The sequence below is a fragment of the Escherichia sp. HH41S genome (assembly GCF_009820115.1).
In the GTDB taxonomy this organism is placed as follows: domain Bacteria; phylum Pseudomonadota; class Gammaproteobacteria; order Enterobacterales; family Enterobacteriaceae; genus Escherichia; species Escherichia coli_F.
This window is the reverse complement of sequence record NZ_VNXE01000123.1, coordinates 57,672-288,357: the sequence shown is the minus strand read 5'-3', so window position 1 is coordinate 288,357 and position 230,686 is coordinate 57,672. Positions and strand designations below refer to the sequence as shown.

General features: G+C 51.0%; 202 protein-coding genes, 2 tRNA genes and 2 pseudogenes (2 of these 206 only partly in view). 94 read left to right on the top strand and 112 right to left on the bottom strand.

What is annotated here, in order from left to right; translation table 11 throughout:
* Positions 1 to 260: the 5' end (the start) of a DUF2726 domain-containing protein gene (locus FQZ95_RS25455; protein WP_202384202.1), read on the bottom strand. It extends 427 nt beyond the left edge of the window; the window shows 260 of its 687 coding nt (coding positions 1-260); its start codon is at positions 258 to 260; the stop codon falls past the left edge of the window.
* Between the two features lie 588 nt (positions 261 to 848).
* Positions 849 to 1,637: a phosphate starvation-inducible protein PhoH gene (gene phoH, locus FQZ95_RS25450; RefSeq protein WP_000533536.1), complete on the bottom strand. Its 789-nt coding sequence runs from the start codon at positions 1,635 to 1,637 to the stop codon at positions 849 to 851.
* Positions 1,638 to 2,081: 444 nt separating this feature from the next.
* Here phoH and FQZ95_RS25445 point away from each other — a divergent pair, with 444 nt between their 5' ends.
* A complete protein-coding gene (locus FQZ95_RS25445; RefSeq protein ID WP_160530946.1) occupies positions 2,082 to 2,252 on the top strand; it encodes a hypothetical protein in 171 nt (56 codons plus the stop codon).
* Between the two features lie 130 nt (positions 2,253 to 2,382).
* Here the strand turns inward: FQZ95_RS25445 and efeB are convergent, their stop codons facing one another.
* The 5 genes from efeB to FQZ95_RS25420 all read right to left on the bottom strand — a co-directional run bounded on the left by efeB (position 2,383) and on the right by FQZ95_RS25420 (position 7,771).
* Complete coding sequence (gene efeB, locus FQZ95_RS25440; protein WP_105277106.1) at positions 2,383 to 3,654, bottom strand: iron uptake transporter deferrochelatase/peroxidase subunit; 1,272 nt, start codon at positions 3,652 to 3,654, stop codon at positions 2,383 to 2,385.
* A gap of 5 nt (positions 3,655 to 3,659) precedes the next feature.
* Entirely contained in the window at positions 3,660 to 4,787 is a 1,128-nt protein-coding gene (gene efeO / locus FQZ95_RS25435) for an iron uptake system protein EfeO (protein WP_160530944.1), read from the bottom strand.
* Positions 4,788 to 4,844: 57 nt separating this feature from the next.
* Positions 4,845 to 5,675, bottom strand: a complete 831-nt coding sequence (gene efeU, locus FQZ95_RS25430; RefSeq protein ID WP_000497942.1) for an iron uptake transporter permease EfeU — start codon at positions 5,673 to 5,675, stop codon at positions 4,845 to 4,847.
* Positions 5,676 to 5,894: 219 nt separating this feature from the next.
* On the bottom strand, positions 5,895 to 7,403 hold the full coding sequence (gene putP / locus FQZ95_RS25425) for a sodium/proline symporter PutP (RefSeq protein WP_001018507.1): 1,509 nt from the start codon (positions 7,401 to 7,403) through the stop codon (positions 5,895 to 5,897).
* A 158-nt stretch (positions 7,404 to 7,561) separates the two neighbouring features.
* Positions 7,562 to 7,771 carry a hypothetical protein gene (locus FQZ95_RS25420; protein WP_000979515.1) on the bottom strand — a complete coding sequence of 70 codons (210 nt, stop codon included), beginning with the start codon at positions 7,769 to 7,771 and terminating at the stop codon, positions 7,562 to 7,564.
* Positions 7,772 to 7,825: 54 nt separating this feature from the next.
* On the opposite strand from FQZ95_RS25420, the gene putA reads away from it, so the two are divergent.
* Positions 7,826 to 11,788 (top strand): trifunctional transcriptional regulator/proline dehydrogenase/L-glutamate gamma-semialdehyde dehydrogenase, encoded by a 3,963-nt coding sequence (gene putA / locus FQZ95_RS25415; protein WP_160530942.1) that lies wholly within the window; start codon positions 7,826 to 7,828, stop codon positions 11,786 to 11,788.
* 39 nt (positions 11,789 to 11,827) lie between these two features.
* On the opposite strand, the gene rutR is transcribed toward putA, so the two are convergent.
* Positions 11,828 to 12,466 (bottom strand): HTH-type transcriptional regulator RutR, encoded by a 639-nt coding sequence (rutR, locus tag FQZ95_RS25410; RefSeq protein ID WP_160530940.1) that lies wholly within the window; start codon positions 12,464 to 12,466, stop codon positions 11,828 to 11,830.
* 288 nt (positions 12,467 to 12,754) lie between these two features.
* Between rutR and rutA the strand changes: the two genes are divergently transcribed.
* Genes rutA through rutG form a run of 7 tightly spaced genes read left to right on the top strand, consistent with a single transcriptional unit; the run spans position 12,755 to position 18,197 of the window.
* Positions 12,755 to 13,846: a pyrimidine utilization protein A gene (gene rutA, locus FQZ95_RS25405; protein ID WP_160530985.1), complete on the top strand. Its 1,092-nt coding sequence runs from the start codon at positions 12,755 to 12,757 to the stop codon at positions 13,844 to 13,846.
* Positions 13,846 to 14,538: a peroxyureidoacrylate/ureidoacrylate amidohydrolase RutB gene (rutB, locus tag FQZ95_RS25400; protein WP_032302833.1), complete on the top strand. Its 693-nt coding sequence runs from the start codon at positions 13,846 to 13,848 to the stop codon at positions 14,536 to 14,538. The genes rutA and rutB overlap by 1 nt, the downstream gene beginning before the upstream one ends.
* Positions 14,539 to 14,549: 11 nt before the next feature.
* A complete protein-coding gene (rutC, locus tag FQZ95_RS25395) occupies positions 14,550 to 14,936 on the top strand; it encodes a 3-aminoacrylate deaminase (protein ID WP_032183904.1) in 387 nt (128 codons plus the stop codon).
* Positions 14,937 to 14,943: 7 nt separating this feature from the next.
* On the top strand, positions 14,944 to 15,756 hold the full coding sequence (rutD, locus tag FQZ95_RS25390) for a pyrimidine utilization protein D (protein ID WP_160530938.1): 813 nt from the start codon (positions 14,944 to 14,946) through the stop codon (positions 15,754 to 15,756).
* Positions 15,753 to 16,343: a malonic semialdehyde reductase gene (locus FQZ95_RS25385; protein ID WP_160530936.1), complete on the top strand. Its 591-nt coding sequence runs from the start codon at positions 15,753 to 15,755 to the stop codon at positions 16,341 to 16,343. Before rutD ends, FQZ95_RS25385 begins: the two co-directional genes overlap by 4 nt.
* A 10-nt stretch (positions 16,344 to 16,353) precedes the next feature.
* A complete protein-coding gene (gene rutF, locus FQZ95_RS25380) occupies positions 16,354 to 16,848 on the top strand; it encodes an NADH-dependent FMN reductase RutF (protein WP_001028092.1) in 495 nt (164 codons plus the stop codon).
* 20 nt (positions 16,849 to 16,868) lie between these two features.
* Complete coding sequence (gene rutG, locus FQZ95_RS25375; RefSeq protein ID WP_160530934.1) at positions 16,869 to 18,197, top strand: pyrimidine utilization transport protein G; 1,329 nt, start codon at positions 16,869 to 16,871, stop codon at positions 18,195 to 18,197.
* 257 nt (positions 18,198 to 18,454) lie between these two features.
* Here the strand turns inward: rutG and FQZ95_RS25370 are convergent, their stop codons facing one another.
* Positions 18,455 to 18,628 carry a general stress protein gene (locus FQZ95_RS25370; protein ID WP_001273658.1) on the bottom strand — a complete coding sequence of 58 codons (174 nt, stop codon included), beginning with the start codon at positions 18,626 to 18,628 and terminating at the stop codon, positions 18,455 to 18,457.
* A gap of 372 nt (positions 18,629 to 19,000) precedes the next feature.
* On the opposite strand from FQZ95_RS25370, the gene wrbA reads away from it, so the two are divergent.
* Entirely contained in the window at positions 19,001 to 19,597 is a 597-nt protein-coding gene (gene wrbA / locus FQZ95_RS25365; protein WP_001151437.1) for an NAD(P)H:quinone oxidoreductase, read from the top strand.
* 20 nt (positions 19,598 to 19,617) lie between these two features.
* Positions 19,618 to 19,845 carry a YccJ family protein gene (locus FQZ95_RS25360; RefSeq protein WP_001143120.1) on the top strand — a complete coding sequence of 76 codons (228 nt, stop codon included), beginning with the start codon at positions 19,618 to 19,620 and terminating at the stop codon, positions 19,843 to 19,845.
* A 37-nt stretch (positions 19,846 to 19,882) separates the two neighbouring features.
* Here FQZ95_RS25360 and agp read toward each other — a convergent pair whose 3' ends face one another.
* Together agp and FQZ95_RS25350 are read right to left on the bottom strand one after the other, a co-directional pair.
* Entirely contained in the window at positions 19,883 to 21,124 is a 1,242-nt protein-coding gene (gene agp, locus FQZ95_RS25355; RefSeq protein WP_105277095.1) for a bifunctional glucose-1-phosphatase/inositol phosphatase, read from the bottom strand.
* Between the two features lie 294 nt (positions 21,125 to 21,418).
* Positions 21,419 to 22,672 (bottom strand): hypothetical protein, encoded by a 1,254-nt coding sequence (locus FQZ95_RS25350; protein ID WP_160530932.1) that lies wholly within the window; start codon positions 22,670 to 22,672, stop codon positions 21,419 to 21,421.
* 257 nt (positions 22,673 to 22,929) lie between these two features.
* Between FQZ95_RS25350 and cbpA the strand changes: the two genes are divergently transcribed.
* A complete protein-coding gene (gene cbpA / locus FQZ95_RS25345; protein ID WP_000420611.1) occupies positions 22,930 to 23,850 on the top strand; it encodes a curved DNA-binding protein in 921 nt (306 codons plus the stop codon).
* Positions 23,850 to 24,155, top strand: coding sequence for a chaperone modulator CbpM (cbpM, locus tag FQZ95_RS25340; protein ID WP_000024566.1), 306 nt, complete (start codon positions 23,850 to 23,852; stop codon positions 24,153 to 24,155). Before cbpA ends, cbpM begins: the two co-directional genes overlap by 1 nt.
* A gap of 151 nt (positions 24,156 to 24,306) precedes the next feature.
* On the opposite strand, the gene torD is transcribed toward cbpM, so the two are convergent.
* Genes torD through torC form a run of 3 tightly spaced genes read right to left on the bottom strand, consistent with a single transcriptional unit; the run spans position 24,307 to position 28,621 of the window.
* Positions 24,307 to 24,906 (bottom strand): molecular chaperone TorD, encoded by a 600-nt coding sequence (gene torD / locus FQZ95_RS25335; protein WP_160530930.1) that lies wholly within the window; start codon positions 24,904 to 24,906, stop codon positions 24,307 to 24,309.
* Entirely contained in the window at positions 24,903 to 27,449 is a 2,547-nt protein-coding gene (gene torA / locus FQZ95_RS25330) for a trimethylamine-N-oxide reductase TorA (RefSeq protein WP_160530928.1), read from the bottom strand. Before torA ends, torD begins: the two co-directional genes overlap by 4 nt.
* Positions 27,449 to 28,621, bottom strand: coding sequence for a pentaheme c-type cytochrome TorC (gene torC, locus FQZ95_RS25325; RefSeq protein ID WP_160530926.1), 1,173 nt, complete (start codon positions 28,619 to 28,621; stop codon positions 27,449 to 27,451). The genes torA and torC overlap by 1 nt, the downstream gene beginning before the upstream one ends.
* 129 nt (positions 28,622 to 28,750) lie before the next feature.
* Here torC and torR point away from each other — a divergent pair, with 129 nt between their 5' ends.
* Positions 28,751 to 29,443, top strand: a complete 693-nt coding sequence (gene torR / locus FQZ95_RS25320; RefSeq protein WP_001120131.1) for a two-component system response regulator TorR — start codon at positions 28,751 to 28,753, stop codon at positions 29,441 to 29,443.
* Here torR and torT read toward each other — a convergent pair.
* Positions 29,416 to 30,444: a TMAO reductase system periplasmic protein TorT gene (gene torT / locus FQZ95_RS25315; protein WP_104917583.1), complete on the bottom strand. Its 1,029-nt coding sequence runs from the start codon at positions 30,442 to 30,444 to the stop codon at positions 29,416 to 29,418. The genes torR and torT overlap by 28 nt on opposite strands.
* An 82-nt stretch (positions 30,445 to 30,526) precedes the next feature.
* On the opposite strand from torT, the gene torS reads away from it, so the two are divergent.
* Together torS and FQZ95_RS25305 are read left to right on the top strand one after the other, a co-directional pair.
* Positions 30,527 to 33,271 carry a TMAO reductase system sensor histidine kinase/response regulator TorS gene (gene torS / locus FQZ95_RS25310; RefSeq protein ID WP_160530924.1) on the top strand — a complete coding sequence of 915 codons (2,745 nt, stop codon included), beginning with the start codon at positions 30,527 to 30,529 and terminating at the stop codon, positions 33,269 to 33,271.
* Positions 33,272 to 33,342: 71 nt separating this feature from the next.
* Complete coding sequence (locus tag FQZ95_RS25305; protein ID WP_103253241.1) at positions 33,343 to 34,416, top strand: 4Fe-4S binding protein; 1,074 nt, start codon at positions 33,343 to 33,345, stop codon at positions 34,414 to 34,416.
* Between the two features lie 48 nt (positions 34,417 to 34,464).
* On the opposite strand, the gene FQZ95_RS25300 is transcribed toward FQZ95_RS25305, so the two are convergent.
* The 4 genes from FQZ95_RS25300 to cspG are packed head-to-tail and all read right to left on the bottom strand — an operon-like array spanning position 34,465 to position 35,244.
* The gene (locus FQZ95_RS25300; protein WP_001019197.1) at positions 34,465 to 34,638 is read right to left on the bottom strand and encodes a GnsA/GnsB family addiction module toxin; all 174 of its coding nucleotides are present in this window, start codon (positions 34,636 to 34,638) and stop codon (positions 34,465 to 34,467) included.
* Entirely contained in the window at positions 34,628 to 34,858 is a 231-nt protein-coding gene (gene ymcE, locus FQZ95_RS25295) for a protein YmcE (protein WP_032183892.1), read from the bottom strand. Before ymcE ends, FQZ95_RS25300 begins: the two co-directional genes overlap by 11 nt.
* Positions 34,833 to 35,021, bottom strand: a complete 189-nt coding sequence (ymcF, locus tag FQZ95_RS25290; RefSeq protein ID WP_071524879.1) for a cold shock small protein YmcF — start codon at positions 35,019 to 35,021, stop codon at positions 34,833 to 34,835. The genes ymcE and ymcF overlap by 26 nt, the downstream gene beginning before the upstream one ends.
* A gap of 10 nt (positions 35,022 to 35,031) precedes the next feature.
* Positions 35,032 to 35,244 (bottom strand): cold shock protein CspG, encoded by a 213-nt coding sequence (gene cspG, locus FQZ95_RS25285; protein WP_000066490.1) that lies wholly within the window; start codon positions 35,242 to 35,244, stop codon positions 35,032 to 35,034.
* A 285-nt stretch (positions 35,245 to 35,529) separates the two neighbouring features.
* Between cspG and cspH the strand changes: the two genes are divergently transcribed.
* The 8 genes from cspH to etk all read left to right on the top strand — a co-directional run bounded on the left by cspH (position 35,530) and on the right by etk (position 43,898).
* A complete protein-coding gene (cspH, locus tag FQZ95_RS25280) occupies positions 35,530 to 35,742 on the top strand; it encodes a cold shock-like protein CspH (protein ID WP_000087763.1) in 213 nt (70 codons plus the stop codon).
* 441 nt (positions 35,743 to 36,183) lie between these two features.
* Positions 36,184 to 36,489, top strand: a complete 306-nt coding sequence (locus FQZ95_RS25275; RefSeq protein ID WP_032183890.1) for a hypothetical protein — start codon at positions 36,184 to 36,186, stop codon at positions 36,487 to 36,489.
* Between the two features lie 106 nt (positions 36,490 to 36,595).
* Positions 36,596 to 37,240 carry a lipoprotein GfcB gene (gfcB, locus tag FQZ95_RS25270; RefSeq protein ID WP_160530922.1) on the top strand — a complete coding sequence of 215 codons (645 nt, stop codon included), beginning with the start codon at positions 36,596 to 36,598 and terminating at the stop codon, positions 37,238 to 37,240.
* Positions 37,237 to 37,983 carry a capsule biosynthesis GfcC family protein gene (locus FQZ95_RS25265; protein ID WP_160530920.1) on the top strand — a complete coding sequence of 249 codons (747 nt, stop codon included), beginning with the start codon at positions 37,237 to 37,239 and terminating at the stop codon, positions 37,981 to 37,983. Before gfcB ends, FQZ95_RS25265 begins: the two co-directional genes overlap by 4 nt.
* Positions 37,983 to 40,079, top strand: coding sequence for a YjbH domain-containing protein (locus FQZ95_RS25260; protein WP_000742336.1), 2,097 nt, complete (start codon positions 37,983 to 37,985; stop codon positions 40,077 to 40,079). The genes FQZ95_RS25265 and FQZ95_RS25260 overlap by 1 nt, the downstream gene beginning before the upstream one ends.
* A gap of 45 nt (positions 40,080 to 40,124) precedes the next feature.
* The gene (locus tag FQZ95_RS25255; RefSeq protein WP_001295357.1) at positions 40,125 to 41,264 is read left to right on the top strand and encodes a polysaccharide export protein; all 1,140 of its coding nucleotides are present in this window, start codon (positions 40,125 to 40,127) and stop codon (positions 41,262 to 41,264) included.
* Complete coding sequence (gene etp / locus FQZ95_RS25250; protein ID WP_000057871.1) at positions 41,252 to 41,698, top strand: protein-tyrosine-phosphatase Etp; 447 nt, start codon at positions 41,252 to 41,254, stop codon at positions 41,696 to 41,698. Before FQZ95_RS25255 ends, etp begins: the two co-directional genes overlap by 13 nt.
* A gap of 19 nt (positions 41,699 to 41,717) precedes the next feature.
* A complete protein-coding gene (etk, locus tag FQZ95_RS25245) occupies positions 41,718 to 43,898 on the top strand; it encodes a tyrosine-protein kinase (protein WP_000208674.1) in 2,181 nt (726 codons plus the stop codon).
* Between the two features lie 120 nt (positions 43,899 to 44,018).
* Here the strand turns inward: etk and appA are convergent, their stop codons facing one another.
* From appA to hyaA, 10 genes are all read right to left on the bottom strand, one after another.
* Entirely contained in the window at positions 44,019 to 45,317 is a 1,299-nt protein-coding gene (appA, locus tag FQZ95_RS25240) for a bifunctional acid phosphatase/4-phytase (RefSeq protein WP_088541699.1), read from the bottom strand.
* Between the two features lie 79 nt (positions 45,318 to 45,396).
* Positions 45,397 to 45,489, bottom strand: coding sequence for a cytochrome bd-II oxidase subunit CbdX (gene cbdX / locus FQZ95_RS25235; RefSeq protein ID WP_000270305.1), 93 nt, complete (start codon positions 45,487 to 45,489; stop codon positions 45,397 to 45,399).
* Positions 45,490 to 45,501: 12 nt separating this feature from the next.
* Positions 45,502 to 46,638, bottom strand: coding sequence for a cytochrome d ubiquinol oxidase subunit II (gene appB / locus FQZ95_RS25230; protein ID WP_088541661.1), 1,137 nt, complete (start codon positions 46,636 to 46,638; stop codon positions 45,502 to 45,504).
* A gap of 11 nt (positions 46,639 to 46,649) precedes the next feature.
* Complete coding sequence (gene appC / locus FQZ95_RS25225) at positions 46,650 to 48,194, bottom strand: cytochrome bd-II oxidase subunit 1 (RefSeq protein WP_088541660.1); 1,545 nt, start codon at positions 48,192 to 48,194, stop codon at positions 46,650 to 46,652.
* 133 nt (positions 48,195 to 48,327) lie between these two features.
* Positions 48,328 to 49,185, bottom strand: a complete 858-nt coding sequence (locus FQZ95_RS25220) for a hydrogenase expression/formation protein (protein WP_000004882.1) — start codon at positions 49,183 to 49,185, stop codon at positions 48,328 to 48,330.
* Positions 49,182 to 49,580, bottom strand: coding sequence for a hydrogenase-1 operon protein HyaE (hyaE, locus tag FQZ95_RS25215; RefSeq protein ID WP_000063962.1), 399 nt, complete (start codon positions 49,578 to 49,580; stop codon positions 49,182 to 49,184). Before hyaE ends, FQZ95_RS25220 begins: the two co-directional genes overlap by 4 nt.
* On the bottom strand, positions 49,577 to 50,164 hold the full coding sequence (gene hyaD / locus FQZ95_RS25210; RefSeq protein WP_000003634.1) for a hydrogenase 1 maturation protease: 588 nt from the start codon (positions 50,162 to 50,164) through the stop codon (positions 49,577 to 49,579). The genes hyaE and hyaD overlap by 4 nt, the downstream gene beginning before the upstream one ends.
* A complete protein-coding gene (gene hyaC / locus FQZ95_RS25205) occupies positions 50,161 to 50,868 on the bottom strand; it encodes a Ni/Fe-hydrogenase b-type cytochrome subunit (RefSeq protein ID WP_001186424.1) in 708 nt (235 codons plus the stop codon). Before hyaC ends, hyaD begins: the two co-directional genes overlap by 4 nt.
* 18 nt (positions 50,869 to 50,886) lie before the next feature.
* Entirely contained in the window at positions 50,887 to 52,680 is a 1,794-nt protein-coding gene (gene hyaB / locus FQZ95_RS25200) for a Ni/Fe-hydrogenase large subunit (protein ID WP_000107384.1), read from the bottom strand.
* The gene (gene hyaA / locus FQZ95_RS25195; RefSeq protein ID WP_001353311.1) at positions 52,677 to 53,795 is read right to left on the bottom strand and encodes a hydrogenase 1 small subunit; all 1,119 of its coding nucleotides are present in this window, start codon (positions 53,793 to 53,795) and stop codon (positions 52,677 to 52,679) included. The genes hyaB and hyaA overlap by 4 nt, the downstream gene beginning before the upstream one ends.
* 425 nt (positions 53,796 to 54,220) lie before the next feature.
* Here hyaA and FQZ95_RS25190 point away from each other — a divergent pair.
* The 3 genes from FQZ95_RS25190 (at position 54,221) to tusE (ending at position 55,594) form a co-directional block, all read left to right on the top strand.
* Positions 54,221 to 54,308 (top strand) — tRNA-Ser (locus FQZ95_RS25190).
* 206 nt (positions 54,309 to 54,514) lie between these two features.
* On the top strand, positions 54,515 to 55,174 hold the full coding sequence (yccA, locus tag FQZ95_RS25185) for an FtsH protease modulator YccA (protein ID WP_000375136.1): 660 nt from the start codon (positions 54,515 to 54,517) through the stop codon (positions 55,172 to 55,174).
* A gap of 90 nt (positions 55,175 to 55,264) precedes the next feature.
* Positions 55,265 to 55,594: a sulfurtransferase TusE gene (gene tusE, locus FQZ95_RS25180; protein WP_000904443.1), complete on the top strand. Its 330-nt coding sequence runs from the start codon at positions 55,265 to 55,267 to the stop codon at positions 55,592 to 55,594.
* Here the strand turns inward: tusE and yccX are convergent.
* The gene (gene yccX, locus FQZ95_RS25175; protein ID WP_000048228.1) at positions 55,591 to 55,869 is read right to left on the bottom strand and encodes an acylphosphatase; all 279 of its coding nucleotides are present in this window, start codon (positions 55,867 to 55,869) and stop codon (positions 55,591 to 55,593) included. The genes tusE and yccX overlap by 4 nt on opposite strands.
* A 94-nt stretch (positions 55,870 to 55,963) precedes the next feature.
* Here yccX and rlmI point away from each other — a divergent pair, with 94 nt between their 5' ends.
* Together rlmI and hspQ are read left to right on the top strand one after the other, a co-directional pair.
* Complete coding sequence (gene rlmI, locus FQZ95_RS25170; RefSeq protein WP_039020488.1) at positions 55,964 to 57,154, top strand: 23S rRNA (cytosine(1962)-C(5))-methyltransferase RlmI; 1,191 nt, start codon at positions 55,964 to 55,966, stop codon at positions 57,152 to 57,154.
* Positions 57,155 to 57,211: 57 nt separating this feature from the next.
* Positions 57,212 to 57,529, top strand: coding sequence for a heat shock protein HspQ (hspQ, locus tag FQZ95_RS25165; RefSeq protein ID WP_001295356.1), 318 nt, complete (start codon positions 57,212 to 57,214; stop codon positions 57,527 to 57,529).
* Positions 57,530 to 57,573: 44 nt separating this feature from the next.
* On the opposite strand, the gene FQZ95_RS25160 is transcribed toward hspQ, so the two are convergent.
* On the bottom strand, positions 57,574 to 57,987 hold the full coding sequence (locus tag FQZ95_RS25160) for a CoA-binding protein (protein WP_000665218.1): 414 nt from the start codon (positions 57,985 to 57,987) through the stop codon (positions 57,574 to 57,576).
* A 172-nt stretch (positions 57,988 to 58,159) separates the two neighbouring features.
* Here FQZ95_RS25160 and FQZ95_RS25155 point away from each other — a divergent pair, with 172 nt between their 5' ends.
* Together FQZ95_RS25155 and mgsA are read left to right on the top strand one after the other, a co-directional pair.
* A complete protein-coding gene (locus FQZ95_RS25155; RefSeq protein ID WP_000847791.1) occupies positions 58,160 to 58,822 on the top strand; it encodes a DUF2057 family protein in 663 nt (220 codons plus the stop codon).
* 95 nt (positions 58,823 to 58,917) lie between these two features.
* On the top strand, positions 58,918 to 59,376 hold the full coding sequence (mgsA, locus tag FQZ95_RS25150; RefSeq protein ID WP_000424181.1) for a methylglyoxal synthase: 459 nt from the start codon (positions 58,918 to 58,920) through the stop codon (positions 59,374 to 59,376).
* A gap of 31 nt (positions 59,377 to 59,407) precedes the next feature.
* Here the strand turns inward: mgsA and helD are convergent, their stop codons facing one another.
* Positions 59,408 to 61,462, bottom strand: coding sequence for a DNA helicase IV (gene helD, locus FQZ95_RS25145; protein WP_088541659.1), 2,055 nt, complete (start codon positions 61,460 to 61,462; stop codon positions 59,408 to 59,410).
* Positions 61,463 to 61,584: 122 nt separating this feature from the next.
* Between helD and FQZ95_RS25140 the strand changes: the two genes are divergently transcribed.
* Both FQZ95_RS25140 and yccS read left to right on the top strand, forming a co-directional pair.
* On the top strand, positions 61,585 to 62,031 hold the full coding sequence (locus tag FQZ95_RS25140; protein ID WP_001261235.1) for a YccF domain-containing protein: 447 nt from the start codon (positions 61,585 to 61,587) through the stop codon (positions 62,029 to 62,031).
* A 9-nt stretch (positions 62,032 to 62,040) separates the two neighbouring features.
* Positions 62,041 to 64,203 carry a YccS family putative transporter gene (yccS, locus tag FQZ95_RS25135; protein ID WP_000875038.1) on the top strand — a complete coding sequence of 721 codons (2,163 nt, stop codon included), beginning with the start codon at positions 62,041 to 62,043 and terminating at the stop codon, positions 64,201 to 64,203.
* On the opposite strand, the gene sxy is transcribed toward yccS, so the two are convergent.
* Positions 64,166 to 64,795: a CRP-S regulon transcriptional coactivator Sxy gene (sxy, locus tag FQZ95_RS25130; RefSeq protein WP_000839153.1), complete on the bottom strand. Its 630-nt coding sequence runs from the start codon at positions 64,793 to 64,795 to the stop codon at positions 64,166 to 64,168. The genes yccS and sxy overlap by 38 nt on opposite strands.
* Before the next feature lie 218 nt (positions 64,796 to 65,013).
* Between sxy and sulA the strand changes: the two genes are divergently transcribed.
* On the top strand, positions 65,014 to 65,523 hold the full coding sequence (sulA, locus tag FQZ95_RS25125) for an SOS-induced cell division inhibitor SulA (protein WP_000288710.1): 510 nt from the start codon (positions 65,014 to 65,016) through the stop codon (positions 65,521 to 65,523).
* Between the two features lie 356 nt (positions 65,524 to 65,879).
* Positions 65,880 to 66,932 carry a porin OmpA gene (ompA, locus tag FQZ95_RS25120; protein WP_160530919.1) on the top strand — a complete coding sequence of 351 codons (1,053 nt, stop codon included), beginning with the start codon at positions 65,880 to 65,882 and terminating at the stop codon, positions 66,930 to 66,932.
* Between the two features lie 75 nt (positions 66,933 to 67,007).
* Here the strand turns inward: ompA and matP are convergent, their stop codons facing one another.
* Positions 67,008 to 67,460: a macrodomain Ter protein MatP gene (matP, locus tag FQZ95_RS25115; protein ID WP_000877161.1), complete on the bottom strand. Its 453-nt coding sequence runs from the start codon at positions 67,458 to 67,460 to the stop codon at positions 67,008 to 67,010.
* Between the two features lie 185 nt (positions 67,461 to 67,645).
* Between matP and FQZ95_RS25110 the strand changes: the two genes are divergently transcribed.
* Both FQZ95_RS25110 and fabA read left to right on the top strand, forming a co-directional pair.
* Positions 67,646 to 69,406 (top strand): AAA family ATPase, encoded by a 1,761-nt coding sequence (locus tag FQZ95_RS25110; RefSeq protein WP_160530918.1) that lies wholly within the window; start codon positions 67,646 to 67,648, stop codon positions 69,404 to 69,406.
* Between the two features lie 68 nt (positions 69,407 to 69,474).
* Complete coding sequence (gene fabA / locus FQZ95_RS25105; protein ID WP_000227927.1) at positions 69,475 to 69,993, top strand: bifunctional 3-hydroxydecanoyl-ACP dehydratase/trans-2-decenoyl-ACP isomerase; 519 nt, start codon at positions 69,475 to 69,477, stop codon at positions 69,991 to 69,993.
* Between the two features lie 69 nt (positions 69,994 to 70,062).
* Here fabA and rmf read toward each other — a convergent pair whose 3' ends face one another.
* The 6 genes from rmf to rlmKL form a co-directional block, all read right to left on the bottom strand.
* Positions 70,063 to 70,230, bottom strand: a complete 168-nt coding sequence (rmf, locus tag FQZ95_RS25100) for a ribosome modulation factor (RefSeq protein WP_000828648.1) — start codon at positions 70,228 to 70,230, stop codon at positions 70,063 to 70,065.
* Positions 70,231 to 70,485: 255 nt separating this feature from the next.
* On the bottom strand, positions 70,486 to 71,049 hold the full coding sequence (pqiC, locus tag FQZ95_RS25095) for a membrane integrity-associated transporter subunit PqiC (protein ID WP_000759110.1): 564 nt from the start codon (positions 71,047 to 71,049) through the stop codon (positions 70,486 to 70,488).
* A complete protein-coding gene (gene pqiB / locus FQZ95_RS25090; RefSeq protein ID WP_000445539.1) occupies positions 71,046 to 72,686 on the bottom strand; it encodes an intermembrane transport protein PqiB in 1,641 nt (546 codons plus the stop codon). The genes pqiC and pqiB overlap by 4 nt, the downstream gene beginning before the upstream one ends.
* Before the next feature lie 4 nt (positions 72,687 to 72,690).
* Complete coding sequence (gene pqiA / locus FQZ95_RS25085; RefSeq protein ID WP_088541658.1) at positions 72,691 to 73,944, bottom strand: membrane integrity-associated transporter subunit PqiA; 1,254 nt, start codon at positions 73,942 to 73,944, stop codon at positions 72,691 to 72,693.
* A 129-nt stretch (positions 73,945 to 74,073) separates the two neighbouring features.
* Positions 74,074 to 75,981, bottom strand: a complete 1,908-nt coding sequence (locus tag FQZ95_RS25080; RefSeq protein ID WP_032302808.1) for an ABC transporter ATP-binding protein — start codon at positions 75,979 to 75,981, stop codon at positions 74,074 to 74,076.
* A gap of 11 nt (positions 75,982 to 75,992) precedes the next feature.
* On the bottom strand, positions 75,993 to 78,101 hold the full coding sequence (gene rlmKL, locus FQZ95_RS25075) for a bifunctional 23S rRNA (guanine(2069)-N(7))-methyltransferase RlmK/23S rRNA (guanine(2445)-N(2))-methyltransferase RlmL (RefSeq protein ID WP_001086495.1): 2,109 nt from the start codon (positions 78,099 to 78,101) through the stop codon (positions 75,993 to 75,995).
* A gap of 97 nt (positions 78,102 to 78,198) precedes the next feature.
* On the opposite strand from rlmKL, the gene ycbX reads away from it, so the two are divergent.
* Entirely contained in the window at positions 78,199 to 79,308 is a 1,110-nt protein-coding gene (ycbX, locus tag FQZ95_RS25070) for a 6-N-hydroxylaminopurine resistance protein YcbX (protein ID WP_000224279.1), read from the top strand.
* On the opposite strand, the gene zapC is transcribed toward ycbX, so the two are convergent.
* On the bottom strand, positions 79,305 to 79,847 hold the full coding sequence (gene zapC, locus FQZ95_RS25065) for a cell division protein ZapC (protein WP_001295353.1): 543 nt from the start codon (positions 79,845 to 79,847) through the stop codon (positions 79,305 to 79,307). The two genes, ycbX and zapC, sit on opposite strands and share 4 nt — an antisense overlap.
* 173 nt (positions 79,848 to 80,020) lie before the next feature.
* Positions 80,021 to 81,031 (bottom strand): quinone-dependent dihydroorotate dehydrogenase, encoded by a 1,011-nt coding sequence (pyrD, locus tag FQZ95_RS25060; RefSeq protein WP_001305914.1) that lies wholly within the window; start codon positions 81,029 to 81,031, stop codon positions 80,021 to 80,023.
* A 236-nt stretch (positions 81,032 to 81,267) separates the two neighbouring features.
* Between pyrD and ssuE the strand changes: the two genes are divergently transcribed.
* From ssuE to ssuB, 5 genes are read left to right on the top strand one after another with little or no spacing between them, the layout of a single operon-like run.
* Positions 81,268 to 81,843, top strand: coding sequence for an NADPH-dependent FMN reductase (gene ssuE / locus FQZ95_RS25055; RefSeq protein ID WP_160530917.1), 576 nt, complete (start codon positions 81,268 to 81,270; stop codon positions 81,841 to 81,843).
* Positions 81,836 to 82,795, top strand: a complete 960-nt coding sequence (gene ssuA, locus FQZ95_RS25050; RefSeq protein WP_160530916.1) for an aliphatic sulfonate ABC transporter substrate-binding protein SsuA — start codon at positions 81,836 to 81,838, stop codon at positions 82,793 to 82,795. The genes ssuE and ssuA overlap by 8 nt, the downstream gene beginning before the upstream one ends.
* Positions 82,792 to 83,937 (top strand): FMNH2-dependent alkanesulfonate monooxygenase, encoded by a 1,146-nt coding sequence (gene ssuD / locus FQZ95_RS25045; RefSeq protein WP_160530915.1) that lies wholly within the window; start codon positions 82,792 to 82,794, stop codon positions 83,935 to 83,937. The genes ssuA and ssuD overlap by 4 nt, the downstream gene beginning before the upstream one ends.
* Before the next feature lie 11 nt (positions 83,938 to 83,948).
* Positions 83,949 to 84,740 (top strand): aliphatic sulfonate ABC transporter permease SsuC, encoded by a 792-nt coding sequence (ssuC, locus tag FQZ95_RS25040; protein WP_032302801.1) that lies wholly within the window; start codon positions 83,949 to 83,951, stop codon positions 84,738 to 84,740.
* On the top strand, positions 84,737 to 85,504 hold the full coding sequence (gene ssuB / locus FQZ95_RS25035) for an aliphatic sulfonates ABC transporter ATP-binding protein (protein ID WP_032302800.1): 768 nt from the start codon (positions 84,737 to 84,739) through the stop codon (positions 85,502 to 85,504). The genes ssuC and ssuB overlap by 4 nt, the downstream gene beginning before the upstream one ends.
* Positions 85,505 to 85,709: 205 nt before the next feature.
* Here the strand turns inward: ssuB and pepN are convergent, their stop codons facing one another.
* Complete coding sequence (gene pepN / locus FQZ95_RS25030) at positions 85,710 to 88,322, bottom strand: aminopeptidase N (RefSeq protein WP_105284194.1); 2,613 nt, start codon at positions 88,320 to 88,322, stop codon at positions 85,710 to 85,712.
* A 265-nt stretch (positions 88,323 to 88,587) separates the two neighbouring features.
* Here pepN and pncB point away from each other — a divergent pair, with 265 nt between their 5' ends.
* The 4 genes from pncB (at position 88,588) to aspC (ending at position 94,424) form a co-directional block, all read left to right on the top strand.
* Positions 88,588 to 89,790 (top strand): nicotinate phosphoribosyltransferase, encoded by a 1,203-nt coding sequence (gene pncB, locus FQZ95_RS25025; protein ID WP_001305916.1) that lies wholly within the window; start codon positions 88,588 to 88,590, stop codon positions 89,788 to 89,790.
* 168 nt (positions 89,791 to 89,958) lie between these two features.
* Positions 89,959 to 91,359 (top strand): asparagine--tRNA ligase, encoded by a 1,401-nt coding sequence (gene asnS, locus FQZ95_RS25020; protein WP_000117881.1) that lies wholly within the window; start codon positions 89,959 to 89,961, stop codon positions 91,357 to 91,359.
* A 601-nt stretch (positions 91,360 to 91,960) separates the two neighbouring features.
* Positions 91,961 to 93,049 (top strand): porin OmpF, encoded by a 1,089-nt coding sequence (gene ompF / locus FQZ95_RS25015; RefSeq protein WP_000977917.1) that lies wholly within the window; start codon positions 91,961 to 91,963, stop codon positions 93,047 to 93,049.
* A gap of 184 nt (positions 93,050 to 93,233) precedes the next feature.
* The gene (aspC, locus tag FQZ95_RS25010) at positions 93,234 to 94,424 is read left to right on the top strand and encodes an aspartate transaminase (RefSeq protein WP_000462687.1); all 1,191 of its coding nucleotides are present in this window, start codon (positions 93,234 to 93,236) and stop codon (positions 94,422 to 94,424) included.
* A 49-nt stretch (positions 94,425 to 94,473) separates the two neighbouring features.
* Here aspC and gloC read toward each other — a convergent pair whose 3' ends face one another.
* From gloC to cmoM, 7 genes are all read right to left on the bottom strand, one after another.
* Complete coding sequence (gene gloC, locus FQZ95_RS25005) at positions 94,474 to 95,121, bottom strand: hydroxyacylglutathione hydrolase GloC (RefSeq protein ID WP_160530914.1); 648 nt, start codon at positions 95,119 to 95,121, stop codon at positions 94,474 to 94,476.
* Positions 95,122 to 95,147: 26 nt separating this feature from the next.
* Positions 95,148 to 95,696, bottom strand: coding sequence for a YcbK family protein (locus FQZ95_RS25000; RefSeq protein ID WP_001295932.1), 549 nt, complete (start codon positions 95,694 to 95,696; stop codon positions 95,148 to 95,150).
* Between the two features lie 180 nt (positions 95,697 to 95,876).
* Positions 95,877 to 97,724, bottom strand: a complete 1,848-nt coding sequence (gene ldtD / locus FQZ95_RS24995; protein ID WP_160530912.1) for a L,D-transpeptidase — start codon at positions 97,722 to 97,724, stop codon at positions 95,877 to 95,879.
* Between the two features lie 260 nt (positions 97,725 to 97,984).
* Positions 97,985 to 102,445, bottom strand: a complete 4,461-nt coding sequence (gene mukB / locus FQZ95_RS24990; RefSeq protein ID WP_160530910.1) for a chromosome partition protein MukB — start codon at positions 102,443 to 102,445, stop codon at positions 97,985 to 97,987.
* Positions 102,445 to 103,149: a chromosome partition protein MukE gene (mukE, locus tag FQZ95_RS24985; protein WP_001295931.1), complete on the bottom strand. Its 705-nt coding sequence runs from the start codon at positions 103,147 to 103,149 to the stop codon at positions 102,445 to 102,447. The genes mukB and mukE overlap by 1 nt, the downstream gene beginning before the upstream one ends.
* On the bottom strand, positions 103,130 to 104,452 hold the full coding sequence (mukF, locus tag FQZ95_RS24980; protein WP_001288856.1) for a chromosome partition protein MukF: 1,323 nt from the start codon (positions 104,450 to 104,452) through the stop codon (positions 103,130 to 103,132). Before mukF ends, mukE begins: the two co-directional genes overlap by 20 nt.
* Entirely contained in the window at positions 104,449 to 105,234 is a 786-nt protein-coding gene (gene cmoM, locus FQZ95_RS24975) for a tRNA uridine 5-oxyacetic acid(34) methyltransferase CmoM (RefSeq protein ID WP_001360537.1), read from the bottom strand. Before cmoM ends, mukF begins: the two co-directional genes overlap by 4 nt.
* Before the next feature lie 135 nt (positions 105,235 to 105,369).
* On the opposite strand from cmoM, the gene elyC reads away from it, so the two are divergent.
* Positions 105,370 to 106,149 (top strand): envelope biogenesis factor ElyC, encoded by a 780-nt coding sequence (elyC, locus tag FQZ95_RS24970; RefSeq protein WP_032183863.1) that lies wholly within the window; start codon positions 105,370 to 105,372, stop codon positions 106,147 to 106,149.
* Here elyC and FQZ95_RS24965 read toward each other — a convergent pair.
* The 14 genes from FQZ95_RS24965 to FQZ95_RS24900 all read right to left on the bottom strand — a co-directional run bounded on the left by FQZ95_RS24965 (position 106,126) and on the right by FQZ95_RS24900 (position 122,008).
* On the bottom strand, positions 106,126 to 107,019 hold the full coding sequence (locus FQZ95_RS24965; RefSeq protein WP_000436900.1) for a YcbJ family phosphotransferase: 894 nt from the start codon (positions 107,017 to 107,019) through the stop codon (positions 106,126 to 106,128). The two genes, elyC and FQZ95_RS24965, sit on opposite strands and share 24 nt — an antisense overlap.
* 153 nt (positions 107,020 to 107,172) lie before the next feature.
* Positions 107,173 to 107,919: a 3-deoxy-manno-octulosonate cytidylyltransferase gene (gene kdsB / locus FQZ95_RS24960; protein WP_000011610.1), complete on the bottom strand. Its 747-nt coding sequence runs from the start codon at positions 107,917 to 107,919 to the stop codon at positions 107,173 to 107,175.
* Positions 107,916 to 108,098 (bottom strand): protein YcaR, encoded by a 183-nt coding sequence (gene ycaR, locus FQZ95_RS24955; RefSeq protein ID WP_000350058.1) that lies wholly within the window; start codon positions 108,096 to 108,098, stop codon positions 107,916 to 107,918. Before ycaR ends, kdsB begins: the two co-directional genes overlap by 4 nt.
* A gap of 51 nt (positions 108,099 to 108,149) precedes the next feature.
* Positions 108,150 to 109,382 (bottom strand): crosslink repair DNA glycosylase YcaQ, encoded by a 1,233-nt coding sequence (gene ycaQ / locus FQZ95_RS24950; protein WP_160530908.1) that lies wholly within the window; start codon positions 109,380 to 109,382, stop codon positions 108,150 to 108,152.
* A 36-nt stretch (positions 109,383 to 109,418) separates the two neighbouring features.
* Positions 109,419 to 110,405, bottom strand: coding sequence for a tetraacyldisaccharide 4'-kinase (gene lpxK / locus FQZ95_RS24945; protein WP_160530906.1), 987 nt, complete (start codon positions 110,403 to 110,405; stop codon positions 109,419 to 109,421).
* Entirely contained in the window at positions 110,402 to 112,150 is a 1,749-nt protein-coding gene (gene msbA / locus FQZ95_RS24940) for a lipid A ABC transporter ATP-binding protein/permease MsbA (protein ID WP_000551266.1), read from the bottom strand. The genes lpxK and msbA overlap by 4 nt, the downstream gene beginning before the upstream one ends.
* Before the next feature lie 36 nt (positions 112,151 to 112,186).
* Positions 112,187 to 114,451: a ComEC family protein gene (locus tag FQZ95_RS24935; RefSeq protein WP_160530904.1), complete on the bottom strand. Its 2,265-nt coding sequence runs from the start codon at positions 114,449 to 114,451 to the stop codon at positions 112,187 to 112,189.
* 206 nt (positions 114,452 to 114,657) lie between these two features.
* A complete protein-coding gene (gene ihfB, locus FQZ95_RS24930; protein ID WP_000167336.1) occupies positions 114,658 to 114,942 on the bottom strand; it encodes an integration host factor subunit beta in 285 nt (94 codons plus the stop codon).
* 159 nt (positions 114,943 to 115,101) lie between these two features.
* Positions 115,102 to 116,775, bottom strand: coding sequence for a 30S ribosomal protein S1 (gene rpsA / locus FQZ95_RS24925; RefSeq protein ID WP_000140327.1), 1,674 nt, complete (start codon positions 116,773 to 116,775; stop codon positions 115,102 to 115,104).
* A 110-nt stretch (positions 116,776 to 116,885) separates the two neighbouring features.
* Positions 116,886 to 117,569, bottom strand: coding sequence for a (d)CMP kinase (gene cmk / locus FQZ95_RS24920; protein ID WP_000125016.1), 684 nt, complete (start codon positions 117,567 to 117,569; stop codon positions 116,886 to 116,888).
* A gap of 172 nt (positions 117,570 to 117,741) precedes the next feature.
* Positions 117,742 to 118,506, bottom strand: a complete 765-nt coding sequence (gene ycaL / locus FQZ95_RS24915; RefSeq protein WP_001353317.1) for a metallopeptidase YcaL — start codon at positions 118,504 to 118,506, stop codon at positions 117,742 to 117,744.
* A 168-nt stretch (positions 118,507 to 118,674) separates the two neighbouring features.
* On the bottom strand, positions 118,675 to 119,958 hold the full coding sequence (aroA, locus tag FQZ95_RS24910) for a 3-phosphoshikimate 1-carboxyvinyltransferase (protein WP_105287859.1): 1,284 nt from the start codon (positions 119,956 to 119,958) through the stop codon (positions 118,675 to 118,677).
* Positions 119,959 to 120,028: 70 nt separating this feature from the next.
* On the bottom strand, positions 120,029 to 121,117 hold the full coding sequence (gene serC, locus FQZ95_RS24905) for a 3-phosphoserine/phosphohydroxythreonine transaminase (RefSeq protein WP_000057129.1): 1,089 nt from the start codon (positions 121,115 to 121,117) through the stop codon (positions 120,029 to 120,031).
* Between the two features lie 198 nt (positions 121,118 to 121,315).
* Complete coding sequence (locus FQZ95_RS24900) at positions 121,316 to 122,008, bottom strand: DUF421 domain-containing protein (protein WP_000642852.1); 693 nt, start codon at positions 122,006 to 122,008, stop codon at positions 121,316 to 121,318.
* 129 nt (positions 122,009 to 122,137) lie between these two features.
* On the opposite strand from FQZ95_RS24900, the gene ycaO reads away from it, so the two are divergent.
* The 4 genes from ycaO (at position 122,138) to pflA (ending at position 128,430) form a co-directional block, all read left to right on the top strand.
* Positions 122,138 to 123,898 carry a 30S ribosomal protein S12 methylthiotransferase accessory factor YcaO gene (gene ycaO, locus FQZ95_RS24895; RefSeq protein WP_088541641.1) on the top strand — a complete coding sequence of 587 codons (1,761 nt, stop codon included), beginning with the start codon at positions 122,138 to 122,140 and terminating at the stop codon, positions 123,896 to 123,898.
* A 405-nt stretch (positions 123,899 to 124,303) separates the two neighbouring features.
* A complete protein-coding gene (gene focA / locus FQZ95_RS24890) occupies positions 124,304 to 125,161 on the top strand; it encodes a formate transporter FocA (protein ID WP_000642546.1) in 858 nt (285 codons plus the stop codon).
* A gap of 54 nt (positions 125,162 to 125,215) precedes the next feature.
* Positions 125,216 to 127,498, top strand: a complete 2,283-nt coding sequence (gene pflB / locus FQZ95_RS24885; protein WP_001292812.1) for a formate C-acetyltransferase — start codon at positions 125,216 to 125,218, stop codon at positions 127,496 to 127,498.
* A 191-nt stretch (positions 127,499 to 127,689) separates the two neighbouring features.
* Positions 127,690 to 128,430: a pyruvate formate lyase 1-activating protein gene (gene pflA, locus FQZ95_RS24880; RefSeq protein WP_000111043.1), complete on the top strand. Its 741-nt coding sequence runs from the start codon at positions 127,690 to 127,692 to the stop codon at positions 128,428 to 128,430.
* Between the two features lie 81 nt (positions 128,431 to 128,511).
* On the opposite strand, the gene FQZ95_RS24875 is transcribed toward pflA, so the two are convergent.
* Positions 128,512 to 129,102 (bottom strand): NAD(P)H oxidoreductase, encoded by a 591-nt coding sequence (locus tag FQZ95_RS24875; protein ID WP_160530902.1) that lies wholly within the window; start codon positions 129,100 to 129,102, stop codon positions 128,512 to 128,514.
* A gap of 99 nt (positions 129,103 to 129,201) precedes the next feature.
* Between FQZ95_RS24875 and FQZ95_RS24870 the strand changes: the two genes are divergently transcribed.
* The gene (locus tag FQZ95_RS24870) at positions 129,202 to 130,110 is read left to right on the top strand and encodes a LysR family transcriptional regulator (RefSeq protein ID WP_001242673.1); all 909 of its coding nucleotides are present in this window, start codon (positions 129,202 to 129,204) and stop codon (positions 130,108 to 130,110) included.
* On the opposite strand, the gene FQZ95_RS24865 is transcribed toward FQZ95_RS24870, so the two are convergent.
* The gene (locus FQZ95_RS24865) at positions 130,111 to 131,541 is read right to left on the bottom strand and encodes an APC family permease (protein WP_000918528.1); all 1,431 of its coding nucleotides are present in this window, start codon (positions 131,539 to 131,541) and stop codon (positions 130,111 to 130,113) included. It lies immediately after the preceding gene.
* 209 nt (positions 131,542 to 131,750) lie between these two features.
* Positions 131,751 to 132,899: an MFS transporter gene (locus FQZ95_RS24860; protein ID WP_000109295.1), complete on the bottom strand. Its 1,149-nt coding sequence runs from the start codon at positions 132,897 to 132,899 to the stop codon at positions 131,751 to 131,753.
* Between the two features lie 314 nt (positions 132,900 to 133,213).
* Between FQZ95_RS24860 and ycaC the strand changes: the two genes are divergently transcribed.
* Entirely contained in the window at positions 133,214 to 133,840 is a 627-nt protein-coding gene (ycaC, locus tag FQZ95_RS24855) for an isochorismate family cysteine hydrolase YcaC (RefSeq protein ID WP_000165876.1), read from the top strand.
* A 34-nt stretch (positions 133,841 to 133,874) separates the two neighbouring features.
* Here ycaC and dmsC read toward each other — a convergent pair whose 3' ends face one another.
* The 8 genes from dmsC to lrp all read right to left on the bottom strand — a co-directional run bounded on the left by dmsC (position 133,875) and on the right by lrp (position 146,254).
* Complete coding sequence (gene dmsC / locus FQZ95_RS24850; protein WP_000534649.1) at positions 133,875 to 134,738, bottom strand: dimethyl sulfoxide reductase anchor subunit DmsC; 864 nt, start codon at positions 134,736 to 134,738, stop codon at positions 133,875 to 133,877.
* A gap of 1 nt (position 134,739) precedes the next feature.
* Positions 134,740 to 135,357 (bottom strand): dimethylsulfoxide reductase iron-sulfur subunit DmsB, encoded by a 618-nt coding sequence (dmsB, locus tag FQZ95_RS24845; RefSeq protein WP_000213098.1) that lies wholly within the window; start codon positions 135,355 to 135,357, stop codon positions 134,740 to 134,742.
* Positions 135,358 to 135,367: 10 nt separating this feature from the next.
* Positions 135,368 to 137,812: a dimethylsulfoxide reductase subunit A gene (gene dmsA, locus FQZ95_RS24840; RefSeq protein WP_160530900.1), complete on the bottom strand. Its 2,445-nt coding sequence runs from the start codon at positions 137,810 to 137,812 to the stop codon at positions 135,368 to 135,370.
* 238 nt (positions 137,813 to 138,050) lie between these two features.
* Entirely contained in the window at positions 138,051 to 139,343 is a 1,293-nt protein-coding gene (gene serS, locus FQZ95_RS24835; RefSeq protein WP_000886683.1) for a serine--tRNA ligase, read from the bottom strand.
* Positions 139,344 to 139,433: 90 nt separating this feature from the next.
* Complete coding sequence (gene rarA, locus FQZ95_RS24830) at positions 139,434 to 140,777, bottom strand: replication-associated recombination protein RarA (protein ID WP_000067769.1); 1,344 nt, start codon at positions 140,775 to 140,777, stop codon at positions 139,434 to 139,436.
* Between the two features lie 10 nt (positions 140,778 to 140,787).
* Positions 140,788 to 141,399: an outer membrane lipoprotein chaperone LolA gene (gene lolA / locus FQZ95_RS24825; RefSeq protein ID WP_001295343.1), complete on the bottom strand. Its 612-nt coding sequence runs from the start codon at positions 141,397 to 141,399 to the stop codon at positions 140,788 to 140,790.
* 158 nt (positions 141,400 to 141,557) lie between these two features.
* The gene (ftsK, locus tag FQZ95_RS24820) at positions 141,558 to 145,625 is read right to left on the bottom strand and encodes a DNA translocase FtsK (protein ID WP_160530898.1); all 4,068 of its coding nucleotides are present in this window, start codon (positions 145,623 to 145,625) and stop codon (positions 141,558 to 141,560) included.
* A gap of 134 nt (positions 145,626 to 145,759) precedes the next feature.
* Positions 145,760 to 146,254 (bottom strand): leucine-responsive transcriptional regulator Lrp, encoded by a 495-nt coding sequence (gene lrp, locus FQZ95_RS24815; RefSeq protein WP_000228473.1) that lies wholly within the window; start codon positions 146,252 to 146,254, stop codon positions 145,760 to 145,762.
* 544 nt (positions 146,255 to 146,798) lie between these two features.
* Here lrp and trxB point away from each other — a divergent pair.
* The 6 genes and pseudogenes from trxB (at position 146,799) to FQZ95_RS24785 (ending at position 152,958) form a co-directional block, all read left to right on the top strand.
* Positions 146,799 to 147,764, top strand: coding sequence for a thioredoxin-disulfide reductase (gene trxB / locus FQZ95_RS24810; protein WP_105270989.1), 966 nt, complete (start codon positions 146,799 to 146,801; stop codon positions 147,762 to 147,764).
* 122 nt (positions 147,765 to 147,886) lie between these two features.
* Positions 147,887 to 149,653: a heme ABC transporter permease/ATP-binding protein CydD gene (gene cydD / locus FQZ95_RS24805; protein WP_046083453.1), complete on the top strand. Its 1,767-nt coding sequence runs from the start codon at positions 147,887 to 147,889 to the stop codon at positions 149,651 to 149,653.
* Positions 149,654 to 151,375: a heme ABC transporter ATP-binding protein/permease CydC gene (gene cydC, locus FQZ95_RS24800; RefSeq protein WP_160530896.1), complete on the top strand. Its 1,722-nt coding sequence runs from the start codon at positions 149,654 to 149,656 to the stop codon at positions 151,373 to 151,375.
* A gap of 41 nt (positions 151,376 to 151,416) precedes the next feature.
* Positions 151,417 to 152,121, top strand: a pseudogene (gene aat, locus FQZ95_RS24795) (leucyl/phenylalanyl-tRNA--protein transferase).
* A gap of 284 nt (positions 152,122 to 152,405) precedes the next feature.
* Positions 152,406 to 152,624, top strand: a complete 219-nt coding sequence (infA, locus tag FQZ95_RS24790; RefSeq protein WP_001040187.1) for a translation initiation factor IF-1 — start codon at positions 152,406 to 152,408, stop codon at positions 152,622 to 152,624.
* A gap of 246 nt (positions 152,625 to 152,870) precedes the next feature.
* Positions 152,871 to 152,958 (top strand) — tRNA-Ser (locus FQZ95_RS24785).
* A 343-nt stretch (positions 152,959 to 153,301) separates the two neighbouring features.
* Here FQZ95_RS24785 and clpA read toward each other — a convergent pair.
* The 3 genes from clpA to yljB all read right to left on the bottom strand — a co-directional run bounded on the left by clpA (position 153,302) and on the right by yljB (position 156,102).
* On the bottom strand, positions 153,302 to 155,578 hold the full coding sequence (gene clpA / locus FQZ95_RS24780; protein ID WP_000934050.1) for an ATP-dependent Clp protease ATP-binding subunit ClpA: 2,277 nt from the start codon (positions 155,576 to 155,578) through the stop codon (positions 153,302 to 153,304).
* Positions 155,579 to 155,608: 30 nt separating this feature from the next.
* A complete protein-coding gene (gene clpS, locus FQZ95_RS24775) occupies positions 155,609 to 155,929 on the bottom strand; it encodes an ATP-dependent Clp protease adapter ClpS (protein WP_000520781.1) in 321 nt (106 codons plus the stop codon).
* Between the two features lie 98 nt (positions 155,930 to 156,027).
* On the bottom strand, positions 156,028 to 156,102 hold the full coding sequence (yljB, locus tag FQZ95_RS26650; protein WP_001406719.1) for a protein YljB: 75 nt from the start codon (positions 156,100 to 156,102) through the stop codon (positions 156,028 to 156,030).
* A gap of 149 nt (positions 156,103 to 156,251) precedes the next feature.
* Between yljB and cspD the strand changes: the two genes are divergently transcribed.
* Entirely contained in the window at positions 156,252 to 156,476 is a 225-nt protein-coding gene (gene cspD, locus FQZ95_RS24770) for a cold shock-like protein CspD (RefSeq protein ID WP_000410785.1), read from the top strand.
* Between the two features lie 72 nt (positions 156,477 to 156,548).
* Here the strand turns inward: cspD and macB are convergent, their stop codons facing one another.
* Positions 156,549 to 158,495, bottom strand: coding sequence for a macrolide ABC transporter ATP-binding protein/permease MacB (macB, locus tag FQZ95_RS24765; RefSeq protein WP_103253273.1), 1,947 nt, complete (start codon positions 158,493 to 158,495; stop codon positions 156,549 to 156,551).
* A complete protein-coding gene (gene macA, locus FQZ95_RS24760) occupies positions 158,492 to 159,607 on the bottom strand; it encodes a macrolide transporter subunit MacA (protein WP_000746460.1) in 1,116 nt (371 codons plus the stop codon). The genes macB and macA overlap by 4 nt, the downstream gene beginning before the upstream one ends.
* Positions 159,608 to 159,757: 150 nt before the next feature.
* Between macA and FQZ95_RS24755 the strand changes: the two genes are divergently transcribed.
* The gene (locus FQZ95_RS24755; protein WP_160530894.1) at positions 159,758 to 160,714 is read left to right on the top strand and encodes a VirK/YbjX family protein; all 957 of its coding nucleotides are present in this window, start codon (positions 159,758 to 159,760) and stop codon (positions 160,712 to 160,714) included.
* Here the strand turns inward: FQZ95_RS24755 and FQZ95_RS24750 are convergent.
* Positions 160,711 to 162,369: an ATP-dependent endonuclease gene (locus FQZ95_RS24750; RefSeq protein ID WP_039020460.1), complete on the bottom strand. Its 1,659-nt coding sequence runs from the start codon at positions 162,367 to 162,369 to the stop codon at positions 160,711 to 160,713. The genes FQZ95_RS24755 and FQZ95_RS24750 overlap by 4 nt on opposite strands.
* Positions 162,370 to 162,794: 425 nt before the next feature.
* On the opposite strand from FQZ95_RS24750, the gene aqpZ reads away from it, so the two are divergent.
* The 8 genes from aqpZ (at position 162,795) to FQZ95_RS24710 (ending at position 173,093) form a co-directional block, all read left to right on the top strand.
* Complete coding sequence (gene aqpZ / locus FQZ95_RS24745) at positions 162,795 to 163,490, top strand: aquaporin Z (RefSeq protein WP_160530892.1); 696 nt, start codon at positions 162,795 to 162,797, stop codon at positions 163,488 to 163,490.
* A gap of 484 nt (positions 163,491 to 163,974) precedes the next feature.
* Positions 163,975 to 164,874 carry an L-lysine exporter LysO gene (lysO, locus tag FQZ95_RS24740; RefSeq protein WP_000491128.1) on the top strand — a complete coding sequence of 300 codons (900 nt, stop codon included), beginning with the start codon at positions 163,975 to 163,977 and terminating at the stop codon, positions 164,872 to 164,874.
* A gap of 143 nt (positions 164,875 to 165,017) precedes the next feature.
* On the top strand, positions 165,018 to 166,670 hold the full coding sequence (gene hcp / locus FQZ95_RS24735) for a hydroxylamine reductase (RefSeq protein ID WP_160530890.1): 1,653 nt from the start codon (positions 165,018 to 165,020) through the stop codon (positions 166,668 to 166,670).
* 11 nt (positions 166,671 to 166,681) lie between these two features.
* Positions 166,682 to 167,650 (top strand): NADH oxidoreductase, encoded by a 969-nt coding sequence (hcr, locus tag FQZ95_RS24730; RefSeq protein WP_160530887.1) that lies wholly within the window; start codon positions 166,682 to 166,684, stop codon positions 167,648 to 167,650.
* A gap of 132 nt (positions 167,651 to 167,782) precedes the next feature.
* Entirely contained in the window at positions 167,783 to 169,501 is a 1,719-nt protein-coding gene (gene poxB, locus FQZ95_RS24725; RefSeq protein ID WP_000815345.1) for a ubiquinone-dependent pyruvate dehydrogenase, read from the top strand.
* Positions 169,502 to 169,538: 37 nt separating this feature from the next.
* Positions 169,539 to 170,540, top strand: a complete 1,002-nt coding sequence (gene ltaE, locus FQZ95_RS24720) for a low-specificity L-threonine aldolase (protein WP_000566406.1) — start codon at positions 169,539 to 169,541, stop codon at positions 170,538 to 170,540.
* Between the two features lie 10 nt (positions 170,541 to 170,550).
* Positions 170,551 to 171,981 carry a DUF2867 domain-containing protein gene (locus FQZ95_RS24715; protein WP_160530885.1) on the top strand — a complete coding sequence of 477 codons (1,431 nt, stop codon included), beginning with the start codon at positions 170,551 to 170,553 and terminating at the stop codon, positions 171,979 to 171,981.
* Positions 171,982 to 172,079: 98 nt separating this feature from the next.
* Complete coding sequence (locus FQZ95_RS24710) at positions 172,080 to 173,093, top strand: NAD-dependent epimerase/dehydratase family protein (RefSeq protein ID WP_024256718.1); 1,014 nt, start codon at positions 172,080 to 172,082, stop codon at positions 173,091 to 173,093.
* Here the strand turns inward: FQZ95_RS24710 and amiD are convergent.
* The 3 genes and pseudogenes from amiD to FQZ95_RS26225 form a co-directional block, all read right to left on the bottom strand.
* Positions 173,090 to 173,920, bottom strand: coding sequence for an N-acetylmuramoyl-L-alanine amidase AmiD (gene amiD, locus FQZ95_RS24705; RefSeq protein WP_160530883.1), 831 nt, complete (start codon positions 173,918 to 173,920; stop codon positions 173,090 to 173,092). The genes FQZ95_RS24710 and amiD overlap by 4 nt on opposite strands.
* Complete coding sequence (locus FQZ95_RS24700; RefSeq protein ID WP_001160732.1) at positions 173,917 to 174,240, bottom strand: heavy metal-binding domain-containing protein; 324 nt, start codon at positions 174,238 to 174,240, stop codon at positions 173,917 to 173,919. The genes amiD and FQZ95_RS24700 overlap by 4 nt, the downstream gene beginning before the upstream one ends.
* Before the next feature lie 209 nt (positions 174,241 to 174,449).
* Positions 174,450 to 176,251, bottom strand: a pseudogene (locus FQZ95_RS26225) (pentapeptide repeat-containing protein).
* Between the two features lie 621 nt (positions 176,252 to 176,872).
* On the opposite strand from FQZ95_RS26225, the gene FQZ95_RS24690 reads away from it, so the two are divergent.
* The 6 genes from FQZ95_RS24690 (at position 176,873) to artJ (ending at position 181,496) form a co-directional block, all read left to right on the top strand.
* Entirely contained in the window at positions 176,873 to 177,388 is a 516-nt protein-coding gene (locus FQZ95_RS24690) for a lipoprotein (protein ID WP_001270657.1), read from the top strand.
* A 217-nt stretch (positions 177,389 to 177,605) separates the two neighbouring features.
* The gene (artP, locus tag FQZ95_RS24685) at positions 177,606 to 178,334 is read left to right on the top strand and encodes an arginine ABC transporter ATP-binding protein ArtP (protein WP_160530881.1); all 729 of its coding nucleotides are present in this window, start codon (positions 177,606 to 177,608) and stop codon (positions 178,332 to 178,334) included.
* A 17-nt stretch (positions 178,335 to 178,351) separates the two neighbouring features.
* Positions 178,352 to 179,083: an arginine ABC transporter substrate-binding protein ArtI gene (gene artI, locus FQZ95_RS24680; protein ID WP_000756580.1), complete on the top strand. Its 732-nt coding sequence runs from the start codon at positions 178,352 to 178,354 to the stop codon at positions 179,081 to 179,083.
* 6 nt (positions 179,084 to 179,089) lie between these two features.
* Positions 179,090 to 179,806, top strand: coding sequence for an arginine ABC transporter permease ArtQ (artQ, locus tag FQZ95_RS24675; RefSeq protein ID WP_039020450.1), 717 nt, complete (start codon positions 179,090 to 179,092; stop codon positions 179,804 to 179,806).
* Positions 179,806 to 180,474, top strand: a complete 669-nt coding sequence (gene artM, locus FQZ95_RS24670; protein WP_000895400.1) for an arginine ABC transporter permease ArtM — start codon at positions 179,806 to 179,808, stop codon at positions 180,472 to 180,474. The genes artQ and artM overlap by 1 nt, the downstream gene beginning before the upstream one ends.
* A gap of 290 nt (positions 180,475 to 180,764) precedes the next feature.
* Complete coding sequence (artJ, locus tag FQZ95_RS24665) at positions 180,765 to 181,496, top strand: arginine ABC transporter substrate-binding protein ArtJ (protein WP_001354873.1); 732 nt, start codon at positions 180,765 to 180,767, stop codon at positions 181,494 to 181,496.
* 174 nt (positions 181,497 to 181,670) lie between these two features.
* On the opposite strand, the gene rlmC is transcribed toward artJ, so the two are convergent.
* From rlmC to FQZ95_RS24615, 10 genes are all read right to left on the bottom strand, one after another.
* Complete coding sequence (gene rlmC / locus FQZ95_RS24660; protein WP_160530879.1) at positions 181,671 to 182,798, bottom strand: 23S rRNA (uracil(747)-C(5))-methyltransferase RlmC; 1,128 nt, start codon at positions 182,796 to 182,798, stop codon at positions 181,671 to 181,673.
* Positions 182,799 to 182,838: 40 nt separating this feature from the next.
* The gene (locus FQZ95_RS24655; protein ID WP_000389258.1) at positions 182,839 to 183,327 is read right to left on the bottom strand and encodes a YbjO family protein; all 489 of its coding nucleotides are present in this window, start codon (positions 183,325 to 183,327) and stop codon (positions 182,839 to 182,841) included.
* A 59-nt stretch (positions 183,328 to 183,386) separates the two neighbouring features.
* Positions 183,387 to 184,232: a putrescine ABC transporter permease PotI gene (potI, locus tag FQZ95_RS24650; protein ID WP_001061668.1), complete on the bottom strand. Its 846-nt coding sequence runs from the start codon at positions 184,230 to 184,232 to the stop codon at positions 183,387 to 183,389.
* Positions 184,229 to 185,173 (bottom strand): putrescine ABC transporter permease PotH, encoded by a 945-nt coding sequence (gene potH / locus FQZ95_RS24645; protein ID WP_000105416.1) that lies wholly within the window; start codon positions 185,171 to 185,173, stop codon positions 184,229 to 184,231. Before potH ends, potI begins: the two co-directional genes overlap by 4 nt.
* 9 nt (positions 185,174 to 185,182) lie before the next feature.
* Entirely contained in the window at positions 185,183 to 186,316 is a 1,134-nt protein-coding gene (gene potG / locus FQZ95_RS24640; RefSeq protein WP_160530877.1) for a putrescine ABC transporter ATP-binding subunit PotG, read from the bottom strand.
* 94 nt (positions 186,317 to 186,410) lie between these two features.
* Positions 186,411 to 187,523, bottom strand: a complete 1,113-nt coding sequence (potF, locus tag FQZ95_RS24635; RefSeq protein ID WP_105271705.1) for a spermidine/putrescine ABC transporter substrate-binding protein PotF — start codon at positions 187,521 to 187,523, stop codon at positions 186,411 to 186,413.
* Positions 187,524 to 187,873: 350 nt separating this feature from the next.
* A complete protein-coding gene (locus FQZ95_RS24630) occupies positions 187,874 to 188,350 on the bottom strand; it encodes a YbjN domain-containing protein (RefSeq protein WP_000203025.1) in 477 nt (158 codons plus the stop codon).
* Between the two features lie 87 nt (positions 188,351 to 188,437).
* A complete protein-coding gene (gene rimK, locus FQZ95_RS24625) occupies positions 188,438 to 189,340 on the bottom strand; it encodes a 30S ribosomal protein S6--L-glutamate ligase (RefSeq protein WP_000684325.1) in 903 nt (300 codons plus the stop codon).
* 60 nt (positions 189,341 to 189,400) lie between these two features.
* Positions 189,401 to 190,123, bottom strand: coding sequence for a nitroreductase NfsA (gene nfsA, locus FQZ95_RS24620; RefSeq protein ID WP_000189133.1), 723 nt, complete (start codon positions 190,121 to 190,123; stop codon positions 189,401 to 189,403).
* The gene (locus FQZ95_RS24615) at positions 190,107 to 190,394 is read right to left on the bottom strand and encodes a DUF1418 family protein (protein WP_001201576.1); all 288 of its coding nucleotides are present in this window, start codon (positions 190,392 to 190,394) and stop codon (positions 190,107 to 190,109) included. Before FQZ95_RS24615 ends, nfsA begins: the two co-directional genes overlap by 17 nt.
* 159 nt (positions 190,395 to 190,553) lie before the next feature.
* On the opposite strand from FQZ95_RS24615, the gene grxA reads away from it, so the two are divergent.
* Positions 190,554 to 190,811: a glutaredoxin 1 gene (grxA, locus tag FQZ95_RS24610; protein ID WP_001195231.1), complete on the top strand. Its 258-nt coding sequence runs from the start codon at positions 190,554 to 190,556 to the stop codon at positions 190,809 to 190,811.
* A gap of 32 nt (positions 190,812 to 190,843) precedes the next feature.
* Here grxA and FQZ95_RS24605 read toward each other — a convergent pair whose 3' ends face one another.
* The gene (locus FQZ95_RS24605; RefSeq protein WP_000681109.1) at positions 190,844 to 191,218 is read right to left on the bottom strand and encodes an inner membrane protein YbjM; all 375 of its coding nucleotides are present in this window, start codon (positions 191,216 to 191,218) and stop codon (positions 190,844 to 190,846) included.
* A 269-nt stretch (positions 191,219 to 191,487) separates the two neighbouring features.
* On the opposite strand from FQZ95_RS24605, the gene FQZ95_RS24600 reads away from it, so the two are divergent.
* A complete protein-coding gene (locus FQZ95_RS24600; protein WP_001024876.1) occupies positions 191,488 to 193,173 on the top strand; it encodes an aspartate:alanine antiporter in 1,686 nt (561 codons plus the stop codon).
* A gap of 174 nt (positions 193,174 to 193,347) precedes the next feature.
* Here FQZ95_RS24600 and rcdA read toward each other — a convergent pair whose 3' ends face one another.
* On the bottom strand, positions 193,348 to 193,884 hold the full coding sequence (gene rcdA, locus FQZ95_RS24595) for a DNA-binding transcriptional regulator RcdA (protein ID WP_001295289.1): 537 nt from the start codon (positions 193,882 to 193,884) through the stop codon (positions 193,348 to 193,350).
* 83 nt (positions 193,885 to 193,967) lie between these two features.
* Between rcdA and FQZ95_RS24590 the strand changes: the two genes are divergently transcribed.
* The 3 genes from FQZ95_RS24590 to ybjH all read left to right on the top strand — a co-directional run bounded on the left by FQZ95_RS24590 (position 193,968) and on the right by ybjH (position 196,361).
* A complete protein-coding gene (locus FQZ95_RS24590) occupies positions 193,968 to 195,176 on the top strand; it encodes an MFS transporter (RefSeq protein ID WP_160530875.1) in 1,209 nt (402 codons plus the stop codon).
* The gene (ybjI, locus tag FQZ95_RS24585) at positions 195,176 to 195,991 is read left to right on the top strand and encodes a 5-amino-6-(5-phospho-D-ribitylamino)uracil phosphatase (RefSeq protein ID WP_001353328.1); all 816 of its coding nucleotides are present in this window, start codon (positions 195,176 to 195,178) and stop codon (positions 195,989 to 195,991) included. The genes FQZ95_RS24590 and ybjI overlap by 1 nt, the downstream gene beginning before the upstream one ends.
* Positions 195,992 to 196,076: 85 nt before the next feature.
* Entirely contained in the window at positions 196,077 to 196,361 is a 285-nt protein-coding gene (ybjH, locus tag FQZ95_RS24580) for a protein YbjH (RefSeq protein WP_000605918.1), read from the top strand.
* A 40-nt stretch (positions 196,362 to 196,401) separates the two neighbouring features.
* Here ybjH and mdfA read toward each other — a convergent pair whose 3' ends face one another.
* On the bottom strand, positions 196,402 to 197,634 hold the full coding sequence (gene mdfA / locus FQZ95_RS24575) for a multidrug efflux MFS transporter MdfA (RefSeq protein ID WP_088541635.1): 1,233 nt from the start codon (positions 197,632 to 197,634) through the stop codon (positions 196,402 to 196,404).
* Between the two features lie 285 nt (positions 197,635 to 197,919).
* On the opposite strand from mdfA, the gene ybjG reads away from it, so the two are divergent.
* Together ybjG and deoR are read left to right on the top strand one after the other, a co-directional pair.
* Complete coding sequence (gene ybjG, locus FQZ95_RS24570; protein ID WP_160530873.1) at positions 197,920 to 198,516, top strand: undecaprenyl-diphosphate phosphatase; 597 nt, start codon at positions 197,920 to 197,922, stop codon at positions 198,514 to 198,516.
* 57 nt (positions 198,517 to 198,573) lie between these two features.
* Entirely contained in the window at positions 198,574 to 199,332 is a 759-nt protein-coding gene (deoR, locus tag FQZ95_RS24565) for a DNA-binding transcriptional repressor DeoR (RefSeq protein ID WP_000450117.1), read from the top strand.
* 47 nt (positions 199,333 to 199,379) lie between these two features.
* On the opposite strand, the gene dacC is transcribed toward deoR, so the two are convergent.
* On the bottom strand, positions 199,380 to 200,582 hold the full coding sequence (dacC, locus tag FQZ95_RS24560; RefSeq protein ID WP_000195961.1) for a serine-type D-Ala-D-Ala carboxypeptidase: 1,203 nt from the start codon (positions 200,580 to 200,582) through the stop codon (positions 199,380 to 199,382).
* 246 nt (positions 200,583 to 200,828) lie between these two features.
* Between dacC and gstB the strand changes: the two genes are divergently transcribed.
* Positions 200,829 to 201,455: a glutathione S-transferase GstB gene (gene gstB / locus FQZ95_RS24555; RefSeq protein WP_000631897.1), complete on the top strand. Its 627-nt coding sequence runs from the start codon at positions 200,829 to 200,831 to the stop codon at positions 201,453 to 201,455.
* On the opposite strand, the gene yliI is transcribed toward gstB, so the two are convergent.
* Positions 201,452 to 202,567, bottom strand: a complete 1,116-nt coding sequence (gene yliI / locus FQZ95_RS24550) for an aldose sugar dehydrogenase YliI (RefSeq protein WP_160530871.1) — start codon at positions 202,565 to 202,567, stop codon at positions 201,452 to 201,454. The genes gstB and yliI overlap by 4 nt on opposite strands.
* 110 nt (positions 202,568 to 202,677) lie before the next feature.
* Entirely contained in the window at positions 202,678 to 203,061 is a 384-nt protein-coding gene (bssR, locus tag FQZ95_RS24545) for a biofilm formation regulator BssR (RefSeq protein WP_105278108.1), read from the bottom strand.
* A gap of 212 nt (positions 203,062 to 203,273) precedes the next feature.
* Here bssR and rimO point away from each other — a divergent pair, with 212 nt between their 5' ends.
* Positions 203,274 to 204,599 carry a 30S ribosomal protein S12 methylthiotransferase RimO gene (rimO, locus tag FQZ95_RS24540; RefSeq protein ID WP_000049367.1) on the top strand — a complete coding sequence of 442 codons (1,326 nt, stop codon included), beginning with the start codon at positions 203,274 to 203,276 and terminating at the stop codon, positions 204,597 to 204,599.
* Between the two features lie 46 nt (positions 204,600 to 204,645).
* Here the strand turns inward: rimO and FQZ95_RS24535 are convergent, their stop codons facing one another.
* From FQZ95_RS24535 to iaaA, 7 genes are all read right to left on the bottom strand, one after another.
* On the bottom strand, positions 204,646 to 205,974 hold the full coding sequence (locus tag FQZ95_RS24535; protein WP_160530869.1) for a GGDEF domain-containing protein: 1,329 nt from the start codon (positions 205,972 to 205,974) through the stop codon (positions 204,646 to 204,648).
* Between the two features lie 7 nt (positions 205,975 to 205,981).
* Positions 205,982 to 208,330, bottom strand: a complete 2,349-nt coding sequence (locus FQZ95_RS24530; RefSeq protein WP_160530867.1) for a sensor domain-containing phosphodiesterase — start codon at positions 208,328 to 208,330, stop codon at positions 205,982 to 205,984.
* 177 nt (positions 208,331 to 208,507) lie between these two features.
* Positions 208,508 to 209,419, bottom strand: coding sequence for a glutathione ABC transporter permease GsiD (gene gsiD, locus FQZ95_RS24525; RefSeq protein WP_160530865.1), 912 nt, complete (start codon positions 209,417 to 209,419; stop codon positions 208,508 to 208,510).
* A 2-nt stretch (positions 209,420 to 209,421) separates the two neighbouring features.
* Positions 209,422 to 210,342: a glutathione ABC transporter permease GsiC gene (gene gsiC / locus FQZ95_RS24520; protein WP_160530863.1), complete on the bottom strand. Its 921-nt coding sequence runs from the start codon at positions 210,340 to 210,342 to the stop codon at positions 209,422 to 209,424.
* Positions 210,343 to 210,359: 17 nt separating this feature from the next.
* Positions 210,360 to 211,898 (bottom strand): glutathione ABC transporter substrate-binding protein GsiB, encoded by a 1,539-nt coding sequence (gene gsiB / locus FQZ95_RS24515; RefSeq protein WP_160530861.1) that lies wholly within the window; start codon positions 211,896 to 211,898, stop codon positions 210,360 to 210,362.
* Between the two features lie 19 nt (positions 211,899 to 211,917).
* Positions 211,918 to 213,789, bottom strand: coding sequence for a glutathione ABC transporter ATP-binding protein GsiA (gsiA, locus tag FQZ95_RS24510; RefSeq protein WP_160530983.1), 1,872 nt, complete (start codon positions 213,787 to 213,789; stop codon positions 211,918 to 211,920).
* Positions 213,776 to 214,741: a beta-aspartyl-peptidase gene (gene iaaA, locus FQZ95_RS24505; protein WP_160530859.1), complete on the bottom strand. Its 966-nt coding sequence runs from the start codon at positions 214,739 to 214,741 to the stop codon at positions 213,776 to 213,778. The genes gsiA and iaaA overlap by 14 nt, the downstream gene beginning before the upstream one ends.
* Before the next feature lie 203 nt (positions 214,742 to 214,944).
* On the opposite strand from iaaA, the gene moeA reads away from it, so the two are divergent.
* A complete protein-coding gene (gene moeA / locus FQZ95_RS24500; RefSeq protein ID WP_160530857.1) occupies positions 214,945 to 216,180 on the top strand; it encodes a molybdopterin molybdotransferase MoeA in 1,236 nt (411 codons plus the stop codon).
* Entirely contained in the window at positions 216,180 to 216,929 is a 750-nt protein-coding gene (gene moeB / locus FQZ95_RS24495) for a molybdopterin-synthase adenylyltransferase MoeB (RefSeq protein ID WP_032183812.1), read from the top strand. The genes moeA and moeB overlap by 1 nt, the downstream gene beginning before the upstream one ends.
* A gap of 178 nt (positions 216,930 to 217,107) precedes the next feature.
* Here the strand turns inward: moeB and fsa are convergent, their stop codons facing one another.
* Positions 217,108 to 217,770, bottom strand: coding sequence for a fructose-6-phosphate aldolase (gene fsa / locus FQZ95_RS24490; protein WP_160530855.1), 663 nt, complete (start codon positions 217,768 to 217,770; stop codon positions 217,108 to 217,110).
* A 129-nt stretch (positions 217,771 to 217,899) separates the two neighbouring features.
* Here fsa and FQZ95_RS24485 point away from each other — a divergent pair, with 129 nt between their 5' ends.
* The 4 genes from FQZ95_RS24485 to FQZ95_RS24470 all read left to right on the top strand — a co-directional run bounded on the left by FQZ95_RS24485 (position 217,900) and on the right by FQZ95_RS24470 (position 223,603).
* Entirely contained in the window at positions 217,900 to 218,799 is a 900-nt protein-coding gene (locus FQZ95_RS24485; protein WP_001353332.1) for a glycyl-radical enzyme activating protein, read from the top strand.
* Positions 218,800 to 218,804: 5 nt separating this feature from the next.
* Positions 218,805 to 221,237, top strand: a complete 2,433-nt coding sequence (locus tag FQZ95_RS24480) for a glycyl radical protein (RefSeq protein ID WP_160530853.1) — start codon at positions 218,805 to 218,807, stop codon at positions 221,235 to 221,237.
* A gap of 139 nt (positions 221,238 to 221,376) precedes the next feature.
* Positions 221,377 to 222,192 carry a sugar-phosphatase YbiV gene (gene ybiV / locus FQZ95_RS24475; RefSeq protein ID WP_160530851.1) on the top strand — a complete coding sequence of 272 codons (816 nt, stop codon included), beginning with the start codon at positions 221,377 to 221,379 and terminating at the stop codon, positions 222,190 to 222,192.
* A gap of 151 nt (positions 222,193 to 222,343) precedes the next feature.
* Positions 222,344 to 223,603, top strand: a complete 1,260-nt coding sequence (locus FQZ95_RS24470; protein WP_160530849.1) for a DUF1479 domain-containing protein — start codon at positions 222,344 to 222,346, stop codon at positions 223,601 to 223,603.
* A gap of 249 nt (positions 223,604 to 223,852) precedes the next feature.
* On the opposite strand, the gene FQZ95_RS24465 is transcribed toward FQZ95_RS24470, so the two are convergent.
* Positions 223,853 to 225,445, bottom strand: coding sequence for an ABC-F family ATPase (locus tag FQZ95_RS24465; protein WP_000961458.1), 1,593 nt, complete (start codon positions 225,443 to 225,445; stop codon positions 223,853 to 223,855).
* Between the two features lie 218 nt (positions 225,446 to 225,663).
* On the opposite strand from FQZ95_RS24465, the gene ldtB reads away from it, so the two are divergent.
* On the top strand, positions 225,664 to 226,584 hold the full coding sequence (gene ldtB, locus FQZ95_RS24460) for a L,D-transpeptidase (RefSeq protein ID WP_001056376.1): 921 nt from the start codon (positions 225,664 to 225,666) through the stop codon (positions 226,582 to 226,584).
* Between the two features lie 58 nt (positions 226,585 to 226,642).
* On the opposite strand, the gene FQZ95_RS24455 is transcribed toward ldtB, so the two are convergent.
* On the bottom strand, positions 226,643 to 227,761 hold the full coding sequence (locus tag FQZ95_RS24455) for an anion transporter (RefSeq protein WP_160530847.1): 1,119 nt from the start codon (positions 227,759 to 227,761) through the stop codon (positions 226,643 to 226,645).
* Complete coding sequence (gene mntR / locus FQZ95_RS24450; protein ID WP_000091016.1) at positions 227,758 to 228,225, bottom strand: manganese-binding transcriptional regulator MntR; 468 nt, start codon at positions 228,223 to 228,225, stop codon at positions 227,758 to 227,760. The genes FQZ95_RS24455 and mntR overlap by 4 nt, the downstream gene beginning before the upstream one ends.
* 185 nt (positions 228,226 to 228,410) lie before the next feature.
* On the opposite strand from mntR, the gene mntS reads away from it, so the two are divergent.
* On the top strand, positions 228,411 to 228,539 hold the full coding sequence (gene mntS / locus FQZ95_RS24445; RefSeq protein WP_001001761.1) for a manganase accumulation protein MntS: 129 nt from the start codon (positions 228,411 to 228,413) through the stop codon (positions 228,537 to 228,539).
* A gap of 271 nt (positions 228,540 to 228,810) precedes the next feature.
* Complete coding sequence (gene opgE, locus FQZ95_RS24440; RefSeq protein WP_032183805.1) at positions 228,811 to 230,394, top strand: phosphoethanolamine transferase; 1,584 nt, start codon at positions 228,811 to 228,813, stop codon at positions 230,392 to 230,394.
* Between the two features lie 48 nt (positions 230,395 to 230,442).
* Here opgE and ompX read toward each other — a convergent pair whose 3' ends face one another.
* A protein-coding gene (ompX, locus tag FQZ95_RS24435; RefSeq protein ID WP_001295296.1) for an outer membrane protein OmpX crosses the window boundary here: on the bottom strand, positions 230,443 to 230,686 show its end. It continues 272 nt past the right edge of the window; the window shows 244 of its 516 coding nt (coding positions 273-516); its start codon lies beyond the right edge, outside the window — the gene reads right to left on this strand; the stop codon is at positions 230,443 to 230,445.

The following is a 230,686-nucleotide window of genomic DNA, read 5'->3' as shown; positions in this document are numbered from 1 at the left end:
CCTTCCAATAAAATACCTTCGGCAACCATTCCCTGAAATAACTCATCTCGTTCTTGCCAACGAGAGTCACGATAGGTTTTCTGCGGTGTATAGCTCCTTGTCGACGCCTTAACAGCAGGGGAAGTTGCAGAGGAAGGGACTGGTTGCGAGTTAGTGATGATTACCGATGAGGCACCTTTTCGGAGTGTCAATTTTCTGGCAACAGCAAAACCGGCGACAAATGCAATTGTCAAACAAGTTACAAAAACCATAAAGCTCATAATTAATCTTCACCTATCCATGTTGATTATATTTCATTACTAACGCTACTCGCTGTAGCGAGTTACATGCCAACAATTCAACGATCCATATATAGTTAGTATCATGTTTTGATTATTACAACCATACCTATTTTGCCATTGCGGCTTGCCGTCCACAAAAAATAACAACACAAAATATTAGCCAAAGAATTAATTAAGATTAACCTGACATTTTTAATGTTATCCCTAAAAAATATAATCAGGGGAATGTATTCGGTGTTAATCAATCAGCCAAATTATGGTCCATTATTGATGGAACCTCATACGCAAAATTGGCACCAGACCTCCTGTACAGGTTGAATGGCTGAAAAAAGATAAGCAGATGCTCGCTTTTTGGGCTTCTGGAAGAAAAACTCTCCGCACTGGCGGTATTACACTGGTCTGGTGCTATGACGACAAATGCCCGGTAAGAGTATCTAAACCTGAATTCATTTCAGCTTATCAACACGCTCAAAGTCGCCCCCTGAACGTTAACCTGAAGTGAAAATCTTTGCTGTTAATGAAATAAAACAAAGCCCGGTTTACCCGGGCTCTGCGCTTATAATATACTTAACTGTATGCATGTAGCGTACGTTGGCAAAGTGCCGAACGTACGCAATCCTCTTTACCGAATCGGACGATCCCGACCATTTCATCCTCTTCGAAACGTTCCAGCGCGTCACTTAATCCGGAGCGCACGCCGCGAGGCAAATCGCATTGCGTGATATCACCGTTGACGATAACCGTCACGTTCTCCCCGAGGCGGGTTAAAAACATTTTCATTTGCGCGGCAGTCACATTCTGCGCCTCGTCAAGAATGACGACTGCATTTTCAAAGGTACGTCCACGCATATAGGCGAACGGCGCAATTTCCACCTTCCCTATTTCCGGTCGCAGGCAGTACTGCATAAAGGAAGCCCCTAAGCGACGGACCAGCACGTCGTAGACCGGGCGAAAATAGGGAGCAAACTTTTCTGCGATATCACCAGGTAAGAAACCAAGATCTTCATCGGCTTGCAGAACTGGACGGGTGACGATAATCCTGTCGACATCCTTATGTATCAGGGCCTCTGCCGCTTTTGCAGCACTGATCCAGGTTTTTCCGCACCCGGCTTCGCCCGTAGCGAATATCAGCTGCTTACTCTCAATAGCCTTCAGATAGTGCAATTGCGCTTCATTACGCGCGAGGATGGGCGAGGTATCGCGACTGTCGCGGGCCATACCAATGGCTTCTACGCCGCTCATCTGCACAAGCGAGGTGACCGATTCTTCTTCACGCTGCTTATGGCTGCGCGAATCCCGTCTCAGCACACGTTTTGCCTCGCGACGAGCTTTGATCACTGCTTTTTGTCTTCCCATGGAGAGCACCTTGAGTTGTTTGTATTCATCACACGCGCCGTTGGCAGCGCGATTATGCGCACGAACATCAGAGGGTTGGCTTCCTTGTAAGCCATAGTTTGCTGTTGGATAAAATGCCGAAAAACGGCTACGCACACCGTTTGCGGCGTCGGTAACACGAGTAAAGAGAGGAAGTGAGAAAAATACAGAGTGACGAAGTTGCTACCGGAGGAGAAATCTCCGCGAGTGGTGGAGCCTTGCTTAACAAAACATTGTCCAGAACAGGACGTTACCATCCGCGATCTCCATAGTGACTGACTATCACTGCCGGGAACTTCCGCTGCTACTTAATAAGTACAACAGATCTCGCATTCATTGCAACAATATATTCACTTATATTTAACTATAAAACACCATTTCAGTGACATTAGTTTCTACTGGAAAGATGACAGAGTGATGACAGTGATGAAAAAAGCTGTGTGCTTTCAGCAGGATTCGCATCAGGCATCAACGCACGAACGCCGGATGCGGCGTGACCGCCTGATCCAGCCTACCGAACCCGCACCGATTGTAGGCATGATAAGACGCGCAAGCGTCGCATCAGGCATCAACGCACGAACGCCGGATGCGGCGTGAACGCCTTATCCTGCCTACCGAACCCGCACCGATTGTAGGCATGATAAGACGCGCAAACGTCGCATCAGGCATCAGCGCACGAACGCACGAACGCCTGGTACGGCGTAAACGCCTTATACGCCTAAAAACATTAAACCCGCAGTAATGCGCTTCCGAGATAATCGTTCGCGTCCTTCACCCCCGGCAGCGCAAAAAAATAACCGCCGCCGATGGGTTTAACGTATTCCTCCAGCGCCTCGCCATTCAACCTTTTTTGTACTGTCAGGAAGCCCTTTTCCAGATCGTGTTGGTAGCAGACAAACAGCAACCCCATATCCAGTTGCCCGGAGTTGGTAACACCCAACGAATAACTGTAGCCACGACGCAGCATCAGACTAGACTCGCTCTCCGTCGTGCGGGGATTCGCCAGCCGGATATGGCTGTCCAGCGCGATCACCTTCCCTTCCGGATCACTGGCGTAATCGGGAACATCATGCTCATGCTGCATTCCCAGCGGCGCACCGGTTTGTTTGTCGCGACCAAAAATTGTCTGCTGTTCTTTCAGCGGCGTTCTGTCCCAAAATTCCACTCGAAACTGAATCAAACGCACCGCCTGGTAGCTGCCGCCGATAGCCCACGCAGGCTCCTGCTGATCTGCCGTCACCCACACTACTTTTTGCATCAATTTCGCATTTTGGCTGTCAGGATTAGCAGTGCCGTCTTTGAAACCCAGCAAATTTATCGGCGTCTCTTTGCCTTTACTACGCGCTGCGTGGTCGGAAATAAACCCTTCCCGCTTCCAGCGCACACTGAGCAAATCCGGCGTGTGTTTGATGATATCGCGCAGTGCATGGATCACCGTGTCCTGGGTATTGGCGCAAATCTGTAGCAACACATCACCATGACATAACGCCGCATCAAGCGAGTCGTTAGGGAAACGTGTCATCTTCTGCAACTTTTTCGGCATCTGCTGCGCAAGGCCAAAACGCTCATCAAACAATGAGTGGCCCACCGATAACGTGATGGTGAGATTATCGGGCGCAATGTAGCCGCCAAGAATGCCGGAATCGCGTGGCGGCAGGCGTGGATTTGACGTTTCTGGTGCCGCTCCGCCCTGAGTCAGAAAAGCAAAACGCTGAGTCAACAAGCGAAACAATCGCTCAAGATCAGCTTTATCGCTGGCAAGCACATCAAACGCCACCAGCATCATTGCCGCCTGCTGCGGCGTCAGAATACCCGCCTGATGTTCGCCATAAAACGGCTGCGCTTCACTGCGCGCATCCGGTGAAAGCGTCCCCGGCGCACTTAGTGGTTTTTGCGCATGCGCTACCGGGCAACTTCCCGCCAGTGCCAGCGCGCCAATCCCTTTCAGTAAACGTCGGCGTGACGGTTCATTCACGCCGTTTTCATCTTCATACTGCATAACGCTTAATCCAGCCCCAGCACACCGCGAAGTTGCGCCAGATCTTCCGCTAGCGCAGTAATCGGCCCTTTCAGCGCATTACGATCGGCATCGGTCAATTTGTCGTAGGTTTCAAAACCGTCTTTGGTACGGTATTTCGCCAGAATGGTATCGACCTTTTTGAAGTTAGCATCGACTTTTGCCAGCAGTTCCGGGTTGGCTTTTTGTAGTTGTGGACGCAGCAGATCGACAATTTTCTGCGAGCCTTCAACGTTAGCCTGGAAGTCCCACAGATCGGTGTGGCTGTAGCGATCTTCTTCACCGCTGATTTTGCTGGCTGCCACTTCCTCAATCAGTCCGGCTGCGCCGCCGACCACTTTTGAAGGTGGGAAAGCCAGTTCACTGATGCGTTTTTGCAAATCGACCACATCGGTATAAAGCTGGTCAGCATACTGATCCATTCCTTTGGTGGTATTGTCGCCAAACAATGCTTTTTCCAGACGGTGGAAACCGGTGAATTTCGGATCGGCGGCTTTTTGCTCGTAATCATCTTCACGGGCGTCAATGCTACCATCCAGATCAGAGAACAGCTCAGCAATCGGTTCGATGCGCTCATAGTGCTGGCGCGTCGGCGCATACAGTGCTTTCGCTTTTTCGATATCGCCTGCTTTAATAGCGTCGGTAAAGGCTTTGGTGTCGGTCACCAGTTGCGTGGTTTCCGCCATGACATACGCTTTATATGCAGTAATTGCACCACCAAGACTTAACAGCGCATCACTTTGCGCCGCATCCGCCGTTGCTTCACCTTTGACGATCAACTTCCCTTTCGGGTTAGTCAGCAGACCGCAGGTCATATCGTATGCGCCAGGCTGTAAATTCGCCGTCATTTTCTGGCTAAAACCAGGGGCGATATTTTCCCGCTCTTCCACCACCATCACGCCTTTGAGGATCTCCCACTCCAGCGCCTTCTGGCTGTGGTTCTGAATAATGAACTGTGTTTTCCCGGCGTTAACCGTAATGGTCATCGGTTCGCACTGTTTATCTGTCACAGTGACTTTGACCTGCGGAATATCAGCAGCGTTAGCCATAAAAGCAGAGGAGAACAGCGCAGCCACGCTTAATTGCAGTGCACTATGGCGGAAGTTAATGGTCATGACGAGACTATCCCTTTAAAGTATGTTGTAACTAAGCAAGAGTTTGCGTCATTTTCGTTACGCGGAGCGAGACGCTGTCGCCCCTGCGCGCGGCGGCAGAGCAAATGCCACCAGCGCCGGGATGAGATAAATAAACCAGACGGCGACTTCGCTGACGCTCGGCGCTTCCTGATAACCAAAGATACCTTCCATCAGCGTACCGAACAGCGAGTGAGTTGAGAGCACCGCGCTCATATCGAAGGCGATTTCCTGAAAGTGGTTCCACAGCCCGGCTTCATGAAACGCGCGAATAGCACCTGCCGCCAGCCCTGCGGCGACGAAGAGAATAAACAGGCTGGTCCATTTAAAAAACGCGCCAAGATTGAGGCGAATACCGCCCCAGTAGAGCAGGAAGCCGAGCACCACGGCTGTAGCAAGACCGAGCATTGCACCCAGCGGAGGCCAGATCCCGACATCTTGTTGAAACGCCGCCAGCAGGAAAAAGACCGACTCCAGCCCTTCCCTTGCAACGGCAAAAAAGACCATCATCACCAGCGCCCAGCCATGATGATTCCCACGCTGCAATGCGCTATCGACTGCCTGTTCCAGTTGCACTTTGACGTTGCGCGACACTTTACGCATCCAGAAAACCATCCAGGTGAGGATCACCACGGCAATCACTGCCACGATACCTTCGAACAATTCCTGCTCTTTTTGCGGAAATTCGCCGGTGGTTTCATTAATGAAGATACCCAGCCCCAGGCACAACGCAGCGGCTAGCAACACGCCAATCCACATGACACCAATCCATCGACCTCGCTGGGTACGCTTAAGATAGCTGGCAATCAGGCTGACAATCAGCGCGGCTTCAAGTCCTTCGCGCAACATAATGAGAAACGGAACAAACATGCCACCCACCCTTAAACGTTTTTCTGAGTCAATCTATGCAAAGAAAAGTAAATCGCAGTGATAGCGATTATCATTACGGTGAAGAAAAACACAAGCGGAATGTAGTGATAATGATGAGGAAATGTAAATTTTTTTTGAGAGAAAATGCAGAGGGCAATCACTGATTGCCCTCTGCCTGCTTCTGATTATGGCGTGGAATTTTCGGTAAAACGCCTTCCCTTACCCTTCCTGCAACCGTGACGGCGGCGCTGAATGATAGTGCGCATCGGCGTCAGCAAAGCGTTTTTGCATCGCCGCTGACGGTGCTTTACCCAGTAAACTAAACACCACAATCCCAATGCTACCGAAGATAAAGCCCGGAATAATTTCGTACAGACCCAGCCAACCGAACTGTTTCCAGACAATAACCGTCAGCGCGCCAATGATCATCCCCGCCAGTGCACCGTTACGCGTCATGCGTGACCACATCACTGAGAACAGCACCACCGGACCAAACGCCGCACCGAAGCCTGCCCACGCGTAGCTTACTAAGCCCAGCACACGGTTTTCAGGATTCGCCGCCAGCGCAATTGCCACCAGCGCCACCACCAACACCATCACACGCCCTACCCACACCAGTTCTTTCTGGCTGGCATGTTTACGCAGAAATGCTTTGTACAGATCTTCGGTAATCGCACTGGAGCACACCAGCAGCTGGCAACTTAACGTCGACATCACCGCCGCCAGAATCGCCGACAACAGAATCCCGGCAATCCACGGGTTAAACAATATTTGTGCCAGTTCGATAAACACGCGCTCAGAGTTCTGGTTTACCGCACCGGCAACCGCTGGATTATTGTTAAAGTATGCAATGCCGAAGAAACCGACCGCCACCGCGCCTGCCAGACAGAGGATCATCCAGGTCATGCTGATACGACGCGCATGGACAATGCTATAGTGAGAATCCGCCGCCATAAAACGCGCCAGAATATGCGGCTGACCGAAGTAACCCAGCCCCCAGCCCATCAGCGAGATAATGGCGACAAAATTCAACCCTTTGAGCATATCCACGTTTTCAATGCTCTTTTGTTTGATCACTTCCAGCGAGTCGCCAAACCCACCGACGCTAATGATCACGATAACCGGCGTCAGGATCAGGGCAAAAATCATCAGGCTGGCCTGTACAGTGTCAGTCCAGCTCACCGCAAGGAAGCCGCCAATAAAGGTGTAAAGGATCGTCGCCGCAGCTCCCGCCCACAGAGCCGTTTCGTAGCTCATGCCGAAGGTGCTTTCAAACAGACGCGCGCCAGCCACAATGCCCGAAGCACAATAAATGGTGAAGAACAGCAAAATTACCAGCGCGGAGATAATGCGCAAAATACGGCTTTTATCTTCAAAACGCCCGGTAAAATAATCCGGCAATGTTAAGGCGTTATTATTGTATTCGGTATGCACACGCAAGCGCCCGGCCACCAGCTTCCAGTTAATCCACGCGCCTAATGTCAGGCCAATGGCGATCCAGCTTTCGGAAATCCCGGAAAGAAAGACTGCACCCGGTAATCCCATTAACAGCCAGCCGCTCATATCCGACGCACCTGCCGATAATGCCGTCACGAATGGCCCAAGGCTGCGACCGCCAAGAATATAGTCGTCGAAGTTTTTGGTTGATCGCCAGGCGATGAACCCAATCAATATCATGCCAAAAATATAGACACAGAATGTCACCAACATCGGTGTGCTAATAGCCATCTAAAGTCTCCAAAAAATTATTATCGGCAATGTCGAAACTTGCCGTTATATCTGCCACCGGAACGGGGTAACAGAGTTTATGTTTTCCCAGGGCGACCGTATCCTGCCGGAAGCGCTGGTTATTCACAATCGATTTAACACACCATTTACATTAAATTTTAGTGCTCAGCGATACTATTTTTCATCAGGTTGCACTCCCTCACATTTTTTGCGGTTGCACCTTTCAAAAATGTTAACTGCCGCAGAGAAAAAGTCTGAGTTATTTTTTTAATCCCTGTCATATCGATTTCTTTTATTAACATTTCATTCATTTTTAAGCTTGCTACGCAGGTCACATTTAACATGGTTGCACAAAGTTGCAACATCATGGATATTTCACGATAACGTTAAGTTGCACCTTTCAGAACAACAGGAGTAATGGCATGGGAACCACCACCATGGGGGTTAAGCTGGACGACGCGACGCGTGAACGCATTAAGTCTGCCGCGACACGTATCGATCGCACACCGCACTGGTTAATTAAGCAGGCGATTTTTTCTTATCTTGAACAACTGGAAAACAGCGATACTCTGCCGGAGCTACCTGCGCTGCTTTCTGGCGCGGCCAATGAGAGCGATGAAGTACCGAATCCGGCAGAGGAACCACACCAGCCATTCCTCGACTTTGCCGAGCAAATTTTGCCACAGTCGGTTTCCCGTGCGGCTATCACCGCCGCCTATCGCCGCCCGGAAACCGAAGCGGTTTCTATGCTGCTGGAACAAGCTCGCCTGCCGCAGCCGGTTGCTGAACAGGCGCATAAACTGGCGTATCAACTGGCCGATAAACTGCGTAATCAAAAAAATGCCAGTGGTCGCGCAGGCATGGTTCAGGGATTATTGCAGGAGTTTTCGCTGTCATCGCAGGAAGGCGTGGCGCTGATGTGTCTGGCGGAAGCGCTATTGCGTATTCCCGACAAAGCCACCCGTGATGCGTTAATACGCGACAAAATCAGCAACGGTAACTGGCAGTCACACATTGGTCGTAGCCCGTCGCTGTTTGTTAATGCCGCCACCTGGGGGCTTCTCTTTACCGGCAAACTGGTTTCTACCCATAACGAAGCCAGCCTCTCCCGTTCGCTGAATCGCATTATCAGTAAGAGTGGCGAACCGCTAATCCGCAAAGGTGTGGATATGGCGATGCGCCTGATGGGCGAGCAGTTCGTCACTGGTGAAACCATCGCGGAAGCGTTAGCCAATGCCCGCAAGCTGGAAGAGAAAGGTTTCCGTTACTCATACGATATGCTGGGCGAAGCCGCACTGACCGCAGCAGACGCGCAGGCGTATATGGTTTCCTATCAGCAGGCGATTCACGCCATTGGTAAAGCCTCCAATGGTCGCGGCATTTATGAAGGTCCGGGCATTTCAATCAAGCTGTCGGCGCTGCATCCGCGCTACAGCCGCGCCCAGTACGATCGGGTAATGGAAGAGCTTTACCCACGTCTGAAATCATTAACCTTGCTGGCGCGTCAGTACGATATTGGTATTAACATTGATGCCGAAGAGGCCGATCGTCTGGAGATCTCCCTCGATCTGTTGGAAAAGCTTTGTTTCGAGCCTGAACTGGCAGGCTGGAACGGCATCGGTTTTGTTATTCAGGCTTATCAAAAACGCTGCCCGCTGGTGATCGATTACCTGATTGATCTCGCCACCCGCAGCCGTCGTCGTCTGATGATTCGCCTGGTGAAAGGCGCGTACTGGGATAGTGAAATCAAACGTGCGCAAATGGACGGCCTTGAAGGTTATCCGGTTTATACCCGCAAGGTGTATACCGATGTTTCTTATCTCGCTTGTGCGAAAAAGCTGCTGGCGGTGCCAAATCTCATTTACCCGCAGTTTGCAACGCACAACGCCCACACGCTGGCGGCAATTTATCAACTGGCGGGTCAAAACTACTATCCGGGTCAGTACGAGTTCCAGTGCCTGCATGGTATGGGCGAGCCACTGTATGAGCAGGTCACCGGGAAAGTTGCCGACGGTAAACTTAACCGACCGTGTCGTATTTATGCTCCGGTCGGTACCCATGAAACACTGCTGGCATATCTGGTGCGTCGCCTGCTGGAAAACGGTGCTAACACCTCGTTTGTTAACCGTATTGCTGACACTTCTTTGCCGCTGGATGAACTGGTTGCCGATCCAGTCACTGCTGTAGAAAAACTGGCGCAACAGGAAGGGCAAACTGGATTACCGCATCCGAAAATTCCCCTGCCGCGCGATCTTTACGGTCACGGGCGCGACAACTCGGCAGGGTTAGATCTTGCCAACGAACACCGACTGGCCTCGCTCTCCTCAGCCCTGCTCAACAGTGCACTGCAAAAATGGCAGGCCTTGCCAATGCTGGAACAACCGGTAGCGGCTGGTGAAATGTCACCCGTTATCAACCCGGCAGAACCGAAAGATATTGTGGGCTATGTGCGTGAAGCCACGCCGCGTGAAGTAGAACAGGCGCTGGAAAGTGCAGTTAATAACGCGCCAATCTGGTTTGCCACGCCTCCGGCCGAACGCGCGGCGATTTTGCATCGCGCTGCCGTACTGATGGAAAGCCAGATGCAGCAACTGATTGGTATTCTGGTGCGTGAAGCCGGAAAAACCTTCAGTAACGCCATTGCCGAAGTGCGTGAAGCCGTCGATTTTCTCCACTACTACGCGGGACAGGTGCGGGATGATTTCGCTAACGAAACCCACCGTCCATTAGGGCCAGTGGTATGTATCAGCCCGTGGAATTTCCCGCTGGCGATTTTCACCGGGCAAATCGCTGCCGCACTGGCGGCAGGTAACAGCGTACTGGCAAAACCGGCAGAACAAACGCCGCTGATTGCCGCACAAGGGATTGCCATTTTGCTGGAAGCGGGTGTACCGCCAGGCGTGGTGCAGTTGTTGCCCGGTCAGGGTGAAACCGTAGGCGCGCAACTGACGGGTGATGATCGCGTGCGCGGGGTGATGTTTACCGGTTCAACCGAAGTCGCTACGTTACTGCAACGCAATATCGCCAGCCGCCTGGACGCTCAGGGCCGCCCAATTCCACTCATTGCGGAAACCGGCGGCATGAACGCGATGATTGTCGATTCCTCCGCCCTGACCGAACAGGTCGTCGTGGATGTACTGGCCTCGGCCTTCGACAGTGCAGGTCAGCGTTGTTCGGCGCTGCGCGTGCTGTGTCTGCAAGATGAAATTGCCGACCACACGTTAAAAATGCTGCGCGGTGCAATGGCCGAATGCCGGATGGGTAATCCGGGTCGCCTGACCACCGATATCGGTCCGGTGATTGATGGCGAAGCGAAGACCAATATTGAGCGCCATATTCAGACCATGCGTAGCAAAGGCCGTCCGGTGTTCCAGGCGGTGCGGGAAAACAGTGAAGATGCCCGCGAATGGCAAAGTGGCACCTTTGTCGCCCCGACGCTGATCGAACTGGATGATTTTGCCGAATTGCAAAAAGAGGTCTTTGGTCCGGTGCTGCATGTGGTGCGTTACAACCGTAACCAGTTGCCGGAACTGATCGAACAGATTAACGCTTCCGGTTATGGTCTGACGCTTGGCGTCCATACGCGCATTGATGAAACCATTGCCCAGGTCACTGGCTCGGCCCATGTCGGTAATCTGTATGTTAACCGTAATATGGTGGGCGCAGTGGTTGGGGTGCAACCATTCGGCGGCGAAGGGTTGTCCGGCACCGGGCCGAAAGCTGGCGGCCCGCTCTATCTCTACCGTCTGCTGGCGAATCGCCCGGAAAGTGCGCTGGCGGTGACACTGGCGCGTCAGGATGCAGAGTATCCGGTCGATGCGCAGTTGAAAGCCGCATTGACTCAGCCGCTAAATGCACTGCGGGAATGGGCGGCAAACCGTCCAGAATTGCAGGCGTTATGTACGCAATATAGCGAACTGGCGCAGGCAGGAACACAACGATTGCTGCCAGGGCCGACGGGTGAACGCAACACCTGGACGCTGCTGCCGCGTGAGCGCGTGTTGTGTATTGCGGATGATGAACAGGATGCGCTGACTCAGCTCTCCGCCGTGCTGGCAGTGGGTAGCCAGGTGCTGTGGCCTGATGATGCGCTGCATCGTCAGTTAGTGAAAGCATTACCATCGGCAGTCAGCGAACGTATTCAACTGGCGAAAGCGGAGAATATAACCGCTCAACCGTTTGATTCGGTGATCTTCCACGGTGATTCAGATCAGCTTCGCGCATTGTGTGAAGCGGTTGCCGCACGGGATGGTGCAATTGTTTCAGTGCAGGGTTTTGCCCGTGGCGAAAGCAATATCCTGCTGGAACGGTTGTATATCGAGCGTTCGCTGAGCGTGAATACCGCTGCCGCTGGCGGTAACGCCAGTTTAATGACGATCGGTTAAATAGGTAGCCGGAGGATGTTACAACCTCCTCCGGCATCTTTAACGTGGTCGAATCCCCTCAATAATAATCCGCTGCACGTTTTCAACCGTTTGATTGAAAAACACCTCATCGCGCAACGTTGCGCCTGTCACCGCCTCCACCTGAGGGGCGAAATCGGCGTAATGTTGAGTGGAAGCCCAAATCATAAAAATCAAATGCTGCGGGTCAATCGGCGCGAGTTTGCCGCTTTTAACCCAACCGGCAATCAGCGCGGATTTCTCATCAATTAATGCCTTCAAATCGCCCGTCAGTTCATCCATTAACAGCGGTGCGCCTGCCAGCATCTCCATACAGAACAGGCGCGAAGCCTGCGGATAATCGCGGGAGACTTCCAGCTTCAGACGGATGTACTCTTTAATCGCTGCCAGTGGGGCGAAATCTTCACGAAACGCCTTCAATGGTGCCAACCAGATATCCAGAATTTGTCGCAGCACGGCAATATACAGCGCCTCTTTAGACGGGAAGTAATACAGCAGATTGGTTTTAGAAACGCCTGCCAACTCTGCGATCTGCTCCAGACTTGTGCCATGAAAACCGAATTGTGAAAAAGTGTCCAGTGCTGCGCTAAGAATCGCTTTTTTCTTCGCGCTCACTGCGCGCGAACGTTTACCCGTTGTTTTCACTGCGCCTTGCGTCATGCGCTCTCCCCTCTTGTAGATTGGCAACAGGATAGCAAAACCCCTGCCCGGCCTCGACCTTCTGCACTCTCATCGCGCACGGATGCATGTTTTATGTGCAACTGTTTTGACCGTTTAGTCCACTTTTTTCCAGACATTTTAGACAACTTAACATTAACACATTAATAACATTCACTTTTTTAAAAACTGGCATCCGTTTTGCAAACAAACCATTACGCGGCTGAAAAGGATATGCAGGATGCAGCGCCCCGTCTGACTTTCACTTTACGAGACGAAGAGAGGTTGATGATGAAAATTGGCGTATTCGTACCTATCGGCAACAACGGCTGGCTCATTTCGACCCACGCGCCGCAGTACATGCCGACCTTTGAACTGAATAAAGCCATCGTGCAAAAAGCGGAGCACTACCATTTCGATTTCGCCCTGTCGATGATCAAACTGCGTGGTTTTGGCGGCAAAACTGAGTTCTGGGATCACAACCTGGAGTCGTTCACTTTGATGGCGGGGCTGGCAGCCGTGACCTCACGCATTCAGATTTACGCCACTGCCGCCACCTTAACGTTACCTCCGGCAATCGTCGCCCGTATGGCCGCAACCATTGACTCCATCTCTGGCGGGCGTTTTGGCGTCAACCTCGTGACTGGCTGGCAAAAGCCCGAGTATGAGCAGATGGGTATCTGGCCTGGCGATGACTATTTCTCCCGTCGTTACGACTATCTCACCGAATATGTTCAGGTGCTGCGCGACCTGTGGGGCTCGGGGAAAAGCGATTTTAAAGGCGATTTTTTCACCATGAACGATTGCCGCGTCAGTCCACAACCGAGTGTACCCATGAAAGTGATCTGTGCCGGGCAAAGCGACGCTGGCATGGCGTTCTCCGCCCAGTATGCCGATTTCAACTTCTGTTTCGGCAAAGGCGTAAATACACCCACGGCTTTCGCCCCGACCGCTGCGCGGATGAAACAGGCCGCAGCGCAAACCGGGCGCGACGTTGGCTCTTATGTGTTGTTTATGGTGATTGCCGACGAAACCGACGATGCCGCTCGTGCAAAATGGGAACACTACAAAGCGGGCGCGGATGAAGAGGCGTTAAGCTGGCTAACCGAACAAAGTCAGAAAGATACCCGCTCCGGTACTGACACCAACGTCCGTCAGATGGCCGATCCCACTTCGGCGGTAAACATCAATATGGGGACGTTAGTCGGTTCTTACGCCAGTGTCGCGCGCATGTTAGATGAAGTCGCAAGCGTACCTGGTGCCGAAGGCGTGCTGTTGACCTTCGATGATTTTCTGTCGGGAATCGAAACCTTCGGTGAGCGCATTCAGCCGCTAATGCAGTGCCGCGCCCATCTCCCCGCGCTTACTCAGGAGGTCGCGTGATGAAAACCTTAACCGCTCGACCGGAAGCCATTACCTTCGATCCGCAGCAAAGTGCGCTGATCGTGGTGGATATGCAAAACGCTTATGCCACACCAGGCGGCTACTTAGATCTCGCCGGTTTTGATGTCTCAACCACTCGCCCGGTCATTGCCAACATTCAAACCGCCGTGACCGCAGCGCGAGCGGCAGGGATGTTGATCATCTGGTTTCAAAATGGCTGGGATGAACAGTATGTCGAGGCTGGCGGCCCCGGCTCACCTAATTTTCATAAATCGAACGCCCTGAAGACCATGCGTAAGCAGCCGCAGTTGCAGGGAAAATTACTGGCGAAAGGCTCATGGGATTATCAACTGGTGGATGAGCTGGTGCCGCAGCCTGGCGATATTGTGCTGCCGAAGCCGCGCTATAGCGGTTTCTTCAATACACCGCTGGACAGCATTTTGCGCAGCCGCGGAATTCGCCACCTGATTTTCACCGGTATCGCTACCAACGTCTGCGTCGAATCGACGCTGCGCGACGGCTTTTTTCTGGAGTATTTCGGCGTGGTGCTGGAAGACGCAACCCACCAGGCGGGGCCGGAGTTTGCGCAGAAAGCCGCGTTGTTCAATATCGAAACCTTTTTTGGCTGGGTGAGCGACGTCGAAACGTTCTGCGACGCGCTTTCTCCCACGTCCTTTGCCCGTATCGCTTAAGGAGTTTAATGATGCCGAAATCCGTAATTATTCCTGCTGGCAGCAGCGCACCGCTGGCCCCCTTCGTTCCCGGCACGCTGGCTGATGGCGTGGTGTATGTCTCCGGCACGCTGGCTTTTGATCAACATAATAACGTGCTGTTTGCCGATGACCCAAAGGCGCAAACCCGCCACGTTCTGGAGACCATCCGCAAGGTTATCGAGACGGCGGGTGGCACGATGGCGGACGTGACCTTCAACAGCATCTTTATTACCGACTGGAAAAATTACGCCGCGATTAACGAAATCTACGCCGAGTTTTTCCCTGATGATAAACCGGCGCGATTCTGCATTCAGTGCGGACTGGTAAAGCCTGACGCGCTGGTGGAAATCGCCACGATTGCGCATATCGCTAAGTGAGGTGGCGATGAAACTTTCACTCTCACCTCCCCCTTATGCTGATGCGCCCGTAGTGGTATTGATTTCGGGTCTTGGCGGCAGCGGCAATTACTGGTTGCCGCAACTGGCGGTGCTGGAGCAGGAGTATCAGGTAGTCTGTTACGACCAGCGCGGTACCGGAAATAATCCAGATACGCTGGCGGAAGACTACAGTTTGGCGCAGATGGCAGAGGAACTGCATCAGGCGCTGATGAGTGTGGGGATTGAGCGTTATGCGGTGATCGGCCATGCGCTCGGGGCGCTGGTGGGAATGCAGCTGGCGCTGGATTATCCCGCATCGGTCACTGCACTGGTCAGCGTTAACGGCTGGCTACGAATAAACGCCCATACCCGCCGCTGTTTTCAGGTTCGCGAACGATTACTGCATAGCGGCGGCGCGCAGGCATGGGTGGAAGCGCAGCCGTTGTTCCTCTACCCCTCCGACTGGATGGCGGCCCGCGCCCCTCGCCTTGAAGCGGAGGACGCGCTGGCACTGGCGCATTTTCAGGGCAAAAACAATTTACTGCGTCGACTTAACGCCCTCAAACGTGCTGACTTTAGTCGCCATACGGATCGCATCCGCTGCCCGGTGCAAATCATCTGCGCCAGTGATGATCTGCTGGTGCCCTCAGCCTGTTCCAGTGAACTTCATGCCGCCCTGCCCGATAGCCAGAAAATGGTGATGCGCTATGGCGGACACGCCTGCAACGTGACCGATCCCGAAACGTTTAATGCTCTGTTACTCAACGGGCTTGCCAGCCTGTTACATCATCGTGAAGCCGCCTGTAAGGAATTGCTATGAACGAAGCCGTTAGCCCTGGTGCGCTTAGCACCCTGTTTACCGACGCCCGAACTCACAACGGCTGGCGGGAGACACCCGTCAGCGATGAGACGTTACGGGAGATTTATGCCCTGATGAAATGGGGGCCAACGTCAGCCAACTGTTCTCCGGCGCGCATCGTATTTATCCGCACTGCAGAAGCAAAAGAACGTCTGCGCCCGGCGCTTTCCAGCGGCAATCTGCAAAAATCCCTGACCGCGCCCGTCACTGCTATCGTCGCCTGGGATAGCGAATTTTATGAACGGTTACCGCAACTGTTTCCCCACGGCGATGCCCGCAGTTGGTTTACCTCCAGCCCAAAACTTGCTGAAGAAACGGCGTTTCGCAACAGTTCCATGCAGGCGGCCTATCTGATCGTCGCCTGCCGTGCGCTGGGGCTGGATACCGGCCCGATGTCGGGTTTTGACCGTCAACACGTGGACGACGCCTTTTTTGCGGGTAGCTCGCTGAAAAGCAACCTGCTGATTAACATCGGCTATGGCGATAGCAGCAAACTATATGCGCGTCTTCCGCGTCTGTCCTTTGAAGAGGCCTGCGGGCTGTTGTAAGGAGCAAACCATGAACATTGTCGATCAACAAACCTTTCGCGATGCGATGTCCTGTATGGGTGCGGCAGTCAATATCATCACCACGGACGGTCCCGCCGGGCGTGCTGGCTTCACCGCCAGCGCCGTCTGTAGCGTAACCGACACACCGCCCACATTACTGGTGTGCCTGAATCGTGGGGCGTCCGTCTGGCCGGTATTCAATGAAAATCGAACGCTGTGTGTAAATACACTTAGCGCCGGGCAGGAGCCGCTTTCAAACCTTTTTGGCGGCAAAACGCCCATGGAACACCGCTTTGCCGCCGCCCGCTGGCAGACTGGTGTGACCGGATGCCCGCAACTGGAAGAAGCACTGGTTTCGTTTGACTGCCGCATCAGCCAGGTGGTGAGCATCGGCACCCACGACATCCTGTTTTGCGCCATCGAGGCGATTCATCGTCACGCTACTCCCTACGGACTGGTGTGGTTCGATCGCAGTTATCACGCGCTAATGCGCCCTGCTTGTTAACCTCCTTAAGGAGACTGCTGATGGCAATGTTCGGTTTTCCTCACTGGCAGTTAAAATCGACCTCTACAGAGAGCGGCGTGGTCGCGCCGGATGAACGATTGCCGTTTGCTCAGACGGCAATAATGGGCGTTCAACACGCGGTGGCGATGTTTGGCGCGACGGTGTTAATGCCGATTCTGATGGGGCTGGATCCCAACCTTTCCATTTTAATGTCGGGGATCGGCACGTTACTGTTTTTCTTTATTACCGGCGGGCGCGTCCCCAGTTATCTCGGTTCCAGCGCGGCTTTTGTCGGCGTGGTGATCGCCGCGACGGGCTTTAATGGTCAGGGAATTAATCCGAATATCAGCATCGCGCTGGGCGGGATTATCGCCTGTGGGCTGGTTTATACCGTCATTGGCCTGGTGGTGATGAAAATCGGTACGCGCTGGATTGAACGACTAATGCCGCCGGTTGTGACGGGTGCGGTGGTGATGGCGATTGGCCTGAACTTAGCGCCTATCGCAGTGAAAAGTGTATCGGCTTCGGCCTTTGATAGTTGGATGGCGGTAATGACGGTGCTGTGTATTGGGCTGGTGGCGGTGTTTACCCGTGGCATGATCCAGCGATTATTGATTCTCGTAGGATTAATTGTCGCCTGTCTGCTGTATGGCGTGATGACCAACGTTTTAGGGCTGGGAAAAGCCGTCGATTTTACGCTCGTCAGCCATGCTGCCTGGTTCGGTCTGCCACATTTTTCCACTCCTGCTTTTAATGGTCAGGCAATGATGCTGATTGCGCCCGTGGCGGTGATTCTGGTGGCGGAAAACTTAGGTCATCTCAAGGCGGTCGCCGGGATGACCGGACGCAATATGGATCCATATATGGGGCGGGCATTCGTGGGCGATGGGCTGGCAACAATGCTTTCCGGCTCTGTCGGCGGTAGCGGCGTAACCACCTATGCTGAAAATATCGGTGTGATGGCTGTGACAAAAGTCTACTCGACGCTGGTGTTTGTTGCTGCTGCCGTCATCGCCTTGCTGTTGGGCTTTTCGCCGAAATTTGGCGCGCTGATCCATACCATTCCTGCACCGGTGATTGGTGGTGCTTCAATTGTTGTGTTCGGGCTGATTGCCGTCGCAGGCGCACGGATCTGGGTACAAAACCGTGTCGATTTAAGCCAGAACGGTAATTTGATTATGGTCGCAGTAACCTTAGTGCTGGGCGCGGGTGATTTTGCTCTCACGCTGGGCGGTTTTACGTTGGGAGGGATCGGTACAGCAACCTTTGGCGCGATTTTACTCAATGCGTTGTTGAGCAGAAGGTTGGTTGACGTTCCTCCGCCAGAAGTTGTTCATCAGGAACCATAAACAGAAAACCGCCGGGATTACCGGCGGTGCAGATTGTTGACAACGTGCGCATTGTTCATGCCGGATGCGGCGTGAACGCCTTATCCGGCCTACAAAACAGTGCAAATTCAATATATTGCAATCTTCTGGTAGGCCTGATAAGCATCGCGCATCAGGCAAGCTTACATTTGTCATAAGTATCAACCGCCGGGGTAACCGGCGGCGATGGCTTTTTGACGAGCTACAGACAAAAATGCATACGTCATTGATTAGCCCGGCTAGTTGTCGCTTTTACCGTGACTGCTCTTGCCACCTTTTTTACCTGCTTCAGATGCGCGCTGCGGGTCATTTTTGAAATTACCCCCGCTGTGCTGTCCACCTTTTTTACCTGCTTCTGATGCTCTTTCGCGGTCTTCTGCAAAATTGCCGGAACCGCCTCGATGGTTTGCCATTACTGACCTCCGTCTGGGTATAGACATCATATTGCATAGAATTAACGCGGCGTATGGCGGCTGCCATATTTTCGCTACGTGGGACTAAGCTTAGTGAACTGACGCGGGCAGACCCGCGTTTGGTAATATCCTGCAACAGCTTCTTAGCGAGAATAGATATCATCTCCAATAATTATCTATAAGCCGCTCTTATGATTAAAAAAACGCGATGAGATAAAAATGTGTCATTTTGCGACAAAATTGCGTGCTTGTGAAAGTTGTTATAAATCAAATAAGTGGTTGTGAAATTTGCACTCTGAAAAGGACGTCTTATCTTTAAATAAGTGGTAGCGAATCGCTACGGAATAGAGATAACACGAGGAGTGGTTAGAAATGGCTAAAGTTCTGGTGCTTTATTATTCCATGTACGGACATATTGAAACGATGGCGCGCGCAGTTGCTGAAGGTGCAAGCAAAGTGGATGGCGCAGAAGTTGTCGTTAAGCGTGTACCGGAAACCATGCCGCCGCAATTATTTGAAAAAGCAGGCGGTAAAACGCAAACTGCACCGGTTGCAACCCCGCAAGAACTGGCCGATTACGACGCCATTATTTTTGGTACACCTACCCGCTTTGGTAACATGTCCGGTCAAATGCGTACCTTCCTCGACCAGACGGGCGGCCTGTGGGCTTCCGGCGCGCTGTACGGCAAACTGGCGAGCGTCTTTAGCTCCACAGGTACTGGCGGTGGTCAGGAACAAACCATCACATCCACCTGGACGACCCTTGCGCATCACGGCATGGTGATTGTCCCCATTGGCTACGCAGCGCAGGAATTATTTGACGTTTCACAGGTTCGCGGCGGTACGCCGTACGGCGCAACCACCATCGCAGGCGGTGACGGTTCACGCCAGCCCAGCCAGGAAGAACTGTCTATTGCTCGTTATCAAGGGGAATATGTCGCAGGTCTGGCAGTTAAACTTAACGGCTAATCTTCAACAGGAGGATACGCATGCCAACTCAAGAAGCGAAAGCTCATCACGTCGGTGAATGGGCATCTCTGCGCAATACGTCGCCGGAAATAGCCGAGGCCATTTTCGAAGTCGCCGGGTACGACGAAAAAATGGCGGAAAAGATTTGGGAAGAAGGTAGCGATGAAGTGTTAGTTAAAGCCTTTGCTAAAACCGATAAAGATTCGCTTTTTTGGGGCGAACAGACCATCGAACGTAAAAACGTTTAACCAGCGACTCCCCCGCTTCACGCGGGGGAGTTTTCTGTTATTTCACCGCTTCATTCAACACGCTATCAAACTTATCCATTGGGCAGAAACCATCAGCGTCTATCGGGCAGCCGGTTAATTCCAGCGTCACGCGCTGAGCCGGAGCCTGCAACGTTAACGCATCAGCATTACGCAACTGTTCCGCACTCTGGTACACATATTCAATTTTCATCAAATCGCGATTAGCTTTGCTGTCATGCCAACGCTGGAAAACGATTTTACCGCCAATCGGCGTGCGTTCGTTCTGGTCATGCAACTGATACGGTTTGAAATCCAGTGCCGTTAACAGAGAGGCAATGTTTGAGTCGTGCCCCACCAGCACCGTGATTTTCGGTGCACTGGCGCGATCTGTCACCAGCGCTTTGTCGATATAACTGACCAGTGGTTTCGCAACATTGCGCGCCACTTCCGGTGAGGTAAACAGGCTATCCTGGTAACCGTTTTTCAGCTTCGACAACACTTTCCACTGCTGGTCAGATTTGATTTCTCCCCACGCCACCTGATCCATCGGAAAACCTTCGTAGTATTGCAAAGTAAACGCATCTACCAGCGAGTTGCCGACTTTCAGCGGCCCGGAAACGCCCGGTTCTTGTTGATACTTCGCGCTAAAGGTGTTTTTTCCATCTACAAGCGAACACTGTTGCTTCTCTTTACAGGCAGGAGAATCTTTATAGTTAACGATTTTTTCCAGTAGCTTGTAGCTGTCGGTAAGCTGGAGTTTGCCGAGCTCTTTCTCCATTGCCGCCACCGCCTGTTCACTGAATGCGGCGGAATCATCGGTGATCACTGGGTTAAAGGTTGGGTCCATGGTGCCCATTTTTTCCTGGTGGTGGACTGGAATGTCACACCCAGGGAATGCGCCAGTAATAAAGAACTGCGCGGTTGCGACGGTACGTTGCAGGCTGTTGGCATAGGCATAAACGGTGTCCGGCGGCGGGCATTCACCCGATTTCACCATCCCCTGCTCTGCCAGCCACTCACGCATATAGTGGCCCATATACACTTCCAGCACACCGCCTTTGGTGGTGAGCTGCCCACCAGGGACGTCCCATCCTGGCCATTTATTCGGTGTGGATTGTTCCAGCACACTGCCATTGTTCGCCAGCGGCGCACGTAAGTTATGGCGGCTCATCATGAGCACTTGCTGCAACTGATAGCCTTCCGGTACGGTTTGTGCCTGAGCATTTGAAGCGAGTAAAACTATCCCTGCCACAGCTGCGGCGATTAGCGTTTTGTTCATTCCTGGCACCTCTTTTGTTATCAATCACCAAAGAGTGTGACAGAAATATGACATTTTTCCGGGAACAGGTTCGCAAAATGGCTTGTTGAGTGCCTGTTTTTCTATATTTGTCATTAAAAAAAGGCAAGATTTGACGCAACCTATGCATGATTGGCCCCTGCCTCGTGTACGCCGTTGATGATTTCACCATGGGCTAGACAGAATATCACCGACGTTATCGATACAGGGGCAATATTTACTAGTAAAAAGAGAATGTGAGACTAATAAAAACTATTTTAGCACATGTCTTTATCATTAGATGGCATAACGATTTAAATAGTCCAGTTGCGCTTTCATTTCCTTATGGTTTAACTGGTATGACTGAGCAAAAAGTTCAGTAGGGAGGTAAACGTCATAATGATTGCCAGTATTTATTAAATAACCATACTCAAGATCTTCATCTGTTGAAAAGGATTCACTCCCCAAGGAGATTGATCCCACATTACAGGTAACAATAAACAATGAACAAATGCTATCTGAAAGCACAGCAAGAAAATTCTTCACCGCTTTAACCTTTTCCGGAGAGTCGGTATTTAAAACAAGCGAACCCTTGTTATCATTAAATATAAACTCGGGTAAATGCAATATGCATCTTTCGTCATTCAAGCAACTACCAATGAATTCTTTTTTAAACTTAATAAAATTCGACGCTAAAGAATTACCCATGTCCTGAATTTGGTTGTCAGAATGCAGATCAACGCCAAATAATGTCTTAATATCTTCCCTGAGATTAAAGAATGCTGCATCAACAAAAGACTCAATCACTTGTTTATCAACAATTTTAATAAATTCGTCGTATACTTCTTTTTGCGTCTTTTGACTGCCAAGCGCCCATGAATAATCAACGTGTTTTATAACCAGTATGGCTCTTAACAAACAATATCCATCGCCATCTACAGGCGCGTATTTTAATCCATGCGCTTGATTAATTTCACTCTGAATAAAAGATATACCAGACAAATCAATACCAGTAACTGAATCATATATTCCCGGCGTATTTATCCGTTTTGGCTGGACACTCGTAATTTCATCATCATCAAAGCAATACTCAGAAAAAACATCATTACACTCATTTAAGATATCAACATATGCTATAAATTTATACCAACAGCTACTTTTAAAGCCTGCAATAGCCTGTGAAAACATACCCGGCAAGGATATATTAACAAGCTCTCTTTCTTGAAAATATTGTATAGTATAGGTAATGCCTCCTGAATCCCCTGAATAAGTGTTTGTATCATGAGTACGTAATGTTTTCATAAATGAAGATAAATCATTATCATTTTGCATTTCCTCTAATTCTGTTTCTAGTGATTCACACACCAGGCATGAAATACTTTCTTCTTTCCGCATGATTTCATTGTACAACCGCATAAAACACTCTAGTTTTTGTTCAAAAAGCGTGATTGAACATTTTTGATTTTCTTCGCGCCTGGTTTTTATATCGGCCCAGGCTGTTTTCAAATAATTATTAGCACTGCAACTTACTCCATGTATATTACTACCCATATATAGCGCCTATAAAATTTAATAAATAATGACGTCCTAGTTAAGCTTAAAGTGCCTGATTTAACTATCAAAAATCGCTCACCCTTTTACCTGTTTAAACTATGCTCAGCAATCCATCTTGACGCCACCTCCTCTCCACGATGATTTCAATAACATATTCTGTGTTGGCATATGAAATTTTGAGGATTACCCTACACTTATAGGAGTTACCTTACAGGGGTTCCTTCAATTTGTGTTGATTTACGCGAGATAACGCTATGGAACTAAAGGATTATTACGCCATCATGGGCGTGAAACCGACGGACGATCTCAAGACAATCAAGACCGCCTATCGTCGACTGGCCCGCAAATACCATCCAGACGTCAGCAAAGAACCGGATGCCGAAGCCCGCTTCAAAGAGGTCGCTGAAGCCTGGGAAGTGTTAAGTGATGAACAACGTCGCGCTGAGTATGATCAGATGTGGCAACATCGCAACGATCCGCAATTTAACCGTCAATTCCATCATGACGACGGTCAGAGTTTTAACGCCGAAGATTTTGACGATATCTTCTCGTCAATTTTCGGTCAGCATGCCCGCCAGAGCCGTCAACGCCCCGCCACCCGCGGCCACGATATTGAAATCGAAGTGGCGGTATTCCTGGAAGAAACGCTTACTGAGCACAAGCGTACCATCAGCTATAACCTGCCGGTTTATAACGCCTTTGGCATGATCGAACAGGAAATCCCGAAAACGCTGAATGTGAAGATCCCGGCGGGCGTCGGCAATGGTCAACGCATCCGCCTGAAAGGCCAGGGAACGCCGGGGGAAAATGGCGGCCCAAATGGCGATTTGTGGCTGGTGATTCATATTGCGCCGCATCCATTGTTTGATATTGTCGGCCAGGATCTGGAAATTGTGGTGCCGGTTAGCCCGTGGGAAGCGGCGCTGGGTGCTAAAGTCACCGTTCCAACACTGAAAGAAAGCATTTTGCTAACTATCCCGCCGGGCAGTCAGGCCGGGCAACGATTACGCGTTAAAGGCAAAGGCCTGGTGAGCAAAAAACAGACCGGCGATCTGTATGCGGTACTGAAAATCGTGATGCCGCCGAAACCGGATGAAAATACGGCCGCGCTGTGGCAGCAACTGGCAGACGCCCAGTCGTCTTTTGATCCACGTAAAGATTGGGGGAAAGCATGATGGCTAATGTTACGGTGACTTTTACTATTACCGAATTTTGCCTACATACCGGCATCTCTGAAGAGGAATTGAATGAAATTGTCGGTTTGGGGGTGGTTGAACCGCGAGAGCGCCTGGAAACAACCTGGGTATTTGACGACCATGCCGCCATTGTGGTGCAACGTGCGGTACGCCTGCGTCATGAACTGGCTCTGGACTGGCCGGGGATCGCGGTGGCGCTGACGTTAATGGATGATATTGCGCACCTGAAGCAGGAAAACCGCCTGCTGCGCCAGCGGCTTTCCCGATTTGTGGCTCATCCGTGAGTTTGTTGCCTGATGCGACGCTTAACGCGTCTTATCAGGCCTACAAAGCGCACTGTCCCCGTAGGCCGGATAAGGTTCATGCCGCATCCGGCGGATCTGCCTTAATGTCTAATGCGACGCTCAACGCGTCTTATCTGGCCTACAAACGGCATTATCTGTTTTGGTTGTCGCACTCCACTAACGCCAGCAATAACTGGCTTAGTGCCGCGTAAAAACCAAAGCTATCATACTGATGGCAACGCGCCGCAAACTCCGGTAACCATTGCCGCAGCGCCATCAGTGTTTTTTGCCGCAAACTGTCGATTCTTCGCGCAGGGATAGTTTCCTCACCCAGCGAAAAATACAGATGACTCAACAACTCGAGATAGATCGCCAGATGATCTGCCGGTTCGTTGAAATTGCCGCTGGTTTCCATCCCTGCCTCAACTAACAAGCGTTTAATCTCTTGCTCGTCCTGTTTGTAGGCCGATGCATACGGCAGCGCCGCTTGTTTGTCGGTCATCAGAAACAGGCCGCAAAAGTCAGCGGCCAGTTCCAGACGAGCGTCGTCACGCTCTGTCAGAGCGGCAATTTTAGTTTCCAGCTCGTTCACCGCCGCAGTGAGCGGCGGTTCGCTTTTTAGCAACGAAAACCATTCAGCCATCTGCGCACTGGCGATCTGCGTCAGTTGTTCATCGTCCAGCTCACGGGTGAACAACTGCGCCAGCCAGGCGTAGACACAGGCAATCTGTTGTGCTGTCAGCGTGGTCATGATTTCACCTGCGACGCGGGAACATATTCGCACTGCGCCACCATCTCAACGGGGCCATTAAACGCCGTCACCTGCTCCACTGTTCCGTTGTACTTCTCAATTTCCACCAGCGTGGTATGCGCACTGGTCGCCTGCGCCAGCTGCGAAGTACCGATGTCGATGGTCAACACGTTGGGGTTACCGTATTTGCACAGCGCACCAGGCTCACCGCCTTTATCTGGATCGTACCATGCCCCTTCGTGAATTCGTGCCACGCCGGGTGCATAGCGGTCAGAAACCACTGCTCCAGCCAACACCTGACCACGAGCGTTAAAGACGCGCACCACATCACCGTTACGAATACCGCGCGCACTGGCATCCTGCGGGCTAATAAATACTGGCTCTTTGCCCGCTACCGTATATTGCTGACGCAACGTTTCTGATTCACATAACTGCGAGTGAAGTCGGAAATCCGGATGCACAGATTGCAGATGCAACGGATACTTCTGCGAGCCGGGCCCACCGTGGGAGCGTTCGATTTTCTCAAACCACATCGGATGCCCCTGACAATCGTCGTAGTTCATATCAGCGATGGTTTTCGAGTAGATCTCAATCAGGCCACTCGGCGTGCCCAGCGGTTCGAGATCCGGATCTTCGCGGAATGCCTGGTGGCGAACAAACATCTGCGGATGGTCAAACTCGACGTACTCTTTGTTATTCCAGAAGTCATCAAACGCTGGCAGATGAACGCCGCGTCCTTTGCCCTGTTGTACACCTTCCTGCCAGATGCGTTTCAGCCAGCCCATTTCGTCCAGCCCTTCGGTAAAGGCTTCTTCGCGATTAAAGCGGCGGCACAGCTCGCGGAAAATATCAAAGTCGTTGCGCGCCTCGAACTGCGGCGGCACGACCTGTTTCATGGCGATAATGCCACGGTTGGAGTGGTTGCCATACTGGTCGAGATCGTTACGCTCAAACTGCGTGGTCGCAGGCAGCACGATATCGGCAAAGCGGCAGGTTGAGGTCCACTGGTTATCTATGGCGATAACCGTTTCCAGCTTGCGCCAGCCTTCAATAATGCGGTTGATCTGCTGATGGCGATGGAACGGGTTAGTTCCGGCAATAATACACATTTTCAGCGGCGGCAGTTTTACCGATTTACCATTCCAGTTGATCACTTTTCCCGGTTCGAGGATCGCATCGACAAAACGGGCAATCGGAATGGTGCTGCTGTAGCCTTTGTAATCACTGTTGTCGTGAACAGGCGGAATCGACGAAGAGCCGGAGAAACCACTCAGAATAACGCCTTTACGTCCCGGCGTGCCTGCGCCGTTATAGTGCCAGCCAAAACCAAAGCCACCACCCGGCAGGCCAATTTGCCCCAGCATCGCCGCCAGAACCACAATCATCCACGCCCACTGTTCACCGTGCTGCATACGCTGTACGCACCAACCAGCAATAATCTGCGTTCTGTTCGCCGCCATCTGCCGCGCCAGAGCACGAATGGTTTCGGCATCAATGCCAGTCAGTTTTTCAGCCCATGCGGCATCTTTCGGCTGACCGTCTTTCTTGCCCAGCAGATAGGGCAGGAACTGCTCAAAACCCACACAGTAGTTAGCGAGGAAGTTTTTGTCGTACAGGTTTTCGCTGTACAACGTATGCGCCAGCGCCAGTTGCAGCGGCACGTCAGTTTGCGGGTTAACCGCAATGTGCTTCACATGCTCGCGTCCCAGATACTCATGAGTGGATGTAACAACCGGATCGATGCTGATGACCTGAATTTCACCGGCGGCGACTTTCGCTTTCAACTGCGCGTAATATTCATAAACATCGTGATCCGGGCACCACCAGTTCGCTTGCTGGTTTTTCAGCAAATCGGAGCCCCACAGCACAATGGTTTTGCTGTTCTGCAATACCAGCGGCCAGGAGGTTTGCTGTTCATACACTTCCATTGAGCCAACTACACGCGGCAGGATCACCTGCGCAGCACCGGTGGAGTAATCCCCACCCGTACCAACGCTATTACCATGTAAGGCAATCGCTTTCGCCAACATCCCCGACGCGTTATGGAACATCCCCGTCGACTGCCAACCACTGGCGGTCAGTAAGGCACTCGGCCCGTGCGTTTTCTGCACACGTTCCAGTTCTTCATAGAACATGTCGAGGGCTTCATCCCAGCTCACGCGCACAAATCGGTTATCACCTCGCTGGGAGGTGTCGCTCAGATGGCGCTTACGTAGCCAGTCCACGCGTACCATCGGGTAACGAATACGCGCCGCGTTGTGTACGTGCTCCGGCAATCCGGCGATCATTTTCGACGGATATTTATCCAGTTCGAACGGTTTTGCGGCCACAAAGCGACCATCCTTCACCGTCGCGCGGATAGCCCCCCAGTGCGACCCGGTCAGAATGCCCTCTTTCGAGGTGACAGCCTCGGTCGCCGCTTGCGCCGCAGTCGCACGGCGCGGCGTTAACAGTGACGGCCCCAGCATCCCGGCGACAGTTAAGCCGCCGAGTTGTGCCAGAAAACGTCGACGTGATGCCTGAAAGAGATCGTTATTGTTCATTATTTTTCATCCTTCTTATCGCCGTGAGCCTTACCTGCGGTATCAGACGCATTCATTTGCAGATATTTCAGCAAGGTCCGTTCTTCACGTTTATCGAGGCTGGTAAAGCCAATCATGCCGTTGAGCGTGCCAATCCAACCATTAGCGTCAAAGTGGGCGATTTCCGGTGCGCCGTGGCATTGATTACAGGTGCCGTTGTACAGCGAATCCGCATAAGCCCAGATCGGTTTGATATCGTTCACCATGTCGCCTTTCTTCATCCACGCGGTGGCCTGCAATTTGCTCCACTCGGTATTGGTATCGGTAACGGTGGTTTTCTCCAGCGTTTTCACCTGCTGCTGAACATCGCCACGAATCGAGGCAACAAAGATGCGTTTGCCAGGGAACTGGGTGAGTACACGCTGACGTCCTGCGCTTTCCGTCCAGCCAGTGATTTCAATTTGCAGCCAGTCGCCGTCACGTTTAAGGACTTTCACTTCCGAAGCAGGCAGCAGAGAACCAGAGGCTTCTTTATCGCCTTTCGCCGCATAAATTGGCTTAATATCAATGGAGTACAGCGTATCACCACTATCATTTGCACTGGCGCGCAGCTCATCGAACTGCTTACGGAAGCCGCTACTCATATCCGGCAACTGGTGGGCAATACCTTTATGACAGTCGATGCAGGATTGATTATCTTTCGCTGCCACCTTCATCTGACGTGCCGCTTCAGGATGCTGCTTCGCATGATCCATCGCGTCGTAGTTATGGCAGGAGCGGCAGGTTGCCGAGTTGTTTTCTTTCATTCGCGCCCATTCACGCTCGGCAAGTTCCGCGCGTTTGGCTTCGAATTTCTCAGGTGTATCAATGGAGTGGGCAATAAAGGTCTGGTAGATGTCGTTGCTCGCTTCCAGTTTACGCTTCACCATGCCTGGAATATCCGGCGGGATATGGCAGTCATGGCATTCAGCTCGCACGCCGGAGGCGTTCTGGAAATGCACCGACTGTTTATATTCTTCATACACCGGTTGCATACTGTGGCAACTGACACAAAATTCGGTTGTGCTGGTGACTTTGATCCCCACGTGAGGTAACACAATCAGCGCAATGCCAATCACAATCCCAATAGCGACCAGCGCCAGTACCGACCAACGAGCACTGGGTCGGCGTAACGCGTTCCAGAGTTTCCGCATAATAGCCCCTGTAAAATTATGGTTTAGTGAAGCGATCTTAATAAGCAAATATGAACAGCGGCACTGGTCAGGATGAACGGCTTACGGCAGAATATGAACAGATATGAACAGAATGAGTAAAACTCTCTGATGCCACATCACATTGTTATTGTTGAAGATGAGCCGGTTACCCAGGCGCGATTACAAACCTACTTCACTCAGGAGGGGTATACGGTTTCCGTTACGGCGAGCGGTGCCGGACTGCGTGAAATTATGCAAAACCAGCCAGTGGATTTAATTCTGCTGGATATCAATTTGCCCGATGAAAATGGCCTGATGTTAACCCGCGCCCTGCGGGAACGTTCGACGGTGGGTATTATTCTGGTTACCGGACGCAGCGATCGGATTGACCGTATTGTTGGGCTGGAAATGGGCGCAGACGATTACGTCACCAAACCGCTGGAACTGCGCGAACTGGTGGTACGAGTGAAAAATCTGCTCTGGCGAATCGACCTCGCGCGACAAGCTCAACCGCTCACTCAGGACAACTGCTATCGCTTTGCCGGTTATTGCCTGAATGTGTCGCGCCATACGCTGGAGCTTGATGGCGAACCGATAAAACTAACCCGCGCAGAGTATGAAATGTTGGTGGCATTTGTGACCAATCCGGGCGAAATTCTCAGCCGTGAACGTCTGCTGCGTATGCTTTCTGCGCGCCGGGTGGAAAACCCCGACCTGCGCACCGTCGATGTGTTAATTCGTCGTTTACGTCATAAACTCAGCGCGGATTTACTGGTGACACAACATGGCGAAGGTTATTTCTTAGCCGCTGATGTGTGCTGATAAAAATAGACCGGACGAAATCCCCCTGGTGACAGCGAGCGGCGGATATGTTCGCGGTCGGCATTTTTCGGCGTCAGGACTAAAATCGGTGGGCTGACATTATCAGACACCGATAGTCCCTGTAATTGCCTGATCGCTTGCTCAACCGCCAGCTCCCCCTGCCAGACCATTTGATCGCTGGCAGCCATAATCACTCTTCCCCGCTTCAACCCGCGATACACCTGATGTGAAAGATAAAACGACACCACGGTAAGCGGCGTTTTCAGGTTACGCCCTTCACCCATTGCCGCCTCTGCCGCAATCGCCGTTCCGGCCACAACGTCGATTTCTGGATGGCGCTCCAACATCTCCTGCAACAGGTTACGCTGGATTTCAATATCGTTGTCGCCGAGCGCAATATCGACAATACGCACCGGGCTTCCGGCAATGGCGGCGCGGAAACCCTCTACCATCTCCTTACTGCCCCCGGCGTTATCGGGGCCGGGCATCAACAGCACGTTCAGTGGTTTTCCGTGACTCCATTGCACCAGATATCGCCCTGGTTGATAGCCCATCTGAAACCACGGCACACCAACGCGGCTTTTCACCTGGGGAGCATCAATAGCATTTACCAGTTCGATCACCGGCAGACTTGCTACCTGCTTTTGCAGGTCGGGAAATGACGTCGTGCTACTACCGAGCAAAATGGCCTCTGCCCCCCACTGTTTGCACTGGTCGATTTGTGCTTGCTGGGTAGCCAACTGGCTGTAGCCGCCTGCCTCCAGCACTTTTAAATCCACACCGTAGCGGCGAGCAGCCTCCTGCATACCATAGTTCAACGATAACCAATATGAATCTTTCAGGCTGGGATAAAGCGCGCACAGTTTCCATGAACGTTTGGCTTTAAGCGGTGTAGAGGGTTGCACCGAGAAATGCTGCGCATCATGCCAGCGCAACAAGTTATCAGCCGAAAATCCAGGCAACATGAAAAGGGAAAGAAGTAACAATAGCAGTACGCGCATGATAGCCTCATCAATAATAAGGCTTTATGCTAGATGCATTCCGCTTTGCGACTCAACCTTTTTCACCTTAAGTACACTGACCGTGAATTTAACCCTGACCCGAAGACTGTGGATGGGCTTTGCCCTGATGGCGCTGTTAACCCTGACCAGTACCCTGGTGGGATGGTACAACCTGCGCTTTATCAGCCAGGTGGAAAAAGACAATACTCAGGCATTGATTCCTACCATGAATATGGCGCGCCAGTTGAGCGAAGCCAGCGCCTGGGAACTTTTCGCCGCACAGAACCTGACGAGTGCCGATAACGAAAAGATGTGGCAGGCGCAGGGGCGAATGCTCACCGCACAAAGCCTGAAGATTAACGCGTTGCTGCAAGCGTTACGGGAACAAGGGTTTGACACTACCGCTATTGAACAACAGGAGCAGGAGATCTCCCGTTCGTTACGTCAACAAGGGGAACTGGTGGGGCAGCGTTTGCAACTGCGCCAGCAACAACAGCAACTCAGCCAGCAGATAGTCGCTGCTGCCGATGAGATCGCACGCCTGGCACAAGGTCAGGCGAATAATGCGGCGACCTCTGCCGGAGCGACCCAGGCCGGGATTTACGATTTGATCGAACAACATCAGCGTCAGGCCGCAGAAAACGCACTTGATCGGCTGATTGATATCGATCTTGAGTACGTTAACCAGATGAATGAACTGCGCCTTAGCGCCCTGCGGGTGCAGCAAATGGTGATGAATCTGGGGCTGGAACAGATCCAGAAAAATGCGTCAACGCTGGAAAAGCAACTCAAGAATGCGGTTAAAATTCTGCAACGTCGGCAAATACGCATTGAAGATCCCGGTGTTCGTGCACAGGTCGCGACAACGTTAACTACCGTTAGCCAATATAGCGATTTGCTGGCACTGTATCAGCAGGACAGTGAAATCAGTCATCGCCTGCAAACTCTCGCCCAAAATAACATCGCCCAGTTCGCGCAGTTTAGTAGCGAAGTCAGTCAACTGGTCGACACCATTGAGCTGCGTAATCAGCATGGCCTGGCGCATCTGGAAAAAGCCAGTGCACGCGGGCAATACAGCCTGTTATTGCTGGGGATAGTTTCTCTTTGCGCACTGATTCTGATCCTCTGGCGCGTGGTTTATCGCTCAGTCACGCGTCCCCTTGCCGAACAAACGCAGGCGCTGCAACGACTGCTGGACGGTGATATCAACTCCCCTTTTCCGGAAACCGCTGGCGTGCGGGAGCTGGACACCATCGGGCGGCTGATGGATGCGTTTCGCAGCAGTGTTCATGCACTGAATCGCCACCGCGAACAGCTGGCGGCGCAGGTCAAAGCGCGTACAGCTGAATTGCAGGAGCTGGTGATAGAACACCGACAGGCACGGGCGGAAGCAGAAAAAGCCAGCCAGGCAAAATCGGCGTTTCTGGCGGCGATGAGCCATGAGATCCGCACACCGCTGTACGGTATTCTCGGCACCGCGCAACTGCTGGCAGATAACCCCGCACTTAATGCCCAGCGTGATGATTTGCGGGCAATTACTGACTCTGGTGAATCGTTGCTGACCATCCTCAACGATATTCTCGATTATTCGGCTATCGAAGCAGGCGGCAAGAATGTTTCGGTCAGCGATGAGCCCTTTGAACCGCGCCCGCTGCTGGAAAGTACCCTGCAATTAATGAGCGGACGGGTGAAAGGTCGTCCGATTCGCCTGGTAACTGAAATTGCCGACGATGTACCGACTGCGTTAATGGGCGATCCGCGGCGTATTCGTCAGGTTATAACCAACCTGTTGAGCAACGCCCTGCGTTTCACCGACGAAGGGCACATTATCCTGCGTAGTCGCACTGATGGCGAACAATGGCTGGTCGAAGTGGAAGACAGCGGCTGCGGTATTGATCCCTCGAAACTGGCTGAAATCTTCCAGCCATTTGTTCAGGTTAGCGGCAAACGCGGCGGCACCGGGCTGGGGCTGACTATCAGTAGCCGTCTGGCCCAGGCGATGGGCGGCGAACTCAGCGCCACCAGCACGCCGGAGGTTGGAAGCTGTTTTTGTTTACGCTTGCCGTTACGTATTGCCACGGCACCCGTGCCAAAAACAGTCAATCAGGCGGTGCATCTGGACGGTTTACGTTTGCTGTTAATTGAAGATAACCCGCTAACCCAGCGAATTACCGTTGAGATGCTGAACAACAGTGGTGCGCAGGTCGTTGCTGTTGGCAATGCCGCGCACGCGATAGAGACGTTGCAAAATAGCGAACCGTTTGCTGCCGCACTGGTGGATTTTGATCTGCCGGATATCGACGGTATTACCCTTGCCCGACAACTGGTACAGCAATATCCGTCGCTGGTTTTGATTGGCTTTAGCGCTCATGTCATCGACGAAACGTTGCGCCAGCGTACCAGTTCATTATTTCGCGGGATTATCCCTAAACCGGTGCCGCGTGAAGTGCTCGGTCAGTTACTGGCGCACTATCTTCAACTGCAAGTCAATAACGATCAACCGCTGGATGTATCGCAACTCAATGAAGATGCGCAGTTGATGGGGACGGAGAAGATCCACGAATGGCTGACATTATTTAAACAACATGCCCTGCCGCTTCTCGATGACATCGACATTGCCCGCGCCAGTCAGGAAAGCGAGAAAATAAAGCGTGCCGCACATCAGCTAAAAAGCAGTTGCTCGAGTCTGGGAATGCGTAGCGCCAGCCAGCTATGCGCACAACTGGAGCAGCAGCCATTATCTGCCCCCCTTCCACACGAAGAAATTACACGCAGTGTTGCCGCTCTGGAAGCATGGTTGAATAAGAAAGACCTGAACGCGATTTGAATCAATATCAGCCAGTTAAGAACAACTAGAATAGTGGCATTTGGTATGCAACTTAACGGACTGGCAAAATCATGGCAGAGAAAAGAAGAACCCGCTGGCAGCGGCGGCCAGGCACGACGGGCGGCAAATTACCGTGGAATGACTGGCGCAATGCCACGACCTGGCGTAAAGCGACGCAATTATTACTGTTGGCAATTAATATTTATATTGCCATCACGTTCTGGTATTGGGTGCGCTATTACGAAACGGCAGGTAGTACGACATTTGTCGCCAGGCCAGGAGGCATCGAAGGCTGGCTACCGATTGCCGGTCTGATGAATCTGAAATATAGCCTTGCAACAGGCCAGTTACCGTCCGTCCACGCCGCCGCGATGCTGTTATTGGTCGCTTTTATCGTCATCAGTCTATTACTAAAAAAGGCCTTTTGTTCATGGTTATGCCCGGTTGGTACGCTTTCTGAATTCATCGGCGATCTCGGTAACAAACTGTTTGGTCGGCAATTTGTCCTTCCCCGCTGTCTGGATATTCCTCTGCGCGGCGTGAAGTATTTGCTGTTGAGTTTTTTTCTCTATATCGCGTTATTGATGCCCGCTCAGGCTATTCACTATTTTATGTTGTCGCCCTACAGCGTGGTGATGGACGTTAAAATGCTCGATTTCTTTCGTCATATGGGGACCGCGACATTAATCAGCGTGACCGTTTTGCTGATTGTCAGTCTGTTTATTCGCCATGCCTGGTGTCGTTATCTTTGCCCATATGGCGCGCTGATGGGCGTGGTTTCGCTATTGTCGCCGTTTAAGATTCGTCGCAATGCCGAAAGTTGTATCGACTGTGGCAAATGCGCAAAAAATTGCCCATCGCGGATCCCGGTCGATAAATTAATTCAGGTACGAACCGTGGAATGTACCGGTTGTATGACTTGCGTAGAGTCATGTCCGGTAGCCTCAACATTGACCTTTTCACTGCAAAAACCTGCGGCAAATAAAAAAGCCTTTGCGTTGTCTGGCTGGTTAATGACGCTACTGGTTCTGGGGATTATGTTTGCGGTGATTGGTTACGCAATGTATGCGGGAGTATGGCAAAGCCCGGTGCCGGAGGAATTGTACCGACGCTTAATTCCGCAAGCGCCAATGATTGGTCACTAAATTAGCAACAAGCGGAACATCACCTCGCACGGGGTGATGTTCACAAAATCACATTATTTTGATTTTGACATCATAGCTTTCAAGCCCGGTCATTTTTTCTCGTGCGGTGAAGCGAATTTCAGAGACTTCTTTCCCTGTATTCTTGTTCAGCTCGGCGATTTTTTGCGCGATAAAGTCAGCGATTTCCGTTTCGGCTTGTTTTTTTAACTCTTCAATATTCACTGTTAACCTCTTCTGGTCTTAAAAGACAGCAACACGCCAGTAAGGTGTTGGTTCCCGGTACCCTGGTCAGGTAAGAAATGTTATAAGCTATCTCCCCTAAAGATTCAATAATCAACAGGTTATCGCTTACTATACATACAGCGTTGAAGAAAAATAAGGCAGATATAAAAAAGGCTCCACGAGGGAGCCTGATCTTATTTTGTGAAATCCAGCGGCGCATGGTCAGTGCGTATTTGCAGCGCGACGTTATCAAAGGTGATCATCGTCGATTTACAAAAAATACACTTTGCCCCTAAAGGATTTCGCTCCGTCACATCGAATGCCGATGTGCGGTACTGTGAACCATGACAACATGGACAGCGGAAATGGAGATGTTGAGTAATAACGGCAACCTTAGAGCGTAACAACGTTCGCTGCCGCGGGACCACGTTGCCCCTGCTCAATAGAAAATTCAACTTTCTGATTTTCGTTCAGCGTGCGGAATTCATTGCTCTGGATGGCGGTGAAATGGACGAAAACGTCTTTGCTGCCATCATCAGGAGTGATAAAGCCAAAACCTTTATCTGCGTTAAACCATTTTACTAAACCAGTCATTTTATTAGACATATTTTACTTCCTTCATTTTGGGCCTTTCGGCAAACAGGGCTTTAATACAGAAACTACTTAGTGTTCAGGAGAGAGACTCAAAAGAAGGGGATAATGCCTGATAATGAGAACTACTTTAGTAAACTACTTTGTATGCTGTCTGTCTTTCAAACCGACGCAGCTATTAACGCATGATAATTGAGATTAAGCAATTTTTATTTTAGCCGTCCGGCGGTCTTAAATATCGCTGGCTTTATTTTATTAACCCCGTATAGTGCAGCGCAGTATTTTCAGTAAGGAATTTGTTTGTCCCGTAAAATGACAGGAATTGTCAAAACCTTTGATCGCAAAAGCGGCAAAGGATTCATTATCCCCTCCGACGGTCGTAAAGAAGTCCAGGTCCATATTTCCGCATTCACTCCCCGCGACGCAGAAGTGCTTATACCAGGATTACGCGTGGAATTTTGCCGCGTAAATGGCCTACGCGGACCAACAGCGGCAAATGTTTATCTCTCTTAAGATGACGCAGCTTGTTTAAAGCTGGCTGTTTTTATTAAAAAAGCTCAATAGTCAACATCGCACATTATAACAAAAGTTACTTTCACCCCGGAAAACAAATCCATTTAGCCGAATATCTCTGCACCTAATAGTTATAAATGCTACTTAACAGTCAATCATAGTACCGCTTGAAACTATATCACCAACAATAGTTAATAGCTTTCTTAACAATTTTCTTATCTTTAATTTGTATTTTTCTAAGATTTATCTTATGCTCACAAGTCGTATTTCCAGAGGGAAATCGTTAACAATCTTATATTTCTCTCTGCGCGCCTTTCCCACTCGCGGTATATAGTACCGACGGTATGCGGAAAGGGAGATTTCACAAGGATGTTATACTCAAAGTAGACAATCCTGATCTCAAGCGTACGTATTGTCCATGCGATGAATAAAGGAAAAGTTATGAAACACAAGCTTTCTGCAATCCTTATGGCCTTCATGTTGACGACGCCAGCTGCGTTTGCTGCACCAGAAGTAGCAAACGGGACCGAGGCAACGACGGGTACTACTGGCACCACAACGACCACTACTGGTGCCACTACGACTGCTGCTACCACCGGTGGCGTAGCTGCTGGCGCTGTCGGCACGGCGACGGTTGTCGGTGTGGCAACGGCTGTTGGTGTGGCGACTTTGGCAGTAGTTGCAGCAAATGACAATGGCGATGGCGGTTCTCATAACACCTCGACCACCACGTCCACTACGCGCTAATACTGCTTTAACGCGTCAAAATTAAAGTTAAATGATACCCGGTTGCGATATTCGTACCGGGCTTTAGAGATTTGCATTTTTTTAATTAACCTTTCAAGGATTAAAGGTGCGCCCTCTTATTTTATCGATTTTCGCACTATTTCTTACGGGATGTACACACAGCCAGCAAAGTATGGTCGATACATTTCGCGCCAGCCTTTTCGATAATCAGGATATCACCGTAGCGGATCAGCAGATCCAGGCGTTGCCTTATTCCACGATGTATTTACGCCTTAATGAAGGGCAACGAATCTTTGTGGTACTGGGATATATAGAACAAGAACAAAGCAAATGGTTATCCCAGGATAACGCCATGCTGGTTACCCACAATGGACGTCTTTTAAAAACCGTCAAACTTAATAATAATCTGCTGGAAGTGACAAATTCCGGGCAGGACCCTCTGCGTAACGCGCTGGCAATAAAAGACGGCAGCCGCTGGACGCGCGATATTCTCTGGAGTGAAGACAATCATTTTCGCTCTGCGACCCTGAGTTCCACTTTTTCCTTTGCTGGATTAGAGACGCTGAATATTGCGGGTCGCGATGTGCTGTGTAATGTCTGGCAGGAAGAGGTGACTTCCACGCTGCCAGAAAAACAGTGGCAAAACACATTCTGGGTCGATTCGGCTACTGGCCAGGTTCGTCAAAGTCGGCAAATGTTAGGCGCAGGGGTTATTCCCGTAGAAATGACGTTTCTTAAACCCGCACCATGAATAAATTACAGTCGTATTTCATTGCCAGCGTACTTTACGTAATGACACCCCATGCCTTTGCGCAAGGAACGGTGACTATTTATCTGCCTGGCGAACAACAGCCCCTTTCCGTTGGCCCCGTGGAAAATATTGTCCAGTTGGTGACACAACCGCAACTGCGCGATCGCCTCTGGTGGCCTGGTGCCTTGCTGACCGACTCTGCGGCGAAAGCTAAAGCGCTTAAAGACTACCAACATGTCTTGGCACAGCTTGCTTCCTGGGAAGCAGAAGCTGACGACGATGTGGTGGCAACGATTAAATCCGTGCGCCAGCAGTTACTCAATCTCAATATCACTGGTCGCTTACCGGTCAAACTGGACCCTGATTTTGTACGAGTGGATGAGAACAGCAATCCCCCGCTGGTCGGGGACTATACGCTCTATACCGTACAGCGTCCGGTGACTATTACTCTGCTGGGTGCGGTTTCTGGGGCTGGGCAATTGCCCTGGCAGGCAGGCCGTAGCGTTACCGATTATCTGCAAGATCACCCCCGCCTTGCAGGCGCGGACAAGAATAACGTTATGGTGATTACGCCTGAGGGTGAGACTGTCGTCGCCCCTGTTGCCCTGTGGAATAAAAGACATGTGGAACCACCGCCTGGCAGCCAGCTTTGGTTGGGCTTTTCTGCGCATGTACTGCCCGAAAAATATGCTGATTTAAATGACCAGATTGTGTCTGTTTTAACGCAACGTGTTCCTGACTGATGAAGAAGAACTCTTATCTTTTAAGCTGCCTGGCCATTGCCGTCTCCAGTGCCTGTCATGCTGAAGTATTAACCTACCCGGATCCGCTGGGGTCGTCGCAATCAGACTTTGGCGGCACAGGATTGTTGCAGATGCCAAATGCGCGCATCGCACCGGAAGGTGAATTCAGCGTCAACTACCGGGATAACGATCAATACCGTTTCTACTCCACGTCCGTGGCGCTGTTCCCATGGCTGGAAGGCACCATTCGTTATACGGATGTGCGCACACGCAAATATAGCCAGTGGGAAGATTTCAGCGGCGATCAGTCATACAAAGACAAATCTTTCGATTTTAAACTTCGCCTGTGGGAAGAAGGTTACTGGCTACCGCAAGTGGCGTTTGGTAAACGTGATATTGCTGGTACGGGTCTGTTTGACGGTGAATATTTGGTGGCCAGCAAGCAAGCGGGGCCATTTGATTTCACCCTCGGGATGGCATGGGGCTACGCCGGTAATGCGGGCAATATTACCAACCCGTTTTGCCGGGTGAGCGATAAATATTGTCATCGTGCAGAGTCTCACGATGCGGGCGATATCAGCTTTAGCGATATCTTTCGTGGCCCGGCTTCCATCTTTGGCGGCATTGAGTATCAAACGCCGTGGAATCCCCTGCGTCTGAAACTCGAATACGACGGCAACAATTACCAGAATGATTTCGCTGGCAAACTGCCTCAGGCAAGCCATTTCAACGTCGGCGCAGTTTATCGCGCTGCCAGCTGGGCAGATCTCAACCTGAGTTATGAACGCGGTAACACGTTGATGTTTGGCTTCACGTTACGGACCAATTTCAACGATCTGCGCCCTGCCCTGCGCGATACGCCAAAACCGGCATATCAACCTGCGCCGGAATCTGAAGGATTGCAGTACACCACAGTAGCGAACCAACTTACCGCGCTGAAGTACAACGCAGGTTTTGAAGCACCGGAAATTCAGCTGCGCGATAAGACGCTGTATATGTCTGGTCAACAATACAAATACCGTGATTCTCGCGAAGCGGTCGATCGTGCCAACCGGATTCTGGTGAATAACCTGCCGCAAGGCGTTGAGAAGATTAGCGTGACGCAAAAGCGCGAGCATATGGCGATGGTGACGACCGAAACCGACGTAGCCAGCCTGCGCAAACAGCTCGCCGGTACCGCGCCTGGTAAAGCAGAGCCACTGCAACAACAACGTGTTGAAGCTGAAGATCTTTCTGCCTTTGGTCGGGGCTACCGTATTCGTGAAGATCGCTTTAGCTACTCTTTCAACCCAACACTTTCACAGTCACTGGGCGGCCCGGAAGATTTCTATATGTTCCAGTTGGGGCTGATGTCCAGCGCCCGCTACTGGTTTACCGATCACCTGCTGCTTGATGGCGGTATTTTCACCAATATTTACAACAACTACGACAAGTTTAAGTCTTCGCTGTTACCCGCGGACTCTACCCTCCCCCGCGTGCGCACGCATATCCGTGACTACGTTCGCAATGACGTTTATCTCAACAACTTGCAGGCGAACTATTTTGCCGACTTAGGCAACGGTTTCTATGGCCAGGTGTACGGCGGTTATCTGGAAACGATGTATGCCGGTGTTGGTTCCGAGCTGCTTTATCGCCCGCTCGATGCCAGCTGGGCGCTGGGGGTGGACGTTAACTACGTGAAGCAGCGTGACTGGGACAACATGATGCGCTTCACCGATTATTCCACGCCAACAGGTTTCGTGACGGCTTACTGGAACCCGCCGACGCTCAATGGCGTACTGATGAAACTTAGCGTTGGGCAATATCTGGCAAAAGATAAAGGCGCAACGATCGACGTCGCCAAACGCTTTGACAGCGGCGTGGCAGTAGGAGTATGGGCGGCAATCAGTAACGTATCTAAAGATGACTACGGCGAAGGCGGCTTTAGTAAAGGGTTTTATATCTCGATTCCGTTCGACTTGATGACCATTGGACCTAACCGCAACCGCGCGGTGGTTTCGTGGACACCATTGACGCGTGACGGTGGACAAATGCTGTCACGTAAATACCAGCTCTATCCAATGACGGCAGAGCGAGAAGTACCGGTTGGACAATAACCTGACGTAATTCATAACATTACATTGACTGATAAATATAAACCAATGAAAAAGAACATTTTTAAGTTTTCGGTACTGACATTGGCTGTTCTGTCTTTGACAGCATGTACCCTTGTTCCTGGTCAGAATTTATCGACCAGTAACAAGGATGTCATTGAACTACCTGACAATCAGTATGACCTGGACAAAATGGTCAATATCTATCCCGTCACGCCAGGATTGATTGATCAGCTGCGCGCCAAACCGATTATGTCGCAGGCTAACCCGGAGCTGGAGCAGCAAATCGCGAACTATGAGTATCGTATCGGCATTGGTGATGTGTTGATGGTGACGGTCTGGGATCACCCGGAACTAACCACACCCGCAGGGCAATATCGTAGCGCCAGTGATACTGGCAACTGGGTTAACGCTGATGGTGCAATTTTCTACCCTTATATTGGTCGCCTGAAAGTGGCCGGGAAAACGCTTACCCAAGTACGCAACGAGATTACAGCGCGTCTGGACTCAGTCATTGAAAGTCCGCAAGTCGATGTCAGCGTCGCGGCGTTCCGATCGCAAAAAGCGTACGTCACCGGCGAAGTCAGCAAATCGGGTCAGCAGCCGATTACCAATATTCCTCTGACCATCATGGATGCGATTAACGCCGCGGGCGGTCTGACCGCAGATGCAGACTGGCGCAACGTGGTGCTCACCCAGAATGGCGTAAAGACCAAAGTGAACCTCTATGCGCTGATGCAGCGTGGCGACTTGCGCCAGAACAAACTGCTGCACCCGGGCGATATTTTATTTATTCCGCGCAACGATGATCTGAAAGTCTTCGTGATGGGTGAAGTGGGTAAACAGAGCACGTTGAAAATGGACCGCAGCGGTATGACCCTGGCGGAAGCACTGGGTAACGCTGAGGGTATGAATCAGGATGTCGCTGATGCGACGGGGATTTTTGTTATTCGTGCAACGCAAAACAAGCAGAATGGCAAAATCGCCAATATTTATCAGCTGAATGCGAAGGACGCATCGGCAATGATACTCGGAACGGAATTCCAGCTTGAACCTTACGACATTGTTTATGTCACTACCGCGCCGCTGGCTCGTTGGAACCGTGTGATTTCTCTGCTGGTACCGACGATTTCCGGGGTGCATGACCTGACAGAGACTTCACGGTGGATTCAAACATGGCCCAACTAAAATTTAACTCAATCCTGGTGGTTTGTACCGGCAACATTTGCCGTTCGCCCATTGGCGAGCGCTTGCTGCGTAAACGTCTGCCAGGCGTAAAAGTCAAATCGGCAGGTGTTCATGGTCTGGTAAAGCACCCTGCAGATGCAACAGCGGCAGATGTTGCCGCTAATCATGGCGTATCTCTTGAAGGACATGCCGGACGTAAGCTTACTGCTGAGATGGCACGAAATTACGATCTGATTCTGGCAATGGAGTCGGAACATATTGCTCAGGTTACGGCAATCGCTCCCGAGGTCCGCGGGAAGACAATGCTGTTTGGGCAATGGCTGGAACAGAAAGAGATCCCGGATCCCTATCGTAAAAGTCAGGACGCATTTGAGCATGTCTACGGTATGTTGGAGCGCGCCAGTCAGGAATGGGCGAAGCGCCTCAGCCGGTAATTTGAGTTTATAAAATACGATGACAACTAAAAATATGAATACGCCACCAGGCAGCACTCAGGAAAATGAGATCGATCTGCTTCGTCTGGTCGGCGAGTTATGGGATCACCGTAAGTTTATTATCAGCGTAACCGCGTTGTTCACGCTGATCGCTGTCGCTTACTCGCTGTTAAGCACGCCAATTTATCAGGCAGATACGCTGGTCCAGGTTGAGCAGAAACAGGGCAACGCCATTCTCAGCGGCCTGAGCGATATGATCCCTAACTCATCGCCCGAGTCAGCACCGGAGATCCAACTGCTGCAATCGCGCATGATTCTCGGTAAAACCATTGCTGAACTGAATCTGCGCGACATGGTTGAGCAGAAGTATTTTCCGATTGTGGGTCGCGGCTGGGCGAGATTAACCAAAGAGAAACCAGGTGAGCTGGCGATCAGCTGGATGCATATTCCACAACTGAATGGTCAGGATCAGCAACTTACACTCACAGTTGGGGAAAACGGCCACTATACGCTGGAAGGTGAAGGGTTCACCGTCAATGGTATGGTCGGCCAGCGTCTGGAAAAAGACGGCGTTGCGCTGACTATCGCGGACATTAAGGCCAAACCAGGAACGCAGTTTGTCCTGAGCCAGCGTACCGAACTGGAAGCGATTAACGCGTTGCAGGAAACCTTTACCGTTAGCGAACGCAGTAAAGAAAGCGGGATGCTGGAACTTACCATGACCGGTGATGATCCCCAGTTGATTACCCGTATTCTGAACAGCATCGCTAACAACTATTTGCAACAGAATATCGCTCGCCAGGCGGCGCAGGATTCACAAAGCCTTGAATTCTTACAGCGCCAGTTGCCAGAAGTGCGCAGCGAGCTGGACCAGGCGGAAGAAAAACTCAACGTTTATCGCCAGCAGCGCGATTCGGTTGACCTTAACCTGGAAGCCAAAGCCGTTCTTGAGCAGATTGTTAACGTTGATAATCAACTCAATGAGCTGACCTTCCGCGAGGCCGAGATCTCCCAGCTGTATAAGAAAGATCACCCAACTTATCGTGCGCTGCTGGAAAAACGCCAGACGCTGGAGCAAGAACGCAAACGCCTGAATAAGCGGGTATCGGCAATGCCTTCCACTCAACAGGAAGTATTGCGTTTAAGCCGTGACGTAGAAGCGGGCCGTGCGGTATATCTGCAATTACTTAACCGCCAGCAGGAGTTGAGTATTTCGAAATCCAGTGCGATTGGTAACGTGCGGATTATCGACCCGGCAGTCACTCAGCCGCAGCCAGTGAAACCGAAAAAAGCGTTGAATGTGGTGCTTGGTTTTATTCTTGGCCTGTTTATTTCGGTGGGTGCCGTGCTGGCGCGTGCGATGTTGCGTCGTGGTGTAGAAGCACCGGAACAACTGGAAGAGCACGGCATCAGCGTTTATGCCACTATCCCGATGTCCGAGTGGCTGGATAAGCGTACCCGTCTGCGTAAGAAAAATTTATTTTCTAATCAGCAGCGCCATCGTACTAAAAATATCCCCTTCCTGGCGGTGGATAACCCGGCGGATTCTGCTGTGGAAGCCGTACGTGCGCTACGAACCAGTCTGCACTTCGCTATGATGGAGACAGAGAATAACATTCTGATGATCACCGGTGCGACGCCAGACAGTGGTAAAACGTTCGTCAGTTCAACTCTGGCGGCGGTGATCGCCCAGTCCGATCAAAAAGTGTTATTTATTGATGCCGACTTACGTCGTGGTTATTCGCATAACCTGTTTACCGTGAGTAATGAACATGGCTTGTCGGAATATCTGGCAGGGAAAGATGAGCTCAACAAAGTGATCCAGCATTTTGGCAAAGGAGGCTTTGATGTGATTACTCGCGGTCAGGTGCCACCTAACCCGTCTGAACTGCTGATGCGCGATCGGATGCGTCAATTACTGGAATGGGCGAACGACCATTACGATCTGGTGATTGTCGATACGCCGCCGATGCTGGCGGTGAGCGATGCTGCGGTCGTGGGGCGCTCTGTCGGCACCAGCCTGCTGGTTGCGCGTTTTGGCTTGAACACCGCCAAAGAGGTGAGCTTGTCAATGCAGCGTCTGGAGCAGGCTGGCGTTAATATTAAAGGCGCAATCCTCAATGGTGTGATTAAACGCGCCAGCACCGCTTACAGTTATGGCTATAACTATTACGGTTATAGTTACTCCGAGAAAGAGTAAAACTGAAGGTAAGGTGGCCGGATGCGGCGTGAACGCCTTTTCCGGCCTACGCATCAGACAGTTCTTCGTTTGTCATCAGCTTCAGAGCATTCAGGTAACTGAATGCTCTTTTTTTATGCATTACAAACTGCACGCAGGTATGCGTGCTTCATTCACGATTTGCGTAAAACCGGCCAACGAACACATGCCCTGCACGTTTCGCTCTTCACATCCTGCCAGGGTCAGTTTCACCTCTCCGGGCGGCGTATTTAATGATAGCGGCGTTTTATCACGCATCTGCTGTAAAGTCTGGAAGACCAGCGAAACCTGAATCCAATGGCTGTTATCACTTAGCCTACGCCAGCGTTCAAACACCAGTTCACCCCCTGGCGGTGTGTTATCCGGCTGACCGGGAAGCGTCCAGTTGAGCTCCAGTGCGCCGCCGAGATTTGCCAGATTAGTATCGTGTCCGGCGATAAACAGCACTGAAGTGGGTAATGTCACACCATACACCTGCTTTTGCTGAGGATGTGGCGTCAACGCCGTCGTGATCAAATCTAATAACGGGGTGGCGCGACTGCGGGCAACCTCTGGCGTGCGTTGTAGCAAATAAAACTGCGCGTTATGCAGGCTTAGCAAGGTGTTCCACTGGTGTGAATCGGTGATCCTTCCCCACCCCGGCTCCGGCATTCCCTGTGCTTGTTGCAGGAGAAATATCTCCGTCAGCATTGACGCCAGGCTTACCGCACCGGTTAATGAGACATTGTCGGCGCTCACCTTGAGTTCCGATGGTAATACCTGCGTTAATGAACAGCTTTCGTCCTGTTTCTCACGGTTAAGGCACAAGTTTGATTGTGGGAAATTAAGCACCTGTTCCAGTTCGCGAAACGCCGTTTGCCGATGCCCGGTAAAGTCAGCAATTGACCCTCCTGCCCTGCTGAGGATCGCGTCAGTCACGTTCGCGTTATCCAGTTGGCAAATGCCAGTTTTTAGAGGATTAAATAACGGATCGGGACTGGACGTATCTGCCTGGGTATGTACGGTTATTGCGCAGTCAGGTGCCAGCCCGGCGGCGAAGGCTTCGCCTGTTTTACGGGTACGCTCGTCGACATCAGCAATAATCGCGACCTGACCAGGCTGCGGGCAGCCCTTTTTCGCCAGCAATCCGTCAGCCACCAGACGCTGGCGTTGGTAATGCCCGAGATAAGCGATTAGCTCACCACCGCGCGGTGTCAGCCACCCCAGTTTTACCGGCCATGTTGGCCATGCGTCTGGGGTGACATCCTGCATCAGTTGCGTGGCCTTGGTTGGGGCACGCACACCATGACGACTGACAATCACCACACTTTCCAGCTTCAGCTCCGGCTCACTCTGAGCGAATGCAGATTGCGGGGTGAACGGAATCAGAAGAGATAAGAATGGGATCAAGATCGCTTTCATCGATATGTTTCCGCTTTTCATATCCGACATTATTGATTGCCTGATGCGACGCTAATGTGCCTCATCAGGCTTACATTCGTTAACTTTTCAGACGCGGGTCCAGCCATACCAACACAAGGGTGGAGAGCGAACACATCAACAAAATGCCGACGAACCAAAGTAAATACCACATTGTTCCTGCTCCTTAGTACAGCTCGTTTTCGTTACGGCGGAGAGTTTCTGTCGTCATGCGCCCCCACATTTTGTAGTAGCTCCAGAAAGTGTAGAGCAACACAATGGGCAAAAATATCAGCACGATTACCAACATAATGCTCAGCGTCAGCTGGCTGGAAGTGCTGTCCCACAACGTCAGGCTGGAGATCGGACTTACGCTCGAAGGCATGACAAAAGGGAACAGCGTGATGCCTGCCGTGAAAATCACGCCAAATTGCATCAATGATGCCATCAAAAATCCCCAACCCGGGCGACCACGATAAATCGCCATCACCGTCAGCAATGGGCAGAAGAACCCCAGCAGCGGGAAGATCCACAAAACGGGCGATTCGACGAAATTATTCATCCAGGCACCAGGTAGCACTGCCACCAGTTTCATTAACGGATTGGAAGGACCGTTAGCATCCTGGGCGAGCAGTACAAAGCCATCAATACCGACCCACAGCCAGTAACCCGCCAGCAAAAAGCACAGCATCACCAGCAGTGCGGCGCGTTTGGTCGCCAGCTGTGAACGCAGATGAATCACACCAACAGTTTTTAGTTGTAACCAGACGCCACCTTGCAAAATCACCATCCCAAGGCTGAGCAATCCGCACAATAAAGGGAATGGCGTCAGCAGTTGCCAAAAACTGCCGAGATATTCCACGCGTAATTGCGGTGTGAAGGCAAACGGCACGCCGAGCAGCAAGTTGCCGAAGGCAATACCGAAGACTACCGGCGGCACCAGACTGCCGATGACCAGTCCGGCATCCCACATTTTACGCCAGCGTGCATCGGCGATTTTTCCGCGATAATCAAAGGCCAGCGGGCGGAAGAACAACGAGCACAGCACCAGAATCATCGCCACATAAAAGCCGGAAAACGCCGCTGCATACACTCTGGGCCAGGCGGCAAATAATGCCCCACCTGCGAGGATTAACCAGACCTGATTGCCTTCCCAGTGCGCGCCAACGCTGTTTATCACTATCCGGCGTTCATCATCATTACGCGCCACCAGCGGCAGCAAACAGCCAATCCCCATGTCAAATCCATCGGAGATCATAAAGACCACCAGGATCACGCCAATCAGCAGCCACCAGATGAAGCGCAATGTTTCATAATCAAACATGATTTTCTCCTTTACCCCTGTTGCTGCGTCGGTTGTTCACTCTGCATCGCGCTCGGCCCCAGACGGGCATATTTCTGCATCAGGTAGACTTCGGCGATTAAGAACAGGGTGTAAAGCCCTACGATCATGATCAGTGAGAAAGCCAGTTGTCCTGTGGTTAAGGCGGAGTGCGCGGAGTATGTCGGTAAGATGTCCTGTATCGCCCACGGCTGACGACCAAACTCGGTCATAAACCACCCGGCTTCAATCGCAATCCACGGCAGCGGCAAACTCCAGAGCGCCATTTTCAGTACCCAGCGATGCTGGTCGATTTTGCCACGCAGCGTCTGGAAAAGCGCAATCAGCATCACCAGTAGCAGCAGAGAACCACAGCCCACCATGATGCGGAAACTCCAGAATACCGGCGCAACCTGAGGTATCGCGCCACGCATCGCCGCCTGGTACTGTGCAGCTGTGACATGGTTCATATCCGGCGCATAGCGGGAGAGCAACATGCCGTAACCAAGGTCGCCTTCCAGCTCCCGGAATGCCTGCAACACATGCGGCTCACGATTGCCTTGCGATATTTCCTGCATTAACAGCCAGGCCATACGTCCGCGTTGCAAGCGTGGGTAGGTTTCAGCCATCAAATTCTTCAGACCCGGCACGGGTTTATCTAATGAGTGAGTGGCGAGGATCCCTAGCAGCGCAGGAATTTTGATGGCAAAGGCGTTACGCTCTTGATCCTGTTCCGGCCAGGCAACTACATGGAACGGTGCAGGTGCAGGTTCCGTTTGCCACTCCCCTTCCATTGCCGCCAGTTTTACCGGTTGTACTTGCGCGACTTCATACGCAGAACTGTCTCCGAGTTGCAGCGTACCGATAATCGCCAGAGTACCGAAGACGGAACCGATGGCAAACGAGCGTAATGCAACATCGCGCTCCCGTCCGCGCAGTAAATACCAGGCGCTGATCGCCATAATAAACATGGCCCCGGTCACGTAGCCCGCCATTACGGTGTGCACAAATTTCACCTGGCTGACCGGGTTAAAGACCAGCTCGCTGAAGCTGGTCATTTCCATACGAAGGGTGTCGATATCAAAATGCGCACCGGTCGGATATTGCATCCAACCGTTGGCATTCAATATCCACAACGCAGAGAGATTTGAACCGAACGCCACCAGCCACGTTACCAGCAGGTGCTGGTATTTATTCAGCCGTTGCCAGCCGAAGAAGAACAGCCCGACAAAGGTGGATTCGAGGAAGAAGGCCATTAATGCTTCCATCGCCAGCGGTGCGCCAAAAATATCGCCCACATAGTTGGAATAGAATGACCAGTTAGTACCAAACTGAAACTCCATGGTCAGGCCGGTAGCCACGCCAAGAGCAAAGTTGATACCGAAGAGCTTACCCCAGAAGCGCGTCATATCGCGGTAGATTGTTTTGCCGGTGACCACGTAAATGGTTTCCATGATAGCCAGCAAAAAAATCAGCCCCAGGGTAAGGGGTACAAATAAAAAGTGATACAGCGCGGTCAGAGCAAACTGCCAGCGCGATAAATCAATGACATCCCACATGCGCACTCCTGTAGGCGAAGAGAGAAAAATAACCCGTTAATGGTAGATCTCCCTCTTTATCCTGAAACTCTACGACCAGAGGTATTCGCCGATTGCGATATTCATAAGCCTGAAAGCGATACTTACCGTCTTTTTACGTCGGTGCACCTTCCGCCAGCCACTGACATACCTCACTAAGCCGCTGCGCAGAGTCGACCAAATCTTCTGGCGCTGCCAGCACCACTTCCGGTATTGGGCAGATTTCATAACTCTCAAGTAACGGGCCTTTTAAGGTGTCCGTACAACGTAAATGCCAGACATGCCGCAGGCCGGTCGCGTTGATATAGCTCTCGCCGTAGCCAATGGTGCGAATCTGAATATTTCCCGGCCCACAGAGACGTGAGAGAAAAAGCCGATCAGCCTCGCTGATAGGTAATTGCGTCAGATTAATGCTGTGCGGCTGCGCGTCAGGATTACGTACATGGGCTAGTAATTCATGAGCCAACGGTAGGCCATTCATCAGGCCATCAATGGGCGGCGGTAACAGCGAATCTGTCGGCAAGACGTTTTGCGTTGCCGCCTGCCACAATGCCAGCGGCGCGCAGCCAGCCTCCAGTTTGTCCTCCAGCAACTGTTCACCGCGACGTCTGCGAACCCGCCATAATCCGCAGAAGATCGCCTCCTGAATTTCACTTTCACTACCATCAGCCTGCTGAATGCGCACTGACACTTCCCCTTCCCCGAGAAGCGTATTGATAAAGTGACGATCGTCGGCGTTGAGATTGAACAGATCGACTGCCAGCACCTCGCCCAGCGGCGGCTGGCGCTCGCTTAGTTGATGTTGCAACTCGTTTAACAGCGCAATCACCTGCGGGCTATGCACACACTGTTCCAGGGCAGCCATGCTCGGTTCATCATTCACCTGACAGGTAATCGGCAGTGGATTCATGCTAAAACTATCATCATCAGGCTGCGTTCCGGGCCCCAGTAGATGGAAAAAAGTTTCGCTCATGAGGCACGCTCCTGTTGCGGTTCAATAAGCCCGCGCATCAGGTTTATCAGTTCCGCCCACGGGTGAATACCATTCAGCACGCCGCGATAGCTACCACCGGTAAAAACCAGTGTGGCGGGAAAACGAAATACGCCAAAACGATCACCGATGGCTTCGCTTTGCTCAAGGTCGGCAATCGCTACCTGCCATGTATAATCAGGAAACTCGCGCAGTAATTCGCCAATCATTACCGGATTATCGCTGACCTCTGGCGTGCGTTTCGGGTCACTGCTTAATAACACCACACCGTCTGGCGCTTGCGTAAGCCAGTCGTCAAGACGGGATTCACTGATCGGCGTCCAGCCGCGCGCCAGCATACGTTGCCACAACGCATCAAATGGCGTGTCGTTGCTCATTCCTGCTCCTCCAGCGTCATCCGGTACTGGCGCAAGCGAACGCCTTCGTAGTTTTCCATCGACAGACAGTCATAATTGAGACAGCGCGATTCATTAGCCGGTTGCGGCTCAATTCCCCACGCAGCCAGTTGCGCCAGCGCCCCCTGTTCCGCGGCGGGCAGTTGCTCCCGAGCCAGTTCGCTCAGGCTACCGCCGTAGTCGTCGAGCATCGCGGGTTGCAGGCCGACGAGGGCAATATGTGCTGGCAGATTTCCGCGGATATCTGCCAGCGCCAGTACTTCGGAGAAACTGTTCTGGTGCAGGCTCATTTTCTTCGCGCTGAGATAGGCCGGAATGCGTTCTCCGGCATACGTTCGTAGCGTTCCGGGTTCCAGCCCGTAATCAATGGCGTCGAGAATCAGCAAGTGGCTGGCGCTTTCGACATACCCCAGCAAGTTCAGTCCCTGAGTGCCGCCATCAACAATCTCGACTTCATCGGGCCAGTGGTAATGAGCATACAGGCGTTCCGCCACCCGCACGCCGAAGCCTTCATCGGCCCACAGCAGATTGCCCAGCCCCATTACCACCACGCGTTGCTCGCTCATGAACGCTCCTTGTTACTTATTTTGCCAAATTTGTGGCTACGGTAGCCGTTGACCATGGTGGAGATCACTGTGTCGTCGGACATGATGTCTTCACGCAGCGCCATGTAGACATGACCGATAACAAACGCGCCAATCAGCCACATCCCCAGCCGATGCCAGCTGTGAATGTCCATTGAGTTGCCGCCCGTCCAGTAGAAAAACTCCACCACATAACGGAACGGCGCGAAAATAGCGTACTGGCTGTGTTCGCTGTACAACGCAAAACCGGTGATGATCATAAAGACGGACATCAGGAAATAGCCGAACATTGCCGCCTGAGCGATGGGGTTATGGCCTATATCGGCACTCGGACGTTTTGCCAGAAACAGATACCAGCGGATTTCATACCACACGCCCTGCCACCAGCTTTTACGCCATACCGGCACGATAAACAGCTCGCGTGAGTAGCGATTGCCGACAAAAGCCCAGTAGATCCGCATCAGCAAGACCACGGTAAAAACCATCCCGGCGCTGAAGTGAATTAACCTGATGTAGCCCATATAAAACAGATACGTCGCCTCACCGCTGACCGAAGGCAGCGGCTTGCCGATAAAGTAACCGGTGACCATCAACACCGCCATGCATAACACCGTCAGCCAGTGCCATATCCGCACGGGTGCTTCAAAGACATAGTGACTGACAACGTTGTCGCTTTTCTGTTGCATGATGATTCTCCTTCGCTGTTAACGCACCTGCACGGAGATCAGCTCGCTACCGTCGTCGCCCAGCACGTGTGTTGAACAGGCGAGGCACGGGTCAAAGCTGTGCAGAGTACGCAGGATCTCCAGCGGTTGCTCGGGGATCGCCATTTTGGTGTTCATCAGCGCGGCTTCATAAGCGCCAATTTGCCCTTTGGGGTCGCGCGGGCTGGCGTTCCAGGTGGTCGGCACCACACACTGGTAGAGATCAATCTTGCCGTCACGAATGGCAGCCCAGTGGCCTAACGCCCCGCGCGGCGCTTCGGTAAAACCGACACCACGGCACTCTGTCGGCCAGGTTGCAGGTTCCCATTTTTCAGTGGAGGCGGTGGCAAGATTGCCGTTTTTCAGGTTGGTCATCAGCTTGTCGAAGAAATACTGCAACTTACCTGCGGCCCACTGCGCTTCGTGCGCGCGACACAAAATGCGGCCTAACGTTGACTGGATGCCGGAAAGCGGCAGGTTCAACGCCGACATCATGCGATCGACCGACTCAACAGTCGCAGCATCGCCTTTGTGATAAGCGATCAATGTGCGTGCCAGCGGCCCCACTTCCATCGCGTTACCGCGCCAGCGTGGCGCTTTGATCCACGAGTAGCGTTCCTGTTCATTCAGCTGCTGAATGTTGGTATCGCTGCCTTTGACATCGCCGGGGTTGTACCACGGGTCGGTAATACCATCGAACGGATGACGCCCGACCTGATCGTTGGGATAACGATACCAGGCGTGATCGACAAACTCCTGCACCTGCTGCGGATCAACCAAATCCACTGGCAGCACATTGTTGAAGTCGCCGTTAATCACCGCGCCGCCAGGCATTAGCAGACTTTTCTCGCCAAAGTCGTTGGCAATATCCGGGAACGCCCCGTAACTGAGGACACATTTATCAGAAAGACCAGTGCCGATTTCGCTCCACGGTTTGTTGAACTGACCGATGGCTAAAGCGTCGGGGATCATCACGTTATTAATGAAATCCGCCGTGCGGGTAATGATCGACTGCACCAGATTCAGGCGCTCCATATTGACCGCCCCGACCGCGCCACTTTCGTCAATGTTGATAGCGCACGGCATCCCGCCAACAATCCAGTTTGGATGTGGGTTTTTACCACCAAAGACCGCGTGGATTTTGACAATTTCACGCTGGAAATCGAGAGCTTCGAGATAGTGAGCAAAGCCCATCAGGTTGGCTTCTGGCGGCAGTTTATACTGCGGATGCCCCCAGTAACCGTTACGGAAGATCCCCAACTGCCCGCCTTCAACGAATTTCTTCAGGCGGTTTTGTACGTCGAAGAAATAGCCAGGGGATGATTTCGGCCATGAGGAGAGGCTTTGCGCCAGTTCGGAGGTTTTCCGCGGGTCGGCTTTCAGCGCATCTAACACATCAATCCAGTCCATCCCGGCAAGCTGATAGAAGTGCACCAGATGATCGTGGCACCACAGCGTTGCCAACATAATATTGCGGATGATATTGGCGTTGTCCGGCACTTTAATACCGATGGCATCTTCGATGGCGTAAACCGAAGCCAGGGCGTGTACGCCAGTACAGACGCCGCAGATACGTTCAACGAACGCCCACGCATCGCGTGGATCGCGGCCTTGCAGGATGATCTCCAGCCCGCGAAACATGGTGCCGCAAGAAACGGCATTGGTGATCACATTTTGATCGTTAATATTCACTTCGCAGCGCATGTGGCCTTCAATGCGCGTAATCGGGTCGACCACCAGGCGGCGTCCGGCATTGTTGATGGTGTATCCCTGAGTTTCGTACTGAGTGCTCATGCCTGTTTATCCTCATTGCCTGGCTGTTGTTCGGTTTCTGTAGGTTGCTGGTTATGACGTCTGCGCTGATCAACGGCGCTGGCGACCGCATGTACACCAACAGCCGCAGCCACCACGCCAAGCGCGGTTAAGCCGACGGTATCAGCGGTGGAATGGGTACCCATTTGTGGAATATCGACTACGCGACTGTAGAACGAACCGCGATCCCAGAAACCATTTTCCGCACAGCCCAGGCAGCCGTGACCAGACTGGATTGGGAAAGAAACGCCATCATTCCAGCGTGTGGAGGAACAGGCGTTATAGGTGGTAGGCCCTTTGCAGCCCATTTTGTACAGGCAGTAACCTTTGCGGGCAGCGTCATCATCCCAACTCTGGACGAACTCTCCGGCGTCAAAGTGAGCGCGGCGATAACATTTATCGTGAATACGCTGACCATAGAACATCAATGGACGGCCCATTCTGTCGACATCCGGCAGACGATCAAACGTCACCATGTAAGTAATGATGGCGCTCATCACATCCGGGATCGGCGGGCAGCCCGGCACTTTAATGATCGGTTTGTCGGTGATCACTTTGTCGATTGGTGTGGCCTGCGTTGGATTGGGCCGCGCGGCCTGCACGCATCCCCAGGAAGCACAGGTTCCCCAGGCGATAATCGCACTGGCTCCGGCGGCGGCGCGTTTGAGTTTTTCAATAAACGGTCGACCACTGCTGATACAGAACATCCCCTGCTCACCCAGCGGTGGATTACCTTCTACTGCGAGGATATATTTGCCATTGTATTGCGTGATGATGTCTTCAAAGACTTCTTCCGCCTGGGTACCGGCAGCAGCCATCAAGGTATCGTCGTAATCGAGGGAAATAAGAGAAAGAATGACGTCCTTCGCCAGTGGGTGAGCGGAGCGGATAAAAGATTCGGTACAGCAGGTGCATTCAAGACCGTGGATCCACACCACAGGAATGCGCGGTTTGTTCTCCAGCGCCCAGGCAATCTTCGGAGCCATTCCCGCGCCTAATCCCAGCGAGGTGGCAGCCAGACTGCAATATTTGAGAAAGCTGCGCCGGGTAACGCCCTGACGCCGCATGGCCTGGTAAAATGTTTCCTCGTTATTCATATCGCACGTCTCTTCTCCTTGCGACACCGGCAGGACACCGGGCGCTTATGGTCGGCAAGCGACGTCCCTGTAGCAAGGCAAACCATCGCTTCACGTGAGATGCTGAAAACGAAAGCTCATCCTTCTGCACTGGCGCACGTCGCCAGATAGTATTGTTAATAAAGCGTAGTGAAACTTTTGCACAAAACAATACAAACCATATGGTTTTATCTTTTAGCGATAAAAATGGACCTATTTTTCTTTTGCAGGGCATTGGGGACGTTTAGCCAGTTGCTAAACGAGTAAAAGAGAAGGAATTCATGGTGATGAAATGATCAATCTGCTGTTATTTCACGCTATCAATGCACTTTTGGCTGTTTTTCAGGCAAACAAACAAATTAGGGGTTTACACGCCGCATCGGGATGTTTATAGTGCGCGTCATTCCGGAAGTGTGGCCGAGCGGTTGAAGGCACCGGTCTTGAAAACCGGCGACCCGAAAGGGTTCCAGAGTTCGAATCTCTGCGCTTCCGCCAAATAAGATAAGGGGTTAGCTAAATGCTAACCCCTTTTTCTTTTGCCTGTCGAAATTCTCAGGGCGTTATATTTGCTTAATGACCTGATAATCCGCTGTTAAACCTGTTCCAGATCAAATGCGTAAAGATGGGTAAAACTTCTGGGTGCCCTTACGCATTATCATTATGCTGCTTAATTAATTACATCTGTCATAGAGAGTGACTCAATGGATCGTATTGTTAGTTCTTCACATGACCGTACATCGCTGCTTAGCACCCATAAGGTGCTGCGTAATACCTATTTTCTGCTGAGCCTGACGCTGGCCTTTTCGGCGATTACCGCAACTGCCAGTACGGTGCTGATGCTGCCATCTCCGGGTCTGATTCTGACGCTGGTGGGTATGTATGGTTTGATGTTCCTGACCTATAAAACGGCGAATAAGCCGACCGGAATTATCTCCGCATTCGCCTTTACCGGTTTTCTGGGTTATATCCTCGGACCAATTCTGAATACCTATCTGTCTGCCGGAATGGGTGACGTAATCGCTATGGCACTGGGCGGAACGGCGTTAGTGTTCTTCTGCTGCTCTGCGTATGTGCTGACCACCCGCAAAGATATGTCGTTCCTTGGCGGTATGCTGATGGCGGGTATTGTGGTGGTGCTGATTGGTATGGTTGCTAATATCTTCCTGCAGCTGCCTGCCCTGCATCTGGCGATCAGCGCGGTCTTCATTCTGATCTCCTCTGGCGCTATCTTGTTTGAAACCAGCAACATCATTCATGGCGGTGAAACGAACTATATTCGTGCCACGGTTAGCCTGTATGTTTCGCTGTACAACATCTTCGTCAGCCTGCTGAGCATTCTGGGCTTCGCCAGCCGCGATTAATCTCACCCGCTAACACTTTCATAGCCTCGCTTTATGCGGGGCTTTGTTTTTTGTTACACTGCCGCCAGTCTGATTAAGGTAGTAATAATTATGCTGATCTTCGAAGGTAAAGAGATAGAAACGGATACCGAAGGCTATCTCAAAGAAAGCAGCCAGTGGAGTGAGCCGCTGGCAGTGGTGATTGCAGAGAACGAAGGGATTACGCTGTCACCAGAACACTGGGAAGTGGTGCGTTTTGTGCGTGATTTCTATCTGGAATTCAATACTTCTCCGGCGATTCGTATGCTGGTAAAAGCGATGGCGAATAAATTTGGCGAAGAAAAAGGTAACAGCCGCTATTTATACCGACTGTTTCCGAAAGGTCCGGCTAAGCAAGCCACCAAAATTGCTGGCCTGCCAAAACCGGTAAAATGTATCTAACGAATACGAAAATCGGTTAATTCCCCCGAGGGATGATGCGGCTCGCTGAGCACCCGTTCCACACGTGCAGAACGCGGGCCGCCACTCTTTAACCACTGCATTAATTTTTCCACCTGCCCTTCTTCACCGCAGGCAACCACTTCCACGCTGCCATCGTCAAGATTTTTGGCGTAGCCGCTTAACCCGAGTTTTTTCGCTTCGTACTGCGTGGTATAGCGAAATCCTACGCCCTGAACTCGCCCGTAAACCCAGGCAATTATGCAGACTTTCGACATTGCTGCTCTCCTTATCCTTAATGGACGCGTTGCAAATCCATGGAAAACTCCGGACAATGACGCCCATTTCTTTGCATCGACAGAAAAGTAAATTATGAGTGTACGTTTAGTGTTAGCCAAAGGGCGCGAAAAATCATTACTTCGTCGCCATCCGTGGGTCTTTTCCGGGGCCGTTGCCCGCATGGAAGGTAAAGCCAGCCTCGGTGAAACCATCGATATTGTTGATCATCAGGGAAAATGGTTAGCACGCGGCGCTTATTCGCCAGCTTCGCAAATCCGGGCGCGCGTCTGGACGTTTGACCCCTCTGAATCCATTGACATTGCTTTTTTTACCCGCCGTTTGCAACAAGCACAAAAATGGCGTGACTGGCTGGCGCAAAAAGATGGCCTCGACAGCTATCGTTTAATCGCCGGAGAATCTGATGGCCTGCCGGGTATTACTATCGATCGTTTCGGTAATTTTCTGGTACTGCAACTGCTAAGCGCAGGCGCGGAATACCAGCGTGCGGCATTAATTAGCGCCCTGCAAACGCTCTACCCGGAATGTGCAATTTACGATCGCAGCGACGTTGCGGTACGTAAAAAAGAAGGGATGGAACTGACCCAGGGCCCCGTTACCGGAGAGCTACCGCCTGCCCTGCTGCCGATTGAAGAACACGGCATGAAGCTGCTGGTGGACATTCAGCACGGGCACAAAACGGGTTACTACCTGGACCAGCGTGATAGCCGCCTGGCTACCCGCCGCTACGTTGAAAATAAACGCGTACTGAACTGTTTTTCCTATACCGGTGGTTTCGCCGTATCGGCATTGATGGGCGGTTGCAGCCAGGTGGTCAGCGTTGATACCTCCCAGGAAGCGCTGGATATTGCACGGCAGAATGTTGAGCTGAACAAACTGGATCTGAGCAAGGCTGAGTTTGTCCGTGATGATGTCTTTAAATTGCTGCGTACTTATCGCGATCGCGGTGAAAAATTTGACGTTATCGTGATGGACCCGCCGAAGTTTGTTGAGAATAAAAGCCAGTTGATGGGCGCGTGTCGTGGCTATAAAGACATCAACATGCTGGCGATTCAGTTGCTGAATGAAGGCGGGGTTCTCCTGACTTTCTCCTGTTCCGGTCTGATGACCAGCGATTTATTTCAGAAAATCATCGCGGATGCCGCAATTGATGCCGGTCGTGATGTACAATTTATAGAGCAGTTCCGTCAGGCAGCCGATCATCCGGTGATCGCTACCTACCCGGAAGGGCTATATCTGAAAGGGTTTGCCTGTCGCGTCATGTAACTTGAAATGTGGAATTTTACCCTTATATCAAAGGTAAAGATTTCCCGGGAGGTGACTATGATTGCCAGCAAATTCGGTATCGGCCAGCAGGTCCGCCATTCCCTGTTAGGTTATCTCGGAGTGGTCGTGGATATCGACCCGGTTTATTCGCTCTCTGAACCGTCGCCTGATGAGCTGGCGGTGAATGACGAGCTTCGCGCCGCTCCGTGGTATCACGTGGTGATGGAGGACGATAACGGCCTACCGGTTCATACCTACCTGGCTGAAGCCCAGCTAAGTAGCGAATTGCAGGATGAACATCCTGAACAGCCATCCATGGATGAGCTGGCGCAGACCATCCGCAAACAACTTCAGGCCCCGCGTCTGCGTAACTAATCCCTGAACAAATCCCCGGAAGGTTTTGGCCTTCCGGGGATTTTTTATTTGGCCAGGCCCAGGCGAGGGATCTCAATAGCCGGGCAGCGATCCATCACCACATTTAACCCGGCATCCCGTGCCAGTACTGCCGCTTGCTCATTAATCACCCCCAGTTGCATCCAGAGGGTTTTCGCGCCAATGGCGATCGCTTCCTGCGCCACGCCCCACGCCGCTTCTGAATTACGGAAAACATCGACCATATCGACTTTTTCCGGAACTTCTGCCAGCGTGCCATACCCCTGCTGGCCCAGCAGCGTTTTGCCGGCAACTTTTGGTGAAACCGGAATGACGTGATACCCCTGGTCGAGTAGATATTTCATCACGCGATAGCTGGGACGATCGGGTTTGTCGCTTGCCCCCACCAGCGCAATGGTGTGAGTGGACGTTAAAATGCCTGCAATATCGGTTTCTTTCATTATTTCCTCCAGACTGTTTAACAAAGTGTACGACAAAGCCGACATGCCAACCATGCAGCTAATACGAATGAATGAGAGCAAAAGCGGGAATTATGTCTATATGTTAGTAAGTATGATTAAAGAAAAATTTTGACACATTATTATTCGGGCGGTCTTTTGACAGGAGCTACCTATGAAAACCGGCATCGTGACCACCTTGATTGCATTATGTTTGCCGGTATCCGTTTTTGCCACCACGCTGCGGCTTTCAACCGATGTCGATCTTCTGGTACTCGACGGCAAGAAGGTTTCCAGCTCTCTGCTGCGCGGTGCGGACAGCATTGAACTGGATAATGGACCACATCAGTTAGTGTTTCGCGTTGAGAAGACGATTCATCTTTCCAATAGTGAAGAACGGCTGTATATCTCCCCACCACTAGTGGTCAGTTTTAATACCCAGCTCATCAACCAGGTCAATTTTCGCCTGCCTCGCCTGGAGAATGAGCGGGAAGCTAACCATTTTGATGCCGCGCCGCGCCTTGAATTGTTGGATGGCGATGCGACGCCGATTCCGGTAAAGCTGGATATTCTCGCCATTACCTCAACGGCAAAAACGATTGATTATGAGGTCGAGGTTGAACGTTATAACAAATCCGCGAAACGCGCTTCACTACCGCAATTTGCCACGATGATGGCAGATGACAGTACGCTGCTTTCGGGTGTTTCCGAGCTGGATGCTATTCCACCGCAATCTCAGGTGCTCACAGAACAACGGCTGAAGTATTGGTTTAAACTGGCTGACCCACAAACGCGAAATACTTTTCTGCAATGGGCGGAAAAACAACCATCTTCCTGAGATTTTTGTGCCTGTGCGCAGGCTTTTTCGGTCTTTCTCTTGCAGCGATAAGTGCTTACAGTAATCTGTAGGAAAGTTAACTACGGATGTACATTATGGAACTGACGACACGTACTTTACCTGCGCGGAAACATATTGCGCTGGTGGCACACGATCACTGCAAACAAATGCTGATGAGCTGGGTGGAACGGCATCAACCGTTACTGGAACAACACGTACTGTATGCAACAGGCACTACCGGTAACTTAATTTCCCGCGCGACCGGCATGAACGTCAACGCGATGTTGAGTGGCCCAATGGGGGGGGACCAGCAGGTTGGCGCATTGATCTCAGAAGGTAAAATTGATGTATTGATTTTCTTCTGGGACCCACTAAATGCCGTGCCGCACGATCCTGACGTGAAAGCCTTGCTGCGTCTGGCGACGGTATGGAACATTCCGGTTGCCACCAACGTGGCAACGGCAGACTTCATTATCCAGTCACCGCATTTCAACGACGCGGTCGATATTCTGATCCCCGATTATCAGCGTTATCTCGCGGACCGTCTGAAGTAATATTACACAGGTGGCAAACGCCACCTGTTTCCTACGGTTTTCTCGCCACCGGCACATCCAGATTTTTCAGTATTTCGACAAAGGGAGAGGGATTCTCTTTGTTAAACAATGCCCATACCCGATGGCGTGCCCGGGTCAGCGCCACGTACATTAACCGCCGTTCTTCAGCGTCCGGAAAATCCTCAACCGGGGGTAGTAGCGCCTCTTCCATAATCGACTCCCGCGCCGCAGCCGGAAAACCATCACTCCCCTCCTGCAAGCCAACGATGATGACGTAATCCGCCTGTTGCCCTTTGCTGGCATGAATGGTCATAAAATCGATTTGCAACTTCGGCCAGCGTGTTGCCGCTTTTTCCAGGCTGGCAGGCCTCATGTGATGGTAACGCGCCAGGATCAGAATGCGCTCTTCCGGTTTGGCATAACCAGAGAGCTTATCCAGCAAAGCATCAAGTTGACTCTCATCCAATAACGTGACGGCTTTTTTGTCTCCATTGGTTAAGCTGTTTAGCGGCTTTTTCAGCTGGCCAGGGTTCTGCTGAATAAAACGGTTTGCCACCTCACCGATACGACTGTTAAAACGGTAAGTCGTGTCTAAATCACAGCGATCGCCTTCACCAAAGTTTTCATGGAAAGCGGTGGTGAGCGACATTTGCGCACCGCTGAAACGGTAAATCGCCTGCCAGTCATCACCAACAGCGAACAACGTCGTTTGACTGTTTTGCTTGCGCAATGCCGCTAACAACGCTGCACGCTGCGGCGAGATATCCTGAAATTCATCAACCAGAATATGCTTCCACGGGCTGATAAAGCGACCTTTCTCCAGAATCACAATCGCCTGGTGAATAAGGCCGGAAAAATCGACAGCGTTTTCTGCCTTCAGCGCACCTTTCCAGGCTTTTAATAACGGGGCCATCAACTTGATACGTTTACTGAACAGATCGCGAATCTCTTCGGGCGCACTGGCAATCATTTCTGCCTGTACACCACCGTGCATCCGCATCAGACTTACCCAGCGATCGAGGCGTGAGGCAAGGCGACGCTGTAATTTTTCATCATCCCAGAAGTTGCCTTCTGGCACTGACCACTGCATTTCTTCCATCAGCCATTGCCGCCAGCCCTTCGCCTGCGCTTTCTTTTCGCTGCATTGCTTGCGCCACTCAGCAATAAAAAGTTCATGACGGGCAGCGGTATCATTTTCTAGTTTGCTGACTGTCGGAACTTTTTTGCTGCCCTGCTGAATAATATGCAGCGCCAGCGCATGAAATGTGCGTGCGGTAATGTCTTCGGTATGTAGCCGTTCTCGGATACGCTCGTCCATCTCTTCAGCGGCTTTGCGACCAAAAGCCAGCAATAAAATTTGCTCAGGGGACGCTTCACCACGCGCCAGCAACCAGCCTGCACGGGCCACCAGCACCGACGTTTTTCCGCTTCCTGCACCTGCCAGCACTAACAGAGAATGCTCGCCATTAACGACTGCCCGGGCCTGCGCCGGATTCAGCGGTGAAGATTCGACCTGGCGGAAAAAATCTGCATACTCGGTAAGCATGGCTTCTGTATACGCCTGATTATGCTGCAACCGTGCGCCTTCAATATCTTTCAACCAGGCCTGACATTTACGCCACGCCTCACGGCAGTTATCGAATTCTTCCAGTCGGTTAACCGGCAACGGCAACGCCGACAAAGCCTGGCGGATTTGTTGCTGCACGCCAGAGGTTTGCTCACGCGTCAGCCATTTATTTTCTCCGGTGCGCGTGGCAATCAAATCCAGTTGCTGCTGTAAAACACCTGCCGCAATTTCGCTCATCTCCGCACTCCACCGCCGCCAGTGAGCATCAAGATGATGGTAAAAACGCTGCGTCTCGCCCCATTCGGTGCCGTGCAGACGCACCACTTTTTCGTCCGGCAGTACAAATTCCAGCTCGCCCCATACCAGACCGCGCTTACAGTGAATTGCCAGTAATTGATTGAAAGGAATAAGGTATTCGTGGCGATCGCCGGAGACTTTAATCCCGGCATTGAGGATCACCGCCCGATCGTAAGGGTGCTGTGCCAGACGTTTTCCAAGCGTTGTCGCTTTCAGTTCCATGACTCTGTAGATCCACACGAAATGATTTCTTATCAGTGTAACCGTCAGAGAAAACGTGCTCCAGCCCAAAAAAACGTTACAATTGCCGCCCATTACTGAAAACCACAGTAAAGCGAGGTTTTATGCGTACCGTTTTGAACATTCTGAACTTTGTGCTTGGCGGATTTGCCACCACTCTGGGCTGGCTGTTGGCGACTCTGGTCAGTATTGTGCTGATTTTTACCTTACCGCTGACACGATCCTGCTGGGAGATCACTAAACTGTCTCTGGTGCCTTATGGCAATGAAGCTATTCATGTCGATGAACTGAACCCGGCTGGCAAAAATGTGCTGCTGAATACTGGCGGTACGGTATTGAATATTTTCTGGCTGATTTTCTTTGGCTGGTGGTTATGCCTGATGCACATTGCAACGGGCATCGCACAATGTATTTCCATCATTGGCATTCCTGTCGGCATTGCGAACTTTAAAATTGCCGCTATTGCACTATGGCCGGTCGGTCGTCGCGTGGTATCGGTAGAAACAGCGCAAGCTGCGCGTGAAGCCAATGCACGTCGTCGTTTTGAATAATCCACTAATATGGCCTTTATGCTAAGTCCTTTGCTCAAACGCTATACCTGGAACAGCGCCTGGCTGTATTACGCGCGTATTTTTATTGCGCTTTGTGGAACCACAGCGTTTCCGTGGTGGCTGGGTGATGTAAAACTGACGATTCCGCTGACGCTGGGGATGGTGGCAGCGGCGCTGACCGATCTCGATGACCGGCTGGCGGGACGTTTGCGTAACCTCATCATTACGCTGTTCTGCTTTTTTATCGCCTCGGCCTCAGTAGAATTGCTGTTTCCCTGGCCCTGGCTATTTGCAATTGGTTTAACGCTCTCTACCAGCGGCTTCATTTTGCTCGGCGGTCTGGGTCAACGCTATGCAACAATTGCCTTCGGTGCGTTACTGATCGCCATTTACACTATGTTGGGGACGTCACTGTATGAGCACTGGTATCAGCAGCCGATGTATCTGCTGGCCGGTGCCGTCTGGTACAACGTCCTGACACTTATTGGTCATCTACTGTTCCCGGTCCGCCCGCTGCAGGACAACCTGGCGCGTTGCTATGAACAACTGGCGCGTTACCTTGAGCTCAAGTCACGCATGTTTGATCCTGATATTGAAGATGAAAGCCAGGCACCGCTGTACGATTTGGCTCTCGCCAACGGACAGCTGATGGCGACATTGAATCAGACGAAACTCTCGCTGCTGACCCGCTTACGTGGCGATCGTGGTCAACGGGGAACGCGTCGCACGCTGCATTATTACTTTGTCGCGCAGGATATTCACGAGCGTGCCAGCTCTTCTCATATTCAGTATCAAACATTGCGTGAACATTTTCGCCACAGCGACGTGCTGTTCCGTTTTCAGCGACTGATGTCGATGCAGGGCCAGGCGTGCCAGCAACTGTCACGCTGTATTTTGCTGCGTCAGCCTTATCAACATGATCCGCATTTTGAGCGCGCTTTTACGCATATTGATGCTGCGCTGGAGCGGATGCGCGATAACGGCGCGCCTGCCGATTTACTCAAAACACTGGGATTTTTGCTGAACAATTTACGCGCTATTGATGCCCAACTGGCAACAATTGAATCAGAACAGGCCCAGGCACTGCCCCATAATAATGACGAAAATGAGCTCGCTGATGACAGCCCGCACGGATTGAGTGATATCTGGCTGCGTCTTAGCCGTCACTTCACACCGGAATCCGCCCTCTTCCGTCATGCGGTAAGAATGTCGCTGGTGTTGTGCTTCGGCTACGCCATCATTCAGATAACCGGAATGCATCACGGGTATTGGATCTTGCTGACAAGTTTGTTTGTCTGCCAGCCAAACTATAACGCCACGCGCCACCGCCTGAAGTTAAGGATTATTGGTACGCTGGTAGGTATCGCCATTGGCATTCCTGTGCTGTGGTTTGTGCCGTCACTGGAAGGGCAGCTGGTGTTGCTGGTTATTACCGGCGTGCTCTTTTTTGCCTTCCGTAACGTGCAATATGCCCATGCAACGATGTTCATCACACTTTTGGTGCTACTTTGTTTTAACTTGCTGGGTGAAGGTTTTGAAGTGGCGTTACCTCGCGTAATCGATACGCTGATTGGTTGTGCCATTGCGTGGGCGGCGGTGAGCTACATCTGGCCTGACTGGAAGTTTCGCAATCTGCCGCGCATGCTCGAACGTGCCACCGAGGCCAACTGTCGCTATCTCGATGCCATACTGGAGCAATACCATCAAGGGCGTGATAACCGTCTGGCGTATCGTATTGCCCGCCGCGATGCACACAACCGTGATGCTGAACTGGCGTCGGTGGTGTCAAATATGTCCAGCGAGCCGAACGTTACCCCGCAAATTCGCGAGGCTGCGTTTCGGTTGCTGTGCCTTAACCATACGTTTACCAGCTATATCTCAGCCCTCGGTGCTCACCGGGAGCAGTTAACTAATCCTGAAATTCTGGCGTTTCTTGATGACGCAGTTTGCTATGTTGATGACGCGCTACATCATCAACCTGCTGATGAAGAACGCGTCAATCAGGCATTAGCTGACCTGAAACAGCGGATGCAGCAACTTGAACCACGGGCAGACAGCAAAGAACCTCTGGTCGTACAACAAGTCGGGTTATTGATTGCATTACTGCCAGAGATTGGTCGTCTGCAACGCCAGATTACTCAAGTTCCGCAGGAAACTCCTGTTTCGGCGTAAGAGAGTCAGCCCATTCTGCAAGCTCCTGGCGGCGTGCCACCGGGAGCGCAGCTTCATGAATGCCGATAATGGCCCCTTCAAGCATAAACAGAATCTTTTCTGTCACCAGACTGTTTTGCTGCCGCAGTCGCAACCAACACATTTTTGCCCCAAGTATACGTAACGCCCGTACATCCTTAATCCCCACCTCCCCGAGTATCGCTTCCAGATGAAAAGACATATTGGGCAAATCTTTCAGTCTTTCCCGGGTATTGCGCGTGCTTTTCTCTTTCAGCGCTGCATCGAGAGAATATTTCGACAGACGCACCAGCTTCAGTTGATTTCGCCATAGACTTTCATCAACCCGATAGTAATTGAGGGTAACGGATCGGCCACACTTTTTATATGTCAGCCAGACAGGCGGATGTTTTACACAGTACTGTGCACTTTGCTCACAAGCCCGAAGATACAACTCACCATCAGAAACCATCGCAAACACCGTGTCGTCAACGGTCAGGCTGTAACTACCAAACAATGATCGGTATTCAATTGTGCCCAACGTTGCCAGGTATTCTTGTGATTTATAGATCCGCTTATAGGAGAGACTTTTCATAAAATTCCTTTTAAAATCATAACATAAAAGAATGATTCACATTAACGGATCCGTTAACTACGAAAATAGGCAACTTATTCTTAAGGGGCAAGATTAATTTATGTTTTCCCGTCACTAACGACAAAATTTGCGAGGCTCTTTCCGAAAATAGGGTTGATCTTTGTCGTCACTGGATGTACTGTACATCCATACAGTAACTCACAGGGGCTGGATTGATTATGTACACTTCAGGCTATGCACATCGTTCTTCGTCGTTCTCATCCGCAGCAAGTAAAATTGCGCGTGTCTCTACGGAAAACACTACAGCCGGGCTTATCAGTGAAGTTGTCTATCGCGAAGATCAGCCCATGATGACGCAACTTCTACTGTTGCCATTGTTACAGCAACTCGGTCAGCAATCGCGCTGGCAACTCTGGTTAACACCGCAACAAAAACTGAGTCGGGAATGGGTTCAGGCATCTGGGCTACCCTTAACGAAAGTGATGCAGATTAGCCAGCTCTCCCCTTGCCACACTGTGGAGTCAATGGTTCGCGCTTTACGCACGGGCAATTACAGTGTGGTGATCGGTTGGTTGGCAGATGATTTGACTGAAGAAGAGCATGCTGAACTTGTTGATGCGGCAAATGAAGGTAACGCTATGGGGTTTATTATGCGTCCGGTAAGCGCATCCTCTCACGCAACGAGACAACTTTCCGGGCTAAAAATTCACTCTAATTTGTATCATTAAGTAAATTTAGGATTAATCCTGGAACTTTTTTTGTCGCCCAGCCAATGCTTTCAGTCGTGACTAATTTTCCTTGCAGAGGCTTGTCTGAAGCGGTTTCCGCGATTTTCTTCTGTAAATTGTCGCTGACAAAAAAGATTAAACGTACCTTATACAAGACTTTTTTTTCATATGCCTGACGGAGTTCACACTTGTAAGTTTTCAACTACGTTGTAGACTTTACATCGCCAGGGGTGCTCGGCATAAGCCGAAGATATCGGTAGAGTTAATATTGAGCAGATCCCCCGGTGAAGGATTTAACCGTGTTATCTCGTTGGAGATATTCATGGCGTATTTTGGATGATAACGAGGCGCAAAAAATGAAAAAGACAGCTATCGCGATTGCAGTGGCACTGGCTGGTTTCGCTACCGTAGCGCAGGCCGCTCCGAAAGATAACACCTGGTACACTGGTGCTAAACTGGGCTGGTCCCAGTACCATGACACTGGTTTCATCAACAACAATGGTCCGACCCACGAAAACCAACTGGGTGCAGGTGCTTTTGGTGGTTACCAGGTTAACCCGTATGTTGGCTTTGAAATGGGTTACGACTGGTTAGGTCGTATGCCGTACAAAGGCGACAACATCAATGGCGCATATAAAGCTCAGGGCGTTCAACTGACCGCCAAACTGGGTTACCCAATCACTGACGATCTGGACATCTACACTCGTCTGGGTGGTATGGTATGGCGTGCAGACACCAAGGCTAACGTACCTGGTGGCGCATCCTTTAAAGACCACGATACCGGTGTTTCTCCGGTCTTCGCTGGCGGTGTTGAGTACGCGATCACTCCTGAAATCGCTACCCGTCTGGAATACCAGTGGACCAACAACATCGGTGACGCACACACCATCGGTACTCGTCCGGACAACGGCCTGCTGAGCCTGGGTGTTTCCTACCGTTTCGGTCAGGGCGAAGCAGCTCCAGTAGTTGCTCCGGCACCAGCTCCGGCACCGGAAGTACAGACCAAGCACTTCACTCTGAAGTCTGACGTTCTGTTCAACTTCAACAAAGCAACCCTGAAACCGGAAGGTCAGGCTGCTCTGGATCAGCTGTACAGCCAGCTGAGCAACCTGGATCCGAAAGACGGTTCCGTAGTTGTTCTGGGTTACACTGACCGCATCGGTTCTGACGCTTATAACCAGGCTCTGTCCGAGCGTCGTGCTCAGTCCGTTGTTGATTACCTGATCTCTAAAGGTATCCCGGCAGACAAAATCTCCGCACGTGGTATGGGCGAATCCAACCCGGTTACTGGCAACACCTGTGACAACGTGAAACAGCGTGCTGCACTGATCGATTGCCTGGCTCCGGATCGTCGCGTAGAGATCGAAGTTAAAGGCATCAAAGACGTTGTAACTCAGCCGCAGGCTTAAGTTCTCGTCTGGTAAAAAACCCCGCTGCTGCGGGGTTTTTTTTCGCCTTGCGTAAATTGAACTGACTTTTGACAGTTATTCCTTACCCAGCAATGCCTGCAGATCCTGCTTCAAAGAAGACATTTTATTCGCGTATTTCTCTTTGTTTTCCGCATCTTCAATCAGCTGAACAATCGTTTCAGAAAGCGTTTTACCGCGACGCTGCGCAAGGCCAGCCAGACGTTGCCAGACGATAAATTCCAGATCGATCGATTTTTTGCGCGTATGCTGGTGTTCCGCATTAAAATGGCGCTTCCGTCTGGCCCGAATGGTCTGCTTCATGCGATTGACCAGTTCCGGATTCATATGCTTGTCAATCCAGCCATTTACCAGCACGGGTTCATTTTCCAGCGAGAGCAACACATCGACGGCTTCCTGGGCGGCACTGGCTTCTATGTAACGGGTGATTAACTCCCCTTCGCGGTGCTTCTTCACCAGATACTTCCATTTCCAACCGCTTTCAAGATTTTCAAGTTGTTGATATTTCATAGCGATCTCAATGTTACCGTGTAACTCTTTACAGAATATCAGCTTTTTAGGCCAGTGAAGAAAAGAATCTCCATCCTGTGAGCTTTAACGCCCATGCCAGGAGTATTGTCAGTGCTTTCTACGTGTGCTGCAGTGCCGGTTACGGTATAATCGCGGCTTTGACAACAGACTAAAAAACATCAACTTTGACCATTACGAAACTTGCATGGCGTGACCTGGTTCCTGATACCGATAGCTATCAGGAAATATTTGCTCAGCCACATTTGATTGACGAAAACGATCCTTTATTCAGTGATACTCAACCGCGACTGCAATTTGCGCTGGAGCAGTTGCTGCATACGCGAGCATCCTCCTCTTTTATGCTGGCGAAGGCCCCGGAAGAGTCTGAGTATCTGAATCTTATTGCCGATGCCGCGCGTGCGCTACAAAGCGATGCAGGCCAACTGGTGGGCGGTCACTATGAGGTTTCCGGCCACACCATTCATTTACGTAACGCAGTGAGTGCAGATGATAATTTTGCGACTTTAACGCAAGTTGTCGCTGCCGACTGGGTAGAAGCGGAACAACTCTTTGGCTGCCTGCGCCAGTTTAATGGTGACATTACCCTGCAGCCAGGTCTGGTGCATCAGGCAAATGGCGGTATTCTCATCATCTCTTTGCGTACACTGCTGGCGCAACCTCTGCTGTGGATGCGGCTGAAAAATATCGTTAACCGCGAGCGTTTTGACTGGGTTGCGTTTGATGAGTCGCGCCCTCTCCCCGTCTCTGTGCCTTCGATGCCATTGAAGCTGAAAGTCATTCTGGTAGGCGAACGTGAATCATTAGCTGATTTCCAGGAGATGGAGCCAGAGCTTGCTGAGCAGGCTATTTATAGCGAATTTGAAGATACTCTGCAGATTGTCGATGCGGAGTCAGTAAACCAGTGGTGTCGCTGGGTGACATTGGCCGCCAGACATAATCACTTACCTGCACCGGGAGCGAATGCCTGGCCGGTACTTATTCGCGAAGCCGCACGCTACACCGGTGAACAAGAAACACTTCCGCTTAGCCCGCAGTGGATCCTCCGCCAGTGTAAAGAGGTCGCCTCACTGTGTGATGGCGACACCTTCTCCGGCGAGCAGCTAAACTTAATGTTACAGCAGCGTGAATGGCGCGAAGGTTTCCTCGCTGAACGCATGCAGGATGAGATCCTTCAGGAGCAAATCCTGATTGAAACCGAAGGCGAACGCATCGGGCAAATTAACGCCCTTTCGGTCATTGAATTTCCGGGTCATCCGCGCGCTTTTGGCGAACCTTCTCGCATTAGCTGCGTTGTACATATTGGCGATGGTGAATTCACTGACATCGAACGCAAAGCGGAGCTTGGCGGCAATATCCATGCGAAAGGGATGATGATCATGCAGGCGTTCCTGATGTCGGAACTTCAGCTTGAGCAACAGATCCCCTTCTCAGCATCGCTGACATTTGAGCAGTCATATAGCGAAGTGGATGGCGATAGTGCCTCAATGGCTGAACTCTGCGCCCTGATAAGCGCCCTCGCCGATGTGCCGGTGAATCAGAGTATTGCTATCACAGGTTCAGTCGATCAATTCGGTCGCGCCCAGCCAGTCGGTGGTTTAAATGAGAAAATCGAAGGCTTCTTTGCTATTTGCCAGCAACGTGAGTTAACGGGGAAACAAGGTGTCATTATCCCCACTGCTAACGTTCGCCATTTAAGTCTTCACAGTGAACTGGTGAAAGCGGTAGAAGAAGGCAAATTCACCATCTGGGCAGTAGACGATGTGACTGACGCACTGCCGTTATTATTAAATCTGGTGTGGGATGGCGAAGGCCAAACGACGCTGATGCAAACCATCCAGGAACGTATCGCGCAAGCATCGCAACAGGAAGGACGTCACCGTTTTCCATGGCCATTACGTTGGCTGAACTGGTTTATTCCGAACTGATCGGACTTGTTCAGCGTACACGTGTTAGCTATCCTGCGTGCTTCAATAAAATAAGGCTTACAGAGAACATGGTAGATAAACGCGAATCCTATACAAAAGAAGACCTTCTTGCCTCTGGTCGCGGTGAACTGTTTGGCGCTAAAGGCCCGCAATTGCCAGCACCGAACATGCTGATGATGGACCGTGTGGTCAAAATGACCGAAACGGGGGGGAACTTCGACAAAGGGTATGTTGAAGCAGAACTGGATATCAATCCGGATCTGTGGTTCTTCGGATGCCACTTCATTGGCGATCCGGTTATGCCGGGATGCCTGGGCCTGGACGCAATGTGGCAGCTGGTAGGGTTCTACCTCGGCTGGCTGGGCGGCGAAGGTAAAGGCCGCGCACTGGGTGTTGGCGAAGTGAAATTCACTGGTCAGGTTCTGCCGACAGCAAAAAAAGTGACCTACCGTATTCACTTTAAACGCATTGTTAATCGTCGTCTGATTATGGGTCTGGCAGATGGCGAAGTGCTGGTTGATGGTCGTCTGATCTATACCGCCAGCGACCTGAAAGTCGGTCTGTTCCAGGATACGTCTGCCTTCTGATTGAAATCAGACAGAGTATAAAAAGGCGAAACCTCCGCATTGCGGAGGTTTCTTTTTAAAGAGACAGAATCAGGCCATTACTACCCTGTCCGCCATGGCTTCTCGCCAGCCTCCCAGCCATTGTGACCTTTGATTCAGCGTCTGATAGGGACACATTTCTTTTGAGCGTCCGGCGATGCCGGCCTGATAACCACGTTGATGTGCCCGTTCCAGGCGATCTCGTTTTTGTCTCTTCATGCCTCGTTTCCCTCATACTGGTTTCTGGTGGAAAAGAAAACAGTGATTACTAAATGTGCAATCACAGTTAAGCAATACCGCGAATCATAACTGCCGTCAATGCGCAAAATTCACGCCACTGTCATATTTGTGAGCTACACGGGCATGTCGGTTGTACAAAAAATGTGAAGAGGAACAACTTTTTCCGCACGTTAGAAACAAAAAAACCGCCTCAGGCTACATACCGGAGACGGTCATATTTACAAATCTTTATAATTAAGGTAGACGCTTTATCTCTTGCGCAATAGAAGCGGCTTCCTGACTCCAGACACTGGCCAGCACCTTAACCATCTCATCGTAACCATCCTGAGTTTGCACTCCTTCCAGACGGAACGGACGTTTGATCAGTTGTCCCTGGTGGTTCAACAGCCACTCACCACTGACAATGACCTTGCCATCATAGCGACCGTTAAACTCTGTTACGGTAACATTGAGCGTGTCCTGGGCGCTTCCCAGAGGCTGGGAGGCAACCACCCAGCCGGGCAGTTGCGTGCTCAGGTTGGCAACCAGGGTGTTGCGCAACTGTTGATCCAGCGGGCTGGCCCACAAGTTGTTGTTGGCAATCACATACTTCACATCACTGGTTTGATAAACCACACCATTCCCCGCCAAATAGTCAGGAACAGCGACCTGCTCTACCCATAACAGGCGATTACCCTGGCTGGCGGTACTTTGTGTACCGCTCTGCACCACAGGTAGCTGGTAATAGTTTTTATTGATCTCGCCGGAGCTGCATCCGGCCAGCCACAGTGCCGCAATCGTCACTAGCCACTTTTTCATTGTTTCGCCCTCTTCGGCTCTGGATCTTTTTTGTCCTTCGCTTCAAATACCAGCGCGTTACTCTTCTCGTTGAGCGTTTTCAGCACCGGCTGCAGTTCACGCAACACCTGATCAAGGCGCTGCATATCCGCCACCATCTTGTTGTAGGCTGCGGAGCCAGGCTGGAAGCCCTGCATACTGCGATTCAACTCACGTAATGTAGACTGCATATCGGTCGGCAACTGCTGCATCGACTGGCTGGCGAGGATCTTGTTCATGCTATCCAGCGTCGTTTGCAAGTTTTTCATGGTGCGCTGACTTTCAGAAAGCGTACTGGTCGCCTGCTCAATCATCGGATTCAATGGCAGTTTGTTGATCTTATCCAACGCTTCCATCAGACGCTGCTGGATTTGCGCCAGGCCACCGCTAACGGTCGGGATAATCTGATAACCATTAAACTCACGAATACCGGTAATAGCAGGGCTATTTGGATAGAAATCGAGATCAACATACAGTGCGCCAGTGACCAGATTTCCGGTCTTCAGCGATCCGCGTAAACCACGTTTCAACAATTCGCCAAGGTGCTCAACAACATCCGCATTTTCACCAAGCTGCATTTTCAGCCGCTCTGGTTCGATACGAATCAGTACCGGAATACGGTAATCATCGTTAAATGTCTGACGCATATTCGGCGCAAAGAATGGCACTTTGCTTACGGTACCCAGGCGAATACCCCGGAATTCTACCGGAGCTCCTGGTTGCAGACCGCGTACCGAATCTTTAAAGAACATCAGATAATCAATGTGATCGGTGTACAACGAATCCTGAATGCTCTTCTGATCATCATACAAAACGAAAGCTGTTTTCGGTGCCACTGGCTGCCCTAAATCCAGACCTTCCGGCACATCAAAGCTGACACCGCCACTAAGCAGCGTTGTCAATGAGCCCATCTCCACACGCATTCCCGCTGACGTCAAATCAACCGCAATGCCACTATCTTTCCAGAAGCGAACATTGCTGGTCACCAGTCGGTCATAAGGTGCATTGATGAACAGTTGATAGCTGATATTGCGTTTTTGCGTATCGAAGGTGCTGGTTTCAACCGAACCTACCCGATAGCCACGGAACAGCACGGGATCTCCTGGCGAGAGCTGCCCGGCTTTTTTGCTATCGAGAATCACACGGATACCTTTCGCATCAGGCGGGGCCAACGGTGGAGAATCCAGCAAATCGTATTTATCCATTTTGCTGCCTTTCGCACCTGGTTGCAGTTCGATATATACCCCAGACAGCAGCGTACCCAGACCGCTAATCCCTTCTCGACCAATCTGCGGTTTTACCACCCAAAAGACGGTATCTTTATGCAGCAATTTTTCCATACCGGAATTCAGCCGAGCTTTGATTTCCACGTGCGTCAAATCATCAGCCAGTGTAGCGCTTTCGACCACACCAACGTCAACGCTACGGCTTTTAATGGTGGTTTTACCACCTTCTATTCCTTCCGCATTCGCGGTGATCAGGGTCACTTCCGGCCCCTGATGGCTGTAATGATAAAAAAGAACCCAGGCCCCAATGAGCGCCGTGACGATAGGAAATATCCACACGGGAGACCAGTTCTTCACTTTCTGGATTTTGGCTTCCCCATTATTAGATTCCATACTGTCAGGACTCCTCATGCTCTGATTCAGGTTGACGATCCCACGACAAACGCGGGTCAAACGTCATAGCAGAAAACATTGTCATTATGACGACTAAAGCAAACATTAATGCACCCATTGCCGGATAAATACTCATTAAACCTCCCATACGCACCAGCGCCGAGAGCACCGCGATGACGAAAACGTCAATCATCGACCAGCGGCCTACAAACTCAACAACTTCATAAATCAAATGCATTCTTTCACTGTCGCGCTTGCCATGTCCTTTAGCATCCCAACACAGCCACGCGATGGCGATCATCTTTAACGTTGGCACCATAATACTGGCCAGAAAGATAACCGCAGCGACGGGATAAGAGCCTTCGCTCCATAACAGAATAACCCCGGCGAGAATCGTCGACGGCATCTTCGAGCCTAATAAATCCGTCACCATGATGGGCAAAATATTCGCCGGAAGATACAACATGATGGACGTAACAAGCAGTGCGAGTGTCCACTGCAGGCTGTTTCTACGACGAACATACCCTTTGGTACTACAGCGCGGGCACACAGGTTCATCAGCAGGAAGGATTGCCGTGCAACAGGAGCACGAACGCAGCCCCTGGCGTATCCCCGTGACGCCCGGTTTTAGCGGCTGGCGCAGTTCTGGCATTGGGGCGATATCGTCCCATAACCAGCGACGATCAACACACTGAAAGGCGCGCAGTTGCAGGACACAAAATAAACACCAAGGGAGAAAGCTGCTGCCGACACCAATGCTGCCGTAGGCCATCAGTTTAACGAAACTCACCAGCACACCCGCGAGGAAAATCTCCGCCATTCCCCAGGTTTTGAGTTGAAAAAGCACCCGTGCCAGTTGCTCTTTTAAACGGAGCGGTAATTCCGCGCGATTCACCAGTAACAGAATGGTTATCAGACAAAACGCGGGAACCAGTTGCACAAACAACAGGAAAAAGGTGCCGAGGCTGGCGTAGTCCTCAGAAAAAAGCACGCCGGGAATTTCCAGTAATGTAATTTCACTGGTGACTCCCGCAACGTTCATATTCACAAAAGGAAACAAGTTGGACAGCAACAGCATGAACAGTGCAGCCAACGCATAGGCGGTAGGACGCTGCCGAGGGGCATCCCACGCCACGGTTAACGTTGTGCCACACCGGGGACATGCCGCTTTCTGACCATGCTCAAGGCGCGGTAACGCCACCAGCATGTCACACTGCGAGCACAGGATGTGCTTCGCGGCATGATGATGTTCGCACATTGGTACTCCTTAATGATGCGCTATTTTACAGATGACGAACAAAGTGTTGGTTTTCATGCCTGATAAACCCAGTGCATCAGGCAATTTTACCGTTGTCAGCTGTCTCTGTTTAAATCGACTATTTTGCGATCAGCCACCATTTTTTAACGCTTCAAGATACTCCCAGCGTTCAAAGGCTTGCTCCAGCTCCTGCTCTGCAGCAGCCATATCGGCGAGCACTTTTTGTGTCTGCTCATGCGGCTGACTGAAGAAGGAAGCATCCGCCACCTGCGTCTGTAGGGCTTCCAGCTTCGCCTCCAGATCTTCGAGCAATTGCGGTAGCTGCTCCAGTTCGCGCTGCAATTTATAGCTTAGTTTGCTACTGCTGCGTTTTACAGTTTCTGCTTTTGGCACGGCGGTTTCTTCGGTTTTTTTCACCGCAGGCTGTTTGAGCGCCACATACTGTTCTTGCTGACCACGGGCATCATGATAACCGCCGACATAACGACCAATTTTACCGCCGCCTTCGAAGATCCAGCATTCTGTAACCGTGTTATCGACAAACTGACGATCGTGGCTCACCAGCAATACCGTGCCCTGGTAGCTGTCGATCAGTTCTTCCAGCAATTCCAGCGTTTCGACATCAAGGTCGTTGGTCGGTTCGTCAAGAATCAATAAGTTGCTTGGTTTGAGGAACAAACGCGCCAGCAGCAAGCGGTTACGCTCACCGCCAGATAGCGCACGTACCGGCGTCATCGCCCGTTTCGGATGGAACAGGAAGTCCTGCAAATAACCCAGTACATGGCGTGGTTTGCCATTAACCATCACCTCTTGTTTGCCTTCGGCCAGGTTATCCATCACCGTTTTATCGGGATCCAGTTCCGCGCGGTGCTGATCGAAATAAGCCACTTCCAGTTTGGTGCCAACGTGAATACGCCCGCTGTCCGCCTGAAGCTGACCGAGCATCAGTTTCAGCAGCGTGGTTTTGCCGCATCCATTCGGACCAATCAGGGCAATTTTGTCGCCACGTAGAACCTGGGCAGAAAAATCTTTCACCAGTTGCTTACCGTCGACCTGGTAGCAAACGTCTTCCATTTCGAAAACGATCTTACCGGAGCGGCTGGCCTCTTCCACCTGCATCTTTGCGGTACCCATCACTTCGCGACGTTCGCCACGCTCGCGACGCATTGCTTTCAGGGCGCGTACGCGGCCTTCATTACGGGTACGGCGTGCTTTGATCCCCTGGCGGATCCACACCTCTTCCTGCGCCAGTTTGCGATCGAACTCGGCATTTTGTAGTTCTTCCACACGCAGGGCTTCTTCTTTTTCCAGCAGGTACTGGTCGTAATTCCCTGGATAGGTCACAAGTTTGCCGCGATCGAGATCAACAATGCGCGTCGCCATATTGCGGATAAACGAACGGTCGTGGGAGATGAAAATAATCGTCCCATTGAAGGTTTTGAGAAACCCTTCCAGCCAGTCGATGGTTTCGATATCCAGGTGGTTAGTCGGTTCGTCGAGCAGCAATACGCGCGGATTGCTCACCAGCGCGCGTCCTAATGCCGCTTTACGCAACCAACCGCCGGAAAGCGACGACAACGCAACATTAGGATCTAACCCCAGTTGCGCCAGCACTTCGTTGATGCGGTTTTCCAGCTGCCACAGGTTGTGGTGATCCAGCTGTTCCTGAACCTTCGCCAGTTCGTTGAGATTTTTCTCGCTCGGGTCGTTCATCACCAGGCGCGAAATATCGTGATAGCGTTTCAGGTATTCAGCTTGTTCTTCAATACCTTCGGCAACGAAATCATAAACGCTACCCTCAACGTTACGCGGCGGATCCTGTTGCAGACGAGCGACAATCAAATCTTGCTCGTAAATAATGCGACCGTCATCCAGCCCTTGTTCACGGTTGAGGATTTTCATTAACGTCGATTTGCCTGCGCCGTTACGGCCTACCAGACAAACACGTTCGTTATCTTCGATATGCAGTTCTGCGTTATCGAGAAGCGGCGCGTCGCTGAACGACAGCCATGCGCCATGCATACTGATTAATGACATTACTATTCCTTTCAGGCTGCGGTAATCAGCCAGCAGTTGTGGATCTGGCGGTTACGGGCGAAATCCTGGGAGAGCGTTTTTTGCGTAATTTCTTGTGCTTTCAGTCCCAGTTTTGCCAGTCCGTCAAGATCCATACGGAAGCCACGTTTGTTGTTCGAGAACATGATCGTCCCACCAGCACGCAGCAGACGTTTCAAATCTTTCATCAGCGCCAGATGATCGCGCTGAACATCAAACGCATCTTCCATTCGTTTTGAGTTAGAGAAGGTTGGCGGATCGATAAAGATCAGATCGAACTGTTCATTTGCCTCACGCAGCCACGCCAGGCAATCGGCCTGAATCAGGCGATGCGCACGCCCGGTTAGGCCATTCAGACGCAGGTTGCGTTCTGCCCACTCCAGATAAGTACGCGACATATCCACGGTGGTAGTGCTGCGTGCACCGCCTAATCCCGCATGCACGGTGGCGCTGCCGGTATAAGAGAACAGGTTGAGGAAATCTTTGCCTTTGCTCATCTGACCGAGCATACGACGGGCGATACGGTGATCGAGGAACAGACCGGTATCGAGGTAATCCGTCAGGTTCACCCACAAGTGAGCGTTATATTCGGTGACTTCGAGAAACTCGCCCTTCTCGCCCAGTTTCTGGTACTGATTTTTGCCCTTCTGGCGTTCACGGGTTTTCAGCACCAGTTTGTTTGGCGCAATCCCCAGTACCGAAATGGTTGCAGCGATAATATCGAACAGACGCTGACGCGCTTTGTGCGCATCAATAGTTTTTGGCGGCGCATACTCCTGCACCACCACCCAGTCGGCATAACGATCAACGGCAACGTTATATTCCGGCAGATCGGCGTCATACAGGCGGTAACATTCAATCCCTTCCTGGCGAGCCCACTTCTCGAATTTTTTGAGGTTCTTACGCAGGCGGTTAGCGTAGTCTTCCGCTACCATCGCCGGTTTGCTGTCTGGAGTGCTTTCGGCAACGTGGTAATTTTTCTGTACGCAGTCCAGCGGGCCGTTTTTCGCCTTGTACTGTTTGTCTGCACGCAGCTGCAGGCAGCTGAGCAGATCCGGCGAGGCACTAAACAAAGAGAGATTCCAGCCACCGAACTGGTTTTTCATGATTCGGCCCAGCAGACTATGCAGCGCAATCAGCGCCGGTTCGCTGTCCAGACGTTCACCGTATGGCGGGTTGCTCAACACTGTACCGTACGGCCCTTTCGGCAGCGGATTGGTCAGTTGCGCGACATCTTTCACCTCAAAGGTGATCAGTTCACCAATCCCCGCAAGACGTGCGTTAGTGCGCGCACGTTGAATCACCCGGGCGTCGCTGTCCGAACCGTAAAAATGAGAGCTGTACTCCGCCAGGCCTTTACGGGCGCGAGCTTGCGCTTCCGCTTTCACTTCCTGCCAGATAGCTTCATCATGCTGCGCCCAGCCGCTAAAGCCCCAACGCCCACGGTGCAAGCCTGGTGCGCGATCGGTCGCCAGCATCGCCGCTTCAATCAGCAACGTACCGGAACCACACATTGGATCGAGCAGCGGTGTTCCTGGCTGCCAGCCGGATCGCATCACAATCGCGGCTGCCAGGGTTTCTTTGATCGGTGCAATACCGGCACGATCGCGATAGCCACGCAGATGCAAGCCATCACCACTGAGATCAAGGGCAATATTGGCGGTTTCTTTATGCAGCCAGACGTTAACGCGAATATCCGGCGCATCACGATCGACATTGGGACGTGGCAGATTTTTCCGCGTGAAAGCATCGACGATCGCGTCTTTCACTTTCATCGCGCCGTACTGGCTGTTGCGAATGGTGTCATTTAAACCACTGAAATGGACAGCGAAGGTCGCGCCAGGATTAAACATCTCTGTCCAGTTGATCGCCTGAACGCCGAGATAGAGGTCTAAATCACTGTAAACCTTACACTCGCCCAGCGGCAACATAATACGCGAGGCCAGGCGGCTCCACATCAGGCTCTGGTAAACAAGCCGTGTGTCGCCCTTAAAATGGACCCCACCCTGAACCACCTGGCATTCAACGGCCCCCAGGTTTTCCAGTTCAGTTTTTAACAGCTCTTCCAGCCCACGGGCCGTACTGGCAAACAGAGAATTCATATCGTCACTTTTACTCTAAGAAAATTGTTGCGCATTATAGCTAATAAGCGCGTCATGTCATAAAGTTGAGGGCTTATTTTCATTTGAGGACCGCACCGTGGCGACATTAACCCGGCTTTTTATTCATCCTGTTAAATCGATGCGCGGCATTGGTCTTACACATGCTCTGGCAGATGTCAGTGGTCTGGCCTTCGATCGCATCTTTATGATCACGGAACCTGACGGTACGTTTATTACCGCTCGCCAGTTTCCCCAGATGGTACGGTTTACTCCTTCACCTGTGCATGATGGCTTGCATCTCACCGCACCAGATGGCAGTAGCGCATATGTTCGTTTTGCTGATTTCGCCACACAAGACGCACCAACCGAAGTTTGGGGCACACATTTTACCGCGCGAATTGCGCCAGACGCGATCAACAAATGGTTAAGTGGATTTTTCTCCCGCGAAGTGCAATTGCGCTGGGTGGGGCCACAAATGACCCGGCGCGTGAAACGCCACAACACTGTACCTCTGTCATTTGCTGATGGCTATCCTTACCTTCTTGCTAACGAAGCCTCGTTACGTGATCTCCAACAACGTTGTCCGGCCAGTGTAAAAATGGAGCAATTCCGCCCCAATCTGGTGGTTTCCGGCGCGTCAGCCTGGGAAGAAGATAGCTGGAAAGTGATTCGTATTGGTGATGTGGTGTTTGATGTGGTTAAGCCTTGCAGCCGCTGTATTTTCACCACCGTCAGTCCGGAAAAAGGACAAAAGCATCCGGCAGGTGAACCATTAAAGACATTGCAATCTTTCCGCACAGCCCAGGATAACGGCGATGTCGATTTTGGTCAGAATTTAATTGCCCGTAATAGTGGCGTGATTCGCGTTGGCGACGAGGTGGAAATTCTTGCAACGGCTCCGGCGAAAGTTTACGGCGCAGCTGCCGTGGACGATACCGTCGACGCCGCGCAGCAACCGGACGCAAATGTAGATATTGACTGGCAAGGGCAGGCATTTCGTGGAAATAACCAACAGGTTCTGCTGGAGCAATTAGAAAATCGGGGAATTCGTATCCCTTATTCTTGCCGCGCGGGCATTTGTGGAAGCTGCCGTGTTCAGCTTTTAGAAGGCGAAGTCACACCGCTCAAAAAATCAGCAATCAGCAATGATGGCACCATTCTTTGCTGTAGTTGTGTGCCGAAGACTGCGCTTAAACTAGCGCGTTAAACTGCCTGTTCGAGGCTGAAACTGTCAACATTAACCTGCGGTTTCAGCCTGTCATTCATGATTTTGATGGCATCCCCCAACTGCATCGCGCGACCCGCAATAACAACGCAGGGTTGTGCCAGCAGGCACAGTGCGGCATTTTCGCCAGATTCAACGACCAGCAAATTGACTTGCTCGTGAGTGTCGCTCAACCAAACGCAGGCCGCATCGCCCGGCATGGGCACCCACATTTCACCATGGGAAACAAAATGCCAGCTTTTCGGCATTTGCGGTTTGAGATAACGAATTGCTACCAGCGCATTAAGCACCAGTTCGGCTTTTTGTTCTTTAGATAAATTAAAATCGCGGCATTTTTCTTCAAATGAGAAATAGAGCGCGGCGTCGTCAACGCAAAAGCCTGCGGGAGAAAAGGCATCTGGAGTCAACATTTTGCGCGCAAAACGTGAGCGAAATAGCATACCATTGGCTAAATCGAGCATCATTCGATCGTGCTCTTCATCGTAATACCAACGCCAGTTATCGTCTGGTTTAATTCGCATTTGCCTCTCCCCTACCCTATAAAACCGCAGCAACACAATCCATTGTCGCTTCGCTTAATAACCTCAACAATAAAAGTACAAAATGTCTAAATAAGCAACAGCGATGAATATAAAACAACCAGGGCTTAAAATAAAGCCCTGATTATCTTATAAAGAGGAATTCGAAGAAATAATTAGATATGGGTAACGATTTCTTTAATCAGCGGCGGACCTTTAAAAATAAAACCAGAATAAATTTGCACCAGTGAGGCCCCCGCAGCAATCTTTTCACGCGCAGCGATAACCGAGTCAATGCCGCCAACACCGATGATCGGTAAGCGACCGTTTAATTCCTGTGACAAGCGGCGAATAATTTCTGTGCTTTTTAACTGAAGCGGACGACCACTTAAGCCACCGGTTTGATCACAATTTTTCATTCCCTGAACCAGAGAACGATCGAGCGTGGTATTGGTTGCAATAACGCCATCAATATTATGGCGAACTAAACTATCGGCAACCTGGATCAATTCTTCTTCAGAAAGATCCGGCGCGATCTTCACGGCGATCGGCACATATTTATGGTGCATCGCTTGCAAATCATTTTGCTTATTTTTAATCGCGGTTAAGAGATCATCCAGCGCTTCGCCATATTGCAGTGTGCGTAGTCCTGGGGTATTCGGCGATGAAATATTGATGGCGATATATCCCGCATAAGCATAGATTTTTTCCATACAAATCAGATAGTCATCTTTACCCTGCTCCACCGGCGTATCTTTATTTTTGCCGATGTTAATACCCAGGACGCCATCATAATGGGCTTTTTTTACGTTCTCTACGAGGTTATCAACGCCAAGATTATTAAAGCCCATACGGTTGATCAAACCTTCGGCATCTACCAGACGAAAGAGACGCGGCTTGTCATTACCTGGCTGTGGACGTGGCGTGACGGTACCGATCTCGATAGATCCAAACCCCATCGCGCCTAACGCGTCAATGCACTCCCCGTCTTTATCAAGACCGGCTGCCAGACCAAGCGGATTTTTAAACGTCAGGCCCATGCAGTTAACAGGTTTCGCAGGCACTTTCTGCCGCACCAGTGCTTCAAACGGCGTTCCGGTAATGCGGCGTAATTGCTGAAAAGTAAACTCATGAGCGCGCTCTGGATCGAGCTGGAAAAGGGCTTTACGAACGAAGGGGTAGTACATGAACTCTCCTGGATTCCCGGTGTGCAAACCGGGGGCGTATTATGTGCGAGTTCGGACCAAAAGGGAATTGACCTACGGCAATAAATAGCAAACGTTTTCTTATTGCGCTTTTTTTATGCTTTTTTTGGCTTTGCTTCGTCAGATAAATCATTTCGACTCGCGGACGCCCTCTGTCAGACTGACCAAATTGTTATCAATTTTAACAAAACAAGAACAGTTGGTTATAAGGAGAGAGTATGCGTGTCATCACCCTGGCGGGGAGTCCTCGTTTTCCTTCTCGCTCCAGTTCTTTGCTGGAATATGCGCGGGAAAAACTGAATAACCTGGATGTCGAGGTTTATCACTGGAATCTGCAAAACTTCGCCCCGGAGGATCTGCTCTATGCCCGTTTCGATAGTCCGGCCCTGAAAACTTTTACCGAACAGCTGCAACAGGCCGATGGGTTAATTGTCGCCACACCTGTGTATAAGGCCGCCTATTCCGGAGCGCTGAAAACCCTGCTCGATCTGCTGCCAGAACGTGCGTTGCAAGACAAAGTGGTACTGCCGCTGGCAACGGGCGGTACAGTGGCTCACCTTCTGGCGGTCGATTACGCCCTTAAACCGGTTTTAAGCGCACTGAAAGCCCAGGAGATCCTGCACGGCGTATTTGCCGATGACTCGCAGGTGATTGATTACCACCACAAACCCCAGTTCACGCCAAATCTGCAAACCCGTCTTGATGCCGCGCTCGACACCTTCTGGCAGGCGCTACACCGCCGCGATGTTCAGGTTCCCGATCTTCTGTCTCTGCGAGGTAATGCCCATGCGTAAGATCATTAAACTGGCGCTGGCGGGATTACTCAGCGTCTCCACACTTGCGATTGCCGCAGAGTCTTCGCCAGAGGCGTTAAGGATTGGCTATCAGAAAAGCAATATCAGTTCGGTACTGGCGAAAAATTACCAAATGCTGGAAAAACGCTATCCGCAAACAAAAATCTCCTGGGTGGAGTTCCCCGCTGGCCCACAGATGCTGGAGGCGTTAAACGTTGGCAGTATTGATCTCGGCAGTACCGGAGATATTCCGCCAATCTTTGCTCAGGCTGCCGGAGCTGATTTGCTGTACGTGGGCGTCGAACCGCCGAAGCCAAAAGCCGAAGTGATTCTGGTGGCAGAAAACAGTCCGATCAAAACCGTAGCCGATCTTAAAGGTCATAAAGTTGCCTTTCAGAAAGGTTCCAGTTCGCACAATCTTTTACTGCGAGCCCTTCGCCAGGCCGGGCTTAAATTCACGGATATTCAGCCCACTTACCTGACGCCTGCCGATGCCCGCGCCGCGTTCCAGCAAGGTAACGTTGACGCCTGGGCTATCTGGGATCCCTACTACTCCGCTGCATTATTACAGGGCGGCGTGCGGGTGCTGAAAGACGGCACCGATCTCAATCAAACTGGATCGTTTTATCTGGCAGCTCGTCCGTATGCAGAAAAAAACGGCGCTTTTATTCAGGGTGTGCTGACAACCTTTAGTGAGGCCGATGCGTTAACCCGCAGCCAGCGCGAACAAAGCATCGCTTTACTGGCAAAAACGATGGGCTTACCAACGCCGGTGATTGCCTCTTATTTAGATCATCGCCCCCCTACCACCATCAAACCGGTTAACGCCGAGGTTGCCGCCTTACAGCAGCAAACGGCAGATCTGTTTTATGAAAACCGTCTGGTGCCGAAAAAAGTCGATATTCGCCAGCGCATCTGGCAGCCCACTCAACGGGAAGGAAAACAATTATGAGTCTGAATATGTTCTGGTTTTTACCGACCCACGGAGACGGACATTACCTGGGAACGGAAGAAGGTTCACGCCCGGTTGATCACGGTTATCTGCAACAAATTGCGCAAGCGGCGGATCGTCTGGGCTATACCGGTGTGCTGATCCCGACGGGGCGATCGTGTGAAGATGCGTGGCTGGTGGCGGCGTCGATGATCCCGGTGACACAACGGCTGAAGTTTCTTGTCGCCCTGCGCCCCAGCGTAACCTCACCTACCGTTGCCGCCCGCCAGGCCGCCACGCTTGACCGTCTCTCTAACGGACGCGCGTTGTTTAATCTGGTCACAGGCAGCGATCCGCAAGAGCTGGCAGGCGACGGCGTGTTCCTTGATCATAGCGAGCGTTACGAAGCCTCGGCAGAATTTACCCAGGTCTGGCGGCGGTTGTTGCTTGGCGAGACAGTGGATTTCAACGGCAAACATATTCATGTGCGCGGAGCCAAACTGCTCTTCCCGCCGATTCAACAGCCCTATCCTCCGCTTTACTTTGGCGGCTCGTCAGACGTCGCCCAGGATCTGGCCGCTGAACAGGTTGATCTCTACCTCACCTGGGGCGAACCACCGGAGCTGGTAAAAGAGAAGATCGCGCAAGTGCGGGCGAAAGCTGCCGCGCATGGACGCAAAATTCGTTTCGGTATTCGTCTGCATGTGATTGTTCGTGAAACCAACGACGAAGCGTGGCAGGCCGCCGCGCGGTTAATCTCGCATCTTGATGATGAGACCATCGCTAAAGCACAAGCCGCGTTTGCCCGCACGGATTCCGTGGGGCAACAGCGAATGGCGGCGCTACATAACGGCAAGCGCGACAATCTGGAGATCAGCCCCAATTTATGGGCGGGCGTTGGCTTAGTGCGCGGCGGTGCCGGGACGGCGTTGGTGGGCGATGGTCCGACGGTCGCCGCGCGAATCAACGAATACGCTGCGCTTGGCATCGACAGCTTTGTGCTTTCTGGTTATCCGCATCTGGAAGAAGCGTATCGGGTCGGCGAGTTGTTGTTCCCACATCTGGATATTGCCATTCCGGAAATTCCCCAGCCACAACCGCTGAATCCGCAAGGCGAAGCGGTGGCGAATGATTTTATCCCCCGTAAAGTCGCGCAAAGCTAAGGAACAAAATGATGGCAACGCCAGTGAAAAAGTGGTTATTGCGCGTTGCCCCCTGGTTTTTACCGGTGGGCATCGTGGCGGTGTGGCAACTGGCCTCCTCGGTTGGCTGGTTGTCGACGCGTATTTTGCCCTCACCGGAAGGGGTGGTGACGGCGTTCTGGTCGCTCTCAGCCAGCGGCGAATTGTGGCAACATCTGGCGATCAGCTCCTGGCGGGCGCTGATTGGTTTTTCAGTTGGCGGATCGCTGGGCTTGATTCTGGGACTGATTAGCGGGCTGTCGCGCTGGGGAGAACGGCTGCTGGATACCTCAATTCAAATGTTGCGCAACGTGCCGCATCTGGCGCTGATCCCACTGGTGATTTTGTGGTTTGGCATTGATGAATCCGCGAAAATCTTTCTGGTGGCGCTCGGCACACTATTCCCCATTTATATCAACACCTGGCACGGCATCCGTAATATCGATCGCGGTCTGGTGGAAATGGCGCGTAGCTATGGATTATCCGGCATACCGCTGTTTATCCATGTGATCCTGCCTGGTGCCCTGCCCTCAATTATGGTCGGCGTACGTTTTGCGTTGGGCCTGATGTGGCTGACGCTGATTGTTGCCGAAACCATTTCTGCCAATTCCGGCATTGGTTATCTGGCGATGAATGCGCGGGAGTTTTTGCAAACGGATGTGGTGGTAGTCGCCATTATTCTCTACGCCCTGCTCGGCAAACTTGCTGACGTCAGCGCGCAGCTGTTAGAGCGCCTCTGGCTGCGCTGGAATCCGGCTTATCATTTGAAGGAGGCCACGGTATGAATACTGCTCGTCTGAACCAGGGCACACCCTTGTTACTCAATGCAGTAAGCAAACATTACGCGGAAAATATCGTCCTGAACCAACTGGATTTACATATTCCGGCAGGTCAGTTTGTGGCGGTGGTGGGCCGCAGCGGTGGTGGCAAAAGTACCCTGCTGCGCCTGCTGGCAGGTCTGGAAACGCCAACCGCAGGCGATGTGTTAGCGGGTACCACACCGCTGGCTGAGATTCAGGAAGACACGCGAATGATGTTTCAGGATGCGCGTCTGCTACCGTGGAAATCGGTGATTGATAACGTTGGGTTAGGCCTTAAAGGTCAGTGGCGCGATGCCGCGCGTCGGGCGCTGGCAGCGGTAGGACTGGAGAATCGCGCGCGGGAATGGCCTGCCGCACTTTCTGGCGGGCAGAAACAGCGTGTGGCGCTGGCAAGAGCGTTGATTCATCGACCGGGTTTATTATTGCTTGATGAACCGCTCGGGGCGCTGGACGCCCTGACTCGGCTCGAGATGCAGGATTTGATTGTGTCACTTTGGCAGGAGCACGGCTTTACCGTACTGTTGGTGACGCATGATGTGAGCGAAGCGGTAGCAATGGCGGACCGGGTGTTGTTAATTGAAGAGGGAAAAATTGGTCTGGATTTGACGGTGGATATCCCCCGTCCGCGCCGATTAGGGTCGGTGCGATTAGCGGAGCTGGAAGCGGAAGTGTTGCAACGGGTGATGCAGCGTGGGCACTCTGAACAACCGATTCGGCGTCATGGTTAATATGCCGGATGTGGCGCACAAAACCAGCGGTTTCAACGGATTGTAGGCCTGATAAGACGCGTCAAGCGTCGCATCAGGCATTTGGGCACGGCTGCCGGATGCGGCGTGAACGCCTTATCCAGCCTACAAAACCAGCATTTTCAACGGACTTGTAGGCCTGATAAGACGCGTCAAGCGTCGCATCCGGCATTTGGGCTCAAAAGTATCAAGCCAGTGCTTTAGTTATCTTCTCGTACAGATCGCCTGAGAGATTTTCCAGCCCTTTCAACTGCTCCAGCGCCGCGCGCATTTTCTCCTGACGTTTGGCATCGTAACGTTTCAGGCGAATCAGCGGCTCAATCAGGCGCGATGCCACCTGCGGGTTACGGCTGTTGAGGTCGGTAAGCATTTCCACAAGGAACTGATAACCGCTGCCATCTTCGGCATGGAACGCTGCCGGGTTGCTGCCCGCAAATGCCCCAATCAACGAACGAATGCGGTTCGGGTTGCTCATGGTAAATGAGCGATGCTGCAACAGACCACGCACCGTCTCCAGCACATTCGCCGCCGGGCTGGTGGCTTGCAGGATAAACCATTTATCCATCACCAGACCGTCCTGATGCCACTTGTCGTCGTACTCCTGCATCAGCGCGTCACGGCATGGCAGCTGTGCAGCAACCGCCGCAGAAAGCGCGGCCAGCGCATCGGTCATATTGTTTGCTTCATGGAACTGCTTGCTTACCAGCACGTCAGCCAGATGCGTTTCACCAAAAGCGAGGAAGCGCAGGCAGGCATTTCGCAGAGTGCGTTTTGCAATATCTTCATGCTCAACGCGATACTCGCTCTGGTAATTCGCGTTGTAAATAGCCAGCAGCTCATCCGCCAGTTCAGTCGCCAGAGTACGGGTGAGTGCTTCACGCACTTCGGCAATAGCAATCGGATCGATGATATCGAACAGTTCTGCCATTTCATTGACGGAAGGCAGCGTCAGAATTTCTGCCGCCAGCGCCGGATCAATCTTCTCATCGAGCAGCACCGCGCGGAAAGCGTCAGCCACATGCACCGGCAGAGACAGCGGCTGCCCTTGCTGATGACGGGCGACGTTCAGTTTGATGTAGGTTGCCAGCAAACTTTGTGCCGCATCCCAGCGGGAGAAATCATTACGCGCATGGCGCATCAGGAAGGTCAGTTGCTGATCGCTCCACTTATATTCCAGTTTCACTGGCGCAGAGAATTCGCACAGCAGTGCGGGCACCGGCTGGAAGTAGACATTATCAAAGACAAAGGTCTGTTCCGCCTGGGTGACGTTCAGCACCGAATTGACCGGATGACCGCCTTTCTGCAACGGGATCACTTTGCCTTCGTTGTCATACAGTTCGATGGCAAACGGAATATGCAGCGGCTGTTTTTCTGCCTGATCCGGCGTAGCAGGCGTGCGCTGGCTGATGGTCAGGGTGTACTGCTCGGTTTCCGGATTGTAGTCGTCCTTAACGGTCACAACCGGCGTACCGGACTGGCTGTACCAACGGCGGAAATGGGAGAGATCGACATTTGACGCATCTTCCATCGCCTGAACAAAGTCGTCGCAGGTTGCCGCACTGCCATCATGGCGCTCGAAATAGAGCTGCATCCCTTTCTGGAAGTTTTCTTCGCCCAGCAGAGTGTGGATCATGCGAATCACTTCCGCGCCCTTCTCATAAACGGTCAGGGTGTAGAAGTTGTTCATTTCAATAACCATATCCGGGCGGATCGGGTGCGCCATCGGGCTGGCGTCTTCCGCAAACTGCAATCCGCGCATGGTGCGCACGTTGTTGATACGGTTTACTGCGCGGGAACCAAGGTCAGAGCTGAATTCCTGATCGCGGAAGACGGTTAAACCTTCTTTCAGGCTGAGCTGGAACCAGTCGCGGCAGGTCACACGGTTACCGGTCCAGTTATGGAAATATTCGTGACCAATAACACGCTCAATATCGAGGTAATCTTTATCGGTCGCAGTGTCGGTACGGGCCAGCACATATTTGGAGTTAAAGATATTCAGACCTTTATTCTCCATTGCGCCCATATTGAAGAAATCCACTGCAACGATCATATAGATGTCGAGGTCATACTCCAGGCCGAAGCGTTCTTCATCCCATTTCATGGAGTTTTTCAGCGAGGTCATCGCCCATGGCGCGCGATCAAGGTTGCCGCGATCGACGTACAGCTCCAGCGCCACTTCGCGACCAGAACGCGTGGTGAAGGTGTCGCGCAGCACGTCGAAGTCGCCTGCCACCAGCGCAAACAGGTAGCACGGTTTCGGGAACGGGTCCTGCCACTGTACCCAGTGACGTCCGTTTTCCAGTTCGCCTTGCGCAACGCGGTTACCGTTGGAAAGCAGGAAGGGATATTTGGTTTTATCGGCAATAATTTTGGTGGTAAAACGCGCCAGCACGTCCGGGCGGTCGAGATAATACGTAATATGGCGGAAACCTTCGGCTTCACACTGGGTGCAAAGCGCATCGCCTGACTGATAAAGCCCTTCCAGCGCGGTATTCGTCGCCGGGCTAATTTCATTAACGATCTTGAGCGTAAAACGCTCCGGCAAATTACTGATGACCAGTGCGCCCTCTTCTTCTTTCCAGGCGGTCCATGGCTCATCATTAATATGAACAGAAACCAGTTTGAGATCTTCGCCATTGAGACGAAGCGGAGCATCTGATGCACCATGACGGACAGCCTGGCTGACCGCGGTAACGACCGTCTTTTGCGCGTCCAGGTCAAAGGTCAAGTCAATATCAGTAATCTGGTAATCCGGCGCACGATAATCGTGACGGTATTTGGCTTGTGGCTGTTGAGTCATAAATAACCTTTAGCATCTTTTATAGAGTCTGGTGTTCAGTCTATTCCTGTTGCGTAAATCGCGCTATGCAGAATCTTCATCTTTTCAGGTACAAACGCCTTTATTGCTACATTTTTATAACATACGCAGCGCAATACCATCGACCAGAAAGGTGACATATGGTGTGATCGGGGTTCAATAAATTACGAAACAAGGTATACTCCAGCAGTTCCTGAAGATGTTTATTGTACTAAACGCTCCTGTACGAGGACGCTACTGCGCACCTATGACACAATTCGCTTCTCCTGTTCTGCACTCGTTGCTGGATACAGATGCTTATAAGTTGCATATGCAGCAAGCCGTGTTTCATCACTATTACGATGTGCATGTCGCGGCGGAGTTTCGTTGCCGAGGTGACGATCTGCTGGGTATTTATGCCGATGCTATTCGTGAACAGGTTCAGGCGATGCAGCACCTGCGCCTGCAGGATGATGAATATCAGTGGCTCTCTGCCCTGCCTTTCTTTAAGGCCGACTATCTTAACTGGCTACGCGAATTCCGCTTTAACCCGGAACAAGTCACCGTGTCCAATGATAATGGCAAGCTGGATATTCGTTTAAGCGGCCCGTGGCGTGAAGTCATCCTCTGGGAAGTTCCTTTGCTGGCGGTTATCAGTGAAATGGTACATCGCTATCGCTCACCGCAGGCCGACGTTGCGCAAGCCCTCGACACGCTGGAAAGCAAATTAGCCGACTTCTCGGCATTAACCGCCGGTCTTGATATGTCGCGCTTCCATCTGATGGATTTTGGCACCCGCCGACGTTTTTCTCGTGAAGTACAAGAGACCATCGTGAAACGTCTGCAACAGGAATCCTGGTTCGTAGGCACCAGCAACTACGATCTGGCGCGTCGGCTTTCCCTCACGCCAATGGGAACACAAGCACACGAATGGTTCCAGGCGCATCAGCAAATCAGTCCGGATCTTGCCAACAGCCAGCGAGCTGCACTTGCTGCCTGGCTGGAAGAATATCCCGACCAACTTGGCATTGCGTTAACCGACTGTATTACCATGGATGCTTTCCTGCGAGATTTCGGCGTAGAATTTGCCAGCCGCTATCAGGGCTTGCGTCATGACTCCGGCGACCCGGTTGAATGGGGTGAAAAAGCCATTGCACATTATGAGAAGCTGGGAATTGATCCACAGAGTAAAACGCTGGTTTTCTCTGACAATCTGGATTTACGCAAAGCGGTTGAGCTATACCGCCATTTCTCTTCCCGCGTGCAATTAAGTTTTGGTATTGGGACTCGCCTGACCTGCGATATCCCCCAGGTAAAACCCCTGAATATTGTCATTAAGTTGGTTGAGTGTAACGGTAAACCGGTGGCGAAACTTTCTGACAGCCCTGGCAAAACTATCTGCCACGATAAAGCGTTTGTTCGGGCGCTGCGCAAAGCGTTCGACCTTCCGCATATTAAAAAAGCCAGTTAATATCATCAGGGAGCTAATCGGCTCCCTTTTTTTACCTTTAATTCCGAAATCTTTCGCTGCATTTGCGAATTCTGCTTGTCTGATTGCAGATGCCAGGTAACATAGGTATCCCCCCATTTACGGGTGGACAAGTGTTTATTTTTTCCGACTATTAACAGAGAGAATATTATGAGCGTTGTGCCTGTAGCCGACGTACTCCAGGGCCGCGTAGCCGTTGACAGCGAAGTCACCGTGCGCGGATGGGTACGTACCCGCCGAGATTCAAAAGCTGGCATCTCCTTCCTCGCCGTTTATGACGGTTCCTGCTTTGATCCTGTACAGGCTGTCATCAATAATTCTCTGCCCAATTACAATGAAGACGTTCTGCGTCTGACCACCGGTTGCTCGGTCATTGTGACGGGTAAAGTCGTGGCGTCGCCAGGACAGGGGCAACAATTTGAAATTCAGGCCAGCAAGGTTGAAGTTGCTGGTTGGGTTGAAGATCCAGACACTTACCCGATGGCGGCAAAACGCCACAGCATTGAGTATCTGCGTGAAGTCGCTCACCTGCGTCCGCGCACAAACCTGATTGGTGCCGTCGCGCGCGTTCGCCATACGCTGGCGCAGGCGCTGCATCGCTTCTTTAACGAGCAGGGATTCTTCTGGGTTTCAACGCCACTGATTACTGCGTCTGATACCGAAGGGGCTGGCGAAATGTTCCGCGTTTCTACGCTGGATCTGGAAAACCTGCCGCGTAACGATCAGGGCAAAGTGGATTTCGACAAAGACTTCTTTGGTAAAGAGTCTTTCCTGACCGTATCTGGCCAGTTGAACGGCGAAACCTACGCTTGCGCATTGTCCAAAATTTATACCTTCGGCCCGACTTTCCGTGCTGAAAACTCCAACACCAGCCGTCACCTGGCGGAATTCTGGATGCTGGAGCCGGAAGTGGCGTTTGCTAACCTGAACGATATCGCGGGTCTGGCTGAAGCCATGCTGAAATATGTCTTCAAAGCGGTTCTCGAAGAACGCGCTGACGACATGAAATTCTTCGCTGAACGCGTAGATAAAGATGCCGTTTCACGTCTGGAACGCTTTATTGAGGCCGATTTCGCGCAGGTGGATTACACCGACGCAGTGACCATTCTCGAAAACTGCGGCAGGAAGTTTGAAAACCCGGTTTACTGGGGCGTCGATCTCTCTTCTGAGCATGAGCGTTATCTGGCAGAAGAACACTTTAAAGCACCGGTAGTGGTTAAAAACTATCCGAAAGATATTAAAGCGTTCTATATGCGCCTTAACGAAGACGGTAAAACCGTTGCGGCTATGGATGTTCTGGCTCCGGGCATCGGTGAAATCATTGGTGGTTCTCAGCGTGAAGAGCGTCTGGACGTGCTGGACGAGCGTATGCTGGAAATGGGCCTGAATAAAGAAGATTACTGGTGGTATCGCGATCTGCGTCGCTACGGTACTGTTCCGCATTCCGGTTTCGGTCTTGGTTTTGAACGCCTGATTGCTTACGTAACTGGCGTGCAAAACGTGCGTGATGTGATTCCGTTCCCACGTACTCCGCGTAACGCCAGCTTCTAATTTAGCGTCTTCAAGAGCCAGCACCCGCTGGCTCTTTTTTTATCCTTTCGGTCAAGTTATCTGTTTGTTAAGTCAAGCAATCTATTTGCAACCCCGCCATAACGATCATCCTGTTACGGAATATTACACTGCAACATTTGCGCACAAAAAATAATCCGCATTCTTATTGCGGATTAGTTTTTTCTTAGCTGATAGCACAATTTTCATACTATTTTTTGGCGTTCTGGATGTCTGAACGAGGATTTATTGCCAGGTCGATAAAGTTTCCATCAGAAACAAAATTTCCTTTTAGTTAATTTAAATATAAGGAAATCATATAAATAGATAAAAATTGCTGTAAATATCATCATGATTCAATGGAAATATGACGGCGTTCACAAAGTTCCTTAAATTTTACTTTTAGTTACATATTTTTTCTTTTTGAAACTATATCTTTATATTTGTAGCACTTTCACGGTAGCGAAACGTTAGTTTGAATGGAAAGATGCCTGCAGACACATAAAGACACCAAACTCTCATCAATAGTTCCGTAAATTTTTATTGACAGAACTTATTGACGGCAGTGGCAGGTGTCATAAAAAAACCATGAGGGTAATAAATAATGATGAAGCGCAATATTCTGGCAGTGATCGTCCCTGCTCTGTTAGTAGCAGGTACTGCAAACGCTGCAGAAATTTATAACAAAGATGGCAACAAAGTAGATCTGTACGGTAAAGCTGTCGGTCTGCATTATTTCTCCAAGGGTAACGGTGAAAACAGTTACGGTGGCAATGGCGACATGACCTATGCCCGTCTTGGTTTTAAAGGGGAAACTCAAATCAATTCCGATCTGACCGGTTATGGTCAGTGGGAATATAACTTCCAGGGTAACAACTCTGAAGGCGCTGACGCTCAAACTGGTAACAAAACCCGTCTGGCATTCGCGGGTCTTAAATACGCTGACGTTGGTTCTTTCGATTACGGCCGTAACTACGGTGTGGTTTATGATGCACTGGGTTACACCGATATGCTGCCAGAATTTGGTGGTGATACTGCATACAGCGATGACTTCTTCGTTGGTCGTGTTGGCGGCGTTGCTACCTATCGTAACTCCAACTTCTTTGGTCTGGTTGATGGCCTGAACTTCGCTGTTCAGTACCTGGGTAAAAACGAGCGTGACACTGCACGCCGCTCTAACGGCGACGGTGTTGGCGGTTCTATCAGCTACGAATACGAAGGCTTTGGTATCGTTGGTGCTTATGGCGCCGCTGACCGTACCAACCTGCAAGAAGCTCAACCTCTTGGCAACGGTAAAAAAGCTGAACAGTGGGCTACTGGTCTGAAGTATGACGCGAACAACATCTACCTGGCAGCGAACTACGGTGAAACCCGTAACGCTACGCCGATCACTAATAAATTTACAAACATCAGCGGCTTCGCCAACAAAACGCAAGATGTTCTGTTAGTTGCGCAATACCAGTTCGATTTCGGTCTGCGTCCGTCCATCGCTTACACCAAATCTAAAGCGAAAGACGTAGAAGGTATCGGTGATGTTGATCTGGTGAACTACTTTGAAGTGGGCGCAACCTACTACTTCAACAAAAACATGTCCACCTATGTTGACTACATCATCAACCAGATCGATTCTGACAACAAACTGGGCGTAGGTTCAGACGACACCGTTGCTGTGGGTATCGTTTACCAGTTCTAATAGCACACCTCTTTGTTAAATGCCGAAAAAACAGGACTTTGGTCCTGTTTTTTTTATGCCTTCCAGAGCAATCTCACGTCTTGCAAAAACAGCCTGCGTTTTCATCAGTAATAGTTGGAATTTTGTAAATCTCCCGTTACCCTGATAGCGGACTTCCCTTCTGTAACCATAATGGAACCTCGTCATGTTTGAGAACATTACCGCCGCTCCTGCCGACCCGATTCTGGGCCTGGCCGATCTGTTTCGTGCCGATGAACGTCCCGGCAAAATTAACCTCGGGATTGGTGTCTATAAAGATGAGACGGGCAAAACCCCGGTACTGACCAGCGTGAAAAAGGCTGAACAGTATCTGCTCGAAAATGAAACCACCAAAAATTACCTCGGCATTGACGGCATCCCTGAATTTGGTCGCTGCACTCAGGAACTGCTGTTTGGTAAAGGTAGCGCCCTGATCAATGACAAACGTGCTCGCACGGCACAGACTCCGGGTGGCACTGGCGCACTACGCGTGGCTGCCGATTTCCTGGCAAAAAATACCAGCGTTAAGCGTGTGTGGGTGAGCAACCCAAGCTGGCCGAACCATAAGAGCGTCTTTAACTCTGCAGGTCTGGAAGTTCGTGAATACGCTTATTATGATGCGGAAAATCACACCCTTGACTTCGATGCACTGATTAATAGCCTGAACGAAGCTCAGGCTGGCGACGTAGTGCTGTTCCATGGCTGCTGCCATAACCCAACCGGTATCGACCCTACGCTGGAACAATGGCAGACACTGGCACAACTTTCCGTTGAGAAAGGCTGGTTACCGCTGTTTGACTTCGCTTACCAGGGGTTTGCCCGTGGTCTGGAAGAAGATGCTGAAGGACTGCGCGCTTTCGCGGCTATGCATAAAGAGCTGATTGTTGCCAGTTCCTACTCTAAAAACTTTGGCCTGTACAACGAGCGTGTTGGCGCTTGTACTCTGGTTGCTGCTGACAGTGAGACCGTTGATCGCGCATTCAGCCAAATGAAAGCGGCGATTCGCGCTAACTACTCTAACCCACCAGCACACGGCGCTTCTGTTGTTGCCACCATCCTGAGCAACGATGCGTTACGTGCGATTTGGGAACAAGAGCTGACTGATATGCGCCAGCGTATTCAGCGTATGCGTCAGTTGTTCGTCAATACGCTGCAGGAAAAAGGCGCAAACCGCGACTTCAGCTTTATCATCAAACAGAACGGCATGTTCTCCTTCAGTGGCCTGACAAAAGAACAAGTGCTGCGTCTGCGCGAAGAGTTTGGCGTGTATGCTGTTGCTTCTGGTCGCGTAAACGTGGCCGGGATGACACCAGATAATATGGCTCCGCTGTGCGAAGCGATTGTGGCAGTGCTGTAAGCGTTAAAAACAATGAAGCCCGCTGAAAAGCGGGCTTTTTTATGCGCCTTTACCAGACGGGCATTTCGTCTTGCAGGAAGGGATTATGCAGGCGCTCATAACCAAGTGTGGATAATGGTCCGTGACCCGGAATAAATGTCACATCATCCCCCAGTGGCAGCAATTTATCTTTGATTGAAGAAATCAGTTGATTATGATCGCCACGCGGGAAATCACTGCGCCCTACTCCGCCTTTGAAAATAACATCGCCAGAAATCAGCAGTTTTGCCCGATCATCAAAAAACACCACATGACCCGGCGTATGACCAGGGCAATGCAACACCTGTAAAGTCACATTCCCTATGCTGATGGTGTCTCCTTCGTTCAGCCAACGATCTGGCGTTAGTGGCTGACACTCATCCAGGCCAAACATACGGCTTTGCGCAGGCAAGCCTTGCAGCCAGAACTCATCTTCTTTTTCCGGGCCAAAAACCGGCACGCCGTAATGTTGCGCCAGTTCCGCCGCTGCACCAACGTGGTCCAGATGACCATGCGTCAGCAGGATCTGCATCAGTGTCAGGCCGCTGGCGTCAACTTCCTGTTTGATTTTTTCCGCATCGCCGCCAGGATCGACCAGTGCGGCCAGACGGGTTTGTTCACACCAGATCAATGAACAGTTCTGGGAGAATGCGGTGACCGGAATAATACGATAGTTCATACTGCCCCTGTTTCGTTAAGCGATTGCTACCAGTGCCGTGCTGGCCCGGTATCAATATGCACAAAGTTACTACGTGGGTAATATCCTACACCACCTGCGCGCATAGATAACGCGGCTTTGCGAATATTGCTTAACGCGATACCTTCAATGTGGAAATCCATCGCCTGGCCTTTAGTGTGATAGCTTTTCTTCGCTACTCCACGGCTGCGGGCGCGTAGTTCATTGTTGGTATCAATGGAACGATAACCGGAAATGAGTTGCACCGGTTTGCGGGTGCCTAACAACCCTTGCAGGCGATACAACTGGTCGAATAATCCTGGGTCGATGGACTTTATTTTGTTCGCGCGGTAATCGCGGAAAAAATGGTTAAGTTTTGCCAATTCTTCCTGAATATAGCCTCTGCCATCGAAAAACTCCGCTTTGATTGACTCTCCGGTATGAAGATTATTGAGTGTCAAAATGCGCGGGCGTGGGGTAGAGAGTGTTGCAAACGCCGGGGTCGGCAGGATGGCGGCACCGAGTGCAACGCCACCAAGCGCCAGCAGTTTGCGGCGATTAGCGTCGAATTTGTCCATGATAATCAAGTCTACAGGTCAATGTTATCGTTTATATGCACTTCTGGCGCACAAGAGGCACCTTAACCGCCCGTAAAGCAGACGTCAAGATGACTCAACCCCAGCAGTGACGGGGGCTGCAGAGAATCGCCCCCAATCATGCTGATTATTACGACAACTGATTTCCCCGAACTACTTCATTTACCTGATTAATTGTTCCGCTTTCGATACGATTTGCGAGCTGGATCGCGCAGGCAGATCATAATTGTAAATATCTGTACGATACTGGGTACGACCATCTGCACCAACAAAGGCCGTCAGATAGAAGAGATTCACCGGAATCGACTGCCGAATATTGACGTAACGCGTATCGCCCTGCTTCAGCGCATCAGAAATACGTTTGTCATTCCAGCCTGCATCCTGCAACAGCATATTCGCCAGATCGGAAGCTTTATTCACTCGTACACAGCCTGAGCTCAATGCGCGTGTATCACGCTTGAACAGATTATGGTTCGGCGTGTCATGCAAATAAATGGCCTCTGAACTCGGCATATTGAATTTATAGCGCCCCAGCGAGTTCCGTGGGCCTGGAGCCTGCTGGAAGCGGAACGGTAAATTCGAGGCCGTGATTGTAGACCAGTCAACCTGCCACGGATCAATCGCCTCCCTGCTGTTCCAACCGCGCATCACCGTATAGCCATGGCTTTCGAGATATCCCGGATCGTTGCGCACTTTCGGCAGAATATCTTTGCGTGCCAGAGTTGGTGGTACGTTCCACGGCGGGTTTACCACTACGTTGTTAAGTGCACTGCTCATCATCGGCGTTTTGCGATCGGGGCGACCGACAATGACTCGCGAATCCAGCACCTGATTGCCGTTCTGATAGTAGACCAGCGAATAGGCCGGAATGTTAACCATGATCCCGGTAGAAAGCTCTGTTGGCAGCAAGCGCAATCGCTGGATGTTGAGTGCCAACACGCCAGCACGCTGGGCGGGCGTTACGTTTAACCAGTCACGCGTTGCCGGGCCAATAGCGCCATCTGCTCCCAATCCTTGCCATGCCTGAAAACGTTTAACGGCTTCCACCAGTTCATTATCGTAGGCGGCACGAACGGCAGGCGCAGGTTTACTACGAGACGTCGTTTGCTTGTCCATCGGCTTAGTTTCTGCTGTTTCAACAGTAACAGCGGATGGGCTGACTACCGCGTCAGTTGGCGTGTCATCGCCAGGTAGAGTAATTTTCGGCCCCCCGTCCAGCATGCCTGTACGCTGCAATATTTCGCGCAATGCCGGTATGTCGTTACTCCACTGCCCTGGACGCAATGTTGCTTTGCCAGTCAGTTGGGGCCACGGTTTGGTGTCACTGAGTAAGTTCAGTAACGATTCATGCATCGCCGCATATTGCGGATGCTGCGGTGCCAGTCCTGCAACAAACGTCGGCAATTGACCTTTATCCAGCGCCAGCTGCCATTGGTTAATCACCGAAAGCGGCGGCGTTGCAAGCGCATAAGGTTTACTGCTATATAGCCAGCGAGTGCCTTTGACCGGAATATTTGCAATGAAATGGAGATAGCCCATCATCGCATCAGAGAGCACGACGTCGCGTGCCATCCCGTTAACACCAGGATCGGTCAGTAACTCTACCCATTTATTAAACTGCGGCTGGAAACCGGCAATCGCCACCTCTGCCAGCTGTTGCTGGAAGGCTTTAACAGCATCACGGTTTTCCCACATGGGTTGCATATCGCGTGCGGCATACAACAGTTGAAGCTGGTTAAGATAAACCGGCTTATAACCTGCGGGTAATTGAGATTCGATTTGCGTGCGGGCTTTTTCTGCCGCACCTTCAGGCAATGGCTGGATCCCCGCCATTATTGCCGTGGCCTGCGCCTGCGGCAGTGCCTCGCCCTGTTCGCTGACAGCCACAGGGCTGTCGCCAGGGATTACTTCAGGCTCATCGGCCTGAGCATTGAACAGTGGAGCGAATGTTACGGCCACGCACAAACTGATTGCCGACAGCCGACGACCACACATCATATTAAGCAACATCCCTTGCCCCCTGTTTTTATCATACTCTGAATAGCCAGGCTGTTATTTTACGACTTGCCTGTACAACGCCAATACTCACGAAAGTATGACGAGCAAGCCTGTTACTCATCAGGCTTATCTTCAGTATATAAACGCCGATACGTTTTTACATAACCTAATGTAAAGAAGTTTAAAGAAAAGCGCGCCAGAATGTGGCACTTTTTTAGTGCAGAAACGGAGTTTTCAGAAACAGGAAAGGCGGCATCGCTGCCGCCTCAATCTTAACTCGCCTGGGAAGGCGCTTCGTCAGTTCCTGGAAGCGTTTCAGGGAGTTGCGGTGCAAAACCACGCAGACCGACTACGTGAACGTGTTCGGTATTCTGGAAGACTTTACGCACCAGTTTATAGGTGGTGCCTTTTTCCGGGCTGATATTTTCCGGCGCTGCGATGATGAGCTGCATTTGCAAACGCTCACACAATTCAAACAGCGTGGCGATGGAACGGGCATCCAGTCGCGCTGCTTCATCAAGGAACAGCAGACGGCAAGGAGAGATATCTTTACCGCGCAGGCGGCGAGATTCATCTTCCCAGCTTTGTACCACCATCACCAGAATCGACATACCGGTACCAATCGCCTCACCGGTCGACAGTGCGCCAGACTCCGCGCGCAACCAACCATCGGAACCACGGTTAACCTCAACTTCCATTTCCAGATAGTTGCGGTAATCCAGCAGTTCTTCACCGATAGTCTGCGGCGTGCGCTGCCCCATATCAATCTGCGGGTTAAGACGTTGATACAGTTTCGCCAGCGCTTCCGAGAAGGTCAGGCGGTTGCTGTTAAACAGATCCTGATGCTGCTCGTGCTGTTCAGAGAGCACATCCAGCAGCATGGCGTGCGTTTCACGTACGTTCACGTTCAGACGTACGCTGTTCACCTGGCCAAACGATACGTTCTGCAACCCCTGGTTGAGCATACGGATACGGTTCTGCTCGCGCTGAATGGTTTTGCGAATGATGTTCGCCACGCTGCGGGAACTGATCGCCAGTTTCTGTTCACGGGAGGTTAATTCTTCGGTCAGACGGCTAAGCTCGATCTCCATCTGTTCGATAGCTTCCACCGGATCATCGGTACGAATAATATCCTGACGAATACGTTCACGCAGATGCTGATAAACCGCCACGAAGAACTGAATTTTACGTTCCGGACGTTTTGGATCTTCCGACATCCGCAGCACGTCGCGCAGATGTTCGTTATCTGCCACCGCCAGACGCAGCGCACCTAACGCCTTATCCGACATGGAACGCAAATCATCAGCGGAGAGATAAGCCAGCTCACGACGGTGTAAACGACGCTCAACGCCATTATCTTTCACCATGCGCATCACCGCACACCAGCCCGCTTTCGCGGTCACTACCTGCTCGCGCATCTCAAAGTAATCCCGCTCCAGCTTGCGCAGTTTGCGGGTCAGGTTGTCCATCTCTGCTTCGCAGAAGGTAAGCGCTTTTTCCAGTTGATTGCGGCGTGAACGGTTATTGCTCAGTTGCGCGTGCAACTCGTCACGGCGAATACGCGCCCGCTCTTCTGCCCCGCTATCAGCACGCACACCGATATCCTGCAATTCACGTTGCAGATCGTTGAGTAGCTCTTTTTTGGTGTCGTAAGAACTTTTCAGCGAAGCCAGCACCTGGTTGTACTGACTCAACTGCGCTGCGTGTCCGCGCAACGCTTCACGAGCGCGGGTACGCTCCGCTTCCGCCTGTTCCAGACGTTCACGCAGTTTTTCGTTGAGATCGCTGTTACCGCTAAGCATTTCTGCCGAGTCAGAGTAGCTAAAGTGCGCACGACGCTGCACCACTTCCGTCAGGGCAAACGCCTGCTGACGGGCATCGCGCTGCATCTGCTGAGAGTACGCGTAATCTTCTTTTAACTGTTCGAACTGTTCCGGGTCACTCTGCAATACCGAAACGATCGGTTCCAGTTTCGCCAGTTGATTACCGAACTGCTGAACAAAACGCGCGGCTTCCTGGGCTTCATCCAGACGTTCGCGGATTTCATCGACGCGATCCGCCAGGCTGTCATCAGCCAACAAGTTGAGACGCGGCAGAATGCGGTTCAGCGCCGTAACACCCTCTTTCGCCTGCTCAAACTGAATACGCTGCTGCTGGTTATCATTTTCATGATTACTCAACGCCCGCTCCAGTTCGACGCGACGGCTGTTCAGTTGACGGATTTCTGCTTCCGGATCAGACTCAAACGCCACCGCCAGATGGCTGCCGATAAAGCGGCTGAACGCCTGATGCAGACGCTGGGTTTTCTGTACATCAAAGGAGAGCGTGGCGAAGCGTTCGGAAAGCACTTCACGCTCGGCATGGAGGCTTTCAATACGGCTTTCACGCGCAGCACGACCAAACAGCGGCACTTCCGGAAAACGTGAATAACGCCACTGACGATCGGCGATTTTCACCACTACCGCTTTTTCCAGCTCATCAACGCTGAACACGCTGTCATCGAATGACTGCGGATCCCCTTCGATCAGATAGAGATCTTCCGGACAATCGGTCAAGCCTTCCAGGTGCTCGGTTACCTGTGACAGGTCCGGCACCACGATAGCGTGGCGTGACGGGCCGTACAACGCCGAGAAGTACGGCGCATCTTCCAGGCTAACGTCGTCATAAATTTCTGACAGCAGCACGCCGCCAAAACGCTCCGCCAGTGCATTCAGACGCTGGTCTTCAGAGCCGCCTGGCTGACTTAAACGTTCGATCTCTTCATCGACGGCGTTTTTGCGTGCGCCAACTTCGTCACGTTCAACAATCGCTTCGCGCTCACGCTCAAGCAACTGTTGCAGATATTCGGTGACGTCCTGGCTTGAGGAGAATTCTTCGCCGCACTGTTCGCTCAACTGGTTGAGACTGTTTTGCGCGGCCAGCCAAACCGGCGCACGCTGCATCAAACTCTGAATGCGAGACTGCAGCTGTTCCTGCTCCTGGCGCAGTGCCATGCGCTCTTCGCGGGCGTTAGAAACACTGTCGGAAAGAGAGGCAATGCGCGCTTCCAGCTCCTGATGCAGGGCTTCCAGTTCGTCGATATCAAAATTCTTGCCCTGACGTTTGCAGAAATCTGCCAACAGACGCTCAGCTTCTTGCTGCTCGCGCAGACGCTGTTCCAGTTCGCTTAAGCGCATCCGCAACGGCTGAACCTGCTCTGCCAGGTGACGCTGATCGACCCCTTCGCGCAATAGTTCGCGGGCGACATCCCACGCTTCGTTACGCGCCAGCGGGCCGTTGATTGCCACCACCAGCTGATAAGCCTGTTCAAACTGGCTGTGCGCGGTTTGCGCCATGCTCATTTTCTGCTCAAGAGAGAGCATTTTTTCGGTCGCTTCCAGCTCTTTCGCCTGGAAGGTTTCCAGCCAATCGGCGGCGCTGTCGGCGGTTAAGTCCGGCAGATGACACAGTTCTTTGGCACGATTAAGCGCAGCAATCGCCTGGTTGTACTGGATAGCGCGCGTTTGTTGGACGTCCAGCGCCTGCTGGTAGTCAGCAAGCTGGCTTTTCAGCTCGTCCACTTCCAGTTCGGCAGCTTCCGCACGAGCCTCGTTCTCTTCCTGGCGTTCGATGGCTTCTGCCACCACTTCGTTTTGCTCTTCCAGACGGATCTGCAGCTCATCGAGATCCGCTTCGTAGCGTTCGATCTTCTCCTGCTGACGTAGTGCGGTTTGCACCAGGTTCAGGTGATCGCTGGCCGCCTGATAATCCGCTTCCAGATCGCCTTCGGCACCGTTGTGCTCAGCCAGCTCTCGCGCCATGTCGACGTGTTTGTACTGCTCAGCCGCCAGTTGCTGACGCGAAGTATGTAGCTCGCGACGAAACTCCAGGGCCTTATCGAGATGAACACGGCGCTCGTTGGCGTGACGCATGTAGTCCGCCGCCACGTAGTTAGTCGCTTCGCTGATCAGATGCTTGAACAAGTCACGGTCAGACTGGGTAACACGAATCGCTTCCAGCGTCATACGGTTTTCACGCAGCGCCGCTTCCATGTCCTGGAACGCTTTCCGCACGCCGCTGTTTTCCGGCAACAGGTAGTCGCGCAGAGAACGGGTAATGGCACTGGAGATCCCACCGTACAGCGAAGCTTCGATCAGACGATAGAATTTGCTACGATCAGACGCTGAGCGCAGACGACGTGCGATGATGCCCAGATCGAACATCAGCGAGTGGTAATCGGTAATGGAGTTGAACTGCTTAAACTGCACGCCTTCCATCGCTTCGAGCTTGTCTTTCAGCTCGTTAAGCGGCAGTACACGCGCCTGACGTTCATTCAGAGTTTCGGTCACCAGTTGTGTCGGCTGCACCGACATCGGCAAGCCCTGAATGGCAAATGGTTTGATATCCACTTTACGATCGCGCCCGGCAACCTGTTGCAGACGCACGCCGACCACCACGCGCTGATGGCGCGAGTTAATGGTGTCGAGAATCGAATAGCAGACACCCGCTTTCAGCTTACCGTGCAGACCTTTATCGCGCGAACCGCTGGTGGCCCCGGCTTCCGTGGTGTTACGGAAATGCAGCAGGGTCAGGTCGGGGATAAGCGCCGTAACGAACGCCGCCATGGTGGTGGATTTACCCGCCCCGTTACCGCCAGAAAGCGTCGTGACCAGCTCGTCAAGGTCAAAAGTTCGGGCAAAAAAGCCGTTCCAGTTAATCAGCGTCAGTGAGCGAAATTTACCGCGTTCAATCATTATTCTTCCTCTCCGCTATCTGGCTGACTCTCTTCGGTTTCATCGTTGAGTTGCAGATGATTTTCAATCGGCATTGCTTCACCATCACGAATCAGGCGACGCTGTGCTTCACGGGGATCGTCGCCAGCACGCACATCGGCGCCGAAGCGGAACACCGATTCGGTAATGCGGAACTTGCTGCTGTCGTGGCCCATAAACCACACCATGCCTAAACGACGCAGACGGTTGAGCGAAGAACGTACTTTTTCCTGCAACTTCTGACGGTCAACGTCTGAACCGGTTGAACGGTTGTTCACCAGTTTCAGCAGTTTCGCTTCATCGGCCAGGGTGAGCAGTTCGTCGTACAGTTCCTGTTGAGTAAAAATCCCCTCATTCGCCAGCCGTTCCGGGCTGAGATAGAGATAACAGAGGATTTTCCCGACCATCATATCCAGTTCCGACAAGACGGAACGCGGGATAAGAGTGGTGGAACGTGGGCGTAAATAGAAGAACCCTTCCGGTGCGCGAATAAGCTCAACGTTATAACGCGCGTAAAACTCTTCCAGATATTCCTGAAAATCCATCAGGAATGCATGATTATCCAGTTCGTCGAGGCCAATATGGCGGCCTGAACGTAAGGCGCTATCCAGCGCCGGAAATAACGGATTCGCCAGCGCCTGCGCCAGCTTAACCGGCATCACTTGTTCAATATTTGTCGATGACATGCGCCTGTACCTTGGCTCCGTAATCATTAATCGGCTGCCATTTCGCTGGCAGTCCGGTGAAATCTGCTTGCGCTACGCCGAGGCGTACCGCCTGATCGATAACAATACGCGCAACGTCAAAGTGACGCGCACGCGGATACTGTGACAGATATTCGCGTACCACCAGACCAAGATCCAACGGCACTTGTCTGGTTTTGTACACGGCGAGTTGTTCTTCGATGATCGCCGCCAGCTGTTCGCGGATCTCGTTAAACTCTTCGTACTCCAGATCCTCAGGAAGTTCCCCAGTCACTTCTTCATCGCGCAGTACCATCTCTTCGTCACGCATATCCAGCAGACGATCGGCATTGGCATAAGTTAGCGCCCACGGCTCATCAAAATAGGTTTGTACCGACTGACGTAACCGCTGAGCAAAGACGCGGTTTTTATCCATATCGATCGCAGTACGAATAAATTTGTGTACGTGGCGGTCGTAGCCAATCCACAAGTCGATGGATTGCTGGCCCCAACTGATAATACGGTCGAGTTTGCTCTGCAGATCGAACACCAGACGATCGACAAAATGCAGGTCGTCATGGGTCATCGTCGCATCCTGAATGCGCAACAGATTAGCCTGCAATTTGTCGCCTGCCGCTTCCAGCGTATCCTGCAATTCACGCAGCGTTCCGGAAGTTTCCGAAAGCAACAATTCACAGCTGGAAATCGCCGCCCGCCAGTCTTTGTTCAGCAACTGGGCGATATCGTCCTTCACCTGCTGCTGCTGTTCGTCCATCAGACGTTGCGTCAGGTCGATACTGTCAAAAATTTCTGCTACCGAATATTTCAGTGGCGCATAGACATTACGGTGCCAGTGAAATTCATCACCGCCCTCTTCGGCGGCATCTGCTGCTCGTTTGAGCTCACCCGCCACAATCGACAACTGCATAGAAAGGCGCAGCGTAGAAAACTCGCGCTGACGGATGTAGTAGTCAGTAATGCCGATGCCGAGCGGCGTCAGACGGTAAATTGCGTTCCCTTCCGCCTGCTCGCTGGTAAAGCGGTTCAGCAGACGTTGACGCACCATGTCGTTGATCGCGTTGTTGGCGCGCACGCCGATGGTTTCGCTGGTTTGCTCAAACGCATCACTCACATGGCGGAATGCATCCACCAGCTCGCCTTCACTCATCTCACCATCCAGACGCTCGCCGTTCAGCGTGGCAACCGCCAGCAGAAAAGAGAGTCGGTCTACCGGCAGCGAGATGGAGAAGTCATTTTTTCTGGCCCAGGCAACCAGTTCGGGGACTGTCTGGGAAAATTCACTCATACTTTATCCTTGCTCTGCGGTTTGCGCGCGGTGACATGAATATAACGCCCCAGGGTAATATACGGTTCCTGACGGCAATAACGCGTTTCTAATTCAAGTAATGCTTCATAGCAGTCGCGCTGCTGGTGCTTCTCGCGCAGGTAATCATGAAACACGCGAACGCCGGTCTTACCCATAATTTGCCAACCAGCTTCTTCCAGCCACAGATAAACCTGCGCCGGGTCGCGTGGATAATCTGGCGAAAGCGTCCGTTTTTTCTTTTTCGGCATTCCCGCCTGCACGTAATCAAAATTCCCGGCGACCATGTTATGCATCAGCAAGCCGTGCGCATTGTAGAACATTAACGACAACACACCGCCTGGACGCAACACTGACCACAGGGTCTGCAATACGCTGCGGGGATCGGCCACCCACTCGAGCACCGCATGGAACAATATCAGATCAACGGGCGTTTCCAAATGCGAAGCAACATCCTGAGCGGCGCAATGTATAAATTGCATGTTGTCGCTCACACCTTTTGCTTCTGCCGCCTGTTTTGCGCGGTCGATCATCTGCGCTGAAAGATCGCATAAAATGACCTGATGCCCACGCTCGGCCATTTTGATTGCGGTCTGCCCTTCTCCACCGCCAGCATCCAGCACACGCAGTTTTTGCGAGCCCATTTCCGCCAGCACGCGATCGAGATCCTGCCACAGAATAGCCTGTCGAAGCTGCCCTTTGGTGGTGCCGTAAATGTTACGGGAAAACTTTTCCGCAATATCATCAAAATTGCGATCCTGCATTGCTTTCTCCACCGGTTGGCTAAGACGTTTTCTGATAAAGACGCTATTTTGTCACAGCCACGGCGAGAATGAACCCGTCTGGTGTAATATCGCTGGCGATCCCTTGCTATATGGTCAAAAAAGGAACCAGAAAGGATGCTTTTTACACTGAAAAAAGTGATTGGCGGTATGCTGCTGCCACTTCCGCTGATGTTGTTGATTATTGGCGCTGGCCTGGCGCTGCTGTGGTTTAGCCGTTTTCAAAAAACCGGGAAGATTTTTATTAGCCTTGGGTGGCTGGCGCTCTTGTTATTGAGTTTGCAACCGATAGCCGACCGCCTGCTGCGTCCCATCGAAAGCACCTATCCGACATGGAATAATTCGCAAAAAGTGGACTATATCGTGGTGCTCGGAGGTGGTTATACCTGGAACCCGCAGTGGGCACCGAGCTCTAATTTAATCAATAACAGTCTGCCACGCCTGAATGAAGGTATCCGCTTATGGCGCGAAAATCCGGGATCAAAACTGATCTTCACGGGAGGCGTAGCAAAAACCAATACGGTGAGTACAGCCGAAGTAGGTGCCCGAGTTGCGCAATCGCTGGGCGTGCCGCGCGAGCAAATTATCACTCTGGATTTGCCAAAAGATACCGAAGAAGAAGCTGCGGCAGTGAAACAGGCAATTGGTGACGCACCTTTCCTGCTGGTAACCTCCGCATCACATCTGCCGCGGGCGATGATCTTTTTTCAGCAGGAAGGGTTAAATCCGCTACCAGCCCCGGCGAATCAGTTGGCCATCGACTCGCCGCTTAATCCGTGGGAACGGGCAATCCCTTCTCCGGTTTGGTTGATGCATAGCGACCGCGTTGGCTATGAAACGCTTGGCCGGATCTGGCAGTGGCTGAAAGGTTCGTCAGGCGAGCCACGGCAAGAGTGATTTTGATGCCAGATCGAAGTTACGCCGACTAAATCGTCCGGTGTTGACCAGTTGCGCAACTTCATCCCATAACACATACAACCAACGCCGCCAGATGAACGACTCCGCCACTGGCGCGCGTTGCAGATAACTCCAGAGCAAATCTTCCGCCAGAGAATTATCCATTAGTCGGAACAGTTCGTATTCTCGCGGTGCCCAAAGCATTAGTCCCGGTCCGACCATCGCCAGTAACTGATCGCTGCGCGAATCTTTCAGCATGCTGCGTAAACAGAAGTTACCGTGAATCAGCACACAATTGTCGTTAAAGCCTTCAAATAATGCCGGGAGACATTCACGGGTGCGAAACAGGATCCGCTTATCTTGCATCGTTAGACCGGTGTTATTGAACTGATTGAGCGTAGTCCATAGCACTTCAACATGTTGCCGGTACCATGAGGGCCAGAAATTTTCCTGAGTATTGTCGACCGCGCCGACGCAACCACGACTGTCCTGACGGTGCCAGGCCAGTAAGGCTTCAACGATTTGGTCTTTGAGTTGTTCCCAGCGTTCTGGTGTTCGGGCTGGTGCCTCCACCGAAACACCACGCATTCGCTCCAGTAGCAGGACATCGGGGCCGGGGTGTTCTTCATGCGTCATCACACCATAAATAGTCGGCATACGGACAGTCCCACTTCTTGCCAGCATGGTGGTTTTCCATGCCAGTTGTCGGGCTTTTCCGGGCGCACTAAAGCTTCTTGCCATTAACGGCATTGGGTTTCCCTGGCTGTCATACAAAGCCCACAACGCCGTATCCGCTTTTTCATTGACGCACTCAATACGACTGAGTTTTTCGCCCAGTAAATGGCTTAATTCGGCACGCAGCTGTTCCATTCAGATTACCCTCATAAAAGCTACTGCTTTCATAATGAGCGCCAATATAAAAGATGTCACCTGAATGAGATCAATTGTTGAAAAGAAAAATTGAGGAAAATCGTAACGGTACGACACTCCTCCCAAAATTGGCTGGAGTGTCGTGAAGTGAAATTAGCGCATTTCAGCGCGAACGCGCTCGAGATCTTCAGGGGTATCCACTCCTGTACCAGGAACTTCCTGAGCAACAGCAACGTGGATTTTTTCGCCGTACCACAGAACACGAAGCTGCTCTAACATTTCGATATGTTCTAACGGACTTGGCTGCCAGGTAACATAACGACGGATAAAGCCTGCTCGGTAGCCATAAATACCAAGATGACGCAGGAAGTTATCGCCTACGGTTTCAAGGTCTTTTGCAAAACGATCACGATCCCACGGAATGGTGGCGCGAGAGAAGTACAGTGCGTACCCTTCGGCGTCGAGAACCACTTTCACCGCATTCGGGTTAAACGCTTCTTCCGCATTGTGGATTGGCACCGCCAGAGTCGCCATACCCACCTGACGCTGAGCGAGGTTATCAGCAACCTGACGAATGATTGTCGCAGGGATCATCGGTTCATCACCCTGCACATTAACGATCACCGTGTCGTCGCTGAATGCGCATTTTTCGACAACTTCCGCCAAACGTTCTGTACCTGACTGATGATCGGCGCGCGTCATACATACTTCGCCGCCAGCGGCTTCAACAGCGCGGGCAACATCCTCATGATCGGTTGCCACGATGATGCGCTCGGCACCTGATTCGCGCGCGCGTTCAAGAACATGAACAATCATGGGTTTGCCGTTAATATCAACCAATGGTTTACCGGGCAGACGCGTGGACGCGTAGCGCGCGGGAATAATGACCACAAAACTCATGATTTACTCTCATCAGCAGTCAGCACGCGGGCTTCCGTTTCCAGCAACACTGGAATGCCATCGCGCAGCGGGAAAGCCAGGTTATCCAGTTTGCAAATAAGCTCTTGTTTTTCCTGGTTATACCAAAGTTTTCCGTTGCAAACCGGGCAGGCAATGATTTCAAGCAGACGATGATCCATAGTTCCTCCAGATGGATCGGGTTATGAATGCATAAATCTTATCATAATCATTTATGCGACGGGGTCTATTTCCCAGCCGGCGCGGCAATCAGTAAAGAGGCCTTGCGGGCAGCGTCCTAATGTCACCTGCGTTGCCTGCTGCCAGTTAGCGAAATCAGTAATCGCCTGACGTAACCCTTTTTGCAGCGTTGTCGTTGGTTTAATGCCTTCCTGTAACCACAGAGAGATAACTTCAAGGATGCCTGTCTGGCGATGCATTTTGGCATCCATTCGCCCAACTAATTGCCCACGATGTAATAATGGCAGAACAAAATAGCCATACTGGCGTTTCGGCGCTGGGGTATAGCACTCCAGCCGGTAGCTAAAATCAAAAAGCTGCTCCGCGCGTTTGCGATCCCAGACAACAGGATCAAAAGGCGAAAGTACCGCGCTGTGCGTTGCAGTGAGCTTTCCGGCGAGCGCGCGTTCGAGTAGCGGCAGCAAATCAGCATGCAGCCAAAGATTGCCCAATTTTTCAACATGCACAGCAATGATTTGCTGCTGTTCAGCCCTCGCTTCGCGCCAAGCCGCCAGTGCCGGACGTTTCAGCCGATAGTAATCTGCCAGCCACTGTTCGCGGAATATGCCCAGGCTACGCGCACTGTTATCCAGCATGATGATTTCTGCTTCTGTTTGCGAAACGAGATCGCGCTCATCATCCCAGTCAGGCATGACACGGTGGGTTAAATCATAAACGCGCTGGAAGTTGCGCCGTTCAATCACCATCACCTTTCCGGCAGTAAATAAACCTTCCAGATGCCGTTTATGCGGCTTCCATTCCCACCAGCCGCTTGCACCTTTACGAGAATGCTCGAAATCGGCTGAACGTACCGGCCCCTTATCATGAATATGTTGAATTAACTGTGCAATTTCTGCCGCATGTTCCTGCATCCAGGCGTCTTTGTATTTCCAGCCCATTTTTTCAGGTGCCAGCATGCGGTGGCGAATAAGACGAAAATCGCTACGTGGCATAAAGCAGGCTTCATGCGCCCAGTATTCCATTAATTCGCCACGCGCCAGAGACTCATCCAACCACTGCGCAGGATAATTTCCCAGACGACTGAAAAGCACTAGATATGGGCTACGGGCAACAATATTGATGGTATCAATTTGCAGCAAGGACATGCGGGAAATCGTTGCCAGAATATCTTCCAACGACGCTCGACGGCGGGGTTTGTTTAACAGGCCTTGCGCAGCAAGGTGAAGATTACGCGCATCAGCAAGGGAGAGGTGCGGCAGCGACATTCATGACTCCATCAATCGAACGCTGCCGCGGCGTAACTAGTTGCCAGAAGCCAGCGAGGTTAGTTGCGCAAGCAGTTTCGCTGGTTCATCGCCTGAAAGCTGTGCGTCAACAGGCAAATACCACCAATTTTCATCTGCAAAGGCCCGGCATTTCACCGCATCTTTTTCAGTCATTACTAGCGTTTGCCCGTCGCTTACCAACGCGCTGACATCCGTATAATTCAAAGACTGATGATCGGCCAGTGGTACACATTTTTCCGGTTGTACGCCGCACATCTTCAGCGTGGCAAAAAAGCGCGGCGGATGCCCAATCCCCGCCATCGCCACCACATGTTCAAGTTGAGCAACGTCACAACGCGTACCGGTACGTAAATTCACCGCCTGCCCCGGCAGCAGATGCATGGGGATTTCACCGCTGCGGGGGACACCGCCGTTGACGATTACCGCATCAACCGACTTTAAGCGCCCCGCTCGCTCACGCATTGGCCCCGCCGGCAACCACCAGCCATTGCCAAAGCGACGCACGCCATCAATAACGACGATTTCCACATCACGCGCCAGACGATAATGCTGTAAACCGTCGTCGGTTACGATGATCTGCACATCAGGGTGTTGCGCCAGAATGGCTTTTACCGCATCAGAACGCACGGGAGAAACCGCAACAGGCGCGCCAGTGCGTTGATAAATCAACACAGGTTCATCACCCGCCTGTGCTGTGGTGGTATCTGCCGACAATAACAGCGGATAAGATTCAGCCTTACCACCATATCCCCGCGATACGACCCCCACGTGAATACCGCGCTGTTGCAGCTGTTCCACCAGCCAGACAACGACCGGGGTTTTTCCGTTGCCGCCTGCGGTGAGATTACCAACCACGACAACCGGTACGGGGGCACGCCAGGTGCGCTTCAGTTTTAGTTTATAGCAAAGACGGATCGCGCCACTCACCAGACCATACAACCAGGAGAGTGGCAGCAATAGCCGCCACAAAGGGGATTCACCAGACCAGATTTTTTCGATCATTGGCCAAACTGCATTTTGTGAAGTTGCGCGTAAACGCCACGGTGCTCAAGCAAATCGTTATGCGTACCGCGTTCCACAATGACACCATCCTCGACGACCACGATTTCGTCTGCTTTTTCAATAGTAGACAAACGGTGGGCAATCACCAGAGAGGTACGGTTTTTCTGCAACTCATCCAGTGCCGCCTGAATCGCACGTTCAGATTCGGTATCCAGCGCCGAGGTAGCTTCGTCCAGAATCAGAATCGGGCTATCACGCAACAAGGCTCGAGCGATGGCAATACGCTGACGCTGACCGCCAGAGAGCAGCACGCCGTTTTCACCAATCACTGTATCGAGACCGTTATCCATCTTATTGATGAAGTCCATGGCGTAGGCCATACGCGCCGCTTCTTCAATTTGCTCACGGCTGTACTGTTCTGTCCGTGCGTAAGCAATGTTGTTGGCAACCGTATCGTTAAACAGATGGACATTCTGCGACACCAGAGCAACCTGGTTACGTAAAGACGCCAGGGTATACTCGCGCAGATCGTGACCATCCATCAGGATTTCGCCTTCATCAATATCGTAAAAACGTGTGATTAGGCTGGCGATGGTTGATTTACCTGAACCAGAGCGTCCAACCAGAGCAACCGTCTTCCCTGCCGGAATTTTCAGGTTGATGTTACGCAATGCGGGCACGTCACGTCCTGGATAAGTAAAGGTGACATTGCGGAATTCCACGTCGCCAGTCGCACGCTCGATCACGCGCTTACCTTCGTCTTTCTCCTGCTCACTGTCCAGAATGGTAAACAGCGTCTGACAAGCCGCCATACCGCGCTGGAACTGGGCGTTAACGTTGGTCAGCGATTTCAGCGGACGCATCAGTGCAATCATTGAAGAGAAAACAACGGTAATCGTACCGGCAGTCAGGTTATCCATAACACTTGGGAAGCTCGCCGCATACAGAACAAACGCCAGCGCCAAAGAGGCGATCAGCTGAATGATCGGATCAGAGATGGAAGAGGCTGAAACCATTTTCATCCCCTGAAGACGCATTCGGTTACTGACTTTATCGAAGCGTTTCGTTTCCACTTCCTGACCACCGAAAATCAATACTTCTTTGTGGCCCTTCAGCATTTGTTCTGCGCTGGTGGTCACCTGCCCCATGGTGTTCTGCATGTTTTTACTGATGTTGCGAAAACGCTTCGATACAACGCGAATCGCAATCGAAACAATCGGTGCCAGCACAATCAAAATGATCGACAGTTGCCAACTGTAATAGAACATCATGATGAACAGGCCGATGATCGACGCACCTTCACGCACAACAGTAATCAGTGCGCCGGAAGAAGAAGAAGCAACCTGTTCGGAATCGTAGGTGATACGTGACAACAGCGTACCCGTTGACTGTTTGTCAAAGAATGAAACTGGCATTCCCATCATGTGACCAAACAGGCGGCGACGCATGGTCATTACCACCTTTCCTGATACCCAGGAGATACAGTAGCTGGAGACATAGCTGGTGATACCACGTAAAATCATTAGCCCGATCACCACCAGCGGCATCCACACCAGCACGGAGCGATCTGTTTTACCAAAGCCATCATCAAGAAGTGGCTTAAGGAGCGATAACATGAAGGTATCGCTGGCTGCGTTGAGGATTAACGCTACGCCCGCCACGATCAGACCCGCTTTAAAAGGCGCAATGGTTGGCCACAGTCGGCGGAACGTCTGCCACGTAGAGAGATCTTTGTCGTTATGCATTCAAAAAACCAGCATTTGTTGAAATAGCCGCATATTCTACCCGTTATCCACTGGCACGCCAAACCACTGATGATACCAACGAGGTAAAATTTGCTCTCTGAGGCTGCTAATCCGCCAGCCTTGCGCTGAAAAATTGACCGTTATTTGACCCAGATGTGGAGTATCAAGCCACTTATAACCCTGTTGTTGATAGCGATGTTTAACTTTGCTTGAGGGCAGTCGCCATGCGTTATAGCGCGATGCCGATGCGAGTGCCACTTTTCCATTCACTCGCTGAATTAATGGCAACGATGATGAGGTATTACTGCCATGGTGAGGTACCTGAAGTAATGTTGCTTGTACTTGCTGCCAGTAACGGCTTAGCATCTTTTGTTCAGCGGGGGCTTCAATATCACCGGTTAGGAGAATGCTATTCGTCCCGTCATCAACCTTAACCACACAGGAATGGTTATTTCCTTTATCGTTGCTACCTTGTAAAGGCCAGTGCACGCTGAAACGCAATCCTTGCCATTGCCACGCTTCGCCACGCACACAGGGCTGATGATGTTCCCAGCTTAAAGGGCTTCTGACCCATAACGTCGGCCAGGCTCGTAATATCGAGTCCAGCCCTCCCCGATGATCCAGATGTTCATGACTCAAAATGACGCCTTCTGGTTCAAGATTATGCCAGCGTAGCCAGGGGATAATCAGTTGTTGCCCACTATCCCCCTCCGGCCAGGCCCGTCCGGTGTCATAGAGAATCGCTTTACCGTTTCTGGCTATCACCATTGCCAGCCCTTGCCCGACATCAAGCATGTACACCTGCCACGCGTCAGGTCGAGTTTTTTGCCACAGCGGCCAGCACATCAACAAGCCTCCAGCCACACACATTGCCGGCAACGCTCGCCAAGCGTTTAATCGCCATACCACCAGTAAGAACCATGGGGAAAATGATAGCCATTGCCAACGTTCAGCAATGTTGATCCACCCTTCCGGCAAACTCTTTAACCCCCAGAAAAGTAAAGCCAAAGACCGGTCGGCAAGAAACCATAACCCTTGTTCCAGAATAAACGGCCCGCTTAAATGCACAACCATCGCGGCGAGAATCAACGGAACCGTGATAAATGTCACCAGGGGAATTGCAAAAAGATTTGCAATAAACGAGGTTAGACTAATGCCATGAAATATGACAATTTGCACGGGCATAAGCAGGAGGGTGATTCCCAGTTGCAGATGGATGAGGGAAACAACCGCGCGCAATACCGGCGGCAGCTGCCACTCCGGACAGGGAAACCACTGATACCAAAAAATCAGTGCCGCGACCGCAGCGGCAGAGAGCCATAAACTTTGCGAGAGAATGGCAACAGGATCCATCAGCAAAATTGCCGCCAGACAACATATCCATACATCCCAGCCACTCCATTGTCGTCCACTTAACTTAAGCATTCCCCAAATGGCAAGCGCCACCACGGTACGCAATGCAGGAGGCTGCATTCCCGTTAGCCAGGCGTAAAAAGCAGCACAGCAGATTCCACCAATTAATGGCATTTGCCAGTGGATCCAGCACCCAGGCAGAAAAACTTGCCCACCGCGAATGAGTCCTGCAGCCAGCAACGCCGCAAAAGCGATGTGCAATCCTGATATCGCCATTAAATGCGCCGTTCCAGTATCACGCATGATATTTTTGATTTCTTTGGGGACGGATAACCGTTCCCCCATACCTAATCCAAGAATAACCGCGTTCCACATATAGGGTTGCAGCGTTGTTTGTAGTGACGCCAGATACTGTGCACGCAGGCTACAATTCGGTTCAATGACACTTGCCTGCAGAAAACGGCCGGTGAGCGGTTGATGCTGGGCAATGGCATAACGCTGGCTATCAAAGCCGCCATCATTAAGTTGGCCATGAACTGCACGAACTTTGAGTTTCATTGACCATACTTGTCCGGCACAAACCGCTTGCGGAAGATATTCGCCATACAGTACGAGGCCTGGCGCAGGGAATATACGTCGACCTTGTAGATGAGTAATTTGACCGTAATGAGTGGTCATGCCGTCAGTAGCAGTGATCTCAACTATTGCATCCTGCGTCGCGCCAGTTAAGGTTTCTCCTGCCCACAAAATTTGCTTTGCCGCTAATATGCCCCAAAGAAAAAACAGCAGCGTCAGCGCGATATAACGGACGGCTTTAACAGGAATAAATGCCAGTACGCAGGCGAAGACTGTCAGAAACGCAAGGGTTAATGTCCCAGGCAATTGGGGCAAAATCAACAACGGAAAAATTCCGCAAATTATGCTTACGCCGACTGTCGTTATTTTCATGCACCTCTCCCTGTTTATGGAAAGTGTGCAACTTATTTGAACGGCTGTCTGGTGGTAGTTTTATGTTCCCCGAGGTGCGTTCAGAAGAATTTAACGAGAAAGTGAAAACTGCTCAAAACTCTGCGAGGCAGCTTCCAGTTTCAGATTAGAGAAATGAAAAAAGCACCCGACAGGTGCTTTTCTCGCGTTCAAGTTTGGGTAAAAACTTAACCGTAAATATTGGCGCGATCGCGCAGTTCTTTACCTGGTTTAAAGTGAGGAACGTATTTTCCTTCCAGTTCTACTTTATCGCCAGTCTTCGGATTACGTCCGGTACGTGGTGCGCGGTAGTGCAAAGAGAAACTGCCGAAACCGCGGATTTCAATACGCTCGCCCTGCGCAAGAGTCGAGGCCATATGCTCCAGCATCTCTTTTACTGCATCTTCAACCGTCTTGGCGGGAATGTGCGATTGCTGGGTGGCAAGTCTTTCTATCAATTCTGACTTGGTCATGATTCCTCCGGTTCCTTAAAGGCAAATTAAGCGGCTGCTGTTGCTGCATTGATTAAGGGCGGCCGTAGCCGCCCTTAGTGCTTGATTACAGGACGAAACCTGCAATCTGTCAAGTAAACTCAACAAACTTCGGAATAAAAATCCCGAAGAGTCAGAGAATTACTCGCCTTTAGCTGCTTTGAAAGCTTCAGCCATTGCGTTGTTGGAGAAGTTTGCATCTTCCTGTTTGTTAACAGTTGCGATTGCATCTTTCTCATCAGCTTCGTCTTTCGCACGAACAGACAGGCTGATTGCGCGGTTCTTACGATCAACGCCGGTGAATTTAGCTTCAACTTCGTCGCCAACGCTCAGAACCAGGGTAGCGTCTTCAACGCGGTCACGGGATGCTTCAGAAGCACGCAGGTAACCTTCTACGCCGTCAGCCAGTTCTACGGTTGCGCCTTTAGCGTCAACTGCAGTTACTTTACCGGTTACGATAGCGCCTTTCTTGTTCAGAGCAACCCAGTTGTTGAACGGATCTTCTGCGAGCTGTTTAACGCCCAGGGAGATACGTTCACGTTCTGCGTCAACCTGCAGAACAACTGCAGCGATTTCGTCGCCTTTTTTGTATTCACGAACTGCTTCTTCGCCTGCAACGTTCCAGGAGATGTCAGACAGGTGAACCAGGCCGTCGATGCCGCCGTCCAGGCCGATGAAGATACCGAAGTCAGTGATAGACTTGATTTTACCTTCAACACGGTCGCCCTTGTTGTGGGTTTCCGCGAACTGCTGCCACGGATTAGCTTTGCACTGTTTCAGACCCAGGGAGATACGACGACGTTCTTCGTCGATATCCAGAACCATAACTTCCACTACATCGCCAACGTTAACAACTTTGGACGGGTGGATGTTTTTGTTGGTCCAATCCATTTCGGAAACGTGTACCAGGCCTTCAACGCCTTCTTCGATTTCAACGAAGCAGCCGTAGTCGGTCAGGTTGGTCACGCGACCAGTCAGTTTGGTACCTTCCGGATAACGTTTAGCGATAGCTACCCACGGATCTTCGCCCAACTGTTTCAGGCCCAGGGATACACGGGTACGTTCGCGGTCGAACTTCAGCACTTTAACAGTGATTTCGTCGCCCACGTTGACGATTTCGCTCGGATGCTTAACGCGTTTCCAGGCCATATCAGTGATGTGCAGCAGGCCGTCAACGCCGCCCAGATCAACGAATGCACCGTAGTCAGTGAGGTTCTTAACGATACCTTTAACTTCCATGCCTTCCTGCAGGTTTTCCAGCAGCTGATCGCGCTCTGCGCTGTTTTCGGATTCGATAACGGCACGACGAGAAACAACAACGTTGTTGCGCTTCTGATCCAGCTTGATTACTTTGAATTCAAGCTCTTTGCCTTCCAGGTGCAGAGTGTCACGCACCGGACGAACGTCTACCAGAGAACCTGGCAGGAACGCACGAATACCGTTCAGCTCAACAGTGAAGCCGCCCTTAACTTTGCCGTTGATAACACCGGTAACAGTTTCAGCATCTTCGTAAGCTTTTTCCAGCGTGATCCAGGCTTCGTGACGTTTAGCTTTCTCACGGGACAGCAGAGTTTCACCGAAGCCGTCTTCTACTGCGTCCAGAGCAACGTCAACTTCGTCACCTACCTGGATTTCCAGCTCGCCCTGGGCGTTTTTGAACTGCTCAGCCGGGATGGCGGACTCAGATTTCAGACCAGCGTCAACCAGTACTACGTCTTTGTCGATAGCAACAACAACGCCACGAACGATAGAACCCGGGCGGGTTTCGATTTCTTTTAAGGACTCTTCAAAGAGTTGAGCAAAAGATTCAGTCATGTTTAATCTTCAGGTTTATATTTAACGTCCACCTGGCTCCATGCCGGATGGGGTTGTTTAACATACCCGCTGTCATTCCATTGCAACGGGGGTACTGCAAATTCGGTCGCTTATGCGAGAGCCAATTTCTGGCGCGCGTATTGTAGCGCTTTTTCAATCACTTGCTCAATGCTTAAGGTGGTGGAATCCAACACTAAAGCATCGGCTGCCGGAACCAGTGGCGCTACCGCTCGGTTACGATCGCGGTCGTCGCGTTCTTTGATCTCGGCCAAAAGGCGCTCAAAGTTAACACTAAAGCCCTTCTCCTGCAACTGTAGCATGCGGCGATGCGCACGTTCTTCCGAGGAGGCGTCAAGGAAAATTTTCACTGGCGCATCAGGGAATACCACCGTTCCCATATCGCGGCCATCGGCAATCAAGCCTGGTAATTCGCGAAACGCGCGTTGGCGACGCAATAATGCTTCACGAACGCGTGGGAATGCCGCGACTTGTGAAGCAGCATTCGCCACTTCCTGAGTACGAATTTCGCCGCTGACATCTTCCCCTTCGAGGATCACTTCCAGATTGCCATTGGTCGACACAAAACGTACATCCAGATGGGATGCCAGCGGCACGAGCGCATCTTCCGATGCAACATCAACATGGTGATGTAATGCCGCCAGTGCCAGTACGCGATAAATTGCACCCGAGTCCAGCAGATGCCATTGCAACGCTTCCGCCATAGCCTTACACAAGGTGCCTTTCCCTGCACCGCTTGGGCCATCAATGGTAATAACCGGGGCAATTGCCGTCATCTTTATCTCCTTAAAACAGGCGTACCGTTAACATAACCGCGCGCATTATACGCGCCGACGCCACAAATCGTTAACGTTGTGTGCAAAAACCAGTTTTGTCTGTATTCAGATGGGGATTTATTGCGCAATTATAGCGGGCTGGCAGAAGACCAGCCCGAAAGATGACAATGATTTACTTACCAGAGGCGATACGATCACGGATGTGTTGCGCACGCTCTGTTGATGGTGGGTGAGAGTCAAACATGGACTGGGTCCGGCCGCCATCCAGGCTGGCCAATTTTTCAAAGCTGCCAACCAGCCCCTGGGTGCTGATGCCACGTTTCTTCAACAGATCAAAGGAGAAATCATCTGCTTCGGACTCTTTATCGCGGGAGTATTTAGCATTGATCGCGCCTTCTGCGATATCACCTAATTGTGAGCGAGAAAGCTGGGAAGCCACACCGCTGGTAGCGGAAATCGCATCACGTGCGGCAACGATCGCATAAGAAGCTTTCATTTCAGCCAGCGAGTGACCCAACGCGACGTGGCCCAGTTCATGACCCAGAACGCCTTCAATTTCGTTGTCGTTCATCATGTCCATCAGGCCACTGTAGACACGAACACAGCCGTTCGCCATCGCCCATGCGTTGACGTCGCTGGTCATATAAACCTTATAGTTGACCGGCGTGCCATTAATATTGTTACCCAATGCTTTGGCGATTTTTGCCAGACGTTTACCGTACTTGCTGGATTTACTTGCGACTTGATTGCCGCTGTCCATTTCGGCACAGCCCTGATTGGCAATCGCTTTTGCATCAGCATCGCTTAACGTTGCTGCTTTATAGGCATTTAAACCTGAGCTGATAGCCATATTGGTATCAATACCGTGGGTATTCTGACACCCTGTCAGTAAAGCTGCAGAGGCCGCAATCGCCAGCAGTAATTTAGTATTCTTCATGTGAATCATCCGTTGATTAATCATATATAAATATTATGTATCAATAACTTACATCGACAAACGACGCTACCATTAATCAAAATGACTCACAAGGTCCGAAAAAAAACGCCGGCAATGTGCCGACGTTTTGATAAAGAAAGATTTGGCTATTTATTGCACGTTGTTCATTCAGGCTGCCTGGCTAATCCGCGCCAGCTGCTCGAAATAATCCGGAAATGTTTTGGCCGTGCATTTGGGATCAAGAATCGTCACTGGTGTATCTGACAACGCCACCAGCGAGAAACACATCGCCATCCGGTGATCATTGTATGTTGCGATCTCGGCAAAGTTCAGTTTTTCCGGTGGAGTGATACGAATGTAATCGTGCCCCTCTTCTACTTCCGCACCAACTTTACGCAGTTCTGTTGCCATCGCAAACAGGCGATCGGTCTCTTTAACACGCCAGTTATAGATATTGCGCAGCGTGGTGGTGCCTTTTGCAAATAACGCCGACGTGGCAATGGTCATCGCCGCATCAGGAATATGGTTCATATCCATATCAATAGCGTTCAGTTCACCCCGCGTGCAGGAAATATAATCATCGCCCCAGCAAATGGTCGCGCCCATTTTTTCCAGCACATCAGCAAAGCGAATATCACCCTGCATACTGTTGCGTCCAATGCCGGTCACTTTTACAGTGCCGCCTTTGATTGCTGCTGCTGCCAGGAAGTAAGAAGCCGAAGATGCATCGCCTTCGACCAAATAAGTACCCGGAGACTGATAAGACTGCCCGCCTTTTACGACAAATTGTTGATAGTGCTGATTTTCAATTTCAACACCAAACGTCTTCATCAGATTGAGTGTGATGTCAATGTAAGGTTTAGAAACCAGATCACCTTTAATACGAATCACCGTATCTTCCGGCGCAAGAGGCGCAGTCATTAACAGTGCGGTGAGAAACTGACTGGAAACGGAGCCATCAACGTCAACGTTGCCGCCAGTAAAGCCGCCCTGTAAACGCAATGGTGGATAATTTTCTTGTTCCAGGTAAGTGATCTTCGCCCCGCCCAGGCGCAGCGCATCCACCAGATGACCAATGGGGCGTTCTTTCATACGCGGTTCACCGGTCAGCACAATATCATTGCTACCCAGACAAAGAGCTGCCGCCAGCGGACGCATTGCCGTTCCGGCGTTACCGAGGAACAACTCCAGGGCACTTTTTGCGTGTAATGGACCGCCGTTACCGATGATTTCGCAACGCGTACGATCGGCTGAAAGCGTATAGCTTACCCCTAACGCTGTTAATGCTTTCAGCATATGGCGCACGTCATCGCTATCCAGCAGATTGGTTAATACTGTTTTGCCGTGTGCTAATGCCGCCAGCAATAAAGCGCGGTTAGAAACGCTCTTGGAACCGGGCAGATTAATGGTGCCATCGACACGAGCGATGGGTTGTAACGTCAGGGATTCCATGAACTCAACTCTCTACAACAGAAATAAAAACCCCACAGGCTGGCTGTGGGGATTAAGCAAAATTTCGGCATTAGCCGTGACGGCGTTCGAACTCAATCATGAAGTCTGTCAGCGCTTTAACGCCTTCCAGAGGCATTGCGTTATAAATTGACGCACGCATACCGCCGACCACACGATGCCCTTTCAGGGCATGCAGCCCCGCAGCAAAAGACTCTTCAAGGAACAATTTGTCAAGCGCACTGTCCGCCAACTGGAACGGCACGTTCATCCGCGAACGGTTAGCTTTCGCCACGTCATTGCGGTAGAAATCGCTGTTATCAATCACCCCATACAGCAGTTCTGCTTTTTGCTGATTGATTTTATCCATTGCAGCTACACCGCCGTTCGCTTTCAGCCATTTAAAGACCAGACCAGACAGATACCAGGCAAATGTCGGCGGCGTGTTAAACATTGAGTCGTTATCGTTAAGGATGGAATAATCCAGAATCGACGGACAAGCGATATTCGCTTTACCCAGTAAGTCTTCACGAACGATGACGATTGTCAGGCCCGCCGGGCCGATATTTTTCTGTGCGCCAGCATAAATCACACCGTAACGACTGACGTCAATTGGACGGGAAAGAATCGTTGAAGAGAAGTCGGCTGCAACCACCACTTCTTTACCAAAGTCTGGCGTTTCGTCGATGGCGATACCATCGATGGTCTCATTTGGGCAGTAATGCATATAAGCGGCATTATCAGAGAGCTGCCATTCACGCATTGGCTTAACCGCACGAAGACCATCAACAGTCACTTTGGCGTCAAAGACATTTGGCTTGCAGTATTTTTTCGCTTCTTTAATGGCACTTGCCGCCCAGTAACCGGCATCAACATAATCTGCAGTGGTTTTATCACCAAGAATATTCAGCGGAACAGCAGCAAACTGACCGCGACCACCGCCGTGGCAGAACAATACTTTATAGTTGGAGGGGATATTAAGAAGATCGCGAAAATCCTTCTCGGCTTCCTCTGCAACCTGAATGAACTCTTTACCACGGTGGCTCACTTCCATCACCGACGTACCAAGACCGTTCCAGTCGCGCAGTTCCTGTTGAGCCTGTTTAAGCACCTCTGCCGGTAGCATTGCCGGACCAGAACTAAAATTGAAGATTTGAGCCATTTCCCCTCACCACGTTGCGTTGCCATTAACCCACGGACAATCGATTGCGACCGCGGGTAATACATTATTCCTGTGGCTATCGGTTTTATCATTCAGTGGCGCGCATCGCAATGGGTAAAACAGTCGAGGGCAAAAATGCGGCACGCGTCACACAATAGAATCTCTCGGATTATTGTCCAAAAACCGATTTTTTTGCTGTCAGGTCACCCGTTTAGCCCGACTTGCCTTCGTCCATTCTGGATTTGCGCAGCGCGGACATAATTGTTTTTCCCCTGCATTCATATGAATGATCTCACTGCAACGGATGCAAGCATAGTCCGCCGACTCAGGCACCACTTTGTAACGCTGAGTACAGTCACTGGGTAAAATAAGTAATCCCGGTTTGACCTTGTCATCTTCAAAGAAATAGACACTGATTTGCCCGTTGGTTTCGAGAATCGCCAGACGTACCTGCCCCAACTGCTCCACTCCACGCAGTCGCAGCTCCATAAAGAACTCAAATTCCGTCATGTTGGAGTTATTAAGTTTCGACCAGGCCAGCTCACCATCCTCAATAATGACAACCGGCTTGCCTTCCAGAAGATCTTCCAGTTTTTCACTGTGCGCCATCAACCACATTACCAGACGGTATAACAACGCCAGAGTAATAAAGACGATAAGCACCGGAACCATCGGCACATCATCATAAAACGCCACATCCCCCGCCGCTGACCCCAGCGTCAGAATGATTAACACTTCAAACAGCGACATCTGCCGCACACCGCGTCTGCCGGTCATTTTGAGGAATAAAAAGACCAGTACAAAGGTATAAAGACTACGTAGTGCAACTTCGCCAAGGAAATCAAAAGGCACTTTATCAAATGCCATACGGTGGAGATCGAATGCCTTCATTTTTATGCTCTTATCGTGGTTTATCCGCTAAAAGCATAGTCAACAGTTCATCTGCCTGGCGGCGGTGATAGCGCCTTTGAGATAAAACCCGTATTATTGCGCGCTTTCCGTACGACTAAAGTGATTTTCATGACGCAAACATTTATCCCCGGCAAAGATGCCGCCCTGGAAGATTCCATCGCTCGCTTCCAGCAAAAACTTTCAGACCTTGGTTTTCAGATTGAAGAGGCCTCCTGGCTGAATCCCGTGCCTAACGTCTGGTCAGTGCACATTCGCGACAAAGAGTGCGCACTGTGTTTTACCAACGGTAAAGGCGCAACCAAAAAAGCGGCGCTGGCATCTGCCCTCGGTGAATATTTCGAGCGTCTCTCAACCAACTACTTTTTTGCTGATTTCTGGCTGGGCGAAACCATCGCCAACGGTCCATTCGTGCATTATCCCAACGAAAAATGGTTCCCACTGACCGAAAACGACGATGTACCAGAAGGGCTGCTCGATGACCGTCTGCGCGCATTTTACGATCCGGAGAATGAACTGACCGGCAGCATGCTGATTGACCTACAATCTGGTAACGAAGATCGTGGTATTTGTGGTCTGCCGTTTACGCGCCAGTCCGACAATCAGATCGTTTATATTCCGATGAATATCATTGGTAACCTGTACGTTTCTAACGGTATGTCCGCTGGCAATACCCGAAACGAAGCACGCGTTCAGGGGTTGTCCGAAGTTTTCGAACGCTACGTGAAAAACCGCATTATTGCTGAAAGCATCAGTCTTCCAGAGATCCCGGCAGAGGTGCTTGCGCGTTATCCAGCGGTGGTTGAAGCGATCGAAACACTGGAAGCAGAAGGTTTCCCAATCTTTGCTTATGATGGTTCGCTTGGCGGCCAGTATCCGGTGATTTGCGTGGTACTGTTCAATCCTGCTAACGGTACCTGCTTTGCCTCTTTCGGTGCGCATCCCGATTTTGGCGTAGCACTGGAACGTACCGTGACCGAGTTGCTGCAAGGCCGCGGTCTGAAAGATTTGGATGTGTTTACTCCGCCAACCTTCGATGATGAAGAAGTCGCTGAACATACTAACCTCGAAACGCACTTTATCGATTCCAGCGGTTTAATCTCCTGGGACCTGTTCAAGCAGGATGCCGATTATCCGTTTGTGGACTGGAGCTTCTCAGGCACCACGGAAGAAGAGTTTGCTACGCTGATGGCTATCTTCAACAAAGAAGATAAAGAAGTTTATATTGCCGATTACGAGCATCTGGGCGTTTATGCTTGCCGTATTATCGTGCCTGGCATGTCCGATATTTATCCGGCTGAAGATCTGTGGCTGGCGAATAACAGCATGGGCAGCCATTTACGTGAAACGATTCTTTCACTCCCAGGCAGCGAGTGGGAAAAAGAAGATTACCTGAACCTCATCGAGCAACTGGATGAAGAAGGTTTTGATGACTTTACCCGCGTGCGTGAGCTATTGGGTCTGGCAACCGGGCCGGATAACGGCTGGTACACTCTGCGTATCGGTGAATTAAAGGCTATGCTGGCGCTGGCTGGTGGCGATCTGGAACAGGCTCTGGTCTGGACTGAATGGACGATGGAATTTAACTCATCAGTGTTCAGTCCGGAACGCGCCAACTATTATCGCTGTCTGCAAACGTTGTTATTACTGGCACAGGAAGAAGACCGCCAACCACTGCAATATCTGAATGCCTTCGTTCGTATGTATGGCGCAGATGCCGTAGAAGCCGCCAGTGCGGCAATGAGCGGTGAATCGGCGTTTTATGGCTTGCAACCCGTAGATAGCGATCTGCACGCGTTTGCTGCACATCAGTCGTTGTTGAAGGCCTACGAAAAGCTGCAGCGCGCCAAAGCAGCATTCTGGGCAAAATAAAATCAAATAGCCTACGCAATGTAGGCTTAATGATTCGTCTGAGTTATATTACGGGGCGTTTTTTTAATGCCCCGCTTTACATATATTTGCATTAATAAAATAATTGTAATTATAAAGTTAAATATCGGTAATTTGTATTTAATAAATACGATCGATATTGTTACTTTATTCGCCTGGTGCTCCCTTTTAATTAACTGTTTTAGCGGAGGATGCGGAAAAAATTCAACTCATTTGTTAATTTTTAAAATTTATTTTTATTTGGATAATCAAATATTTACTCCGTATTTGCATAAAAACCATGCGAGTTACGGGCCTATAAGCCAGGCGAGATATGATCTATATCAATTTCTCATCTATAATGCTTTGTTAGTATCTCGTCGCCGACTTAATAAAGAGAGAGTTAGTGTGAAAGCTGACAACCCTTTTGATCTTTTACTTCCTGCAGCAATGGCCAAAGTGGCCGAAGAGGCAGGTGTCTATAAAGCAACGAAACATCCGCTTAAGACTTTCTATCTGGCGATTACCGCCGGTGTTTTCATCTCAATCGCATTCGTCTTCTATATCACAGCAACCACTGGCACAGGTACAATGCCCTTCGGCATGGCAAAACTGGTTGGCGGCATTTGCTTCTCTCTGGGGTTGATTCTTTGTGTTGTCTGCGGAGCCGATCTCTTTACTTCCACAGTGTTGATTGTTGTTGCTAAGGCGAGTGGGCGCATCACCTGGGGTCAGTTGGCGAAAAACTGGCTAAATGTCTATTTTGGCAACCTGGTCGGCGCACTGCTGTTTGTACTTTTAATGTGGCTTTCCGGCGAGTATATGACCGCGAATGGTCAATGGGGACTAAACGTCCTACAAACCGCCGACCACAAAGTGCACCATACTTTTATTGAGGCCGTCTGCCTTGGTATCCTGGCAAACCTGATGGTATGTCTGGCAGTATGGATGAGTTATTCTGGCCGCAGCCTGATGGATAAAGCGTTCATTATGGTGCTGCCGGTCGCGATGTTTGTTGCCAGCGGTTTTGAGCACAGTATCGCAAACATGTTTATGATCCCGATGGGTATTGTAATCCGCGACTTCGCATCTCCGGAATTCTGGACCGCTGTCGGTTCTGCACCGGAAAATTTTTCTCACCTGACCGTGATGAACTTCATCACTGATAACCTGATTCCGGTTACGATCGGTAATATTATCGGCGGTGGTTTGTTGGTTGGGTTGACATACTGGGTCATTTACCTGCGTGAAAACGATCACCATTAATGGTTGTCGAAGTACGCAGTAAATAAAAAATCCACTTAAGAAGGTAGGTGTTACATGTCCGAGCTTAATGAAAAGTTAGCCACAGCCTGGGAAGGTTTTACCAAAGGTGACTGGCAGAATGAAGTAAACGTCCGTGACTTCATTCAGAAAAACTACACTCCGTACGAGGGTGACGAGTCCTTCCTGGCTGGCGCTACTGAAGCGACCACCACCCTGTGGGACAAAGTAATGGAAGGCGTTAAACTGGAAAACCGCACTCACGCGCCAGTTGACTTTGACACCGCTGTTGCTTCCACCATCACCTCTCACGACGCTGGCTACATCAACAAAGCGTTGGAAAAAGTTGTTGGTCTGCAGACTGAAGCTCCGCTGAAACGTGCTCTTATCCCGTTCGGTGGTATCAAAATGATCGAAGGTTCCTGCAAAGCGTACAACCGCGAACTGGACCCGATGATCAAAAAAATCTTCACTGAATACCGTAAAACTCACAACCAGGGCGTGTTCGACGTTTACACTCCGGACATCCTGCGTTGCCGTAAATCCGGTGTTCTGACCGGTCTGCCAGATGCTTATGGCCGTGGTCGTATCATCGGTGACTACCGTCGCGTTGCGCTGTACGGTATCGACTACCTGATGAAAGACAAATACGCTCAGTTCACCTCTCTGCAGGCTGATCTGGAAAACGGCGTAAACCTGGAACAGACTATCCGTCTGCGCGAAGAAATCGCTGAACAGCACCGCGCTCTGGGTCAGATGAAAGAAATGGCTGCGAAATACGGCTACGACATCTCTGGTCCGGCTACCAACGCTCAGGAAGCTATCCAGTGGACTTACTTCGGCTACCTGGCTGCTGTTAAGTCTCAGAACGGTGCTGCAATGTCCTTCGGTCGTACCTCCACCTTCCTGGATGTGTACATCGAACGTGACCTGAAAGCTGGCAAGATCACCGAACAAGAAGCGCAGGAAATGGTTGACCACCTGGTCATGAAACTGCGTATGGTTCGCTTCCTGCGTACTCCGGAATACGATGAACTGTTCTCTGGCGACCCGATCTGGGCAACCGAATCTATCGGTGGTATGGGCCTCGACGGTCGTACCCTGGTTACCAAAAACAGCTTCCGTTTCCTGAACACCCTGTACACCATGGGTCCGTCTCCGGAACCGAACATGACCATTCTGTGGTCTGAAAAACTGCCGCTGAACTTCAAGAAATTCGCTGCTAAAGTGTCCATCGATACCTCTTCTCTGCAGTATGAGAACGATGACCTGATGCGTCCGGACTTCAACAACGATGACTACGCTATTGCTTGCTGCGTAAGCCCGATGATCGTTGGTAAACAAATGCAGTTCTTCGGTGCGCGTGCAAACCTGGCGAAAACCATGCTGTACGCAATCAACGGCGGCGTTGACGAAAAACTGAAAATGCAGGTTGGTCCGAAGTCTGAACCGATCAAAGGCGATCTCCTGAACTACGATGAAGTGATGGAGCGCATGGATCACTTCATGGACTGGCTGGCTAAACAGTACATCACTGCACTGAACATCATCCACTACATGCACGACAAGTACAGCTACGAAGCCTCTCTGATGGCGCTGCACGACCGTGACGTTATCCGCACCATGGCGTGTGGTATCGCTGGTCTGTCCGTTGCTGCTGACTCCCTGTCTGCAATCAAATATGCGAAAGTTAAACCGATTCGTGACGAAGACGGTCTGGCTATCGACTTCGAAATCGAAGGCGAATACCCGCAGTTTGGTAACAACGATCCGCGTGTAGATGACCTGGCTGTTGACCTGGTAGAACGTTTCATGAAGAAAATTCAGAAACTGCACACCTACCGTGACGCTATCCCGACTCAGTCTGTTCTGACCATCACTTCTAACGTTGTGTATGGTAAGAAAACCGGTAACACCCCAGACGGTCGTCGTGCTGGCGCGCCGTTCGGACCGGGTGCTAACCCGATGCACGGTCGTGACCAGAAAGGTGCTGTAGCTTCTCTGACTTCCGTTGCTAAACTGCCGTTTGCTTACGCTAAAGATGGTATCTCCTACACCTTCTCTATCGTTCCGAACGCACTGGGTAAAGACGACGAAGTTCGTAAGACCAACCTGGCTGGTCTGATGGATGGTTACTTCCACCACGAAGCATCCATCGAAGGTGGTCAGCACCTGAACGTTAACGTGATGAACCGTGAAATGCTGCTCGACGCGATGGAAAACCCGGAAAAATATCCGCAGCTGACCATCCGTGTATCTGGCTACGCAGTACGTTTCAACTCGCTGACTAAAGAACAGCAGCAGGACGTTATTACTCGTACCTTCACTCAATCTATGTAATTAGTTTTGACTGAAATCGTACAGTAAAAAGCGTACAATAAAGGCTCCACGAAAGTGGGGCCTTTTTTAGCACGAGAGCCTTTTTTGTCAGCTATCTATACTTTAAGGTGACTGCCAAAACAGACTCGACGTAGCCTTCGAGCTGCGCACCAACACGGCCTCAGATGGGCCACATCTGGAGAAACACCGCAATGTCAGTTATTGGTCGCATTCACTCCTTTGAATCCTGTGGAACCGTAGACGGCCCGGGTATTCGCTTTATCACCTTTTTCCAGGGCTGCCTGATGCGCTGCCTGTATTGTCATAACCGCGACACCTGGGACACGCATGGCGGTAAAGAAGTTACCGTTGAAGATTTGATGAAGGAAGTGGTGACCTATCGCCACTTTATGAACGCTTCCGGCGGCGGCGTTACCGCATCCGGCGGTGAAGCAATCCTGCAAGCTGAGTTTGTTCGTGACTGGTTCCGCGCCTGCAAAAAAGAAGGCATTCATACCTGTCTGGATACCAACGGTTTTGTTCGTCGTTACGATCCGGTGATTGATGAACTGCTGGAAGTAACCGACCTGGTAATGCTCGATCTCAAACAGATGAACGACGAGATCCACCAAAATCTGGTTGGAGTTTCCAACCACCGCACGCTGGAATTTGCTAAATATCTGGCGAATAAAAATGTGAAGGTGTGGATCCGCTACGTTGTTGTCCCAGGCTGGTCTGACGATGACGATTCAGCGCATCGCCTCGGTGAATTTACCCGTGATATGGGCAACGTTGAGAAAATCGAGCTTCTCCCCTACCACGAGCTGGGCAAACACAAATGGGTGGCGATGGGTGAAGAATACAAACTTGATGGTGTTAAACCACCGAAGAAAGAGACCATGGAACGCGTGAAAGGCATTCTTGAGCAGTACGGTCACAAGGTAATGTTCTAATTTCCCCGTAAAGCGGCAACTTTATTGAGTTGCCGCTTTGTTATTCCGCGCTTCATTCTGCTACAGCGTTTTTAACACATCTTATAGTGCATCTACCATATCCCGTACCTGAGATAATAACGACTGATAATAGCTCGCGTGAAGTTCTTCCCCATCGAATACCACTGTATTACACAAGAAAGTGACATCGGCATCTTCAATACCAAGATTACTGCACATATTTATCAAATATTCGCTTATATTTTTTTCCCAGCCCATCTGGACAAATGATTCTTTGTCTCCTCCAACCAGCGCCACCCAACGAACTTTATTGAATGGTAATTTGTGCCCATCTCCATAAGCCAGCCCATTATTCCATACTCTGTCAATATATCCTTTTAGCATTGCTGGGAAGCTGTACCACCAGAGAGGAAAAACCACCACTAACGTGTCATGTTCAAGCAGCTCTGAATAAAGCTGATGAACCTCTGGAGAATAACGTTTATCCATATTCTTCCAGTCTGGTTCATCTTCCGGCGTCATCACCGGGTTGAAATTACGCCGATATAAATCGAGTTCCGTCACCTGTATTTTCCGCTCCATTGCCCGCTGATGGATCGCATCAGCAATATGTGCGGTCAATGAATCATGACGAGGATGGGCCCATACCAAATAAATACGTTCAGACTGCATAATTTTACCTCCACGTTAAGTTCTGGAGCGCACTTTACGCAGGCGGCATCATCCTGTAAACGTGATGATTCAGGATGAGTTAATGAAGGATTTTCACTAATGCGGATGAATATGTCTGACTTTGCCACTTTCTTTGCCGTGGCCCGTAATCAAAGCTTTCGTGCAGCAGGCGATGAGTTAGGCTTATCTTCGTCCGCCATTAGCCATAGTATTAAAACACTGGAACAACGTCTTAAAATTCGCTTATTCAATCGGACAACCCGAAGCGTATCGTTAACGGAAGCGGGTTCTAATCTCTATGAACGATTGCGCCCAGCTTTCGACGAAATTCAGATCATGTTAGATGAGATGAATGATTTTCGTCTGACACCGACAGGTACGCTCAAAATCAATGCCGCCCGGGTAGCTGCACGTATATTTTTAATGCCTTTACTGGTTGGTTTCACACGTGAATATCCTGATATTAAAGTCGAGCTCACAACTGACGACTCTCTTGTTGATATCGTCCAGCAGGGCTTTGACGCTGGCGTTCGACTTAGTGGCATCGTCGAAAAAGATATGATCAGCGTGGCGATCGGCCCGCCAGTGAAATTATGTGTAGCAGCAACGCCAGAGTACTTTGCAAGATATGGCAAACCCCGCCATCCTCATGATCTGCTTAATCATCAATGTGTTGTTTTTCGTTATCCCAGCGGCAAACCTTTCCACTGGCAATTTGCAAAGGAGCTGGAAATTGCTGTCGCAGGAAATATCATTCTGGATGATGTTGATGCTGAACTGGATGCCGTTTTGATGGGTGCTGGTATCGGGTATCTGCTCTATGAACAGATCAAGGAGTACCTTGATACCGGTCGTTTAGAATGTGTACTGGAAGACTGGATCACAGAGCGTCCAGGCTTCCAGATCTATTACCCAAACCGCCAGTATATGTCCTGCGGCTTGCGCGCATTTCTCGATTATGTAAAAACGGGTCAGATCTGCCAGAGTCAGCGTCACCGACCACAATAATTATTTGCTATTCGCTTTACGCGCCAGCAGCGGGAATATCAGCCCTAATCCCACCAGCACAAACGGCGTTGCAACATTCAGCGCCAACTGGAATGTCCACTCTGCGGTGAAGGCTTCCATTTTCGGGAAAATACCCGTCAGGCAGGCAAAAGCGGTAAAGGCAAAACACCAAATTCCGACGGTCATTGCCAGCGGCTTATTACGAATAAAAACATATTCCGGCTTATATTTCTGCGCCAGGCGAACAACTGCAATAAATGCAACAAATACCCATAAATAACGCAGCGGCATCACTACCGAGTTAAGGTTCAACAGCCATTTATAGAGATTGTTCATATCACCGATGCCGAGAGTCGGCAGCATAATCAGGATCGCCACCAGCACCAGGGTCAGAAAATAGCCATTAACGGGCGTACCAGATGCGTTGGTACGACATAAACTGGCAGGAATATATTTGCTGTCAGCATCGCCTAATAATACTTTAAGCGGCGCATCAATCGAGAATACCAGCGCAGCTACTTGACCCAGAGTATTCGCAATGGCGTAAATCACCATTAAAGTATTACCCATGCTGTAATACTCGCCCAGCTTCTGGAAGGCGTAATACTGGCCGTTGGTCATTAAGTCATCGGGAATATTGCGGGAGTCAAACATCATCCCCATTGCAAGCGATCCAAGGATCGCGCACACCGCAACCATCACCGCCAGGCATAACATCCCTTTTGGAAATTCTTTTCCTGGGTTGCGCGTTTGATTAACGTAGGGAGAAATCTTCTCTGCTCCACCAACCGCAAAGACCAGCATTGAAATAGTGGTAATGTAGGTAAAGTCGATATGAGGAATAAACGTTTCCCAGGTAATGTTTGTGGTCGCAATATGCACTTCAGTAATCGCAGGCGCGGTTACCGCCATCGCCACATACAGGAGCGACATAACAAACATCGCAATCCCTGCCACAGAACCGACGATTTTCAGCGATTTCATACCGCGTGAAGCAACCCACATAAAGAAGACAAACAGCACCAGCGTTAACCCCTGTAACGCTACGACGGAATATTCTTTGATTAGCGAACCGTCGCCTTTCATCGCCCAACCGAGCGCAATCAGTATTGCCTGGGGTTTTTGTGCCAGATAGGGAATATGCACTACCCAGTAGGTCCACGCGGCGAGGTAAGCCAGTCCGGGTCCCATCGTGTGTTTAATCCAGGTACTGACCCCGCCCTTCCCATCTTTGAAGGTCGAGCCTAACTGACCAACAATTAGCGCATAAGGTGTGAAATAGAGCGCAAAGATAAACACCCATGAAAAAACAACCACCAGCCCCTGGTTGGCGTAGTTATTAACAACGTTGCCAAAACCCCAGACAGTGATAAAAGACATCAGCGCAATGTTGTACCATCGCAGCTGTTTTTCCTGAACATTCCCAGCCATAGACAAATCCTTCGCCAAAATTAAAGGGGCATCTGTAAAACGAGGGATTATGCGCGGCAAATAAGAAGTGCGGAAATAGCGAAATGCAAAATTATAACCTGCTGCACATTTTATTTTGAAACGAATAAAATTTTGAAAAAAGCAAGTCAGAGAGAAGAAACAAAAAAGCAGAGTGTGAAACAGTAAGTTCACACTCTGCGTTAATTCATTTACACGTGAGCAACGGGTTTCGGCGTATGACCGGCGTTGCGAAGCAGCATCAGCAAATAGATAAACGATACGCTGGCGATCATGATAAACAATAAATTATCGGAGAAATTCTGCATTAGCATGGCAGTAAATGACGGGCCAAGCAGACTTCCCACAGTATAGCTCAACAGTAAGGCCTGGTTCATCGCCACCAGTTGATGATGTTCAACTTTCTCGCAAGCCCATGCCATCGCCACCGGATATAGCGTAAAGCCAGCGGCACCGAGGATGAATAACGCTGGGGCCATCGCCGCCTGGCTAAGCATCGCGATACTGCCGAGAATGACGACAAAGACCTGAACACGCAACACCAGCAGTCGACCAAACTTATCCGCCAGACGTCCAATCGGCCATTGTCCAAGGATACCCGCACTGACCAGTACCGCCATCCAGAAACCAATGCTGGCATTGCTCACCCCTTTGTGATTGAGGTACAGCGGCATCAGGCCATATAGAGATCCCAGAACGATTCCTGAGATAATGCAGCCATTCACGCCAAGCCGCGCCTGACGGAGTTTTAGCATTGACGTAATTGACGTCGAATCATGGTTTTCAGCCTGCTGATTCAGCACACGCGTAAACAACAGCGGTAAGATCCCTGCCAACGTCAAACCTGTAACCCACGGCAATACGGACATCAGCTCGGTTGAAACTTTGCTGACCAGTAACTGGCCTAAAAACGTTCCCACGTAATAAACCATCATATACGCAGCAAGCAAACGCCCACGGTTACGTGACGTCCCACTGCACATCAGCGCGCTCTCAACAACCACCCAAATCATGGCACAGCCGACGCCGGCGACAAAACGCCAAGCCAACCAGCTCCAGAATCCAATCATCAGGCCAAGGCCGGCACAGCCAGCGGCAAAAATGAAGGAGGCCAGATAATAGCTGCGGTTAAAGCCAATGCGCTTAATGACATACCCTGTCAGCAATGTACCGACCAGGTTGCCGGTAAAATAGGATGAGCTGACAACGCCTACCTGCCATGTGGACATGTGTTCCTGGGCGAGCCAAAGCGGCACGAGTGTATTTAACACTGCGATCGCCAAAGTCAACAAAAGCAGGCCAGACAGCAAAAGCATGACAGGCCGGGTATACGTGGACATGAATTAAAACCGTGAGGAAGTTCAAATTTCATGCGCATCATGCCACCGCCAAAAACATTGTCAATGGGTGAAAATACGCGCATATCGCAGCTGAGGTATTATCGATTTATATTACTCATTCATAACGCTAATGCTGGAGAGACGATTAATCTCATCTGATTGTTTTTATTGATCTAACACAAATTTCATACGCTTCGTTCAGTCGAAAAATTTCATGGTCACAGCAAACTCATATTTCCCGTCTATGCTTTCAGAGCAATGCATCGCGTCTGACCGATTTCAGACGTACCGCTGACTCTCGAAAGGAGAAGAGGATGACCAAACCGTATGTTCGTCTTGATAAAAATGATGCTGCCGTTTTGCTTGTTGATCACCAGGCTGGTTTACTTTCCCTTGTACGGGATATCGAACCCGATAAGTTTAAAAATAACGTGCTGGCGCTGGGCGACCTGGCTAAGTATTTCAACTTACCTACTATTCTTACCACCAGTTTTGAAACCGGTCCTAACGGCCCATTAGTTCCAGAACTGAAAGCACAGTTTCCCGATGCACCTTACATTGCTCGCCCGGGAAATATTAACGCCTGGGATAACGAAGATTTTGTAAAAGCTGTCAAAGCGACAGGTAAAAAACAGTTAATTATTGCCGGTGTGGTAACCGAAGTTTGCGTGGCATTCCCGGCGCTTTCAGCCATTGAAGAAGGGTTTGACGTCTTTGTCGTGACTGACGCGTCAGGGACCTTTAATGAAATTACCCGGCATTCGGCATGGGATCGCATGTCGCAAGCTGGTGCGCAATTGATGACATGGTTCGGCGTGGCGTGCGAGCTGCATCGCGACTGGCGTAATGATATTGAAGGACTGGCGACGTTGTTCTCTAACCATATTCCTGATTATCGTAATTTGATGACCAGTTATGACACGTTAACGAAGCAGAAATAAAAGAGAACCGGGGCCGAAACCCCGGTTGTTATGATTAGCTTGCGACGGCCATCCCCACGGTCATATGCAAACCATAGAATACGCCACGACCGATTAATTCCCCTGCCAGAAGCAGAATGAATGATACGGAAAGTAGCGGAACCGCAGGCTGATAACCTTTTAGCTGTGGTGCAATCCACAAGCACAGGGCAACAGCCAAAAGCACGATCCGCCAGGACATCAGCGCACCATAGTCCGGCACCAGCGCTGCGGCCTGCTGCACAGAGCTATGAATAGTCGCCAGCTCTGCGCCCTGCATCACTGACACCACGCCACTCACTACCAGGGCCAGTACAGAAATAGCTGGCAGCAGACGCATCGCCCAGCCATCGACGCCAGCCAGACTCAGTAACAGGTAACCCAGTAACGGGCCGCCCATAAACATCGTCAGGAAGAAGCCCATCGGTGTCCAGATGCTGTACCAGGTGGGTACGGTATCGATGCTGTTATAGACACGCACCATCATCCAGACAAAGACTACGCCAAGAACCATCGTCACCACCAGCCACAGCGTACGCAATGCCGGTGACAGCTTTTTCAGCATTGCCAGTAACCAGCCGATGCCACCAACAGCAAAAAAGATCGAACCGCTGGCGATTTCGTTACTGAGTGCTGAAGCCCCTACCCGGTTGAGCGAGTTAAAAGCGCGCATCGGCGAACCAAGATGGAGCATAGAGGCGATAAAGCCAATACCCATCAGCACCCATAAGCCAAACATACAGGCAATAACACGCTGCTGGGCTTCTGCTCGCAGGTCGCCTTTGAGCAGCGCCAAAGCCAGAACGATAAAACCACCTGCTACACATTGCCCGAAGACCGTGAAGATCATCAGCGGCCATTCATGCCATCCACTTCCCATCTCACACCTCCTTCGGGTTTGCCAGATAGCCAGTGGTATCCCCGGTCGGGCGGCTGTTGGCATTGGGTTTGATCACAATATTCGGTTTGGTAAAGTGAGCTCGCGGCAACGGCGCAACAGCCGCCAAATCGCCATGTTTTTTACGCAGCTCGTCGATAGGGCCAAAATCCAGCGCCCGCAGCGGGCAAGATTCAACACAGATCGGCTTCTTCCCCTCCGCAACACGGTCATAACAACCATCACATTTGGTCATATGGCCTTTCGTTTCGTTATATTGCGGTGCGCCATACGGGCAAGCCATATGGCAGTAACGGCAGCCAATGCATACATCTTCATCGACCACAACAAAACCATCTTCACGTTTATGCATCGCACCGCTCGGGCAGACTTTAGTACAAGCCGGATCTTCGCAGTGGTTACATGAAATCGACAGATAGTAGGCAAACACGTTCTGGTGCCAGACACCGTTATCTTCCTGCCAGTCACCGCCAGCATATTCATAAATGCGGCGGAAGCTGACTTCCGGCGTCAGATCTTTATAGTCTTTACAGGCCAGCTCGCAGGTTTTGCAACCGGTGCAACGGCTGGAATCAATAAAAAATCCATACTGGGTTGTCATCGGTTACTCCTTACACCTTTTCAACCTGAACCAGGTTTGTATGTGACGGATTCCCCTTAGCGAGAGGAGACGGACGTTGAGTGGTCAGTACGTTAATACAACCGCCCTTATCGACACGTTTTGCATCCGGGTCATACCAGGCACCTTCACCCAGTGCGACCACACCCGGCATCATTCGTGGCGTCACTTTTGCCTCAATGTGAACCTCACCACGGTCGTTAAAGATCCTGACCTTATCGCCGTTGTTGATACCGCGTTTTTGTGCATCAAGCGGGTTGATCCACATTTCCTGACGGCAAGCTGCTTTCAGCACATCAACGTTGCCGTAAGTTGAGTGAACGCGAGATTTATAGTGGAAACCCGTAAGCTGCAGCGGATACTGTTTGTTCAGCGGATCCTGATAACTTTCAAAGCCCGGCGTGTAGATCGGCAGTGGATCGATCACATCGCCTTCTGGCAATTCCCAGGTAGCGGCAATGTCAGCCAGCGCCTGCGAATAAATCTCAATTTTACCCGATGGCGTGGTCAGTGGATTTGCCTGCGGATCTTCACGGAAGGCTTTATAAGCAACGTGATGCCCTTGTGGGTCGCGCTTTTTAAAGATCCCCTGCTTGCGGAACTCTTCAAACGTTGGCAGTTCAGGAATCGCTTCCCGCGACTGGGCATACAGATGCCGCATCCACTCTTCCTGGGTACGGCCTTCAGTAAACTGTTGCTCAACGCCAAGACGTTTTGCCAGTTCGCTGGTCATTTCATAGATGGTCTTACATTCAAAGCGCGGTTTAATCACCTGATCGTTGAAAATCACGTAAGACATATTCCCGCAGGATGCATCCAGTGCAAAGTCCATCTGTTCGGAAGCGGTGCAGTCAGGCAGCAGGATGTCAGCATATTTCGCCGATGAAGTCATGTGGCAGTCGATAACCACAATCAGCTCGCACTTCTTATCATCCTGAAGGATTTCATGGGTACGGTTGATTTCAGAATGCTGGTTAATCAGGCAGTTACCGGCATAGTTCCAGATCATTTTGATCGGCACATCCAGCTTATCTTTCCCGCGCACACCATCACGCAGCGCTGTCATTTCCGGGCCACGTTCAATGGCATCGGTCCACATAAACATCGAAATGCTGGTCTGGATCGGGTTTTCGAGGGTCGGCATACGGACAAAAGGTAAGCTGTATGAACCTTCACGCGCGCCGCTGTTGCCCCCGTTAATACCAACGTTACCGGTCAGAATCGCCAGCATCGAGATAGCACGGGTTGCGATTTCACCGTTAGCGTGACGCTGCGGCCCCCATCCCTGACTGATAAACGCGGGTTTAGTACTGCCGATCTCACGTGCCAGTTTGACGATTTTGTCTGCCGGAACACCGGTAATTTGCGAGGCCCATTCCGGTGTTTTAGCCACGCCATCTAGCCCTTCCCCCAGAATATAAGCTTTATAGTGACCATTTTTCGGTGCACTGGCTGGCAGGGTTTTCTCGTCGTAGCCAACGCAATATTTATCGAGGAATTCCTGATCAACCAGATTTTCGCTGATCATGACGTACGCCAGACCATTAACCAGTGCGGCATCTGTTCCCGGACGAATGGGGATCCACTCATCTTCACGCCCTGCACCGGTGTCGGTATAGCGCGGATCGATAATGATCATACGAGCGTTGGATTTCTGACGAGCCTGCTCAAGGTAATAAGTCACCCCACCACCGCTCATTCGCGTTTCGCCAGGGTTATTACCAAACAGTACCACCAGCTTACTGTTTTCAATATCTGACGGGCTGTTACCATCCGCCCAGCCGCCGTAGGTATAGTTCAAACCTTCCGCAATTTGCGCGGAAGAGTAGTCACCGTAATGGTTCAGATAACCGCCGCAGCAGTTCATCAGGCGAGCGACCAGGGTATTTCCCGGCGGCCAGGAGCGGGTCATGGTGCCGCCCAGCGTACCGGTACCATAGTTCAGATAGATAGACTCGTTGCCGTACTCTTTGATCAGGCGCTGCATATTGGTCGCGATGATGTCGTAGGCTTCTTCCCAGCTAATGCGCTCGAATTTGCCTTCACCGCGCGCCCCGACTCGTTTCATCGGATATTTCAGGCGGTCCGGATTGTAGACACGGCGACGCATGGAACGCCCACGCAGACAGGCGCGCACCTGGTGCAGGCCGTCATAGTTGTCATCGCCGGTATTATCCGTTTCAACATATTTAATTTCACCGTCTACAACGTGCATACGTAGCGGGCAGCGGCTACCACAGTTAACTGTACAGGCGCTCCAGATAACCTTTTCGTCTGACTTTGCCGGAAGGGCACTATCAACAGCGTGCGCAATCCGACTAAAAGGTAAGGTTAATGCGCTGCTGGCCATTGCCAGGCCGCCGATCGCTGTCGTTTTTACCAAACCACGGCGACTCACCTCAGCAGCCAATACCGCATCAGGGATTTTCGTTTTCATAATGGCTCACTCAAGCTTGCTCACGATTGATTCCAGTAACAAACCGTATTGTGTAATTATTTCTATAGCAGTTCGCTATATAGGCTTGTATACATCGAATGATTTAAAAATCAAAGAGATAGGCAGATTTTCACTCGAAAGTAGTATTACGTGTAAGTGAGGAGTAATTATTGTTCGGTATCAAAGGGAGACAAAAAAAGCGCCCGCAGGCGCTTTTTAGATTCAGAAAAATTGGGTATTAGCCAATATATTCCAGTCCGTTCATATACGGACGTAGAACTTCTGGTACTTCAATACGACCATCAGCCTGCTGATAGTTTTCCATTACCGCAACCAGCGTACGGCCAACAGCCAGACCAGAACCGTTCAGGGTATGAACCAGACGGGTTTTCTTGTCCGACTTGCTGCGGCAACGTGCCTGCATACGACGCGCCTGGAAATCCCAAACGTTGGAGCAGGAAGAGATCTCGCGGTAGGTGTTCTGTGCCGGGATCCATACTTCCAGGTCGTAAGTTTTGCAAGCGCCAAAGCCCATGTCGCCGGTGCAAAGAATGATTTTACGGTACGGCAGGCCCAGCAACTGCAGGACTTTTTCCGCATGACCGGTCATCTCTTCCAGTGCCGCCATTGAGTCTTCCGGGCGCACGATCTGCACCATTTCAACTTTGTCGAACTGGTGCATACGGATCAGACCACGGGTGTCACGACCATATGAACCTGCTTCAGAACGGAAACATGGGGTGTGGGCGGTCATCTTAATTGGCAGATCATCTTCATCGATGATTTCACCGCGTACCAGATTGGTCAGCGGAACTTCTGCCGTTGGGATCAGTGCATAGTTACTGGTGTCTGCTTCTTCTTCCAGCGGACGAGTATGGAACAGATCGCCAGCAAATTTCGGCAGTTGCCCCGTACCATACAGCGTGTCCTGGTTAACCAGGTACGGAACATAGTTCTCACTGTAGCCATGCTGTTCGGTATGCAGATCCAGCATAAACTGCGACAGTGCGCGGTGCATGCGAGCAATCTGCCCTTTCATTACCACAAAGCGGGAACCAGTCAGCTTAACTGCAGCTGCAAAGTCGAGGCCAGAGTGCATTTCACCCAGCGTCACGTGGTCACGAACTTCAAAGTCAAACTCACGCGGGGTACCCCAGCGGCTGACTTCAACGTTGTCATTTTCATCTTTACCTACCGGCACTTCATCTGCAGGCAAGTTAGGGATGGTTAGCGCGATATCGCGAATTTCAGCCTGTAAAGCATCCAGCTCGGCTTTTGCTGCATCCAGCTCTTCGCCCAGTTTGTTCACTTCCAGACGTAAAGGCTCGATATCTTCCCCGCGCGCTTTCGCCTGGCCAATGGATTTCGATCGGGAGTTACGCTCCGCTTGCAGGTTTTCCGTTTTGACCTGCAATACTTTACGACGCTCTTCAAGAGCGCCCAGCTTATCTACATCCAGCTTAAAGCCCCGGCGTGCCAGTTTTTCAGCGACTGCGTCTGGCTCATTACGCAGCAGATTGGGATCGAGCATGCTTATCCTGTGCTTATCGAATTAAATGGGAGATGTGGCCACAGCCTGCGACCACAGGGATACAGTAACAACATTACCGCAACGATAACATTAACGGTAGCGTTTTATGGGGCTATTTTGATCCTGTTCAGCCAGCCAGGCGAGCTTTTCGCCAATCTTGCCTTCAAGGCCCCTGTTTGTCGGGAAATAATAGCGTGTTTGTGCTATTTCCGGCGGGAAGTAAACCTCACCGGCAGCATAAGCGTTTGCTTCATCATGAGCATAACGATATTCCTGACCGTAGCCCATTTCCTTCATTAATTTTGTCGGCGCATTACGCAAATGAACCGGCACGTCATAATCCGGACGTTCGCGAGCATCGGCCAGCGCGGCTTTAAATGCGGTATAGACAGCGTTACTTTTTGGCGCGCAGGCCAGGTAAACAATCGCCTGAGCAATGGCACGTTCACCTTCAGCCGGACCAACGCGAGTAAAGCAATCCCAGGCCGCAATTGCCACCTGCATCGCCCGTGGGTCAGCATTACCCACATCTTCAGACGCAATCGCCAGGCAGCGACGCGCGACATATAACGGATCTCCACCGGCGGTAATAATTCGCGCATACCAGTACAGCGCCGCATCGGGTGCGCTCCCACGCACCGATTTATGCAGTGCAGAGATCAGATCGTAAAAGCGATCGCCTTTGTTATCAAAGCGGGCGCTACGCTCACCGGCGATTTCGGTCAGTAATTCAGGCTTCAGGACTCGCTTACCGCTATCATCGACTTCAGCCATATCCGCCATCATTTCCAGCGTATTTAACGCGCGGCGCGCGTCGCCATTCACCAGTTCAGCGATGGCGCGTCTTGTTTCACCTGGCAGAACAATATCCTGACCACCATAACCGCGGGTTTTGTCTTCCATCGCCTGAGTCAGTACCTGTTCGATATCCTCTGTACTCAGGGATTTCAACAGGTAGACACGGGCACGGGAAAGCAGCGCCGAATTAAGCTCAAACGACGGGTTTTCAGTCGTCGCACCAATAAAAGTGATGGTGCCGTCTTCAATATGTGGCAGAAATGCATCCTGCTGGCTTTTGTTGAAACGGTGAACTTCGTCAACAAAAAGAATAGTGCGGCGACCAGCATTGCGGTTTTGCCGAGCGCGCTCGATCGCCTCGCGAATCTCTTTCACGCCAGAGGTGACGGCAGAAATACGTTCCACATCAGCGTTCGCATAACGGGCTATAACTTCAGCGAGGGTTGTTTTGCCGGTACCCGGTGGCCCCCAGAGGATCATAGAATGCAAATGCCCAGCTTCGATAGCGCGCGGCAATGGCTTCCCGGCAGCCAGCAAATGTTGCTGGCCGATATACTGTGCTAAATTTTCTGGCCGCATACGCGCGGCCAGAGGTTGAAAAGTATTATCCGAAAAATCGAGCGACAGATTGCTCACTCAGGTGCCTCTACTTACGTTGATCATCTACCGTGACGCCTTGCGGCGGGGTGAAGGTAAATTTCGCTGCATCCACAGCCCCATTTTGCTGGGATTTCAGCTGATAACTGCTGCGCTGATCGTCCTGCTCCACCGCGCTAAACTGATGGATTGTGCCATCACGCCCTACGTTAATGGTGAACTGCTTCAAATTGCCATTGCTGGCTTTCGGCGTCAGGACAAAGTCATCGCCATTCTGTTTGATATTGTACTGCTGCCAGTCGCTGGACTGGTTGCGGGCAATCAGCATAAACGGCGTATTACCGGTGGCATCTTTCAGCCAGGTTGCCGTAGCTTGCTCAACGAACGGGTTATAGAACCACAGTGTTTTACCGTCAGAAACCAGAATGCTTTCGTCAGGTTGAGTCATATGCCAGTTGAATAAGTTTGGACGTTTCACCCACAGATCGCCCTGACCTTCCTGCACCGCCGCGCCGCTACCGTCAGTCACTTTTTGTGTGAAGCTGGCGTGGAAGCTGCTGACTTTATCCAGGCGGCTTTTCAGATCGCTTGCGGCATCAGCCCAAACGCTGCTTGCTACTAAGCTTGAGAGTAATGCACAGGTGATGGCAATTTTTTTCATCATTATTCCTCAAATTACGTCACTCCCGACCGGGAGTTCCCTCTACTCTCTATTCCAGGCTAATAATCAGCTTGAGGAAAGAAGAAAATACTGAATTTTCAGTTACCAGATTGCCGGATGCGACGCTACCGCGCCTTATCCGGCCTACGATGCATTAATTAGTCAAACGGCGGTGGGGCCAGCACTTCACGATTACCGTTGTGCCCCTGTTCGCTGACAATCCCTTGCGCTTCCATCTGTTCGATAATACGCGCTGCACGGTTATAACCAATGCGGAACTGACGCTGTACGCCTGAAATTGACGCTTTGCGTTTTTCAGTGACAAACTGCACCGCCTGATCGAACAACGGATCCAGTTCTTCAGCGCCATCGAAACCACCCGCACCACCTTCGCTTTCGCTGTCGGAGGTGATGCCGTCAACATACTGTGGGCGACCACGCGCTTTCCAGTCCTGCACCACGGCATGAACTTCCTGATCGCGAACAAAAGCACCATGAACACGTACCGGCAACGTGGAGTTCGGCCCAGAGTAAAGCATATCCCCCATACCCAGCAGGGATTCCGCGCCAGCCTGATCAAGAATGGTACGTGAGTCAATCTTACTGGATACGGTAAAGGCGATACGGGTCGGAATATTCGCTTTAATCAGACCAGTAATAACATCAACCGATGGACGTTGAGTTGCCAGTACGAGGTGGATACCCGCGGCACGGGCTTTTTGCGCCAGACGTGCTATAAGCTCTTCCACTTTTTTACCTACCGTCATCATCAGGTCGGCAAATTCGTCCACCAACACCACAATGTACGGTTCTTTTTTCAGCACCGGATGCTGGGCATCCATACTGTCACCCGGCTTCCAGTACGGGTCTGGAATCGGACGCATCATCCTATCGGCTTCAGCAATTTTTTCGTTATAACCCGCCAGATTACGCACACCCAGCGCAGACATCAGTTTATAACGACGCTCCATCTCGTTAACACACCAGCGCAGCGCGTTGGCGGCATCTTTCATATCGGTAACGACTTCCGTTAACAGGTGCGGAATGCCTTCATAAACTGAAAGCTCCAGCATTTTCGGGTCGATCATGATGAAACGCACATCTTCTGGCTGTGCTTTATAAAGCATGCTCAGGATCATCGCGTTCACACCGACAGATTTACCGGAACCGGTAGTCCCCGCAACCAACAAGTGCGGCATTTTCGCCAGATCGGCAACCACCGGCTCACCGGCGATATCTTTACCCAGCACCACGGTTAATGGCGACGGATTATCGCGGAATTTGGCGTTATCCAAAACTTCGCGCAGATAAACGGTTTGTCGTTTTTTATTCGGTAACTCCAGACCTACATAGGGTTTGCCAGGAATAACTTCAACGACACGCACCGCCACCGTCGAAAGTGAACGGGCAAGGTCACGTGACAAGTTAGAAATACGCGCCGCTTTTACGCCCGGTGCCAGGTTCAATTCAAAGCGAGTGATAACCGGCCCCGGAGAATAATTGACGACATCGGCTTTAATACGGAAATCAGCCAGACGCGCTTCCACCAGGCGCGCCATTTGTTCAAGCGCAAAGGTATCTACCGGCTCCACTTCGCTCGGCGGCGGCGTCAGCAAATCCAGAGAAGGCAGCGGCGTCGTCGGTTTATGCAACGGACGGCTGTCGCCATTGCGCATCAACAGCGGATGAAGCAGGGTATCCTGCGGCTGCGGCGCAACCGGTTGTTGTGGCTGCTGATACTGCGGCTGCGGCGCAACTGGCTGTTGCGGCTGCTGATATTGCTGCTGTGGTGCAACCGGCTGTTGTGGCTGCTGATACTGCGGCTGTGGTGCAACCGGCTGTTGCGGCTGCTGATATTGCGGCTGCTGTGTAACCGGTTGTTGCGGCTGCTGATATTGCTGCTGCGGCGCTACAGGTTGTTGTGGCTGCTGGTATTGCTGCTGCGGCGCTATCGGTTGTTGCGGCTGCTGTACAGGTTCAACAATTGGCGTAAACAGCGGCTCGTGTGGCCCATCATCCAGCAAAGCTTTCATTGGCGAAAATTCGAAATCATCCAGCGAGAACGGATTCGCCCCAGCTGGTTGTTCGCCCGAATAACGTTGCTGTTGAGTTTGAGCAAACTGACGAGCCAGTTCTGCCTCTGCTGCAGCATCTGTATCTTCTGCGTTGACTGGCACATCATGTTGATACTGTTCGCCATAGCGTTGCTGCTGCGTTTGGGCGAACTGACGTGCCAGTTCATCCTGCTGCATCGCATCGATTTCATCATCGTTGTACTGATCGCCAGAATCGTACTGATTGCGCTGGGCTTCACGGGCTTTTTCTTCTGCTGCACGCTGTGAGGGCAGCTTAATGCCATATGACGCCAGTTCACGACGAGTTGGCACGCGGATACGTTTCGGTCGTGGCAACTGCGGGCCAATCCCCTCTTTGACCTGCGGACGCGGTCCACCGCTATTTGCCAGACTGAAGACTGGTGCGGCAACGGTTGCGGCAGCCCCCGTCGCCAGTGTCGCTTTTTTCACGCCAGATGCCAGAGGGGAAACAGCGGCAGCGGCTTCCACTGGAGGTACTGCTGCAACAGAAGGTGCTTTAAGCGAAGATTTGATCGGTTCTGGTTCTTTAACCGGTTCAGGAATCGGTTGATACCAGGCCGCAAGTTGTTCACGTTCACGGGCACGCTTCTCTTCCACTTCTTCAAAATAGTAAAGCGGCGGACGCGCGGGTTTTGTCTCTTCTACAATGGGTTCAGGCTCCACAACAGGCTGCTGTTCAACGGGTTGCGGCTGTTGGTACAACGGCTCCTGAGCGGCTGGCTGCTGATAAGTTTGCTCCGTCTGGTATGTAGACTGTGGAGCAAAAGTGGATTGCTGCTCTTCGGCTTGCCAGGCGTTACCTGCCACCGGTTGTTCTGGCGCAGGGGCGTAATACGGCTGTTGCGCAGACTGTTCCGGCGCAGGAGCGTAGTAAGGTTGTTGCACAGGCTGTTCAGCTGCAGGCGCATAATACGGCTGCTGTGGCTGTACAGGTTGTTGCAGCGGCTCATTATATTGCACTGCAGGCTGCGCATATTGTGACTGCTGTGGGTAACCTTCCGGTGCAGGTGCAATAACCGGTTCTCCCGTTTGCGGCCCCGGTACAGGCTGCCAGGCTACTGTAGGTTGCGTAGGTGGAACATCAACAGAGGCAACTGGCGGCGTCTGAGTCACAGGTTCAACCGGTGCAGCCCAGCTTTGTGTCGCCGTGGTAGCAGCAGCTGCTACAGCAACAGGTTCGGTAATTGGCGCACCGTTTAATAATGGATCGTATTCGTCATATTCTGGCTGCGTTGCACGATTGCCCGAAAAGAGGACGTCGTCAGGGTCGGCAGCCACACCGCGTGCAGTGTAGGTAATCTCTTCTTCATCATCCATCCGCTTACCGGAGAACAACGCAGCATCTGTTTGCCGCCCCATCGGATTAATGAATTTTTCCGCCAGACGTTTACGACGTGCTAGCGCGCCGCGAAGAATACGGGCACGGCGCGATTCATGCTGTTTGCCGTGATTTTCATCTTCATATTCTTCGTCGTCTTCATACTCATCTTCATCGACCCAGGTATCATCGCGACGGGTACGATTACTGGCGAAGGTGAGAATGTTTAAAATCCAGCCGCCGAGTTTTTCAGCAATGGTCACCCATGACCAACCGGTGAACAGCGTCAGGCCCGCTGCCCAAACGCAGAGCAGCGCAATAGTTCCCCCGCTACTGTGTAGCAGTGGTTGTAGCGTAGTGCTTAGTAAGCTGCCGATGACGCCACCGGAGGCAAAATACCAGATATCGTCAGCGTTGATTGCCGCCAGACCACAAGAGGTAAGGATTAGCGCCAAAACGCCAATGATGCGTAGCGAAACGGCAAAATAATCAATGTATTCGTCACTGGACTGATGACGCCAGGCAAACCAACAACCGCCGACGATAATGACGGGAATGGTGTAAGCCATCACGCCAAAAATAAAGAACAGCGTATCTGCCAGCCACGCACCGGGCATTCCACCTAAATTATGGATAGGCTCATGCCAGGCCGTTTGCGACCAGCTGGGGTCCGAAGGGTTAAAGCTTAGTAAGGCAGCCATCAACCAGACGGCAAACAGGACAATAAGGATCAGCAACGCCTCCAGAAGTCGGCGGCCGCTACTTAACTTTGTCAATGTGACTTCTTTGTCTTCAGTGTATTCCTGGCTCAAGAAAGGCTCTCCAGGTTACAGGCTTTTCCTGCCCGATGCTAAAACGGACAACAGTACCAGGTTACCCTAGTACTGTTGCTGTATGGATTAACAGGAGTGTAATCAAAATACGCCGATTTTGCACCTGTTCCGTGTTAGCGCGTCTTAATAACCAGACGATTACTCTGCTTGACTTCTTCCATAACAACGTATGTCCGCGTGTCATTGACGCCAGGCAGACGCAGCAGGGTTTCCCCTAGCAACTTACGGTAAGCCGACATATCCGGCACGCGTGTTTTCAACAGGTAGTCGAAATCACCGGATACTAAATGACACTCCTGAATTTCTTCAAGTTTTTGTACAGCGGTATTGAATTGTTCAAACACATCCGGTGCGCCACGATTCAGAGTAATCTCAACGAATACCAGAAGTGATGCATCCAGATAATGGGGGTTCAGCAGCGCTGTATAGCCCTGAATAAACCCTTGTCTTTCCAGCCGACGCACACGCTCAAGGCACGGCGTTGGGGAAAGTCCCACACGTTTAGAAAGCTCGACGTTAGAAATACGCCCATCCTTTTGCAACTCATTAAGAATGTTACGATCGATACGGTCGAGATCTTTGCCAGGGCGCTTCTTGCTATCTACCATTATTATTGTCTCTCTGTATTCCTTCCCTACTCCTGTCTGACCCTGAAACATCACTGTTCAGAGTCGCTACCCGTCACGATAGACCGAAATCATTAAGATTCACGGCGCGCAATGCCTGGTCTACGGTGAGAAGACCGTTGCCTAGTGGCAGCTATCGACATCACGAATGGCGTCTGTCCACGCCATACGTAGATTTCACTAGCACGGTAAACATGGTATTTACATGCATGGTTATGCGCATATAAGAATACTGTTTTTTTTCTTCCTCGAATGTTTTCGCAAAACACCAGGGGATTGTCAAAGCAAAACATCGATTTTTAGTACAACATGCCAGATATTCATTAACAGGGGCGTTTATTCATCATTTAATCGGCTTATAACGCGGGAAATTTAAGTAGCAGAGGTGATAATGCCGGAGGGAGTTTGACCTACTTATCGATACTGCCGATTGCACAAATTGTTAACAAAATCGTCATACTCTTTTTTTACGTCTGTAAATTCCCTACAATCCTGCCCATTGTCTGCCAACAACTATGGGGATCTCATGGGCACGACCAAACACAGTAAACTGCTTATCCTGGGTTCAGGCCCGGCGGGATACACCGCTGCTGTCTACGCGGCGCGCGCCAACCTGCAACCTGTGCTGATTACCGGCATGGAAAAAGGCGGCCAACTGACCACCACCACGGAAGTGGAAAACTGGCCAGGCGATCCAAACGATCTGACCGGTCCGTTATTAATGGAGCGCATGCACGAACATGCCGCTAAATTTGAAACTGAAATCATTTTTGATCACATCAGCAAAGTAGATTTGCAGAATCGCCCGTTCCGTCTGACTGGCGATAGCGGCGAATACACTTGTGATGCGCTGATTATTGCCACTGGAGCTTCTGCTCGCTATCTCGGCCTGCCCTCTGAAGAAGCCTTTAAAGGGCGTGGGGTTTCTGCTTGTGCAACCTGCGACGGTTTCTTCTATCGTAACCAGAAAGTTGCGGTCATCGGCGGCGGCAATACCGCGGTTGAAGAGGCGCTGTATCTGTCTAACATCGCTTCGGAAGTTCATCTGATTCACCGCCGAGATGGTTTCCGCGCGGAAAAAATCCTCATTAAGCGTCTGATGGATAAAGTGGAGAACGGCAACATTATTCTGCACACCAACCGTACGCTGGAAGAAGTGACCGGCGATCAGATGGGCGTCACTGGCGTTCGTCTGCGCGATACGCAAAACACCGATAATATCGAGTCACTCGACGTTGCCGGTCTGTTTGTTGCTATCGGCCACAGCCCGAACACGGCTATTTTCGAAGGGCAGCTGGAACTGGAAAACGGCTACATCAAAGTGCAGTCGGGTATTCATGGTAATGCCACCCAGACCAGCATCCCTGGCGTCTTTGCCGCAGGCGACGTGATGGATCACATTTATCGCCAGGCCATTACATCTGCGGGTACAGGCTGCATGGCAGCACTTGATGCGGAACGCTACCTCGATGGTTTAGCTGACGCAAAATAATTTTACAAATCAGTAACAAAAGTAAAGAAGGCGACACCATGCGACTATGGGTCGCCTTTATTTTTTCCTCGTTGTAACATTGCTCTGCAAATAATTCTGATAACTCACCTGCTAAGCGTGCAATGAATAAATCCCGTCAAAAAGAGTTAACCCGCTGGTTAAAACAGCAAAGCGTCATCTCCCAACGTTGGCTGAATATTTCTCGTCTGCTGGGCTTTGTGAGCGGCATATTGATCATTGCCCAGGCCTGGTTCATGGCGCGAATTCTGCAACATATGATTATGGAGAATATTCCCCGTGAAGCCCTGCTGCTTCCCTTTACGTTACTGGTTCTGACCTTTGTACTGCGCGCATGGGTGGTCTGGTTACGAGAACGGGTGGGTTATCACGCCGGGCAGCATATCCGCTTTGCCATCCGACGTCAGGTTCTCGACCGTCTGCAACAAGCAGGGCCAGCGTGGATTCAGGGTAAACCGGCGGGGAGCTGGGCGACGCTGGTACTCGAGCAAATTGACGATATGCATGATTACTATGCACGCTACCTGCCGCAAATGGCGCTGGCAGTGTCGGTGCCGTTGCTGATTGTGGTGGCGATCTTCCCCTCTAACTGGGCTGCGGCGCTCATTCTGCTGGGCACTGCTCCGTTAATTCCGTTATTTATGGCGCTGGTTGGAATGGGGGCTGCCGATGCTAACCGACGCAACTTTCTCGCTCTTGCTCGCTTAAGTGGACATTTCCTCGATCGCCTGCGCGGCATGGAAACATTGCGTATTTTTGGTCGTGGTGAAGCTGAAATTGAAAGTATTCGTTCTGCTTCGGAAGATTTCCGCCAACGGACAATGGAAGTGCTACGGCTGGCGTTTTTATCCTCCGGCATTCTCGAATTTTTTACCTCGCTGTCAATTGCTCTGGTCGCGGTCTACTTTGGTTTTTCCTATCTCGGTGAGCTGGATTTTGGGCACTACGATACTGGCGTGACGCTGGCTGCGGGGTTTCTGGCCCTGATCCTTGCGCCGGAGTTTTTCCAGCCATTGCGCGATCTGGGTACGTTTTATCATGCTAAAGCCCAGGCTGTTGGCGCGGCAGACAGTCTGAAAACGTTTATGGAAACCCCGCTCGCCCATCCGCAGCGCGGTGAGGCTGAATTAACGTCGACCGATCCGGTGACCATTGAGGCCGAGGATCTGTTTATTACATCACCAGAAGGTAAAACGCTGGCCGGACCGCTGAACTTTACTTTGCCAGCAGGCCAACGTGCAGTGTTGGTTGGTCGCAGCGGTTCAGGTAAAAGCTCACTGCTGAACGCGCTTTCTGGTTTTCTCTCATATCAGGGATCGCTACGAATCAACGGGATAGAATTACGCGATTTATCACCGGAATCATGGCGTAAACATCTCTCCTGGGTTGGGCAAAACCCACAATTACCAGCAGCAACACTACGAGATAACGTACTGCTGGCACGACCTGATGCCAGCGAACAAGAGTTACAAACAGCACTGGATAACGCGTGGGTCAGTGAGTTTCTACCGCTCCTGCCACAAGGAGTTGATACGCCTGTTGGCGACCAGGCTGCCCGCCTTTCCGTAGGCCAGGCACAACGTGTGGCGGTGGCGCGTGCATTACTGAATCCCTGTTCGCTATTACTGTTGGATGAACCCGCAGCAAGCCTTGATGCTCACAGTGAACAGCGCGTAATGGAGGCGCTGAATGCCGCCTCTCTGCGCCAGACAACGTTAATGGTCACCCACCAGTTAGAAGATCTTGCTGACTGGGATGTCATTTGGGTAATGCAGGATGGTCAGATTATCGAGCAAGGACGTTACGCGGAATTAAGCGTGGCTAACGGTCCTTTTGCCACATTGCTGGCCCATCGTCAGGAGGAGATTTAAATGCGCGCTTTGCTACCCTATCTGGCTCTGTATAAACGTCATAAATGGATGTTAAGCCTTGGCATTGTGCTAGCAATTGTCACACTGCTCGCCAGTATCGGTCTGTTGACACTTTCCGGCTGGTTCCTCTCCGCCTCAGCGGTGGCGGGCGTTGCAGGACTGTATAGCTTCAACTATATGCTACCCGCTGCAGGCGTGCGTGGCGCAGCAATCACCCGTACCGCCGGGCGTTATTTTGAACGTCTGGTGAGCCATGACGCGACTTTCCGCGTGTTGCAGCATCTGCGCATTTACACCTTCAGCAAATTGCTCCCCCTCTCCCCTGCCGGACTGGCGCGCTATCGTCAGGGCGAATTGCTCAACCGCGTGGTGGCGGATGTTGATACGCTCGATCATCTTTACCTGCGCGTTATCTCGCCGCTGGTGGGCGCTTTTGTGGTGATTATGGTGGTGACAATCGGGTTAAGTTTCCTTGATTTCACCCTCGCCTTTACGCTGGGCGGCATTATGTTACTGACGCTTTTGCTGATGCCACCGCTGTTTTATCGTGCGGGAAAAAGCACCGGGCAAAATCTGACTCATCTTCGCGGGCAGTATCGCCAACAACTGACAGCCTGGCTGCAAGGGCAAGCTGAGCTGACCATTTTTGGTGCCAGCGATCGTTATCGCACGCAATTAGAGAATACTGAAATTCAGTGGCTGGAAGCGCAACGCCGTCAATCTGAACTGACAGCTTTGTCGCAAGCAATAATGCTGTTAATTGGCGCGTTAGCGGTGATCCTGATGCTGTGGATGGCGTCTGGCGGCGTTGGTGGCAATACTCAACCAGGCGCGTTAATTGCCCTGTTTGTCTTCTGTGCGTTAGCCGCGTTTGAAGCACTGGCACCAGTAACGGGTGCATTTCAGCATCTGGGGCAAGTCATTGCCTCTGCCGTACGGATCACCGATTTAACGGATCAAAAACCTGAAGTCACCTTCCCTGATACCCAAACCCGTGTTGCCGATTGCGTTTCGCTGACGTTACGGGATGTTCAGTTCACTTATCCGGAGCAATCCCAACAAGCACTGAAAGGGATTTCTCTTCAAGTAAACGCCGGAGAACATATTGCGATTCTCGGGCGAACCGGATGCGGTAAATCAACATTGTTACAACTGCTGACCCGCGCATGGGACCCGAAACAGGGCGAGATTTTACTTAACGATAGTCCCATAGCCAGCCTGAACGAAGCAACTCTGCGCCAGACCATCAGCGTTGTGCCACAGCGAGTGCATCTGTTTAGCGCCACGCTGCGTGATAATCTGTTACTCGCCTCGCCTGGCAGTAGTGATGAAGCTCTGGCGGAGATCTTGCGTCGAGTTGGTCTGGAGAAGCTGCTCGAGGATGCAGGTCTCAACAGTTGGTTAGGTGAAGGCGGACGCCAGCTCTCCGGTGGTGAACTGCGCCGTCTGGCTATCGCCCGTGCGCTGTTACATGATGCGCCACTGGTATTGCTGGATGAACCTACCGAAGGCTTAGATGCCACAACTGAAAGTCAGATCCTTGAATTACTTGCAGAAATGATGCGTGAGAAAACGGTGTTAATGGTCACCCATCGACTTCGCGGGCTCTCTCGTTTCCAGCAAATAATAGTGATGGACAACGGGCAAATTATTGAGCAAGGTACTCACGCAGAACTGCTTGCCCGACAGGGGCGTTATTACCAGTTTAAGCAGGGTTTGTAAGCTATTATTGAACGATCCGACTTGCGTGGGGTTTTGCGGTCATGCGCCTGGTTCAGCTTTCTCGCCATTCAATAGCCTTCCCTTCCCCGGAAGGCGCATTACGTGAGCCTAACGGCCTGCTGGCACTGGGGGGCGATCTTAGCCCTGCGCGCCTGTTAATGGCTTATCAGCGTGGTATTTTTCCGTGGTTTTCTCCAGGCGACCCCATCCTCTGGTGGTCGCCCGATCCTCGCGCGGTACTATGGCCTGAATCATTGCATATCAGCCGTAGTATGAAACGATTTCATAAACGCTCGCCCTATCGTGTCACGATGAATTACGCCTTTGGTCAGGTCATTGAAGGCTGTGCCAGCGATCGCGAAGAAGGAACCTGGATCACGCGTGGCGTGGTCGAAGCCTACCATCGCCTTCACGAACTCGGTCATGCCCACTCCATCGAAGTCTGGTGTGAAGATGAGCTTGTCGGCGGTATGTACGGCGTGGCCTAGGGAACGCTATTTTGTGGCGAGTCTATGTTCAGCCGGATGGAAAACGCGTCCAAAACAGCGCTACTGGTCTTCTGTGATGAATTTATCCGTCACGGTGGCAAACTTATCGACTGCCAGGTCCTTAACGATCACACAGCTTCGCTTGGTGCCTGCGAAATTCCCCGCCGGGATTATCTAAATTATCTCAATCAAATGCGCCTCGGACGATTGCCGAATAATTTCTGGGTACCACGGTGCTTGTTTTCACCACAAGAATGAATGTTTTCGGCACATTTCTCCCCAGAGTGTTATAATTGCGGTCGCAGAGTTGGTTACGCTCATTACCCCGCTGCCGATAAGGAATTTTTCGCGTCAGGTAACGCCCATCGTTTATCTCACCGCTCCCTTATACGTTGCGCTTTTGGTGCGGCTTAGCCGTGTGTTTCCGGAGTAATGTGCCGAACCTGTTTGTTGCGATTTAGCGCGCAAATCTTTACTTATTTACAGAACTTCGGCATTATCTTGCCGGTTCAAATTACGGTAGTGATACCCCAGAGGATTAGATGGCCAAAGAAGACAATATTGAAATGCAAGGTACCGTTCTTGAAACGTTGCCTAACACCATGTTCCGCGTAGAGTTAGAAAACGGTCACGTGGTTACTGCACACATCTCCGGTAAAATGCGTAAAAACTACATCCGCATCCTGACGGGCGACAAAGTGACTGTTGAGCTGACCCCGTACGACCTGAGCAAAGGCCGCATTGTCTTCCGTAGTCGCTGATTGTTTTACCGCCTGATGGGCGAAGAGAAAGAACGCGTAAAAGGTCGGTTTAACCGGCCTTTTTATTTTGTACGAAGAACGTTGGAAGTATAAGTACATAACTTGTCTCGATGTAGATATACTGCACAACTTGTTTACAGTATGAGCAAACGAGAATTGTCAGTAAAATTCTTCTTGACCGTTTTACTCCAACTCCCTATAGTAGCGCCCCGTTGCCCCCCATGAGGTCAGGCAGCAAAACAATTTGGTGAGGTGTCCGAGTGGCTGAAGGAGCACGCCTGGAAAGTGTGTATACGGCAACGTATCGGGGGTTCGAATCCCCCCCTCACCGCCATATTTGAAGAAGAGCTCGTACGAAAGTACGGGCTTTTTTTTCGCATTTTATCTGCCTGTACGGCAGTGAACGGTATAAAAATCGAGTTTTTCTTTCGGTTGGCTTTCTAAGCTGCCTGTACGGCAGTGAACTCAAATACTACACGTTTAGCTCGTTGTTAATAAAGAAAAATCATCTCATTTTCCTGCTGCCACCCTTTTTTATTCTTACCTTCCAGCACCATTAATTATCAACAAATTACCTTCACCTCCAAAAATAGGGTTTTCACCGTTCCACCCTACAAATAAAAAGTCCGTAACCCCTGACGAGATTACGGACTTCACAAACCTACCTAACAATCAGATTAATGCGCTGCTTCCGCCTTGTGCTTTTGTGCACTCTGGAATCCGTAAGTCAGCTCATTTTTCTCTTTATCCAGCGCGACGGTGACCTGACCGCCGTCCACCAGCGAACCAAACAACAGTTCGTTGGCGAGCGGTTTTTTCAGGTTGTCCTGGATGACACGTGCCATCGGACGTGCGCCCATTGCCCGGTCGTAACCTTTCTCGGCCAGCCAGTTACGCGCTTCCTGACTCACTTCCAGGGAAACACCTTTCTGATCCAGCTGAACCTGTAACTCGACGATGAACTTATCCACCACCTGATGGATCACGTCGGTTGACAGATGATCGAACCAGATAATGTTGTCGAGACGGTTACGGAATTCCGGTGTAAAGATCTTCTTGATCTCTTCCATCGCATCGGTGCTGTTATCCTGGTGGATAAGACCAATGGATTTACGCTCAGTTTCCCGTACCCCGGCATTAGTGGTCATCACCAGCACCACGTTACGGAAGTCCGCTTTGCGTCCGTTGTTATCGGTCAGCGTACCGTTGTCCATCACCTGCAACAGAATATTGAACACGTCCGGGTGCGCTTTCTCGATTTCGTCCAGCAGCAGCACCGCATGAGGATGCTTGATGACCGCATCAGTCAGCAAACCGCCCTGATCAAAACCAACGTATCCCGGAGGCGCACCAATCAGACGGCTGACGGTATGGCGTTCCATATACTCGGACATATCAAAGCGCAGAAGCTCAATGCCCAAAGCTTTCGAAAGCTGTACCGTCACCTCGGTTTTCCCGACCCCGGTAGGGCCGGCAAACAGGAACGAACCGACTGGTTTATGTTCGTGACCTAAACCTGCACGCGCCATCTTAATGGCTTCAGTCAGCGCCTCAATGGCTTTATCCTGACCGAAGACCAGCATTTTCAGGCGATCGCTGAGGTTTTTCAGGGTATCGCGGTCACTCTGAGAAACACTCTTCTCTGGAATGCGCGCAATACGGGCCACCACGGACTCAATATCCGCCACATTAACGGTTTTCTTGCGTTTGCTTACCGGCATCAGGCGTGCGCGAGCGCCCGCTTCGTCGATAACGTCAATGGCTTTATCCGGCAGATGACGATCGTTAATGTATTTCACCGCCAGCTCTACCGCTGCACGCACCGCTTTTGCGGTATAACGCACGTCATGGTGCGCTTCGTACTTCGGTTTCAGGCCGTTGATGATCTGTACGGTTTCTTCGATCGACGGTTCAGTAATATCAATTTTCTGGAAGCGACGCGCCAGAGCACGGTCTTTCTCGAAAATGTTGCTGAACTCCTGATAGGTTGTCGAACCAATTACGCGAATTTTACCGCTTGAGAGCAACGGTTTGATCAGGTTAGCCGCATCAACCTGACCACCAGAGGCTGCACCCGCACCGATAATGGTGTGGATCTCATCAATAAACAGGATGCTGTTAGTGTCCTGCTCCAGCTGCTTGAGCAACGCTTTAAAACGTTTTTCAAAGTCGCCGCGATATTTTGTGCCCGCTAACAGAGAACCGATATCGAGAGAGTAAATCGTACAGTCAGCCATCACTTCCGGCACATCGCCCTGAACAATTCGCCAGGCAAGACCTTCCGCAATCGCGGTTTTGCCGACACCGGATTCCCCCACCAGCAGCGGGTTGTTTTTACGGCGACGGCAGAGAACCTGAATCGCACGCTCCAGCTCCTTCTCACGACCAATCAGTGGGTCGATTCCGCCCACACGCGCAAGCTGATTCAGGTTCGTCGTGAAATTCTCCATACGTTCCTCCCCACCAGCTTGTTCTTCGCTGTTTGGCTGGCTGCCAGGATCAGAAGACTGTGTCGGCTCGTCTTTACGCGTGCCATGAGAGATAAAGTTCACCACATCGAGACGGCTGACTTCATGTTTGCGCAACAGATATGCCGCCTGCGACTCCTGTTCGCTAAAGATAGCGACCAGAACGTTTGCACCGGTAACCTCATTGCGACCGGAGGACTGGACATGGAAGACCGCACGTTGCAGTACACGCTGAAAACTCAGCGTTGGCTGTGTGTCGCGCTCCTCTTCACTGGCAGGCAGAACGGGTGTGGTTTGTTCAATAAAGGCTTCCAGTTCCTGACGGAGCGCAACCAAATCCACAGAACACGCTTCCAGCGCCTCCCGGGCAGATGGGTTACTGAGCAGCGCCAGTAACAAGTGCTCGACGGTCATAAACTCATGACGGTGCTCGCGCGCTCTGGCGAAAGCCATATTTAAACTGAGTTCCAGTTCTTGATTGAGCATAGGCACCTCCCCCAATTTTTATGCCTGCATTCAGGCTTTTTCTAGCGTACACAGCAATGGATGCTCATTCTCCCTCGCGTACTTGTTCACCATCGCCACTTTGGTTTCTGCAACCTCGGCGGTAAAGACTCCGCAAATGGCCTTCCCCTGGTAGTGAACAGCGAGCATCAATTGCGTTGCACGTTCTACATCATAAGAAAAGAATTTTTGTAACACGTCAATAACAAACTCCATCGGAGTGTAATCATCATTGACTAATATCACTTTATACATAGATGGCGGTTTTAGCGCGTCGCGAACTTTTTCTTCCGCCAGTTGATCAAAGTCCAGCCAATCGTTCGTTTTACCCATTGTCAGTTATCATCTTCGGTTACGGTTATCGGCAGAACGCCCTGCCGCTGACAAGAGCTTATTTGCCTGACCAATCTACTCCACATGATAGATAACTATCATCTATCGTTGGCATCAGCGACATCTGTCACATTCCTGTCAATAGCGTTAACTGCTTCAAATTTTTGATTCATACCTGCCCCCTGGCCCCTGTCAAATGCTTGACGGCTCGCCCTAATTCTCTAAATTGTATTTCTAGAGTTGGCGAGGTTTTGAACAGCCCCCTCTCTGACCCCGGTTTATTCCATCTTACTTGTATAAGATTTGCGAAGGATGTCGAAGCATGGAAAAGGGTACTGTTAAGTGGTTCAACAATGCCAAAGGGTTTGGTTTCATCTGCCCTGAAGGCGGCGGCGAAGATATTTTCGCTCATTATTCCACCATTCAGATGGATGGTTACAGAACGCTAAAAGCTGGACAATCCGTTCAGTTTGATGTCCACCAGGGGCCAAAAGGCAATCACGCCAGTGTTATTGTGCCCGTCGAAGTAGAAGCGGCAGTCGCATAGCTCTTCTGTCTCATTGTGTACATCCTAAAGGCAAAATGCCAGCCCGATCGGCTGGCATTTTTATCTCAAAAATTACTCTCGTGCCAGAGCATCTACTGGATCCAGTCGTGCCGCATTTCGTGCGGGTAACCAGCCAAATAAAATCCCGGTGACCGTCGAGCAGAGAAACGCCAGCAGCAGCGCCAACGGTGAAAAACCAATCTCCCAGCCGGGTAAGAAAAGCTGCAAGGTGAAAGCAATTAACAGTGACAGTGTTATTCCCAACGCGCCACCGACCAGGCAAACCAGTACGGCTTCGATCAGAAACTGTTGCAAAACATCGCTTGCTCGCGCACCTACAGCCATGCGAATGCCAATTTCCCGCGTCCGCTCGGTCACTGACACCAGCATAATATTCATTACACCAATACCGCCCACCACCAGCGAAATCACCGCCACCAGCGTCAGAAACAGTTGTAAAGTACGTGTGGTCTTTTCAACGGTTTTCAAGACGCCGTCCATGTTCCAGGTAAAGAAATCCTTCTTACCGTGGCGCAGTGAAAGTAAACGCGTGAGTTGCTGTTCCGCCTCAGCGCTGTCAAATCCTTCTTTCACCCTGACAGTAATAGAGTTCAGCCACGACTGGCCCATAACTCGCCCGGACATCGTGCTGTAAGGTAACCACACGCGCAGCACTTTACTACTGCCAAACATCGACTGTTTTTCCTCTGCCACGCCGATGACTCTCGCTGGCATATTACCAACCAAGATAACCTCGCCAACCACATTTGCTTTATGGGGGAAAAGCTGACGGCGAGTATTACTGTCGAGAACCACGACTTGCGCACGGCCATTCAGCTGTTCCTGATTAAAGGTATTCCCTTCGCTGAAGGTCATGCCATAGACATTGAAATAATCGCCGCTCACGCCATTGGCACTGGCAGCCACATCAACATTGTTATAACGCAGGCGCAGGTTTTGCGAGACGGCAGGTGTGGCTGAGGCGACCCACGGTTGTTTCTGGATGGCAATTAAGTCGTCGTACTTTAGCGCCTGCTGATATTGCGGATCGTCATCGCCAAAATCTTTTCCGGGATAGACATCGATAGTATTCGTACCAATAGAACGGATATCCGCCAGCACCATTTGTTTGGCGGCATCGCCCACCACGACAATTGAAACCACCGACGCAATACCGATAATAATCCCCAGCATGGTTAGTAAAGTACGCATTTTATTCGCTGCCAGCGCCCGCCATGCCATCGTCAGCGCCTCGTTAAAACCGCTGACAAACTGCCGCCAGCCAGAGGCCATTTTGACAACAGGTGCCGTCCCGCCAGCAACATTCACTTTTTCAATGGCGGGAGGATTGCGCACAATTTCGCCGTCGCGAATTTCGATCACCCGCTCTGCCTGAGCAGCAACCTGCGGATCATGAGTGACGATAATCACCGTATGCCCGCGATCGCGCAGCTGATGCAGGATCGCCATTACCTCCTCACCGGAATGGCTGTCCAGTGCGCCTGTCGGTTCATCGGCAAGAATTACCTGACCGCCGTTCATCAATGCCCGCGCGATGCTGACGCGCTGTTGCTGACCACCCGAAAGCTGTGCCGGATAATACTCTGTACGGTCTTCAAGCCCCAGTCGTTGCAATAACTTCTGGGCACGAAGCAGTCGCTGTTTCCGCTCAAGACCCGCATAGACGGCGGGTACTTCAACATTCTGCTCGGCGGTTAAATGTGAAAGCAAATGGTAACGCTGGAAAATAAAGCCGAAGTGTTCGCGACGCAGTTGTGCCAGCGCATCGGCGTCCAGCATGGCAACATCCTGACCGGCGACGCGATAGGTGCCGCTGGTGGCCTTATCCAGGCAGCCGAGAATATTCATCAGGGTCGATTTACCGGAACCCGAAGCGCCGACAATCGCCACCATCTCACCAGCATAAATATCGAGGGTGATGCCCTTCAGCACCTCAACCTGCTCATCACCGGCAGGATAGCTGCGACGAATATCCTTTAATTCGAGCAAGGGCGTCATTGTGCAGCTCCTGGTTTGGCCTCACCAATCACCACTTCATCGCCCGCTTCCAGCCCTTTGACAATCTCAACATCGGTATCGTTACGTGCGCCAATCGTCACTTCACGCTCGCGTGTTTCACCATTACGCAACAATTTGACTTTATAACGATTATCGCCAACCGGATCGCCTAACGCCGACAGAGGGATCGTCAGCACATTTTTCACATCGGTGAGCTGAATATGCACTTGCGCGGTCATATCCAGCCGCAGCAAACCATTGGGGTTGGGTACTTCAAAACGGGCGTAATAGAAAATAGCGTCGTTAACCTTTTCCGGCGTCGGTAGCACATCCTTGATTTGCCCCTCATAGCGCGTCAGCGGATCGCCAAGCACCGTAAACCAGGCTTTTTGCCCCGGCTTCAGGTGGATTACATCCGCTTCAGAAACCTGCGCTTTTACCAGCATGGTGCTCATATCTGCCAGCGTCAGAATGTTCGGTGCTTGTTGTGCGGCAATCACCGTCTGGCCTTGCAGAGTGGTGATTTGCGTGACTTCCCCGGCCATCGGGGCAACGATGCGGGTGTAATCGAGATTGGTTTTAGCCGTATCGAGTGAGGCCTGATTGCGCTTGATTTGCGCGTCAATGGTGCCAATTTGCGCCTGTTTCACAGCCATCTCCGTCGCGGCGGTATCGAGATCCTGCTGTGAAACAGCCTGCGTTTGGGCCAGACGTTGCTGACGTGAATACGTCACCCGTGCCAGTTTCAGTTCCGCTTCCGCCTGCTGCCGCTGCGCGCGTAGCTCCATCAGCGTTGCTTCCACCTCCTTGATCTGGTTTTCAGCTTGTTCAGGATCAATAACCCCTAAAAGCTGGTCTTTTTTTACTTTATCGCCAATCGCCACCGACAGCGTTTTCAACTGACCGCTGACCTGCGCGCCCACATCAACCTTACGCAGCGCGTCCAGCTTTCCGGTCGCCAGCACGCTTTGCTGTAAATCACCGGGGCGCACAATCAGCGTCTGATAAGTCGGCACGGGTGCGTTAAGAATTCTCCATAACGTAATCAGCCCGGCAATGACTATCACCAGCGCAATAACGTAACGCTTCTTCACGGTTTTCCGCTTTTTCATAAATATTCTGAATACTCCATATGCCAATCCGGGTCATTAACTTCAACGAAATATCAACAAAACCCTAAAATTTACGTTAGTAATCACACTATTGATGTTTGGTTAAGATACGCCATGGTGAAATCGACGTTATGTATAACCATTGATTTCATGAATATGTCGCAGCTAACTGAACGGACCTTTACGCCATCTGACTCTCTCAGCAGCCTGTCACTTTTTCTTAGTCTGGCACGTGGACAGTGTCGGCCGGGTAAATTTTGGCATCGCCGTAGTTTTCGCCAGAAATTTTTGCTGCGCTCGTTGATTATGCCGCGTTTAAGCGTTGAGTGGATGAACGAACTTTCCCACTGGCCTAATCTCCATGTGTTGTTAACGCGCCAGCCGCGACTGCCTGTGCGTCTGCATCGCCCTTACCTTGCGGCGAATCTTAGCCGCAAGCAATTGCTGGAGGCGTTACGTTACCATTATGCATTGCTCCGTGCCTGCATGTCGGCAGAAGAATTCAGCTTATATTTGAATACTCCCGGGCTGCAACTGGCGAAGCTGGAAGGCAAAAATGGCGAGCAGTTCACACTTGAGCTGACCATGATGATCTCAATGGATAAAGAAGGTGACAGCACAATCCTGTTCCGCAACAGCGAAGGTATTCCTCTGGCAGAGATCACCTTTACCCTGTGTGAATATCAGGGGAAAAGAACAATGTTTATTGGCGGACTGCAAGGTGCGAAATGGGAAATTCCACATCAGGAAATCCAGAATGCGACGAAAGCCTGCCACGGGCTATTTCCCAAACGTCTCGTGATGGAAGCGGCCTGTCTGTTTGCCCAACGTTTGCAGGTAGAGCAGATCATTGCCGTCAGCAATGAAACGCATATTTACCGCAGCCTGCGTTATCGCGATAAAGAGGGCAAGATCCATGCAGATTACAACGCTTTCTGGGAATCGGTTGGCGGCGTATGTGACGCTGAACGCCATTACCGCCTTCCGGCACAGATAGCACGAAAAGAGATTGCTGAAATCGCCAGTAAAAAACGGGCTGAATATCGTCGGCGCTATGAGATGCTCGACGCTATTCAGCCACAAATGGCCACGATGTTTTGTAGTTAATCTGCCCGACCGCGCGCCAGCCACAGCACGCGTGAGAACATTTTTTTCAGCAGCGTCGGTACGGAGTCCACACCACGACGGCCGGCCTCCATTGCCACTTCAATGGCAAGATCGGGTTTGGAAGAGCGATGGATCGCTTTCGAGATAATTTTACGCAGATTCATCGGCACATTTTCCGGGATCTGCGCCACGCGGTGGAACACATCGGAAAATCCCTGGCGATACATAAAATGTTCCATATCCAGCGCCGGTAACGCCGTTAAATGTTCTCGTTCGGCTTCCCGATCGTTATTCAACAGGCTGCGTACCGTAGCGGCATACTTCTTCCCGGCTTCATCGCCATCGACCAGTACATGCCATTCAATCCCCATTCGACGGGCAAATTTAACCAGTGGCTTTAGCCCGGACTGGGCAAACTCAATGACCTTGATCCCTTCGGCATCAAAATGATGTCCGCACTGACGCGCCAGTTCATTGATAACCCAGGTTTCCGTTTCGCCTTCCACCAGCAGCCAGCAGCGAGCAAACAGCGATGACGGACGGTTAAAACGAATGTGGAAAGAGATACGTCGGCTGTCTTCGGTACTCAAGCCACTCGGCCCCAGACGCCAGGCGGCAACGCGAGAGGACTCACGTACCAGACGGCAAACATGCTCTACCGGCGTTAACGAAAGCAACTCACCCGAGTTGGTGGTGGCAATGCGCTGCAATGGCAGAAGATTCAACAGATGCCAGGCAACTGAAAGCATAATAGGGTGTAAACGCGTTTCTGGATCTTCAATCAGCAATAACGGACGCGCGTCTTTATCCAGTCGCAATGTCCCTTTTGCCTGCAATAAAGTAGCAAACAGGCCGAGCAAAATAACCCGATACGAGCGCCCTCCAGGCCGGTCAATCATCCGGTTGATGATATCCAGATAGCGCCAGCTTCGTTGCTCATTACTGGCTCGCCGCCGCATTAAACGATATCGCGCCTGTCCGGCCCCCTGCTCAGAGAAATAATGCTCAAGCAGTTGCACCATTGCGGAAAGTCCCTGACGAATCTGCCCATCAGAGAGATTTTGCGGATGTGAGGATAATTCACGGGCGAGGAAATCGAGTTGGCGCGCGGTGACTTCCACATTGGGGACATTTGGCACCGTGCCGCTACGAATACGGCGCATAAAGCGGGCATCACGCAAGCGCAACACCGGCATTAAACGCACCAGATGGCGTGCCTGATCGTTAATATCCTCGACATCAATCGGATGTCCGTCTTTATCGAGAAAACTGCGGAGTGTCATCACACTGCCATCTTCCGCACTCTCCCCTTCCAGGCGATAAAAAATTCGATGATAACCATCGGTGCATGGCGTCCAGCATGCTTCCAACGGTCGATAGCGGCGTACCCGATGACGGCCTGGCAGCGATTCGCGGAAGGTCAAAATAATATGCAGATGATGTTCCCGCCCGTTGATATCTCCCGGCGGAAACCAGAAATCGTCGCGCTCAAAATGGTAGAGATCTGATTCTGGCGATAGCAGCAGGGTTAAGGCGTCCAGCAAGCTGGATTTACCCCACGCGTTCTCCCCAATCAGGACGTTGTTTTGTTCCAGCATCAACGATAAACGGTTGATACCGCGAAAACCCACAATTTCAACGCGCTCAAGAATCATATCCCCTCCAGAAATATGTGACTTATCCTTTACGCTGGCAGTATAACGGGAAAGGCCGTGCTAATACGTGATGACATCACATTTAAGCATGGCAAATGTCTGAAAAATGAGCGAATAATCGCGTTATACTCCCTCTTGCTGATAAGTCTGCAAAAACAACAAAATCAAATAATTAGCATGATAAATTATTTTTTATTACGCCTAAAGGATTAAATCTTTTGCTTGCACTACACTGTCAATCAGACAAATGACTATATGGGGCAACCCGCTGTTGCCCTAAATCAAATTTACTGGATTTATTTATCTGGTGAATGACTCGCCTTCGTTTTTAAAATAGCCGCGCATTATTTCCGTCGTCACTTTTTTACGACGACCCTATAAAACGACCATATTTTTCACAGGGTCAATTTTTAATTGAGGTGGATATGTTCAGAAAATTAGCAGCTGAATGTTTTGGTACTTTCTGGCTTGTTTTTGGTGGCTGTGGTAGTGCCGTACTGGCCGCAGGCTTCCCGGAATTAGGCATTGGTTTTACCGGCGTAGCGCTGGCATTCGGTTTAACCGTTCTGACGATGGCCTTCGCTGTTGGTCATATTTCTGGTGGTCATTTTAACCCGGCGGTCACTATTGGCTTATGGGCTGGCGGACGTTTTCCGGCAAAAGAAGTCGTTGGCTACGTAATTGCCCAGGTTGTCGGCGGTATTGTTGCAGCGGCGCTGCTGTATTTAATTGCCAGTGGTAAAACGGGATTTGACGCGGCAGCCAGCGGTTTTGCTTCTAACGGTTATGGCGAGCATTCACCAGGCGGTTATTCCATGCTTTCCGCGCTGGTAGTTGAACTGGTATTGAGTGCAGGTTTCTTGCTGGTGATCCACGGCGCAACCGACAAATTCGCTCCGGCGGGTTTTGCGCCGATCGCTATTGGTCTGGCCCTAACCCTGATTCACTTAATCAGTATTCCGGTGACTAACACTTCTGTTAACCCGGCGCGCAGCACCGCGGTTGCTATCTTCCAGGGCGGCTGGGCGTTAGAACAACTGTGGTTCTTCTGGGTGGTGCCAATTGTCGGCGGCATTATCGGTGGTCTGATTTACCGGACTCTGCTGGAAAAACGTAATTAATTAACGCAGAAGGCCTGGCGCAATGTCAGGCCTTTTTTAAATATATTGATTCATCTTCCTGTTGCGCTCCTTGATGTGTTAAGCCACATATAGTCACTGGCGCAGGGAGCGCGCAGGGGGCGGCCAATCGCCGCCGCCCCCTGCCCCCCCGGGCTCTGGCGAACAAAATCGCCGCTGCGCGGTGCCCTCGTCTTATCCCTTGCGGCTACCGGGTCGGGCGCGAGGTAACATCCCGGTAAAACGCGCCCTCAGCCCACATCCATGTGGGCTGCCCCGGCCTTCAGGGAACGCCTCGGCGATTTTGACGCCACCAACACCGGTGCGGTTTGTAATTAAAGCGCAAGAATATCTTTAAATGAAAATGAATACCCTACCGATCCTTATGCATAACATTTCCTTTTAATTGCAACTTTACTCGTCCTTCCGCTTTCAGTAGTGTGTCATCGCGCATTTCGACTTCTTTCTTTGCAAGGACTGGTTTTTCATGTTTTCTGGGCTGTTAATCATTCTGGTTCCCCTGATTGTGGGTTACCTCATTCCGCTTCGCCAAAAAGCTGCATTAAAAGTTATTAATCAACTATTAAGTTGGATGGTTTACCTCATTCTCTTTTTTATGGGTATCAGTCTGGCGTTTCTCGATAACCTCGCCAGTAACCTGTTGGCGATTCTGCATTATTCCGCCGTCAGTATTACCGTTATTTTACTGTGTAATATTGCCGCCCTGATGTGGCTGGAGCGAGGCCTACCGTGGCGCAACCACCATCAGCAAGAAAAACTCCCGTCACGTATTGCGATGGCGCTGGAGTCCCTCAAGCTCTGCGGTGTGGTGGTGATTGGCTTTGCTATTGGCCTTAGCGGATTAGGTTTCTTACAACACGCTACGGAAGCCAGCGAATACACGTTAATTCTGCTACTTTTCCTCGTCGGTATTCAGTTGCGCAATAATGGCATGACCTTAAAGCAGATTGTCCTTAATCGCCGGGGAATGATTGTCGCTGTGGTGGTGGTGGCCAGTTCTTTAATTGGTGGTTTAATTAACGCCTTTATTCTTGATCTTCCCATCAATACCGCGCTGGCAATGGCTTCCGGTTTCGGCTGGTATTCTCTTTCCGGTATTTTATTGACCGAATCTTTTGGTCCGGTAATCGGGAGCGCGGCGTTTTTTAATGATTTGGCCCGTGAGCTGATTGCTATTATGTTGATCCCTGGGCTGATTCGCCGTAGCCGCTCGACTGCACTGGGCTTATGCGGTGCGACGTCGATGGATTTCACCCTGCCCGTTCTTCAACGTACTGGCGGGCTGGATATGGTCCCGGCGGCGATTGTTCACGGTTTTATTCTCAGCCTGTTAGTACCTATCCTCATCGCCTTTTTCTCCGCGTAATACCTCTCTGGCGGTAGATCCCTGCCGCCAAAATTGCGCTAAATCAATCTCCCTTAAAGTTGCATGAAAAATCCCTTTTATCCCCGTGTTAAGCGTCTTAATCTTAAACATGTATATTAAATATAACTTTAAAAGGTGTGATCATGTTTTGTGTGCAATGTGAACAAACTATCCGTACTCCGGCAGGAAACGGCTGCTCATACGCGCAGGGGATGTGTGGTAAAACGGCGGAAACCTCTGACCTTCAGGATTTACTCATCGCGGTGCTGCAAGGGCTTTCGGCCTGGGCAGTAAAAGCGCGTGAATACGGCATCATCAACCATGACGTTGACAGCTTCGCGCCGCGCGCATTTTTCTCAACCCTGACCAACGTTAATTTCGATTCTCCGCGTATTGTCGGCTACGCCCGTGAAGCAATTGCCCTGCGTGAGGCGCTGAAAGCACAGTGCCTGGCTGTAGATGCCAACGCCCGCGTCGATAACCCGATGGCTGACCTGCAACTGGTGAGTGACGATCTCGGCGAGCTGCAACGTCAGGCGGCGGAATTTACTCCCAATAAAGATAAAGCGGCGATTGGCGAAAACATTCTCGGCCTGCGTCTGCTCTGCCTGTATGGCCTGAAAGGTGCTGCTGCCTATATGGAACACGCGCACGTTCTCGGTCAATATGACAACGATATTTACGCCCAGTACCATAAAATCATGGCATGGCTGGGTACCTGGCCTGCCGATATGAACGCACTTCTCGAGTGCTCCATGGAAATCGGCCAGATGAACTTCAAAGTGATGAGCATTCTGGACGCAGGCGAAACCGGTAAATACGGTCACCCGACGCCAACTCAGGTCAACGTCAAAGCGACGGCGGGTAAATGCATTCTGATTTCCGGTCACGATCTCAAAGATCTCTACAACTTGCTGGAACAGACCGAAGGCACGGGCGTTAATGTCTACACTCACGGCGAAATGCTGCCTGCCCACGGCTACCCGGAGCTGCGTAAATTCAAGCATCTGGTCGGTAACTACGGCAGCGGCTGGCAGAATCAGCAAGTAGAGTTCGCTCGCTTCCCTGGACCTATCGTGATGACCTCGAACTGCATCATCGACCCAACCGTAGGGGCTTATGACGATCGTATCTGGACCCGCAGCATCGTTGGCTGGCCGGGTGTGCGTCATCTGGATGGTGATGATTTCTCAGCAGTTATTGCCCAGGCACAACAAATGGCGGGCTTCCCGTACAGCGAAATTCCGCACCTGATCACCGTGGGCTTTGGTCGTCAGACGCTGCTTGGCGCGGCGGATACGCTGATTGATCTGGTGAGCCGTGAAAAACTGCGTCATATCTTCCTGCTCGGTGGCTGTGACGGCGCACGCGGCGAGCGCCACTACTTCACCGATTTCGCCACCAGCGTGCCAGATGACTGCCTGATCCTGACTCTCGCCTGCGGTAAATATCGCTTTAACAAACTTGAGTTCGGCGATATCGAAGGTCTGCCGCGTCTGGTAGATGCTGGTCAATGTAACGATGCTTACTCAGCGATTATTCTGGCTGTCACTTTGGCAGAAAAACTGGGCTGCGGTGTCAACGATCTGCCGTTGTCGCTGGTACTCTCCTGGTTCGAACAAAAAGCGATTGTTATTCTGCTGACGCTGCTTTCTTTGGGCGTGAAAAATATCGTTACCGGCCCGACTGCACCTGGCTTCCTGACGCCAGACCTGCTGGCGGTACTGAACGAGAAATTCGGCCTGCGTTCTATCACCACTGTTGAAGAAGACATGAAGCAACTGTTGAGCGCGTAAGGAGTTTGTCGATGACGATGCCAACCAATCAATGCCCGTGGCGGATGCAGGTTCATCACATTACGCAAGAAACGCCGGATGTGTGGACGATTTCCCTGATTTGCCACGATTACTACCCGTATCGCGCCGGGCAATATGCGCTGGTCAGCGTGCGTAACTCAGCGGAAACGCTGCGTGCTTACACCATTTCCTCCACGCCAGGCGTGAGTGAATACATCACTCTGACCGTGCGGCAGATTGATGACGGTGTCGGTTCCCAGTGGCTGACCCGCGATGTAAAACGCGGTGATTATCTCTGGCTTTCAGACGCGATGGGGGAATTTACCTGCGACGATAAAGCAGAAGATAAATTCCTGTTGCTGGCGGCTGGCTGCGGCGTCACGCCGATTATGTCGATGCGTCGCTGGCTGGCGAAAAATCGCCCGCAGGCGGATGTGCAGGTGATCTACAACGTGCGTACGCCGCAGGATGTCATTTTCGCGGATGAGTGGCGTAATTACCCGGTGACACTGGTGGCGGAAAATAATGTTACCGAGGGATTCGTTGCCGGACGCCTGACTCGCGAACTGCTGGCCCGCGTTCCTGATTTAGCCTCGCGTACTGTAATGACCTGTGGCCCGGCTCCGTATATGGATTGGGTAGAACAGGAAGTGAAAGCGCTCGGCGTGACGCGTTTCTTTAAAGAGAAGTTCTTTACGCCAGTGGCGGAAGCAGCAACCAGTGGTCTGAAATTCACTAAACTGCAACCAGCGCAAGAATTTTACGCACCTGTTGGCACCACACTGCTGGAGGCTTTGGAAAGCAACAAAGTTCCGGTTGTCGCCGCCTGCCGTGCAGGTGTTTGCGGCTGCTGTAAGACGAAAGTGGTTTCCGGTGAATATACGGTGAGTAGCACAATGACGCTGACCGACGCCGAAATCGCAGAAGGTTATGTACTGGCCTGCTCCTGCCATCCGCAGGGGGATTTGGTTCTCGCATAATCGTATTATGCCCGATGATATACCTGTCATCGGGCAGTTTAACCGTTAGTGCCTCATTTTTCTCCCATCTCTTCCCTCTCCGTCAGATGAACTAAACTTGTTACCGTTATCACATTCAGGAGATGGAGAACCATGAAACAAACGGTTGCAGCTTATATCGCCAAAACACTCGAATCAGCAGGGGTAAAACGCATTTGGGGAGTGACTGGCGACTCTCTGAACGGTCTTAGCGACAGTCTTAATCGCATGGGCACCATCGAGTGGATGTCCACCCGTCATGAAGAAGTGGCGGCCTTTGCCGCTGGCGCTGAAGCCCAACTTAGCGGGGAACTGGCGGTCTGCGCCGGATCATGCGGACCTGGCAACCTGCACTTAATCAACGGTTTGTTCGATTGTCACCGTAATCACGTTCCGGTACTGGCAATTGCCGCTCATATCCCTTCCAGCGAAATTGGCAGCGGCTATTTCCAGGAAACCCACCCGCAAGAGTTATTCCGTGAATGTAGCCATTATTGCGAGCTGGTTTCCAGCCCGGAGCAGATCCCACAAGTGCTGGCGATTGCTATGCGTAAAGCGGTGCTAAACCGTGGCGTTTCGGTTGTCGTTTTACCGGGCGACGTGGCGCTAAAACCTGCACCGGAAGGGGCAACTACCCACTGGTATCACGCCCCCTTACCCGTTGTCACACCTGAAGAAGAAGAGTTACGCAAACTGGCGCAACTGCTGCGTTACTCAAGCAATATCGCCCTGATGTGCGGTAGCGGCTGCGCGGGGGCGCATAAAGAGCTCGTCGAGTTTGCCGGAAAAATTAAAGCGCCAATTGTTCATGCCCTGCGCGGTAAAGAACATGTCGAATACGATAATCCGTATGATGTCGGAATGACGGGATTAATCGGCTTCTCGTCAGGTTTTCATACCATGATGAACGCCGACACGTTAGTGCTGCTCGGCACCCAATTCCCCTACCGTGCGTTCTACCCGACCGATGCCAAAATTATTCAGATTGATATCAACCCAGCCAGCATCGGCGCACACAGTAAGGTGGATATGGCACTGGTCGGTGATATCAAATCGACTCTGCGTGCATTGCTGCCTTTAGTGGAAGAAAAAACCGATCGCAAATTTCTGGATAAAGCGCTGGAAGATTACCGCGATGCCCGCAAAGGGCTGGACGATTTAGCTAAACCGAGTGAGAAAGCCATTCACCCGCAATATCTGGCGCAGCAAATTAGCCATTTTGCTGCCGATGACGCCATTTTCACCTGTGATGTCGGCACACCAACGGTATGGGCGGCGCGTTATCTGAAAATGAACGGCAAGCGCCGCCTGTTAGGTTCGTTTAACCACGGTTCAATGGCCAACGCCATGCCGCAGGCGCTGGGTGCTCAGGCGACAGAGCCAGAACGTCAGGTGGTCGCCATGTGCGGTGATGGTGGTTTCAGTATGTTGATGGGCGATTTTCTCTCAGTGGTACAAATGAAGCTGCCAGTGAAAATTATCGTCTTTAACAACAGCGTGCTGGGCTTTGTAGCGATGGAGATGAAAGCCGGAGGCTACCTGACAGACGGCACCGAACTGCACGACACCAACTTTGCCCGTATTGCTGAAGCGTGCGGTATTACGGGCATCCGCGTAGAAAAAGCCGCTGAAGTCGATGAAGCCTTGCAACGCGCCTTTTCCATCGACGGCCCGGTGCTGGTGGATGTGGTAGTCGCGAAAGAAGAGTTAGCCATTCCGCCGCAGATCAAACTCGAACAGGCCAAAGGATTTAGCCTGTATATGTTGCGCGCAATCATCAGCGGACGCGGTGACGAAGTGATCGAACTGGCGAAAACGAACTGGCTAAGGTAAAAAGGGTGGCATTTCCTGTCATAAATAAGGACATGCCATGATTGATTTACGCAGTGATACCGTTACCCGACCGAGCCGCGCCATGCTCGAAGCAATGATGGCCGCCCCGGTTGGGGACGACGTTTACGGAGACGACCCTACCGTTAATGCTCTGCAGGACTATGCGGCAGAGCTTTCCGGGAAAGAAGCCGCCATTTTTCTGCCTACCGGCACTCAGGCCAACCTGGTCGCTCTGCTCAGTCACTGCGAACGCGGCGAAGAGTATATTGTCGGTCAGGCCGCGCATAACTATCTGTTTGAAGCCGGTGGCGCAGCGGTGCTGGGCAGTATTCAGCCGCAACCCATCGATGCTGACGCCGACGGTACGCTACCGCTGGATAAAGTCGCCATGAAAATCAAACCCGACGATATCCATTTCGCCCGCACCAAATTACTCAGTCTGGAAAACACCCACAACGGCAAAGTATTGCCGCGGGAATACCTGAAAGAAGCATGGGAATTTACTCGCGAGCGCAATCTGGCACTGCATGTTGACGGTGCGCGCATCTTTAATGCCGTGGTGGCTTACGGCTGCGAACTGAAAGAGATCACGCAATATTGTGATTCGTTCACCATTTGTCTGTCGAAAGGTCTTGGTACGCCAGTCGGTTCATTACTGGTCGGCAATCGTGATTACATTAAACGCGCCATCCGCTGGCGGAAAATGACTGGCGGCGGGATGCGTCAATCCGGCATTCTGGCTGCCGCAGGGATGTATGCGCTGAAAAATAACGTCGCACGCTTGCAGGAAGACCACGACAACGCAGCCTGGATGGCGGAGCAGTTGCGTGAAGCAGGCGCGGATGTCATGCGTCAGGACACCAATATGCTGTTTGTTCGCGTCGGACAAGAAAATGCTGCCGCGTTAGGCGAATACATGAAAGCGAGAAACGTACTGATTAACGCCTCGCCGATTGTCCGCCTGGTAACCCATCTTGATGTCTCGCGTGAACAACTGGCAGAAGTCGCAGCCCACTGGCGCGCTTTCCTGGCGCGTTAAGGAGAGAGACGTGCCGCAACGCATTTTAGTTCTCGGTGCCAGTGGCTATATTGGTCAGCATCTGGTGCACGCGCTTAGCCAACAAGGGCATCAGATCCTGGCGGCGGCACGTCACGTCGACAGGCTTGAAAAGCTGCAACTGGCAAACGTCAGTTGCCATAAAGTCGATCTCAGCTGGCCGGATAACCTTCCGGCCCTGTTGCAGAATATCGATACCGTCTATTTTCTGGTGCACAGCATGGGCGAAGGCGGCGATTTTATCGCTCAGGAGCGCCAGGTGGCTCTTAACGTCCGCGATGCGCTGCGCGAAGCACCGGTTAAACAATTAATCTTTCTCAGTTCATTGCAGGCCCCGCCTCACGAGCAGTCGGACCATCTGCGCGCCCGTCAGGCTACAGCGGATATTCTTCGTGAAGCGGGTGTCCCAGTGACCGAATTGCGCGCCGGAATTATCGTTGGCGCAGGTTCAGCGGCGTTCGAAGTCATGCGCGATATGGTGTACAACCTGCCAGTGTTAACGCCGCCACGCTGGGTTCGTTCACGCACCACGCCCATCGCGCTGGAAAACTTGCTGCACTATCTGGTGGCGCTGTTAGATCATCCGGCCAGCGAACACCGCATCTTCGAAGCCGCCGGACCAGAGGTGCTCAGTTATCAGCAACAGTTTGAACATTTTATGGCGGTGAGCGGTAAGCGCCGCTGGTTAATCCCCATCCCCTTTCCCACCCGCTGGATTTCGGTGTGGTTTCTCAATGTGATTACTTCCGTACCGTCAACCACCGCCAAAGCGTTGATTCAGGGGCTGAAACATGATCTGCTGGCGGATGACACCGCGCTACGTGCACTCATCCCACAACGGCTGATCGCTTTCGATGACGCGGTACGTCGCACCCTGAAAGAAGAAGAAAAACTGGTCAACTCCAGCGACTGGGGATACGACACTCAGGCCTTTGCCCGCTGGCGACCGGAGTATGGCTATTTCGCCAAACAGGCAGGGTTTACCGTTAAAACTTCTGCCAGCCTTGCGGCTTTATGGCAGGTGGTGAATCAAATCGGCGGTAAAGAGCGTTATTTCTTTGGCAATATTTTGTGGCAAACCCGGGCGTTGATGGACCGCGCAATCGGTCATAAGCTGGCGAAAGGCCGCCCGGAGCGTGAATATTTGCAGACCGGAGATGCGGTGGATAGCTGGAAAGTGATTGTCGTTGAACCGGAAAAACAACTTACGCTGTTATTTGGCATGAAAGCGCCGGGGCTGGGACGACTGTGTTTTACCCTGGAAGATAAAGGTGACTATCGTACTATCGATGTTCGCGCATTCTGGCATCCGCACGGTATGCCGGGGCTGTTTTACTGGTTATTGATGATCCCCGCGCATCTGTTTATTTTTCGCGGAATGGCAAAACGAATCGCCAGACTGGCAGAACAAAGCACAGATTAATCGACAAAACCTGCGTTATTCTTTCATGTTTCCCATTGCATCATGGGGGAAATCACGGAAGAATGCGCACGTCATTTTCTCAACAACAGTGGATTGATATGAAGGTACTGGTTACCGGCGCCACCAGCGGCTTAGGTCGAAACGCGGTAGAGTTTTTGTGCCAGAAAGGCATCAGCGTGCGAGCGACCGGTCGCAACGAGGCAATGGGTAAATTGCTGGAAAAAATGGGCGCAGAGTTTGTTCCAGCGGATCTGACCGAGCTGGTCTCATCACAAGCTAAAGTGATGCTCGCAGGCATTGATACGTTGTGGCACTGCTCCAGCTTTACCTCTCCGTGGGGGACACAACAGGCTTTCGATCTGGCTAACGTTCGCGCCACTCGCCGTCTGGGTGAATGGGCTGTCGCCTGGGGAGTACGTAACTTTATTCATATCTCTTCCCCCTCCCTGTACTTCGATTATCACCACCATCGCGATATTAAAGAAGATTTTCGCCCCCACCGCTTCGCTAACGAGTTTGCCCGCAGCAAAGCGGCCAGCGAAGAAGTGATCAATATGCTTTCGCAGGCGAATCCACAAACACGCTTTACTATTTTACGCCCACAAAGTCTGTTCGGGCCACACGATAAAGTCTTTATTCCCCGTCTGGCGCATATGATGCACCACTACGGCAGCATTCTGTTACCGCACGGCGGCAGTGCGCTGGTCGATATGACCTACTATGAAAATGCCGTGCACGCCATGTGGCTGGCAAGTCAGGAAGCCTGCGATAAGCTGCCTTCCGGGCGAGCATATAACATTACCAACGGCGAGCATCGCACTCTACGCAGCATCGTGCAGAAACTTATCGACGAGTTGAATATTGATTGCCGTATTCGCTCGGTGCCTTACCCGATGCTGGACATGATCGCCCGCAGCATGGAGCGTTTAGGTCGCAAGTCAGCAAAAGAGCCGCCGCTGACCCACTACGGCGTCTCTAAGTTGAATTTTGACTTTACGCTGGATATGACGCGTGCACAGGAAGAATTAGGCTATCAGCCAGTCATCACTCTGGATGAAGGCATTGAGAAAACTGCTGCCTGGCTGCGCGATCACGGAAAACTGCCCCGTTAATCCTGACCGTATTTCTCCAGCAACGCTTCGGCAATCGCCTGAGTTTCTGCATCCGCTTCGCCGTTGTATAACGTCGGGCGGAAATGCATCTGGAACGCCATAATCACGCGCCGCTGCTCGCGCGGTGTCATATCAGGTTTAACGTCATAACCGTAGCGCGCCAAAAGCTCCAGCAATGATGCGGTATCTACCGGTGTGTGCGGCGCGCGCCCGGCAAGGTAAAAGTTCACCCGTTGCGCATCCGGCCAGGCACCAATCCCCTGCTGCGCCAGTTGCTGCCACGGAAATAACGGTCCTGGATCGTCTTTTCGCTGCGGCGCAATATCCGCATGTGCCACCACGTTTTCCGGCTTGATGTGATAACGGGCAATAATATCTTTCGCCAGCGGAATAAGCGCCTGTATCTGTGCCGGTTCAAACGGAGCAAAATATTTCATCCCCGACGATTCTTGCCAGCCTCGGTTTTCCAGCTCAATGCCAATAGAGGTGTCGTTAAGGCGTGTTGCCCCGCGCCAGGCGCTAATCCCCGCATGCCAGGCCAGTTCCTGTTCCGGCACCAGTTGCCAGATGCGCGGTTTACCGTTGTATCGCGGTGGCACAGCAGGGACCAGATAATGCGAGCTGACCTGTTTATCGGTCAGTGTCGCCAGCGAGCTATCAAAATCATCTGCGGTGTAGTGGATCACCAGCACTTTAATGCGCGGATACGCCGCCTGCGCCTGGCGTCGGGTATCAAGCTGGTATCCCTCTTTCTCGACAATGCCTTTTTCGCCTGCACACCCTGCAAGTAACAAAGCAGCGGCGACCAGCCAGAAGACTCTTCTCATCGACGTGTTTTCACCGCCGTACCGCTGACGCTAACCATCAGCATACTGCCGTTTTGCCCGACCGTTTCGTAGTCGATATCAATACCGACTACGGCATCGGCCCCCAACGCCCGCGCCTGCTCACCAAGTTCCTCAAAGGCAATCTCCCGCGCTTTACGCAATTCTTTTTCATAAGCCCCGGAGCGTCCGCCAACGATATCGCGGATACCGGCAAAGAAATCACGGAAAATATTGGCACCTAAAATCGCTTCGCCTGTCACCACACCGCAATATTCAACGATGGTCTGGCCTTCCAGAGTTGGGGTTGTAGAAAATTGCATGATCGATCTCCTTGTTTGCTAATCCTTCGATCTCAAAGCATTATCGGGCTGATATGCCATGTTGGGAAGAAGGTTTTGATCAGTTTAGGAAATCATCTCATTGTGTCAAAAATAAGCGCATATGCCTTTACGATTACCCGTCTCCTAACCCGATATTGGTTTCATTATGGGATAGCGCTGACCTGCTATATTATGTTGTACCTGCAACATTAATGAATGGGAAGAGTCACCTTATATTGTAAATTATTCCAAAATTTTTCCGCATCTTGAGGCTGAGGAATATACCTCTGAATTCTTGTTTGATCGGTCTCCGCAAAACATGAAAGTAATGTAACCTCAAGGCTTCTATCATTAATATAAGCAAAGATCATTTTTGCAAATTCGTAAATAAATGCCCGATCCTGAGCGCTTAATAGCTTAATACAATATTTATTCTTTAGAGAGTAAAGGATTTCAATGAAAGCATCCGCTGCAACCTTTACGTTATTCCCAACGGTCATATTAAATATATCCCTTACACAGATAGAGTACAGTGATAGTAAACAACCATACAAATAATCATTTATTAATTCTTTTGTCCATTTTACTGGTAACCATGGTCTTATCTTGACATCATGCATACTACACTCATGAAAAAGACATTTATAGAGATTAACTCTTATCATATCAACACTGTAAAAATGGCAATGGACAAATTTTGAAGAATGAGCATTTACATTATTAATTTTAGTCGCTCTAAACGTAAAGTTACTGAATACGTTTTTCGTTAAATTACTATTTGTTATCTTAACATCACCTAAACTGCCGTTCTCAAAACAACATCCCTTCAATATACTTTCATTTACAAGAGAATGTGATAAATACAGATGATTTAAGTTTTTCTTCATTAAACCCACAGCATCAAAATGACTATATTTAATAAAACAACCATCATTGAGTAGCGTTTTTAGATTGACTAAATTACTATCATGTTCACGTGCCATAGTTGTGATAGGGGTTGGAAGAGACATGAAAACCTCTTCATTGACCATCAAGTGAATCATGCATTGCTTGCCTTTTGTCATATCCACACTTACACTACAAATATCGTTGTAATGCGATGAATGCATTTCCGGACACAGATTCAATACAATATTTTGAAAGGCGTAAAATCGTGTTAATACTTCCGAATAAGTAATTGGATTAAACTTAAGATCGTCATTAGCAAAACCAAGTGTTATTGTATGTTCTACATTTAGGTCAGGTTCAGATGAGTCTTCAAGAGCAATATCATCACTGAAAATTTCACCTGATGTATTATCACTGTTACAAAAGGTGCTCATCAATGCAATGGTATTTATAACGGACTCTTTGTCGATATCCTCACTCATTGTATATCGCCTGCTATAATCATAGAAATGAATAAATGCGTCTTTTATAATTGTTATATATTGTTCCTTATTAAATACAATTCGATTGTATACTTTTTCAAAGATCGCATTCGCGATCTTACAACCAAGGGTATACCTATATAACAATGGATAAGAATCAATAGTAAAATTCTTCTCCAATTCACATTGCAGTTTATTTTCGTAATGCAGAGGAAAAAGAAATTCTTGTCTTTCCATTTTTCCGCTGACTTTATTTCGCACCCCAATGGTGATTCTTTCATTGCCAATTTTTATTTCAACTTCATTGTTTTGTGATGTACCAAGGTATGTTTTAGTACCAGTTTCGAAAGCACTACTAAAAAAAGAATTAAAATAATTATTTGCTGAATAAATAATGTTACCGAGCGACATATCATTTTTAATAGTTTCACTATCAGCATTTATTACTAATACTAGATTCAAGTAGATGGTGTCCCATGTAGATAACTCATCCTTATGACTGGATTTTAATATGGTAAAAAATTCCCTCAGCGAGGCCATGAGATTATCACTTTGATTCGGTTGTGTGCTTAGAAATGATGACGATTGTTCAGAGACATTATTTATCATATAAAAATCACCCAAAAAAAACAATAACCCACTGTACTCCCTGTGCTTTATAAACATAAAGTCACAACACATTCTATATTCATATTAATTAATGGCGCATTGAAAAAATTATATTATTCTTAACTCAAATCTATTAGCTTAATAAGATTATATTCTTCACTCACAACCGTAACAAAAATAATATTATCGAAAGTTAAAGTTGGGACTATCAAATTTCGCTCATTTCAAACATACATTGTGATTTTTGCAATCATCTTAATCTTAGGGCCTATCATCATATGTTAAAATTTTGTCAATAATAGAAATGAATCTTGGTCACCTATCATGCGTTATAAATGTGCAACTGGCTTCCTGCAGATGCTCTTTACTTCTACAGCAGGATTTATACCAGCGTTTCAGAACTATCATATTTACCTTAAATGATCATTTCAGTCTTATAACACGCTCAGCCTCACAAATGGTTTACACTGTCTATTGTTTGGGTAATTTAAGTAAGTCAGCTACGATCAACCTTGAATGGGGAGCCAGCAATGGACTTAAGCCTAATCGGGTCTTCAGATTGTTTCAGAATTGTATAAAAAACAATGTATTAAATAATCTGATTGTTTTTGGTCATAGTGTGACGCAGAAAGCAAGCCAATAAGGAAATGATTATGCGCTACCGTTCACTATCTCTACTTATTCCATGTGCACTGCTGCTGAGTGCCTGTACCACCGTCACGCCAGCTTATAAAGATAACGGCCCCCGCACCGGTTCCTGTGTCCAGGGTGGACCTGACAGCGTGGCTCAACAATTCTATGACTACCGCATTCAACATCGCAGCAATGACATTACCGCTCTGCGCCCCTATTTGAGTGACAAACTGGCAACCCTACTTAGCGATGCCAGCCGCGATAATAGTCATCGTGAATTGTTAAGCAGCGATCCGTTCTCCAGTCGAACCACCTTGCCAGACAGCGCCCACGTTGCCAGTGCATCTACTATCCCTAATCGTGATGCCCGTAACATTCCTTTGCGCGTGGATCTCAAACAGGGTGACCAGGGCTGGCAGGATGAAGTGTTAATGATTCAGGAAGGCCAGTGTTGGGTCATCGACGATGTGCGTTACTTAGGCGGTAGCGTTCATGCCACAGCAGGTACACTCCGTCAGTCAATCGAGAATCGCTAACGCCTTGATCAACCAATAACCCCCGTAAATTGTCCGGCATTTCGCGAGGAATGCCGACATTTATGCTCGCCGCCCACCGCCCCCGTTATTTTGTGCTATGTTTAGTGAATAATGCGCTTTGCTTTTAACTTTTAAAGCAGAAATATTGCATAATTATTCTGTCAAAGGTACTATCTTCGACCTCAATAGCTATCAGACTGCCAGTATACGAGTGTCAATGAGTATTCAATTAAACGGCATTAATTGCTTTTACGGCGCGCATCAGGCGCTGTTCGATATCACGCTGGATTGCCCACAGGGCGAAACGCTGGTGTTACTTGGCCCCAGTGGCGCGGGTAAAAGCTCGCTGCTGCGTGTACTCAATCTGCTTGAGATGCCGCGCTCCGGTACGCTCAACATTGCAGGCAACCATTTCGATTTCACTAAAACGCCCTCAGACAAAGCGATTCGCGATCTGCGTCGTAACGTCGGTATGGTGTTTCAACAATACAACCTGTGGCCGCACCTCACCGTGCAGCAAAACCTGATTGAAGCGCCCTGCCGTGTACTGGGATTGAGTAAAGATCAGGCGCTGGCCCGTGCAGAAAAATTGCTGGAACGTCTGCGCCTGAAACCTTTCAGTGATCGCTATCCGCTGCATCTTTCTGGTGGTCAGCAGCAGCGTGTTGCTATTGCGCGTGCGTTAATGATGGAACCGCAGGTACTGCTGTTCGATGAACCGACCGCCGCGCTGGACCCGGAAATTACGGCACAAATCGTCAGCATCATTCGTGAGCTGGCAGAAACCAATATTACCCAGGTGATCGTCACCCACGAAGTGGAAGTGGCGCGTAAAACCGCCAGCCGTGTGGTGTATATGGAAAATGGTCACATCGTAGAACAAGGCGACGCGCGCTGCTTTACCGAGCCGCAAACCGAAGCATTTAAACACTATCTCTCTCACTAAGATTCGGGATAACAACAATGAAAAAAGTTCTGATTGCCGCGTTAATTGCAGGTTTTAGTCTTTCCGCCACAGCTGCCGAAACTATTCGTTTTGCCACCGAAGCCTCCTATCCTCCGTTTGAATCAATGGATGCAAACAACCAGATCGTTGGTTTTGACGTCGACCTGGCGCAGGCATTGTGTAAAGAGATTGATGCGACCTGCACTTTCTCTAACCAGGCGTTTGACAGCCTGATCCCAAGCCTGAAATTCCGTCGCGTAGACGCGGTGATGGCTGGTATGGATATCACCCCGGAGCGTGAAAAGCAGGTGCTGTTTACCACGCCGTACTATGACAACTCTGCCCTGTTTGTGGGTCAACAAGGTAAATACACCAGCGTTGATCAGCTGAAAGGCAAAAAAGTCGGCGTTCAGAACGGGACGACGCACCAGAAATTCATTATGGATAAACATCCGGAAATCACCACGGTTCCTTATGATAGCTACCAGAACGCGAAACTCGATCTGCAAAACGGTCGTATCGACGGCGTTTTTGGTGACACCGCAGTGGTAACCGAATGGCTGAAAGATAACCCGAAACTGGCGGCTGTCGGCGACAAAGTGACCGATAAAGATTACTTCGGTACTGGCCTCGGCATCGCGGTACGTCAGGGCAACACTGAACTGCAGCAGAAATTCAACACTGCGCTGGAAAAAGTGAAGAAAGATGGCACTTACGAAACCATCTACAACAAATGGTTCCAGAAGTAATACCTGATGAATGAATTTTTTCCTTTAGCAAGCGCCGCCGGGATGACCGTCGGCCTTGCCGTTTGTGCATTGATTGTCGGACTGGCGCTGGCGATGTTCTTTGCGGTGTGGGAGTCAGCAAAATGGCGTCCTGTCGCGTGGGTAGGTTCAGCACTGGTGACGATTCTGCGCGGTCTGCCAGAAATTCTGGTGGTGCTGTTTATCTATTTTGGCTCCTCGCAGTTACTGCTGACGCTTTCGGATGGCTTCACCATCAATCTTGGGATCGTACAGATCCCGGTGCAGATGGACATTGAGAACTTCGACGTTAGCCCGTTCCTGTGTGGGGTTATCGCCCTGTCGCTACTGTATGCCGCCTATGCCTCGCAAACCCTGCGTGGCGCACTGAAAGCGGTGCCGGTGGGCCAGTGGGAATCCGGTCAGGCGCTGGGGCTGTCGAAATCGGCTATCTTTTTCCGCCTGGTGATGCCGCAGATGTGGCGTCATGCGCTGCCTGGTCTCGGTAACCAGTGGCTGGTACTGCTGAAAGATACCGCGCTGGTCAGTTTGATAAGTGTGAATGATTTAATGCTGCAAACCAAAAGCATCGCCACTCGTACCCAGGAGCCATTTACCTGGTACATTGTGGCAGCAGCGATCTATCTGGTGATTACCCTGCTCAGTCAGTACATTCTCAAACGCATTGACCTGCGCGCGACACGTTTTGAGCGGAGGCCTGGCTGATGCTTGAGTATTTACCCGAACTGATGAAAGGGCTGCACACCAGCCTGACGCTGACGATTGCCTCGCTGATTGTGGCGCTAATTCTGGCGTTGATTTTTACCATCATCCTGACGCTGAAAACGCCGGTACTGGTGTGGCTGGTGCGGGGCTATATCACGCTGTTTACCGGTACGCCGCTGTTGGTGCAGATCTTCCTGATTTACTACGGTCCAGGCCAGTTCCCGACATTGCAGGAGTATCCGGCACTGTGGCATCTGTTGTCAGAACCGTGGTTGTGCGCGCTGATTGCGTTGTCGCTGAACAGTGCGGCGTATACCACGCAGCTATTTTACGGTGCAATTCGTGCAATCCCGGAAGGTCAGTGGCAGTCCTGTAGCGCCCTGGGGATGAGCAAAAAAGATACGCTGGCGATCCTGCTGCCGTATGCCTTTAAACGCTCACTCTCTTCTTATTCCAACGAAGTGGTGCTGGTGTTCAAAAGTACCTCTCTGGCTTACACCATTACGCTGATGGAAGTGATGGGATACAGCCAGTTGTTGTACGGGCGCACTTACGATGTCATGGTGTTCGGTGCGGCGGGGATTATTTACCTGGTCGTCAACGGCCTGCTGACACTGATGATGCGTTTGATCGAGCGCAAAGCGCTGGCGTTCGAGCGACGGAATTGACATGGCTGCATGCTGATGCCGGATGATTTGTAGGTCTGATAAGACGCGCCAGCGTCGCATCAGACACCAGCACGGTGCCTATGCCGGATGCGGCGTGTACGCCTTATCCGGCCTACATAGTGCATAGATTAATATAATAAAGACGGGCAACCTACTAAGTTGTCCGTCTTTTTTTATTCATCACGAATTATTTAATCATATTTATTGCATATAAATTCACTTAATGGCATTGTTATCTCATGCCGCAGACACGGCCAAAAATCATAAGATTGACAGACGGGAGTTCCATCATGAAAAAGTTAGTTCTTGCCGCTTTACTTTCATCCTGTGCATTCGGCGCTTCTGCCGCAGAGAAAATCAATTTCGGCGTATCAGCGACCTATCCTCCCTTTGAATCTATAGGTGCTAATAATGAGATTGTCGGCTTTGATATCGACCTGGCAAAAGCGTTATGCAAACAGATGCAGGCAGAATGTACTTTTACCAATCACGCTTTCGACAGCCTCATCCCGTCACTGAAATTCAGAAAATATGACGCCGTTATCTCCGGTATGGATATCACGCCGGAGCGTAGCAAGCAGGTATCATTTACCACGCCCTACTACGAAAACTCAGCTGTTGTGATTGCCAAAAAAGATACCTACAAAACGTTTGCCGACCTGAAAGGCAAACGCATAGGGATGGAAAACGGTACGACGCACCAGAAATATATTCAGGATCAGCACCCGGAAGTAAAAACTGTCTCCTATGACAGTTATCAAAATGCCTTTATCGACCTGAAAAATGGTCGTATTGATGGGGTATTTGGTGACACAGCGGTGGTTAATGAATGGCTGAAAACCAATCCACAACTGGGCGTTGCAACAGAGAAAGTAACCGACCCGCAGTACTTCGGCACCGGTCTGGGCATCGCTGTACGTCCGGATAATAAAGCCCTGCTGGAAAAACTGAATAACGCACTGGCAGCGATTAAAGCAGATGGTACGTATCAGAAAATCAATGACCAGTGGTTCCCGCAGTAATCGGGACTGATGACAAAAGTAAGATTGCCTGATGCGCTACGCTTATCAGGCCTACATTTACCCTGCAATGCATTGATTTAGCACGATTTTGTAGGCCGGACAAGGCGCTCACGCCGCATCCGACATGAACAACGCGCACCTTATCAGCAATCTGAAGCCGCAGCCGCGGCTTTTTTATTGCTTCACCAACAGTGTCAGCACTTCATAGTGCGCGGTGTGCGGGAACATATCAAAAAGCTGTACCCGTTCAATACGATAACCTGACAATTCGCGGATATCTTTGGCCATCGTTTGGGCGTTACAGCTGGAGTAGATGATAAAACGCGGTGCCATCGTTGAAAGATAATCACACAGCGGTTTACCAATGCCGCGGCGCGGCGGGTTAACCAGCACCAGCTCCGGCACCTCCCCCTGAGCGGTGGCAAACTGAGTGGAGTCCAGCGCCTGAAATTGCAAACGCGTTAAGCCCAGTTCAGCGGCTGACTGCTTCGCACAGGCAATGGCCTCTGGCGCAATTTCGATCCCGGTTAACTGCATGTCAGGCGTCGCGCAATGTAAACCAAAGCCCCCCACGCCACAGAACAGATCCCACATATGTTTAACCGGCAACTGTTGTACCCAGTCGCGCGCAGTAGCGTACAGCTGGCTGGCTACCGCCGGATTAGTCTGGAAGAAACTTTGTGGACGGATCCACAGCGGCACATCATTAAAACGCTCCGCCAGTGCCTGTTGTTCGGTCAGGTAGATCTCTGTCTCCCCTTCCATAATCGCCATATGTATCGGCTGAATATTGGCGGTAATGACTTTCAGCTGCGGCAGTTGTTCCTGTAACCACGGCAGCGCCTTACGCAGTTGTGCCAGCTTGGTTTCGGAACGCAGTACAAAGCGCAGCATCATGCCACCATCGCTCTGGCTTTCAGTCAGCAGAATGTATTTCAGTTCGCCACGCTTACGCGCCACGTTGTAGGGTGTTAACCCCGCACGGGCGATAAACGGTTTTAACGCCGCAAAAACGGGCGCAAATGAGGAGGGATAAAGCGGACAATCGCAAAGGTCTTCTGGTGTGCCGTCGCGATGCAGCATACCGAGCAGTGGTTTTTCAACGCTACCACTCACCACCATTTTGGCTTTATTACGAAACCCTTGCTCCGGGCCTGACACCGGCTCGCACCATTCCTCAACCGAAAAGTCGGCGAGCAGATTTTTAAGATCGGCGGTTTTAGCGGAGAGTTGCTCTGGAATCAGCTGCGTTATCCACTGACAGGAACGACAGCGACCCGCGTCGTAAAGTGCGCACTGCATACATTAACCTTCACATCATCAGGGGCGACGATTATACACATTATTGCAACTGGAAGAACCGCCGACTGGTTGAGGGAACGAACAGTAGCAACAGGATGAGCATATCCGGCAACTTCTGCAGCATCAGGCTATGGAAGATTTCACGTTTTGATTCACCGGGAATGCTGAACAGCTCCGGATAACCATAACCCAGCGAAGCCGCCCACAAATAACTGGCGGCCGTGATTTGTGTCAACAGATACAGCCAGCGCGCCCAGCGACGCCCTTTCACCAGTGAAAACGCACACCAGATCTCAATGAAAACCAGCACCAGGCTGCTTAAAAAGACCAGTGTTAAACTCCAGGTTTGTACACTGCGATGAATGAACTCGCCAATACCGCGCACGCCCAGCGTATTGAAAATCATCAGCACGTCGAGGCCACGGATCATAATAATGGCGAGCGCCGCCACCTGCACCAGCGCAGGCACATTCAGGCGAGCATGAGATGAAGATGTTTTCTTAAAAAATCCCAACGTTTCGTCTTCCATGAAAACAATGCCGCGACATGCGCGGCATTATGTAGCCAGGTTGGCAAATTTTAGTGTCTTCAGCCACGTCTTGCACGCTGGATGTCGCGTATCCGCTGTTTTTCTGCGCGCGCCATCAGATACCAGGCGATAAATCCGACAATTCCGACCGCGCCGAGGATCAATGTTGCCAGGGCGTTGATTTCCGGATTTACCCCCATCCGCACGCTGGAGAAGACCAGCATCGGTAACGTGGTGGCTCCTGGCCCGGAAACAAAGCTGGCAATCACCAGATCGTCGAGCGACAGAGTAAAAGCCAGTAACCAGCCAGAAATGATCGCGGGCATGATCATCGGTAGCGTAATGACGAAAAACACTTTCAGCGGCGTCGCACCGAGATCCATCGCTGCTTCTTCAATGGAACGGTCCAGCTCCCGCAGACGCGACGAAATAACGACTGCCACATAAGCCGTACAGAAAGTGACATGCGCCAGCCAGATGGTGAGCATGCCTCGCTCCGCAGGCCAGCCGATGGCATGTGCAAGTGCGACGAATAACAACAACAGCGACAAGCCCGTGATCACATCCGGCATTACCAATGGCGCAGTGATCATAAAGGCAAAGCCATTTGATCCGCGAAACCGACCAAAGCGTACCAGTACCACTGCCGCAATCGTCCCGAGGATCGCCGCCGCCGTTGCCGCACAGGCAGCTATTGTCAGGCTTAAACCAACCGCACTCATCATCGCATCATCACGCAATAATTCGCCATACCAGCGCGTTGACCAGCCGGCCCACACCGTCACCAGCTTCGAGCTGTTGAATGAATAGATCACCAGCATCAGCATTGGCGCGTAGAGAAAGGTGAAGCCCAGCAGCAAAATCACAATTCGCCAGGGCGAACGAACCACCGGTAAATTATTCATCCGTGTTCTCCCACGCTTTTTTGCTGATGCTTGTGGAACCACATTATCGGCACAATTAGCAGCAGCAACATGATGATCGCTACCGCCGAGGCCACCGGCCAGTCGCGGTTATTGAAAAACTCCTGCCACAGCACGCGCCCGATCATGATGCTGTCCGGGCCACCGAGCAGTTCAGGGATCACAAACTCACCCACAGCCGGGATAAACACCAGCATCGATCCGGCAATAATCCCGCCTTTGGTCAGCGGCACGATCACAGTAAAGAACGTTTTCAGCGGTCGTGCACCGAGATCCAGTGCCGCTTCCACCAGCGAATAATCAATACGAATCAACGCGGTATAAATCGGCAGCACCATAAACGGTACATAGGCATAAACAATGCCGATATAAACGGCCAGGTTGGTATGCAGAATGGTCAGCGGCTGGTCGATAACCCCCAGCCACAGCAGAAAATTATTCAGCACGCCGTTATTTTTTAATATTCCCATCCAGGCATAAACGCGGATCAGAAACGAGGTCCACGACGGCAGGATCACCAGTAGCAATAAGATATTGCGGGTCGAGGGCTTACTGTGCGCCACCGCCCACGCCAGCGGATAGCCGATCAGTAAACAGCAAATTGTCGAAATCGCCGCTACCTGTAACGACTGGAGATATGCATCGAAATAGAGCGGATCGTCGGTCAGTTGCAGGAAATTACCGAGATTAAGAGTGATGGAAAGTTGCCCGTCAGCCCACTCCATCAGTTCAGTATAAGGTGGAATAGCGCGCGCCATCTCCGCCAGGCTTATTTTAAAAACGATCAGAAATGGCAGCAGAAACAGCAGGATTAGCCAGATATAGGGCAGCGCAATCACCAGTTTGCGCCCATGCTTCATTTGCAACTGCGACAGCCACAGCTTAAAAGGTTTTGGCTGGGCAGCAGGTTCAAGTGTACTCATCTTTGCTCCTTAAACCGTCAGCACCACACAACTGTCCACTTCCCAGCACAAGCGCACTTCATCGCCCCAGGTGGGTAATCCTTTACGATAACGATGGGCATTTTGTAGCTGGGCGCTGATCATCTGCCCGCTTTTCAGGCGAACGTGATAGACCGAAAGATCGCCGAGATAGGCAATGTGCATCACCTCCCCCACCGCGAAGTTACAACCATTGGCGGGCGGTTCTTCACAAAGCATGATTTTTTCCGGACGCAGCGCCACGTGCACCGGCACGTTATCGACCACCGAAGCATCTACATCAACTTTCAGTGGATGCACCAGCCCCGGCGAATAAAGCACCAGACCATCTTCCTGACGCTCTTTGAGTACACCTTCAAAGACGTTTACCGAACCGATAAATTCAGCGCTATAGCGGGTGGTCGGATGCTCATAGATCTCTTCCGGTTCGCCAATCTGGACAAATTTCCCACGATTCATAATGGCGATGCGCCCCGCCATGGTCATCGCCTCTTCCTGATCGTGGGTGACCATCACACAAGTCACACCGACGCGCTCCAGAATATCCACCACTTCAAGCTGCATCCGGTCACGCAATTTTTTATCCAGCGCGCCCATCGGCTCGTCGAGCAGTAATAGTTTTGGGCGCTTGGCAAGGCTTCGGGCCAGTGCCACACGCTGTCGCTGACCGCCGGAAAGCTGATGCGGTTTGCGTTTGGCGAACTCCTGCATATGCACCAGCCCAAGCATCTCATTGACCCGGCTGGCAATTTCTGCTTTCGGCAGCTTGTCCTGTTTCAGGCCAAAGGCGATGTTCTGCTCCACGGTCATATGCGGAAACAGCGCGTAAGACTGAAACATCATGTTGATAGGGCGCAGGTAAGGCGGCACCTGTGATAAATCGACGCCATCGAGCATAATCTGCCCGGCAGAAGGTTGTTCGAAACCTGCCAGCATACGCAGCAGCGTGGACTTGCCACAGCCGGATGCGCCCAGTAGCGCGAAGATTTCGCCTTTATAGATGGTCAGGCTGACATCATCGACCGCATGCTGACCATCGTAAGATTTAGTCAGATTACGGATTTCTAATAGCGGCGTCAGCGCCTTACGGGTTTTCGCCTGCAGGCGAGGGATAGCGTCATTCACGGCTGCTCTCCGGCATTGAATGTGTGCAAGCGCACCATAATGGTGCGAATTGCCGGCGGGTGTGGTGCGCCCGTCCGGCATCTACGGCTGCGGATTATTTTCCGCTCTTCACTTTGGTCCACGCGCGGGTGCGCACACGGTCGATTTTCGGATCCTGCACTTTCAGAGTGAACAACTTCGCACGAACGTCCGCCGGAGGATAAATCCCTGGATTATCACGCACTTCCGCGCTTACCAGCGGCGTAGCTTCTTTGTTAGCATTGGCATAGAACACATGGTCGGAAATATGCGCTACGACATCCGGACGCAGCAGGTAATTCAGGAACTGATAAGCTTCGTCTTTATTTTTGGCATCCGCAGGCATGGCAAATACATCAAAGAATGCCATCGCCCCTTCTTTCGGAATCGAGAACGAGACATTCACGCCATTCTTTGCTTCCTTCGCGCGGTTTGACGCCTGCCAGACATCGCCCGCCCAGCCGATAGCGACGCAAATATCGCCGTTTGCCAGGTCGTTAATGTATTGAGATGAATGGAAATAACGAATGTTCGGGCGCAGCTTTAACAGCAGATCGGTTGCCGGTCCGGTGTAATCATCTGCTTTAGTGCTGTTGGGATCTTTACCGAGATAATTCAGCACGGTAGCAAACACTTCTTCCGGTGCATCAAGGAAAGAGACGCCGCAGCTTTTCAGTTTTTCCAGATTTTCAGGTTTGAGGATCAAGTCCCAGCTATCGACGGGCGCGTTTTCACCCAGTACCGCTTTGACTTTATCGACGTTATAGCCAATCCCGGTCGTCGCCCACATATAGGGCATAGCAAATTTATTATCCGGGTCATGTTTAGCGACCAGCTTCAGCAGTTCCGGGTCGAGATTCTTCCACTCCGGCAATTTGTTTTTATCCAGTGGCTGGAAAACTCCCGCAGTCAACTGGCGCTCCAGAAAGCTGGCAGATGGAACCACCAGGTCAAAGCCGGTGCTCCCTGCCATTAATTTGCCTTCCAGTACTTCGTTAGAGTCGAAAACATCGTAGACGACTTTAATACCGGTTTCTTTTTCAAAATTGGCCACCGTATCCGGGGCGATATAATCAGACCAGTTATAGATGTGGAGTGTTTTTTGTTCAGCCGCGAGCGTGCCGACAGAGACGACCATCAGAGCACCCGCAACCAGACCCGATAGCCATTTTTTATTTAAGGCGGTCATATCTCTTTCCTTCTGAAAGTTCGTTAACAAACGAACAAAAGTTGTCACACTGAAAGATATGCAATATTCGTGCATATTTTTTATCGGCGCGGTGTAAGAAAAGAGAACTCTCTCCCGGCCAGCACTGCTCGCTATATAAAAGCATCGCAAGAATAACTTTAGCCAGGGTTTGAGACTATAGCTCGGATTAAAAAACGGTATTTAACAAATTTTTATGCGTATTTGCTCTATGTGATAAAGCCAAATCGGCACAAGAGAAGTGAAATAATCTTTAAGAAAAGGTTAAAAACAGCAGATAATTTTGCAGCACGCAGTCACTGCGGCAGCGACTGCGTGCTCGAAAGGAGTTATCAGTGGAGGAAATAGTTTTCGGTAACGTTGTTTTGCCCTTCATCGTCAGTCGGTAACAGCAGTTGATGGGCATTAGCTTCAAGAATGACCATCGAAATCTGCTCTTCGCTCTGACGCACGAACCATGCAAACTGCTCATAGGTTACGCCCTGCATAACGGATAAAGACTGGCAAACCACCAGCTTTGGCAGATTATCATCCTGCATATCAAGAAATGCTTTCACGGTCAGCGAACTGGCATTGATGGCTGATAAATCCGCCGCCAGCGGCAATACGGCTGAAGGTCGGACTTCCGCCATGGCAGAAAACAGGATCGTGTTATCGATCAGATCGATTTTGGCATCAAAGACACCGTCGAAATTCTGCATATGGGGCAGATGCAGAGCCTGACAGTTATCACATTCAAAAAAACTCATCCCCAGGTCATCGAGCCATTGACGCAACGTATCCAGACCAGGAACGACCAGCGATGTCATAATTTTGTACAACCTCTTTCGATAAAAAGACCGGCACAGCTTACGCAAAAAGCGCAGGCAAAACCATGATCAGTAATGTGATTGCGACTAACCACCCGTTTTCAGGCAATATTCGGTCGTAGCGTGGCGTTCGATCCAGCGGATCATTTTACTCGCGATGTCGATACCGGTGGTTTTTTCTATTCCTTCCAGCCCCGGCGACGCATTCACCTCCATCACCAATGGCCCGCGATTAGCACGCAGAATATCCACACCAGCAACGTCCAGCGCCATCGTTCGCGCGGCTTTTATCGCGATTTCACGCTCCTGTGGTGTGATACTGGCGACGCTTGCCGCGCCTCCACGATGCAAATTGGAACGAAAATCGCCCTCTTTCGCCCGCCGTTCAATCGCAGCGACCACTTCATCCCCAACAACCAGGCAGCGGATATCGCACCCTTGCGCCTCTTTGATATATTCCTGCACCAGAATATGCGCGTTCAGACCGCGAAAGGCGTCAATCACGCTTTCCGCCGCCTGACGCGTCTCCGCAAGCACGACACCAATTCCCTGCGTACCTTCAACCAGCTTAACCACCAGCGGCGCACCACCGACCATGTCGATTAAATCGCTGGTATCATCCGGCGAATGCGCAATGCCCGTGACAGGCAGGTCGATGCCCTGACGCGCCAGCAGTTGCATCGAACGCAATTTGTCACGCGCCCGGGCAATGGCGACCGACTCATTGAGCGGATAGCTCCCCAGCATCTCGAACTGGCGCAGTGCCGCCGTCCCATAAAAGGTAATGGCGGTGCCAATACGCGGGATCACAGCGTCAAAATGGGGTAACTTGCGGCCTTTGTAGTGAATAGAAGACGCCGCAGGATTTATGTTCATGTAGCAAGAAAGCGGATCAAGAATTTCAACCAGGTGACCACGCTGTATAGCGGCTTCACGCAGCCGCTTACACGAATAGAGCGTTCCATCCCGGGACAATATGGCAATTTTCACCCTGCACCTCTCTGTCAGACCTGGTCAAAAGCCCGCGTATCATACATCGGCGTGGCGGTTTTAGCGCGTAGCCCAACCCTGTTTGTGCAAATAATCCAGTATAAATGGGCGGCTTTCTTTAATGATTGTTCGGCGGATATGATCGCTCCAGGTATCCCGGCGATTATTGCTGCCACGGGTGAGGTAATATTCCGCCAGTTGTTCGTCATACTGCGCCAGTGCGTCTTTATCCAGCGGTTGATAGCTGTTTTCATGCACCAAAATGGAAGCCGGTAAACGCGGCTTAAGATCCGGATTATCCGCAGGCCAGCCAAGGCACAGCCCAAACAGCGGCAGAACATGCTGCGGTAATTTCAGCAGTTCCGTCACCGCTTCAATATTATTGCGCAGGCCGCCGATATATACCCCGCCCAATCCCAGCGATTCCGCTGCGGTTAACGCATTCTGCGCCATCATTGCCGTATCAACGACACCGAGCAACAGTTGTTCCGCCAGGCCAAGTTGTGCATCCGGACAGATCTGTAAATGGCGGTTAAAGTCGGCACAGAACACCCAAAACTCCGCCGCTTTCGCTACGTGTTTTTGCCCGCCGGTCAGCGTCACCAGTTCATCACGTAACGCTTTGTCGGTAATGCGAATAATGCTACTGCACTGCAAAAAACTGGAACTGGACGTCGCACGGGCGCTGTTAATAATCGCCTCACGCTGCGCTTCGGAAATGGGTTCATCAGTGAAATGGCGAATGGAGCGATGGCCACAAATAAGTTCAATGGTTGGCGTCATTATCTTTTTCTCTTTCTGAACGTGAATATTGCGGTGGACGGTTCATCAGCTGTGGGGCAAGACGTTTTGCCACCTGAAGAATAACCACCACCGCAGCGGGAAGCATGAGCAAAACACCGAGAAAAATCATCAGAATCTGCACTTCTGGCCGAGAAAATGGCTCAGGCAGCGACAGGGAGTCGCTTACCGACAGCAGCGCCACCGCCAGCAACATCATTCCGATAAATTCCAGTATCAACACGCTTTTAGGCAATTTACCGATCGCGCGCATACGCTTCCCTCTGCAAAGTGAGCCTTCAGTCTAAAACTTTTCACTGTATTGTGTTTAACAGTTATAGCTTTTAGCAATTAATGCAACAGGTTAAACCTACTTTCAGCGAATACATTTTAGCGTGATCATTACAGGCATAAGTCTATGAGGGGAGAAATAATGCAAACCGTTATTTTTGGTCGTCCGGGTTGCCCTTACTGTGTGCGTGCAAAAGATCTGGCTGAGAAGTTGAGCAATGAACGCGATGATTTTCAGTATCAGTATGTAGATATTCGTGCGGAAGGGATCACTAAAGAAGATCTACAACAAAAGGCAGGTAAACCCGTAGAAACCGTGCCGCAGATTTTTGTCGATCAGCAACATATCGGCGGCTATACCGATTTTGCTGCATGGGTGAAAGAGAATCTGGACGCCTGAGCGTCTGACAAGCCCTCGTGTTGAGGGCTTAATTAATTTTTTCTGTGCTGTGATTTAAACAAACTGCTGATAAATAAGAAACACAATGCCCCCAACGCACACCAGAACACCGCACTTAATAACCATGCCAGCTCTTGCCAGAATGAGCGCGTTGGTGAAAAAAACAGCCGCATTATGAGCATCGAACAGGGTGCCGCCAGCATTGCGCCAAACAGAGGTTTCAGGACTTCTCTACGCTGTGAAAAGAAGCTGGCAACCGCTCCAGGAAGAATGAAAAACAGCAAACCAATTTCAGGATGCCCGGCAGCCCGAAAAGCGCCTTTCATGTGCGTCGCCAGAAAAAGGCACACCACAATGAAGAGGACAAAACAGCAGATTGCCCCCGCCCAACGTTGTTTATGTTTCACTCGTTCCTCCTGACACTGCGTCTATCGAACACATTTTTCGCCAGTGTGGCGTTCAGTAAGATAAAGCCGCTTCGCATTCCATGCTAATATAGGCCAACGCAATTCATATAGCCGTTGATACCTAATGTGATTACACTAGTAAAATATATTGTTACTTTACTATCGTTTAGGTGCGCTGAATGAATCTGCGCCCTGAATTCTGGTAAAAAACATTATCGTAAATTACCATTTCTTTCAACAGCTTACTAGTAAACAAGAAGTTAGCCTCCGTGAATATAAACGTCGCCGAATTGTTAAATGGGAATTACATTCTGTTATTATTTGTGGTCCTCGCGCTTGGGCTATGTCTCGGGAAATTACGACTTGGTTCGATCCAACTGGGTAATTCCATTGGCGTTTTAGTCGTATCGCTGTTATTAGGCCAACAACATTTCAGCATTAACACCGACGCGCTTAATCTTGGCTTTATGCTGTTTATTTTCTGCGTCGGGGTCGAAGCTGGACCGAACTTTTTTTCCATTTTTTTTCGCGATGGGAAAAATTACCTAATGTTAGCACTGGTGATGGTTGGCAGTGCGCTGGTGATCGCCTTAGGGTTAGGTAAGCTGTTTGGCTGGGATATTGGCCTGACGGCCGGTATGTTAGCAGGCTCTATGACGTCAACACCGGTTTTGGTCGGTGCTGGCGATACACTGCGTCATTCCGGCATGGAAAGCAGGCAGCTCTCACTGGCACTGGATAATCTGAGCCTCGGGTATGCCTTAACCTATTTAATCGGTCTGGTGAGTTTGATTGTTGGTGCGCGTTACTTGCCGAAATTGCAGCATCAGGACTTACAGACCAGCGCCCAGCAAATCGCCCGCGAACGTGGCCTGGACACAGATGCCAACCGTAAGGTTTATTTGCCGGTGATCCGCGCCTACCGCGTCGGCCCGGAGCTGGTAGCCTGGACCGACGGCAAAAATCTGCGTGAACTGGGTATTTATCGACAAACTGGCTGTTACATTGAACGTATTCGTCGTAACGGGATTCTGGCAAATCCAGACGGTGATGCCGTACTACAAATGGGCGATGAAATAGCGTTGGTAGGCTATCCCGACGCCCACGCCCGACTCGATCCCAGTTTCCGTAATGGCAAAGAAGTTTTTGATCGCGACCTCCTCGACATGCGTATCGTCACTGAAGAAGTGGTCGTTAAAAACCATAACGCTGTTGGCAAACGTCTCGCACAACTGAAGTTGACCGATCACGGCTGCTTCCTCAACCGCGTCATTCGTAGTCAGATTGAGATGCCGATTGATGACAACGTCGTGCTTAACAAAGGTGACGTTTTACAAGTCAGCGGCGATGCCCGTCGCGTAAAAACCATCGCCGATCGCATCGGCTTTATATCGATTCACAGCCAGGTCACTGACTTGCTGGCATTCTGCGCCTTCTTTGTTATTGGGCTGATGATCGGGATGATCACCTTCCAGTTCAGCACATTCAGTTTCGGCATGGGGAACGCTGCCGGGTTGTTATTCGCCGGAATTATGCTGGGCTTTATGCGCGCTAACCACCCGACCTTCGGTTACATTCCGCAGGGTGCATTAAGCATGGTGAAGGAGTTCGGCTTGATGGTGTTTATGGCAGGCGTTGGTCTGAGCGCTGGTAGCGGTATTAATAACGGCCTGGGCGCGATTGGCGGTCAAATGTTGATTGCCGGATTGATTGTCAGTCTGGTGCCAGTGGTTATCTGCTTCTTGTTCGGTGCTTATGTATTGCGAATGAACCGCGCACTGTTGTTCGGCGCAATGATGGGCGCACGCACCTGCGCGCCGGCAATGGAGATCATCAGTGATACAGCTCGCAGTAATATCCCGGCGCTGGGCTATGCGGGCACCTACGCAATCGCCAACGTTCTGCTAACGCTGGCTGGGACAATCATCGTCATGGTATGGCCAGGATTAGGATAAAACTGAAGTTGCCCTGAAAATGAAATTTTTTTGCACAACCGCAGAACTTTTCCTCAGGGCATCAGTCTTAATTAGTGCCACTGCTTTTCTTTGATGTCCCCATTTTGTGGAGCCCATCAACCCCGCCATTTTGGTTCAAGGTTGGTGGGTTTTTTGTTATCTAAAATTTATCTACTACCCTGCAACCCTCTCAACCATCCTCAAAATCTCCTCGCGCGATAGCGGCTTACGGTCGGTGACAAAATGCAGCGTCATCCCCTCAATAAACGCATCAAGCGCGCGGGCGGTTCCGGGTTCAAACCATTGTTCGAGCGTTTGCTGACTGCGCTGCATCCAGTTTTGCATTACCGTTTTTAATAGCGGTTTTCGGCTAGCCAGCGCGTAGAGCTGGTACATCAGCTCCATGTTATCCGGCGTTGCAACCTGTGAGCTGTAGATCATATCGGTGATAGCCTGGCATGCGCCCGGAGCATCACTAACATCGCTAAAAAATGCCTGATATTGCCGGGACATGATCTCAGTAAAACTGCTGAACGCCTCCAGCAACAACTCATCAATTCCTGAAAAATAGTAGGTCATCGACCCCAACGGTACCCCGGCAAGGGTAGCAATTTTGCGGTGCGTAACGGCATGTATTCCGTAAAGTTTCACCGCCTCCAGCGTGGCCTGGATAATTTTTTCTCGCCGTTGCGGATCGTTAGCGCGACGCATGTCATTTCCTCTCTCTGCAATTGTGTACAAATGTACACAACCTTGCTAATGTTGTCTTCCCTCTTCTTATTTTGACGTGATCTATGACCGTAAATTCTTCACGTAATGCATTGAAACGCCGAACCTGGGCGCTGTTTATGTTCTTCTTTTTGCCGGGCCTGTTAATGGCGTCCTGGGCAACTCGTACACCTGCTATCCGCGATATTCTTTCTGTTTCGATCGCTGAAATGGGCGGAGTCCTCTTTGGTCTGTCGATCGGTTCAATGAGCGGTATTCTCTGCTCGGCGTGGTTAGTGAAACGCTTTGGGACGCGTAATGTCATCCTGGTCACGATGTCCTGCGCATTGATCGGGATGATGATATTAAGTCTGGCACTCTGGCTGACATCGCCCGTGCTCTTTGCCGTTGGTCTCGGCGTCTTTGGGGCTAGTTTTGGTTCTGCAGAAGTGGCGATAAACGTTGAGGGTGCCGCCGTTGAGCGAGAAATGAATAAAACGGTTTTACCGATGATGCACGGTTTTTATAGCCTGGGCACGCTGGCAGGCGCTGGTGTCGGGATGGCACTGACGGCCTTTGGCGTTCCGGCAACGGTGCATATTTTATTGGCGGCACTGGTAGGCATCGCGCCTATTTATATTGCTATTCAGGCAATCCCTGACGGTACTGGCAAAAATGCTGCCGATGGCACCCAGCATGGTGAAAAAGGTGTACCTTTTTATCGCGATATCCAGTTGCTGCTGATTGGTGTCGTGGTTCTGGCGATGGCCTTTGCCGAAGGTTCTGCTAACGACTGGTTACCCTTATTAATGGTTGACGGTCATGGTTTTAGCCCTACTTCCGGCTCGCTGATTTATGCCGGTTTTACCCTGGGGATGACTGTTGGACGCTTTACCGGCGGTTGGTTCATCGACCGTTATAGTCGCGTTGCCGTGGTTCGGGCCAGTGCACTGATGGGAGCGTTGGGTATTGGGCTGATTATTTTTGTCGATAGCGCCTGGGTCGCTGGGGTGTCTGTTGTACTTTGGGGACTGGGTGCCTCGCTGGGCTTCCCACTGACCATTTCTGCCGCCAGCGATACCGGCCCCGATGCACCGACCCGCGTCAGCGTGGTAGCAACGACCGGTTATCTGGCTTTCCTCGTCGGGCCGCCGCTGCTGGGCTATCTCGGCGAACATTATGGATTACGTAGTGCAATGTTGGTTGTACTGGCGCTGGTTATTCTTGCGGCTATTGTCGCGAAAGCCGTCGCCAAACCCGATACCCAAACGCAGACGGCGATGGAGAATAGTTGATGAGCATTAAATTAATTGCGGTTGACATGGATGGTACTTTCTTAAGCGATCAAAAAACCTATAACCGTGAGCGGTTTATGGCTCAGTATCAGCAGATGAAAGCACAAGGCATTCGCTTTGTGGTCGCCAGCGGGAATCAATATTATCAGTTGATCTCTTTCTTCCCTGAAATTGCTAATGAAATTGCCTTTGTGGCAGAAAACGGCGGTTGGGTTGTAAGCGAAGGCAAAGATGTTTTTAATGGCGAGCTGTCGAAGGATGCGTTTGCTACTGTGGTGGAACATTTACTGACGCGCCCAGAAGTGGAAATTATTGCCTGCGGAAAAAATAGCGCCTATACCCTCAAAAAATATGACGATGCCATGAAAACGGTGGCGGAAATGTATTATCACCGTCTGGAATACGTCGATAACTTTGATAATTTAGAAGATATCTTCTTTAAGTTTGGCCTGAATCTTTCCGATGAACTGATTCCACAAGTGCAAAAAGCATTACATGAGACCATCGGCGATATTATGGTGCCGGTCCACACCGGCAACGGCAGCATCGATCTGATTATCCCCGGCGTACATAAAGCGAATGGCCTGCGCCAACTTCAGAAATTATGGGGAATAGACGACAGCGAAGTGGTGGTCTTCGGCGATGGTGGTAACGATATTGAGATGCTGCGTCAGGCAGGCTTTAGTTTTGCGATGGAAAATGCCGGCAGCGCGGTCGTCGCAGCGGCAAAATACCGGGCAGGCTCCAATAATCATGAAGGTGTACTGGATGTGATCGATAAAGTTCTTAAACACGAAGCGCCTTTTGATCAATAAAAACGGTAGCACGCCCGGCAACACAAAGCCTGAATGAAGGCTGCATAATTCGCAGAAATTAACCCGCTGCATTATTTCAGGCGAAATGATTATGAGAAATTGTCTACTGTTGGGCGCGCTTTTAATGGGCTTTACTGGTGTGGCGATGGCGCAAAGTGTCACCGTCGATGTGCCGAGTGGATACAAAGTGGTTGTGGTCCCTGATTCAGTCAGCGTTCCACAAGCAGTCAGCGTCGCGACTGTGCCGCAAACCGTCTATGTGGCTCCTGCGCCAGCTCCGGCTTACCGCCCGCATCCGTATGTTCGCCATCTTGCCAGCGTAGGTGAAGGGATGGTTATCGAACACCAGATTGACGACCATCACCATTAATTTGAGAATGCCTGATCTCACAAAGCAATCAGGCATTTTTTTACCCTTCGTGCGAATTACCCATCTGTTTATCTTTTAAAAAGATAACCATCAGCAGCAGCCACAAAATCCCGTTGGCAAGGTTGAAGAGATTAAACAGGCCATTTCCCCCATTCAGCCAGGCATGTTTGCTGATTTCAATACCGACGGTAAAAATAAGCATTTGCAACATTCCCATCGCCGCAGAAACCGTACCTTTACTCATATCGCTGGCAAACAGGGTCAATCGCACCAATCCCGCATTCGCCAGGCCAATACCGAAAGCATAAATACTTAACCCGGCGGTCATCCACAAATACGCGTGCGATGAGATAACCGTTGCCGCAGCAGCGACCAACAGGCCAATCATAATCGGCCAGCCGCCCATAATAATCAATGAACGTACGGTGCGGCGCGAGGTCAGACGCGCTAGCAGCAAGTTACCCGCAATTAATGCCCCGAAAATAGGCACTTGCAGCAAGCCATATTCATAGCTACTCAACTGCTCGCCGGTAATGATGATAATCGGCGACTGGGCGATCCACGCCAGCAACGGCAGGCTAACAAAACCCAGCGCCAGTGCCCCTGCCACAAAGCGACCGTTCTTCAGCACCAGCTTATAGTCACGACCGAGTTCTTTCAGCGACAGTTTCTCGCCTATACGCGTGGCGGTTTCAGGCATGGCTCGTTGCAGACCGAAAAAGGAGATCGCTGCCAATGCGGCAAACAAGACGAACATCCCTTCCCAGGGCAGCACATGGATCCACGCCGCGCCCACCAGCGGACCAAGTAGCGGAGCAATAAGCGCCACGTTCGCCATCAGCGCGGTGATCTTGATACAAACCGCCTCTTCGAAGGACTCCTGAATTGCGGCGTAACCCACAGCGCCAATGAAACAGAGGCTTATGCCCTGCAAGAAGCGCAACAGCGTGAATTGTTCAATATTTTGCGCCAGTAATATCGCCAGACAAGTGATGATAAACCACACTACTCCCGCCAGCATCACCGGACGGCGACCAATACGATCCGACAGTGGTCCCAGCAGCCACTGTAAAAACATCCCGCCCGCCAGATACGCGGTCATCGAAGTAGGAACCCAATCAATGCCCGCCTGATATTGTTCCACCACGGCCAACATACCGGGTTGAATCATATCGTTGCCGATATAGGTTGAAAATTCGTAAAGCACCAGACAGAGAGGGAAAAGTAACGCCTGACGTCCAAGCCTGGCACCGGAAGCTAATCTATTTTGCATGCAATTTCTTCGCCAATAATAATCGCGCAAAGTTTAATAAAAGCGCAGCTAACGAGAAAGCGAATTTTGTAGCTGAAACTTCGGTTAAGCACATTCTTACATTATTGCGAGTATAGCTACGCTTTCTTTAAGTTTTATTTAACCTATGCTCGTTACAATCAGCCACCGTAAACAGGGCCGCTTGAGGGAAATAAGACGATGCCGCTTTACCCAGTTTAACCTGCACTTTATTCTCAACGACTTGCCTGTATTGGCTCCCTTTTAATCACTTTGCGTCGGGAAGTTATGCTGGAAAATTTGAATCTCTCTCTATTCTCTCTTATTAACGCGACGCCAGACTCGGCTCCGTGGATGATCTCGTTGGCGATTTTTATTGCTAAAGATTTGATTACCGTGGTGCCGCTGCTGGCCGCAGTACTTTGGTTGTGGGGGCTTACAGCACAACGGCAACTGGTGATAAAAATCGCAATCGCGCTGGCGGTCAGCCTGTTTGTGTCCTGGACGATGGGGCATCTTTTTCCGCACGACCGACCCTTTGTCGAAAATATCGGCTATAACTTCCTGCATCATGCGGCGGATGACTCATTCCCGAGCGATCATGGTACGGTAATTTTCACCTTTGCACTGGCATTTTTATGCTGGCATCGCCTGTGGTCCGGTTCCCTTTTAATGATACTGGCTGTTGTCATTGCCTGGTCGCGCGTTTATCTTGGCGTGCACTGGCCGCTGGATATGCTCGGTGGATTGCTGGCAGGTATGATTGGCTGCCTTAGCGCCCAGATTATCTGGCAAGCGATGGGGCATAAACTCTATCAACGTCTGCAATCGTGGTATCGTTTCTGTTTTGCATTACCGATCCGCAAAGGCTGGGTGCGTGACTGATCTCTGCTAAAAAGTGTAGTATTGAGCGGCTCGCTTCAATAACTATTCAGAGGGATTATGGAAACACGTCGCGAAGAGCGTATCGGGCAGCTGCTGCAAGAATTAAAACGCAGCGATAAGTTACATCTTAAAGACGCCGCCGCCCTGCTTGGGGTTTCGGAGATGACGATTCGTCGCGATCTGAACAACCACAGTGCGCCCGTCGTTTTGCTCGGCGGCTATATTGTTCTGGAACCACGCAGCGCCAGCCATTACCTGTTAAGCGATCAAAAATCCCGCCTGGTGGAAGAAAAACGCCGGGCGGCAAAACTGGCTGCGACGCTGGTAGAACCCGATCAGACCCTCTTTTTTGACTGTGGCACCACCACACCGTGGATTATTGAAGCGATTGATAATGAAATCCCTTTTACCGCCATTTGTTATTCGCTAAATACCTTTCTGGCACTGAAAGAGAAACCTCATTGCCGCGCGTTTCTTTGCGGTGGTGAATTTCACGCCAGCAACGCCATTTTCAAACCCATCGATTTTCAGCAAACGCTGAATAATTTTTGCCCGGATATCGCTTTTTATTCCGCGGCGGGGGTGCATGTCAGTAAGGGCGCTACCTGTTTTAATCTTGAAGAGTTGCCGGTAAAACACTGGGCCATGTCGATGGCGCAAAAGCATGTGCTGGTTGTCGACCACAGTAAATTTGGCAAGGTGCGTCCGGCGCGCATGGGTGACCTGAAACGCTTTGACATTGTGGTGAGCGATTGTTGCCCGGAAGATGAGTATGTGAAGTACGCGCAGACGCAGCGTATTAAGTTGATGTATTAATGATGCATAACCGGATGACGTTTCCACGCCATCCGGTTATCACAAAATCAAGAGAACCAGCTGCCGAACCACTGATGGAATTTCATCATCACGAAATCCCACATCCGACCAAAGAATCCACCCTCTTCCACATTTTCCATCACGATCAGCGGGCGCTGTTCAATGGATTTACCGTTAAGCTGGAAATCAATGGTGCCGACAACCTGACCTTTTTTCAGCGGTGCGGTAAGCTGCGGTTCCGTTAACGTATAACTCGCTTTCAGGTTTTTCAGCTGCCCACGCGGTATGGTCACGGATCCCGCTTCGCCTGCCCCGAGATTCACTTCGCTCTTATCACCAAACCAGACGCGCTGAGTCACAAAGGTGGCATCAGGTTTAATTGGCGTCACGGTTTCAAAGAAGCGGAAACCCCAGGTCAATAATTTCTCAGACTCATTAAAACGGATACGGTCAGTTTTCGCCCCCAGCACTACGGAGATTAAACGCATATCGCCCTGGGTAGCCGAAGCAACCAGATTATATCCCGCGCCTGCCGTGGTTCCTGTCTTCATGCCATCAACATTCAGATTGCTGCTCCATAGCAGACGGTTACGGTTAGGCTGACGAATTTTGTTGAAGGTGAACTCTTTCTCTTTATGAATGGCGTACTCTTCTGGCACATCGTGAATCAGTGCTTTACCCAGCAATGCCATATCGCGCGCGGTACTGAACTGCCCCGGCGCATCCAGACCGTGCACCGTCTGGAAGGTCGTGTTGGTCAGCCCCAGTTTTTTGGCATAACCATTCATCAAACCAATAAATGACTCCTGGCTCCCGGCAACGTAATCAGCCAGCGCAATACAGGCGTCATTACCGGACTGGATAATCACGCCTTTGTTCAAGTCTGCCACCGAAACCTGATCGCCTGGTTTGAGGAACATTACCGACGAACCACGCAGTGCCGGGTTTCCCGTCGCCCAGGCATCTTTACCGACCGTCACCATATCGGTGAGTTTAATCTTATCGGCCTTAAGCGCCTGCCCAACCACATAGCTGGTCATGATTTTAGTCAGGCTCGCGGGGTCCAGTTTCTCATCCGCATTGCCTTCTGCCAGCACTTTACCGCTGGCGTAATCCATTAAAATCCATGCACGCGCATCCACGCTCGGCGCTTCAACGGTTTGTTCCGCCGCGAATGCCGTTGGGGCAAAAAGGAATAAAAATGCAGAACCCGCTGCAAGACCACGAAGGAGAGAGGAGTATTGCGTCATAAATGCCACCCGAGTATCCATTCAAAAAAAATACGTTATATCGCCGTATGATAAGTTCGGTGATTAATAACGCACACACAAACTTAAAGAAACCGTAAGTTGGTAAAGTTTTTAAAGTTTATGCAATATCCTGCCGCTTCGCTGCTTCTGCCGTCATTTTTTTGCCAGCTGTTGCTTAAAAGTTAACTTTACTTCACCATCAAAGTCCTGTTCAGCCTGTGGCTGCCTGTCGGAAAAGGGGTAAGTATGATTACGCTGTGGGGTCGGAATAATTCAACCAACGTAAAAAAAGTATTGCTGACGCTCGAAGAACTGGAACTACCTTATGAGCAAATTCTCGCGGGCCGTGAGTTTGGGGTAAACCACGATGCTGATTTTCTGGCGATGAACCCTAACGGGCTGGTGCCGTTATTGCGTGACGACGAAAGTGATCTCATTCTTTGGGAATCAAACGCCATTGTCCGCTATCTGGCGGCACAGTATGGGCAAAACCGCCTGTGGATCGACTCACCGGCACGCCGTGCAGAAGCGGAAAAATGGATGGACTGGGCAAACCAGACGCTCAGCAATGCCCATCGCGGGATCCTGATGGGATTGGTCAGAACACCCCCCGAAGAGCGCGATCAGGCCGCCATTGATGCCAGTTGCAAAGAGTGCGACGCCCTGTTTGCCCTGCTCGATGCGGAACTGGCAAAAGTAAAATGGTTCTCTGGCGACGAGTTTGGTGTGGGCGATATCGCTATCGCTCCGTTCATCTACAATTTGTTTAACGTTGGCCTGACCTGGACACCACGTCCAAATCTGCAACGCTGGTATCAGCAACTCACTGAACGCCCCGCAGTGCGCAAAGTGGTGATGATCCCCGTTAGCTAATTGCGTGGGCTAACTTTAAGTAATTCCCCACTGGACTCGTCGGTGAGAACGTATAAATAACCGTCGGGTCCAGTACGAACATCACGAATTCGCTGCCCTCTGTCCGTTAAAATACGGCCATCTTCTGTCACTTTGTCGCCGTTGACGCTCATCACAATGACATCTTTATCTTTCAGCGCGCCAATAAATAATTTTTGCTGCCACTGGGGGAATTTATCGCTGTTATAGAAGGCCATGCCGCTCACGGCGGGCGAATCTTTCCAGTAAAAAACAGGTTGCTCGGTCCCGGCGACGATCTCCCCTTTCGCTTCCGGTATCTTAAATCCCGAATAGTTGATTCCCCAGGTTGCCAGCGGCCAGCCGTAGTTTTTGCCTTTTTGCGGGATATTAATTTCATCACCACCGCGGGGGCCATGTTCATTTAGCCACAGTGCATTACTCCACGGATTCATCGCCATTCCTTGCGGGTTACGAATACCATAAGACCAGATCTCGGCGCGTGCATCGGATCTCCTGGCAAAAGGATTATCATCCGGGATCTCGCCCTGGTCAGTAAGACGCACCAGTTTGCCCTGTAATTTATCCAGATCCTGCGCCGTCGGGCGCTGATTGTTTTCGCCCAGAGCAATAAAAAGATAACCTTTACCGTCGAATACCAGCCGCCCGCCAAAATGGTTGCCGGTAGACAGTTTTGGCATCTGGCGAAAAATGGTGCGGAAGTCGGTCACTTTTGAGAGATCATCACTTAAGCGGCCATAACCCACAGCAGTTCCGGCTTTGCCATCATCGCCAACTTCGGAATAACTTAACCAGATGCGGCGCGACTGAGCAAAATCAGGCGCTAAAACCACGTCCAGCAGACCGCCCTGCCCGTGCGCCCAAACGTCCGGCACTCCGGAAAGCGGCGCAGATAATCCTTTTCCTGCTTGCCAGCGACGCAACTCACCGCCGCGCAGGGTGATTAACATGCCGTGATTATCGGGTAAAAAGGCCAGCGCCCAGGGATGGTCGAGTTTGTCTTGCAGTACTTCGACATTTACCGTTGCAGGAGCCGCCCAGAGAGCGGAAGAAAGACAAATAAGGGGCACAGAGAAAAAGAATTGTCGATGCATAACGCCTCCGGATTGACTCTGGCTTAAAGCGTAGTCAGTGGAGGAGATAACAAATTCATTTTTACAAAAACTTAAACATGAAGGGGGAGACGCTTTCTCCCCCTTAGTTTTCAGGCCTTCTCAAGCATGGCGTGCTTCTGCAGGCTCTGGATACTCAGCGTTAAGCTCATCAGACAATTTTCAAGCTTATCGGCGTTGACGGTAATAACAGTCGGGCAATCATGGTGCCCACTCATCAAACATACTGCGGCTGTCGCTAATGCTTCTTCAGCATGATGAAGAGCACTCCACTCTTCCTGATCCAGATGAAGATTCAACCGCAGCGATTGATCGTGCAGTTCGCGATTCAGTTTAAAAAAGTTATCTCGTAGATGATTGCTTTCGCTGACGGACATGTATCCTTTTGCCTTCCTCAGTTGCACGTATGCGGCGAGGTCAACGCGTGCGTCGATCAACCGGTTCAGCAGGTCGATTCGCTGTCTGTCAACGAACATACTTCGATCCTCCTCTTTCCAGCCTTGTTGCAATTAAATAGTATGGCTATTTATTGAGCAAAATGCTGTCCAGGATCAATTCTTCACCCCGAATTAACAAAATTTACATTTCCTTCGCCTCCGCCAGCGAATGAGATTGCGATACAAATTTTATCCAGAACTCTGTAGAATCCCTGCCCTGACCTTTCCTGTAACTGAATATTTTTTAAGCTATGAGCAAAGTAACTCCCCAGCCGAAAATCGGCTTTGTTTCCCTTGGCTGTCCGAAAAACCTTGTCGATTCAGAGCGTATTCTCACCGAACTACGCACCGAAGGTTATGACGTGGTACCGAGCTATGACGATGCGGACATGGTGATCGTCAATACCTGCGGCTTTATTGACAGCGCGGTACAAGAATCACTGGAAGCCATTGGCGAAGCGTTGAATGAAAACGGCAAGGTAATTGTGACCGGTTGTCTGGGGGCGAAAGAAGATCAGATCCGCGAAGTCCACCCGAAAGTGCTGGAAATCACCGGGCCTCATAGCTATGAGCAGGTTCTTGAGCACGTTCATCACTACGTACCAAAACCGAAACACAACCCGTTCCTGAGCCTGGTGCCAGAACAAGGTGTGAAACTGACGCCGCGTCATTATGCCTATCTGAAAATTTCTGAAGGCTGTAACCACCGCTGCACCTTCTGCATTATTCCGTCTATGCGCGGCGATCTGGTGAGCCGTCCAATTGGCGAAGTGTTAAGTGAAGCGAAACGACTGGTTGATGCGGGCGTTAAAGAGATTCTGGTGATCTCGCAGGATACTTCCGCCTATGGCGTCGATGTTAAACATCGTACTGGCTTCCACAACGGCGAGCCGGTAAAAACCAGCATGGTCAGCCTGTGTGAACAGTTATCGAAACTGGGGATCTGGACACGTCTGCACTACGTTTACCCTTATCCACACGTGGACGACGTCATCCCACTGATGGCGGAAGGCAAAATCCTGCCGTATCTGGATATCCCGTTGCAACACGCCAGCCCGCGCATTCTCAAACTGATGAAGCGTCCGGGTTCTGTAGATCGCCAACTGGCGCGCATCAAACAGTGGCGCGAAATCTGCCCGGAACTGACCCTGCGCTCAACCTTTATTGTCGGCTTCCCTGGCGAGACGGAAGAAGATTTCCAGATGCTACTCGATTTCCTGAAAGAAGCACGTCTGGATCGCGTTGGCTGCTTTAAATACAGCCCGGTTGAAGGCGCAGACGCCAATGCCCTGCCTGACCAGGTTCCGGAAGAAGTGAAAGAAGAACGCTGGAACCGTTTCATGCAGCTGCAGCAGCAGATTTCCGCCGAGCGCCTGCAAGAGAAAGTGGGCCGTGAAATTCTGGTGATTATCGACGAAGTGGACGAAGAAGGCGCGATTGGTCGCAGCATGGCAGATGCACCAGAAATCGACGGCGCGGTTTATCTCAATGGTGAAACTAACGTTAAGCCGGGTGATATCCTGCGAGTGAAAGTCGAGCACGCCGATGAGTACGATTTGTGGGGTAGCCGGGTTTAATTAATTCAGGCAGGGCAACATCATTTGCCCTGCCTGCTAATAATGATTACTGCCAGCTAATCTGCGCCCTGCCGTTTTTCTTACTCTTATACAGCCGCTCATCCGCCAGCATTTTCAAGCGTTCGACGGTAGTACATTCATTTGAATGCGCTACACCGATACTGGTGCTTAAATTAATGCTTCCCACCTGGAAATGAACGATTTCTTTTAGAATCGATAGCAACTCTTCCAGCGTGCCGCCAGTATAAATCACCGCAAATTCGTCACCGCCGAAGCGGTAGACTTTACCTTTATCTACCGGGATCTGTGATTTAAGGATTTTCACCACTTTCATCAACACTTCATCGCCCAGCAAATGACCGAAGGTGTCGTTAATGTTTTTGAATTTATCGACATCAAAAAGACACAGATAGCCGCCTTTTTCCGGGAGGGCTTTTAAATCTTCATCAAAGGATTTTCTGCCCATTGCTTTGGTCAGGTCGTCCAGAAACGCCGAGTTATACATACTGTAGAGTTTTTTGACATCGGCAGCCGAGAAGAAAAGCCCACCGTCCAGGACGCGTTCAAAATGGTTATTAATAATGGCTTCTTTCTCCACAATGCCACGATTAATCACTCTGCGTACCAGATAAAGGCAGCTAGCACCCGATATCACTGCCACCAATGCAGCAAAGAAAATAATCAACGTACATACCTGAAAATAAACGTCTTTTTTATACGAAAATACGTACAATCCGGTCGGCAAATAGGCGAAGTGCTCCATTGCTTCCGAAACGGTGAAGATGGCGTTTTTAGCGTTATATTCATCACCGGTCACCGATTTACCGTTCTTGAACAGGGAGAACATCAGGTTCTCGCTATCCATCGCCAGCGATTTTGACAGTAACGAAAAACGCTCCAGACCAAGCAAAAATATCAGACTGCGATTGTAAGTTACCGGATAGAGGTAATAGACGAAGGTTTTACCGTCAAAAGAGATAAACCCTGTATTTTTGACATGTCGATACTTAACAACCTGCATAATATCTGCACAATAATTTTTCTCGAACTCCTTTACCTGAATACATTCGTCACTGGAAATCAGATAAGGACCGACATCGTACAAATAAGAGGGTGAAACCGAGTCGGCGTAAGCTGTGCGCAAGCCAACCAACAGCTGTTCCTCCGTGGGATTTAGCGTGTTGATGAGATCAATTGCCACGCTACGCCGATATTCAGCAATATTTGCCACCGCAAAAGCAGTATCAATAACGGACTGTTTCAGGCTATACACCCGTTCCTTTACCATTTGAGTGTAGATCCCGCAGGCAACTGCTGAAATCATGATAAAAATCAGCAGACTGACTGTAAGTACGAACTTATTGATTCTGGACATACGTAAACTACTCTTTTACTAATTTTCCACTTTTATCCCAGGCGGAGAACGGCATGGGTTTCTGGTACAGATACCCCTGAGCCTGAACACATCCTAATTTGATTAATTCGCGCGCAACGTCTTCGCTCTCTACGCCTTCCGCAATCACCGGGATCCGGTTATAGCGTGCCAGATCGAAAATAATGCGCACAATTTTCCCCGCAGTACCGAAAATATCGCCGGTAAATTGCGAGTCCACTTTTATACTGTCTGGATTAATTTCATAAAAACGTTTCAGGTTTGACAAACCGGTGCCAAAGTCATCAATCGATATCCGTACCCCTTGTTTACGCAGTTGTTCAATATTGAGATAAAAATGTTCATTAATTCGCTCGATCACAGTTTCAGTGATCTCAACACAGAGGCTGTTCGCCTTCAGGCCATTTTCTTTCATGATGGTGGTAAAACGCTCATGAAAGTGTGGTTCGTTTAACTGCCAGGGCGAAACATTAATATGCAGTAAGAAACCGTCCTTCAGCGACGCACGCTGACTAAAATGTCTGAATTCACCCATTGCCGTTTTAATAATCTGATAACCTAGCTCATTGATAAACCCGATATCTTCAGCAATGGTAATGAACTTCAGCGGTGAAATGATCCCCCGCTCCGCAGACACCCAACGGCACAACGCCTCCGCGCCCAGAATGGCGCGGGTGTTAATATCAACGATCGGTTGATAGACCAGGAATAGTTCGCCAATTTCCATTGCATGGCGAATATTACGCGCAATCCAAATATTCTCTTCTATTTCGTTGAGTTTCGCGTCATCACAGAAAATAAACTCTGAGAACATATGGTCACGGATGCTGGAAATCGCCAGTTTCAGTTTTTCTGCGTAACTCCAGGCGTTTTCTCCCTGCAAAGGTTCACAAATAGCAGACTTATGGATGCGCAGATTGCGGTAGCCAAAGCTGCTGTCAAAATCGTTTATCGTCGCTATCTTACGGGTAAACGTCTGGACATTTTCCCGGCACAGGAGTAAATAAAGATCGGCATTGAATGTCACGATATCGCAGCATTGTGCATATTTCTCGGCAATTCGCTGACACAGTTTTCTGACGATTTTATTACGCTCATCGACACCAAACACCGCTTCAACGGCTTCCAGGCCACACAGTTTGATGATCCCCACAGCCAGATACTGATTATTGTTGGACTCAATAATCGCCATATTTTTAATAAAACCGCTTTCTTGATCGTAAGAGATCAGCGAGAGCAATTTATTCGAACGTTCAATTTCGGCATCTTTCATTTCCGCGATCGAATTTTTGATGCTGATAATCTCTTTTGCATCGCCTTCGCGAATTTTCAGAGCCTCGATTTGATCCGTTGAGTCGGGCAAAAATGCCAGCGTATTAACCAGCTCGGTCATTTCAGAAAATTGCCGACGGAACACACGAGTGGTCATTAAATAAACCACCAGCAATACGATAATAATGAAAGCAAACGGCAGATAAAAAAGTTTATCTGATGCGTTCAATAAATTACCGCCAGGATAATAAAAATAGATTTCGAATAATGCGTTGTTTGGCACCGCTGATGTTTTTTCGATATATTCAGTATCGACAGAATCAATAATATTATAATTGCCTTCGCTATTATAAATAATCAGTTTTTCACGAGCGAGTTGATTCTTGGCAATGATCTCATGGCCTTGTTTCAAAAATAGAACTTCATCATTAGCGCTGATTTGATCAAGATACTCGTTCAGATATCGCCAGTTTAAATCGACATGAATTTTATCCACCACTAACAAATCGTGATCTTTGCCGTTGATGCGTAGCGTAAAAGAGATACATTTTTTACCCGGACGATCAAAGCAATTGTATGCCGGATTCCAGCTGTTGTTAGAGTCATCGGAGGCCACCGACCACGGTCGTTTCGATGGGTTAAAATCGGCAAAAATAACCCGCCCTGACTCGTCGACAAGCGGTCCATTTACTTGTTCCTGATGATAAACAACGATTTTATCATTCGCCCTCCGCGAAAAGAGATAATATTTATTATCATCAAGTACCAGTCCCACCGAGTCTAAAAATGGCATCATTTCCATTTTAAGGATCACAGCGCGTTGAATCTCCTCTGTATTTTTTAATAAATACAGTGAGTCCTTTAATGTCAGGGCCGAACGTTCAATATCTTTAAAGAAATAGCCAACGTTTTTCTGAATAAGTTCAAAGCGGCTATCGGCACGTTTTACCGCGCGCTCCGATACCAGTTGATAGTTAATGATGAAAAAAAGGCCAATAAATGACAGTGCTGCCAATAAAAATAAAATTATCAGCCTTATCTTTATCTTTTCGTATAAACTCAGCATGTTAATACATTTAACAAAATAACTGTCTGAACGCTGTGCCGCTGCAAAAACAGTCCCTTGCTGCGGCTTTTTAACCAAATTACCCGATTCTACAAAATCAGCAGAAAGTTACAACACTTGCTTAGGGCAATAATTTCCTGTGAGGTGATTACCCTTTCAAGCAATATTCAAACGTAACTATCCTTTAATTTTCGGATCCAGCGCATCGCGTAAACCATCACCCAACAAATTGAACGCCAGTACAGTCAGAAAAATAGCCAGGGCCGGAAAAACAGCGACATGCGGCGCGATAACCATATCCGCTCGTGCCTCATTGAGCATTGCTCCCCACTCTGGTGTCGGCGGCTGAGCACCGAGGCCGAGAAACGACAGGCTGGCCGCAGAGATAATCGAGGTGCCAATGCGCATGGTGAAAAACACCACGATAGAAGAGACGGTCCCAGGCAGAATATGACGCAATAAAATGGTCATATCGCTGGCACCAATACTGCGTGCTGACTCAATAAAGGTTTGCTGTTTTAACACCAGCGTGTTGCCGCGCACCAGTCGGGCAAACGCGGGGATGGAAAAAATGGCGACGGCGATAATCACGTTAGCGATGCCGCTTCCCAACACCGCAACAACAGCGATGGCCAGCAAAATACCCGGGAAGGCAAACAGCACATCGCAAATGCGCATGATCAGCCGATCCCACCAGCCTTCATAATATCCCGCCAGCAAGCCCAGCAACGTCCCGATCGCCGCACCGATAAACACGGCAAACACGCCCGCCGCCAGCGAGATTTGCGCACCAACCAGGACACGGCTGAAAATGTCGCGTCCCAGTGAATCGACGCCAAACCAGTGCTGCAAAGAAGGTCCGTTATTCAGATTGTCATAATCGAAAAAATTTTCGGCGTCATAGGGGGCGATCCAGCGTGCAAAAATGGCCACCACAATCAATAAAATGACGAATAATGCGGCGGCCATCGCCATATGCTGATGGCGAAATCGTCGCCAGAATTCATGCCACGGTGTACGTACCTGGTCAGGTTTGACCAGTGGCATGGCGTTTAACACCGCCTGACGTCGCCAGTTAAATAGTCGCATCCTTACTTGTACCTGATAGCCGGGTTAATGGCGGCGTAAAGCACATCCACCACTAAGTTGATAAGAATAAATTCCAGCGAGAAAAGCAGAATTTCCGCCTGAATCACCGGGTAATCGCGCATTTCTACGGAGTCAACGAGTAAGCGTCCAAGTCCGGGCCAGTTGAAAACTTTCTCCACCACGATGGAACCACCGAGCAAAAAGCCAAACTGTAAGCCCATCATGGTCACTACCGGGATCATCGCGTTGCGTAGCCCGTGTTTGAGGACAACCCAGGTTTCGCTCACCCCTTTCGCCCTCGCGGTACGCATATAATCTTCGCTTAAAACGTCGACAAACGATGCGCGGGTAAAGCGCGCCATCACGGCTGCCACTGCTGCGCCGAGCGTCAGGGAGGGTAAAATGTAGTGCTGCCAACTGTCTGCACCTACGGTGGGTAACCAGCCAAGTTCAACTGAGAAAACCTGAATCAACAGTATTCCTAACGCAAATGCCGGGAATGAAATCCCTGATACCGCGATAGTCATACTTAATCGATCCGGCCAACGGTTACGCCAGACAGCGGCGATAATACCAGCCCCCATGCCGAACAGCACCGCCCAGGTCATACTGGTAATAGTCAACCATAGAGTAGGCATAAAGCGGCTGGCAATCTCATCGGCAACGGGACGACGCGACACCATCGACAGGCCAAAATCCCCCTGCACAGCATTGCTGATATAGTGCCAGAACTGGTGATACATCGGCTGATCCAACCCCAGCTGCTGACGCACCAGTTCTATAACCTGCGCATCAGCTTCGGGCCCGGCAATCAATCGCGCCGGATCGCCGGGCAGCATATGGACAAATAAAAACACCAGCACCGAGACGATAAACAGCGTCGGAATCAACCCCAGTAAGCGTTTGATAACGTAATTAAGCATTCCACTCCCTGCGTTGCTTATTGCAAATCCGCGTCTTCAAAGCTGAAACCGGTGTCTGGCATGATCCAAAAACCGGTCAGGTTTTTACTGTGTGCCGACACCAGTTTTTCTACCACCAGCGGGATCCACGGCGACTCTTGCCAGATGATATCCTGCGCCGCCTTATACAAGCGCGCTTTTTCCGCCGGATCGTTGGTTTTCAGCGCCTGGGCAAGCTCGTCATCCACCTGCTTATTGCTGTAAAACGCAGTATTAAACAGCGTCGGCGGCCAGTTCTGCGAGGCGAACAGTGGCGATAGCGCCCAGTCAGCTTCACCAGTCGAGGCCGACCAGCCAGTGTAGAACATTCTCACGCCGCTCTCTTTTTGCCCTTTACCTTCAACTTCTGCCGCCCGCTGCCCGGCATCCATCGCAGTCACCTGGGCTTTAATCCCGACCTGCGCTAACTGCTGCTGGGTAAATTGCAGCACTTTCTGCGCGGTGCTGTGGTTATGTGACGACCACAGCGTGGTGCTGAAACCGTTGGGATATCCCGCCTCTTTCAGTAATTCGCGCGCTTTCACTGGATCGTAAGGCCACGGTTTATAACTTTGCGCGTAGGCGATACTTGGCGGTACCACACCAGTAGCTGGCGTTGCATAGCCCGCGAAGGCTACTTTCACCAGCGCCGGGCGGTTAATGGCGTAATTCAGCGCCTCACGGACCTTCGGGTTATCGAACGGCTTTTGCGTCACGTTCATACTGATATAACGCTGCATAATTGACGGACTGGCCATCAACTCGATATTTTTGTTTTTCTCCAGCAGTGCGGCCTGCTCGTAGGGAATGGGGAAAGCAAACTGCGCTTCACCGGTTTGCAGCATTGCCGCGCGGGTGTTGTTATCCGCCACCGGACGCCAGGTTATGCTGTCCAGTTTGGGCAATCCTGGCTGCCAGTAACCCGCGAATTTTTTCACTTTCACAAAATCGGTCTGATTCCAGGTATCCAGTTCATACGGCCCGGTTCCCACCGGATGAAAACCAATATCCTTGCCATATTTTTCCAGCGCTGCCGGTGAAATCATCGCGGTCGCCGGATGGGCAAGAATATTAATAAACGCTGAAAACGGCTGTTTGAGGATAATCTTTACCGTTGTCGGATCGATCGCTTCCGTTTTGGCAATATTCTTATACAGGTTATAGCGTTTAAGATGATTCGCCGGATCGCTGGCCCGGTCCAGATTCGCTTTTACCGCCGCTGCGTTGAAATCGGTGCCATCCTGGAATTTAATTCCTTCCCGCAGTTTCACGGTGTAAGTAAGGCCGTCATCGGAAACGGTATAACTCTCCGCCAGCACGTTTTTCAGTTTCATCTCTTTATCGAGACCGAACAGCCCCTGGTAAAACGATTTCGCTACGGCCTGAGATAACGTGTCATTCGCGTCATATGGATCGAGCGTGGTGAAGTTCGATCCTACCGCCACCACCACATCTTTGGCAGCGAATGCACAAGATGCCATCAACGCTGTCGCAATGCTCAGCGCCACTAACCCACTACGGTGTACAGCTCTTGCCATTTTATTCTCCGCCTGAATGTTATCTACGCATGAATGCGTATTCTGATTGTGGTTGTGCGACGTAATGCCCCGGCCCGACGCATTGCAACGAGACGGCTGCAACCTCTTCGCCACGCAGATGAATATTGCTGGGAAGATCGTCCGACAGCAGTACACGCTGCGGTCGTTGTCGGGACGGTTCAGCGACCGGAACTGCCGCCAGTAATTTACGCGTATAAGGATGCTGCGGGTTTTCAAAGACCGCGCGCCGTGGACCAATTTCAACAATTTGTCCGAGATACATCACCGCCACACGATGACTAATCCGCTCTACCACGGCCATATCGTGGGAGATAAACAGATACGCAATGCCGAAATCACGCTGGAGATCGAGCAACAAGTTGATAATCTGCCCGCGAATAGATACATCCAGCGCCGAGACGGCTTCGTCGGCAATGATCACTTTTGGATTCAATGCCAACGCGCGAGCAATGCAGATGCGCTGGCGCTGACCGCCGGAAAACTCATGCGGGTAACGCCAGGCATGTTCAGGTAACAGGCCCACGCGCTCTAGCAACCACGCAACGCGTGCAGCCGCTTCTTTACCTGGCAATAAACCGTGTACGCGCAGCGGTTCGATAATCGAATCACCGATGGTCTGACGTGGGTCCAGCGAAGCGTAAGGGTCCTGAAAAATAAACTGAATATCGCGACGCAATGCCTGAAGTTTGCCGGGTGACAAAGTATCGATTCGCTGACCGTTAAAGATAATTTCGCCGCCCTGCGATTCGACCAGGCGCAGCAACGCCCGCCCGGTAGTGGATTTACCGCTGCCAGACTCGCCCACCAGCGATAGCGTTTCGCCAGGCCAGAGATCAAAACTGACTTTCTCAACGGCATGCACTTCCCGCGTTACGCGATTCAACAAACCGCTGCGCAAAGGGAAACGGGTGACCAGATTACGCACCCGTAAAACAGGTTCGCCATCCACCACCGTTTTCTGCTCGATGGGTGGTTCCTGTTTCGCTGGATGTTCAAGCGATATCAATGGGAAACGTCGGGGATAATCTAACCCTTTCATCGCACCAAGTTGCGGAACAGCAGCTAACAGCGCACGGGTGTAAGGATGTTGCGGTGCATGAAAAATCTGTTCGACGCTACCCGTTTCCACCGCCTCGCCCTGATACATCACCAGTACCCGATCGGCAATCTCTGCCACCACGCCCATATCGTGAGTGATAAAGATAACGCCCATCGACATCTCTTTTTGCAATACTTTGATTAATTGCAGGATCTGCGCCTGAATAGTGACATCCAGCGCGGTGGTTGGCTCATCGGCAATCAGCACCGCCGGGCGGCATGACAGTGCCATCGCAATCATCACTCGCTGGCGCATCCCGCCAGAGAGTTGATGCGGATAACGTGAAAGAATGGTTTGTGCCTCCGGAATGCGTACCTGATCCAGCATCCGCTTCGCCTCGACCATTGCTTCTTCACGACTGGCGTTTTGATGCAGACGAATTGATTCGGCAATCTGTTCACCCACAGTAAATACCGGGTTCAGCGATGTCATCGGCTCCTGAAATATCATTGCCATATCCGCACCGCGCACATGGCGCATTTGTGCAGCGCTCTGTTCGCTAAGTTCAATCACCTCACGGCTGCGCCGCCGCAACAGCATTTGATCGCACTGCACTAAACCGCCCGCCTGTTCCAACAGGCGCATCAATGCCAGCGCAGTCACTGACTTACCAGAGCCGGATTCGCCAACAATTGCCAGCGTCTCACCACGTTGTAGGCTAAAAGAGAGATTGCGGACCGCAGCTATTTTCTGCTGGTCCTGCCTAAAGGCAATATTCAGATTTTCAACCGCCAGCACATCACCGGCATCAAGTTCATCACTGTGTGGCAACGGTGTCCCCTTTTTCACGGTAGATACCGGTGGTTGGCGTATCGCCTGCGTAGCCCCAGGCGCGATACATTCCTTCGGTGTTAAACGGTAGCGCGACGTTACCTTCATGGTCGATAGCGATTAAGCCACCGCTACCGCCAAGCGCAGGGAGTTTTTCCATTACTACCCGCTCGCAGGCTTCCGCGAGACTTAATCCGCCGTAATCCATTAACGCGGCGATGTCATATGCCGCCAGCGCGCGGATGAAGACTTCGCCCGTGCCGGTACAAGAAACCGCCACACTGGCGTTATTGGCGTAGCATCCGGCGCCCACTAAGGGACTATCGCCAACTCGTCCGGGTAATTTATTGGTCATTCCGCCCGTGGACGTGGCTGCCGCCAGATTGCCGTCTAAATCCAACGCCACGGCCCCCACGGTGCCCATTTTCTGTTTTTCATCCAGTGGCGCACCGCTATGGTCGAGAACCGTTGCCCCTTCCTCGCGCGCTGCCAGTAGTTGTTCATAACGCAAAGGCGTGGAGAAAATCTCCGGCGAGACGCGCTCCATGCCATGAGCAAATGCAAAATTTTCTGCCCCTTCGCCAATCATCATCACATGCGGGCTTTGCTCCATCACCAGCCGGGCGGCAAGAACCGGATTACGCAGATGCCTAACGCCCGCCACCGCACCGGCTTTCAGGGTGTTACCATCCATCACACAGGCGTCCAGTTCATGGGTTTCATCACGCGTAAAGACAGCGCCAATTCCGGCGTTAAACAGTGGACACTCTTCCAGCAGACGCACCGCTTCCGTCACCACATCCAGCGCACTTTCGCCCGCTTCCAGCATTTTCTGCCCGGTTTCAACAATGGCAGACAACGCCTCAATGTAGCGTAATTCCTGTTGCAGACTCATCTGCGCGCGGCTAATTGCACCTGCGCCACCATGAATTGCAATGACTGCTTTGCCCATAGTATTCGTCCATTAAGGGTGGCTCGCCACTTTTGCTATAAATATCAGAATTTTTATGAATTACTCATTCAATTTTTGAATATAGAAAGATGGATATGGCATGTAAAGGCAGGAGCCAGCGCTACGCCCGAGGTGGCATACAGTCTGTGGCGTTTTTCTGACATAATAGGCAAATTCGATTTTGCCTCCGCAGGAGTGTTTTCATGGAATTTACCACCGGATTGATGTCGCTCGACACCGCGCTTAATGAGATGCTTTCTCGCGTTACCCCACTGACCGCCCAGGAAACGCTGCCACTGGTACAGTGTTTTGGTCGTATTCTGGCGAGCGATGTCGTTTCGCCACTGGATGTCCCGGGGTTTGATAACTCCGCTATGGACGCCTACGCGGTGCGTTTAGCCGATATTGCCTCCGGGCAACCGCTGCCCGTTGCCGGTAAATCCTTTGCCGGTCAGCCGTACCATGGTGAATGGCCTGCGGGTACCTGCATTCGTATTATGACCGGTGCGCCGGTGCCGGAAGGCTGCGAAGCGGTGGTGATGCAGGAACAGACCGAACAGACTGACGCTGGCGTGCGTTTTACCGCTGAAGTGCGTAGCGGACAAAATATTCGCCGTCGCGGTGAAGATATTTCTGCGGGTGCGGTTGTTTTTCCAGTAGGTACTCGCCTGACTACCGCAGAGCTGCCAGTAATTGCTTCACTGGGGATTGCCGACGTTCCGGTGATTCGTAAAGTGCGTGTAGCGCTGTTTTCTACCGGTGATGAACTCCAGTTGCCAGGCCAGCCGCTGGGCGACGGCCAAATCTACGATACCAACCGTCTCGCCGTACACCTGATGTTAGAACAGCTGGGATGCGAGGTAATCAACTTAGGGATTATCCGCGACGATCCCCATGCCCTGCGCGCCGCTTTTATTGAAGCCGATAGCCAGGCAGATGTGGTGATCAGTTCCGGCGGTGTTTCAGTGGGTGAAGCGGATTACACCAAAACCATTCTTGAAGAGCTGGGGGAGATCGCCTTCTGGAAGCTGGCGATTAAACCAGGTAAACCGTTCGCGTTCGGTAAACTCAGCAATAGCTGGTTCTGCGGCCTGCCGGGCAACCCGGTTTCAGCAACGCTGACCTTCTATCAACTGGTACAGCCTTTGCTGGCAAAATTGAGCGGCAACACCGCCAGCGGCCTGCCCGCGCGCCAGCGTGTGCGCACGGCATCGCCTCTGAAGAAATCGCCAGGACGCCTTGATTTCCAGCGCGGCGTGCTGCAACGCAACGCCGATGGCGAACTGGAAGTGACGACCACCGGACATCAGGGTTCACATATATTTAGCTCCTTTAGCCTCGGCAACTGCTTTATCGTACTGGAGCGCGAGCGCGGCAATGTGGAAGTGGGCGAATGGGTGGAAGTAGAACCGTTTAACGCGTTGTTCGGAGGCCTGTAATGGCGGAACTCAGCGATCAGGAGATGCTGCGCTACAACCGGCAAATCATTCTGCGCGGTTTTGATTTTGACGGTCAGGAGGCGCTAAAAGATTCTCGCGTGCTGATCGTCGGCCTCGGTGGACTCGGCTGTGCAGCTTCGCAGTATCTGGCAAGCGCCGGTGTCGGTAACCTGACGCTGCTCGACTTCGACACGGTTTCGCTTTCAAATCTGCAACGCCAGACACTGCATAGTGATGCCACGGTCGGGCAACCGAAGGTGGAATCCGCCCGTGACGCCCTGACGCGGATCAACCCGCATATTGCGATTACGCCAGTCAATGCACTGCTAGATGACGCAGAACTTGCAGCATTGATTGCTGAACACGATCTGGTGCTCGACTGTACGGATAACGTTGCGGTACGCAATCAACTGAACGCTGGCTGTTTTGCCGCAAAGGTGCCGCTGGTTTCCGGGGCGGCAATTCGTATGGAAGGGCAAATCACGGTCTTCACTTATCAGGACGGCGAACCGTGCTACCGCTGCCTTAGCCGTTTGTTTGGCGAGAACGCGCTAACCTGCGTAGAAGCAGGCGTGATGGCACCGTTGATCGGGGTGATTGGTTCGTTGCAGGCAATGGAGGCGATCAAACTGCTGGCAGGTTATGGCAAACCTGCCAGCGGCAAAATCATCATGTACGATGCGATGACTTGCCAGTTTCGCGAAATGAAACTGATGCGTAATCCGGGGTGCGAGGTGTGCGGGCAGTAATTGCCAGCCCCAGGCCTGATAAGTCGCGGCAAGCGTCGCATCAGGCATTTGCTCCAGACGCCAGATGCGGCGTGAACGCCTTATCTGGCCTACGGTTCGGGCGCAGATTTCCAGGCGCGGCAAGCGTTGGTGCACTCCACCATGTCATCAGCAATTGATGAGGATGCAGAACGTCCGGTTAAATCGACGTTCTGCCAAAAGCCCCCTGCCAGTCCTGCTCAAACTTCGCCACGGCGGCATCAACTGCCGGATAGCTAATCATCTGCTGCGCCACATCCAGTGGCAGAGTAATTGATTCACATCCTGCCAGTAAGCAGTCCAGCGCCTGACGCGGGGTTTTGAAACTTGCGGCTAACACTTTCGCCTGCGGCGCATGCATTTTCAATAACTGGTGCAAATCGGTCACAGTTTGAATACCGCTACAGCCCTGAGCATCAATTCGGTTGACGTAAGGCGCAACGTACTCCGCACCTGCCAGCGCCGACAGCAGCCCTTGTGCCGCGCCATATACCGCGGTTCCCAGCGTCGGAATCCCTTCCGCTTTTAACATTTTAATGGCTGACAGGCCCTCAGCGGTCACCGGGATTTTCACCACGATATCCGCAATGATAGAACGCAGTTTACGTGCATCATTCACCATCCCTTCGGCAGTGGTAGCCATTACCTGGGCAAACAGACGCCCCTGACCGCCCATCGCTTCGTGAAGCTCCGGAAGTACCACCTCCAGCGGTTTTTTACCCGCGGCGATAATACTTGGGTTAGTGGTCACACCCGCCAGCGGAAAAATACGTGACAGCGCCTTCACCGCAACAACGTCTGAAGTATCCAGATACAGTTCCATACCATCCTCAAAATGTACTTTTTGTCTGAATGTAGACTATCACGGGAAAACTCTCTGAACAGTTGACGCACATCAATCAAACTTTCATTCGAAAGTATTTTAATGTTTGAACGAAACAGAGAGGCAACTATGATTTTCAATATTCAGCGCTACTCGACCCATGACGGCCCCGGTATCCGCACGGTCGTTTTTCTTAAAGGCTGTTCACTGGGCTGCCGCTGGTGTCAGAACCCGGAAAGCCGCGCCCGCACGCAGGATCTGCTGTATGACGCACGTCTGTGCCTGGAAGGCTGCGAGCTGTGCGCTAAGGCCGCGCCGGAAGCGATTGAGCGCGCGCTGAATGGTTTGCTTATTCATCGGGAAAAGTTAACCCCGGAGCATCTGACGGCGTTAACCGACTGCTGCCCGACACAGGCGTTAACCGTGTGTGGTGAAGTGAAAAGCGTTGAGGAGATCATGGCGACCGTTCTGCGCGACAAACCGTTTTACGATCGCAGCGGCGGCGGCTTAACGCTTTCCGGTGGTGAGCCGTTTATGCAGCCGGAAATGGCGATGGGGCTACTGCAAACCAGCCACGAAGCCGGTATTCATACTGCGGTAGAAACCTGTCTGCATGTGCCGTGGAAATACATCGCCCCTTCTCTGCCGTATATCGATCTGTTTCTTGCCGATTTAAAACACGTTGCCGACGTGCCGTTTAAACAGTGGACCGACGGTAACGCCGCCAGAGTGCTGGATAACCTGAAAAAACTCGCAGCGGCGGGGAAAAAAATCATCATCCGCGTGCCGTTGATTCAGGGCTTTAATGCCGATGAAACCTCTGTGAAAGCCATTACCGATTTTGCCGCCGACGAGCTGCACGTCGGCGAAATTCATTTCCTGCCCTACCACACGCTGGGCATCAACAAATATCACTTACTTAATCTGCCCTATGACGCCCCGGAAAAACCGCTTGATGCGCCAGAACTGCTCGACTTTGCCCTGCAGTATGCCTGCCAGAAAGGGTTAACCGCGACCTTACGAGGATAACAACCATGACCACACTGAAACTGGACACGCTCAGCGACCGCATTAAAGCGCACAAAAATGCGCTGGTGAATATTGTGAAACCGCCGGTCTGTACCGAGCGCGCGCAGCACTATACCGAGATGTATCAACAACATCTCGATAAGCCGATCCCGGTACGTCGCGCTCTGGCGCTGGCCCATCACCTGGCGAATCGCACTATTTGGATCAAGCACGATGAGTTGATCATCGGCAACCAGGCAAGCGAAGTTCGCGCCGCGCCGATCTTCCCGGAATATACCGTCTCCTGGATCGAAAAAGAGATTGATGATCTGGCGGATCGTCCGGGTGCAGGTTTTGCGGTGAGCGAAGAGAACAAACGCGTTCTGCATGAAGTGTGCCCTTGGTGGCGCGGTCAGACGGTACAGGATCGCTGCTATGGCATGTTTACCGATGAGCAAAAAGGCCTGCTGGCGACCGGTATCATTAAAGCGGAAGGTAATATGACCTCCGGCGATGCGCACCTGGCGGTCAATTTCCCACTGTTGCTGGAAAAAGGGCTTGATGGTCTGCGCGAGAAAGTGGCGGAGCGCCGCATGCGTATTAACCTGACCGTGCTGGAAGATCTGCACGGCGAGCAATTCCTGAAAGCGATTGATATCGTGTTGGTGGCGGTCAGTGAACATATTGAACGTTTCGCTGCCCTGGCGCGTGAAATGGCCGCTACCGAACCCCGCGAAAGCCGTCGCGATGAACTGCTGGCGATGGCCGAAAACTGCGACCTTATCGCCCACCAGCCGCCGCAGACTTTCTGGCAGGCGCTGCAACTGTGCTACTTCATCCAGTTGATTTTGCAGATCGAATCTAACGGTCACTCAGTATCGTTTGGTCGTATGGACCAGTATCTCTACCCGTACTATCGCCGCGACGTTGAACTGAACCAGACACTGGATCGTGAACACGCCATCGAGATGCTGCATAGCTGCTGGCTGAAACTGCTGGAAGTGAACAAGATCCGCTCCGGCTCGCACTCAAAAGCCTCTGCGGGAAGTCCGCTGTATCAGAACGTCACCATTGGCGGGCAAAATCTGGTTGATGGTCAGCCGATGGACGCGGTGAATCCACTCTCTTACGCAATCCTCGAATCTTGCGGCCGCCTGCGTTCCACTCAGCCTAACCTCAGCGTGCGCTACCACGCGGGAATGAGTAACGATTTCCTCGATGCCTGCGTACAGGTGATCCGCTGCGGCTTCGGGATGCCGGCGTTCAACAACGACGAAATCGTCATCCCGGAATTTATTAAACTCGGTATTGAACCGCAGGATGCTTACGACTACGCGGCGATTGGCTGTATCGAAACCGCCGTCGGTGGCAAATGGGGCTATCGCTGCACCGGGATGAGCTTTATCAACTTCGCCCGCGTGATGCTGGCGGCGCTGGAAGGCGGTCGTGATGCCACCAGCGGCAAAGTGTTCCTGCCACAAGAAAAAGCGTTGTCAGCGGGTAACTTCAACAACTTCGATGAAGTGATGGACACGTGGGACACGCAAATCCGTTACTACACCCGTAAATCAATCGAAATCGAATATGTCGTCGACACCATGCTGGAAGAGAACGTGCACGATATTCTCTGCTCGGCGCTGGTGGATGACTGTATTGAGCGAGCGAAAAGCATTAAACAAGGCGGCGCGAAGTATGACTGGGTTTCTGGCCTGCAGGTCGGCATTGCTAACCTCGGCAACAGCCTGGCGGCAGTGAAGAAACTGGTGTTTGAACAGGGCGCGATTGGTCAGCAACAACTGGCTGCCGCACTGGCGGATGACTTCGACGGCCTGACGCACGAGCAGCTGCGTCAGCGGCTGATTAACGGCGCGCCGAAGTACGGCAACGACGATGATACTGTCGATACGCTGCTGGCTCGCGCTTATCAGACCTATATCGACGAACTGAAACAGTACCATAACCCGCGCTACGGTCGTGGTCCGATTGGCGGCAACTATTACGCAGGTACGTCGTCTATCTCCGCTAACGTACCGTTTGGCGCGCAGACTATGGCAACGCCGGACGGACGTAAAGCACATACCCCGCTGGCAGAAGGCGCTAGTCCGGCCTCCGGTACTGACCATCTCGGCCCAACGGCGGTCATTGGCTCGGTGGGTAAACTGCCTACGGCAGCGATTCTCGGCGGCGTGTTGCTCAACCAGAAACTGAATCCGGCAACGCTGGAGAACGAATCTGACAAGCAGAAACTGATGATCCTACTGCGCACCTTCTTCGAGGTGCATAAAGGCTGGCATATTCAGTACAACATCGTTTCCCGCGAAACGCTGCTGGAAGCGAAAAAACATCCGGATCAGTACCGCGATCTGGTGGTGCGCGTAGCGGGTTATTCCGCCTTCTTCACTGCGCTCTCTCCAGACGCACAGGACGATATCATCGCCCGTACTGAACATATGCTGTAATCTCCTTCGCCCGGTAACGGCTGTTGCCGGGCGAAAATACTCATCCCATCGATATTATTTTAATCCGAAATAAATTTGTGCTCCGCGTCACATTGTCATTACACTGTGGCGGTTTGCATTCATTGTCAGGAGCACATCTATGAGCGTAAAAGTTATCGTCACAGACATGGACGGTACTTTTCTGAGCGACGCCAAAACGTACAACAATGAGCGTTTTATGGTGCAATATCAGGAACTTAAAAAGCGTGGCATTGAGTTTGTTGTCGCCAGCGGTAATCAGTATTACCAGCTTATTTCGTTCTTTCCTGAGCTAAAGGATGAGATCTCTTTTGTCGCAGAAAACGGCGCATTGGTTTACGAACATGGCAAGCAGTTGTTCCACGGCGAATTAACCCGACATGAATCGCGGATTGTGATTGGCGAGTTGCTAAAAGATAAGCAACTCAATTTTGTCGCCTGCGGTCTGCAAAGTGCATATGTCAGCGAAAATGCCCCCGAAGCATTCGTCGCACTGATGGCAAAACACTACCATCGCCTGAAACCTGTAAAAGATTATCAGGAGATTGACGATGTGCTGTTTAAATTTTCGCTCAACCTGCCAGATGAGCAGATCCCCTTGGTCGTCGACAAACTGCACGTTGCGCTCGACGGCATTATGAAGCCGGTTACCAGTGGTTTTGGCTTTATCGACCTGATTATTCCTGGCCTGCATAAAGCGAATGGTATTTCGCGGTTACTGAAACGCTGGGATCTGTCACCGCAAAATGTGGTAGCGATTGGCGACAGCGGTAACGATGCGGAGATGCTGAAAATGGCGCGTTATTCCTTTGCGATGGGCAATGCTGCGGAAAACATTAAACAAATCTCCCGTTACGCTACCGATGATAATAATCATGAAGGCGCGCTGAATGTGATTCAGGCGGTGCTGGATAACACCGCTCCTTTCAATAAGTAACCTTTTCCCGGCCGGAGCAATCGTTCCGGCATCTCTCTTTTTTGCTCACTTTGTGCACTTACTCAAGATTCTCATCTTGCGTTAACTTATTTTTAACTTAAAGTATCAATCATAACTATTTTCACTTTCGAACGAAAGTTGTGAGGTTGATATGACTTTTACCTATGAGACACTGCCAACAGATGCGAAAACGGCTATCCGTAAGATGAAAGCGGAGCTGCGACAACAGATCGGCGATGTACAACAGGTCTTCGATAAACTCTCTGCAAAAATCGAAGCACGTGTAGCAGAAATAGACGCCCTCAAAGGGCAAGGATTACCGGTTTGGCCGGAAGTCCCATATAGCGACGTTGCAGCAGGTACAGTGAATGAAGCCACGCGCAATGAAATTAAACGTCGCGGCTGTGCAGTAATTAAAGGCCATTTCCCCCGCGAACAGGCACTGGCATGGGATCGCGCAATGCTTGACTATCTTGATGCCAATCATTTTGATGATGTTTATAAAGGTCCCGGCGACAGCTTCTTTGGATCGCTGGAGGCATCTCGTCCTGAAATCTACCCTATTTACTGGTCGCAGGCACAAATGCAGGCGCGACAAAGTGACAATATGGCGGCGGTGCAATCTTTCCTTAACCGCCTGTGGAAGTCTGAAAGCAACGGCAGGCAGTGGTTTGATCCCGATATTAGCGTGATCTATCCGGACAGGATCCGCCGCCGCCCACCAGGCACGACGTCTAAAGGTCTGGGTGCACACACTGATTCTGGGGCGCTGGAACGTTGGTTATTACCCGCTTATCAGCGTGTTTTTGCCCATGTTTTCAACGGTAATGTCGACGATTACGATCCGTGGGATGCTGCATACCGTACTGATGTTGAAGAGTACACGGTGGATAACACCACAAAATGTTCGGTGTTCCGCACTTTTCAAGGCTGGACGGCGCTTTCCGATATGTTACCAGGACAGGGATTATTGCATGTGGTGCCAATCCCGGAAGCGATGGCGTATGTTTTATTGCGCCCACTGCTGGATGACGTACCGGACGATGAGTTGTGTGGGGTCGCTCCTGGCAAAGTTCTGCCCATTTCAGAGAAATGGCATCCACTACTGATTAAAGCACTCACTTCCATTCCAGCTATTACAGCGGGGGATTCCGTCTGGTGGCACTGCGACGTGATCCACTCCGTCGCATCGGTAAATAATCAACAAGGCTGGGGGAATGTGATGTATATCCCTGCCGCGCCGATGTGTGAGAAAAACCGGGCTTATGCGCATAACGTCAGGAAAGCACTGGAAAAAGGGGCATCACCGGGCGATTTCCCTCGAGAAGATTATGAAGCAAACTGGGATGGCCGATTTACGCTGGATGATCTGAACATTCACGGTAAGCGCGCGCTGGGCATGGATGTTTGAGAGGTGATGGATTAGTAGAAGTGAATTGATGTGAGGTTAAGAAAGCAGGTTCGGTGTTGCTCAGATTGCTGACAAAGTGCGCTTTGTTCATGCCGGATGCGGCGTGACCGTCTTATCCGACCTACAAAATCATGCAAATTCAATATATTGCGATACACTGTCAGGCCTGATAAGCGTAGCGCATCAGGCAATTTTGCATTTGTCATCAGTTTCAGTAGCCCTGGCCATATCAGGGCTACTGATAATAACTTACTCGATCCCTTTACTACGCAGGTAATCTTCGTAATTACCGCTAAAGTCGATCACGCGTTCCGGGGTGATTTCCAGAATTCGGGTCGCCAAGGAGCTTACAAACTCACGGTCGTGAGAAACAAAGATCAGCGTGCCCTGATACAGTTCCAGCGCCATGTTCAGCGACTCAATGGATTCCATATCAAGGTGGTTGGTCGGTTCGTCCATGATCAGAATGTTCGGCTTCTGCATCATTAACTTACCAAACAGCATCCGCCCTTTTTCTCCACCGGAAAGCACTTTCGCTGGCTTTTTGATGTCGTCCTGGCTGAACAGCAAACGACCGAGAATGCTACGTACCGCCTGCTCGTCATCGCCTTCCTGTTTCCACTGACTCATCCATTCGAATACGGTCAGATCATTTTCGAACTCATATTCGTGGTCCTGGGCGTAGTAACCAATGCGCGCGTTTTCAGACCATTTTACGGTGCCGCTGTCCGGTTGCAGATCGCCCACCAGCGTTTTCAGCAGCGTTGATTTACCGACGCCGTTGGTACCCAGTACCGCCAGTTTTTCACCGACTTCCAGCAGCAGGTTGAGATTTTTAAACAGTGGACCGTTATCAAACCCTTTGGTCAGACCTTCCACTTCCAGCGCGTTACGGAACAGTTTCTTATCCTGTTCAAAACGGATGAACGGGTTCTGACGGCTGGAGGCTTTCACCTCTTCAAGTTTGATTTTATCAATCTGGCGTGCGCGCGAAGTTGCCTGGCGAGATTTCGAGGCGTTGGCACTAAAGCGGCTAACGAAAGATTGCAACTCAGCAATCTGCGCTTTCTTCTTGGCGTTATCAGCCAGCAGACGTTCACGCGCCTGAGTCGCCGCCGTCATGTACTCATCGTAGTTGCCCGGATAAACGCGCAGTTCACCGTAATCCAGATCCGCCATGTGGGTACAAACCATGTTAAGGAAGTGACGGTCGTGCGAGATGATGATCATGGTGCTGTCACGCTCGTTCAGCACCTGTTCCAGCCAACGAATGGTGTCGATGTCGAGGTTGTTGGTCGGTTCGTCGAGCAGGAGAATGTCCGGATCAGCAAACAGCGCCTGCGCCAGCAGCACACGCAGCTTCCAGCCAGGAGCAACTTCACTCATCGGGCCGTAGTGCTGTTCCACTGGGATTCCCACGCCAAGCAACAGTTCACCGGCGCGAGCTTCCGCAGAGTAACCGTCCATTTCGCCGTATTTCACTTCCAGATCGGCCACTTTATAGCCGTCCTCTTCACTCATTTCCGGCAAAGCATAGATGCGGTCGCGCTCCTGCTTCACTTCCCACAACTCTTTATGCCCCATGATCACCGTATCCAGCACGGTGAACTCTTCAAAGGCAAACTGATCCTGACGCAATTTACCAATGCGCTCGTTGGGATCGAGGGAAACGTTACCCAGCGTCGGCTCTAAGTCGCCGCCGAGGATCTTCATAAAGGTGGATTTACCACTACCGTTCGCGCCAATCAGGCCGTAACGGTTGCCGCCGCCAAACTTGACGGAAATGTTTTCAAACAACGGCTTACTGCCGAACTGCATGGTGACGTTACTGGAAACTAACACAGGCGTATCCTGAAAAGAGATATGACAAACCGCGTATTATGCCATAAGTCTGAAAGAAGATCCCGTCCCCCGCTTAAGGTCTACACTCTTCCCAAAGGCAAAAAATGTGATTTCGTACACATCTGATTTCACTGTGAGCTGGAATGAACTTATAATGCGCTTCCAATACTCTAATATTCTCAACCCAATGGCCTGCCAGGCACTAAATCTCGCTTAACATGAATATGAAATTGAAAACATTATTCGCAGCGGCCTTCGCTGTTGTCGGCTTTTGCAGTACCGCCTCTGCGGTAACTTATCCTCTGCCAACCGACGGGAGTCGCCTGGTTGGTCAGAATCAGGTGATCACCATTCCTGAAGGTAACACTCAGCCGCTGGAGTATTTTGCCGCCGAGTACCAGATGGGTCTTTCCAACATGATGGAAGCTAACCCGGGTGTGGACACCTTCCTGCCGAAAGGCGGTACTGTACTGAACATTCCGCAGCAGCTGATCCTGCCGGATACCGTTCATGAAGGCATTGTCATTAACAGCGCAGAGATGCGTCTCTATTACTATCCGAAAGGCAGCAACACCGTTATCGTGCTGCCCATCGGCATTGGTCAGTTAGGCAAAGACACGCCTATCAACTGGACCACCAAAGTTGAGCGTAAGAAAGCAGGCCCGACCTGGACGCCGACCGCCAAAATGCACGCAGAGTACCGCGCTGCGGGCGAACCGCTTCCGGCTGTCGTTCCGGCAGGTCCGGATAACCCGATGGGGCTGTATGCACTCTACATCGGTCGCCTGTACGCTATCCATGGCACCAACGCCAACTTCGGTATCGGTCTGCGTGTAAGTCATGGCTGTGTGCGTCTGCGTAACGAAGACATCAAATTCCTGTTCGAGAAAGTACCGGTCGGTACTCGCGTACAGTTTATTGATGAGCCGGTAAAAGCGACCACCGAGCCTGACGGCAGCCGTTATATTGAAGTCCATAACCCGCTGTCTACCACCGAAGCCCAGTTTGAAGGTCAGGAAATTGTGCCAATTACCCTGACGAAGAGCGTGCAGACAGTAACTGGTCAGCCTGATGTGGATCAGGTCGTGCTGGATGAAGCGATCAAAAATCGTTCCGGGATGCCGGTTCGTCTGAATTAATCTTCAAAACTTAAATTAAAAGGCGGACTCATAATCCGCCTTTTTTATTTGCCAGCACCTAGCTGGCCGGGAACATAACTAACAAAACGTATCCCACCAGCGCCGCCCACAACAGTATCGGTATTGAATAGAGATGGAAACGCCACCAGATACGGCGATCGTTTGCCATCCGTAACGCAATCAAATTTGCCAGCGATCCGGGTAATAAACCAAAGCCACCCACGTTTACCGCCCATGCCAGTAATAAAGACGGTGGCACATAATTGAGGAGCAAAATCGTGCTCGGCACGTTACTGATCACCTGCGATAAACCAATCGCCGTTAACCATAATCCGGGTTCGGATAAATGACTCACGTTACTTAACACCCCCTGCAAAGCTGGCAATTGGGTTAGTAAATGGACGTCGATAAACATCGCCATAAACACCAGCAGCAGCGTCCAGTCCACGCTGATCACCACGCGACGAGCCAGCAGCGCAAAGCCCGCCGCTACAATCACCAGTCCCCACAGCTCTTGTTTTAACTCCAGCGCCGTCAGAAAGACGATATACAGCCCCAGACAACTCCACACCAGCCGCGGTTTCCACTCAGGTGTTTGCGCCCCCGTATGATATTGCAGCGCCTTTCCAGGGAAACAACACCAGCACAGTAGCAGGAGTGTCAGCATCATTGCGCCAGCCAGCGGTGCCATTTGGGCAATAAACCCGGCAAACGAAAGACCAGAACGACCCCAGATAAGAATATTTTGCGGGTTGCCAATCGGCGTCAGTAGCGAACCCGCATTGACTGCCAGCGCCTCAAAAATAATCAGTCGATTAACCGGGATCTCACACAGTCTTTTTAGCGTGATGGTCAGCGGAACAACAATAAACAGCGCGACATCGTTGGTCAGAAATGTTGAAAGCAGCGCCGCCGCCAGCACCATAAACATTGCCAGCCGACGCTCAGTAGCAAAGCGGCGCACCATTTTGCGCCCCAGCACATCAAAATAACCGCTTAACTCCACACCTTTGGTCAGCAGCATCAGGCCACTGAGGGTGATGATAGTGTGCCAGTCGATAGCAGCAAGCCAGGATTTCGGTGCAAAGGGAACGAAAAAACTTAATCCGATGCCAACAAGAATTAATAACTGAAAAAAGCGATCGCCTTGTAGCGTGCGTAAAAAAGGCAGGCTCATTTGGCACCGTGTTTCTGGGTAAACAAACGAAAGGCATCCAGCGTCTCTTCACTAACATGGTGCTCCATGCCTTCCGCGTCGCGACGGGCGATTTCCGGACTGACACCCAACACTAATAAGAAATTTTCGACTATCTGATGTCGCTCGCGGCTTTCCTGCGCCAGTTTCTCTCCTTCTGCCGTTAAAAACACGCCACGCCAGGGGATCATTTCAATCAGCCCCATGGTTGCCAGTCGTTTGAGCATTTTAGCCACCGTCGGTTGCGAAACGCCCAGACGAGCAGCCATGTCTACCTGACGAGCTTCCCCCACTTCCCTGATCAAGTCAGAAATCAGCTCAACGTAATCATCAATAAGCTCGCGCCGGTGTGCCTCTCTGACCTGGCGGAACCCTTCAACGTGCTCTTCCACATTCACTAACTGCGTCACTTTTTTTGCTGTTGGCGTACCTGCGCGACGACTCATTGTGCTTCCTCATTATGGTGACGCATACATAGCGTTCTCATTTCGTGCGCACATTGTAAACCAGAGTTGCGAAGGTACAAAAAATTAACGTTTTAGCAATAGCTATATAATATAGCCTGTGCTATATCTGTATGTAATGCAATCATCCCTCAAGGATCGACGGGATTAGCAAGTCAGGAGGTCTTATGAATGAGTTCAAGAGGTGTATGCGCGTGTTTAGTCATTCTCCCTTTAAAGTACGGTTAATGCTGCTCTCTATGTTGTGCGATATGGTCAACAACAAACCGCAGCAAGATAAACCTTCCGATAAATAGCGGCGTCGCGGTACGCCGCTTCACTCCTGCTTTTATGCAGGCACAACGCGTTTTGCTCTGAAAAACCCCACTTTTTGTCGGATTTGCAATCCCCTTCGCAAAAGATTTGTTCGTCAGTAGTTGACCTGAACGGCTGCTCGCTCTATCTTCTTGCAGCCCTGCGTATATTGCGGCTCGCGGATGCGGACCCTTTTCCCCTCTTCACGCACTCTTGCAGGTATTGACCCTTGACGCCAGGGTAAGCACATGGCGTTTGTTACGATAGTGGCATATGAATTTAACCCTCAAAGAATCGCTTGTTACCCGTAGCCGGGTATTTAGCCCGTGGACTGCGTTCTACTTTTTACAGTCGCTATTAATTAACCTCGGCTTAGGTTACCCCTTCAGTTTGCTATACACCGCCGCATTTACGGCTATTTTGCTTTTGCTATGGCGAACATTGCCTCGCGTACAAAAAGTTCTGGTCGGTGTCAGTTCGCTGGTGGCGGCTTGTTATTTCCCTTTTGCTCAGGCCTACGGCGCGCCTAACTTCAATACCTTGCTGGCATTGCATTCCACCAATATGGAAGAGTCGACCGAAATCCTGACGATTTTTCCGTGGTACAGCTACCTGGTCGGCTTATTTATTTTTGCGCTCGGCGTAATAGCAATCAGGCGGAAAAAAGAGAGCGAAAAAGCGCGCTGGAATACCTTCGACAGTCTGTGTCTGGTATTCAGTGTGGCGACATTTTTTGTTGCTCCCGTGCAAAATCTGGCCTGGGGCGGCGTATTTAAACTGAAAGATACTGGCTATCCGGTATTTCGTTTTGCTAAGGATGTCATCGTCAATAATAACGAGGTGATTGAAGAGCAAGAACGGATGGCAAAACTTTCCGGAATGAAAGATACCTGGACGGTCACTGCCGTTAAGCCGAAATATCAGACCTATGTGGTGGTGATCGGTGAAAGTGCGCGTCGCGATGCCCTCGGTGCCTTTGGCGGTCACTGGGATAATACCCCGTTTGCCAGCAGCGTTAACGGTTTGCTTTTTGCTGACTATATTGCCGCCAGTGGCTCCACGCAGAAATCGCTTGGCTTAACACTCAATCGCGTAGTCGATGGCAAACCACAGTTTCAAGATAACTTTGTCACCCTGGCAAATCGCGCGGGCTTCCAGACCTGGTGGTTTTCCAACCAGGGTCAAATCGGCGAATACGATACCGCTATCGCCAGCATCGCCAAACGGGCAGATGAAGTGTACTTCCTGAAAGAAGGTAATTTTGAAGCAGATAAAAACACGAAAGACGAAGCGTTACTGGATATGACCGCTCAAGTGCTGGCACAAGAGCACTCGCAACCGCAGCTGATTGTTCTACATCTGATGGGCTCACATCCACAGGCCTGCGACCGGACACAAGGCAAATACGAAACCTTTGTGCAATCGAAAGAAACGTCGTGCTATCTCTATACCATGACGCAAACGGACGATTTACTGCGTAAGCTGTACGATCAGTTACGCAACAGCGGCAGCAGCTTCTCGCTGGTTTACTTTTCTGACCACGGTCTGGCCTTTAAAGAGCGCGGCAAAGACGTGCAATACCTTGCCCATGATGATAAATATCAGCAGAATTTCCAGGTGCCTTTTATGGTCATTTCGAGCGACGATAAAGCGCATCGGGTGATTAAAGCCCGCCGCTCTGCCAATGACTTCTTAGGCTTTTTCTCCCAGTGGACGGGAATTAAAGCGAAGGAAATTAACATCAAATACCCGTTTATCTCTGAGAAGAAAGCCGGGCCGATATATATCACCAACTTCCAGTTACAGAAGGTAGATTACAACCATCTCGGAACCGATATTTTCGACCCGAAACCTTAAAAACAAAAATCCGCCCCGAGAGGCGGATTTTTTATATCACCGAAGTGATTAGAAGCGGTAACCAACACCGGCAATCCAGGTGCCTACGTCAACGCTACGAATACGGCTCTGCTCGTAAGAGAAGTCCAGAGCAACGTTTTCCATCGGGTTAAACTGCAGACCTGCACCGTAGGAGAAACCGTAGTCGCTGGTGTCGTGTTTGTAGGTCGGGTATTCAGTGGTCTGGAATTTACCATAACCCACACCCACTACACCGTAGATGCTTGCCCAGTCGTTAATGCGGTAAGCCGGA

Coding starts and splice junctions, on each gene's coding strand:
- phoH (WP_000533536.1), bottom strand. CDS start 1,637: ATGGGAAGACAAAAAGCAGTGATCAAAGCTCGTCGCGAGGCAAAACGT.
- FQZ95_RS25445 (WP_160530946.1), top strand. CDS start 2,082: ATGAAAAAAGCTGTGTGCTTTCAGCAGGATTCGCATCAGGCATCAACG.
- efeB (WP_105277106.1), bottom strand. CDS start 3,654: ATGCAGTATGAAGATGAAAACGGCGTGAATGAACCGTCACGCCGACGT.
- efeO (WP_160530944.1), bottom strand. CDS start 4,787: ATGACCATTAACTTCCGCCATAGTGCACTGCAATTAAGCGTGGCTGCG.
- efeU (WP_000497942.1), bottom strand. CDS start 5,675: ATGTTTGTTCCGTTTCTCATTATGTTGCGCGAAGGACTTGAAGCCGCG.
- putP (WP_001018507.1), bottom strand. CDS start 7,403: ATGGCTATTAGCACACCGATGTTGGTGACATTCTGTGTCTATATTTTT.
- FQZ95_RS25420 (WP_000979515.1), bottom strand. CDS start 7,771: ATGATGTTGCAACTTTGTGCAACCATGTTAAATGTGACCTGCGTAGCA.
- putA (WP_160530942.1), top strand. CDS start 7,826: ATGGGAACCACCACCATGGGGGTTAAGCTGGACGACGCGACGCGTGAA.
- rutR (WP_160530940.1), bottom strand. CDS start 12,466: ATGACGCAAGGCGCAGTGAAAACAACGGGTAAACGTTCGCGCGCAGTG.
- rutA (WP_160530985.1), top strand. CDS start 12,755: ATGAAAATTGGCGTATTCGTACCTATCGGCAACAACGGCTGGCTCATT.
- rutB (WP_032302833.1), top strand. CDS start 13,846: ATGAAAACCTTAACCGCTCGACCGGAAGCCATTACCTTCGATCCGCAG.
- rutC (WP_032183904.1), top strand. CDS start 14,550: ATGCCGAAATCCGTAATTATTCCTGCTGGCAGCAGCGCACCGCTGGCC.
- rutD (WP_160530938.1), top strand. CDS start 14,944: ATGAAACTTTCACTCTCACCTCCCCCTTATGCTGATGCGCCCGTAGTG.
- FQZ95_RS25385 (WP_160530936.1), top strand. CDS start 15,753: ATGAACGAAGCCGTTAGCCCTGGTGCGCTTAGCACCCTGTTTACCGAC.
- rutF (WP_001028092.1), top strand. CDS start 16,354: ATGAACATTGTCGATCAACAAACCTTTCGCGATGCGATGTCCTGTATG.
- rutG (WP_160530934.1), top strand. CDS start 16,869: ATGGCAATGTTCGGTTTTCCTCACTGGCAGTTAAAATCGACCTCTACA.
- FQZ95_RS25370 (WP_001273658.1), bottom strand. CDS start 18,628: ATGGCAAACCATCGAGGCGGTTCCGGCAATTTTGCAGAAGACCGCGAA.
- wrbA (WP_001151437.1), top strand. CDS start 19,001: ATGGCTAAAGTTCTGGTGCTTTATTATTCCATGTACGGACATATTGAA.
- FQZ95_RS25360 (WP_001143120.1), top strand. CDS start 19,618: ATGCCAACTCAAGAAGCGAAAGCTCATCACGTCGGTGAATGGGCATCT.
- agp (WP_105277095.1), bottom strand. CDS start 21,124: ATGAACAAAACGCTAATCGCCGCAGCTGTGGCAGGGATAGTTTTACTC.
- FQZ95_RS25350 (WP_160530932.1), bottom strand. CDS start 22,672: ATGGGTAGTAATATACATGGAGTAAGTTGCAGTGCTAATAATTATTTG.
- cbpA (WP_000420611.1), top strand. CDS start 22,930: ATGGAACTAAAGGATTATTACGCCATCATGGGCGTGAAACCGACGGAC.
- cbpM (WP_000024566.1), top strand. CDS start 23,850: ATGGCTAATGTTACGGTGACTTTTACTATTACCGAATTTTGCCTACAT.
- torD (WP_160530930.1), bottom strand. CDS start 24,906: ATGACCACGCTGACAGCACAACAGATTGCCTGTGTCTACGCCTGGCTG.
- torA (WP_160530928.1), bottom strand. CDS start 27,449: ATGAACAATAACGATCTCTTTCAGGCATCACGTCGACGTTTTCTGGCA.
- torC (WP_160530926.1), bottom strand. CDS start 28,621: ATGCGGAAACTCTGGAACGCGTTACGCCGACCCAGTGCTCGTTGGTCG.
- torR (WP_001120131.1), top strand. CDS start 28,751: ATGCCACATCACATTGTTATTGTTGAAGATGAGCCGGTTACCCAGGCG.
- torT (WP_104917583.1), bottom strand. CDS start 30,444: ATGCGCGTACTGCTATTGTTACTTCTTTCCCTTTTCATGTTGCCTGGA.
- FQZ95_RS25305 (WP_103253241.1), top strand. CDS start 33,343: ATGGCAGAGAAAAGAAGAACCCGCTGGCAGCGGCGGCCAGGCACGACG.
- ymcE (WP_032183892.1), bottom strand. CDS start 34,858: ATGCGCCGCTGGATTTCACAAAATAAGATCAGGCTCCCTCGTGGAGCC.
- cspG (WP_000066490.1), bottom strand. CDS start 35,244: ATGTCTAATAAAATGACTGGTTTAGTAAAATGGTTTAACGCAGATAAA.
- FQZ95_RS25275 (WP_032183890.1), top strand. CDS start 36,184: ATGAAACACAAGCTTTCTGCAATCCTTATGGCCTTCATGTTGACGACG.
- FQZ95_RS25265 (WP_160530920.1), top strand. CDS start 37,237: ATGAATAAATTACAGTCGTATTTCATTGCCAGCGTACTTTACGTAATG.
- FQZ95_RS25260 (WP_000742336.1), top strand. CDS start 37,983: ATGAAGAAGAACTCTTATCTTTTAAGCTGCCTGGCCATTGCCGTCTCC.
- FQZ95_RS25255 (WP_001295357.1), top strand. CDS start 40,125: ATGAAAAAGAACATTTTTAAGTTTTCGGTACTGACATTGGCTGTTCTG.
- etp (WP_000057871.1), top strand. CDS start 41,252: ATGGCCCAACTAAAATTTAACTCAATCCTGGTGGTTTGTACCGGCAAC.
- etk (WP_000208674.1), top strand. CDS start 41,718: ATGACAACTAAAAATATGAATACGCCACCAGGCAGCACTCAGGAAAAT.
- appA (WP_088541699.1), bottom strand. CDS start 45,317: ATGAAAGCGATCTTGATCCCATTCTTATCTCTTCTGATTCCGTTCACC.
- cbdX (WP_000270305.1), bottom strand. CDS start 45,489: ATGTGGTATTTACTTTGGTTCGTCGGCATTTTGTTGATGTGTTCGCTC.
- appB (WP_088541661.1), bottom strand. CDS start 46,638: ATGTTTGATTATGAAACATTGCGCTTCATCTGGTGGCTGCTGATTGGC.
- appC (WP_088541660.1), bottom strand. CDS start 48,194: ATGTGGGATGTCATTGATTTATCGCGCTGGCAGTTTGCTCTGACCGCG.
- FQZ95_RS25220 (WP_000004882.1), bottom strand. CDS start 49,185: ATGAGCGAAACTTTTTTCCATCTACTGGGGCCCGGAACGCAGCCTGAT.
- hyaE (WP_000063962.1), bottom strand. CDS start 49,580: ATGAGCAACGACACGCCATTTGATGCGTTGTGGCAACGTATGCTGGCG.
- hyaD (WP_000003634.1), bottom strand. CDS start 50,164: ATGAGCGAGCAACGCGTGGTGGTAATGGGGCTGGGCAATCTGCTGTGG.
- hyaC (WP_001186424.1), bottom strand. CDS start 50,868: ATGCAACAGAAAAGCGACAACGTTGTCAGTCACTATGTCTTTGAAGCA.
- hyaB (WP_000107384.1), bottom strand. CDS start 52,680: ATGAGCACTCAGTACGAAACTCAGGGATACACCATCAACAATGCCGGA.
- hyaA (WP_001353311.1), bottom strand. CDS start 53,795: ATGAATAACGAGGAAACATTTTACCAGGCCATGCGGCGTCAGGGCGTT.
- yccA (WP_000375136.1), top strand. CDS start 54,515: ATGGATCGTATTGTTAGTTCTTCACATGACCGTACATCGCTGCTTAGC.
- tusE (WP_000904443.1), top strand. CDS start 55,265: ATGCTGATCTTCGAAGGTAAAGAGATAGAAACGGATACCGAAGGCTAT.
- yccX (WP_000048228.1), bottom strand. CDS start 55,869: ATGTCGAAAGTCTGCATAATTGCCTGGGTTTACGGGCGAGTTCAGGGC.
- rlmI (WP_039020488.1), top strand. CDS start 55,964: ATGAGTGTACGTTTAGTGTTAGCCAAAGGGCGCGAAAAATCATTACTT.
- hspQ (WP_001295356.1), top strand. CDS start 57,212: ATGATTGCCAGCAAATTCGGTATCGGCCAGCAGGTCCGCCATTCCCTG.
- FQZ95_RS25160 (WP_000665218.1), bottom strand. CDS start 57,987: ATGAAAGAAACCGATATTGCAGGCATTTTAACGTCCACTCACACCATT.
- FQZ95_RS25155 (WP_000847791.1), top strand. CDS start 58,160: ATGAAAACCGGCATCGTGACCACCTTGATTGCATTATGTTTGCCGGTA.
- mgsA (WP_000424181.1), top strand. CDS start 58,918: ATGGAACTGACGACACGTACTTTACCTGCGCGGAAACATATTGCGCTG.
- helD (WP_088541659.1), bottom strand. CDS start 61,462: ATGGAACTGAAAGCGACAACGCTTGGAAAACGTCTGGCACAGCACCCT.
- FQZ95_RS25140 (WP_001261235.1), top strand. CDS start 61,585: ATGCGTACCGTTTTGAACATTCTGAACTTTGTGCTTGGCGGATTTGCC.
- yccS (WP_000875038.1), top strand. CDS start 62,041: ATGGCCTTTATGCTAAGTCCTTTGCTCAAACGCTATACCTGGAACAGC.
- sxy (WP_000839153.1), bottom strand. CDS start 64,795: ATGAAAAGTCTCTCCTATAAGCGGATCTATAAATCACAAGAATACCTG.
- sulA (WP_000288710.1), top strand. CDS start 65,014: ATGTACACTTCAGGCTATGCACATCGTTCTTCGTCGTTCTCATCCGCA.
- ompA (WP_160530919.1), top strand. CDS start 65,880: ATGAAAAAGACAGCTATCGCGATTGCAGTGGCACTGGCTGGTTTCGCT.
- matP (WP_000877161.1), bottom strand. CDS start 67,460: ATGAAATATCAACAACTTGAAAATCTTGAAAGCGGTTGGAAATGGAAG.
- fabA (WP_000227927.1), top strand. CDS start 69,475: ATGGTAGATAAACGCGAATCCTATACAAAAGAAGACCTTCTTGCCTCT.
- rmf (WP_000828648.1), bottom strand. CDS start 70,230: ATGAAGAGACAAAAACGAGATCGCCTGGAACGGGCACATCAACGTGGT.
- pqiC (WP_000759110.1), bottom strand. CDS start 71,049: ATGAAAAAGTGGCTAGTGACGATTGCGGCACTGTGGCTGGCCGGATGC.
- pqiB (WP_000445539.1), bottom strand. CDS start 72,686: ATGGAATCTAATAATGGGGAAGCCAAAATCCAGAAAGTGAAGAACTGG.
- pqiA (WP_088541658.1), bottom strand. CDS start 73,944: ATGTGCGAACATCATCATGCCGCGAAGCACATCCTGTGCTCGCAGTGT.
- FQZ95_RS25080 (WP_032302808.1), bottom strand. CDS start 75,981: ATGTCATTAATCAGTATGCATGGCGCATGGCTGTCGTTCAGCGACGCG.
- rlmKL (WP_001086495.1), bottom strand. CDS start 78,101: ATGAATTCTCTGTTTGCCAGTACGGCCCGTGGGCTGGAAGAGCTGTTA.
- zapC (WP_001295353.1), bottom strand. CDS start 79,847: ATGCGAATTAAACCAGACGATAACTGGCGTTGGTATTACGATGAAGAG.
- pyrD (WP_001305914.1), bottom strand. CDS start 81,031: ATGTACTACCCCTTCGTTCGTAAAGCCCTTTTCCAGCTCGATCCAGAG.
- ssuE (WP_160530917.1), top strand. CDS start 81,268: ATGCGTGTCATCACCCTGGCGGGGAGTCCTCGTTTTCCTTCTCGCTCC.
- ssuA (WP_160530916.1), top strand. CDS start 81,836: ATGCGTAAGATCATTAAACTGGCGCTGGCGGGATTACTCAGCGTCTCC.
- ssuD (WP_160530915.1), top strand. CDS start 82,792: ATGAGTCTGAATATGTTCTGGTTTTTACCGACCCACGGAGACGGACAT.
- ssuC (WP_032302801.1), top strand. CDS start 83,949: ATGGCAACGCCAGTGAAAAAGTGGTTATTGCGCGTTGCCCCCTGGTTT.
- ssuB (WP_032302800.1), top strand. CDS start 84,737: ATGAATACTGCTCGTCTGAACCAGGGCACACCCTTGTTACTCAATGCA.
- pepN (WP_105284194.1), bottom strand. CDS start 88,322: ATGACTCAACAGCCACAAGCCAAATACCGTCACGATTATCGTGCGCCG.
- pncB (WP_001305916.1), top strand. CDS start 88,588: ATGACACAATTCGCTTCTCCTGTTCTGCACTCGTTGCTGGATACAGAT.
- asnS (WP_000117881.1), top strand. CDS start 89,959: ATGAGCGTTGTGCCTGTAGCCGACGTACTCCAGGGCCGCGTAGCCGTT.
- ompF (WP_000977917.1), top strand. CDS start 91,961: ATGATGAAGCGCAATATTCTGGCAGTGATCGTCCCTGCTCTGTTAGTA.
- aspC (WP_000462687.1), top strand. CDS start 93,234: ATGTTTGAGAACATTACCGCCGCTCCTGCCGACCCGATTCTGGGCCTG.
- gloC (WP_160530914.1), bottom strand. CDS start 95,121: ATGAACTATCGTATTATTCCGGTCACCGCATTCTCCCAGAACTGTTCA.
- FQZ95_RS25000 (WP_001295932.1), bottom strand. CDS start 95,696: ATGGACAAATTCGACGCTAATCGCCGCAAACTGCTGGCGCTTGGTGGC.
- ldtD (WP_160530912.1), bottom strand. CDS start 97,724: ATGTTGCTTAATATGATGTGTGGTCGTCGGCTGTCGGCAATCAGTTTG.
- mukB (WP_160530910.1), bottom strand. CDS start 102,445: ATGATTGAACGCGGTAAATTTCGCTCACTGACGCTGATTAACTGGAAC.
- mukE (WP_001295931.1), bottom strand. CDS start 103,149: ATGTCATCGACAAATATTGAACAAGTGATGCCGGTTAAGCTGGCGCAG.
- mukF (WP_001288856.1), bottom strand. CDS start 104,452: ATGAGTGAATTTTCCCAGACAGTCCCCGAACTGGTTGCCTGGGCCAGA.
- cmoM (WP_001360537.1), bottom strand. CDS start 105,234: ATGCAGGATCGCAATTTTGATGATATTGCGGAAAAGTTTTCCCGTAAC.
- elyC (WP_032183863.1), top strand. CDS start 105,370: ATGCTTTTTACACTGAAAAAAGTGATTGGCGGTATGCTGCTGCCACTT.
- FQZ95_RS24965 (WP_000436900.1), bottom strand. CDS start 107,019: ATGGAACAGCTGCGTGCCGAATTAAGCCATTTACTGGGCGAAAAACTC.
- kdsB (WP_000011610.1), bottom strand. CDS start 107,919: ATGAGTTTTGTGGTCATTATTCCCGCGCGCTACGCGTCCACGCGTCTG.
- ycaR (WP_000350058.1), bottom strand. CDS start 108,098: ATGGATCATCGTCTGCTTGAAATCATTGCCTGCCCGGTTTGCAACGGA.
- ycaQ (WP_160530908.1), bottom strand. CDS start 109,382: ATGTCGCTGCCGCACCTCTCCCTTGCTGATGCGCGTAATCTTCACCTT.
- lpxK (WP_160530906.1), bottom strand. CDS start 110,405: ATGATCGAAAAAATCTGGTCTGGTGAATCCCCTTTGTGGCGGCTATTG.
- msbA (WP_000551266.1), bottom strand. CDS start 112,150: ATGCATAACGACAAAGATCTCTCTACGTGGCAGACGTTCCGCCGACTG.
- FQZ95_RS24935 (WP_160530904.1), bottom strand. CDS start 114,451: ATGAAAATAACGACAGTCGGCGTAAGCATAATTTGCGGAATTTTTCCG.
- ihfB (WP_000167336.1), bottom strand. CDS start 114,942: ATGACCAAGTCAGAATTGATAGAAAGACTTGCCACCCAGCAATCGCAC.
- rpsA (WP_000140327.1), bottom strand. CDS start 116,775: ATGACTGAATCTTTTGCTCAACTCTTTGAAGAGTCCTTAAAAGAAATC.
- cmk (WP_000125016.1), bottom strand. CDS start 117,569: ATGACGGCAATTGCCCCGGTTATTACCATTGATGGCCCAAGCGGTGCA.
- ycaL (WP_001353317.1), bottom strand. CDS start 118,506: ATGAAGAATACTAAATTACTGCTGGCGATTGCGGCCTCTGCAGCTTTA.
- aroA (WP_105287859.1), bottom strand. CDS start 119,958: ATGGAATCCCTGACGTTACAACCCATCGCTCGTGTCGATGGCACCATT.
- serC (WP_000057129.1), bottom strand. CDS start 121,117: ATGGCTCAAATCTTCAATTTTAGTTCTGGTCCGGCAATGCTACCGGCA.
- FQZ95_RS24900 (WP_000642852.1), bottom strand. CDS start 122,008: ATGAAGGCATTCGATCTCCACCGTATGGCATTTGATAAAGTGCCTTTT.
- ycaO (WP_088541641.1), top strand. CDS start 122,138: ATGACGCAAACATTTATCCCCGGCAAAGATGCCGCCCTGGAAGATTCC.
- pflB (WP_001292812.1), top strand. CDS start 125,216: ATGTCCGAGCTTAATGAAAAGTTAGCCACAGCCTGGGAAGGTTTTACC.
- pflA (WP_000111043.1), top strand. CDS start 127,690: ATGTCAGTTATTGGTCGCATTCACTCCTTTGAATCCTGTGGAACCGTA.
- FQZ95_RS24875 (WP_160530902.1), bottom strand. CDS start 129,102: ATGCAGTCTGAACGTATTTATTTGGTATGGGCCCATCCTCGTCATGAT.
- FQZ95_RS24870 (WP_001242673.1), top strand. CDS start 129,202: ATGCGGATGAATATGTCTGACTTTGCCACTTTCTTTGCCGTGGCCCGT.
- FQZ95_RS24865 (WP_000918528.1), bottom strand. CDS start 131,541: ATGGCTGGGAATGTTCAGGAAAAACAGCTGCGATGGTACAACATTGCG.
- FQZ95_RS24860 (WP_000109295.1), bottom strand. CDS start 132,899: ATGTCCACGTATACCCGGCCTGTCATGCTTTTGCTGTCTGGCCTGCTT.
- ycaC (WP_000165876.1), top strand. CDS start 133,214: ATGACCAAACCGTATGTTCGTCTTGATAAAAATGATGCTGCCGTTTTG.
- dmsC (WP_000534649.1), bottom strand. CDS start 134,738: ATGGGAAGTGGATGGCATGAATGGCCGCTGATGATCTTCACGGTCTTC.
- dmsB (WP_000213098.1), bottom strand. CDS start 135,357: ATGACAACCCAGTATGGATTTTTTATTGATTCCAGCCGTTGCACCGGT.
- dmsA (WP_160530900.1), bottom strand. CDS start 137,812: ATGAAAACGAAAATCCCTGATGCGGTATTGGCTGCTGAGGTGAGTCGC.
- serS (WP_000886683.1), bottom strand. CDS start 139,343: ATGCTCGATCCCAATCTGCTGCGTAATGAGCCAGACGCAGTCGCTGAA.
- lolA (WP_001295343.1), bottom strand. CDS start 141,399: ATGAAAAAAATTGCCATCACCTGTGCATTACTCTCAAGCTTAGTAGCA.
- lrp (WP_000228473.1), bottom strand. CDS start 146,254: ATGGTAGATAGCAAGAAGCGCCCTGGCAAAGATCTCGACCGTATCGAT.
- trxB (WP_105270989.1), top strand. CDS start 146,799: ATGGGCACGACCAAACACAGTAAACTGCTTATCCTGGGTTCAGGCCCG.
- cydD (WP_046083453.1), top strand. CDS start 147,887: ATGAATAAATCCCGTCAAAAAGAGTTAACCCGCTGGTTAAAACAGCAA.
- cydC (WP_160530896.1), top strand. CDS start 149,654: ATGCGCGCTTTGCTACCCTATCTGGCTCTGTATAAACGTCATAAATGG.
- infA (WP_001040187.1), top strand. CDS start 152,406: ATGGCCAAAGAAGACAATATTGAAATGCAAGGTACCGTTCTTGAAACG.
- clpA (WP_000934050.1), bottom strand. CDS start 155,578: ATGCTCAATCAAGAACTGGAACTCAGTTTAAATATGGCTTTCGCCAGA.
- clpS (WP_000520781.1), bottom strand. CDS start 155,929: ATGGGTAAAACGAACGATTGGCTGGACTTTGATCAACTGGCGGAAGAA.
- cspD (WP_000410785.1), top strand. CDS start 156,252: ATGGAAAAGGGTACTGTTAAGTGGTTCAACAATGCCAAAGGGTTTGGT.
- macB (WP_103253273.1), bottom strand. CDS start 158,495: ATGACGCCCTTGCTCGAATTAAAGGATATTCGTCGCAGCTATCCTGCC.
- macA (WP_000746460.1), bottom strand. CDS start 159,607: ATGAAAAAGCGGAAAACCGTGAAGAAGCGTTACGTTATTGCGCTGGTG.
- FQZ95_RS24755 (WP_160530894.1), top strand. CDS start 159,758: ATGAATATGTCGCAGCTAACTGAACGGACCTTTACGCCATCTGACTCT.
- FQZ95_RS24750 (WP_039020460.1), bottom strand. CDS start 162,369: ATGATTCTTGAGCGCGTTGAAATTGTGGGTTTTCGCGGTATCAACCGT.
- aqpZ (WP_160530892.1), top strand. CDS start 162,795: ATGTTCAGAAAATTAGCAGCTGAATGTTTTGGTACTTTCTGGCTTGTT.
- lysO (WP_000491128.1), top strand. CDS start 163,975: ATGTTTTCTGGGCTGTTAATCATTCTGGTTCCCCTGATTGTGGGTTAC.
- hcp (WP_160530890.1), top strand. CDS start 165,018: ATGTTTTGTGTGCAATGTGAACAAACTATCCGTACTCCGGCAGGAAAC.
- hcr (WP_160530887.1), top strand. CDS start 166,682: ATGACGATGCCAACCAATCAATGCCCGTGGCGGATGCAGGTTCATCAC.
- poxB (WP_000815345.1), top strand. CDS start 167,783: ATGAAACAAACGGTTGCAGCTTATATCGCCAAAACACTCGAATCAGCA.
- ltaE (WP_000566406.1), top strand. CDS start 169,539: ATGATTGATTTACGCAGTGATACCGTTACCCGACCGAGCCGCGCCATG.
- FQZ95_RS24710 (WP_024256718.1), top strand. CDS start 172,080: ATGAAGGTACTGGTTACCGGCGCCACCAGCGGCTTAGGTCGAAACGCG.
- amiD (WP_160530883.1), bottom strand. CDS start 173,920: ATGAGAAGAGTCTTCTGGCTGGTCGCCGCTGCTTTGTTACTTGCAGGG.
- FQZ95_RS24700 (WP_001160732.1), bottom strand. CDS start 174,240: ATGCAATTTTCTACAACCCCAACTCTGGAAGGCCAGACCATCGTTGAA.
- FQZ95_RS24690 (WP_001270657.1), top strand. CDS start 176,873: ATGCGCTACCGTTCACTATCTCTACTTATTCCATGTGCACTGCTGCTG.
- artP (WP_160530881.1), top strand. CDS start 177,606: ATGAGTATTCAATTAAACGGCATTAATTGCTTTTACGGCGCGCATCAG.
- artI (WP_000756580.1), top strand. CDS start 178,352: ATGAAAAAAGTTCTGATTGCCGCGTTAATTGCAGGTTTTAGTCTTTCC.
- artQ (WP_039020450.1), top strand. CDS start 179,090: ATGAATGAATTTTTTCCTTTAGCAAGCGCCGCCGGGATGACCGTCGGC.
- artM (WP_000895400.1), top strand. CDS start 179,806: ATGCTTGAGTATTTACCCGAACTGATGAAAGGGCTGCACACCAGCCTG.
- artJ (WP_001354873.1), top strand. CDS start 180,765: ATGAAAAAGTTAGTTCTTGCCGCTTTACTTTCATCCTGTGCATTCGGC.
- rlmC (WP_160530879.1), bottom strand. CDS start 182,798: ATGCAGTGCGCACTTTACGACGCGGGTCGCTGTCGTTCCTGTCAGTGG.
- FQZ95_RS24655 (WP_000389258.1), bottom strand. CDS start 183,327: ATGGAAGACGAAACGTTGGGATTTTTTAAGAAAACATCTTCATCTCAT.
- potI (WP_001061668.1), bottom strand. CDS start 184,232: ATGAATAATTTACCGGTGGTTCGTTCGCCCTGGCGAATTGTGATTTTG.
- potH (WP_000105416.1), bottom strand. CDS start 185,173: ATGAGTACACTTGAACCTGCTGCCCAGCCAAAACCTTTTAAGCTGTGG.
- potF (WP_105271705.1), bottom strand. CDS start 187,523: ATGACCGCCTTAAATAAAAAATGGCTATCGGGTCTGGTTGCGGGTGCT.
- FQZ95_RS24630 (WP_000203025.1), bottom strand. CDS start 188,350: ATGACATCGCTGGTCGTTCCTGGTCTGGATACGTTGCGTCAATGGCTC.
- nfsA (WP_000189133.1), bottom strand. CDS start 190,123: ATGACGCCAACCATTGAACTTATTTGTGGCCATCGCTCCATTCGCCAT.
- FQZ95_RS24615 (WP_001201576.1), bottom strand. CDS start 190,394: ATGCGCGCGATCGGTAAATTGCCTAAAAGCGTGTTGATACTGGAATTT.
- grxA (WP_001195231.1), top strand. CDS start 190,554: ATGCAAACCGTTATTTTTGGTCGTCCGGGTTGCCCTTACTGTGTGCGT.
- rcdA (WP_001295289.1), bottom strand. CDS start 193,884: ATGCGTCGCGCTAACGATCCGCAACGGCGAGAAAAAATTATCCAGGCC.
- FQZ95_RS24590 (WP_160530875.1), top strand. CDS start 193,968: ATGACCGTAAATTCTTCACGTAATGCATTGAAACGCCGAACCTGGGCG.
- ybjI (WP_001353328.1), top strand. CDS start 195,176: ATGAGCATTAAATTAATTGCGGTTGACATGGATGGTACTTTCTTAAGC.
- ybjH (WP_000605918.1), top strand. CDS start 196,077: ATGATTATGAGAAATTGTCTACTGTTGGGCGCGCTTTTAATGGGCTTT.
- mdfA (WP_088541635.1), bottom strand. CDS start 197,634: ATGCAAAATAGATTAGCTTCCGGTGCCAGGCTTGGACGTCAGGCGTTA.
- ybjG (WP_160530873.1), top strand. CDS start 197,920: ATGCTGGAAAATTTGAATCTCTCTCTATTCTCTCTTATTAACGCGACG.
- deoR (WP_000450117.1), top strand. CDS start 198,574: ATGGAAACACGTCGCGAAGAGCGTATCGGGCAGCTGCTGCAAGAATTA.
- dacC (WP_000195961.1), bottom strand. CDS start 200,582: ATGACGCAATACTCCTCTCTCCTTCGTGGTCTTGCAGCGGGTTCTGCA.
- gstB (WP_000631897.1), top strand. CDS start 200,829: ATGATTACGCTGTGGGGTCGGAATAATTCAACCAACGTAAAAAAAGTA.
- yliI (WP_160530871.1), bottom strand. CDS start 202,567: ATGCATCGACAATTCTTTTTCTCTGTGCCCCTTATTTGTCTTTCTTCC.
- bssR (WP_105278108.1), bottom strand. CDS start 203,061: ATGTTCGTTGACAGACAGCGAATCGACCTGCTGAACCGGTTGATCGAC.
- rimO (WP_000049367.1), top strand. CDS start 203,274: ATGAGCAAAGTAACTCCCCAGCCGAAAATCGGCTTTGTTTCCCTTGGC.
- FQZ95_RS24535 (WP_160530869.1), bottom strand. CDS start 205,974: ATGTCCAGAATCAATAAGTTCGTACTTACAGTCAGTCTGCTGATTTTT.
- FQZ95_RS24530 (WP_160530867.1), bottom strand. CDS start 208,330: ATGCTGAGTTTATACGAAAAGATAAAGATAAGGCTGATAATTTTATTT.
- gsiD (WP_160530865.1), bottom strand. CDS start 209,419: ATGCGACTATTTAACTGGCGACGTCAGGCGGTGTTAAACGCCATGCCA.
- gsiC (WP_160530863.1), bottom strand. CDS start 210,342: ATGCTTAATTACGTTATCAAACGCTTACTGGGGTTGATTCCGACGCTG.
- gsiB (WP_160530861.1), bottom strand. CDS start 211,898: ATGGCAAGAGCTGTACACCGTAGTGGGTTAGTGGCGCTGAGCATTGCG.
- iaaA (WP_160530859.1), bottom strand. CDS start 214,741: ATGGGCAAAGCAGTCATTGCAATTCATGGTGGCGCAGGTGCAATTAGC.
- moeA (WP_160530857.1), top strand. CDS start 214,945: ATGGAATTTACCACCGGATTGATGTCGCTCGACACCGCGCTTAATGAG.
- moeB (WP_032183812.1), top strand. CDS start 216,180: ATGGCGGAACTCAGCGATCAGGAGATGCTGCGCTACAACCGGCAAATC.
- fsa (WP_160530855.1), bottom strand. CDS start 217,770: ATGGAACTGTATCTGGATACTTCAGACGTTGTTGCGGTGAAGGCGCTG.
- FQZ95_RS24485 (WP_001353332.1), top strand. CDS start 217,900: ATGATTTTCAATATTCAGCGCTACTCGACCCATGACGGCCCCGGTATC.
- FQZ95_RS24480 (WP_160530853.1), top strand. CDS start 218,805: ATGACCACACTGAAACTGGACACGCTCAGCGACCGCATTAAAGCGCAC.
- ybiV (WP_160530851.1), top strand. CDS start 221,377: ATGAGCGTAAAAGTTATCGTCACAGACATGGACGGTACTTTTCTGAGC.
- FQZ95_RS24470 (WP_160530849.1), top strand. CDS start 222,344: ATGACTTTTACCTATGAGACACTGCCAACAGATGCGAAAACGGCTATC.
- ldtB (WP_001056376.1), top strand. CDS start 225,664: ATGAATATGAAATTGAAAACATTATTCGCAGCGGCCTTCGCTGTTGTC.
- FQZ95_RS24455 (WP_160530847.1), bottom strand. CDS start 227,761: ATGAGCCTGCCTTTTTTACGCACGCTACAAGGCGATCGCTTTTTTCAG.
- mntR (WP_000091016.1), bottom strand. CDS start 228,225: ATGAGTCGTCGCGCAGGTACGCCAACAGCAAAAAAAGTGACGCAGTTA.
- mntS (WP_001001761.1), top strand. CDS start 228,411: ATGAATGAGTTCAAGAGGTGTATGCGCGTGTTTAGTCATTCTCCCTTT.
- opgE (WP_032183805.1), top strand. CDS start 228,811: ATGAATTTAACCCTCAAAGAATCGCTTGTTACCCGTAGCCGGGTATTT.